Source organism: Ectopseudomonas khazarica (assembly GCF_017915135.1).
Taxonomy (GTDB): Bacteria; Pseudomonadota; Gammaproteobacteria; order Pseudomonadales; family Pseudomonadaceae; genus Aquipseudomonas; species Aquipseudomonas khazarica.
The window spans coordinates 1-225587 of the sequence record NZ_CP068551.1 but is presented as its reverse complement, the minus strand read 5'-3'; the positions used below and the strand labels follow the sequence as shown (position 1 = coordinate 225587).

Sequence of the window (225587 nt, the reverse complement as noted above, 5' to 3'; positions counted from 1 at the left end):
CCACGCCGGTCGGGTAGCCGTTGAGCAGCACGCGGCCGGCTTTGACTTCCAGCAGCGGCAGCAGGTCGCGGAAGGCGTCGAGGTCGTCGCGTTCGGCAATCAGGGTCGCGGTCAGCTGGCCGTGCATGCTCTGCAGGGCGCGGGTCAGCTCGGCGCTGTCGGCGACTTCGACGACGATGGTGGTCGGGCCGAAGACTTCTTCCTGCAGCAGGTGGTCACCTTCCAGCAGCATGCTGACGTCGGCCTTGAACAGTTGCGGCTGGGCCTGGTTGCCGGCCTGCTCGTTGCCTGCCAGGCGGCTGACCCGGGCATGCCCGCTGAGCTGCGCCACACCGTTGGCATAGCTGCGCAGGGTGCCGGCGTTGAGCATGGTCTGCGCCGGTTGTGCGCCGATGGCATCGGCCAGCCCGGCGACGAACTCGCTGAACTCGGCACTGCGAATGCCGATGACCAGGCCCGGGTTGGTGCAGAACTGACCGCAACCCAGGACCACGGAGCCGGCCAGTTCCTTGGCCACGGTGGAGCCGCGCGCCTTCAGTGCACCCGGCAGGACGATCACCGGGTTGACGCTGGACATCTCGGCGAACACTGGGATCGGCTGCGGACGGGCAGCGGCCATGTCGCACAGAGCACGACCGCCTTTCAGCGAACCGGTGAAGCCTACGGCCTGGATGGCCGGGTGCTTGACCAGGATCTCGCCGACGCCACCGCCGAAGATCATGTTGAACACGCCCTTGGGCATGCCGGTTTTCTCGGCGGCGCGGATCAGCGCATCAGCCACGCACTCGGCGGTCGCCATGTGGCCGCTGTGCGCCTTGAACACCACCGGGCAGCCGGCCGCCAGGGCCGACGCGGTATCGCCACCGGCGGTGGAGAAGGCAAGCGGGAAGTTGCTGGCACCGAAGACCGCGACCGGGCCGACGCCGATCTGGTACTGGCGCAGGTCAGGACGCGGCAGCGGCTGGCGCTCCGGCAGGGCGCGGTCGATGCGTGCACCGTAGAAGTCGCCGCGACGCAGGACCTTGGCGAACAGGCGCATCTGGCCGCTTGTACGGCCTCGCTCGCCCTGGATGCGGGCAGCCGGCAGCGCCGTCTCGCGGCTGACCAGCGCGACGAAGTCGTCGCCGAGGGCGTCGATCTCGTCGGCGATGGCCTCGAGGAACTCGGCGCGGCGCACGGCCGACAGGTTGCGATAGAGCGGATAGGCGGCGGCAGCGGCCTGGGCAGCGGCGTCGACTTCTTCCGGCGTGGCCTGGATGAAGGTGTAGGGCAGCGCTTCACCGCTGCTGGCGTCGAGGCTCTTGTGCTCCACGGTGCCCGCAGCACGGCGCTCACCGCCGATGTAATTGTGGCCAGTCAGACTCAGCATGGCGTTCTCCTGTCAGATGATGGCGAACGGGGCGCCATCGGGACACTGTATGAGCCCGGCGGCAATGCCGGGATTCGCAACCGTCTGCACAGTTGTAGGACGTATGATAAGTGATGACTTAGGTATTTGTCCTCCCCCGGCAGTCTCGCGGCTTTCCTGCAGGCGATCGGGCACGGCAGCCTGCCCAGTGGCGGCGGTGAGGTCCGAAATATGGAGGAACGTCGCTGCAGCGCGGCAGCGAAGGGCGCGCCGGCCCTCTGGCGGGCCGGCAGGTCTTGCAGCTGCTGCGCAGTCAGCGACTGAGCATGAAGGTCTCGAACTCCAGGTCTTCCAGCGCGTCATTGAGCCGGTACAGGCCCAGCAGCACGCACAGCAGCAGCGACAGGGTGAAGCCGTAGCCGAAGAAGGTCGGGCCGAGCATCTGGCTGAACAGGGTCAACGCACCGTTGGCCAGTACGAACAGCACGCACAGTTCAAGCACGATGGCGCGCTTGTCCAGGTAGAAGAACACGTTGAGCAGGGCCATGAACACGACCTGGATGCTCACGCCGATCACGTCGATGTAGAACAGCGGCAGGTAGTAGTGGGAGATGCCCAGCCACGACAGCAGCTGCGGCGCCAGCAGGAGCAGCAGCACCAGCGTCAGGCCCTGCACCTTGCAGATTTCCATCAGGCCCTGACGGATCGCCAGGATCATCTGCTCCTTCAGCCAGCCGATGTGCTGCAGGGTTTCACCTCCCCGGATCGCGTCGTAGACGCGCTCGTACCATTCGGCGAAGTCCGTCTCGATGCGCACCAGGAACACGGCCATGCCGGGGATGATCGACAGGTAGGCGAGGAAGATCGGCAGGTCGTAGAGAATCGAGGCGCGCAACGGGCCGATCACCGCTTCCGAGGTCGTCGGGTTGAACCAGAAGATGAACTTGTCGATCCAGATGCCCAGGTTGTAGCAGAGCCCGGTCAGCAGCAGGCTGATGAACACCTGGCGGCGCTTGAGGAAGTCGAAGGCGACCAGGCGCTCGGCCGGATACTCGCGGAGGATGTCGAAGAGGAAGATGAACAGCAGGCTGGAGTGGCCGATCAGCAGGCCCAGCAGCAGGCCGTCGATGTTCAGGAAGCGCAGCAGGTAGGCCGATGCCACCATCAGCGAATAGCCGAGAAACATCACCCCGAGGATGCGGTTGTACGCCTTCATCCCCGACAGGAAGATGATCACCAGCCACAGGTTGCAGAGCACGACGAAGTTGGCCATCACCAGCAGGCGGTAGGAGAACGACTGCTCGAACAGCAGGCTCAGCACGACGATCGCCAGCAGCCCGGAGAACACCGTGACCAGCAGCAGGATGCCCACCAGGTTGGGCAGGATCATGTCCAGGCGGCGCTCGAACAGGCGATCGGAGACGAAGCGGGTGAAGAACAGCTGCAGGCCGCCGGTCAGGATCAGCGACGTGGCCATCAGGTAGGTCACCGTGACCAGGAACTGGCCGATCAGCGTTTCCGGCAGCACCGCCCCCAGGCTCAGCACACCGATGAGCATCACGCTGATGATCGACAGCACCCAGGGGCCGGAGCTGATCAGGCCGGCATACAGGTAGGCGCGCATCGTCGAGGTGTAGGAGTCCTTGGAGAGGATCTTCCTCAGTTCAAAACCTATGCCGGCCATCTACGCGCTCTCCGTGCCTTCGCGGTACAGCTCGCGGTAACGGGCGAGCATCAGTTCTTCGGTGTAGTAGCGCCGCACGCGTTCGAGGCCCACCGCCTGGGCGGCATGCCAGCGCTGCGGATCGCGCAGCAGGGAGAGAATCGCCCGCGAGGTGGCCTGGGGATCGGCGATCGCCACCACCTCGCCAGCCGTACCGAGTTGGCGATCCTCCTCGCTGAAGCCCTCGACCAGCTCGCGGCAGGAGCCGACGTCGCTGGTCACCACCGGCGTACCGGCCGCCCAGGCCTCCAGCACCACCAGCGGCTGCGCCTCGCTGATCGAGGTCAGGACCATCACGCCCAGCTGCGGGACGACCTCGCGCACCTGGCGGAAACCGAGAAAGCGCACCTTGTCCTGCAGGCCGAGACTCGCCACCAGGCTGTGGCATTCGGCGGCGTAGTCGGGGTCTTCCTCTTCCGGGCCGACGATCCAGCCCTCGGCCTCCGGGATGACACTGACCACGCCACGGATGGCGCGGATGAAGGTCTTGACGTCCTTGATCGGCACCACGCGCCCGACCAGCCCCGCCACCGCCGGTACGCCCTCGGGACGGCTGGCCAGCGCCTGGTCCCAGCTGTCGAGGTCGATGCCGTTGGGAATGACCCGGGTACGCTCGGCCGGCGCCCCATCGCTGACCTGGCGCAGGCGATTGCCTTCGTACAGGGCGATGATCGAATGCGCCGAGCGATAGGTGATCAGGCCGATGCGCTCGAAGAAGCGGATCCACAGGCGGCGGATGTAGCTGACTTCCGCATCCAGGCCGGTGCTCAGGCGCTCGTCCGGGCTCTCGGCGATCCAGCCCGCCTGGGCCAGGTCGATCTTGCGCTCCTTGGTGTAGATGCCGTGCTCGCTGAGCAGGTAGTGGCAACCCCAGCGGCGCTGCAGCACGCTACCGAGCAGGCCGGCGTAGCCGGTCGAGATGGAGTGCAGCATGCGCGCCCGCGGCAGGCTCCGGGACACCTCGGCGAGCATGAACAGCGGCGCCTGCATCGAGCGCAGCGTCCAGAAGTAGTTGACGAACGAGGGGTCGGCGCAGTGCTGGGTGTAGCCATCGACGATGGCGTCCCAGCTGGCGCGGCTCTGCATGAACGCCTCGCGGCCGATGCGCCCCACCGCCAGGGTGTCGACGAAGGCATCGCCCTGCTCGCTGCCCGGTTCTTCCGGGTAATGCAGGAAGCGGTGCACGTCCATCATCAGCTCGGCGAGCTCCGGCGTCGCCCGCGAGCTGGTCGCGGGCATGGCGCTCCAGGCGTCCTCGAGGAAGTGCTCCTGGATGTGCACGACATTGTCCGGAATCGCATAGTGCCGCTTGCCGTAGGCCTCCTTCTGGCCGCCGATGAACAGCACCGAGAAGGTCAGCTCGGGCAGGCCCAGGATCAGCTGGTTGATCCAGCTGGAAACACCGCCGCGCACGTACGGCCAGGTACCCTCGAGCAGCAGGCAGATATCGACGTTCTGCACGTCGGGAACGGTGGTTTTCTCACTCATAGCCAGTATTTTGCCAATGCCGCGAAGGGGGGGCGTTGCAACATGTCAGCCGGCATGCTGGCCAGCATCTGCGGGATTTCGTCGTAGCGTTGCCGGCGGAAGGCGATCTCGGCCTGGTAGGGCGCCAGCTGCGCCGCGCCCGTGCCGGTCTGCGCCGCCTGCTCGAACTGGGACGAGGCTTCGTCCAGGTTGCCCAGTTCCATGGCGATACGCCCGGCCAGCAGATGCAGCTCGCCACTCGGCTCGCCCTGCAGCGCCGTGCCGACATGGCTCCAGGCCTGCTGCAGCACGTGCTCGAGCACGCTGCCCTGGGCCAGGCCGACGTAGGCCAGCTCCCAGTACCAGCGCGCCAGCTGGCCATGCAGGGCGAACTTGCGCTCGGCCTTGGTCTTTTCCATGCTCGCCAGCGCCTGTTCGATGCGCTGGTTGATGCGGCTCTCGCGCTGGTCGAGCATCGAGTAGGCCAGCAGGCGCACGTCATCGGAGGGGTCGCGCAGGGCCAGCTTGAGAATCGGGATGGCTTCCTTGCTGCGCATGCGCCGCGTGGCGAAGATCGCCGTCAGGCGCTGGTCCGGGTCCGGCGCGTGGCGCAGCACGTCCTGCAGGCCGCCGTCGCTGAACATCAGTTCGCGCGTGCGCTCCCGTGGGCGGAACGGCAGCTCGGGCACCGCCGTCGCTTCCCAGGGCTGGACCTTGCGCTTGCGCGGCAGGTAGAGCGCGGGGAACAGCGCCAGGGCGACGCCGATCATGCCGATCAGCGGAATGAAGAACGACAGGCTGAAGATGAACAGCGGGCTCCACGGCAGCGGGAAGCGATAGCGGCGTGGCAGCAGCAGCCAGATGCCGGCGGTCAGCATGGCGCTGCCCAGGCCATGCGCGGAGGCATACAGCAACGCTGCCTGGTGTGCCGGCAGGTCGCTGACCGCACTGGCCCAGCTGCCCAGTTCGAGCAGCGCGGCGCCGCTAAACAGCCACTTGCTGATCATTCAGGGCACACTCGTTGAACAGGAAGTGCCGCAGCGCATCGCGCTCGTCGCCACCTTCGAAGAGGAACCGATGGGTCTGCACACCCAGTGACTCGAGCTCGCGACCCTGGCCGAAGCGCTCGGCGAAGAGTTGCTTCAGACGCACCAGATAGCCCTTGGAGCCCTCGCCCGACGTCAGCGGCAGGAGGACCAGCACCAGGCGACTGTCGCGCCCGTTGATCACCTTCAGTTGCACGTCCAGACCACGCTGGCTGCTCTCCAGCAGGCGCTGGACCTCCTCGCCGTTGTCCTCCGCCAGCTCGAAGGCGAAGAGGCTGGCCGGCAGGCCATGATCGCGCGCATCGCTGAGCGAGCGCTTGAGCAGCTGCGAATATTGCTGGGCGTCGGCATCCGGCAGCTGCAGGGCCAGCGCATCGCTCATCAGCAGGTCGGCGATGTGCCCGGCGAGAATGGCCAGCAGGCTGAAGCTGCGCTCATGGAACATGAAGAACGGCATCTGCTGAATGGCCAGCACGGCCAGGATGCGCTCCTCGGTGTCGATCAGCGGCACACAGGCCTGCAACATCGAATGGCGCCCGCCCTCTCCACGATCGAGCACGTCGGAACGCACGCTGACCAGCTCGCCACGCTCCAGGCACTGCTTCAGCAGGATGTCGTTGCCCTTGAGCTCGCCCATCTCCCCCAGTATGGCCAGCGGCTGCTGGGCGATACGCTGGTTGTCGATGACCCGGTACAGCCCCGCGATCCGCAGCGAGCCGTACTGGCCGAGTAGCGACAGCACCGAGTCGGCCAGCGTCTTCAGCGCATCCTGATCCCCCGGCAGCGCACGCAGTTGCTGGCGCAGGCTGAGCAGCGAGCTGCGCAGGCTCTGGTCGTTGCCGGCCACCCGCTGTTCCAGGCGGTCGTGGGAAATGCGCAGGATGTGGTGGGAACGGGTGAACTCATCGAGGCGCAGCTGGCGGTATTCGTTGGCCAGGCTCAGGCGCTCCAGACGGCGTTCCCAGATGTCGCGGAATTCGCCGACCAGCATGCTGCACAGCAGCATGCCGACGATGAAGGAGGCTGGCGTATCCGCGTACAGCTCGTGCCCCGCGATGCGCAACACGAACAGCGCCGCGATCAGCAGCGCCGCACTGAACAGCCCCTGGAGGAATCCGTAGCGAACACCGAGCAGTATCGGCACCAGGATCATCCAGGGGAACGACGCTGCCACGAGCAGCGGGTCCGCCGGCGACAGCCAGTAGCCGAAACCGAGGGCCAGGAGCGTCAGCAGGCAGCTTTCCCACCAGGAAACGCGGCCGCTGGCCCTTGGCGCTAGAGTGAAATCCTTGTGGGCAGACTGCATCGTGATTACTCGAAGTCGAGGTTACCTACCAGTTTGCGCAGCACTTTCTGGGCAGCACCTGCAACGCTCTCACGGGACCAGCCGGCGCGTGCGCCACTGGAACTCCAGACCACACGACCGCTGGCCGGTTCGAGAATCTGCAGGCTGATGCCGACTGCCGGCTCGCCGTCCAGGCCGTTCTTGTACTGCCACTCTTCCACGCTACCAGTGATCACGTAGGCCAGCTTCTGCTCACGCGCCCAGGCCAGCGCCTGGCTCTGACGCTCACGGTCGTCCTGCAGCAGCAGGTCCTTCTGCGGTTGCTGCGGGTACATCAGCGGGGTCACACCCTCCTCAGCCAGGATGCTGATCAGGATCTGCTCGGCGCGCTCGCCGGCCTGCGGCGCCTGGGCATAGTTGACCAGCGGGGCGACGCCCCACGAGGCATCGCGCGGCAGCGTCTGGTTGCCGCCGCCGCTGAAACTGGAGCAACCCGTGACGAACAGTGCAATGGCCACCAGGGCCAGGCAACGTATGCTTTGCATCTTCATTCCTCCTTTGAGAATCCTTGCTTAGCGCCCGAAACGGGTGCTGTAGGTAATACCGAGCGAACCACCGGGATCACCCTCCCCCCCTCTCGGGGCAGACTGGTAACCGAGGGTCATGGCCAGCTCGTCGTCGCCGAACAGCTCGACGCCGATGCCGACGTTGATGCCGTAGTTGAATTGCCGCTCCGTCCACTGCCAGCCGGCGAGGGTATCGATCATCCAGGTGAACTGCGGACGTGTCCTGTTCAGGGCGCCCGGGAAGCCTCGCCGCCAGGTGCTGGCGACATAGAGCTGACCATAGCGGCTCTGCATCAGCTCGGTGCCTTCGATCGTGGCGCCCGGCTCGTTGTCGAACGGAATGTAGGCACCGCCATTGACGTTGAGCAGGTCAGAGGCGACCTCGCTCTCCACGCTGTTGTGCTGATAGTCCACGCCCGAGCGCAACAACCAGGACGGGTCGTCGAAGAACACCATGTGGCCCCACTCCAGCGACACGCCCTGGCCGCTGCCGATGGCATCGCCCTGCCGGGAACTGTAGCGGTTGTGCGTCAGCGACCAGCTCAACTGGTCACGCGCGGAGAAGCCGTGCTGGCCCCGGAGACGCACGCCGTCGCGCATGCCCAGGGCGCGCAGCAGGCCGGTGTCTTCGGCCTCGCGGTGCCAGTCGAGCGCCAGCCCCAACTCATCACGCGAGCTCAGGCGCCAGCTACGTTCGATGCCCAGGCCATGACGGTCCTCGTCGTCGCGCAGGCTGCTGTCGAGAATCAGGCGCAGGTCGCCGTCGTCCAGCGTACGGCGCGCCTCCAGCTGGAGGTTGTGCTCGTTGCCGAGTACCGCGCTGTCCAGGTTCGAGCTGTTATAGCGGCCCTGCTCGAGCTGCAGGTCGGCATACCAGTCATCGCCGAGGGAGCGGGCCACCTGCAGGCGCGGCCCCTTGAAGTCCAGGTCGCCGAAGTCGGTCTTGCGCCAGCCCAGTTGCAGGCCCTGCGGGGAGCGCTCGAGCATGCCGGTGGTCTGGTAGAGCAGTTGCTGGCGGATCGAGCCCGGTTGCCCATCGCCCTGGGCACTGAGTCCCGAGGCCAGCGCTTCGCCCTCATGGCCGAGACGCGAGAGCACTTCCACCGTATGCGCTGCGTCGAGTCCACCACGTTCGAGCAGACGCTGCATCTGCGCGTGGTTGTCGTTGCGCAGGGCCTGCTGGATCTCGTCGTAGCTGCCGGCCTTCAGCCCGCGCGCTGCCCCCCAGGCCAGCCAGTCGTCCTTCAGCGCCGACTGGTTGCCGGCATCGAGGCGCTCGAGGAAATGCTCGAACCACAGCTGCAGCGTCGCCTGCTCGCCGTTCCACAGACGCTTCGCCTGCGCCAGCGACGTCAGCGTGCCCTGCGACCCGGCCAGCAGGCGCAGGTACATGGCATAGCCTTCGGGCGTCGCGGTGACGCGTTGCAGATTGAGGTCGCGCAGCAGCTGACGGCGCAGACGCCAGGCCAGGTCCTCGTAGCCGGCGGCCTCGGCCGCATCGGCATAGGCCGCGAGCACCAGACGATCCGATGGGTTCGACTTGAGGTACTGACGGAACCAGCGCAAGGATTCCTGGGTGTTGTTGAGCAACATGTAGCCGGTGGCATAGGGCAGCCACAGCCGGCTGTCCGTCACGGCCAGCGCACGCCACTCCGGCAGCAGTTGCGTCAGCGAGTCACGCTGGGTGTTGTCGATGTAGAACCACAGGATGCGCTGGCGCACCAGATTGTCGCTGGGGAACAACGCCAGCGCCTGCTGGTAGTAGGCCTGGGCCTGGTCGAAGTTGCCGTCCTGGGCAGCCAGCGCGGCACGGGCAACCCAATACTGCGAGTTGTCGCGTCCATTGGGCGACTGTTCCGCGCCGGCCAGCAGCATTCTCAGGGCATTCCAGTCACCCAGTTGCTCCGCCAACTCCAGCGCGACGATCAGACGCGTCACCCGCCCCGTGCGCTGCCAGCTATCGCTGAGTATCTGCAGGGAGCGCTTGGGGTCGATATCCCAGTACAGGCGAATCAGGCGATCCTCATCCTCCATTTCCAGGGGCACCTTCAGACTCAGCAGGCGATCGTACGAGGCGCGCACTTCCCCATCGCGCTCGAGCTCCCAGGCCAGATTGGCGCGCAGCTGCCAGAACTCGGGATCGTCCACCTCGGGTGAATCGGCTGCGGTCAGCACCTGCCAGGCCTGGTCCGGCTCGAACAGGTTCCAGTGCACCTTGGCCCAGCGGATACGCTCCTTGATCGTCAGCGGCCCGCGTGCAGCCAGGGCCTGCCACTGCTCCACCTCTTTCCTGAACTGCTGCGTGTTCTCCAGCAGCATGCGCAGGCGCTGCCGCGCGAACAGGTGATTGGGATAGCGCTGCAGGTAGGCCACCAGCCAGGCCTCGGCGTCCTCGGGAGTGCCGCGGGTCTCGTGGCTGTAGACCAGGGTATCGATCTCCACATCGGTCATCTGCCGGTGGGCGTCGATGGTGGACAGCGTCGCGATCACCTGGTCGAAATCGAACAGCTGCAGGGCGTAGCGCCAGATACGCTCGCGCAGTTCAGGATCTTCGCGCTGTGCCAGCATCTGCACCCAGTAGCTCAACGCCTGCTGGGTGTGCCCGGTCCACTCGGCCAGGCGCGCCACTTCGGCCACCATGTCGTAGTCGCCGGGCGTCAGCGCCAGCAACTCGGGCGCCAGCTGCCAGGCCCGGTCGACCGCACCGGATGCCAGGCTCAGGTGGAAATCGGCGGTCAGCGCACGCGGGTCGTCCCTCTTCAGGCTCAGCCAGCGCTGAATGAAGCTTTCCGCCAGGTCGTAGCGACGCCCGCCCTGGGCGGCATCGACACCGGCTGCCAGCCAGTCGAGGGAAGCCTGTTGCGCGTCGAGTTCATCCAGGTGCAGGGCCAGCAGTTGCGCCGCCTGCTCGGGATGATTCGCCGCGAGCAGGGCGTCGAACGCTTCCCGCAGGTGCTCCATGCGCACCTGCGGGTCGCTGTCTTCCGCCGCCAGCTGCTCATAGAGCTGCGCCGCGCCACTCTGGTCGTTGTTGGCCAGGCTCCAGATCGCCGCCTCGCCCAGCCAGTGCGTGCGCTTCTCGCTGTCGCGCTCGGCCAGCTCGCGGTAGGCCAGCACGGCGACGTCCAGCCCGCCGATCTCCAGCGAGTAACGCGCCAGGCGCTCCAGCATGGCATTGTCCAGGTCGGCGATCTTCAGGCTGCGCAGTTCGTCGATCAGCGCCGCCCGCTGTGCATCGCTGATACCGTCCGGCTGGGCCTGGGCACGCAGCACGTCGAGCATCGCCGAGTAGAAGGGAGTCGCGGACAGCAGACGGCCCTGCAACTGCTCCAGGTATTCGCGGGCACGGGTGAAGTCACCGACCTGAATCAGCTGATCGATCAGGCGCAGCTTGAGCTTGTCGTCTTCCGGGTGGGCCTTGATCAGCAGTTCGGTGTAACTGATGGCGACGGCGTCCGGCCGGTCGTCCGCGTCCGGCAGGAACACGTCCTCGCTCTTGTACGACAGCGCCAGCAACGCCACCACGAACCCGGCAACCAGCAGGATCATCCAGGGGTTGAGCAGGCGTGTGCGCGGCACCTTTTTCTTAGTTACAGATGAGTTGCGCATCGCTCACCTGCTTCATCGGCAATTCGAAGTGCCATACGCCATCGTCGTGCGTGCCGCTGAACCGGCCGCCCCCTGCCTTCACATGGCACGAACCGGCCGAGCGCACGCTGAAACTGAGCGGAAACTCGCCCTGGAAGGAAAACGTCACGCGCTTGTCGTCCAGGTAACGCCAGGCGGTCAGCGGAATGTTCGCCTCTTCCAGTGCCGGGCGCGGGTCACGGGTGTCGCGCAGGGCCAGCAGCGCATCGGCGCCGCTCAGGTGCACGTAGCGCCCCTGCGGCAGATCACGCACCCCGGCGACGCCCCTGGAGCGGGCCAGGTCCGGCCAGCCCAGGGCCGGATCCAGGCGCAGCGTGCGCATGCCTACCAGGCCCTTCACCTGCCAGCTGTCGTCGCTGCGCCTGGCCAGGCTGGCGCGGTACAGTCCCTCGACCCGCTTGATGTAGTCGCTCATCCACAGCGACAGCGGCTGGCCATCGAGAATGGTCTGGTAGGTCTGGCGCATGGCCCGGATGGAGGCCTGCTTGGTCCCCGAGTAGAAATGGTAATAGAGGTGGAAGCCGCGCAGGCGGCGCGGACTGTCGGTCAGCGCGAAGGTATCCTGGACGTCGCGGAAGCCGTAGTAGGGCCCCGTCCACAGGTTGGTGTAGACGTTCTCGTTGATCACCGGGGCGTAGAAGTGCAGCCCACCGGAGGTCGGCCGGATCAGCGGATAGAGACCGGTCAGCGAAGGGTAGGCCTTGGTCAGCACGGTGTTGCCGCCGTTGACGTTCGGCAGGCCGCTGTCATACGCCAGCTTGATGGTTTCGGCGCTGGGCATGGCATCGCCGGACCAGAAGATCATCTTCACCGGCTTCTTCGGAGTGGTCAGGCGCTGGTTGATGTAGTCCCGCGTGCCGACGACCTCACGCGTGAGGTCCAGCGTCTTGTAGCCCGGAATGGCCATCATGTAGCCGTATTCCGCCTCGAAGTTCTCGCGCTGCGAGGCCTTTTCCGGCTGCCAGAAGAACGGGTGGCTGAAGGTATGGCTGGCGACCTCGACCTTGGGGTTGGCGAAGATCTTGCGGGCGATGGGCTCCAGCTCACGCGCCAGGTGCGGGTACATCCCTCGCGGACCGACTTCGCCCTCGATCACCGACACCGAGGTCAGCAACGGGTAGGGATTGATGAAATCCTCCAGCACCTGGATACCCGAGTAAGGCGAACCGGGGACTTCGGCACGGGACACGAAACCATCGCCGTCCAGGTGTACGGTGGCGATGCGCCGGCCGTTCTCCGTGGTGCTGTCGGGGCGCGGCAACGCCGGCAACTTGAAGGCACGGGCAATGAAGGCGAACGGGTCGAGCATCCAGCGCCGATGGTCGAGGCCTTCCTCGAACACATAGGGCGCCATCGCGTAGCCGCCCCAGTCCCCGGTGGCCACCGGCGCGTAGACACGGTCTTCGTTCTGCAGGGAAAGCGCCGCCCGGGTGCGCTCGGGAGCAGTCACGGTCAGCGGCGGAACTTCCCGCGTGCGCACACGCAGCGGCGCTTCGAAGCCGCCGACCAGCGTGGCGTCGTGGGACAGCAGCACGGCATCCTTGCCGACCGCCTGCGAGCGCGTGCGGATGCCCAGGCGATCGAGCAGGCTGTCGTTCTCGGTGGGCATCCCGGCGAGAAAGGCAATCGGCACCTGCTCGTCGAGGCGCTGGCCCAACCAGTTCTCGAAATAATCGCGGTCCACCGGCGAACCGCTGGTCATCCATACCACGATGCCCGCGTAGAGCCCTTTCAGCGGGCGCTGCGGCAGCGTGGTATCGGCCGGCCAGTAGTCGACCCGGTACCCCAGGTATTCGAGCAGGCCGCCAAGGTGCACGTGCCCCGGGTTGTCTTCGAGCTCGCCCTCGCGCGCATCGTAGACCAGGGCGATACGCCGGGGCTGGACCTCCACGCCGCCGATACCCATGGCATTCAGCGCGGGGGAGGTCACGTAGGGGATGAAGCCTTCCTGGCTCAGCCGCGCAGCCAGCTGGCGCGCCTGTTCACGCTGCTCTGGTGGCAGATACTCGATCGCCACCACCGGAACGCCCTGGGCTCGCACCTTGTCGAGATGCAGCTGCAACCAGTCACGGTCGCTCTGCGACACCGTCTTGTAGCCACCGCCCGCATCCCACCCGGCGTAGAGGGACTCGACGGCGACTGCGGCGGCAACGCCCGGCAGCTCCGGCAACACGTCGAAGCCACGGTTGAAGAACAACTTGAGCGTCGGTTCACGTCGATGCAGTTCGTTCAGCAGGCTCTTCAGCGCCTCGCGCTGGCCATCCTGGAGCGCCTGCGCCTGCAGATGGAAGCTGTCCAGGGTGTCGAGGAACAGACCGGCGTAGCCCTGCTGGCGCAGCGCGCTGGCGCGCTCGAAGAGGTATTCGCGCCAGGCCGGCGCGTCCAGGTCCATCACCTGGCTGTTCCAGGCAGCGTTGCGCACAGCACTGGTCGCCTCGCTCAACCCCGCCTGGGTGACATCGCCAGCGAATTCACCAATGGACAGGTAGGCGAAGACCTCACTGCCCTGGGCCTTGAGGTAATCCAGATCCTTCGACGAGGCATGACCGGGCTCGACCACCACCCACTCGAACTGCGACAACTCGGGCAGGGGCAACTGATCGGCGTACCAGAAGGCTACGCTGGCAGGCTGAGCAAATGTCGTGGAAGCGAAAAATGCGACCGCCAGGCCGAAAAGCCGGGCAATTCCCTTGGAGGACTTCACCTGCATGACCTACTGCACTGGAAAGAGCGCTTGTGCGCTTACTGCTCGACAAAAGCCTCTGACGAGACTTCCCCCATAAACGTCAGGAAACCGGCTCCACCCCACGGAAACCGAGCGAAACTTGACATCAAAAAGCTGGCATATTGAATCAGCCCAACCAAGGATATGTCAATTTTTTGATCAGACAATGACCAAAAAAACGAACACCCCTCAAGTTAGTCAAATTACCGTCGAGCACTAACGTGAAATCCGTCACACGGGAAACAACCCTTTAATATCAGGGACAAAGGCGTGTCGAGGCGGAGCGCCAAAAACCTGTCAAGACGCGGATTCGCGAATGCCGCCGCCCATTCCACCGACAGACGGTCACGAAGCCGTTGCGCGGCGCAACCTCAATCCAGACCAGCAGCCCGTCGCTGCGCTATCCGCCAGGACGCCAGCGAGCCAGCGGATTCACACCGGCGCGCTGGTCTGCATGGAGGCACGAGCGGAGAACGCCAGCTGGAAGTCACGCAGCAGCGGATGCGTGGCACGCCAGTCGAGGTCGGCGAAGCGAAAATCCAGATAGCCCAGGGCGCAGGCCACGCCGATCTGCGCCAGATCGAGCGGCCCCTGCAGCTGTGCGGCCTGACGCTCCAGCTCGGCCAACGCCCGCCACACCTTGCCCAGCTGGCCATCGAGCCAGGCCTGCGACTGTTGCTCAGGCTCGCGCACGGCCTTTTCGTAACGTGCGAGCAAGGCGGCCTCCATCAGGCCGTCGGCCAGGGCCGCCAGGCGCAACACCTGCCAGCGTCCGGCATCGACCGGCAACAGCCTGGACCCCTGATGCAAGGTGTCGAGGTACTCACAGATCACCCGGCTGTCGTACAGCGACTGCCCATCATCGAGCAGCAGCACCGGTATCTTGCCCAGCGGGTTGGCCCGGTTGACCCGCTCGTTGAGCGTGGTCGGCAACACGGCGGTGTCGAGAAGCTCGATGTCCGCCAGCAAGCCGGCCTCGGCGGCCAGCACACGAACCTTGCGGGCGAAAGGTGAAGCAGCGGCGTAGATCAGTTGCATGAGGATGTTCCTGTGTCGTGTTGTGAGGAGGCTGGTGGAGGCCTTAGGCTGTACGTCACGTCAAACCGCGCGAACCCCCATGGTCATCGAGAAAAAGATCAATACGGCATCCGTGAACCTGAAAGCGCTGGACCCGCTCGACCATAGCCTGGAACTGCTGCATTTCGGCTTCCGTGGTCTCACCGTGGAGGCCGACCGCTTTCTCGACGCGCGCGGCCTGTCCCGTGTACACCACCGCATTCTGTATGTGATCGCCCGCGCCGACGCAATCAGCATCGGCGAACTGGCGAGCACACTGGGCGTCAGCAACCAGGCGCTGCATCGTCCGCTGTCGCACCTGTTCGAGCAGGACCTGGTGCAGTACCGCCGTGAACCAGGCAGACACCGCTTCAAGCTGCTGGCGCTGAGCGAGACCGGTACGACGCTGGAGGCCGAGGCCACCGAACTGGAGCGGCGCACCCTGCGTGACGCCCTGGCCAACACCGACATCGAGGGCCAGGATGCCTGGCGCCGTGTGATGCGGGCCCTGGCCGAGCAGCTCAACTGAGCAGGCTCAGGTGATGCGCTCGCGCACCATGATGCACTTGGTCAGCGGCTGAATCAGCGCCTGCGGCGCCTCCTCCCAGCCCACCACCTGCGGGTCGAGCAGCAGCGGATCGCAACAGCCATCGTGCACCAGGTCCAGGACCTTGGGGATGTGCTGCTGCACGCTGCAGGCGCCGACCGAGAAGGTGACGTCGCGCAGGTACATGTCGAACAATGGAATCTTCGGATCGTCGAAGATGATGCCGATGCACGAGCAATGCCCGCCAGGAGCCAGCGCCAGCAGGCCACGCCGCAGGGCCTGATGATCGCGCGTGGCGGAGATCACCAGATCGTAGCTGCGATCGAGATCGCGCCCTGCCAGATCGACTCCGGCACCGCTCCTCGCTGCGAGCTGCTGGCGCAGTGGATGCTCGTCGAGGTAATCCACGCAGGCCGCGCCGGCGGCCTGCGCCATCTGTACGGCAAGCACGCCCAGGCTCTCCGTACCACCGACCACCAGCACACGGGCATCCTGCCGTGTGGACAGCGGTCGGCTGGCGGCCACCCAGGCATCGGTCAGGTTATCGCTGGCACTGGCGACCGCCACGGGGTCGAGCCCTTCCGGCAAGGGCACCAGCATGGCGTCGGCGAATGGCACCAGCACCTGCTCGGAAAATAGCCCACCCCAGTGACCGCCTGCCGGCACGCCATAGGCAGCCATGCGCGGCACCGCCGTGCAGGCGCTGGAGCGTCCGGCCAGACATTGCGCACAGGCGCCACAGGCGATCTTCCATGGCACCGAAACCAGGTCGCCACGGCGAAGGTTACGCACCGCCGAGCCCACGTCCAGCACCTCGGCCACGCATTCATGGCCCAGCGCGAACGGTGGTTTGAAGGGCGTGGTGCCAGCGATCAGGCGCCGATCCAGATCACAGGAAGCCGAGGCGATGGGCCTGACCAGCGCACTGGCCGGCGCAGTGAGTTGCAGCTCGGGGCTCTCGACCCAGGCCAACTGGCCGGGCCCTTGAACGATGAGTTCCTTCATGCCCTGGGCACTCCGATGACGAAGGTGGTGGTGGCCTTGGCGCACAACTTGCCCTGCCCATCGAGGATATGCGCATCACAGATCGCCAGGCTGCGGGTGCGTTCGACGACCCAGCCGCGCACCCGATAGACCTCGCCGGGGCGCAGCGGGCGCACGTACTTGACGTTGAGGTCCACCGTCGAATGCGGCATGTCCGCCTCCAGGGTGGAGAACAGCGCCAGCGCCGCAGCACCGTCCAGGCAGGTGGCCGCAAAGCCGCCATGCACGGCGCCGGCCGGATTGAGATGACGCTGATCCGGGCGCCCCTCCAGGGCGATGCTGCCCGCCTCCACCTGTATCGCACGCAGCCCCATGGTCTCGCCGATGGGCGGAGCGGGCAGCTCGCCGCGGATCAATGCGTGCAGGACCCGCAGGCCGGAGGCTACGGGCGGCGAAGTGACGTCGTTCATGCTGATACTCCTCAAGCGATGCGGAGCATGGCGCAGGCGCGGACCTGTACCGATGCAGGACTGCTCGCACGGTAACCCTTGCCCCTCACTCATATCAACACTGTTTAAGTGACAAATGACGGGGCATTCCAGACATCGCCACCTGCCACCAAAGTCGCACCGGCCAATCACCGCTGGACCTCATGGATACGGCACAATCGGGCATCGCTGGAAAAGGACAGGCCGATGCTCATCGACGAAGAACTCACCCTGAAGAAGCTGGAGGTCTTTCTCGCCTTCATGCGCAGCGGCAACCTGGCGCGCGCGGCCAGCGAGCTGCAGACCAGCAACGTCAGCGTGCATCGCGCCATCCACTCTCTGGAGAGCGCCCTGCGCTGCCCGCTGTTCAAGCACGAGGGGCGCAACCTGATCCCGCTGGAAAGCGCCTACTGCCTGGAAGAAAAGGCGCAGAAGCTGATCCAGGACGCCCAGGAGATGGTGCGCCTGACCCGCGAGGCAGCCGGCTTCGGCGCCGAGCGCTTCAAGCTGGGCGCCCTCTACTCGCTGACGGTGAAAACCGTGCCGCAACTGATCATGGGCCTGAAGCTGCGGCGCAGCGAGCTGAACATCGACCTGGTCCTCGGCTCCAACGTCGACCTGCTGTACAAGCTGAAGAACATGGAGCTGGACGCGATCCTGATCGCGCTCGACGACAGCATCAGCGACCCGGACTGCGAACAGCTGGCGCTGTTCTCCGACGACATCTTCCTCGCCGCACCGAACGACTCGCCCTTCGCCGAACAGCCCGAGGTGGACCTGGCCGACCTGCGCAACGACACCTTCATCACCCTGACCCAGGGCTATGCCACCTTCCGCGATGGCGAGCGGGTGTTCCAGCAGGCCGGCTTCGAACCGCAGGTGGCGATGCAGGTGAAGGACATCTTCACCCTGCTCAGCATGGTCAGCTCCGGCGTCGGCTATGCCCTGCTGCCGGGGCGGGTGGCGGCGGTGTACGAGAACCGGGTGAAGCTGATCCCGCTGCAGGCCAAGTACCACCTGCAGCAGCATATCGGCGTGGTGTTCCTCAAGGCCAAGGAACGCGACCCCAACCTGCTGGCGCTGCTCGCCGAATGCCGGATGTACAGCCGCCAGGCGTAGAGGCATCTCGACGCCCTCGCGACTGAACGCATGCCTGAACGGGGCCATAAAAAAGCCCGCCATGACGGCGGGCGAAAGGTCAGCCCAGAAGGCCTCGCATCAGAAAGTAGAGCAACGATGGGCCAAGCAGGCAGCCCAGCGCGGTGTAGAAGGCGGCGGTCAGGCAGCCATAGGGCACCAGCTTGGGATCGGTCGCCGCCAGGCCGCCGGCGACACCGCTGGAGGTGCCCATCAGGCCACCGAAGATCACCGCGCTGCGCGGATTGTCCAGGCCGATGTAAGGCGCGACGAAAGGCGTGGCCACCATCACCAGGATCGCCTTGATCAAGCCGGCGGCAATCGACAGCGCCATCACGTCGGAACTGGCGCCCAGCGCCGCACCGGTCACCGGGCCGACGATGTAGGTCACCGCGCCGGTGCCGATGGTGGTCAGGCTGACCACGTCGGTGTAACCGAACGCCATGGCCACCGCGACACCCGCGACGAAGGACGACAGCACGCCGACGAACAGCGCCAGTACCCCGGCGAACCCGGCGCGCTTGAGTTCCTCGACACTGACCCCGAAGCCGGTGGCGACGATGGCGAAGTCACGCAGCATGGCGCCGCCCAGCAGGCCAATGCCGGCGAACAGGGGAATGTCCACCAGGCCTTTCTGGCCACCTGTGTAGGCGCCGCCGATATAGGACAGCAACAGGCCGAGGAGGATGGCGATGGCCGAGCCATGCAGGCGGCCCTTGGTGAACTTGTCGGAGATCCAGTACGACACCCACATGGTGATGCCGATGATGGCGAAACCGCTGAGCATGCCGTAGCTGGTGACAACCTTGAGCAGAGATTCGTACATGGCGATCACCGTGGTGCTTTGGTCAGGGAGGAGGTGACATCGGTTTCAGGCTTCTTTTGCCCGATCCGGCTGAGCACGGGGACCAGGGCGAAGCCGGCGACGACGGCGGCGATACCCGCCAGGATCGCCATCGGCCCACCGCTGAGGGCACCGTAGACATTCTGCTGGGCGGCCATGGCGACCACGATGGGGATGTAGATGGCGCTCCAGAACTCCACGCCCTGTTCCGACTTGCCGGTGAACAGTCCGCGGTTCTTCAGGTAACTACCCAGGAATATCAGCAGCAGCATGGCGATGCCGACACCGCCTACGTTGGCGGGCACGCCGATGAGTTGCCCCAGCAGCGAGCCGATGAAGATGCCTGCCAGGGTGCAGAACGCCAGAAAGGCGACACCGTAGATGATCATTGTTGTTGTCCTCGTTTCACATATCGAAGTTGTTGTTCTTGTGCTTCGGTAAACGCTACGGCTCAGCGGTCGAGGCTTACCTCCTGACGCAACATGGCGTCGAGTGTATCCAGACGTGCGCCGGCAAAGGCGACAGCCTGTCCGGGTTCGAATACGCGCCGGGCCAGACCGGTGAGCACGCCGCCTGGAGGCAGTTCCAGGTGCAGGCGCACACCGCGCTCGTAGGCAGTGGCGAGCGTGGCCTGCCAGTCGACGCGGCGGCTCATGTTGAACGCCAGGTCATCGCGCAGACGCTGTGGCTCGCGAATCACCCGTGCCGAGCTGCTGCTCAGGTAACGCGCCCGTGGCACATGCAGCGCAACCCCGGCGAAGGCCGCCGCCAGCTCGCGCGCCGGTGCGTCGAGCAGCTCGCAGTGCGACGGCACGCTCATGGCCAGGCGCCTGACCGCAGCGGCGCCGAGGGCGCGGGCCCGCTCGGCGACCTGCGCCATGGCCGCATCGCTGCCGGCGATCACCAGCTGGTTTTCCGCATTGATATTGGCCAAGTACAGCGGCCCTTCGGCGGCGTCCAACAGGCGTTCGACGCTGGCCTGATCGAGGCCGAGGATGGCGGTCATGCCGTAGCCGGCGGGATAGGCGCGCTGCATCAGCTCGCCGCGCAGGGCGACCAGGCGCAGCGCATCGGCAAAATCCAGGGCCTCGGCCACCACCGCAGCGGCGTAGGCACCGATGGACAGCCCGGCGACATACTCAGGACGATGGCCGCGCCCGATGAGCAGGCGCGAGGCAGCGACACCGGCGACCAGCAGGCACAGCTGCACGGCGCGGGTGCCCTGCAGCGCCTCGGCCGAATCCAGCAGGCGCACATCCTCGCCCAGGGTGGCGCTGGCCTGTTCCAGGCAATCGTGGACGACCGCGGCATCCGGCAAGGCCTGGAGCATGCCGGGCTGCTGCGCGCCCTGGCCGGGAAAGGCCCAGAGCGTGCTCATGCCGCCACCTGCTGCAGGAGCCAGGGATCGTCGACCAGCTGCGGGCCGCGTTGCGTTTTCAGCAGTACGCGCGCCGCGTCACCGGCCCATTCGCGCAGCGCCACGGCTCCGTGCGGGGTTTCCAGTTGCAGGTCGATGCGGCCTGGCGCGGCGTCCAGCACGGCACACAGCATGCGGGCCGAGGCGCGGTCGAGGGCGTGCGGCGCCAGCAGCGTCAGGTCGAGATCGCTCTGCGGGTGCGCCGCACGGATGCCGCTGGCCAATTCGAAACCCAGGCTGCCGGTCACGCCCCAGGCCAGGCCGAAGCCATCCAGGTGCGGCGCGACATGTTCGAGGGCACGTAACGCCGGCCAGTGCCGCTGAGCATGCGCACGCCAGCGCCCTGCCCTGGCCACGGACTGGGGGTTGACCAGCCGGCTGATATCGCTCAGGCGCATCCAGCTTGCATAGCGCTGTTCACGCGCGGCGCCACGGATACCGACCGCCACCCAGCCGGGTTCGGCGGGAGCGCGACGCACCACCACCGGCACATGCCCGCCCAGGGCGGCACGAGCCCAGACCGGCGCCTCCTGCGGCAGGTGCTCGGGGCGCAGGCCCCAGAGCAGATCATGTGGGCGGGGTGTCGGGTGCATCGCTGGTTCTCCGCAGGGCGGGGGCAACCCGCCGTTTCGTCTCATTCAGGAGCGGCGGGGTTCACCCGCCCTGAGCCTCACCACTGCGCGCGCAAGGCCTCGCGCACCTGCGTGGAGGCGGCACGATTGGCCGCGCCCAGGCGGTTGCGCAGGTCTCGCGGGCTGCCGGCGATAGCCACCAGTGCCTGGCTCAGCGCCTCACGCACATGGGCCAGGTCGGCCGCTGTCGGCTGCGCCACCTGCTCCACATCGAGCACCTGCGCGAGCAGGCCGAGCGAGGCGTAGTTGTCCAGGTCATAGGCCATCGGCGGCACGCTGGCGGCCAGCGCCTCCAGCTCGTCGACACTGCGCAGGGTGATGCGCGCGGCGGCGGCCTTGCCCATGGCATGCACCATCACCCCGGCGTCGCGCAGGGCGATCAGGCGGTTGGCCTGGTAACCATGGGCGAGGAAGGCACCGGACATCGCCTTGCCCACCAGCAGGCCAACAACCGCATGCCCGGCCAGGCGCGCACGGGCATAGGCATCCACCGCACCGGCCAGCGCCTGATGAATGCCGTAAGCCTCCTCGCGGCGGCCGTAGGCCTGGCTCGGCACGTCGACGATGGCGATCAGCGCACGCTTGTGCGGGTTGTCGCGATCCGCCTCGATGGCCTCGTCCACCGCCTGCGCCAGGCCCCAGCCTTCGAGCAGGCCGACCTCGCCGTTGCGGGCGCGGGGGAAGGCATTGTCGGCATCGGCGACCACCGCCAGATAACGCACCGCCTGGCCGGCCAGTTCGCCATCGGCCACCTGCAGCGAAGCGGGCAAACCGGCCAGCGGCCGGGCATTGCCACTCAGCGCCCGGAACCAGTGCAGGCCACGTTGTTCTTGGACTGTGCTCATGTTCATGCTCCCTGATAGGCGCTGCGCACGGCAGCGGCATCGGCCTGGATCGAAGTGTCGACGGCGCGCAGTCGCTGCAGGAACCAGGCGTGACGCCGACTGCGCTCCAGCTCGGGCTTGCCCTTGGCGAACAACCCATGCAGTTCGCTGCGGATGGCCTCGACGTCATCGCTCACATAGCCGTCGACCAGGCCACTGGCATGGCGCTGCTCGCCGCCGGTCAGGCTCCAGATGAACGGGCGGTCGCGTGAGTCGTACTCGTCCAGCCCGGCCTCCTGCTCGATCACCTGCGGGCCGTTGAGCCCCAGGCGTGCCTCGCGGGTCACCAGCAGGTAGCTGCACAGCCCGGCGGCGATGGACATGCCACCGAAGCAGCCGACCGGGCCGGCGACCAGGCCGATCACCGGCTGGTACTGGCGCAGCTCGACGATGGCGGCCTGGATCTCGGCAATCGCCGCCAGCCCCAGGTTGGCCTCCTGCAGGCGCACGCCGCCGGTCTCCAGCAGCAGCACGGCGCGCGTCGGCGTGCCTGCCCGGTTGTCCTCGGCGGCCAGTTCCAGGGCGCCGGCGATCTTCGCCCCGCCCACTTCACCCAGGCTGCCTCCCTGGAAGGCACCTTCGATGGCGATCACCACGGCAGGCGCACCGTCGAGCAGACCCTTGGCCACCACCACGCCGTCGTCGGCCTGCGGCACGATGCCCTGCTGCGGCAGCCAGGGCGACATCAGCCGGGCGAAGGGATCGAGCAGCTCGCGAAAGCTGCCGTCGTCGAGCAGGGCGCGGGCACGCTGACGTGCGCCGAGTTCGGTGAAGCTGCGCTGCGCCAGCAGGCGCTGGATGTCCTGTTCAGCCATGGCTCAGCTCCTCCAGACCTTGTTCCAGGCGCAGGCGCACCACGCCGGGGGTCGCGCCGAAATCGTGGATGGCGATGTTCAGTGCCGGCAACTGCTGCTCGCGGAACATGCGTTCGAACAACTGCTGCCAGCGCGGCGCACTACCGTTCACCGAGGTCACCACTTCGATGGCCAGGGTGCCGGCCTGGCCGGGTTCGAGCAGCACTTCCAGGTCACCGGAGCCGACACAACCGACCAGCGCACGACCCTGGGCCGGCTGCCCGGCGGGGAATTGAAAAGACAGGGTTTCCATTTCACAGACTCCCAAGCTGCGCCGGCAGGCCATGCTGCAGGCGGTCGAGGAACAGGGTGGCGGCGAGCAGATCGGCAGCGCCGCCAGGCGAGGCGCGCAGGCGCAGCATGTCGCGCTCCAGTTCGCGCAACAGGCGCCGGCCATCGAGGCTGGCGCAGCCACCGGCAGCGAGTACCGCGCGGGCGCCACTCTGCATGCAGGTCAGCCCGGCCATGCCGGCGCGGTACAGCACGCAGGTGTCGGCCAGCTGGGTCATGATCGCCAGCAGCGCGTCGAGGCGAGCGTTCTGCTCCCCGACGCCAGCCGCCCGGCTGCGCGCCAGTTGCGGCAACGCCTGCTGCACGACCGCCGGAAAGCCCAGCTGCGCCTCTGCGCGGGCACCGTGCACGCCATACAGGCGGCACACCTGGGCGCCATGGCTGTCAGCGGCTACCGGCGCGGCGCGGTCGTTGAACAGCGCCAGGCGCGCCGCGCGCAGCGCCACCTGCGCCGGTGCCAGGGCGTCGGTGTCCAGCGCCGCAGCGGCGCTGAGCAGGCCCAGGGCCCAGATCGCCCCGCGATGGGTGTTGACCCCGTCGGTGACGCGCAGCATCTCCGCCTCGCCATCACGGCCGAGGCGGCCCACCTCGTCACGCAGTTGCTGGTCGACCTCGCCACGCTGCTGCGCCGCCTCGGCCATGGCCTTGAAGCTCGGCCACAGGGCCAGCGCCGACGCGTGCATCAGGCCCAGGTGCAGGTCGGTGTGCGCGCCGCTGCCGCGACGGTCGACCAGCCCCGGTTTGGGCGACAGGTCGGCCTCGTCGATCAGCGCGTCCACGGCCAGGTCGGCCAGCCAGTCCGCCAGGGACAGTGACAACTGCGGCTGCAATGCCGTAAGTGCATTCATCACCAGCTCCTGAACTTGGCGGGCGGGTTGTACAGGCCGCCGGACCAGTCGACCAGTTCGGCGATGCTCTTGGCCGCGAGCAGTTCACGGCTGGCATCGGTACGGCGGATGCCGAGGTCTTCGGGCAGGGCAATCAGCCCTTCGCGGCGCATGCGCTCGGTGTCCTTCGGGTCATGGCGCAGGCCGATGGCGGTGACCCCGGCCACGGCGGCGATCATCGCCTGGCGTTCTTCCAGCGAACGCGCCTTGTACAGGTAGGCGATGCCTTCCTCGGTGAGCAGGTGGGTGACGTCGTCGCCGTAGATCATCACCGGTGCCAGCGGCATGCCGGCCTTCTTCGCCACGTCGACGGCATCCAGGCGTTCGACGAAGGTGGGCTTGCCGCCCTCCTGGTAGGTCTCGACCATCTGCACCACCAGCTTCTTGCCACGCTCGAGCAGGGTCTCCGGCGTGGTCATGTCGAGCCAGGCCGGGGTGGCATGGCGACGGCCGCGCGGGTCATGGCCCATGTTCGGCGCGCCACCGAAACCGGCCAGGCGGCCGCGGGTCACGGTGGAGGAATGGCCATCACCGTCGACCTGCAGGGTGGCGCCGATGAACAGGTCCACCGCGTACTGCCCGGCCAGCTGGCACATCATGCGATTGGAGCGCATCGAGCCGTCGCGTCCGGTGAAGAACACGTCCGGGCGCTGGGCGATGTAGTCCTCCATGCCCAGTTCGGTGCCGAAGCAGTGCACGCTCTGCACCCAGCCGGTCTCGATGGCCGGGATCAGCGTCGGGTGCGGATTGAGCGTCCAGTTGCGGCAGATCTTGCCCTTCAGGCCAAGGGATTCGCCGTAGGTGGGCAGGATCAGCTCGATGGCGGCGGTGTTGAAACCGATGCCGTGGTTGAGCGACTGCACGTTGTGTTTCTCGTAGATGCCGCGAATCGCCATCATCGCCATCAGCACGTGCACCGGCTTGATGTGGCGCGGGTCGCGGGTGAACAGCGGTTCGATGTAGAACGGTTTGTCCGCCACCACCACGAAGTCGACCCAGGACGCCGGGATGTCCACCCGTGGCAGCTCGTCGACTATCTCGTTGACCTGGAAGATGACGATGCCGTCGCTGAAGGCGGTGGGCTCGACCAGCGCCGGGGTGTCCTCGGTGCTCGGCCCGGTGTAGATGTTGCCGTGGCGGTCGGCCTGGAAGCCGGCGACCAGCGCGACATTGGGGATCAGATCCACCAGCAGGCGCGAGTACAGCTCGATGTAGGTGTGGATGGCGCCGACTTCCATCTGCCCGTCTTCGAGCAACTGGCCGATGCGCAGGCTCTGCGGCCCGGCGAAGGAGAAGTCGAGCTTGCGCGCGATGCCCTGTTCGAACAGGTCGAGGTGCTCGGCACGGCTGACGCTGGGCATGATCATGTGCAGGTCATGCAGGCGGGCCGGGTCGACCTTGGCCAGCGAGCGCGAGAGGAAATCCGCCTGCTTCTGGTTGTTGCCTTCGAGCACCACGCGATCGCCGGGGGCGATCAGCGCCTCGAGGGCCGTGACGATCCTGTCACTGGGCAGTACCACGCCATCGGCGAGGTCGCGCACCTGATCGAGGCGCCGCGCTTTCTCCGCGCGACGACGCGACCACTGCGGCGGTGGGGATATTGTTGTTGTCATTGAAGACTCCACGAGTTCCGCTGTCGTGGAGGCACATTAGGAGCGCGACCTGGTGGTCATCAATCAAGCAGGCGGAGCAATCGTTACGCTCAGGTTAACGATTGCTCAAGCGCGGGCATCGGCTGCGTCGTCCAGCTCGGAGCGGGATGCCGTCCGGGCCATCTCCAGACGGTCGCGCCCGCGTTGCTTGGCCTGGTAGAGCAGCTTGTCCACCGCATTGAGGAAGTCCAGCGCCCGGTCCTGCGCGCCCGGCACGATGGTGCTCACCCCCAGGCTGATGGTGAGCATGGGCGACACGCTGGAGCGTTCATGGGGGATGCGCTGCTGGCGCACCTGCTGGCGGCAGCGCTCGGCGATGTGCCGGGCCGCGGCCTCATCGGTCTCCGGCAGGACCAGCACGAACTCCTCGCCGCCGAAGCGTCCGACGAAGTCCCGGGGCCGGCTGGCCGCACGGCTCAGGGCCTGACCGACGTGCTTCAGGCAGTCGTCACCCTGAATGTGACCGTAATGGTCGTTGTACTGCTTGAAGTGATCGATATCGAGGAGGATCAGCGACAGCGGCTGGCGGGTGCGCTGGGCATTGGCCCACTCCGAGGCCAGCACCGTGTCGAACATGCGCCGGTTGGCCACGCCCGTCAGGCCGTCCTTGTAGGAGTACTCCTCCAGCTGCTTCTGCAGGGTCAGCAGCTGCTCCTCGGTCTTCTTGCGTTCGCTGATGTCGAACATGAAGCCGATCAGCGATTCCACCTCGCCATTGTCGTCACGCACCACATGCACCACGTCGCGGATCCACACGTAGTCGCCAGCGGCAGTCAGCGCCCGGTAGTCGGCCTCGTGGTCGACACCGTTCTGCGACTGCGAGATGCACAGCTCGACCACCTTCTCGCGGTCTTCCGGGTGCATGCGCGTGGCCCAGTCCTCGGCGCTGACCCAACTGGCCTGCGCCCAGCCGAGCAGACTCTCGATCTGCGGGCCGATGTAGGCGAACGTCATGGTCTTCCAGTCGATCTTCCAGGGAATCGCCTGGGTGGACTCCAGCAGGGTCTTGTACACCGCCTGATCAGTTGTCTCGCTCATGCCTGCCACCTCCGCCGCGTCTGCGCTTCGTTATAACGCAAACATGTCAGAGATGGGCGACAAGGATGCTGCAACCGGTATTGCCTTGCCGCTCATGACGCAAGCCGGCCCACACGAAACGTGATGCGCGTTGCAGTCTTTCGAGTTCGCAGACCAGTCATCTCGAGCACCCTTCACATGGCTCCAGGCCACCATGTAAATTCGCACCCTACTCTGTGGCCTGGACTCTCACCAGGCCTCTGTACAGGTGCAACGGAATGCAAACAACCGACGGTCAGGGAACTGACAGTGGCCTCGCCTGCCTGGTCATGCTGGCACGCTTCCACAATGTAGCGGCCTCCCCGGAGCAGCTTGCTCATGAATTCGCCGAAGATGGCCGTGCTTTCGGTCGTGCCGAGTTGCTGCTGGCGGCGAAGAAGCTCGGCCTCAAGGCCAAGTCCGCACGCAGTGCCATCGAGCGCCTGCCGCATGTCCCGTTGCCTGCAATCGCGGCTGATCAGGATGGCCGCTTCTTCATCATCGCCCGTATCGATGAAGGCAAGCGCCAGGTTCTGATTCACGATCCGCAGGCGCAGCGCCCCGAGGTCCTTTCGTTCGAACAGTTGCAGGCGCGCTGGGCGGGCGAGCTGATCCTGATTCGCTCCGAAGCCTCACTGGCGGGCGAGCTGTCGCGTTTCGACTTCACGTGGTTCATCCCCGCCATCGTCAAGTACCGCAAACTGCTGGGCGAAGTGCTGCTGGTGTCGTTCGTGCTGCAGATCTTCGCGCTGCTCACGCCGCTGTTCTTTCAGGTGGTGATGGACAAGGTGCTGGTGCACCGTGGCCTGTCGACCCTGGATGTGATCGCCATCGGCCTGCTCGGCATCATGATCTTCGAGACTCTGCTGTCGGGCTTGCGCAGCTATGTGTTCGCGCATACCGCGAGCCGCATCGACGTGGAGCTGGGGTCGAAGCTGTTCCGCCATCTGGTGACCCTGCCGCTGGCGTATTTCCAGGCCCGTCGGGTGGGGGATTCGGTGGCGCGGGTGCGTGAACTGGAGAACATCCGCAGCTTTCTCACCGGCAATGCCATCACGCTGATCCTCGACGTGCTGTTCTCCGTGGTGTTCATCGCGGTGATGTTCTACTACAGCGGCTGGCTGACGCTGGTGGTGATTCTGTCGCTGCCGCTGTATTTCCTGGTGTCTCTGCTGATCACCCCGGTCCTGCGCGCGCGCCTCAACGAGAGTTTCTCCCGGGGCGCGGAGAACCAGGCCTTTCTGGTGGAGACGGTCAACGGCATCGATACCCTCAAGGCCATGGCGGTGGAACCGCAGATCAACCGCAAGTGGGACAACCAGCTCGCGGGCTACGTAGCTGCGAGTTTCAAGACGCAGAACCTTTCCATGCTGGCCAATGAAAGTGTTGGTTTCATCGGCAAGCTGGTCACCGTGGCCACCCTCTGGCTGGGCGCGCGCCTGGTGATCGAGGGCGACCTGACGGTCGGCCAGTTGATCGCTTTCAACATGCTGGCCGGGCGGGTCTCACAGCCGATCATGCGCCTGGCCCAGCTGTGGACCAACTTCCAGCAGACCGGCGTCTCGGTGCAGCGCCTGGGCGATATCCTCAATACCCGCACCGAGCTGTCCCAGGCCACCCGTAGCGCGCTGCCACCGCTGAAAGGGCAGATCGAGTTCGATCAGGTGCACTTCCGCTATCGCCCGGATGGCTCGGAGATTCTGCGCGGCATCAGCTTGCACATTCAGGCTGGCGACGTGATCGGCGTGGTCGGTCGCTCCGGCTCGGGCAAGAGCACCCTGACTCGCCTGCTGCAGCGCCTCTATACGCCGGAACGCGGCCGGGTGCTGGTCGACGGCATGGACCTGGCCCTGGCCGATGTCTCTTCCCTGCGCCGACAGATCGGTGTGGTGCTGCAGGACAACATGCTGTTCGCCCGCAGCATCCGCGAGAACATTGCGCTGACCGATCCCGGCGCGCCGATCGAGCAGGTGATGCAGGCGGCGAAGATGGCCGGCGCCCATGAGTTCATCCTGGAGCTGTCGGAGGGCTACGACACCGTGGTCGGTGAACACGGCGCCTCGCTGTCCGGGGGGCAACGCCAACGTATCGCCATTGCCCGCGCACTGATGGGCAACCCGCGCATCCTGATCTTCGACGAGGCCACCAGCGCCCTGGACTACGAGTCCGAACGCATCATCCAGCAGAACATGCAGGCCATCTGCAAGGGCCGCACGGTGATCATCATCGCTCACCGCCTGAGCGCGGTGCGCGACGCCAACCGCATCCTGGTGATGGATCGCGGGCAGATCGTCGAGCAGGGCAGCCATGCCGAACTGCTCACCCACCAGGCCGGCCACTATTCCCGTCTGCACCGCCTGCAGCAAGGCGGTGCCGCATGAGTGCCAAGCGCGAGCTGATCAACCGCTACCGCCAGGCCTGGCGCCATTCCTGGCGTAACCGCCAGGCGATGGATGCACCGCCACGGCTGAACCACGAAGTGCACTTTCTGCCCGCCGCCTTGGCGCTGCAGGAGGCGCCCGTCCACCCCGCACCACGGATCATTCAGTGGACGATCATCGCGTTCGCCGTGATTGCGCTGCTCTGGGCCTGCATCGGTGAGATCGACGTGGTCGCCACCGCCACCGGCAAGATCGTGCCCAGCGGCAAGAGCAAGGTCATCCAGCCCAGCGAAGTGGCGGTGGTCAAGGCCATCCAGGTTTACGACGGGCAGCGCGTAAAGGCAGGCGAGCTGCTGGTCGAGCTGGACACCCAGATCACCGGTGCTGACGTCCAGCGCTTGAAGAGCGACCTGCTGGCGGCCCAGGTCGACAGCGCCCGGGCCGGTGCCCTGCTTGATGCCATCGAGGAAGGCCGAGAGCCCGCCTCCCTGGCCAGCCGTATCGCGCAAGCCAGCGAAGCCCAGCAGCGCTCGGCACAGACCTGGCTGCGGGGCCAGTACCTGGAACTGCAGAGCACCCTGCAGCAAAGCGATGCCGAGATCGCCCAGCGCACGGCGGAGATCCAGGCCGCCCGCGCCTGGGTGGCCAAGCTGCAGGAGTCCTTGCCCATCGCCCGACAACTGGCAGCGGACTACAAGCGCCTGCTCGACAAGGCCTATGTCGCCAAGCACGCCTACCTGGAAAAGGAACAGCAGCGCCTGGATCAGGAACGCGAGCTGGCCGTGCAACAGGCACGCGTGCTGGAGCTGCAGGCGGCCAAACAACAGGCCGAGAGCCGCCGCCAGAGCGTACTGGCGCAGACCCGCCGGGCGATGCTCGACCTCCTGCATGAATCCGAACAGCGCGCCGCTGGCCTGCAACAGGAACTGAGCAAGGCCGAGCAACGCAACCGCCTGATGCACCTCACCGCACCGGTGGACGGCACCGTCCAGCAACTGGCGATCCACACCGCCGGCGGCGTGGTGACCGAAGCCCAGCCACTGATGGTCATCGTGCCCAGCAATCAGCCGGTGGAAGTCGAGGCCATGCTGGAGAACAAGGACATCGGCTTCGTGCGCCCGGGCCAGGAGGTGGAGGTCAAGGTCGACACCTTCACCTTCACCAAGTACGGCGTGGTGCACGGCACGGTCGTGAGCATCTCCGACGACGCCATTGAAGATGAGCGTCTGGGGCTGGTGTACAGCACGCGCATTCAGCTCAAGGAGAACAGCATTGTGGTGGGCGACCAACAGGTAGCGTTGTCACCCGGGATGTCGATCAGGGCAGAGGTGAAGACCGATAAGCGCAAGGTGATCGATTACTTCCTAAGTCCGCTTAAGCAACATACGGCAGAGAGTCTCGGTGAACGTTGACTCGAACAGAAAATCGGTCGTGACGGTTCAGAAAATGAGACATGCTCTGACGGCGAAAGAGCAGTACATCTATTTAAATTTTACCCAAGATTTTCAATGTATCGAAACGGCCGAAGAGCGCAAAAAATACATTCAGGTATTCGTACGCTCACTACCCCCGCACGCAATGAATCTCGCTTGCATGGGACATGATCAACGACAAGGCCATACTAAAAATCGCAACGCATAAAATCATCCAGAGACCCCGCTCAATAAGACACATAGCTAAGAGCACATTCATGAAGAAATATTACACTCTTTTTTTTGTGTGCGGATGCGCCATTGCCGGAGAAAGCGTAACTCATGACGAACTGGCCAAGAGATTAGTTCGCACAGGAATCAACTCACTAATACAGCAAGGAGTTTGTTCTTCCTACAACTCATGCACCAAAGAAAAACATGCACTGTACGACCGAACAGAGAGCGGTGCAAAGTTGAATTTTTACGGAATATCGGACCCGCAGACAGCTAGAAAACTAACATACACCCTGATCGCCGACTCAGTCATCGAGCCTTGTGCATCCATAAAGATAAACATTTACAAAGCCGACTTTAGAACAGTGAAGTCTAGCTTGTTCAAACCGGAACCTCTGGCAACAGCATTTCTTCAGGGAGAAGAAAAATGTACACGGTAGAAGTAAGAACAGATATAACAGGAGTACCCCACTCTTTCATGGTAATTACCGGCCCAGATGGAGTGGAGAAAGGTTATGGCTTTGCTCCAGAGGTCACAGGATTAACCGGCGACGGCAAGATTTTTGACGACACACTTCATGAATACGACAAAAGCAGCGGAAAAATAGAGATCACACAGGAGCAATATGAAAAACTAAATCAATATATCATAAGCTCCGAAGAGAACCCTCCATACTACAACCTACCCTTCGGCGCTCACTGCTCTCTCTGGGTCGTACACGGCCTGATCCAAGCCGAAATTGTTAATAACAATGTTGTTAACATGCGCGACGACGGCTACCTACGAGATTTTGTTGAAACAATTCTATATAACCCATACCAGCAATATGTAGACTTTTCAGTTAATGAGTTCTTCAGGAACGCACTGGATTTTATTCTACGACGCGACCCCCTCACCTTGGACCTCGATGGCGACGGTATCGAGACCGTTTCCGCCAATACCGGGATTACCTTCGACTTCGATGGCGACGGCCTGAAAACTGGCACTGGCTGGGTCAAGAGCGACGACGGCTTCCTGGTAATCGATCGCAACGGCAACGGCACCATCGACAATGGCTCCGAGTTGTTCGGTGTGGATACCATCAAGTCCAACGGCCAAAAGGCCAGTGACGGTTTCGATGCGTTGCGCGACCTTGACGGTAATGGTGATGGCGTATTCGATGCTCAGGATGCCCAGTTCGGGAATGTCCGCGTCTGGCAGGACCTCAACCAGGATGGCGTGGCACAGGCCAATGAGCTGAAAACCCTGGCCGAGCACCATATCACTGCGGTCAACTTGAACTCGACGGCTAGCAACCAGAACTCCAACGGCAACATCATCAGCGCGACCGGGAGTTTCATTCGTGATGATGGTAGCGAAGGCGCAGTCAACGATAACCAAAGTTTGGCCGCCAACCTCGATCTAGCTAACAATCCATTTTACCGTGAGTACTTGGATGCGCTGCCAATCAGCGACGCCGTTGCAGCGCTACCAGATATGCAAGGCTCCGGCGCCGTGCGCGACCTGCGGGAGGCAGCGACGCAGAATGCTGAGCTAGCCCAGCAACTGGCCAGTTACGCCAATGCCGGCACCCGAGCGCAGCAGATGGCTCAGCTTGATAGCCTGCTGAGTGCCTGGGCAGGCTCAAGTGGCTACCGCACGCTGTTCGAACGCATTGATGATATGCAGCTTGGCTCCGGGGTATTTCTTAGCGACATTAAGTTCATCTACTCCTGGGACAAACCCGTTGGTCCTGTTGGTAGCAGCAGCGGTGGCGGCGGCGGGACTACAACCACTGGAATATCCATAGAAGACGGTATCGGCGGATTCGCTCCAGACCCGACGCCAGAACAGCTCAAGAAAAAAGCGCTACTGGAGAAAATCGCAATACTTGAAGTTTTCAATGGCCAGAATTTCTTCAACTTCTCGACTGCGCAGAAAGAAGATGCGCAAGGAAACACAAGCCATGAAATTAAATTTGTGGCGGGCACATCCACTCGCACTAGAAGACCTTCGTCCGGAAGCAGCAGCAGCGCAGGTCTTCCAGAGATAATCTTCATTACCGAAGAGGACCTGGTTATAAACGCAGGACAAGAAGCCCTGCTCAACCAGGCCTATGAATCGCTCAAGGAGTCGATCTACAACGGTCTGCTGTTGCAGACCCGACTGAGGTCCTATGTCGATGCAATCGAGGTGAACGTCGGGCAGAACGGCTTTACACTGGACCATTCTGAACTTCTTCAGCGCTTCGTCGGGCTGGCCGCGAACGATCCATTCAAAGCCGTTCTCGACGCCTATGACCTGCGTGCAGCCATGCCCAGTGGAGCGGTTCACGCTGTCCTCGGGGACATGACCGAAAGCTGGCTGGAGCAATTGAGCCCGGAGCAGCTGCAGTCTCTGACTACGCAGCTGGGTGGCCAGGTGCTTGTGGGCAACAACTCGCAGGAGACGCTCGCAGGCACCGCAGGGCACGACTTCCTGCTGGGAAAAGACGGGAATGATCGTCTCAAAGCGAATGCGGGAGATGACATGCTCAGCGGCGGGCAGGGTAACGACGCCCTTTACGGTGGCTCAGGCAATGATCTGCTGCTCGGCGGCGAGGGCAACGACAACCTCAATGGCGATACCGGCAACGATATCCTTGACGGCGGCGTGGGTAACGATGCCCTCAGCGGAGCCTCGGGAAGCGATACCTATCGCTTCAGCCGTGGCTGGGGTCAGGACACGATCAACAACTACGACAGAGGCACCAACAAGATCGATGCCATCCTCTTCGCTGAGGACATCTCGCCCGGTGACATCCTCATCTCTCGCTCAAGCGACAACCTGATCCTGTCGCTGGCCGGTAGCACCGACAGGATTACCATCAGAAGCTACTTCAGCGAAGACGGTACCAGTACCTACAAGCTGGAAGAAATCCGCTTCGCCGACAGCACCACCTGGACCATTGAACAAGTCAAGGACATGGTCCTGCAAAGCAGTGACGGCAAGGACATCATTGAGGGCTATGCATCGGACGATACCCTCAGCGGCGGGGCCGGCGATGACAACATCCAGGGCCAAAGCGGTAATGACACACTGAGCGGTGACGCTGGTAACGACGCCCTTTACGGCGGCTCAGGCAATGATCTGCTGCTCGGCGGCGAGGGCAACGACAACCTCAATGGCGATACCGGCAACGATATCCTTGACGGCGGCGTGGGTAACGATGCCCTCAGCGGAGCCTCGGGAAGCGATACCTATCGCTTCAGCCGTGGCTGGGGTCAGGACACGATCAACAACTACGACAGAGGCACCAACAAGATCGATGCCATCCTCTTCGCTGAGGACATCTCGCCCGGTGACATCCTCATCTCTCGCTCAAGCGACAACCTGATCCTGTCGCTGGCCGGTAGCACCGACAGGATTACCATCAGAAGCTACTTCAGCAAAGACGGTACCAGTACCTACAAGCTGGAAGAAATCCGCTTCGCCGACAGCACCACCTGGACCATTGAACAAGTCAAGGACATGGTCCTGCAAAGCAGTGACGGCAAGGACATCATTGAGGGCTATGCATCGGACGATACCCTCAGCGGCGGGGCCGGCGATGACAACATCCAGGGCCAAAGCGGTAATGACACACTGAGCGGTGACGCTGGTAACGACGCCCTTTACGGCGGCTCAGGCAATGATCTGCTGCTCGGCGGCGAGGGCAACGACAACCTCAATGGCGATACCGGCAACGATATCCTTGACGGCGGCGTGGGTAACGATGCCCTCAGCGGAGCCTCGGGAAGCGATACCTATCGCTTCAGCCGTGGCTGGGGTCAGGACACGATCAACAACTACGACAGAGGCACCAACAAGATCGATGCCATCCTCTTCGCTGAGGACATCTCGCCCGGTGACATCCTCATCTCTCGCTCAAGCGACAACCTGATCCTGTCGCTGGCCGGTAGCACCGACAGGATTACCATCAGAAGCTACTTCAGCAAAGACGGTACCAGTACCTACAAGCTGGAAGAAATCCGCTTCGCCGACAGCACCACCTGGACCATTGAACAAGTCAAGGACATGGTCCTGCAAAGCAGTGACGGCAAGGACATCATTGAGGGCTATGCATCGGACGATACCCTCAGCGGCGGGGCCGGCGATGACAACATCCAGGGCCAAAGCGGTAATGACACACTGAGCGGTGACGCTGGTAACGACGCCCTTTACGGCGGCTCAGGCAATGATCTGCTGCTCGGCGGCGAGGGCAACGACAACCTCAATGGCGATACCGGCAACGATATCCTTGACGGCGGCGTGGGTAACGATGCCCTCAGCGGAGCCTCGGGAAGCGATACCTATCGCTTCAGCCGTGGCTGGGGTCAGGACACGATCAACAACTACGACAGAGGCACCAACAAGATCGATGCCATCCTCTTCGCTGAGGACATCTCGCCCGGTGACATCCTCATCTCTCGCTCAAGCGACAACCTGATCCTGTCGCTGGCCGGTAGCACCGACAGGATTACCATCAGAAGCTACTTCAGCGAAGACGGTACCAGTACCTACAAGCTGGAAGAAATCCGCTTCGCCGACAGCACCACCTGGACCATTGAACAAGTCAAGGACATGGTCCTGCAAAGCAGTGACGGCAAGGACATCATTGAGGGCTATGCATCGGACGATACCCTCAGCGGCGGGGCCGGCGATGACAACATCCAGGGCCAAAGCGGTAATGACACACTGAGCGGTGACGCTGGTAACGACGCCCTTTACGGTGGCTCAGGCAATGATCTGCTGCTCGGCGGCGAGGGCAACGACAACCTCAATGGCGATGCCGGCAACGATATCCTTGACGGCGGCGTGGGTAACGACGCCCTCAGCGGAGCCTCGGGAAGCGATACCTATCGCTTCAGCCGTGGCTGGGGTCAGGACACGATCAACAACTACGACACTTCCGCAGATAGCCTGGATACGCTTCGTTTCGAGGAGGGAATATCCGTCGAACAACTGTGGTTCAGGCGGAACGGTTCGAACCTGGAAGTGAGTGTGATAGGAACCACCGACAAGGCAACGATCAGCAGATGGTATTCCAACAGCAATTATCGATTGGATCAGTTCCAGACTGCCGATGGCAGGACGTTGCTGGACGGGCAGGTACAGAACCTGGTCGATAGCATGGCCGCATTCGGCGTGCCCGCAGGAGGTGAATCCAACCTCACCCCGGATCAGCGTGCGCAATTGGATATGGTGATCGCTGCCAACTGGCAGTAATGCAGAAAACAACAAGGGCCGCATTCGCGGCCCTTGTTGTTTGTAGCAGGCGAGTATCAGGACTCGCTGGCTTTCAGGCCGGCGTACAGGCGGGTCAGCTCGTTGAGCTGGCGGAACAGCGAGTCGGTGCTGACGGTGATCACGGTCGGCACGAAGTCCTGCGAGGCATGCAGGTCGATGCCCTTGAGGGTGAAGCCCCAGTGGGCACGGGCGCGACGCTGGGCGGCGGCGATCTCTTCATTGGGCGTGCCGGCGGCTTCCAGCTCCTTGAGGATGGTCTCGAAGTCGCTCACGGACTTGTCCAGCTTGGCATCGAGGTCCGGCATCTGCACACGCCAGGACTTGGCCATGTAGAGCATGGCGATGCGCTGGGTCTGCACCCGCGCCCAGCCGCTGCGGTTGACCGTCGCGCCCATCGCGCCGACGTGCTTGGCCATCAGATCGGTCACGGTCTGGGTCTGCTGCAGCAGCTGCTCGCTGGCCGCCAGCACCTGCACGGCCTGGGCCTGGTCCGGCGTGGCCTCGACTTGCTGGCGATAGGTCGACCAGGTCGCACCGACCTGGGCCAGGGCGGCCTTGATCTCGGCGTTGGGCGCGTATTCCGAGAGGGCCCTGTGGCTGGCTTCGAAACGCTGGATGGTTTCCTGCAGCTGGCGCTGCGCGGTGTCCACGCGCACATCGGCGCCGAGCATCAGGTAGTCCTTGGCCATGCGCTGGCCGAGCGAACGCTGCAGGCCGGCCATGTTCATGGCCTCGGAATCGGTGAGCTGCGCCAGGCTGGGCATGCTGACCAGCGTGGTGCAGGCCAGCAGGATGAATGTCAGGTACTTCTTCAACACGTCGGTACTCCAATTCGAGAACAAGGCAATGCACCGCGGGCGACTGCCTGCGGTAACGGGTTGAACCCTTGAATGCGGGGTTTTTATTGGAATGCGAGGGGGCAGGGATGCCGGGCGCGTGACCCGGATGCCGAAAAAAAGGCGCCGATCATAGCTGGTAAAACGCCATCATTCTGTGCGACCAGTCATGAAGCGGACCGACGGTCGCATTTTTCGGCAGGAATTCTGGCCGATCGGACAAAAAAACTCCGCCGCCGCCCGGACAGGCGCTACGGCAGGTCGTAAAAAAGCCGCCAGTCGCCAGAAAACGGGGGACGAGGAATCTCAGGAGAGCAGGCTGACCACGCTGGAGCGGCTGATATTGGCCTGCGCCACCACGGTCTGGGTCACGGCCGCGTAGCTGCTGGGGCTGCGGCTCATCAGGTTGAACACCTCACCGGCGAAATCGCGCGCCCACTCGCGCTCGTTCTGCTCGGCGTGACGCGCCAGGAATTCGCGGATTTCCTCCTGGCGATGACTGAGCTGTTCGCGCAGCGAGCCGATCCTGTCCAGCGCCTCGACCACTTCGTCCAGCGCCCGGCGCAGCTCGCGGGCACCGTCCAGGCGCGCGGCATCGGGCAGGCGCAGCAGTTGCTCGTCGTGACTGGGCAGGGCCGTCGCGGTCTTGGCCGCGAGCTTGCCCTCGCCCTGCACGCGCAGCTCGCCCTTGAGCTGCTGCCATTCGCTTTCCCGCGCACTGAAACGCAGCGCGCCACCGCTGTCGAGCTCGGCACGAATGCCCGCCGGGCCGAGGCCGACATTGAAACGGCGCAGGATCTGCTGCTCGCTCAGACCCTCGTCGAGCACCACGGCCAGGGGTTCGGCCAGCTTGCGTCCGGCGCTGAACAGCAGGGTTTCCCGGCCGGCCTGTTGCACCGCCGCGACGGAGTCCAGCCCCTGCAGGGTGAAGCGGCTGCGTACCGGCTCATTGAGGCGCAGCTTGAAGCTGGCATCCAGCGCCTCGCCGGAGCGCTGGCCGCGCTCGGCCAGCAACGTGCGCACCTGCTCCAGTTCGCGTTTGAGGGCTTCGCGCTCTCCCGCCTGAGCATTGCCGATCTCGCGGCTGAGGCTGAGCTTGAGCTGACCGAGGCGCCCGGCCAGCTCGCCCAGGTAGCTGTCGGCCGCCTGCATCGAGGTGAGCTGCTGGTTGAGCTGCAGGTTGAAGCTGGTGCTCTTGCCACGCGGCGTGGCCGCAGGCTCGGCAGCCGGCGCCGCCTTGCGCGTGCGCAGCGCGGTCTGTTCGCCCTGCACCGGGCGACGTGCCTGTGGATCGAGCGCCGTGACGACCGGGAGCTGCTTATCGACCTTGATCACCGGCGCGGCTCCTTACAGCAGGCTGAACAACGACATTTCGTTGATCTTCAGGTAGGTCTTCTGGGTCGCGCCCAGCGCCAGCTGGTAGTTGTTCAGGTCGATGGTGGCGCCGGCATAGTCGAGCTGCGACAGCTCGCCCTCGATCTTCTGGTTGACCAGCGAGACGTCCTCGTTGCTGTCGGTCAGCAGGGTCAGGGCATTCTGCCGGCCACCCAGGTCGGTGATCGAACCCAGTACCCGGCCATGCGCATCGTCCAGTGCCGCCATGGTATCGACGATCTGCTGGCGCACGGCCGGATCGGTGGCATCCAGCGCCGGGTCCTGCAGGGTGTTGATCAGGCCGCGCAGCTCGTTGAGCATGCCCACGCCCGTGCCGTACACGCTGGCAGCGGTGACGTTCTCGTCGACCAGCACGCCGTTGGCCACGGCCGCCTGGCGGTGCTTGTCGTTGCCGGTGAGGCTGTAGGTCTGGGTCGCGGCATCGAAGGTCAGCGCCTGGGTGTCGCTGAGGGTGCCGGAGAACAGGTAGCGGCCCTCCTCGTCACGCACGTTGGCGAAGCTGACGATGGTGTCCTCGATGATCGACAGCTCGCCGGCCATGGCCGCCAGGTCTTCGCTGGTGTTGGAGCCGTTGGCGGCCCACAGCAGCAGGTCGCGCACGTTGAGCATGGCGTCGGAGGTGGACTTGAGGTTGGCCTCCTGGGTCGACAGGCTGCCGGACACGTTGGCGATGTTCTTGCGAAACTGCTCCAGGCTCGCCTCTTCACGCTCCACGCGCAGCACCCGCACGCTGGCGATCGGGTCGTCGGACGGCAGCAGGATGCGCTTGCCGGTGGCCATCTGCTGCATCAACTTGCCCAACTCGGCGGAACTGACGTTCATCGAGTTGTGCATCATCGAGGTGATCTGCGAGTTGGTGATGCGCATCATCAGCGGGTCTCTCCAGAAAGCGCGTCAGAACGCGGAAAGCATGTCGTCGAACAACTGGCTGGCCGTGCTGATCACCTTCATGTTGGCCTGGTAGGCCTGCTGATAGGTCATCAGGTTGACCGCCTCCTCATCCAGGCTCACCGCGCTGACACTGTCGCGCTGGGCCTGGGCCTGCTGGGTCACGGCGGTGGCGGATTTGAGGTCGGCCTGGTTCTGCCGGCTGTCGCTGGCGACCTGGCCAAGCAGGCCGGCGTAGGCGTCGTTGAGGGTGACCTGGCTGCCGTTCAGGGTGATGGTCTGGTTCTTCAGGCCGAGCAGGTCGAGCAGCACCTCGTTGTTGCCCGTCTCCCCCGCCGTCGAGGAAAACGCCAGCTGCTCGGCCGTCAGTGGCTCGATGCGCAGCAGCGCGGTGGTGCTGGCCGGGTCGTAGACGAACAGCGGCTGGCCCGGATTGCCATCGAGATCGAAGCCGGTGGCGAGCACATCGTTGACCATCTGCGCCAGCTGGCTGGCCATGTCGTGCAGGGCGTCGAGGTTCGGCCGCAGGCTGTCGTACTCGACGTCATGGAGACCGCCGAACGCGCCGCCGAAACCATCCTGGCGCAGCGGGAAGCTGGTACCGGCGAAGGCCAGTCTGACCTCCTGCTCGCCGGTCGCGGTCATCGCCACGGCGAGCTGGCCGGCGGTCGGCCCGGCCACCAGCGGCTGACCGTTGGCCAGGGCGACGCTGAGCGAACCGTCCGGCACCTCGTGTATGCGCAGCTTGGCGAACTGGCTGAGCTGCCCCACCAGGCTCTCGCGGTGGTCGCGCAGCGCCGTGCTGTCACCCTTGACCGACTCGGTCTCGACGATCTTCTTGTTGAGCAGGGCGATGTTTTCGGTGAGGCCGTTGATCTCGGTGGCCATGGCCGTGCGTTGTTCCTGCAGCGCCTTGACCTGGGCGTCGATGTTGCTGCTCAGGCCGTTGAAACGCTGGGTCAGGTTGCTGGCCTCGCTGATGATCTGCTGGCGCAGGGCGATGGAGCCGGGCGTGGCACTGGCTTCGCTGAGCGCGGCGAAGAACTGGTCGAGGCCGGCGCTGATGCTCGACCCCGTGCCGGACATCAGTGCCTCCAGCGCGGTCAGGTACTGCTGCGATGCGCCGTAGAAGTTCTCTTCGGTGGTCGCGCGCCACAGTTGCTGGTTGTGAAAGTCGTTGGTCATGCGGCGGATGCTGATCACCTCGACACCGCCACCGACGCTCAGGCCACCCTGCCCGGCCAGCGAACCGGTGACGGTCTGCAGGCGGCTGAAGCCCGGCGTGTTGACGTTGGCGATGTTCTGCCCGGTGCTGGCCAGGGCCACCTGGCTGGCACGCACGCCACTGTAGGCGATCTGGTTGAGGATGCTCATGGCTTAGGACTCCTGACGCTCGAAGCGCATCGGCTGAGCGAAGGCCGCCAGACGCGACGCACGGGCGTCGTCGGCAGCGCGTTGGGCTGTTACCGAAGACAGGGCGACGGAATCGGCGGCGGACTTAAATTCATCACGCGCCAGCACCTGCTTGCCGGCGACGGCGCCCAGCAGCAGGCCGCTGTCGGCGCTCAGGGCACTGGCCAGCTGCTGGCGGGTCTGGGCGCTGAGCGAGGTCTGCTGCGCGGCCTCCTGCAGCGGCGCCTCGCGGCTGGCCAGGTCGCCGAGGATCCTGCGCGTGTAGTCGCGGGTTTCCTGATAGGGAATGCGCTCGATCCAGGCGCCGGTACTGATCTCGCCGCTGCGCGGGTCGCCGTTGACCTTGAGCCATTCGTCGACCCGCCCCGGCCCGGCGTTGTAGGCCGCCAGCGCCAGCGCCTGATGGCCATCGTAGCGTTGCAGCATCTTGTCCAGGTAGGCACTGCCGAGGCGTCTGTTGTAGTCGGCGTCACTGGTCAGGCGCGCTTCGCTGAACGGCAGGCCGAGTTCGGCGGCCACCTCGCGGGCGGTCTCCGGCATCAGCTGCATCAGGCCGCGCGCGCCCTTCGGCGACACGGCGTCGACGCGCCCGGCGGACTCCTGCTGGATGACCCGCTCGACCAGGGCGACGAAACCCGCCGAGCCCTTGTCCCAGACCTTGCCGAGGTTGTCGACGCCGCGCTGCCAGGTTGCCCGCAGCGGCTCCAGCAGGCTGCTGCCAGTGCGCGCCGGCAGTTCGGCGGAGCGTGCGGCCAGCGCCGCGCCCTGCAGGTCAGGCGCGCCGCCGTTACCCGAGAGCTGATTGACCAGCATGTCGGCGATGCCGGTCTGCTTGCGACCGGCCAGGGTCTCGGCCAGCACCTCGTCGTAGAAGTCGCGCATGGTGTCCATCTCGCGACTGCGCATCGGATTGCCTTCGGCCAGCACGTCGCTGGCCTTGCGCATCTGCTTGAGGATCTGTTGCAGGAACAGCGCCTCGAACTGCTCGGCCGCCGCCTGCAGCTGCTGTTCGCGGGCCGTGCCGATGCCATCGGCGCTGCCGCGATGGCTGTTCATGTGTTGCGCGAGGGAAACGATGCTCATGGTTCAGATCACGATCAGTTCGGCATTGAGGGCACCGGCCTGCTCCAGCGCCTGGAGGATGCTCATGACGTCGTCCGGGGTGGCGCCGAGGCTGTTCACGGTGTTGATGATGCTGTCCAGGCTGGCGCCTTCCGGCCACTTGAACATGGCGTTCTTGTCCTGGCTGACGGCCACGTCGGAGCGCGGCACCACGGCGGTCTGGCCGCCGGAGAAGGCATTCGGCTGGCTGACCTGAGGGTTCTCGCTGATGGTCACGGTGAGGGTGCCGTGGGCCACCGCCGCCGCCTTGACCCGCACGCCCTGGCCCACCACCACGGTGCCGGTGCGACTGTTGAACACCACCTTCGGCCGCTCGCGTCCTTCCTCGACCTCCAGGCCTTCGAGCATGGCCATGAAGCCGATGCGCTGGGTGCTGGTGACTGGCGCGCGAATGGAGATCTTGGTGGAATCCAGCGCGCTGGCGGTACCGCTGCCGAAGCGTCCGTTGACCGCCTCGACCACCTTGGCGGCGGTCTGGAAACTGGGCTGGCGCAGGTTCAGCATGACCTCTTCACGGGTGCTGAAGTCACTGGGAATGAGGCGTTCGACCGTCGCGCCATTGGGCACCCGGCCGCTGTTGGCCGAGTTGATCGCCACGCTGGAACCGCTCTGCCCGGTGGCGTTGAGGCCACCGACGACGATGGCGCCCTGGGCCAGGGCGTAGATCTCGCCGTCGACGCCATGCAGCGGGGTCATCAGCAGCTGGCCGCCACGCAGGCTCTTGGCGTCGCCCAGCGAGGCGACGGTGACGTCGACGCTCTGCCCCGGACTGTAGGACGGCGGTATCTCCGCCGTGACGGTGACGGCGGCGACGTTCTTCAGCTTCGGGTCGACGTTCGGCGGCAGGTTGATGCCGAACTGCTTGATCATATTGGTCACCGACTGGCTGGTGAACTTGACCTGGTTCTTGTCACCGGTGCCGTCGAGGCCGACCACCAGGCCGTAGCCGATCAGCTGGTTGCCCCGGATACCCTCGATGTCCACCAGGTCCATCAGCGGTACGGCGCGGGTCGACAGCGGCCAGGTCAGGAGCAGGGCGACGCAGATGCGATAGAGCATGACCGGGCCTCAGAGGGGGAACAGCGGGTGGGTGAAGAAGCGCGTCAGCCAGCCAGCCGAGTTGCTGTCGTTGAGCACGCCACGGCCGGCGTAGGAGATGCGGGCGTTGGCCACGTTCTGCGACGACACCTGATTGGCGCGGTTGATGTCGTCGGTGCGCACCAGGCCGACCAGACGGATGTACTCGTCGCCCTGGTTCAGGCGCAGGGCCTTCTCGCCCTTGATCAGCAGGGTGCCGTTGGGCAGCACCTGGTGCACCGTCACCGCGATGGAGCCGCGCAGGGTGTTCTGCTGCGAGCTCTTGGCCGAGCCCTCGAAGTCGCGCTTGGCCTCGGCGGAGCTTTCCAGGCGGTCGTAGGTCTTGCCGAGCACGGTGGGTACGCCGATGGCCGCGCTGGAGTTCTTGCCGAAGCTGGTGCCAGCGCTCTTGCTCGACTGGGTGGACTCGTCGAGCACCACGGTGAGAATGTCGCCGACCCGCACCGCGCGCTTGTCGCCGGTCAGCGAGCCGCTGTAGCCGCTGCGAAACAGCCCGCCGCTGGTGGTCGGCGGCTGGCTGTAGTCCATCGCCAGTGGCTGGTACTGGCTGGAGTCTTCGTCGGGGAGCATCTCGTTGAAGCTGGCGCAGCCGCCGAGCAGCGACAGCAGAACCAGCGAAAGCAGGCGCATCATGGCGATCACACGGTCTGGTTGAGGAACTGCTGCATGCCGGAGGCGGCGTCGAGCACCTTGGCGTTGGCCTCGTAGGCGCGCTGGATGGAGATCATGTTGACCATGGCCTCGACCACCTGCACGTTGGAGCCTTCCAGCACGCCCTGCTTGAGGTTGCCCAGGCCTTCCTCGCCCGGCACGCCCTCCACCGGCTCGCCGCTGGCGACGGTCTCGCGGTAGAGGTTGCCGCCAAGGGCTTCCAGGCCGCCCGGATTGGTGAAGTTGACCAGGGTGATCTGGCCCAGCTCGGACGGCAGGGTGTCGCCGGCCAGCACGGCGGTGACGATGCCGTCGCTGCCCACGGTGAAGCGGCTGCTGCCGGCTGGCACCTCGATGTTCGGCGTCAGCGGCAGGCCCTGGGAGTTGACGATCATGCCTTCGGCATTGAGCTGCAACTGGCCGTTCTCGGTGTAGTAGATGTCGCCATTGGGCGCTTCCACCTGGAAGAAGCCCGCGCCGATGATCGCCAGGTCCATGGGCTGGCCGGTGGTCTGGATGCTGCCCTCGGTGAACACCTTCTGCGTGCCGGCCACGCGCACGCCGCTGCCGAGCTGGATGCCGGAAGGTACGGTGTTGACCTCATCAGCCTGCGCACCCGGCTGCAGTTCGATGGCGTAGAACAGGTCCTCGAACACCACGCGGTCGCTCTTGAAACCGTTGGTGTTGACGTTGGCCAGGTTGTTGGCCACGGCGCTCATGGCCTTGTCCTGGGCGGCCAGGCCGGTCTTGCTGACCCAAAGTGCGGAACTCATGTCGTGTCTCCTCTGTAGCCCGGATGCGCTCCGGGGACGTGCTCCCGGATCGCATCCGGGCTACCTGTGTCGTTGCCGACCTCTGCCGCTCAAGGGAGAGGGGAGGCAGCCTCATCAGCTGCCGCGGATCATCCGGTTGCCGGCCTCGGAGAGGTCCTCGGCGGCCTTCATCATCTTCACCTGGGTCTCGAACAGGCGGTTGAGGCTCATGGTCGCCACCAGCTGGTCGATGGCGCCGACGTTGCTCGCCTCCAGGTACCCGGCGGCCAGCACCGGCGCCTCCATGGCCTCGGCCGGCTGGCCGTCGTTGCGCAGCAGCAGGCCGCTGGCGTCCTTGCTCAGGTCGGCGGCGTCGACATCGACCACGCGGATGCGGTCGACCTCGGCGGTGACGAAATCGCCTCGCGGGATCACCGACACCGTGCCGTCGCGACCGATGTGCAGGCTGTCGTACTCGGGCAGCACGATGGGGCCGCCCTCGCCCAGCACGGCACGCCCGTTCAGGGTCAGGCGCAGCTCGGCATCGACCTGCAGCGCGCCGTTGCGGGTGTAACGCTCGGCTCCGCCGTCGCCTTCGACGGCGAACAGGCCGCGACCCTGGATCGCCACGTCGAGGTCACGACCGGTGGCCATCAGCTCGCCGGGCGCCAGGTTGACGCCATTGTTCTTGACCCGCGCCAGGTGCCGGCTGTCGTAGCCGTAGCCTTCCACGGCGACGGCCTGGGCCTGTTCGAGGTCGGCGCGGAAGCCGGGGGTGTTGACGTTGGCCAGGTTGTTGGCGTGCACCGTGAGCGAGCTCATAGTGCGGCTGGCGGCGGTCATTGCGGTGTAGCCGAGACGGTCCATGGGTCAGCCTCAGATCGCGCCGAACAGCACTTGGGTGAGTTCCTTATTGGTGGTCAGCACCTTGGTGTTGGCCTGGTAGTTGCGCTGGCCCTCCATCAGGCCCACCAGTTGCTGGGTCAGGTCGACGTTGGAGTTCTCCAGGGAACCGGCGGCCAGTTCGCCGAAGGGGCCGACACCCGGCACGCCGATCAGCGCCGCGCCGGACTCGGCGGTCTCCACCCAGGCGGTGCCGCTGATGTTCTTCAGGCCGCCGGTGTTGGCGAAGGTGGCCAGCGCCACCTGGCCCTGCAGCATGCGCTGGCCGTTGCTGTAGTTGGCGTAGACCATGCCGTCCTTCTCCACCGACAGGCCGGTCTGCTCGCCTGCCGCATAACCGCTGGCGCGGTTGGTGGTGACGACGAAGTCGGAGCCGTACTGGCTGGAGTTGCTGTAGTCGATAGCGATGGCCATGGGGTCGACGCCCGGCAGCGGGAAGCCGACGTTGACCGGGCCGGCCGGTGCGGCGAGCGTGCCGTTGGTGCCGAAGTTCAGCGCCTGCGGGCCACCGACGGCGGCGCCATCGGCGTAGTAGTACGCCTCCCAGTCATTGGCGGCGGTCTTGACGAAGTACTGGGTCAGGGTGTGTTCCTTGCCCTGGGAGTCGAACACCTTGGTAGTGTAGGTGGAGTTGTAGGTGTTCACGTCCGCCACGTCGAAGGGCGCGGTGGCCGGGACCGCCTCGTTGGAGTCCAGGTTCATGACGAACGCCAGGGTGTCGGTGGCGCGAGCCGGCAGGTTGGCGTTCTGCAGTTGCAGGTCGCCCATGGCCCCGACCAGCAGGTTGCCGGCGGCATCCACCGGGTAGCCCTGCAGGGTCTGCCCGGCGGCATTGACGATGAAGTTGTTCTTGTCGGCGCCGAACACGCCGGCGCGGGTATAGCTCAGGTCGCCGTTGGTATCGCGGGTGACGAAGAAGCCGCCGCCGGAGATGGCCAGGTCCAGGCTGCGCCCGGTGGTCACCAGGGAACCGCCCTGGCTGATGCTCTGCGTGGTGGCCAGCACTTCCACGCCCATCGCCTGGCTGTCGGCGTAGATGCTGCCGAACTCGGTGCGCGACGATTTGAAGCCGGTGGTGCCGGCGTTGGCGATGTTATGGCTGATGGTGTTGAGCTGTTCGTTGACGGCGCTGAGGCCGGTCATGGCGATGTTGAAACTCATGGCGACAGGACCCTTGAAGGAAGCGGATGAGAGGGATCAGAGCAGACCGGCGGTCTGCGTCTGGCCGAATTCGGTGATGTTGTAGAAGGGCACGGAGCCGACGCCGATGACGTCCAGCACCGGGCCTTCGGCGCTGACGCGCACCTGGGTGACACGCCCGGCCACCTCGACCTTGGGGTACTCGCCACTGTCGCTGTTGACCTCGACCTGGTAGCGCCCCGGTGCCAAGCCGAGTGCCTGCGGGTCCAGCGCGAAGGGCACGCGACCCGGCGCCTGGGAGCCGAGGTCGATATCCTTCTTCACGCCGTTGCTGTCGGTCAGCGTCAGGGTCAGCTTGCCGGCGGCATGCTCCAGGTTGATCTCGCCGTTGATGGCGTCCTCGCCCAGCTCCAGCTGCTCGGTCGCCACCTTCACTTCCTGGCCGACCAGGCCCGCGGCGGTGAGGGTCTGCAGGTTGTCCAGCAGGACCAGGTTGCTCTTGCTCAGCGAGGCCATGTTTTCCAGGCTCTTGACCTGGCTCATGGCGGCGAACTGGTTGAGGAACTCGGTGCTGTCCACCGGCTTGGTCGGGTCCTGGTTCTGGATCTGCGCGACCATCAGGGTGAGGAAGTTGTTCTCCAGCTGCGCCGCGTCGCTGACGTTGACCGCCTGCTTCACCGCCTCGTCGATGCCATAGGCGCTGCTGTTCTGCTTGTCGTTGCTGACCACGGCCATCAGGATTCTCCGAGCTTGAGCAGGCCCTGCTGCATGCTCTTCAGGCGGTTGAGGACTTCGACACTGGTCTCGAAGCTGCGGGTGGCCGACATCATGTCGGTCATCTCTTCGATCTGGTCGATGTCGGCGTAGAACACGTAGCCCTGATCATCGGCCAGCGGGTTGTCCGGTTCGTAGCGGCGCACCGGCTCGCGCCCGGCCGTGACCACGTCGAGCACCTGCACATGGGCGCCGCCCATGCCCACGCTGCGGGTCATCTGGTCGTTGTTGTAGACGGCGGCGAACACCGGCTTGCGCGCCTGGTACACGGCGTCGGCGCTGGCCGCCGCCGAGTCGGCGTTGGCCAGGTTGCTGGCCACGGTGTTGAGGCGCACGGTCTGCGCGTTCATCGACGAGCCGGCGATGCGGTAGATGGAATCGAAAGCCATGGTCAGCGTCCCTCGATGGCCTGCTTCAGGCCGCGGAATTTCATGCTGAGAAAGGTCAGGCTGGTCTGGAAGTCCATGCTGTTCTTGGAGAACGCGGCCTGTTCCACACTCAGCTCGACGCTGTTGCCGTCCTGCGACGGCTGGGTCGGCACGCGGTACTTGAGGTCGGCGCTGCTGGCCGCAAAGGCCTGCTGCGGGTCGAGGCGCTGCATCTCACCGGCGAAGTCGATGTCACGGGCGAGGAAGCCCGGCGTGTCTTCGTTGGCCAGGTTGGCGGCGAGAATCTCGCTGCGTTGCATGCGCAGCTCGATCGCCCGCGAATGCAGCCCCACCACGTCATCAATCCGTATACTCATTCACCGCTACCCTTAACCCAAGGTTGTGCCGAGATGCCTTGAGCACAAAGCGTGCCCAACCCCATGAAGAGCTGCAGCACATTGATTTATCAGGACTTTTCAAGATCTATCGAGCGCCTTGGCGTCGCCCTCTTTCCGCATCGGCGCGGCGCCGAGAGGAAAAGCGGAAAGGCTTTTTCCGCCTGCGCGTCGCTGCTTTTCCTCCTCGCGCTGGGGCCACTCGCGACCATGGCCGCTACGGATGAGGCGGCTGTCCAGATCGATCAGGCGATCGCCGCGCACATGCAGCAGCGGCTCGCCGAGGAGGCCAGGCGCCAGGCCTGGCACGGGCAACGCCACAGCCTCGACATCAGCCTGCTGGGCAATGCCGAACGGTTGCCGGCCTGCACCCAGGCGTTGCAACTGAGCGCCAGCAGCGACGACCCGTCACCGCTGTCACGCCAGCGTCTGCAACTGAGCTGCGCGGATGCCCCCGGCTGGACGCTCACTGCCCTGGTTCAGGCCAGCGTGTTCCTGCCGACCGTGCATGCGGCACGGGTGATCGAGCGCGGCCAGACCATCACCCGCGACCACCTGCAGTTGCAGGAAGTGAACATCGGCAAGGCGTCGCGCGGTTTCTACGCCGACGTCGACGAGGTCGTCGGCCAGGGCGCCAAGCGGCGCATCCGCGCCGGCCAGCTGATCGCACCGAACCTGCTCAGCGCGCCGCTGCTGGTGCGTCGTGGCCAGCAGGTGAGCATCGTCGCCAGCCAGGACGGCATCTCCGCCTCGGCCACCGGCGAGGCGCTGGCCAATGGTCGCGAGGGCGAGGTGATCCGCGTGCGCAACCTCGGCAGCCAGAAGGTGATCGAGGCCCAGGTGGTGGAAGAAGGCGTGGTCACCAGCACCTTCAGGTAGCGCGGCGACAAGCCCCAGGCGGCAAGTCGAAAGCAGCTCGCGAACGGCTGCGGGGTGGGTCAGCCGCCTGGCGTGCCGTGTTGAAATGCCTGCTGCGGCGCAACGAACCCTACGGCAACCGCGACCAGACGCTGGCTTCTACTGGCCGCTCGAAGCTGGCGGCTCGACGCTCATGTCCAGCCTTCCAGGCGCATGGTCGCGCGCACCAGGCGCTGCTCCTCCTGCTCGATGTCGCGCAGGTTGTCGCGGATGCTGTTGATATGGTCGCGTGCGGCGCGCTGGGCCTGCTCCGGCAGGCGCTCGAGCACCGCGTGGTAGAGACGCGCGTGCTGCCGGTCGATCTGCCGTTTCTGCGCCGGCCGGTGATACAGGTTGTTCACCGAGGCGAACACGGTGCTGAGCATCAGGTCGGTGAGCGATTGCAGGGTGTGCACCAGCACCGGGTTGTGCGAGGCCTCGCAGATCGCCAGGTGGAAGGCATGGTCGAGGCGCGCATGCTCGCGCGGGTCGACCGGGTTCTCCTGGGTATGCGCGGCGAGCATCTCCTCGTAGCGCCGGGTCAGCAGGACGAAGTCCGCCTCGGTGCCACGCAGCGCCGCCAGCCGCGCCGACTCCCCTTCGAGCAGGCCGCGCACCTCCAGCAGGTCGTAGAGCGTGCGCGGCTGCGAATTGAACAGGTGCATCAGCGGGCTGGCATCGCGCTCACCGCTGAGCTTGGCCACGCGCGAATCTCGCCCCTGGGCGGTCTCGATGATGCCGCGCCCGCGCAGCACCTTGAGCCCCTCGCGCAGCGCCGAGCGGGAGATGCCCAGTTTCTCGCACAGGCGCCGCTCCGACGGCAGCGGCTGCCCCACCTTGAGCACGCCATCGACGATCAGGCGCTCGATGCGCTCGGCCACCACGTCACTCACCTGCCGTCGTGCGGCGTTCAGATTCGCGTCCATTTCGTCCTCATCACAACTGGTCGTACCAGTTCTACAGCGCAGTTCGATCCACCCCGGATCGGCCAGCAGGGCGCTAGAGAATAAGCGCTTTAGCCATGTTGGTGTGAAAGCCTGGAGAAAGAAACTGGTCCTACCAGCAGGGAAGACGGTGGACTGGCAAGCGAACGCAAGCTGAATATGCGGCCCATGGTCGCAGCATGACCGCCCATAAAAACAACGTTCACGATTGAGCCTGCCATGAGCATTCTGTACGACGAGCGCGTCGACGGCGCGCTGCCCAAGGTCGACAAGGCCGCCCTGCTGGCGGAATTGCAGCAGCGTCTGCCCGACCTCGACATCCTCCATACCCGCGAGGACCTCAAGCCTTACGAGTGCGATGGCCTGTCCGCCTATCGCACCACCCCCATGCTGGTGGTGTTGCCCGAGCGCATCGAGCAGGTGCAGCAGTTGCTGCAGCTGTGCTACGCCCGCAACGTCCCGGTGGTCGCCCGTGGTGCCGGCACCGGCCTGTCCGGCGGTGCCCTGCCACTGGAGCAGGGCATCCTGCTGGTGATGGCGCGCTTCAACCAGATTCTCGAGATCAACCGCGAAGGGCGCTTCGCCCGTGTGCAACCGGGCGTACGCAACCTGGCGATCTCGCAGGCGGCGGCGCCGTTCGACCTCTACTACGCCCCGGACCCCTCCTCGCAGATCGCCTGCTCCATCGGTGGCAACGTCGCCGAGAACGCCGGTGGCGTGCACTGCCTGAAATACGGCCTGACCGTGCACAACCTGCTCAAGGTGGAAATCCTCACCGTCGAAGGCGAGTTCATGACCCTCGGCAGCGATGCCCTGGACGCGCCCGGTTTCGACCTGCTGGCACTGTTCACCGGCTCCGAGGGCATGCTCGGCATCGTCACCGAGGTGACCGTCAAGCTGCTGCCGAAACCGCAGGTGGCCAAGGTGCTGCTGGCGGCCTTCGACTCGGTGGAAAAGGCCGGCCGCGCCGTGGGCGACATCATCGCCGCCGGCATCATCCCCGGCGGGCTGGAGATGATGGACAACCTGGCCATCCGCGCTGCGGAAGACTTCATCCACGCCGGCTACCCGGTAGACGCCGAAGCCATCCTGCTGTGCGAGCTCGACGGCGTCGAGGCCGACGTGGCCGACGACTGCGAGCGCGTCGGCGAGGTGCTGCAGAAGGCCGGCGCCACCGAAGTGCGCCTGGCCCGCGACGAAGCCGAGCGCGTGAAGTTCTGGGCCGGACGCAAGAACGCCTTCCCGGCGGTCGGGCGCATCTCGCCGGACTACTACTGCATGGACGGCACCATCCCGCGCCGCGAACTGCCCGGGGTCCTGCGCGGCATCGCCGAACTCTCCGAGGAGTACGGCCTGCGCGTGGCCAACGTGTTCCATGCCGGCGACGGCAACATGCACCCGCTGATCCTCTTCGATGCCAACGTGCCCGGCGAGCTGGAACGGGCCGAGGCCGTCGGCGGCAAGATCCTCGAACTGTGCGTCAAGGTCGGCGGCAACATCACCGGCGAACACGGCGTCGGGCGCGAGAAGATCAACCAGATGTGCGCGCAGTTCAACAGCGACGAGATCACCCTGTTCCACGCCGTGAAGGCCGCGTTCGACCCGGCAGGCCTGCTCAATCCGGGCAAGAACATCCCCACCCTGCACCGCTGTGCCGAGTTCGGCTCCATGCACGTGCACCACGGCCAACTGCCCTTCCCGGAACTGGAGCGCTTCTGATGTCGCATGATTTCGATGCCAGCGCCGCGTTGCTGGAACAGGTCAACCACGCACTCAACAGTGCCACGCCGCTGCGCATCCAGGGCAGCGGCAGCAAGGCCCATCTGGGCCGGGCCACCACCGGCGAGGTGCTCGACACCCGCACCCACCGGGGCATCGTCAGCTACGACCCGACCGAGCTGGTGCTGACCGCCCGTGCCGGCACCCCCTTGAGCGAGATCGAGGCGGCGCTGGACGCCAACCAGCAGATGCTGCCGTGCGAACCGCCGCACCTGGGCAACGGCGCCACCCTCGGCGGCATGGTCGCCAGCGGCCTGTCCGGCCCGCGCCGGCCCTGGGCCGGATCGGTGCGCGACCAGGTGCTGGGCACCCGCGTGATCACCGGTCAGGGCAAGCTGCTGCGCTTCGGTGGCGAGGTGATGAAGAACGTCGCCGGCTACGACCTGTCGCGCTTGCTGGCCGGCAGCTTCGGCTGCCTCGGCCTGCTCGCCGAAGTGTCGCTCAAGGTACTGCCCAAGCCGCGTCAGGTACTCAGCCTGCGCCTCGAGGTGGACGTCCGGCACGCGCTGAACAAGCTCGCCGAGTGGGGCCAGCAGCCGCTGCCGATCAGTGCCGCCAGCCACGACGGCCAGGCCCTGCACCTGCGCCTGGAAGGCGGTGAGGGTTCGGTCCAGGCCGCACGCCAGCGCCTGGGTGGCGACGAGATCGACAGTGCCTACTGGCTGGACCTGCGCGAACAGCGCCTGCCGTTCTTCGCCGGTACGGGTGCGCTGTGGCGCCTGTCGCTGCCGACCAACAGCGGCCTGCTCGACCTGCCCGGCCAGCAACTGATCGACTGGGGCGGCGCGCAGCGCTGGCTCAAGTCCGATGCCAGCGGCGAGCTGATCCAGCGCACGCTGGCCCAGGCCGGCGGCCATGCCACCTGCTTCGTCGCCGGTCAGGAGCAGCCCTTCCAGCCGCTGGCGGCCCCGCTGCTGCGCTACCAGCGCCAGCTCAAGAACCAGCTCGACCCCCAGGGCATCTTCAACCCTGGCCGCATGTACGCCGAGGTATAAGACGTGCAGACAAACCTGAGTGAACAAGCCAAGCGTCTGCCGCGCGCCGAAGAGGCCGAGCGCATCCTGCGCTCCTGCGTGCACTGCGGCTTCTGCAATGCCACCTGCCCGACCTACCAGCTGCTCGGCGACGAGCTGGACGGCCCGCGCGGACGTATCTACCTGATCAAGCAGATGCTCGAAGGCGGCGAAGTCACCGCCAAGACCCAGGAGCACCTGGATCGCTGCCTGACCTGCCGCAACTGCGAAACCACCTGCCCATCCGGCGTGCAGTACCACAACCTGCTCGACATCGGTCGCGAAGTCGCCGAGCAGCAGGTGCCGCGCCCGCTCAACCAGCAGCTGCTGCGCCAGGGCCTGCGCACCGTGGTGCCCCGCCCGGCGCTGTTCAAGGCCCTGACCCAGACCGGCCTGGCCCTGCGCCCGCTGCTGCCGGCGGCGCTCAAGGCCAAGCTGCCGCGTGAAGTGCGCCCGGCCAAGCCGCGCCCGAGCGAGCGCCACACGCGCCGCGTGCTGATGCTCGAAGGCTGCGTGCAGCCGGGGCTGTCGCCCAATACCAATGCCGCCACCGCGCGCGTGCTGGACCGTCTCGGCATCAGCGTCACGCCGATCCGCGAGGCCGGCTGCTGCGGCGCCGTCGACTACCACCTCAATGCCCAGGAAGCGGGCCTGAACCGCGCCCGGCAGAACATCGATGCCTGGTGGCCGACGATCGAAGCCGGCGCCGAAGCCATCGTGCAGACCGCCAGCGGCTGCGGCGCCTTCGTCAAGGACTACGGCCACCTGCTCGCCGGCGACCCGGCCTACGCGGCCAAGGCGGCGCGGGTCAGCGCCCTGGCCAAGGACCTGGTCGAGGTGCTGCAGGGCGAAGCCCTGGAGCAGTTGCAGGTCCGCGCCGAACAGCGCCTGGCCTTCCATTGCCCCTGCACCCTGCAGCATGCGCAGAAGCTCGGCGGCGCGGTGGAGGCGGTGCTCGGCCGCCTGGGCTTCGGCCTCACCGCGGTGCCCGACGGGCACCTGTGCTGCGGCTCGGCCGGCACCTATTCGCTGACCCAGCCGGAGCTGTCGCGCCAGCTGCGCGACAACAAGCTCAATGCCCTGGAGAGCGGCAAGCCGGACGCCATCGTCACCGCCAACATCGGTTGCCAGACCCACCTGGACGGCGCCGGGCGCACGCCGGTGCGGCACTGGATCGAGATCGTCGAAGAGGCGATGGGCTGACCATCACAGCAAACGCAGCCCGGATGAAATCCGGGAGAACCAACACCCTGAACCCGGATTGCATCCGGGCTACGAAACCACGAACACGAGGTCCGTCATGCAACACAAAGCCGTACTCAGCCAGACCGAAGTCAGCCAGATCATCGCCGCCGCCCGCAGCGAAGCGCAGCAACAGGGCTGGGCAGTCGCTATCGCCGTGGTCGATGACGGCGGCCACCCGCTCGCCCTGGAGCGCCTCGACGGCTGCGCGCCGATCGGCGCCTACATCGCCACCGAGAAGGCCCGCAGCGCTGCCATCGGCCGTCGCGAGACCAAGGGTTACGAGGACATGGTCAACGGCGGCCGCACCGCCTTCATCAGTGCCCCGCTGATCACCTCGCTGGAAGGTGGCGTGCCGGTCGTGGTCGAGGGCCAGGTGGTCGGCGCCGTGGGCGTGTCCGGGGTCAAGGCCGAACAGGACGCGCAGGTGGCCAAGGCGGGCATCGCAGCCCTTTGAACATGCGGCGTAGCCGCCAACGGATGACCTTCTCCCCCAGGGGGAAGGTGGCACGCAGTGCCGGAAGAGGGTGTGCCCCTCTCTCCTCTTTCGATGAAAGAGGAATGCAGACAGACAGGAGAACAGGAAAATGACCGAACGCGTGCAATGTCAGCGCCTGCAGGTAGCCGCCGAGCTCAAGCAGTTCATCGAAAACGAAGTGCTGCCCGGCAGCGGTATCGAAGCCGCGGCCTTCTGGAGCGGCTTCGACGCCCTGGTACACGACCTGGCACCGCGCAACCGTGCGCTGCTAGCCGAGCGTGACCGCCTGCAGACCGAGCTGGACACCTGGCATCGCGCCAACCCCGGCCCGGTTCGCGACATGGCCGCCTACCGCGCCTTCCTCGAGTCCATCGGTTACCTGCTGCCGCAGCCGCAGACCGTCAAGGCCAGCACCGCCAACGTCGACAGCGAGATCACCAGCCAGGCCGGCCCGCAGCTGGTGGTGCCGGTGATGAACGCCCGCTACGCGCTGAACGCCGCCAACGCCCGCTGGGGTTCGCTGTACGACGCCCTGTACGGCACCGACGCGATCAGCGAGGACGGCGGCGCCAGCAAGGGGCCGGGTTACAACGAGGTACGCGGCGCCAAGGTGATCGCCTTCGCCCGTGCCTTCCTCGACCAGGCCGCGCCGCTGGCCAAGGGCTCGCACGCCGACGCCAGTGCCTATGCCGTGGTCGCCGGCCAGCTGCAGGTGACCCTGGGCAGCGGCGAGCAGACTTCCCTGGCGCAGCCGGAGAAATTCCTCGGCCACCAGGGCGAGGCCGCCACGCCGAGCGCCGTGCTGCTGAAGAACAACGGCCTGCACTTCGAGATCCAGATCGACGCCAGCAGCGCCATCGGCCGCACCGACGCCGCTGGCGTCAAGGACGTGCTGATGGAAGCGGCACTGTCGACCATCATGGACTGCGAAGACTCGGTCGCCGCCGTCGACGCCGCCGACAAGGTGGTGGTCTACCGCAACTGGCTGGGCCTGATGAAGGGTGACCTGGCCGAGGAACTGGAGAAGGGCGGCAAGCGCATCACCCGCCGTCTCAACCCGGACCGCACCTACAGCGCCGCCGCCGGCGGTGAACTGACCCTGCACGGCCGCTCGCTGCTGTTCGTGCGCAACGTCGGGCACCTGATGAGCAACCCGGCGATTCTCGACGGCGACGGCCAGGAGATTCCGGAAGGCATCCTCGATGCCGTGGTGACCAGCCTGATCGCCCTGCATGACCTCAAGCGTCGCGGCAACTCGCGCGCCGGCAGCGTCTACATCGTCAAGCCGAAGATGCACGGCCCGCTGGAAGTGGCCTTCGCCAACGAGCTGTTCGGCCGTGTCGAGCAACTGCTGGGCATGCCTACAGCCACCCTGAAGATGGGCATCATGGACGAGGAGCGCCGCACCAGCGTCAACCTCAAGGCCTGTATCGAGGCCGCCAGCAGCCGCGTGGCCTTCATCAACACCGGCTTCCTCGACCGCACCGGCGACGAGATGCACACGGCCATGGAAGCCGGCGCCATGCTGCGCAAGGGCGACATGAAGTCCAGTGCCTGGATCCAGGCCTATGAGCGCAACAACGTGCTGGTCGGCCTGGCCTGCGGCCTGCGCGGCAAGGCGCAGATCGGCAAGGGCATGTGGGCCATGCCGGACCTGATGGCGGCCATGCTCGAACAGAAGATCGGCCATCCCAAGGCCGGTGCCAACACCGCCTGGGTGCCCTCGCCGACCGCCGCCGTGCTGCACGCGCTGCACTACCACCAGGTGGACGTGCAAGCCGTGCAGACCGAGCTGGAGCTGATCGACCTGGCCAGCCAGCGCGACAGCCTGCTGGGCGACCTGCTCAGCGTGCCAGTCAGCGCCGAGCGCCCGTGGAGCGCCAGCGACATCCAGCAGGAACTGGACAACAACTGCCAGGGCATCCTCGGTTACGTGGTGCGCTGGGTCGAGCAAGGCGTCGGCTGCTCCAAGGTGCCGGATATCCACAACGTCGGCCTGATGGAAGACCGCGCCACGCTGCGGATCTCCGCCCAGCACATCGCCAACTGGCTGCATCACGGCGTGGTCGGCGAAGCCCAGGTGCGCGAGACGCTGCAACGCATGGCACAGGTGGTCGACGGGCAGAACGCCGGCGACGCCGCCTATCGCCCGATGGCCCCCGGTTTCGAGCAGTCCCATGCCTTCCGCGCCGCCTGCGACCTGGTGTTCAAGGGCCGCGAGCAGCCGAGCGGCTACACCGAACCGCTGCTGCACGCCTGGCGTCTGCGCTTCAAAGAGGAGGTCTGAGCGTGGGAGGGGCCATACGCGGCTGCAGCGGGATGCCGCCCAGCCCCTCCTGAAAAATGATTGAGCGCCGTGGATGAACGCCACGGCGCTGCAACAGGCCCTGACGGTTTCCGACCGTCGGGGCTTTCGAGCATGAGCGCGACGGCGGGTGATCCCCAGCGTCGCTGCTCGCGGAATGGTCGGTGCCGTGGCGCCCGGCCACTCCAGATGCGTGGCGCCGGATATCTCCGGAAAACCGTGGTTCACAAGAAAAAGAAGGAACCAACACATGAGTCAAACGCTGCTGTCCATCCTGGCCTTCGTGCCGCTGGTGCTGGCGGGTGTGCTGCTGATCGGCTTCCGCTGGCCAGCCAAGTACGCGATGCCGCTGGTGTTCGTCCTGACCGCCCTGATCGGCCTGCTGGCCTGGGACATGTCCCTCAACCGGGTCATCGCCTCCAGCCTGCAGGGGCTGATCCTCACCACCTCGATCCTGTGGATCATCTTCGGCGCGATCCTGCTGCTGAACACGCTCAAGCACTCCGGCGGTATCGCGGCGATTCGCCGTGGCTTCTCCAACATCAGCCCAGACCGGCGCGTACAGGCGCTGATCGTCGCCTGGCTGTTCGGCTGCTTCATCGAAGGGGCCTCCGGCTTCGGCACCCCGGCCGCCGTCGCCGCACCGCTGCTGGTTGCCCTCGGCTTCCCGGCGCTGGCAGCCGTGGTGCTGGGCATGATGGTGCAATCCACGCCGGTGTCCTTCGGCGCGGTGGGCACGCCGATCCTGGTGGGCGTCGGCGCCGGCCTGGACAGGAGCGGCATCACCGAACAGCTGGCGGCCACCGGCAGCACCTGGGAGACCTTCTTCCACCTGATCTATTCGCGGGTGGCCATCACCCACGGCGTGATCGGCCTGCTGATGCCGCTGATCATGGTCATGATCATGACCCGCTTCTTCGGCAAGAACCGCAGCTGGAAGGAAGGCCTGGCCATCGCGCCGTTCGCCGTCTTCACCGCGCTGTGCTTCTCCCTGCCGTACATGGCGGCCGGCGTGTTCCTCGGCCCGGAATTCCCGTCGATGATCGGCGCCCTGGTCGGCCTGTCCATCGTGGTACCGGCAGCCCGTGCCGGCTTCCTCCTGCCGAAGGAGACCTGGGACTTCGCCGACGCCAAGGACTGGCCGGCCGAGTGGATGGGCAAGATCGAGATGAAACTCGACGAGGTGGCCGGCAAGGCGCCGATCTCCGTGCCCATGGCCTGGGCGCCGTACCTGCTGCTCGCGGTGTTCCTGGTGCTGTCGCGGATCTTCCCCGAACTCAAGGCCGCGCTGATGAGCCTGAGCTTCGGCTGGAAGGACATCCTCGGTGAGACCGGCGTGTCCGGCACCATCGAGCCGCTGTACCTGCCGGGGGGCATCCTGTGCATGGTGGTGCTGGTCACCTTCTTCCTGCACCGCATGCGCTTCTCCGAGCTGAAGGCGGCCGTCGGCGAGTCGAGCAAGACCCTGCTCGGTGCCGGCTTCGTGCTGATCTTCACCATCCCCATGGTGCGTATCCTGATCAACTCCGGGGTCAATGGCGCCGACCTGGTCTCCATGCCGGTGGCCATGGCGCGTCTGGTGGCCGACAGCGTGGGCGGCGTCTATCCGTTCTTCGCCCCGGCCGTGGGTGCCCTGGGCGCGTTCATCGCCGGCTCCAACACCGTGTCCAACCTGATGCTGTCGCAGTTCCAGTTCAACGCTGCCGAGCTGCTGGGCGTGTCCGGGGCGATGATGGTGGCGCTGCAATCGGTGGGCGCTGCGGCGGGCAACATGATCGCCATCCACAACGTGGTGGCGGCCTCGGCGACGGTCGGCCTGCTGGGACGCGAAGGCATCACCCTGCGCAAGACCATCCTGCCGACGCTCTACTACCTCGCTGCTGCGGGCTGCATCGCGCTGGTCACCATGTACGTCATGGGTATCAGCGATCCGCTGCTGGCAAGCCGCTAGTCCATGCGCGGGTCGTGCCAGGCACGACCCGACTTTGGTTGGCCTCTGGCAGGCGGCGATTACCGCCTGTCCGCTTGGCGCGTCCGTTCAATTGCGGTAGCGTGCCTCGCGCAAAACCGTGAGATTCACCCGAGGTCGATATGAAGAAGTGGCAATGCGTGGTCTGTGGACTGATTTACGACGAGAGCCAGGGCTGGCCGGACGACGGCATCGCGCCCGGCACCCGCTGGGAAGACGTGCCGGAAGACTGGCTGTGCCCTGACTGCGGCGTCGGCAAGATGGACTTCGAGATGATCGAGATCGGCTGATCACGTGTCATTTCAACAAACGGCGACCCTCGGGTCGCCGTTTTCATTTCACCCTGCCAGGCGCCGCCAGCAGGCCCCGCAAACGCAACACAGCCACCTCGCGGCCCAGCAGCCTCCTGGCGTGGAGCCCGCGCCATAGCCTTCGCCGGCCGCCACGCAGAAAAATCGCCAACGCCATTTAAGCAGCGTCAAAAGCCGGTCGCCCTTCACTTACAGCAGGCAATCACAGCCAGCTTCACTCAACTGAAGGAATCTCATCATGGCTCTGTCGATTCATACCAACTACTCCTCGCTGATCACTCAGACCAACCTGTCCAAGACCAACAACGCCCTGGGCACCAACCAGCAGCGTCTGGGCACCGGTTTCCGCATCAACTCCGCTGCCGACGACGCCGCCGGCCTGCAGATCGCTACCCGTCTGAACGCTCAATCGCGTGGTATGGACGTGGCCATCCGCAACACCAGCGACGCCGTTTCGCTGCTGCAGACCGCCGAAGGCGCCTTCAGCGAAATGACCGACATCGTGCAGCGCATGAAAGACCTCTCCACCCAGGCGGCGAACGACACCAACAGCGCAGACGACCGTCTGGCCCTCTCGGCCGAGTTCAACGAACTGGGCAAAGAGCTGGCCAACATCATGACCAACACCAAGTACGCGGGTGAGGCCCTGTTCGACATCGCCGGTACCGGCGGCAAGTTCGGCACCGCTGGCGGCATGAGCTTCCAGATCGGCGCCAGCGCCACCGAAACCCTGGCCCTGGACGTCAGCGCCGACGTCGGCACCCTGACCGCCGCCCTGGGCGCGCTGAACACCCAGTTCGCCGCTGCTCCGGCCGCCGACCAGAAGCTCGAGACCCAGGCCGGCGCCAACGGCGCGATCACCCTGGCCGAGACCGCTCTGGACGAGATCGGTGCGCTGCGTGCCCAGTTCGGCGCCAACATCAACCGCCTGAACCACACCGCCAACAACCTCGGCAACATGAAGGACAACACCGACATGGCCAAGGGTCGCATCATGGATGCCGACTTCGCCAAGGAAAGCGCCAGCATGAGCAAGAACTCCATGCTCCTGCAGTCGGGCATCTCCATGCTCAAGCAAGCCGGCCAGATGCCGGGCATGGTCATGTCCCTGCTGGGCTGATCCCGCGTCATCCAGGCGCAACGGATGGCGCCACCCCCTCCAACGCCCCGTACTCACGGGGCGTTTCTCGTTACGGCCTGAGCCCCGGCAACGCGCATCGCCAGCGTGCAACCGTCATCGAACGACGGGATGCTGAAATGACCGTCACGACACCTGCCGACTGCATCGACTTCACCCACGAAGCAGCTAGCATAGAACTGAGCACGGCCTGTGCGAGGCCGCTCGGTCAGCTCGTGACTGGCACAAGACTTGCCACTGCATTTCCCTGACGCCAGAATGCTGACCATCCGTCGCCCGGACGTTTCCAGCCGGAAATGTCGCTCGCTCTAAGGACCGCATGAACTCCAGCCCCGACACGCCGCCCACCGAGCCGGGAAGCACCATCGCCTGCCAGGTCATCAGGACCGGGCGCAGTGACTGCTACGCGCACTTCTATCCGGCGCTGTATCAGCTGACGCTGGCCAAGAGCGGTATCGAAGAGAAGATCGACCTCGGCTACTCCGGTAGCCGCCTGCTCGAGCGCCTGCTGCAGAAGCCGGGCGAGGTCGTCTCGCGCGAGGAGCTGATGAACCACGCCTGGGCCGACCGGGTAGTGGGCCAGGGCAGCCTGAACCAGCAGATCTATACCCTGCGTCAGGTGCTGGGCGACGAGAAAAGCCGCGAGATCATCCAGACCCTGCCGCGCCGCGGCTACCTGCTCAACCCCAATCACCTGGTCGTGCCGTCAGCCAGCGATGCCGCCGACCCGTCCGGCGCGGCGCCCGACGTGCCAGCCGCACCACCCGCCTTCCTGCGGCGCCACAGTCGTCAGCGCGCCTCCTGGCTGATCCTGCTCAGCCTGTTCAGCATCATCGGCATCGCCCTGTTCCTGACGCTGTACCGGATCAGCCAGCCAGACGACCTGTACAGCAGCGAGATGACCCAGGGACCCCTCAACGTGCGTTACATCGACCAGAACCCGCAGCGCCTGCAGCAACTCATCCTGCACACCCATGGCCTGACCAGCCGCCTCACGGCACTGGCCAGCGCGCCGTCCGAGCTGGTGCTGCGCCTGAGTGGTGGCTTCTACGAGCTGCTCTGCCTGCAACCGGGGGGCGGCGCACGCTCGCTGATGCTGCATGAAAGCCAGCTGGGTCAGGTGGCCGATGCCCAACTGAGCAGATGCCTGCCATGAGCCGCTGCAGGCAACTCGGCATCAGCGGCGTGTGGCTGCTGAGCATGTTCGCCACGGCCCTGGCGATGCTCCTGGGCATGCTCGCGCTGTGGCTCAGCTTCAGCTCCAGCGCGGAGCTCGACGGCCGCTACCAGTCCAGCGGCCAGGTCCAGCTGAGCAACGGCAAGGTGCTCGACATCAGCCACAGCCTGCAGGTCAACAACGGGCGTTTCTACGCCATGACCCGCCAGGGCGACAGCATCCTGGAGACCTCGGGGACGGTCGACTACGGCTTCCTCGGCAACTACCGCCTGCGCGTCGAGGATGGCCAGGTCACCGGCCTGGCCAGCGAGGTCGACGACGAGCTGGTGTTCAACCTGCTCTACGGTCGGCACAAGGGCTCGACCATCCGCCTGACCCGCCTCGACGGCTGCCTCTACGCCCTGGAAACCCGCCAGTTCTACTGCCCAGCGCGTCACCTGTAGCGCCGCGCTCACGACTCCGGCGTGCTCAGCCGCGCGCCCTCGGCGCGGTACTCCACACGCACCTGCGTGTCGCCGAACAGCTCGCGGTAGAGGCCCTCGGCCTGGCTGGTCAGCAACAGCAGCTCGATGCGCCGATTGGCACCGTTCTCCGGGTCATCGGGCAGCAGCGGCATGCCATCGGCCTGCGCCGTCACCTGCAGCACCGCGCGGGTCGGCAGGCCGGCCTCGACCAGCACGTTGCGCGCGCGCAGGGCGCGATCACCCGACAGGTTCCAGTTGTTGTAGCCGCCGACGATGCCCCGGTAGGGCGTGGCATCGGTGTGGCCGCTGACGATCAGGTGGTTGTCGACCTTGGCCAGGATGCCGGCCAGACGCTTGAGCAGGGTCTCGAAATGCGGGTCCAGGCGCGCGCTGCCACGGGCGAACATGAAGCGCTGCGCATCGTCCTTGATCAGAATGCGCAGGCCCTGGGGCACCACCTGCACCTCGATGTTGGCCTCGGCATCCAGTTGCAGCGCCAGCGCCTCCATCAGTTGCGCCAGCTCCTGCATCTGCAGCGGCTCGGCGTAGTGCGGCCTGCGCGCCGCGCCAGGCTGGCCATCACCCTGCTCGGCCCCTGGGTCCTCCTGGGGCGTACGCGCCTGGTTGAGGCGGTCCTGGCGCGGGCTGACCTGCACCGGGATACCGTCGAGGTCCAGCGGCGTGGTGCTGGTGCCGTCGAAGATGCCGGCGCCGCCATCGACCAGCGGGTTGTTCATCATGTCCGCATTGGCCCGGCTCTGGTCCTGGGTCTGCGGCTGGATGATCCACAGCACCATGAACAGCGCCATCATGGCCATGGTGAAGTCGGCGAAGGCGACCTTCCAGGCACCACCGTGCTCGTCGTGGCCGCCTTTCTTGCCACGCCGCTTGATGATGATCTCGTGTTCTGCGCCGCCACGCTTCTTCATGCCGCGTCCCTTTCATCCTCGTAGCGGTTGACCCAGGTCTCCAGCTGCTTGAAGGCCGGCTTGACGTCCTGCTCGATCAGCTTGCGCCCAGCATCCACGGCCAGCAGCGTGGGCTTGCCGGCGACATGGGCGACCAGCGTGGTGCGCACGCACTCGAGTGCCGACAGCTCGGTCTTGATGCGCTGGCTCATGGCGTTGGACAGCGGCTCCATCACGCAGTAGCACATGAAGATGCCGAGGAAGGTGCCGACCAGCGCGGCAGCGACGTGGGCGCCGATCTCGGCCACCGAACCGCCGATGTTGCCCATGGTGATGATGATCCCCATGATCGCCGCGAGGATGCCGAAGCCCGGCATCGCCTCGCCGATCTTGTGCAGCGAACGCGACGGCTGCAGCAGGATGTGCTCCATGGCCTCCAGCTCCTGTTCGAGGAAGCCTTCCAGCTCGTGTGCGCTGATCTTGCCCATGGCCATCAGGCGGAAGTTGTCGGCGATGAAGGCCATCAGGTTCTTCTCCTGACGGATCAGCGGGTACTTGGCGAACAGCTCGCTCTGCTCGGGCTCCTCGATGTGTGCGTCGAGCACCTTGAGACCACCGACCTCGACCATCTCCAGCAGCTCGTACAGCAGCATCAGCAGTTGCCGCTGGAACTCCTCGCCGCGCCGCTTGTAGACGAACACGCCCTTGATCTGGTGGCACATCTCCACCAGCACTTCCTTGGGGTTGCCCACCACCAGTGCGCCGAGACCGGCGCCGACGATGATCACCACCTCGGCCGGCTGCCAGAGCATGGCCAGCTCGCCGTGGGCCATGACGTACCCGCCCAGCACGCAGCCGACGATGATCAATGCACCTAGTAACTTCTGCACCCTAGCCTCTCTCGTTCAGGTAGCGGCTGGCCTTGGCGATCGCCTGCTTGCTCAGCTGGCAGACGCGCGCGTCGCTCAGCTCCAGCACCAGGGCGATTTCCTTGAGGCTCAGCTCATGTTGGTAGTAAAGGGTCAGCACCAGCCGCTCGCGCTCGCTGAGCTGGCTCAGCGCCTGGGTCAGCAGGCGCTCCTTGAGCACCCTGTCCTCGACCGCACTGCTGCCACAGGTGAACCCTTCGTGGCCGTTCTGCAGCAGCTCGTCGAGGCTCTCGATGGCCTCGCAGGCGTCGGCCTGGAGGAACTCCTGGTAGTCCTTGGCGCTGATCCCGGTGGCCCGGAGGATCTCCTCCTCCTGCGGCACACGGCCCAGCTGGCGCGCCAGCTGGCGAATGGCATCGCGGATCTTGTGGGTCTGCTGGCGTACTTGGCGCGGCCGCCAGTCCTGGCGACGCAGCTCGTCGAGGATCGCGCCACGCACGCGCAGCGCGGCGAAGCGGCCGAACTGCTCGTCCGGCGTGCCGTAGCGGCGCAGGCATTCGAGCAGCCCCATCAGGCCGATCTGCTCCATGTCCTCGCGATCGAGCACCTGATTGGCCTGCAACGCCAGCTGGCTGACGATGCGCTTGACCAGCGGCAGGTACTGCATCAGCCATTTCTGCTCGGCCCCGGGGGCGAACAGCGCGGCACCACCCTGGTCGGCGGCGTAGCGGTAGTCGATGGCGCAGTTGGCGTTCATGGGCAGGCCCTGCTCTCTACTGGACGATCAGCTTGCTGACCAGCACGTTGGCGAACGGCATCGCCAGCTTCTTGCTGGCGAAGTCATCGAACAGCGCGCTTTCCAGCTTGCCCTGCAATTCGGGGATGGGCATGGCACGCAGGCTCTCGAAGGTCATCGCCGACAGGTGGGCGACCACCGAGTTGCGCACCATGGGGTCGATCTGCTCGAGCTTCTTCGGGTCGGTCTCGAGGTCGGCCTGCAGCACCAGGTCGAGCACGAAGTAGTGCTCGCGGTTCTCGCCCTGCAGGCTGACGATGACTTTCTCGATGGGGAAGAAGCGATACTCGCTGGTCTGCTCCTCCTCGCCGGCGCCCGCGCTGGAAAGCCCCGGCAGCGGCTGCCCGGACTGCAGCGAGCGCAGCGTGGCGTAGTTGAAGACGGTCCCGCCGACCACCACCAGCGTGTTGAAGATGAGCAGCAGGAGGATGATGCGCGGCATTGTCATGGGGTTCTCGATTCAGGTGCGAAGGGTTAAACGGTGACCAGCACGTCGCTGGTCGAGTCCGGGTTGCGCGGGCCGCTGTCGGCCGTGGTGGTGCTCGCCGCGTGCACCGGCTCCTCGGCCAGCCAGGCCTGGCGCGGCTGGCCTTGCTGACGCCCGCCCTGGGCATCGGCGGAGACCTGCACGTCGACCTGCACGAAGTGCTGCCCGACCAGTTCCTGACGCAGGCGCTCGCTGGTCTGCTGCAGCAGGCGGGCGACATCGGCGTTGGCCGCGGAAAGCTGCACGCTGAGCCGGCCGGATTCGTGACTGAGGAAGATTTCCAGGCTGCCCAGCTCCGGTGGGTCGAGACGGATGGTGGCGTTCTGGATGCGCTGGTTGATCTGCACATCGACCTGCTCGCGCAGGCTGCCGAGCATCTGCTCGCCCCACTGCGCCTGCGGCGCATGCAGCTTGAGGTGGCGCTCCGTGGTCGGTGCCAGGTTCGCGGGCAGGGAAGCTGGCGCAGTGGCCGTCGCGCTCGCCTTGTCGTCGGCGCTGCCGGTGCCGGGCAGACGCTCGGCAAGGCTGGCCTCGAGGCTGTCGTTGGCGGTGAGTGACGCGGCATTCTGCAGCGCAGCGTCCAGCGCCATTGGCGGCATCGGCGCAGTCATGGCCTGGGCAGGCACCGGCCTGGCCGCGACCGGGGCCGCAGCGCGCTCGGGCTCGCTCGGCAAGGGTTCACGCGGCACCCGCGCGGGATCGACCGGCAACGCGGCCAGCTGCGGGTCCTGCTCCTGTTCGTCCGGGCGCGCCGGGGCGTGCTGCGCAGTCTCCGCCGTCTCGCGCGCCTCCACCCGGACCGCCTGCTGCCCGAGCACGCTGGCCAGCCACTGCTCGGCATCGGCATCGGCCTCGCCGAGGCCGAGCGCGATCGGCGCCGGCGCGCTGGCTGGCGGCGCCACGCTTTCGCTTGCGGCGAAGGCATGCAGCTCCATCTGCAGATCGAAGGCCGGCTGTTCGCCGGACGCACTCTGCGCCTGGGCAAAGCCGTTCAGCGCAGGCTCCGCTGCGGCGCCGCCGAGGTCGACTCGCGCATTCGCGTTGATCAGTTGCAGCACCTTCTATCTCCCCTCTTGATACAGATCGACGCGCAGGTAGGCGCTACGCCCTTCGGCGTATTCCAGATGCGTCAACAGCAGGCGCCGCACGCGCTCGCATTCCTCGGCGCAGGCGACTCGCGCCTGGCCGTGCAGCTGTTGCAGACGCTGCTTGGCCGCACGCGTCTCGTCACTGAGCGACGGCAACCCGGCCAGCAGTTGCAGGCAGGCGCGGATCAGCGCATCGACCTCGCCGATGCGCGCCCAGTCGCCCTGCTCCAGCGCCTCGGCCAACTGGCCATGCAGCTGCTGCAGGGCGCGCAGTTCACTTGCGCGCTGCATTCACGCCTTCCCAGCCTTCACGCAACACACCGAGCAGCCCCACCACCTCGTCCAGGCCTTCCAGCGACAGGCTGACGCTGACGTCGGAGAGCCGGTAGATGCAGTAGTCGTAGAGCCGCGCCAGGCCCTGCACCAGCTCGCCGCCGTTCTCGTAATCGAGCGCGCTGTTGAGGCCGCCGAGGATGTTCAGGCACTTCTCCAGGGACTGGCCCTTCTGCTGGTAACGCTTGGCCTCGATATGGCCACGGGCACGGGCCAGCTCGTCGAGCAGGCCGTCGAACAGCACCAGCACCAGCTCGTAGGGCGAGGCGGCGGCAGCGCGGGCCTCGAGGTCCACGGTGCGGTAGCTGTCGTAACTTTCGTTGAGGTTGTAGGCACTCATCAGAACATTCCGTAGGTCTGTTCCATCGCCGCCATGGTCTGCATCAGACCGGTGTACTGACGGAGATAGCGGGCGTAGTAGGAGTCGTACTGCTTCTGGATGTTGTCGAACTGCTGATCGACACGACGCAGCTGGGTGTTGAGGGTGTCCTTGCGATTGGTCAGCAGGCCGCCGGCGCTGCTGGTGTAGACCGCCAGGTTCTTGTCCAGGGTGTCGAGCAGGTTGCCCTTGTCGGTGAACAGCTTCTCGAAGCCTTCCGGGTTGGCCGCCACGGCCTTCTCGAAACGTGCACTGTCGATGGTCAGCTTGCCGCCGCGGTCGGCGACGATGCCGAACTCGGTCAGGCTCACCCCGCCGAAGGACGTGCGCACCAGCTGGTTGAGCATGCCTTCGATGGCGCGCACGCTGGCGTCACCGGCCAGGGGCCCACGGCTGCCGCTCTCGCCGCCGCTGGCGGTCAGCGAGTCGAAGCTGCTCATCAGGGCATTGAAGGCACTGACGAACGTCTGCGCCTTCTCCTTGGTGGCGCTCTGGTCCTGGGCGATCTCGATGGTCAGCGGGGTGTCGCCCGTCTGGTGAGCCTTGCTGAACGTCAGGCTGACGCCGTCGATGATGTTGGCGAAGGTGTTGCTGCTACTGGTCAGCTCGATACCGGCCTCGCCGCCGAGGCGGACGATGGCGTCCTTGGCCACGGACAGTTCCTGACGCGCGGCCACGGCATTCTCGAATGCCGTGTTGCCGCTGGCGGTCAGGCTGATGGCCTGGTCGGCACCGGTCGTCTCGCTGGTCAGCACCAGGTTGACCTGACCATTGCTGCGCACCAGCGTGGCCTTGACCCCGCTGTTGTCAGCCGCGCCGTTGATCGCAGCGGCCAGTTCGTCGAGCGTCGTCACCGCGCCCAGGTCGACACTGAACGTGTCACTGCCCTGGCCGATGCTCAGGCTGCCGCTGCCCAGGTCGCCGTCCTGCAGGCCCTGCAGGGCGAGCTGGCTCTTGCTGGCCAGCTGCTGGACGAAGAAGTCATAGCTGCCCGCGACCGCCTTGCTGCCGACCGTGGCAGTGGCATAGCCCTCCTGGCTGTAGCTGGCGCTGTTGACCAGCATGCTGCTGCCGGCGAGCTTCAGGCCGCTGGCAGCGCTCTTGAAGCTCTTCAGCGCAGTGTCCAGGGAGCTCAGGGCATTGAGCTGCGCCTTGTAGGCTTCCTGGTTGCGGTTGGCCTTGGCCAACTGCCCCTGAATCTCGTATTGGGCCAGTTGGGTCGCCATGCTCTGTACGTAATCTGAATCGATAGCCATAGTCGGACACCCGTTTTCCTGAGAGATAGCAATAGCGGTGCCAACCAGCCAAGTCGTTGATATTCAAGGACTTGAGCCAACCGCCAGGTGAAAGATCCTTTCCGCTCGCGAGGCAGCGAGCGACAGGCGGAAGGCCGGCTTCCGCTCGCCTGCGCAACAGGCGGACATGCCCCCTACACAGGCGACGCGGCAGCGGCCCGGCTTAAGGAAAACGCGGTGAATGCAGTGCACTGAGGCCGGACAAGCCAGCCAGGCGCGGGGAGAGTGGCCGTGACACGCAGGACAGCGCTGAGGGTGGCTCTCCGGCCACGAGATGAATCCGCGCCGACGAAACCGGGACTGAGGAGCGAGAGAAGATTGCGTTGATGCGTGGGAGGGGCTTCAGCCGCGACCGCCCGCCTGAACCTGCCGCTTACTCGCCGCCAACGGCGAAATTGGGCAGGCTGTTGACCGGCTGGCGGAAGTTGAACGGAATGGATTCGACGGCCAGGCCGACGTTGCGCTGGACCACGAAGTGCAGGTGCGGGCCGGTGCTGTTGCCGGTATTGCCGGAGCGCGCCAGCAGGCTGCCGGTCTCCACCCGCTGCCCCTCGCGCACGCTGACCGAGCCGCGCATCAGGTGCAGGTAGACCCCCATGGTGCCGTCGTCATGCAGGATGCGCACGAAGTTGCCGGCAGGGTTGTTGCCGCGCCCGCTCTGCTGGTTCTCGGTCTTCACCACCACCCCACCACGGGCCGCGACGATGGGCGTGCCCTCGGGCATGGCGATATCCACCGCGTAGCGCCCCTTGGCCGTGAAGTGGCTGTAGGTACCGTTGGCGCCCTGGGTCTGCCGGAACGGACCACCCCGCCAGGGCAGTGGATAACGATGGATGCTCGGTTGCAGACGCGGGTCGCCGAGGGCGTAGCGCAGCTTCGGCTTGTAGCGCAGCGGCTTGCCCGCATCCTGCGGCGTCAGGGTGGCGAGACGGATCTTGCTGCGCGGCGGCAGCACCCAGCGAATCGGCTTGCTCGGTGCGCCGATGGCGTTCTTCACCTGCTCCAGCCTGAGCTCGATCTCCACCGGCGCATACAGGTCGTTGCGAATCAGCAGCGTCTCGCCGGCTTCGTGCTTCTTGGTCTCCAGCTTCACCTGGTTGTCCAGGCGCTCGACCATGCGGTCGTTGAACACGAACACCTGGGCACCAGGCGCCGCCTGATCGCTGTAGGTCACCACGCCGTTCGCGTCGACGTACTTGTAAACGGTCAGAGCAGCAGCCTGGCCACAGAGAACCAGCAGACTGCAGAAAATGATCAAACGCCCTAGCATAACGATTCGGATCTTATGGCTTTTTGCTATCCGGATTGAAAAGACTAGCAGCGCGGGAGGGCATGCGCGAGGAAGCAACCGTCAGGCTGTGAACCGGCTCACCGCCGCCGGTCGCTCCGGTGCCATGTGGATCACCGCGCGAATCAGGCGCCCGGAGAGAAATGCTTCTGCGCGGTACCGCGTGCGATCAGCCGCGACAGGTAGTCGAGCTTCTGCGGGTCGCGGTCGACGAAACGGAAGGTCAGCTGCAGCCATTCGCTGTCGGGTTTGGGCTCGAACGCCGCCACGGCATGCAGGTAGCCGTTGAGGCGGGCGGTTTCCGCTGCCTCGCCCTGCTCCAGATCGAGCACCGCGCTCTCGAGTACCTGCGGCAGGACATCGGCACGCCGCACCACCAGCAGCGCCTCCTTCAGGCTCAGCGCCTTGATCACGCAGGCCATGCTGCCGGACGGCAGGCGCAACTGGCCCTGGCCGCGCCCGGCCGGCGCCTTGCTCGCGGCCGCGGGGGCCGGTTTGGCGAAGGCCGCTGCCGGGGCTGGCGCGGCCGGTGTCGGCGCACTGGGTTTGACCACCTCGGCCTTGCCACCGGTGAGTGCGGCCAGCGAATCGTTGGCGAAGCCACCGCCGCTCAGCATCTTGGGCGCAGCACTGGCGGTGAGCGCCTGCAGCTTGCCGGCGCGGCTCAGGGCCTTCTTCACCTTGGTGACCAGTTGCTCGTTGGAGAACGGCTTGCCGATGTAGTCGGAAACACCGGCCTGGATGGCCTGCACCACGTTCTCCTTGTCGCCACGGCTGGTGACCATGATGAACGGCGTGGTTTTCAGGTCGTCCTGCTCACGGCACCAGGTCAGCAGCTCCAGGCCGGACATCTCTGGCATTTCCCAATCGCAGAGGATCAGGTCGACCGCCTGCCGGCCCAACAGCTGCTGGGCCTTGCGACCGTTGACCGCTTCCTCGATCTGTACGCCGGGGAAGTGATCACGCAGCCCTTTCTTGACCAGATCACGGATAAAGGTCGCGTCGTCCACCACCAGCACACTGACTTTGCTCATCGGCCTCTCCTGTACGAATGGCAATAAGCATAGTCATGGCCAGTGGCCTAAGGCCAACGGAAACGTCGGGTAAACGACAAATCGCGCAAACGCAACGGCCCGGGAAGTCCCGGGCCGCTGGCTCGACGCAGGCATCAGTCCGCGGATTTGCCTTCGACTTCCTCGCGCATGCGGGTCAGGCCGATATGCCGCACATCGGTACCACGCACGAGGTAGATCACCAGTTCGGCGATGTTGCGTGCATGATCGCCGATGCGCTCCAGCGAGCGCAGCGCCCAGATCACGCTGAGCACGCGGGTGATCGAGCGCGGGTCTTCCATCATGTAGGTGACCAGCTCGCGCAGCGCCGTCTTGTACTCGCGGTCGACGGTCTTGTCGTACTGCGCCACGGACAGGGCCAGGTCGGCGTCGAAACGGGCGAAGGCGTCCAGCGCCTCCTGGACCATCCTGCGCACCTGATCGCCGATGTGGCGAACCTCGACGTAACCACGCGGCGCCTCGCCTTCCTCGCACAGCTGGATGGCACGCTTGGCGATCTTGGTCGACTCGTCGCCGATGCGCTCGAGGTCGATCACCGACTTGGAGATGCTGATGATCAGGCGCAGGTCGGAGGCCGCCGGCTGACGACGGGCGAGGATGCGCACGCATTCCTCGTCGATGTTGCGCTCCATCTGGTTGATCTGGTCATCGATCTCGCGCACCTGCTGAGCCAGGCCGGAGTCGGCCTCGATCAGGGCGGTGACGGCATCGTTGACCTGCTTCTCCACCAGGCCGCCCATGGCCAGCAGGTGGCTGCGCACTTCTTCCAGCTCGGCGTTGAACTGCTGGGAGATGTGCTGGGTAATGTTGTCTTTGTTCATCAAGTTCGCTCCGCGAAAGCTTCAAGCTGCAAGCCGATCGGTGAAGTGTCTGGTTACCGCAAGCTGACCGGCAACTTGCGGCTTGTAGCGTGCCGCTGTCCTCAACCGTAACGACCGGTGATGTAGTCTTCGGTCTGCTTCTTGGCCGGGTTGGTGAACAGCGTGTCGGTATCACCGAACTCGATCAGCTTGCCCATGTACATGAACGCGGTGTAGTCGGAGACACGCGCCGCCTGCTGCATGTTGTGGGTGACGATGACGATGGTGTACTTGCTCTTGAGTTCGTAGATCAGCTCTTCGACCTTCAGCGTGGAGATCGGGTCGAGTGCCGAGCAGGGCTCGTCGAGCAGCAGCACTTCCGGCTGTACCGCCACGGTGCGGGCGATCACCAGACGCTGCTGCTGACCGCCGGACAGGCCCAGTGCCGAATCGTGCAGACGATCCTTGACCTCGTCCCACAGTGCCGCGCTCTTCAGCGCCCATTCCACCGCTTCGTCGAGCACGCGCTTGCTGTTGATGCCCTGGATGCGCAGGCCATACACCACGTTCTCGTAGATGCTCTTGGGGAAGGGGTTGGGCTTCTGGAACACCATGCCGACGCGGCGACGCAGCTCGGCGACATCCTCGCCCTTGCGGTAGATGTTGCGGCCGTCGATGTTGATCTCGCCATCGACGCGGCAACCATCGACCAGGTCGTTCATGCGGTTGAAGGTGCGCAGCAGGGTCGACTTGCCGCAGCCGCTCGGGCCGATGAAGGCGGTCACGCGCTGCTTGGGGATGTCCATCCTGACGTCGAACAGCGCCTGCTTCTGACCGTAGAACAGGTTCAGGCCCGGCACTTCGATGGCCGTGGTCTCGTCGGCCAGGCTCAGGCTCTGCTTGTCGCGGCCGAGGGCGGCCAGGTCGATACCGTGGGTATGGGCTTCGTGTTGCATATGGGCTCACTCCGTTCGCAGCTACAAGCTGCACGCTACAAGCTGCAAGCCGGTCGCCGCGCTTCTCGTTGAAGCTTGCGGCTCGGGGCTTGCGGCTCGAATTTAATGATCCAGCGCCTTGTACTTCTCGCGCAGGTGGTTACGGATATAGACCGCGGTCAGGTTGAGCAGGGCGATGACGATCACCAGCAGCAACGCGGTTGCATAGACCAGCGGGCGGGCCGCTTCTACGTTGGGGCTCTGGAAGCCGACGTCGTAGATGTGGAAGCCCAGGTGCATGATCTTCTGATCCAGGTGCAGATAAGGGTAGTTGGCGTTGAGCGGCAGGCTCGGCGCCAGCTTGACCACGCCCACCAGCATCAGCGGTGCCACCTCGCCGGCGGCACGCGCCACGGCGAGAATCAGGCCGGTCATCATCGCCGGGCTGGCCATCGGAATCACTACTTTCCACAGGGTCTCGGCCTTGGTCGCACCGAGCGCCAGCGACCCTTCGCGCACCGCACGCGGAATACGCGCCAGGCCTTCCTCGGTGGCGACGATGACCACCGGCAGGGTGAGAATCGCCAGGGTCAGCGAGGCCCACATCAGGCCCGGCGTACCGAAGGTCGGCGCTGGCGCCGCCTCTGGGAAGAACAGCTGGTCGATGGAACCGCCCAGCACGTAGACGAAGAAGCCCAGGCCGAACACGCCGTAGACGATCGAGGGCACGCCGGCCAGGTTGTTCACGGCGATGCGGATCACCCGGGTCAGCGGGCCCTGGTGGGCATACTCACGCAGGTAGACCGCCGCGATCACACCGAACGGGGTGACGATCACCGCCATCAGCATGACCATCAGCACGGTGCCGAAGATGGCCGGGAAGATGCCGCCCTCGGTGTTGGCCTCACGCGGCTCGTCGCTGATGAACTCCCACACCTTCATGGCGTAGAAGCCGAGCTTGTCGACGCTGCTCATGGCATTCGGACGGAAGGCGCGGACGATCTTGCCCAGGGCGATCTCGGTCTGGCGGCCGTCGCTGGCGGTCAGGGTCACGCTGTCGCGGTTGATCTGCTGGGTCAGCGCCACCATGCGCTCTTCGAGCACCTTGTACTCGGCATTCAGGGCATCGCGGCGAGCGTCCATGTCGGCCTGGGCGGCAGCGTCCAGCTTGTCCTGCAGCTGCAGCTTGCGCCCTTCCAGGCGAATGCGCTCCAGACCATGGTTGATGCGGCCGATGTCGCTCTTCTCCAGGCGCACCAGTTGGGCGTGCAGCTCGTCGACCCGCTCCAGGCGCTGCTGCAGCTCGGCCCAGGCGGCATCGCCCTCGGCGACCAGCTGACCACTTTCCTTGACGTTGACCAGGTTGCCGTAGAAGTTGCCCCACTCGCGGCGCTCCAGCACGGTGATGTCCGCCGGCTTGCGCAGGTTGCTCAGCCATTCGCCGACGACCCAGGTGAAGTCCGCGCCGAACAGCTCGCGGTTACCCACCTTGAGCAGCTCGCGGGTCATGAATTCGCCGCCCTCTTCGGCGACCGGCAGGCCGGCCGCAGCGAGACGGGCACGCGGGACTTCCTCGGCCTGCACCACTTCGCCGAGCATGACCCGGGATTCCTGGCCAGGCACCTGATAGTCGGCCTCGATGATATCCGCCGGCCAGAAGTGCCCCAGGCCGCGCGTGGCGATCACCGCCAGCAGGCCGAGGGTCATGATGATGGCGATGGCGACCGCGCCGCCGCTCATCCACACGCCGGGGGCGCCGCTCTTGTACCAGGATTTCAGGTTGTTCTGTTTCACGGCATCACACCTTGAATGAAATCATTCTTTACCTCCCCTCTCCCGCTGGCGGGACAGGGGCCGGGGGAGCGGGTCGCGGCGTTGTTCGCACGGCCCTCTCCCGCCCTTCGGGCACCCTCTCCCATCAATGGGCGAGGGTCATCAGTTGGCCTGCTGCGCAGGCCATTCTTTACAGCGACGAATACTTGGTACGCAGACGCTGACGAATCAGTTCGGCCAGGGTGTTCATCACGAAGGTGAACATCAGCAGCACCAGTGCCGCCAGGAACAGCACGCGGTAATGGGTGCCGCCAACCTCCGACTCGGGCATCTCGACCGCGACGTTGGCCGCCAGGGTGCGCATGCCCTCGAAGATGTTGACGTCCATGATCGGCGTGTTGCCGGTGGCCATCAGCACGATCATGGTTTCCCCCACGGCGCGGCCCATGCCGATCATCAGCGCCGAGAAGATACCGGGGCTGGCGGTCAGGATGACCACGCGGGTCAGGGTCTGCCAGGGCGTCGCGCCCAGCGCCAGCGAGCCGAAGGTCAGGCTCTTGGGCACGCTGAACACGGCGTCTTCGGCGATCGAGTAGATGTTCGGGATCACCGCGAAGCCCATCGCCAGGCCAACCACCAGGGCGTTGCGCTGGTCGAAGGGAATGCCCAGGTCATTGGACAGCCACAGGCGCATGTTGCCGCCGAACAGCCAGTTTTCCAGGTGACCGCTGATCGCGATGGAGAACCAGCCCACGGCGATCACCACGGGGATCAGCAGCGCGGCTTCCCAGCCATCGGGAACGCGATGACGCACCGCCTCCGGCAGCTTGCTCCAGATGAAGCCGAACAGCAGGATGCCCAGCGGCGTCAGCAACAGCAGGCTGAATATGCCGGGCAAGTGGTTTTCCAGGAACGGTGCGAGGAACAGGCCGGCGAAGAAGCCGAGGATCACCGTCGGCAGCGCCTCCATCAGCTCGATCACCGGCTTGACCTTGGTGCGCATGCGCGGCGCCATGAAATAGGCGGTGTAGATCGCCGCGGCGACCGCCAGCGGTGCCGCCAGCAGCATGGCGTAGAAGGCTGCCTTGAGCGTGCCGAAGGCCAGCGGCGAGAGGCTCAGCTTGGCTTCGAAGTCGGTGTTGGCGGAAGTCGACTGCCAGACGTAGTCAGGCTCCGGGTAGCTCTCGTACCAGACCTTGCCCCACAGCGAGCTCCAGGAAATTTCCGGGTGCGGGTTGTCGACCACGAAGCGCTGCAGCTTGCCGTCGGACTCGACCAGCACGCGGGTGGCGCGCGGCGACAGGGCGGCGGCGGCCTTGCCGTCGGCGACCTGTTCCTTGAGCAGGGTACGGTGCGCGGTGCTGTGGAAGATACCGAGCAGGCCGCTCTCGTCGAGCGCCATGAAGCCCTTGCGACGCTCTTCGGGAAGAATCTGGGTGACCGCGCTGCTGCCCAGCTGGAAGCTGCGGATCGACTGGAAGGTGGATTTGCCGTCCTTGTCACGCACCATGAACCACTGCTGGATGCCGCCCTTGGCGTCGCCGATCATGATGGAGATGCCGCCCAGCAGGCTGGTGGCGCTGGTGACACGGTTGGAGGCGTCCTTGAGCAGCTGGTAGCGGCCATTCAGGCTGCGCTTGCGCAGGTCGAAGACATCGGCGTTGGAGTCGCCATTGAGGACGTACAGCCACAGCTGGCGGGGATCGAGGATCAGCTGGCTGATCGGCTCACCGATCTGCGGCAGGGCGATGCGCTCTTCGCTGACGCTCACTTCGCCAGTGAACAGGTTTTCCTCGCGACCGAGGCTGATCAGGTGCAGCTCGCTACCGGTAGAGCCTGCCAGCATCAGCGTGCCGCTGTTGAGGTTCAGCGCCACGTGCTCGAGCGGGCGGCCCTGCGGATCGACCTCGATCGGCGTCTCGCCGTACGGATAGTCGATGCGCGGCGCGATGGTGCGCACGTTGTCCGGGTAGGTGATCTTGTAGTTGTGCTGGATGACCAGCGCCTGGCCATTGCTCAGGCCCAGCGCCACGCGGCGGCTGCCCGGCTGGTCCTGCGCGACCGAGGCGACGCTGACGCCTTCCGGCAGCGGCAGCTGCACGCGCAGCAGCGCTTCGCCGTTCTTCAGCTCGAAGAACTGCACCGCACCGCTGGCGTCCAGGCGCATGGCCACCTGGTTCTGCTCCTCGACGGCCAGCATCAGCGGCGCCGGGGCGTCAGCCAGCCAGGCCGGCTGCTGAACCTTGCGCGCATCCAGTTCGGCGCCCTGGAACATGGGCAGTACCACGTGCGCCAGGTAGAAGAAGATCAGGGTGATCGCACCCAGCACCGCCAGGCCACCGACGGAGACGTACCAGCGCGCCATGCGGTCCTTGAGGGCACGCAGGCGACGCTTGCGTTGCAGGGCGGGGGTATTGAAGTCGATCCCCAGCGGATTCTGAGAGCGATTCACGGATTCGTTTGCCAAGTCATTCATGCGAGAAGTCTCTGCGCGGGCTCAAGTGCAGCGCATAGGGCTGTCCAGGCTTGTCAATCTAGCGAGCTTGTATGACAGAAAGGTTACAGTCACCTGACATGACGAAGCCCACCACTCGAATCGAGTGGCGGGCTCTTCCGACCATCAGCCGAAGATCAGCGGGTCGGCGGCGTCAGGCACTGAAATTACAGGCCCAGTTCCTTCATGGTCTTCTCGACCACTTTGGACGGCAGCGGGATGTAACCATCCTTGACCACCACTTCCTGACCCTGCTTGGACAGCACCAGCTTGACGAACTCGGCGTCCAGCGGGCTCAGCGGCTGGTTCGGCGCCTTGTTCAGGTAGACGTAGAAGAAACGAGCCAGCGGGTACTTGCCGGACAGCGCGTTGGTTTCGTTGGCTTCTTCTACCTGGCCGTTCTTGTCGACCAGCGGAACAGCGCGAACGCTGGAGGTCTTGTAGCCGATGCCCGAGTAACCGATGGCGTTCAGGGTGCTGGAGATCGACTGCACCACGGAAGCCGAACCCGGCTGCTCGTTGACGTTGGCGCGGAAGTCACCTTTACACAGAGCTTCTTCCTTGAAGTAACCGTAAGTGCCGGATACCGAGTTACGGCCGAACAGCTGGATCGGCTTGCTCGCCCACTCGCCGGTCAGACCAACGTCACCCCAGGTTTTCAGGTCCTTGTCTTCGCCGCACAGACGGGTGCTGGAGAAGATCGCGTCGACCTGATGCATGGTCAGGGCCTTGATCGGGTTGTCCTTGTGCACGAATACCGCCAGGGCATCGATGGCGACCGGAACGGCGGTCGGCTTGTAGCCGTACTTCTCTTCGAAGGCCTGCAGCTCGCTGTCCTTCATCGGACGGCTCATCGGGCCCATGTTGGCGGTGCCTTCGGTCAGCGCGGGCGGCGCGGTGGAGGAACCGGCGGCCTGAATCTGGATGTTGACGTTGGGGTAGTTCTTCTTGAACTCTTCTGCCCACAGGGTCATCAGGTTGGCCAGCGAGTCGGAGCCGACGCTGGACAGGTTGCCCGATACACCGGAAGTCTTCTCATAGGTCGGCAGAGCCGGGTCGACGGCGGCTACAGCAGATACGGCGCTTACGCCGGCGGCGGCGAAAGTCAGGGCCGCCATCAAACGCTTCAGTTTCATGCCTTGCTCCTAGCAGGATAGTGTTGGATGGAACGGGCCCAAGTATCTGCAGGCCACGTGAACACTCTATGAAACGAATGTGACAGTTAAATGAACGCTGATGACTTTTCATTGCAACGATGCAAAGCGGCCTGCCGCGAGGACGCAACCTGCGGATGAGCAGCGCTCGCCCGCTGCCGGACAGCCAATGAAAAGCCCCCGCACGCAAGGCGTGCGGGGGCTCGGGGCTGACGCTGGGCGTTACTGCATGTTCTGCTTCAGCGCACGCATGCGGTCATGGCAGGCACGCACCTTGGGCATCTCCACGGCCAGCAGCGCACGGACGTCGTTGTCCGAGTCCTCCAGAGCGTCCTCGAAGGCGTGCAGGATGCGGTCCTCGGCCTCTTCCAGCTGGGCGACGTAGGTGGCCTCTTCGTCCTTGGCCAGGGTGGCGCGGGTATCGGCGTACACCTGGCGCAGCTTGCCCAGCATGGTGCCGCCGGCTGCCGGTTCGCTCTGGTTGGCCGCGACCTTGACGCTCAGCGCGTCGATCACTTCGGTCTTGGCGCGGACCATGTCACGGACCAGCGCCTGCAGGCGGATGTCCTTGACCTCCTCGTGGGCGTGCTCGTAGAAGCGTTTGCCGTCACGGGTGATCTCGATCAGTTCGTTGAGTTGTGCGGTCTTGCTGCTCATGGAATGACTCCTTGGCGATGGGACTTGCGGATGGCTGACCGCGCCTGCGGTCAGGATGAAAAAAGCTTCAGCCGGTGATGCGCAGGGCGTCGGCATCCACGCCACGCACACCACGGATGTTGCGGGCGATCTCGACTGCCAGGCGCTTCTCGGCGCTGCTCAGCACGCTGCCGCGCAGGCTCACCAGGCCATCGTCGGTGTTCACCGAGATGTTCAGCGCATCGAGGTTGCGGCTATAGAGGAAGCTGGCCTTGACCTTGCTGGTGATCCAGCTGTCGCTGATGTCCTCGCGCGCCTCATCCACTGCGGTCTGCACTTCACTGCTGGTGCTGTCGGCGGTGCTGATGCTGAGGTGGTTGAACACCTCGCGCACGCCGTCGGTGTTGGCGGCCAGCTGGCCGGCCAGCTCCTTGGCCGCCGGGGTCTGTGCACGGCCGCTGAGGGTGATGGCACCGGTCTCGCTCTTGACCTGGATGTCCAGGCCACGGGTGTTGCTGTTCCACAGCAACTTGGACTTCACGGTGGCGGCCAGGCTGGCGTCTTCCAGACGCTGCACCAGACCCGGCGGGTTGCCGCTGGCGGCCTCGCCCGCGACCTCGATGCGATTGTCCACCGCGTCGATGCCCTCTATGCTCAGGGCCACCTGCTCGGCCAGGTCCTTCTGCACGGCGTTCTCGACCTTGCCGGTCAGCGTGGCCTCGCCAGCCTCCACCTCGATGTCGAGCTTGAACGGATTGAGATGACGGTTGAGCGCGAAGGCGGTCCAGATGGAGCCTTCCTGACGCGCGGCTGCCAGTTGCGCGGCCAGCTGACCGTCAGCTGCCTGACTGGCCAGCGGCGTCAGGCTCAGCATCAGCGCAGCGCTCGTGGCCAGCAGCAAGGGTTTGAACCGGGGCATGGATTCACTCCTGCTCATGAAAGGACAAGAGGAATATCGCAAGCCCCGTGCCAGCCGATACAATCAATTAAATTCGTTATAAAACAACAAGTTAAAAACAATAAAGGCACCCTGCCTGCATGCAGGCTGCAGCATCGGCGCGGTCAGGCCGTGCAACTTGCACGGTTTTTACCTGACTAAGCTGCATCGACTCGTCAGACGGAGCACATACATGGCAGTTTCAGAGCAGACCAGTGGACGCATCCTGCTGGTGGACGACGAAGCCGCAATCCTGCGCACCTTCCGCTACTGCCTGGAGGACGAGGGGTACGACGTCGCCGGCGCCAGCAGCACGGCACAGGCCGAAGCACTGCTGCAGCGTCAGGTGTTCGACCTGTGCTTCCTCGACCTGCGCCTGGGCGAGGACAATGGCCTGGAGCTGCTGGCGCAGATGCGTATCCAGGCGCCCTGGATGCGCGTGGTGATCGTCACCGCGCACTCGGCAGTGGACACCGCCGTCGATGCCATCCAGGCCGGCGCCGCCGATTACCTGGTCAAGCCCTGCACCCCGGACCAATTGCGCCTGGCGGCAGCCAAGCAGCTGGAGGTGCGTACCCTGGCCGCACGCCTGGAGGCCCTGGAGGGCGAGGTGCGCAAGGCCAAGGACGGCCTCGACTCGCACAGCCCGGCGATGATGGCGATCCTGGAGACCGCGCGCCAGGTCGCGGGCACCGACGCCAACATTCTCATCCTGGGAGAGTCCGGCACCGGCAAGGGCGAACTGGCCCGCGCCATTCATGGCTGGAGCCGCCGCGCCAAGCGCACCTGCGTGACCATCAACTGCCCGTCGCTGACCGCCGAGCTGATGGAGAGCGAACTGTTCGGCCACGCGCGCGGCTCCTTCACCGGCGCCAGCGAGAGTACCCAGGGCCGCGTCAGCCAGGCCGATGGCGGTACCCTGTTCCTCGACGAGATCGGTGATTTCCCGCTGACCCTGCAGCCCAAGCTGCTGCGCTTCATCCAGGACAAGGAATACGAGCGCGTGGGCGACCCGGTGACCCGCCGCGCCGACGTGCGCATCGTCGCCGCCACCAACCTCGATCTCGACGAGATGGTCCGCGAAGGACGCTTCCGCGAGGACCTGCTCTACCGCCTCAACGTCATCACCCTCAAGCTGCCCGCGTTGCGCGAACGCCACGAGGACGTGATGTCGCTGGCCGAGCGCTTCCTCGCCCGCTTCGTCAGCGACTATGGCCGGCCGGCCTGCGCCTTCAGCGACGAGGCGGTTGCGGCGCTGCAGGCCTACCACTGGCCGGGCAACATCCGAGAGCTGCGCAACGTCGTCGAACGGGCCAGCATCATCTGCCAGCAGGAAACCGTGGAGGTCGCCCACCTCGGCCTCGGTGGCAGTACGGAAGCGCCGACCAGCACCGTGCGCGTCGGCGCGCCGATGAGCCTGGAGGAGCTGGAGAAGGCCCACATCGCCGCCGTGCTGGCCAGCAGCAACACCCTGGATACGGCGGCGAAGACGCTGGGCATCGATACCTCGACCCTCTACCGCAAACGCAAGCAATACAACCTCTGACCCCTGGGATCACCATGCAGCTGCCGATGAAGCTTCGCACCCGGCTGTTCCTCAGCATCTCCGCGCTGATCACCGTCGCCCTGCTCGGCCTGCTCCTGGGGCTGTTCAGCGTCACGCAGATGGCCAGCAGCCAGAGCGAGCTGATCCAGCGGGGCTTCAGCGCCGTGGAGATCGGCCAGAAGCTGCGCCAGCACCTGGGCGAGGAGCTGCTGATCCTGATCGGCGACACGCCCAAGCCGGAACAGCTTGCCAGCAGCCGCCAGGCCTTCGTGGCCACCCTCGACCGAGGTATCGCCGCCAACCTGGGCAAGCGCTACAGCCGTGGCCTCGAGCAGGCGGCCGTGCTGCACCAGCGGATGGTACAGGCCGCCAGCGCCGGTACACCCGCCGGTCAGTCGCCCCATGCCCTGGCCAACTACGATCCCTTCAGCGAAGCCTTCCAGAACCTGCGCCAGCACCTGCTGGACCTGCAGAACCAGGTGATCGAGCGGGTCAGCGAGGCCGAGCAGCAGGCCGCCGAACGCTCACAGCTGATCGCCGCCCTGCTCGCCCTGATCGGCGTGGCGGTACTGATCATCGGCGTGCTCACCGCCCATGGCATTGCCCGCCGCTTCGGCGCGCCCATCGACCTGCTGGCCCGAGCGGCCGACCAGATCGGGCGTGGCCAGTACGACGTCGTCCTGCCCGTGTCGCCAGTGGCCGAGCTGGCCCTGCTGAGCCGCCGTTTCGGCCTGATGATCGAGGCCCTGCGCGAGTATCACTCGAGCAACCTCAACCAACTGCTCAGCAGCCAGGGGCGTCTGAAGGCAGTACTCGACAGCATCGACGACGGCCTGGTGATTCTCGACGCACACGGCCGTATCGAGCACGCCAACCCGGTCGCGTTGCGCCAGCTGTCCTGGCACACCGACCTGCTGGGGCAGAGCATCGGCCCGCTGCTGCCCGGTCACGCCGTGGAAGAGGCATTGCACCAGGTACTCGCCGGCGAACTGCTCAGCGAGCCGCCCGCCGACCTGCAGATCGAGCGCGACGGCGAGACGCGCCTGCTGGCCTGGGCACTGACGCCGGTGCAGGTCAGCGAGGGCGGCAGTGTCGGGGCGGTGATGGTGTTGCGCGACGTCACCAAGCAGCGCGCCTTCGAGCGCGTGCGCAGCGAGTTCATCCTGCGCGCCTCCCACGAGCTGCGTACGCCCATAACCGGCATGCACATGGCCTTCAGCCTGCTGCGCGAACGCCTGCAGCTGCCCGCAGGAGGCCGCGAGCAGGACCTTATGCGCACCGTCGACGAAGAGATGCACCGCCTGGTACAGCTGATCGACGACCTGCTCAACTTCTCGCGCTACCAGAACGGTGTGCAGACCCTGCAGCGCACCCCGCAGGACCCCGCCGGCCTGATCCAGGACGCCCTGCAGCGCTGCGCAGACGAAGCCCAGGAGCGCGAGGTCGCCCTGGTCAGTGAGATCCACGAGGTACTGCCCGCGATCAATGTCGACGCCGAACAGGTGTCGCGCCTGCTCGACAACCTGCTCAGCAACGCCCTACGCTACAGCAATCCCGGCGGCACCGTGCGGCTGCAGGCACGGCGCAGCGGCGAACAGGTCATCGTCAGCGTGCAGGACGCAGGCGAAGGCATTCCCTTCGGCCAGCAGAGCCGTATCTTCGAGCCGTTCGTTCAGGTCGGCAGGCGCAAGGGCGGCGTCGGCCTGGGCTTGGCACTGGCGCGGGAAATCGTCCAGCTGCACGGCGGTCAGCTCAAGGTCGACTCGAGCCCCGGCGAAGGGGCGCTGTTCTACTTCAGCCTGCCGGTGTGACGAAAACGCCGCACTGCGTGCGAACAGCTTTGGCTCCCCTCTCTCATTCATGGGAGAGGGGTTGGGGGAGAGGGCTGAAATGCCGCAAGACTGCGTGTGGCGTCTTCGCTGGCGTCAGGTGATGAACGAACGGGTCAGCGCAGCACCGGGTCGAACTTGATACGACGCCCGAGCATCAAGGCCACCAGGAAGGCCAGGGCGAACAGCGCGCAGGCGCCCTTGAGCAGCAGCGCAGGGCTGCCCTCCAGGCCTGGGCTCAGCCACAGCACGGCGAGGCTGAGCAGCGTCATGATCAACAACAGGAAAGCGCTTCTGGACATGGCCGGACTCCTGTCGCTCAAAATACCCAGCGCGGGCTGCTGGCAGGGCGCGGCTCACGGTTGGCGGTAGCGGTCTTGCCGTCGCTGGCGGTGCGCAGCCACTGGCCGTCATCCTCGGTGCTGCGGGCAGCGGGCTGGCGCAGGCTGCCAGACGCCTCCGAGCGCACGGCGGAGCCAGAGGTCCAGGCCTGCGCACTGGGCACCGTCAGTTCGGCGGTACGCGCCATGGCCCCTGCCGAACCCGTGAAGTCCGTGGCGTAAGCCCCGTTGACCAGCAATGCAGTGATGCAGAACAGGCTCATTCGGACGATGTACATGACGCTTCTCCATTAGCAGATCAGTCGAGGACTTACATGACTGAATCTGCAGCGCTCATGCCAACACCAAACGAATAAAAATATCCTTATAAATCAATAACTTAATGCAATCTCAAAGCGCCATTCCCATGCACTTTGCAAGATGCACGAAGTACGACACGTGCAAAATGCACGATCAGCCGCGACGCGGCAGCACGACGCTGAAACAGGAGCCCTCGCCAAGGCGACTGCTCAGCTCGATACGCCCGCCGTGCGCCTGGACGATCTGCTCACTGATGAACAGGCCAAGCCCCAGGCCCTGCGCGACAGCGCTGTCGCCGACCCGCTCGAACTGTTCGAACACGCGACGCTGATCCGCTTCGGAGATGCCCATGCCCTGATCGCGTACCTCGGCGCGCACGGCATCACCCTCGGCGCTCACCCGCACGGACACCGGCTTGCCGCCACCGTAGCGCAGCGCATTGGTCAGCAGGTTGGCCAGCACCTGCTCTATGCGGAACTCGTCCATCAGCACCGGGGCCTGGCCATCCACCCTCAGTTCGACCTGGCAGCCGGTGGCGCTGAACTGCGCGGCCAGGCTTTCCACCACGTTTGCGGCCAGCACGCCGAGATCGCCCGGCTGCGGACGCACCGAGAGCTTGCCGGTGCGAATGCGCGAGACATCCAGCATGTCGTCGATCAGGCGGCTCAGGCTGCGAATCTGCCGTTCGTCACGCGTGATCATCTCCTGCAGTTTTTCCGGTGTGAATGCGTCCTCCCGGCCCTGCTCCAGGCGCAACCGGCGCAGTTGCACATCGAGGATCAGGCCGTTGAGCGGAGTGCGCAGCTCATGGGAGGCGATGGACATGAACACGTCGCGCATCTGCACCGCCTTCTGCAGCTCGGCCTGGGTTTCGCGCAGTTCGGTGAGCAGGGCCTCCTGCTCGCGGCGCGCCGCCTCGACCACTTCCAGTTGCATGCTCAGCGCCTTGCGGTGGCGGTACAGCTCGACGAACATCGCCACCTTGCTGCGCACCTCGAAGGGCGACAGCGGCTTGTGCAGGAAGTCCACCGCACCGCTCTCGTAGCCACGGAAGGCGTAGTCCATGTCCCGGCCAACGGCGCTGACGAAGATGATCGGGATGTGCTTGGTCCTCTCCGTGCCGCGCATCAGTTCGGCCAGTTCGAAACCGTTCATGCCCGGCATCTTCACGTCGAGGATGGCCAGGGCGAACTCGTGCTCGAGCAGCAGCGACAGCGCGTCGTCGGCACTGTTGGCTTCGAACACCGTGCGGTCCTCGCTCTGGATCAGCGAGCGCAGGGCCAGCAGGTTCTCCGGCAGGTCGTCGACGATCAGCACCTTGGCTTCAATCTTCCTTAGCATGGCGGGGCATCCAGTTCATTCAGCAGTACGCGCATGGCGGCGATGGGGAGAAGGAAGTCCGGTTGCAACAGCGCCAGCGCTGCTTCCGGCATGGTGGGCACCTGGGCGTCGGCGGGGTCCTGCACCAGAGCCAGGCCACCGGCTCGCTGGACGGCCAGCAGGCCGAGCGCACCGTCTTCATTGGCGCCGGTGAGCAGCGCAGCGGCCAGGTATTCGCCGTAGGCATCGGCGGCAGACTCGAAGAGGATGTCGATCGACGGCCGGGAGAAATGCCGCGGCTCCTCGCGACTCAGGGAGAAACTGCGATCTCCCTCGATGGACAGGTGATACCCGGCAGGCGCCACATAGACCCTGCCGCCACACAGGTATTCCTTGTCCTCGGCCTCCTTGACCGGCAGTTGCAGGCGCCGCGCGAGCAGTTCGGCGAGCAGACTGTCGTTGCGGTCCGGCACATGCAGCAGGCAGACCACCGGCAGCCGGTAATCGGCCGGCAGGTCCTCGAGCAGCTGCAACAGCGCCTCCACGCCGCCGGCCGAGGCACCGATGAGCAGGGCCTGCAGCGGCGCACGCAGTTGCCCGCGCAGGTTGATCCGTTGGCTGCTCATCGCTTGCGGAAGATCCGCTCGGGGCGCGAGACCGCCTCGAACTGCTGGGCGTAGGCGGAGAAGTCCAGGCTTTCCTTGCTGCCCAGGCCGAGGAAACCACGGTGGCACAGCGACTCGTGGAACAGGCCGAGGGCGCGGTCCTGCAGGTCGCGGTTGAAGTAGATCAGCACGTTGCGGCACGACACCAGGTGGGTCTCGGCGAACACGCTGTCGGTGGCCAGGCTGTGGTCGGCGAAGGTCACGTTGCTGCGCAGAAACTTGTCGAACAGCACCCGGTCATAGGCCGCCGAGTAGTAATCGGAGAAGGCTCGCTTGCCACCGGACAGCTGGTAGTTCTGGGTGTAGGTACGCAGGTTGTCGAGCGCGAAGATGCCCTGCTCGGCCTTCTCCAGCGAATGCGGGTTGATGTCCGTGGCGTAGATCATGGTGCGCTCCAGCAGCTCTTCCTCGTGCAACAGGATGGCCAGGGAATACACCTCCTCTCCGGTACTGCAGCCGGCCACCCAGATCTTCAGCGACGGGTAGGTGTGCAACAGCGGCACCACCTGTTCGCGCAGTGCGAGGAAATACCCGGGGTCACGGAACATCTCGCTGACCGGGATGGTGAGGTACTGCAGCAACTGCATGAACGCCTGCGGCTCGTGCAGGATGCGCTCCTGCAGCGCGGAAATGGTCGGGCACTCCAGCTGGGCCTGGGCCTGACGCACGCGGCGCTTCAGCGACGCCTTGGAGTAGTCGCGAAAGTCGTAGCTGTAACGCAGGTAGATCGCCTCGATCAGCAGGCGCAGCTCGATCTCGTCAGGCATCAGAGACGCTCCAGCTTGGGCATCCACACGCGGATCAGGGAGAACAGGCGGTCCAGGTCGATGGGCTTGGCCAGGTAGTCGTTGGCACCCGCCTCACGGCAGCGCTCCTGATCATCCTTCATAGCCTTGGCCGTCACCGCGATGATCGGCAGGTTGTTCCAGCGCGCCTGCTGGCGGATCTGCCGGGTGGCCTCGTAGCCGTCCATCTCCGGCATCATCACGTCCATCAGCACCAGGTCGACGTCGTCGTGTTCACGCAGCTTGGCCAGCGCCTCGATGCCGTTGCGCGCGACCACCACCGTTGCGCCCTTCTGCTCCAGGGCGCTGGAGAGGGCGAAGATGTTGCGCACGTCATCGTCGACCAGCAGCAGGCGCCGCCCCTCGAACAGCTTGTCGCGGCTGCGTGCGGTCTTGAGCATCTTCTGGTGCTCGCTGGACAGTTCGGCCTCGACCTTGTGCAGGAACAGGGTGACCTCATCGAGCAGGCGCTCCGGCGAGCGCGCGCCCTTGATGATGATCGAGCGCGAGTACTTGAGCAGCTCGGCTTCCTCGTCGCGGGTCAGGTTGCGCCCGGTGTAGACGATCACCGGCGGGAAGGAGCAGATGTCTTCCTCGGCCATGCGCCGCAGCAGTTCGTTGCCCTGCATGTCGGGCAGCTTGAGGTCGATTATCATGCAGTCGAAGACCGTGTCGCGCAGCTTGTCCAGCGCCTCGCCGGCCAGCGCCACGGCGGTGATCTCGATGTCTTCGTCGCCGATCAGGCGGGCGACGCTGTCGCGCTGCAGGGGGTCGTCCTCCACCAGCAGCACGCGCTTGACCTGCTGGTTGAGCTTGGCTTCGAGCTTGCCGAACACGTCCTTGAGCTGATCGCGACTGGTCGGCTTGAGCGCATAACCGACGGCCCCCAGGTGCAGGGCCGCTTCGCTGTGGTCATCCACCGACACCACATGCACGGGGATGTGGCGGGTCTGCGCGTCGTCCTTCAGGCGTTGCAGCACGCCCAGGCCGGAGCCGTCGGGCAGGCGCATGTCGAGCAGGATGGCATCGGGGCGGAACTGCTGGGCCAGCTCCAGGCCTTCGTCGGCGCAGGTCGCCACCAGGCAGGCGTAGCCCAGCTCATGCGCCAGGTCGAAGAGAATGCGCGCGAAGCGCACCTCGTCCTCCACCACCAGCACGCGGCGGCCACCGCGCTCGCCGAGTTGCTCGCGGTCATCCGCGAACGGCGCCGGCGGGCGTGGTGCGACGACGCCAGTGGAGGCAGCGGGCAGTGCAACAGGCGCCGGCGCCACGGGCACGGGCGCCGGCGCGAGCGCACTCGACGGCAGCGGGCCGACGCTTTCCAGCAACTGTTCGGGCAGTACCAGGGTGAAGGTGCTGCCCTCACCTGGCACGCTGGCCACCGCGATGCTGCCGCCGAGCAGGCCCGCCAGATCGCGCGAAATGGACAGCCCCAGGCCGGTGCCGCCATAGCGCCGGTTGGTGGTGCCGTCGGCCTGGCGGAAGGCATCGAAGATCACCTCCTGCTGGTCCGCGGCAATGCCGATGCCGGTGTCACGCACGGCGAACGCCAGCGTCTGGCCGTCCTGCCGCGCCACGCTCAGCGTGACACCGCCACGCTCGGTGAACTTGAAGGCGTTGGACAGCAGGTTGCGCAGGATCTGCTCGGCGCGCTGGCGGTCGGTGAACAGCACGTCCGGCAGGTCGCCCTGCCGGAGGATCTCGAAGCCGAGGCCGCGTTCACGGGCCAGCGGCCCGAACACGTCGCGCAGGCCCTCGAGCATGCCGGCCAGCTGCGTGCGCTCGGGACGAACCTCGAGCTTGCCGGCCTCGACCTTGGCGATGTCGAGAATGTCATTGATCAGGTTGAGCAGGTCGTTGCCGGCGGAGTAGATCGACTCGGCGAACTTGACCTGCTCCTTGTTGAGGTTGCCCGCCGGATTCTCCGCCAGCAGCTTGGCCAGGATCAGCGAGCTGTTCAACGGCGTGCGCAGCTCATGGCTCATGTTGGCGAGGAACTCGGACTTGTAGCGGCTGGCCCGCTGCAGCTCCTCGGCACGCTCCTCCAGCTGCGCCTGGATACGGCCCAGGGTGGTGTTGCGCTGATCCAGCTCGTCGCGCTGGTCGGCGAGCACCTGGGTCTGCTCGGCCAGCTTCTCGTTGGTCTGTTCCAGCTCGGCCTGCTGGGTCTCCAGGTGCGCCTGGGACTCCTTGAGCACGTTGGCCTGCTGCTCGAGCTCTTCGTTGGCGGCGCGCAGCTCTTCCTGCTGGGTCTGCAGCTCCTCGTTGAGCTGCTGGGTCTGGCCCAGGACTTCCTGCAGGCGCTGGCGATAGCGCGCAGCCTCCAGCGCGGTGCCGACGTTGCTGGCGATGGCCCCGAGGAACTCGCGCTCACGCGCATCCAGCTGACGCATGAAGGCCAGCTCGACCACACCGTTGATACGGTCCTCGGACTGCAGCGGCACCAGGGCGACGCTGACGGGCAGGCCCTCGCCGAGGCTGGAGGCGACCTTGATGTAGTCGCCCGGCAGACTGTCCAGGTAGACCGGGCGACGCCCCTGGGCGGCCCGCCCGACCAGACCCTCGCCCCGGTAGAACTGTTCCTTGAAGCTGGCGTCCTCACTGAAGCCGTAACCGGCCACGCGTTGCAGGTCGCCGCTCTGGGCATCGCGCAGATAGAGCGCCGCGACCACGCAGTCGAGGTACTCGGCGAGGAACTCCAGCGAGCGGTCGGCCAGCTCCTGCACCCGCGGCTGGCCGAGCAGGCGTTCCGCCAGCTGGGTCTGGCCGGCGCCCAGCCAGGCCTGGTCGCCCTGCTTCACCGCGAAGTCCGCCTGCCTGGCCATGGCCTGTGCATAGGTGCTCGAGAGGTTCATCAGTTCGCGGCGGCCGAACAGCGCGAGCAGCGCGCTGAACAGGATGCTGATCACCAGGTAGGTGCCGGCGCCCCACAGCGTGCCCGTGCTGACCTCGGCGTTGCGCTGCTGGCGCAGCTCACGCTCGCCGCTGATGAAGGTATCCAGCTCGCGGCGCATGCCATCCATGAGGTTCTTGCCGCGCCCACTGCCGACGTCACCGAGGAAGTCGCCCCCGTCGCGACGGCTGACGATCACCTCCTCGGCATAGGTGTCCCATTGTTCCTGCAAGGCGCGCAGACGCTCGATGCGCTGTATCTGCGACGGATTGTCGACGACGATCTCGGCGAGTTGCTCGGTCAGCGGGCCGAACTTGCCGCGTGCGAGTTCGTAGGGCGCCAGGTAGTTCTCGTCAGCACTGAGCAGGAAACCGCGCATCCCGGTCTCCATGTCCAGCGTCAGCTTGTACACCTCGCTGGCCCGGTTGAGCACCTGGTCGGAATGCTCGACCCAGCGCATCACGTTGAGCAGGTAGCCAATCAGCACGGCGAAGAACAGTGCGCCTACCAGCCCCAGACCGAGGGGCAGCCCGACATTGCGATTGAGGATTCGGCGAAAACCAGCCTCGTCCATGGCGGACTCATTCGACATTGGGGCGTCCATTCGATGATTGTCTCGCTGCTTCTTATAGTGGGAGGTGGCCTGTGGCAAACTGACCATGTGCAGACCCGGAAGTTTGCCAAACATTTGCGTCTTCTGCGCGCCCAAACAGAGAGCCCCATGACCGCGACCGATTCCGCTGCCGAGAAGACCATTCTGCTGGTCGAGGACGATGACGTCGTTCGCCACCTGACCGTGGAGGTTCTCGAAGAGTTCGGCTATCGCGTCCATGCCCTGCGCGACGCCCCCAGCGCACTGGAACTGCTGCGCGGCGACCTGGCCGTCGACCTGCTGATGAGCGACATCGGCCTGCCCGGCATGGACGGCCGCGAACTGGTGCAGAACGCCCGCCAGGTGCGACCGACCCTGCCAGTGTTGTTCGCCAGCGGCTATGCAGAGCGGGAACTGCTGGAGGAAGTGCGCAGCCGCGACGCCGGGGCCGCCACGGCCAGCATCGTAAAACCCTACGACTTCGCGCTGCTGGCCAGCCGCCTGAGCGAGCTGCTCGAAGCCTGAGGCCGCGACGACGGCAGGCGCTGCCATGCATCGTCGGTCATCATCCTCATCGATAGCGCTTGCCTGCCGGCACCACTCACCTCCAGGCTGACTCGATCAGCCACCGAGGAAGTCGCCATGCCCAGCCTCAACCCCAGCCGCGAACAGATGCGCGCATTCGCCGAAGCGATGCCGGCCGATACGCCGATCGTGATGCTCAACCTGCTGCGTTTCAGCCCCCAGGCGAACTACCCCTCGGGCAGTGACGAGACGCCCTGCAGCGGGCGCGAGGCCTACGCGCGATACAGCCGTACGGCGCTGGCCAAGGTGCGCGGCGTCGGTGGCGAAGTGCAGTGGCTGGGCACGGCCCATGTCGCCGTCATCGCGCCAAACGACGAGCACTGGGACCAGGTCCTGCTGGTGCGCTATCCATCCTCCAGCGCCTTTCTCGCCATGCTCGCCGACCCCGAGTACCAGGCCGCGACGGTGCATCGCAGTGCCGCGCTGGCCGACTCGCGCCTGATCGGCACGACACCGGCCTGATCACTCCCGGCGGGCGGCGTTCTGCTGGTTCAGCACCAGCAAGCGTGCGGCGGTCTCGGCATCGGGCTGGCCATCGTAGTTGGCCGGGCGGTACTTCATCTGGAAGGCGGCGATGACATTGCGCGTCGCCTCGTCCAGCTCACCCTGCCGAGGCACCGTGTAGCCGTTGCGCGCCAGTTGCTCCTGGAACCACTGCACGCTGGGCAGACTGAGGGCGAACAGCGCCTGCTGACGCGCCACCGCAGCCTCGTCCGGCCAGGGCACCAGCCCCTCGTCGGCCAGGCGCTTCCAGGGGAACAGCGGGCCCGGATCGACCTTGCGCTGAGGCGCCACGTCGCTGTGCGCGATGATCGAGCCCAGCGGCAACTGGTGACGCTTGACGATGTCCTTGAGCAGCACGATCAGCTTGTCGATCTGCTGCGCCGAGAAGGGCTGCCAGTAGCGCCCGGCAGCGGTCTGGTAATAACCCTGGTTGACCAGTTCGATGCCGATCGTCGTGCTGTTCAGCCAGGTGCGCCCCTGCCATTCGCTGACCCCCGCATGCCAGGCGCGGCGGTCCTCGTCCACCAGGCGGTAGACGGTCGCCGGGGCATCGCCGATCAGGTAGTGGCTGCTCACCTCGGTGTGCGTCAGCAGGTCGAGCGAGCGCTGCAGATCGGCGGAGGTGTAGTGCAGCACCACGTACTGCACGCGGCTGTTCTGGCCAGTGGCCGTGTGGCTGTCATCGATGCGCAGGCCGCCCGTGCAGCCCGCGAGCAGAACAGCGATTAAAGCGAGGCAGAAAGACTTCATGCGTGACCGAATACGCTCTGCAGGTTGTCCAGCAGCATGTCGACGCTGAGCATGATCAGCAGCATGCCCATCAGCCGTTCCACTGCCATCAACCCGCGATTACCAAGAAAACGCTGCAGGAACGAAGCCTGCAGGAGAATGAACGCCGTCGCCGCCCAGGCCAGGATCAAGGCCAGATACAGCTCCCAGATCGGCCCGACATGGGTGTTGCGCAGGGTCATCAGCACCGCCAGGGCCGAGGGCCCGGCCACGGCCGGCGTCGCCAGCGGCACCAGCATCGGCTCGCCATCCGGTACATCGCCGAGCAGCCCCTGCGGGCTGGGGAAGATCAGGCGCATGGCGATGACGAACAGGATGATACCGCCGGCGATGGCGGTTGCCTCACGCGACAGGCCGAGTCCGGTGAGGAATTTGTCACCAAAGGTGAGGAACAACAGCAACAGTCCCAGGGCGAACAGCAGCTCGCGCGCGGCCACCCACAGACGCCGACGAGGCTCGACGTTCTTCAGCGCAGCGATGTAGATGGCGATGTTGCCGAAGGGGTCGGTGACCAGAAAGATCAGCACGGCGATGCTGAAGATGTCCATAGGCGCCTCCAGTGGCTAGTGCGCATAGTCTAGGGGTTGCGCCAGGCGGGTGCGAGCGGACGTAACGGTCCGCCTGCGGGCGCCAGGCCGGAGCGAAGCAACTTCGTGACCGGATCGAGGGGAGGCGTCCTGACAAAGACCACTCGTAGAAATGTATACAAATAGTTAGATTTTTAACCCATAAAATGTATACATTGACCCAACAAGAACAACAGCGAGTAGCTTCCCATGACCTCCCCCGCCCAGCGCCCCGAGGACGAGAACCTCGGTCTTGGCTCCAACCTGCTCTACGGCCTGCAACACGTACTGACCATGTACGGCGGCATCGTCGCCGTGCCCCTGATCGTCGGCCAGGCGGCCGGCCTGACGCCGGCCGACATCGGCCTGCTGATCGCCGCCTCGCTCTTCGTCGGTGGCGCCGCCACGCTCCTGCAGACGCTCGGCCTGCCGTTCTTCGGCTGCCAGCTGCCGCTGGTGCAGGGCGTGTCGTTCGCCAGCGTCGCCACCATCGTCGCCATAGTCGGTGCCAACGGCGGCGAAGGGGGGTTGCCGGTGGTGTTCGGTGCCGTGATCGGCGCCGCGCTGATCGGCCTGCTGATCACGCCGGTCTTCTCCAAGATCACCAGGTTCTTCCCGCCGCTGGTGACGGGCATCGTCATCACCACCATCGGCCTGACCCTGATGCCGGTCGCGGCCCGCTGGGCCATGGGCGGCAACAGCCAGGCCGCGGACTTCGGCAGCATGGCCAACATCGGCCTGGCCGCCTTCACCCTGGCCACCGTACTGCTGCTGAGCAAGGTCGGCAGCGCCAGCATCTCGCGCCTGTCGATCCTCCTGGCCATGGTGATCGGCACCCTGGCGGCCCTGGCATTCGGCATGGCGGACTTCTCCCGCGTCGGCGCGGGCCCGTTGCTGGCCTTCCCGACGCCGCTGCATTTCGGCGTACCGGTGTTCAAGGTGGCGGCGATCATCTCGATGCTGATCGTGGTGATGGTGATCCTGGTGGAGACCTCGGCAGACATCCTCGCGGTGGGCGACATCATCGACACCCGGGTCGACTCCAAGCGCCTCGGCAACGGGCTGCGCGCAGACATGATCGCCAGCGTCGTCGCGCCGCTGTTCGGCTCCTTCACCCAGAGCGCCTTCGCGCAGAACGTCGGGCTGGTCGCCGTGACAGGCGTGAAGAGCCGCTACGTGGTGGCCACCGGCGGCCTGATCCTGGTCACCCTCGGCCTGCTGCCGGTCATTGGTCGGGTGATCGCCGCCGTGCCCACCTCGGTGCTCGGCGGTGCGGGCCTGGTGCTGTTCGGCACGGTCGCCGCCAGCGGCATCCGCACCCTGGCCAAGGTCGACTATCGCAACAACATGAACCTGGTGATCGTCGCGACCTCGATCGGCTTCGGCATGATTCCCATCGCCATGCCGAGCTTCTACCACCACTTCCCGGCCTGGTTCGAAACCATCTTCCACTCGGGCATCAGCTCGGCTGCGGTCATGGCCATCCTGCTCAACCTGCTGTTCAACCACTTCACCGCCGGCAACTCCGATCAGCAGTCGGTGTTCGTCGCCGGCACCGAGCGCAGCCTGCGCTACCAGGACATCGCCGCCCTGCACGAGGGCGATCACTTCATCGGCGGCAAGCTGTACGACGCACAGGGCATCGAGGTGCCGTTGCAGGAGGACGCGGCTCACGCGCCTCGGCCACGGACCGCCGAGGCAACCCCGGCGACAGGCAGGAGCGAGGAGAAGCTACCGTCCTAGCGGGACGCACGCGCGAGGCAGCGCCGCCTCTTCACTGATCAGGCGGCCTGCTCGACCCGGTTGCGGCCAGCACCCTTGGCACGATACAGCGCCTGGTCGGCGCGCTCGAAAGTGGTCTCGGCCGATTCACCATCGCGGAACTCGGCAATGCCGGCGGAGAGGGTGATGGTCACCGGCTCGCCCTTGAAGTGGAACGGGCAGGCCTCGACCGCGCTGCGCAGGGTTTCGAGCAGCTGCAAGCCACCCTCCAGCGGCGTCGCCGGTACCAGCAGGACGAACTCCTCGCCACCGAAGCGCGCGATGAAGTCGGTCTTGCGCAGGCGCCTGTTCAACTCACCGGCGATGATCTTCAGCACCCGATCCCCGGCCAGATGGCCGTAGCCATCGTTGATCCGCTTGAAGTGATCGATGTCCAGTACCGCCATCAGCAACTGGCCGCCATAGCGCTGGCGACGGGCGACTTCCAGCTCGAGACGCTCGCTCCAGGCGGCGCGGTTGGGCAAGCCGGTCAGGGGATCGAGCAGGGACTTCTGCCGCTGTTCCTCGATGTGCGCGCGGAACTGCTGCGCCTCGCTCTCCATCTCCGCGACACGCTTGACCAGGCCCTGCAAGCGCTCGGCGACATCGTCCTCGGCGCTGTCGCGCTGGCGCTGATGGTTGCTGACGCTCTGCAGCAGACCTTCCAGGCGCTGTTCCAGCGCCTGCTTGAGCGCGTCCAGGTCGACCGCTTCCTGCACGCTGTTCTGCAGGTCGGTGACCTGATCCTGCAACTGCTGGTTGAAGTTGCGCGCGCTCTGCGCCGAAGCGCCGTAGCCCTCGTGTGCCTCGCTCAGGGTCTGAATGAAGGCCGCCAGGCGCTCGTTGAGCTGTTTCAGGTAGCCGGCGAACTCGCGCTGGCCGCCGTTGTTGATCGCCAGCAGCAGCACCGCCAGGTCGTCCAGCACCGGCACCAGTTCGTACCAGTTGAGATTGCCCTCCAGGCGTTCGCGCAAGGCTTCGCCCTGCGGCAGGTGGCTGGCCGGCAGGTCCAGCTCGTCGAGCAGGTTGCGCAGGCTGTTGGCGATATGCGGCGCCACGGCGCTGTAGCCCGGCTCGCTGCTGGGCAGGGAGAACGGGCCATCACCCTCGTCATCCAGCGGGACCAGGCCAGGCGGTACCGGCAGGCTGTCGAGTACCGCCGGCACCTCGGCGGCCTCCTGACGCACCGGCGCCGCACCGGCAGCGGCCTCGGCGACAGGTGCAGGTGCAGGTGCAGGTGCAGGTGCAGGTGCAGGTGCAGGTGCAGGAATTGACGCAGGCGCAGGCGCGGCCGGCAAGGGCTCGTCGACAGGCAGCGTCGGCGCGGCGGGCTCTGCCGCTGGCGGCACATCGGCGGCGGGTGCGGGCGCCGGTGTCACGGGCGCGTCGCTGGCACTCTCGTTGCGCGAGCCGAACAGGCGCTGCAGCAAACCGGGTTGGTCCTGCGCAGGTGCCTGCTGCACGGCCAGCGCCTGCGCCTGCAGATTGCTCAACTGGCTGAGCAGGGCCGGCAGCAGGTACTGATGGCTGGCCGCCTCGTCCAGCTGTTTGCCCAGCGCCTTGAGCGCCTTGCGCACCTCGCGGGGCGGCTCCAGGTCCTGTAACTGCGTGACCAGGCGCGCCAGCGCAGTGGCCGCCTCCGCAGCGCGCTTCTGACGGCGCTGCTCGGATTCCAGCACGGCCTTTTCCAGACGTGGGATCAGGCCACCCAGTGCCGCGTCCATGTCATCGCGACGCAGGATATCGCGCATCTCCTGCATGCACTGATCGACCGCCTTGTCGGCGCCCTCGGCAGCCAGACTGCTGCGCACCAGACCCCGGCGCAGCAGATCCAGGCGCAACTCCCAGCGGCGCTCGAGCTTTTCGTGGCGCTCCAGGCTACTCAGGTATTTGTCTTTCCAGCGTTGCGCGTCTTCGCTCATACGGCTCACTCGGCAGATGGCGTCTTCAGCATAGGCAGTTGCCCCGTATTCTGGGCCTGCGGCAGGCGGATTTCCACGGCCACGGGCAGGTGATCGGAAATCGCCTGGCTGAGGACATCGACGCGACCCAGCTCCAGTTCGGAGCTGAGCAGGATATGGTCGAGGCAACGCTGCGGGCGCCAGCTGGGAAAGGTCGCCCGCGCCTGCGGCGCGACCAGCCCGAGGTCGCGCAAGGGGGAGTTTTCCAGCAGGTCGACGGCATGGGTGTTCATGTCCCCCATCAGCACCAGATGGCGGAACTCGCTGACCCGTTCGCGAATGTAGGCCAGTTGCCGGACGCGGGTTCGCGCGCCCAGCGCCAGGTGCATCATGACCACGCCGAGCGCCTGCTCACCCTCGCCCAGGCGCAGGAAGATGGCGCCCCTACCCGGCGGCCCCGGCAGCGGATGATCCTCCAGCAGCGTCGGCCGCAGACGACTGAGCACCCCGTTGCTGTGCTGGGCGAGGCGGCCGAGATTGCGATTGAGCTGTTGGTACCAGTAGGGGAAGGCGCCCTGCTGGGCCAAGTACTCGACCTGATTGACGTAGCCGGAACGCAGGCTGCCGCCGTCGACTTCCTGCAAGGCCACCAGATCGAAATCGGCGAGCAGATCACCGATGCGCTGCAGGTTGCCGGCGCGCCCCGCGTGAGGCAACAGGTGCTGCCAGCCACGGGTGAGGTAATGATGGTAACGCTGGGTATTGATGCCGACCTGGACGTTGAAACTGAGCAGGCGCAACAGGCCGTCGGCTGGCCAGTCGCCCTGTGGCGAACACTGCAGGTTGACCTGTGGATCGCACAGGCCAACCGTACGTGTCTGTCGCCAGCGGCGCAGCATGTCTTGCGCCTGCGGCCGCTTACAGCGCGGCGCGTTCCTTGGCGATCAGGTAGTCGGCTACACCGAGGGCCTCACGCGGGCCGCCGGAGGAGCCGAGGTCGAAGCGGTACTTGCCGCCGACGATCATCACCGGTACGCCAGTGACCTGGTAAGCCATGGCCAGCTTCTTGGCCTTTTCCATCTGGCCTTTGACGGCGAAGGAGTTGAAGGTGCTGAGGAAGGTGTCGCGGTCCACGCCCTGAGTGGCGACGAAGTCGGCGAACTCTTCGGCGGAAGCCAGCTTCTTCTTCTCCTGGTGGATGGCGTTGAACACCGCGTCATGCACCTTGCCCTCGACCTTCATGCTTTCCAGGGTGAGGAAGGCCTGGCCGTGCACGTTCCAGATGCCACCGAACAGCGCCGGGACGCGGACGAAGTTGACATCTTCCGGCAGCTTCTCGACCCAGGGATTGAGGGTCGACTCGAACTGATAGCAGTGCGGGCAGCCATACCAGAACAGCTCGACGACCTCGACCTTGCCCGGTTTGGAGATCGGCACCGGGCTTTTCAGCTCGACGTATTGCTGGCCGGCAACCGGCTCGGCGTGGGCGCTGAGGCCGAAAAGACTGCTGATCGCCAGAGCGGCGCCGAAAATCAGGTTACGCATGGGGGTACTCCTTGGCTGGAAAGCGTCGCCCTAGTGGCGATTCGAGACTATGACTCGCTGGCACCGGGCCGGTTCCGCCCATTGTAGCCACCGCGCCCAATAAAAAGGGCGGCCGCAGCCACCCTTTGTCTTACCAAGTGCAACGGCGGTCTGTTAGTGCAGACCCTGGATGAAGCTGGAAACCGCTTCGATGTCCTTGTTGCTCAGCTTGGCGGCGATGGAACGCATGATCATCGAGTCGCCGTCGTTGGTGCGGTTGCCTTCGCGGAAGTCGGTCAGCTGCTTGGCAACGTACTGCGCGTGCTGGCCACCCAGGTGCGGGAAGGCAGCAGCGGCCAGGCCAGCGCCGTTCGGCGAGTGGCAACCGGTGCAGGCCGGCATGCCTTCTTCCAGCTTGCCGCCACGGAACAGCGCTTCACCACGCTGGACCAGCTTGGGATCGGCAGCACCGACGCTCATCTTCTGGCTGGAGAAGTAGGCAGCGATATCTTCCAGATCCTGGTCGCTGAGGTTGTCCAGCATGCCGGTCATCTCGACCACCTGGCGGTTGCCGGACTTGATGTCGTGCAGCTGCTTGAGCAAGTAACGCTCGCCCTGACCAGCCAGCTTGGGGAAGTTTGGAGCAGGGCTGTTGCCATCAGCGCCATGGCAGGCGCCACAGACAGCGACTTTGCCCTGACCGGCTTCGGCATCGCCAGCAGCCTGCGCCACGCCAGTGAGGCCCAGGGTCAACAGCAGACTCACGAGTACTTTGTTCATCAGCTAATCCAACTACGGCTAAGAGAGAAAAGGGTTATCGGTCGGGTTTACTCATTCGCTCATCAATTTGATGACCGCCTGGTAATCCTCGGCCGTGCAGTCCATGCACAGGCCGCGCGGCGGCATGGCATTCAAACCATTGGTGACGCTCTGCACCAGTGCATCCGTCCCCTTGGCCAGACGCGGCTCCCATGCGGCCTTGTCGCCCTTCTTGGGCGCCGTGGGAATCTGGCCGTTGTGGCAAACACCACAGGCACGGTCATACACAGCTTGCGGATCCTGAGCAGCATAGCCGTTGAAAGACAGCATCAACACGGCAGCTGCAAGCAGCATTTTCTTCATCAGATCAACCTCATCAGGGTAGAGAGCGTTCTGCTTTCTATCGAGCAGAGATGTAATCGCTCCCAGCAATCGGGTTCCTGCGGGTGGGACAAAGCGCACACAAAATCTGCGGCATTATATACTGGCAACGCTGAAACGGAAACGACGCCGCTTGCCGCGCCACCTGGCGTGCGGTAGGTGCGCGGAAATGTCGCAAGCCCTCGAGCGCCTCAATCGCCTCGCGGCAACCACCGGATACCCCCATGCTCCCGAAGAATCCCATCATCGGTCTGTGCCAGCAGGCCAGCTTCCTCATCAGTGCCGCCAAGGTCGATCAGTGCCCCGAGGACAGCGGTCTGGAAGTCGCCTTCGCCGGTCGCTCCAATGCGGGCAAGTCGAGTGCCTTGAACACCCTCACGCATGCCAGCCTGGCGCGCACCTCGAAGACCCCCGGGCGCACCCAGCTGCTCAACTTCTTCAGCCTGGACGAGGAACGTCGCCTGGTGGACCTGCCCGGATACGGCTACGCCAAGGTGCCGATCCCGCTCAAGCAGCACTGGCAGAAACACCTCGAAGCCTATCTGGGCAGCCGCGAGAGCCTGTGCGGCCTGGTCCTGATGATGGATATCCGCCACCCGCTGACCGAGTTCGACCGCATGATGCTGGACTGGTCGGTGGCCAGCGGCATGCCGCTGCACATCCTGCTGACCAAGGCCGACAAGCTGGCCTTCGGTGCGGCGAAGAACGCACTGCTAAAGGTTCGTCAGGAGATCCGCAAGGAGTGGGGCGAAGGCATCAGCATCCAGCTGTTCTCGGCGCCCAAGCGCATGGGCGTGGAGGAGGCGCAGATGGTGCTGGCCGCCTGGCTGGACCTGCTGCCGGAAGAAGATGAGGAAGGCACTGAGGCCTGAGTCAGGCTGCAGCTACGGCACCTGAAGAAGATCGTTCAACGCCCGTTTTGACCTGGGATGCCTCAAAGAAGCCCGTTCCCGCCCTTCGGGCACCCCGGCTTTGGCATCCCCCTGCATCCACGCAGTCGTCTCCGATAAATGGGAGAGGCTCAGCAGAGTGCCGCTGGCGGCCGCTTTTTTTCAGGCAAAAAAAACCCCGAGCTTCGTATGGGGAGGGAGAAGTTCGGGGTTCAAGGTCTGAACCGCTAGGGCGGGGTCCAGATGTCTGCCAACACTTAACACAACAAAGGAGCATTGAAGGGCTTAACGGCCATTCACGAACTCTGACCTGGCTGTCTGGCGGAAAGTTCATCGCTTTTTTAAAAACCATTTGCAATAAGAAAGCGTCGTTTGATGCCCTGAAACCCATAAGCTAGAGCGGCCGCGGCTTTGCGCCGCGGCACCGGGTATCAATGCGCTTCATCCCAGTTGGCACCGACACCCACTTCGACCAGCAACGGCACATCCAGGTCGGCGGCGTCCCCCATCAGGCTCTGAAGCTTGGCACCGACCTCGTCGACCAGGTCCTCGCGCACCTCCAGCACCAGTTCGTCGTGGACCTGCATGATGATTCGCGCATCCACGCCGCTGTCCTGCAACCAGCCGTCCACCTTGATCATCGCGCGCTTGATGATGTCCGCCGCCGTGCCCTGCATGGGCGCGTTGATCGCCGCCCGCTCGGCCCCCTTGCGCATGGCCTGGTTCTGCGCGTGGATCTCCGGCAGGTACAGACGCCGGCCGAACACGGTCTCCACGTAGCCCTGCTCGGCCGCCTGCGCACGGGTGCGCTCCATGTAGCTGAGCACGCCGGGATAACGGGCGAAGTAACGGTCGATGTAGGCCTGGGCCTCCTTGCGCTCGACGTCGATCTGCTTGGCCAGGCCGAAGGCACTCATGCCATAGATAAGACCGAAGTTGATGGCCTTGGCCTTGCGCCGCTGATCGCTGCTGACCTCGTCCAGCGCCACGCCGAACACCTCGGCCGCGGTGGCCTTGTGCACGTCCAGGTCATTGCGGAAGGCCTCCAGCAGGCCTTCGTCCTTGGCCAGGTGGGCCATGATGCGCAACTCGATCTGCGAGTAGTCCGCCGCCATCGTGCGGTAGCCCTTGGGGGCGACGAACGCCTGGCGGATCCGCCGCCCTTCGGCGGTACGGATCGGGATGTTCTGCAGGTTCGGGTCACTCGAGGACAGGCGCCCGGTCGCCGCCACCGCCTGGTGGTAGCTGGTATGGATGCGCCCGGTACGCGGGTTGATCTGCTCCGGCAACCTGTCGGTGTAGGTGCTCTTGAGCTTGCTCAGGGAGCGGTACTGCATCAGCACCTTGGGTAGTTCGAAGTCCTGCTCGGCCAGCTCGGCGAGCACCGCCTCGGCGGTGGACGGCTGGCCCTTGGCGGTCTTGCTGATCACCGGGTAACCGAGCTTCTCGTAGAGGATCACCCCGAGCTGCTTGGGCGAAGCCAGGTTGAACTCCTCGCCGGCGATCTCGAAGGCCTTGCGCTCCAGTTCCACCAGTTTCTCGCCCAGTTCGACGCTCTGCTGACCGAGCAGCCTGGCATCGACCAGCGCACCGTTGCGCTCGATGCGCGCCAGCACCGGCACCAGCGGGATCTCGATCTCCCGCAGCACCCTGGCCAGTGACGGTACGGCCTCGAGGCGGCCCCAGAGTTCCTGGTGCAGACGCAAGGTCACGTCGGCGTCCTCGGCGGCGTAAGGCCCGGCCTGCTCCAGCGGAATCTGGTCGAAGGTCAGCTGCTTGGCCCCCTTGCCGGCGATGTCCTCGAAGCGGATGGTGCTGTGGTTCAGGTACTTCAGCGCCAGGCTGTCCATGTCGTGACGGGTGGCGGTGGAGTCCAGCACGTAGGATTCGAGCATGGTGTCGAAGGCCACGCCCTGCACCGCGATCGGCGTGCTGGCATTGGCCAGGACATTGATGTCGTACTTGGCATGCTGGCCGACCTTGGCCTTGGCCGGGTCTTCGAGGATCGGCTGCAGCGCCTTGAGCACGGCATCGCGGTCGAGCTGCTGCGGCACGCCCATGTAGCTGTGGGCCAGCGGCACGTAGGCGGCCTCGCCGGCCTTGACCGCGAAGGACAGGCCAACCAGTTGCGCCTGCTGGGCATCGACGCTGGTGGTTTCGCTGTCGAAGGCGATCAGCTCGGCCTGCTCCAGCTTCTTCAGCCAGGCATCGAACTGCGCCTGCTCCAGCACCAGCTGGTAATCCCCGCTGCTCGCCGGCGCGGGTTCGGCAAGCGCCTCGGCAGCGCCAGCGACCGGCTCGGCGAACAGATCACCGGCAGGCGCAGCGGCCTTGGCCGCCAGGCCCTTGTTCTGGCGCAGCAGGTCGTCCAGCCAGTTCTTGAATTCCAGTTCGCCATACAGCTCGACCAGCGCCGCCTGATCCGGCTCGCCCGGATGCAGGTCATCGATGGCGATGTTCAGCGGCACGTCGGTCTTGATGGTCGCCAGCTGATAGGAGAGGTAGGCCATCTCGCGGTGTTCCTCGAGCTTGGCCGGCAGGCCCTTGGCGCCGCGAATCGGCAGCGCCGGCACCTTGTCGAGATTGGCGTAGAGCACGTCGAGACCACCACCGATGCCGACCAGCAGGCCGAGCGCGGTTTTCTCGCCGACCCCGGGTACGCCGGGAATGTTGTCCACCTTGTCGCCCATCAGGGCCAGGTAATCGATGATCAGCTCGGGACCGACACCGAATTTCTCCTTTACGCCACCTTCGTCATAGACGCTTCCGGTCATGGTGTTGACCAGCGTAACGTGCGGGCAGACCAGTTGCGCCATGTCCTTGTCGCCGGTAGAGATCACCACGTCGCGCTGTTCACCGGCTGCCTGCCGGGCCAGGGTGCCGATCACGTCGTCGGCTTCCACGCCCTCGACGCACAGCAGGGGCAGGCCCAGGGCACGCACGCTGGCATGCAGCGGCTCGACCTGGACACGCAGCTCGTCCGGCATCGATGGACGATTGGCCTTGTACTCGGCGAACAGCTCATCGCGGAAGGTGCCGCCCTTGGCGTCGAAGACCACGGCGAACGGACTGTTCGGGTATTGCTTGCGCAGGCTCTTGAGCATGTTCAACACGCCCTTGACCGCCCCGGTGGGCATGCCCTTGGACGTGGTCAGCGGGGGCAGGGCGTGGAAAGCGCGGTACAGGTACGAGGAACCGTCGACCAGAACGAGGGGAGCTTGGCTCATGCGCGGGATCAACCTTTTCGGCGGGTGCAGCGGTAGAATGGCTGCATCGGTGAATATCAAGGAGCAAGGTTATCATGGGTACATTGAATCGCCTGTTGCTGGTCAGCCTGCTGGCCTGTCTTCCGCTCGCCGCTCACGCCGAGGACCCGGTTTCCGCTGACCCCGACGTAACCATCCGCCAGGACGGCGACCGCACCATCCAGGAATACCGGGTCAATGGCTTCCTCTATGCCATCAAGGTCATTCCGAAGAATGGCAAACCCTATTTTCTCGTGCGCGCCGATGGCAGCGACGGCAATTTCATTCGTTCGGACGATCCGGACATGCTCATCCCGTCATGGGAAATCTTCAGCTGGTAAGGCAATAAAGGTCTGATATGTCGGTATTCACCCCCCTGGAGCGTCATGAGCTCGAAGTCTTCCTGGCGCCCTACGGGCTCGGGCGCTTGCGTGATTTCCAGGGTATTGCGGCGGGCAGCGAAAACAGCAATTTCTTCGTCAGCCTGGAGCAGGGCGAATACGTTCTGACCCTGGTCGAGCGCGGCCCGGTGGCCGACCTGCCGTTCTTCATCGAACTGCTCGACGTCCTGCACGATGCCGGCCTGCCGGTGCCCTACGCCCTGCGTACCCAGGATGGCCTGGCCCTGCGCAGCCTGGCCGAAAAGCCGGCACTGCTGCAGCCGAGGCTGTCCGGCAAGCACGTGCGCGAGGCCAATGCCCACCACTGCCAGGAAGTCGGCCGCCTGCTGGCGAACATTCACCTGGCGACGCGGGCCACTCCCGTCGAACGACGCAGTGATCGCGGGCTGGACTGGATGCTCGCCGAAGGCCCGAGCCAGGCCCTCAAGCTCGACGAGCAGGCGCTGCCTCTGCTGCGTGATGCGCTGCAGGAGATCGCCGAGCTGAAGCCGCGCATCCTCGCCCTGCCACGCGCCAACCTGCATGCCGACCTGTTCCGCGACAACGTGCTGTTCGACGGCAATCACCTGGCGGGCGTGATCGACTTCTACAACGCCTGCTCGGGGCCGATGCTCTACGACCTGGCCATCACCCTGAACGATTGGTGCTCGCACGAAGATGGCAGCCTCGATGGCGCCCGCGCCCGCGCGCTGCTCGGCGCCTATGCTGCGCTGCGGCCGTTCACGGCGGCAGAGGCCGAGCTGTGGCCCGCCATGCTGCGCGTGGCCTGCGTGCGCTTCTGGCTGTCACGCCTGATCGCCGCCGAGTCGTTCGCCGGGCAGGAAGTGCTGATTCATGACCCCGGCGAGTTCCAGCGCCGCCTGGCGCAACGCCAACAGGTAGACCTGCCTCTGCCGTTCGCACTGTAGGGTGGACCACGCTTTACCGGTCCACCGTGGCAGGCGCTGCGGTGGGTGAGAAGAGCGTCATCCACCCTACGCAGGAACTTGCCGTCAGCGACCGGTTTGCAGAGCGGGCGAGCCGCCAACACCGTAGGGTGGACCACGCTTCACCGGTCCACCGTCGCAGGCGCTGCGGTGGATGAGAAGAGCGTCATCCACCCTACGCAGGAACTTGCCGTCAGCGACCGACTTGCAGAGCGGGGGACCGTCAACACCGTAGGGTGGACCACGCTTTACCGATCCACCGTCGCAGGCACTGCGGTGGATGAAAAGAGCGTCATCCACCCTACGCAGGAACTTGCCGTCAGCTGCCGGAAACCAGTCCCGGCAGTTGCTCGGCCAGCTTGGCGTTGTTGATCGGCGCGCGGATGAAGCCGCGCTGGGTGCCATCCGGGCCGACGATCACCAGGTTGCCGCTGTGATCGACGGTGTAATTTTCCTTGCTGGTGTCGGCCGGGATGTAGGGGATGCTCACCGAATTGGCGAACTTCTGCAGCGTCGCCTCCTCACCGGTCAGCCCTTTGAAGCCCGCATCGAAGTAACCCAGGTACTTGCTCAGTTGCTCCGGCGTATCACGGTGCGGGTCGACGCTGACCATCACCACGTTCAGCCGCGCACGGGTTTCTTCCGGCAGCTGGCCCTGCAGCTGGCGCAGCTGGGCGAGGGTGGCCGGGCAGATATCCGGGCAGAAGGTGTAGCCGAAGAACAGCAGGGTCCAGTCGCCTTTGAGCTGGTCGACCGCCACGGCCTTGCCATCCTGGTTGGTCAGGGTCAGCGCCGGCAGGCTGCGAGGCTGCGGCAACAGGACGATGCCGGCATCGAGCAGCGCCGCCGGATCACCCTGGCCCTTGCTGCTGAGCACCTTGTTGACGGTCAGGCCCAGCACCAGGGCCACGATGGCGACAAGAACGAAGACGGTTATGTGAGTACGAGTCATGAAAGCCCTTAGCACGTCGTGAAGGCCAGCTGCGCCGCCACGGCTCGCTAGACGTTCAGCAGCAGGTAGTGATCCGCCAGCAAGGCGATGAACAACAGGAACAGGTACCAGATACTGTACTTGAAGGTGTTGATCGCCGCGTGCGGTTTGCTGTCACGGTACAGCACCCAGGCCCAGTGCAGGAAGCGCCCGCCGAGCAACAGCGCACAACCGAGATAGAGCACCCCGCTCATGTGGATGGCATAGGGCAGCAGGGTCACGGCGAACATCGCCAGGGTGTAGAGGAGGATGTGCACCTTGGTGTAATGCTCGCCGTGGGTCACCGGCAGCATGGGAATGTCGGCCTTGGCGTACTCGGCCTTGCGATGAATGGCCAGGGCCCAGAAGTGCGGCGGCGTCCAGGCGAAGATGATCAGCACCAGCAGCAGCGGTTCGGCGCTCAGGTGCCCGGTCACCGCCACCCAGCCGAGCAGCGGCGGCGCGGCGCCCGCCAGGCCGCCGATGACGATGTTCTGCGGCGTGGCGCGCTTGAGGAACCCGGTATAGATCACCGCGTAGCCAAGCAGGGAGGCCAGGGTCAGCCAGGCGGCCAGCTCGTTGGTGAACAGCAGCAGCAGGCTCATGCCGGCGATGGCCAGCGCCAGGGCGAATGCCAGCGCGGCAACGGGCGAAACGCGCCCCGAGGTCACCGGCCGCTTGTGCGTGCGCGCCATGATCGAGTCGATGCGCCGGTCCACCACATGGTTGACCGCCGCCGCCGCCCCGGCGCACAGGCCGATGCCGAGGTTGCCGAACAGCAGCACGGTCCACGGCACACCGGCACGGGTGGCGAGGAACATGCCGACCAGGGAAGTGATCAGCATCAGCAGCACCACCCGAGGCTTGGTCAGCTCGAGGTAGTCGCGCCAGTTTGCGGAGGCGGCGTGAGCAGTGAGCACGGTAGCCATGGTCATTCTCCTCTTCTTGTCATTTGCCGAGTGCCGGCGCCAGCTTGCTGGCCATCACCCGCTGCACGGCAGGTTCGCCCGCCCTGGCACGCTCGACAGCGCTGCCACGCAGGCGATAGTTGATCAGCACCATCGTCAGCAGCAGGGCCGCGCCGCCGGCGTTGTGCGCCACCGCCACCAGCAGCGGCAGGTGGAAGATCACGTTGCTCAACCCCAGGCTGATCTGCAGCGCCAGCGCGACCAGCAGCAGCCCGGCCAGGCGCGGCAAACCGGCCGCCCGCAGGCGCCACGCCAGCAACAGCAGCGCCAGCGTGACCAGCAGGGCGCCGATGCGATGGCTCATGTGAATGGCGGTGCGCGCGTCACTGTCGAGCTGGCCACCCAGGTAGTTGGGGCCGATGTGCTGGGTGAGGTGAAAACCCTTGCCGAAGTCCATCGCCGGCCACCACTCGCCGTGGCAGGTGGGCAGGTCGACGCAGGCGACCGCCGCGTAGTTGGAACTGACCCAGCCGCCGAGGACGATCTGCCCGATCACCAGCAGCAGGCAGGCCGCAGCCAGCGCGCGCAGGCCAGCCGGCAACTGCAGCGGTGCGAAACGCCCGGACAGACGCAACGTCAGCAGGGTCAGCAGACTCAGGGTGGCGAAGCCGCCCAGCAGATGCGCCGTGACCACCTGCGGCCAGAGTTGCAGGGTGACCGTCCACATGCCGAACGCCCCCTGCAGGATCACCAGGGCCAGGATGGCCAGTGGCAGCTTGAGCGGTTGCGTGGCATCGGCGCGGCGGCGGATGGCCTGGGTGGCGATGGCCAGTATCACCAGGCCCAGGGAACCGGCGAAGTAGCGATGGATCATCTCGTACCAGCCCTTGGCCACTTCCACCGGCGCCTCCGGGAAGCGCGCCTCGGCGATGGCCTGCTTGTGCTCGCTCATCGGCACGCCGAGAAAACCGTAGCAGCCCGGCCAGTCCGGGCAGCCCAGGCCGGCATGGGTGAGCCGGGTGTAGGCCCCGAGCAGGACCACCACCACGGTCAGGAGGGTCGCGAACAGCGCTAGACGATAACCTGGCTTGTGCATGTCTACTCCTTGGGCACTGGGCTTGGCGCTCTGCCGGCGAAGGCCGGGCGGAGCCTCAACCGATCAGGGAAATCTTCAGCAGGTAGCGCAGGTCATCGAGGATGGCCTTGCCGTCGCTACCGGCGGGGTAGCGCAGCACCAGGTTGCCGTGCGGGTCGACCAGCCACAGCTGGGCGCCGGCTGCCGTCCCGCTGGCCTTGTCGTAGGCCTGCGGATCCAGCGGGTAGCGCCCCAGGCGCGGGTACTCGCGCTCGAGCTTGGCCTGGTAGTCGGCGGGCAGCGCCTCGGCCAGGGCCAGCGCATGACTGGCCCGGGCCGTCTCGCGGTTGAGGCCGATCTGGATCTGCCGCGCCAGGTAGACCAGTTGCTGGCAGTCGGCGGCGCACGCCCCAGGCGCCGTGACCAGGATCTGCCACACCGGCTGCACCTCGCCCTGCACACCGAGATCGGCCAGGGTGCGGCCATCGCCGATCAGCACGCCGTGGTAGCTGCGCGTCTCCGGCACCCAGAAGCGCCATTTGTACATGGCGCTGGCGAGCAGCATCGGGCCGATGACGATGGCCAGGATCAGCAACAGCTGCAGGCGGCCACGCCCCTTGCGCGGAGCCTCAGGCATGGCGATGGCTGGGTTCATGGCGAATCTCCCGTGCGTTGTGTATTCCGAGATAGATGAACAGGCCGAGCAGTGCCGCAGCCAGGGCGAACCACTGCACGGCATAGCCCACATGCTTGCTGGGGCTCATGGAGACGATCGGCCAGTCGACGCGATAGCTGGCGGGCCCGGGTTCCAGGCGCACCTCGAATGGCAGGCCACCGCGCCCCAGGCGCTGCCACAGGTCGGAGGCCTCGACCTGGGTGATCAGCCGGGGCCAGCCCTCCGTGGCGCCGGACTGCAGGTGCAAGCCGCCCGCAGGTGCCACGTAGACCCAGGCCTTGAGCTGCATGACGCCGTCGGGGCTGGCGAAACGGGGCGGCGTGCGCCGGTCCGGCCAGGGCAGCCAGCCACGATTGAGCAACACCCAGAGCCCGCTGGGCTGGTCGTAGAAGGGTTGCAGCAGTTCCACGCCGGCATGGCCGTCACGAATCCGGTTGTCCAGCAGCAGGCTGTGCTCGCTGTCGAAGTAGCCATGCAGCTGCACGCGCCGATAGGCGGGGTCGCGCAGTGGCTCGAGCTGGTCGAGGCTGATCGGCTCGGCCTGGCGCCGTGCCTCGAAACTGGCCAGCAGCTGGCGCTTCTCGTCACCGCGCTGCAGCTGCCAGAAGCCCAGCCACAACAACCCCGGCAGGAGCAGGGCGACCAGCAGGCTGGGCAGCCAGCCGGGACGGAAGGCGCTCATCGCAACCTGCCGTTGGGCTTGGAGTGGCTGGCTATACTGCACTGCATCAGTCGATTCCCCCGGAGTCCCGCATGCTCAAGGCCGCGATCATCCTCTTGCTGCTGGCCACGCTCACCAGCCTGTTCAGCGGCCTGTTCTTCCTGGTCAAGGACGAAGGCCATGGTTCCCGTGTCCTCGGCGCCCTGGCCCTGCGCGTCGGCCTGACCGCCATCACCGTCGCCCTGATCGCCTGGGGCTTCTATTCAGGGCAACTGGTGTCCCACGTCAGCTGGTAGCGCAACGCCTGCGACGATCCGCAGCGCGTTTCTTGCAGCGTGAAGCGTGTGGCTCGCCGCTGCCTCACAGCACGTAGACGAAGATGAACAGGCCCAGCCAGACCACGTCGACGAAGTGCCAGTACCAGGCGGCGGCCTCGAAACCGAAGTGCTTGTCGGCATCGAAATGCCCGCGCAGGATGCGCACCAGCATGACGGTCAGGATCAGGGTGCCGAGCGTCACGTGGGCGCCGTGGAAACCCGTGAGCATGAAGAAGGTCGCCCCGTAGATGCCCGAGCCCAGCGTCAGGCCCAGCTCGGTGTAGGCTTCGATGTACTCCTCGACCTGGAAGAACAGGAAGCTCAGGCCCAGCACGATAGTGGCCGCCAGCCAGGCCTTGAGCGCCCCCCGGTGATTCTTCTTCAGGGCATGGTGGGCGAAGGTGACGGTGAAGCTGGAAGACACCAGCAGGATGGTGTTGACCAGCGGCAGGTGCCACGGGTCGATGACCCCGGTGGGCGGAGGGAACAGCTTGGAGTCGGGGTTCTGCAGCAGGGGCCAGTTGTACTCGAAGCCCTCCCAGAGCATGTTCGCCACACCCTTGTCGCCTTCACCGCCCAGCCAGGGCACGGCAAAGGTGCGGATGTAGAACAGCGCGCCGAAGAAGGCGGCGAAGAACATCACCTCGGAGAAGATGAACCAGCTCATGCCCCAGCGGAACGAGCGGTCCATCTGCGCGCTGTACAGGCCACTGCGACTTTCCTTGATGACGTTGCCGAACCAGCCGAACAGCATCCAGGCCAGGATCAGCCCACCGACGAAGAAGATCAGCGGGCCGTTGGAACTCTCCCGCCCCGCCGACAGGTCGTTGAACCAGGTCCCCACGCCGAAGAAACTCACCAGCAACCCGATACTGGCGACGATGGGCCACTTGCTTTGCGCCGGTACGTAATAGTTTTCGTGACTCGACATTGTTGTTCTCCTTATGGAGTCGCCCGAGCAAGGGTCGCCTGTACCACTGGCGGTTTGCGTTCGGTGATATCGAACAGGGTGTAGCTCAGGGTCAGGTGTTTCACGTCCTGTGGCAGGTCGCGGTCGACGATGAAGCGCACCGGCATCTCGATGCGTTCGCCGGGCTGCAGCACCTGCTGGCTGAAGCAGAAACACTCGGTCTTGTGGAAGAAGGCCGCCGCCTTCGAAGGCGAGATGCTGGGAATCGCCTGCGCGGTCATCGGGTGGTCGCTGGGGTTGTAGGCGACGAACAGCATGTCGCGGGTTTCCCCCGGATGAACCAGCAGCTCGTCGGCCTTGGGCGCGAACTCCCAGACCATCTCGGCCGAGTTGGTGGCGAGGAACTGCACGCGCACCTGGCGCACCTCATCGATCACCTGCTCGCCCTGATAGGGGCCGGCGGTCTTGCCGTTGATCCCGAACACACGGCACATGGCGTCGTAGAACGGCGGCAGGACGAAGACGCCGAAACAGAACATCACCACCACCACGACCAGCAGGCGGGCGACCAGGCGACGCGTCGCGATGACCTCGCTCACGGCGGACCTCCTACTTCACTTCCGGCGGCGTGCTGAAGGTGTGGTAAGGCGCCGGCGAGGGCACCGTCCACTCCAGCCCTTCGGCGCTATCCCAGGGCTTGGCCGGAGCCGGCTTGCCGCCGCGGATGCACTTGATGACGATGAACAGGAACAGCAGCTGGGTCGCCCCGAACAGGAAGGCGCCGATGCTGGAGACCATGTTGAAGTTGGCGAACATCAGGTTGTAGTCGGGGATGCGCCGTGGCATGCCGGCCAGGCCGACGAAATGCATCGGGAAGAAGGCCAGGTTCATGCCCACGAAGCTCATCCAGAAGTGCAGCTTGCCCAGGGTCTCGTCGTACATGTGGCCGGTCCATTTCGGCAGCCAGTAGTAGGCCGAGGCGAAGATGCCGAAGATCGCACCGGGCACCAGCACGTAGTGGAAGTGGGCCACCACGAAGTAGGTGTCGTGGTACTGGAAGTCCGACGGGGCGATGGCCAGCATCAGCCCGGAGAAACCGCCGATGGTGAACAGGATGACGAAGGCCACCGAGAACAGCATCGGCGTCTCGAAGGTCATCGAGCCCTGCCACATGGTGCTGGCCCAGTTGAACACCTTCACCCCGGTAGGCACGGCGATCAGCATGGTGGCGTACATGAAGAACAGCTCGCCGGTCAGCGGGATGCCGACGGTGAACATGTGGTGCGCCCAGACGATGAACGAGAGGAAGGCGATGGCCGCCGTGGCGTAGACCATCGAGGTGTAGCCGAACAGCGGCTTGCGCGCGAACGCCGGGATGATCGAGCTGACCGCACCGAACGCGGGCAGGATCATGATGTACACCTCGGGGTGGCCGAAGAACCAGAACACATGCTGGAACAGCACCGGGTCACCACCGCCGGCGGCGTTGAAGAAGCTGGTGCCGAAGTGGATGTCCATCAGCATCATGGTCACCACGCCGGCCAGCACCGGCATCACCGCGATGAGCAGGAAGGCGGTGATCAGCCAGGTCCAGACGAACAGCGGCATCTTCATCAGCGTCATGCCGGGCGCACGCAGGTTGAGGATGGTGGCGATCACGTTGATCGCGCCCATGATCGAGCTGATGCCCATCAGGTGGATGGCGAAGATGAAGAAGGTGGTGCTCTCCGGCGCATAGGTGGTCGACAGCGGCGCGTAGAAGGTCCAGCCGAAGTTGGGCCCGCCGCCCTCCATGAACAGGGTGCTGACCAGCAGACCGAAGGCCGCCGGCAGCAACCAGAAGCTGAAGTTGTTCATGCGCGGCAGGGCCATGTCCGGCGCGCCGATCATCAGCGGGATCATCCAGTTGGCCAGGCCGACGAAGGCCGGCATCACCGCGCCGAAGACCATGATCAGGCCGTGCATGGTGGTCATCTGGTTGAAGAACTCCGGCTGCACGATCTGCAGGCCCGGCTGGAACAGCTCGGCACGGATGACCATGGCCATCGAGCCGCCGAGCAGAAAGGCGCAGAAGCTGAACCACAGGTACATCGTGCCGATGTCCTTGTGGTTGGTGGTCAGCACCCAGCGCATCAGGCCCTTGGCCGGGCCATGGTGGTGGTCAGTATGACCGTGGTCGATCACTGCACTCATGTCCTTACTCCTGCGCCTTGGAGAAATCGAGGATGTCCTTGGGCGTGACCATGTCACCGACATTGTTGCCCCAGGCATTGCGCTCGTAGGTGATGATGGCGGCCAGGTCGACCGGCGACAGCTGCTTGCCGAACGCCGCCATGGAAGTCCCAGGTTTGCCATGGAAGACGATGTCGATATGGCCTTCGGCCGGCCCGGTGGCGACGGGCGAACCCTTGAGTGCCGGGAACATCGGCGGCAGGCCTTCACCGGTGGGCTGGTGGCAGGCGGCGCAGGTGGTGTTGTAGGCCTTCTCGCCACGCGCCATCAGCTCTTCCATGGTCCACTCCTTGCTGGTCAGCTCGCGCTCGGCAGCGGCCGCCTGCTTGCGCTCGGCCAGCCAGGCGGCGAAGTCCTCCTTGGACTTGGCCTCGACCACCACGGGCATGAAGCCGTGGTCCTTGCCGCACAGCTCGGTGCACTGGCCACGGTAGATGCCGGGCTCCTCGATGCGGGTCCAGGATTCGTTGATGAAGCCGGGAATGGCATCCTTCTTCACCGCCAGAGCCGGCACCCACCAGGAATGGATCACGTCGGCCGCGGTGATGAGGAAGCGCACCTTGGTGCCCACCGGCACCACCAGCGGCTCATCCACCTCCAGCAGGTAGTGTTCGCCCTTGTCTTCGCGGTTGGTGATCTGCGTGCGCGGCGTGGCCAGGTTGCTGAAGAACTCGACATCCTGGCCCAGGTACTTGTAGTGCCACTTCCACTGGTAGCCGGTGATCTGGATGTCCAGCTCGGACTCGGACGAGTCGTAGATGTCGATCAGCGTCTTGGTCGCGGGAATCGCCATCGCCACCAGGATGAACAGTGGCACCACGGTCCAGAGAATCTCGACGGTGGTACTTTCATGGAAGTGCGCGGGCTCCTGGCCGGTGGAGCGGCGGTGCAGGATCATCGACCAGAACATGGCACCGAACACCAGGATGCCGATCACCACACAGATCCAGAAGATGGTCATGTGCAGGTCGAAGACGGAACGGCTGACCTCGGTGACACCGGGCGCCATGTTGACCGTCCACTGGGCGTGCGCCGAGCCCAATGCCAGCCACAGCAGGAGGCCCATCCAGACTCGTGGATGTCGCATCATTGCGGGTTCCCCTTGATTGTTCTTGTTATCCCGCCGGCTGAGCCTGCGGCTAAGGGATCGACTGCCATCGACGAGATCGCGCCTGGCTCACTGCCTGGGCTGCCCCGCCTGACTGCTGGCAACTGCTGTCAAAACCTTTCCGTGCCTGAGCCCGTCCGGTTCCATCAGGTACTGCCTTTCGAAATCGAGTATAGACGGCGACTTTCAGCCCGCAATGTGCCGGAAAGGCCCTCCATGCCCTCCCGACGCCGATGCTGAAGAGCGCGCCCGGCGCGGGTTGTAGCGTTTCTGATACAGGTAGATATAGCGGACTCGCATAAGTATGAAAAAGTTATGACAATCGCGTCTTAGCCCGCGAATTACGCCGGCTAAGGTTCACGTCCATGTCCTGAATTCGTAGGAGCAGTCATGAACACCGCCGCCCTTCGCCAACTGATCGCCCAGGCCCGCCAGCAGGAAGCCGGCGAGCAGACCCTCGCCCGCTTCCTCCAGACGCAGCTGGAACGCCTGCATCCCTCCATCCGCCTGCCCGAAGACAATGCATCGGGGGCGCTGAGCGCTTTCGTCATCGCCTATATCGAAGAGGTGCCGGACGTCCTCGACGCGGCCGCCGACGTGGCCCGCGAAGCCGGAATCGAGGCAGCGGTCAAACCGGTGCTGAAGATCGCCGAGCAGTTCTTCCTGCAGCCGCCGACGCTGGTGGCGGGGCACGAAGGGCTCGAAGGCCTGCTCGACGAGGCCTACCTGGCGCATCGCCTGGTGGAAGAGGTCAACGACCGCTACATCGCCCACCTCGGGCAGCCGTTGATCCCGCTGGATACCACCCGCGCCAACCTGATCGCCCACCAGTTGATCGGCGAGCCGTTCGCCAACCAGCTGGACGAAGCGGTGCACCATGCCCTGGCCGGCATGCTCGACGACAGCAGCTTCGACCAGCCGTCCGTGCAGGCCTACCGCGAGCGCCTGGCGGCGCCGAATACCGCGTCGGCCTGGCAGCGCTGGCCCTGCCTGTCGCAACAGCTGGGGGTGGAGCTGCAGCTCACGGCGTGATCAGCAGCAGGATCAGCGACAGGGTGAGCAGCGAGCCCAGGGTCGAGAACAGGATCGCCCGCGACACCAGCCCGGCCTCGCGGTCGTAGTATTCGGCCAGCATGAAGGGGCCGGTGCCGGTTGGCAGCGCGCTGAGCAGCAGCGCAGCGTGTGCCCAGAAGGGTGGCAGGTCGAGCAGGACGAAGGCGATGAACCAGGTCACCAGCGGCTGCAACACCAGCTTGAGACCTACCAGGGGCCAGGCCCCGGCGCCCGAGCCGCTTTGCCGCTGCGCCAGGAACAGCCCCAGCGAGACCAGGGCGCAAGGCACGGTGGCAGCCCCCAGCAGACGCAGGAATTCGTCCAGCGCCGCGGGCAGCTGAGCCCCGCCCAGGGCCCAGGCGGCGCCGAGCAGCGGCGCCACCACCAGCGGGTTCTTCAGCAGCGCGGCGAACACCTGGAGGATCGCCCCGGCCAGCCCCTTCTTGCTCTGCAACCCCACCTCGATGCACACCACCGCCAGGCCGAACAGCACGCAGACCACCATCAGCGAGGCGATCAACGCCGGCGCCATGCCGTCGTCGCCGAGCACCAGCACGCACAGCGGAATGCCGATGTAGCCGGTGTTGGCGTAGCCGGCGCTGAGGCCATCGATACTGGCGTCGACCAGGCTGCCCGTGGCTTTCCAGCGATACGCCAGGGTGATCAGGAACACCGCCAGCATGCCGCCGGTGAAGGCGAGCAGGAAACCCGGCTGCCAGATATGCGCCCAGTCGGCCTTGGCCGTGAGGCTGAACAGCAATGCCGGCAGGCCGAGCCAGACCACGAAGCGGTTCATCTCCGAGGCGGCGGTCGGTCCTAGGCGGTTGGTACGTCGGCAGATGTAGCCGATCAGGATCAGGCCGAAGATCGGCAACAGGACATTGAGAACGGTGGACATCGTACTGCGCCAGCGAAAGGGGAGACCGAGACTAGGGGCCCGCGCCAGCCAGAGCAAGCCGTCGTCTGTGATTCCACCTCGCCCGCCGGCGTCTAGGATTGACATGCCGGGGCAACCCGGCGCCGCCGCGAGCCAGCCCGAAGTCAGCAGCGCGTCGGCCATGCTGCTCGAAGGACAAGCTCGAAATGCTCATTCACCGCTCGTAAAGTCGAGCGCGACTCCTACCGGTCCTCGCCTGCTTGATTCGCTGGCGCTCACCCTTCGGGCCAGCCCTGGGCTGTTAATCCCGCTGGTCGTTGCGCCTTGCATGGCTCCAGCTCGCGAGACTTTGAACAGGCTCTACCCATGCAAGCGCTGTTGAACGAAATTCTCGATGAAGTCCGCCCGCTGATCGGCCAGGGCAAGGTCGCCGACTACATCCCCGCCCTGGCCAGTATCGTCCCCGATCAACTGGGCATCGCCGTGTACGGCAACGATGGCCAGCTGCATGTCGCCGGCGATGCGCGCACGCCGTTTTCCATCCAGAGCATCTCCAAGGTCTTCAGCCTGGTGCAGGCCATCGGCCACAGCGGCGAAGACATCTGGCAGCGCCTCGGCCACGAACCCTCGGGGCAGCCATTCAACTCGCTGGTACAGCTCGAGTTCGAACGCGGCAGGCCGCGCAACCCCTTCATCAACGCCGGCGCCCTGGTGATCTGCGACATCAACCAGTCGCGCTACGCAGCACCGGCGCTGTCGATGCGCGACTTCGTCCGGCGCCTGTCGGACAACCCGGAGGTGACGGTGGACAACCATGTCGCCGAGTCGGAGTACCAGCACCGCGCACGCAACGCGGCGGCGGCCTACCTGATGCAGTCGTTCGGCAATTTCCACAACGAGGTGGAGGCGGTGCTGCGCAGCTACTTCAGTTGCTGCGCCTTGCGCATGAGCTGCGTCGACCTGGCGCGGGCCTTCGGCTTCCTGGCCAACCAGGGGTTCTGCCAGCACAGCGGCGAGCAGGTGCTGTCGCCGCGCCAGAGCAAGCAGATCAACGCCATCATGGCCACCAGCGGGCTGTACGACGAAGCCGGCAACTTCGCCTATCGCGTCGGCCTGCCGGGCAAGAGTGGCGTGGGTGGCGGGATAGTCGCGGTGGTGCCGGGGCAGTTCAGCGTCTGCGTGTGGTCACCGGAGTTGAACGCCGCCGGCAACTCGCTGGCCGGCATGAAGGCCCTGGAGCTGCTCAGTCAGCGCATTGGCTGGTCGGTGTTCTGAGCCGATGGGCTATGGTCGCTACAGGCCGCACCGTCGTGCGGCCATCGAGAAGACCAGGAGTGCTCATGTCGATGCCCGAGTACCACATGTTCGCCGCTGCCCCCGCACCGGTCGCGCCGTTCTCCCACGCCTGCGAAGCCGATGGCTGGGTGTTCGTCACCGGCCAGCTGCCCATCGAGCCGGGCGATGAGTCCGCGCCCCTGCCCGAGGGCATCGAGGCGCAGACCCACAAGACCTTCGACAACCTGCTGGTGGTGCTGAACGGCCTTGGCCTGGGCCTGGAGAACGTGGTTTCGGCACGCGCCTTCCTCACCGATTTCCACGCGGATTACCAGCGTTTCAATGCGGTGTACGCCAGCTACTTCCCCGAAGGCAAGCGCCCGGCCCGTACCTGCATCGGCACCACCGGCCTGGCCCGCCATGCGCGGGTGGAGATCGACTTCATCGCCAGGCGGCCATGACGGCCACCTACAGCAACTTGCGGTACTGGACGAAGCCCGAGCGTTCGCCGATGCGCTCGTAGAGCAGCTTGGCCTGGCTGTTGCTCTCGTGCGTCAGCCAGTGCACCCGCGAGCAGCCCGCCTCACGCGCCTGCTCGTAGACATGCTGGATCAGCCGGCGGCCGACACCGCTGCTGCGCTGGCCACGCGCGACGAACAGATCCTGCAGGTAGCAGTAGTCGCCCAGGGTCCAGGTCGAGCGGTGCATGACCCAGTGCACCAGCCCGATGGCCTGCTCGCCCTGCCAGGCCAGGGCCGCGCCCATCGGCTCGGCGGGGTCGAGAAAGCGCTGCCAGGTGGCGGCGCTGGCTTCGGCTGGAATGTCGGTCATGTAGAAGCGCTGATAACCCTGCCACAGGGGCAGCCAGGCTTCGTGGTCGGCAGCAACTACGGGGCGAATCTCGACGCTCATCGTCCTTCCTCTGTGGGCAGGTGGATCAGTCGTTCATCTCACCACAGAGATCGCGCGCCAGCCAGTGCTCGACCTCGTTCTGCAGCAGGCCGGCCCCGAGCAGGGCGAACAACTTGCCCAGCGCAGCCTCGCGCGTCATGCCGCCACAGGACACCAGGCCGACCTCGGCCAGGCGACTGCCGGCGGCGTACACGCCGAACTGCACATGGCCCTGCGCGCACTGGCTGATTGCCGCCAGCACCACGCCACGCCCGTGCGCCTCGCGCAGCACTTCCATCAGCTCGGCATCGCCGGCAGGGCCGGTGCCGCTGCCGTAGCACTCCAGCAACAGGCCCTGGACACCGCTCGCCAGCAGGGCTCGCAGGTGCCCGGCCTGCACGGCAGGGTGCAACGGCAACACGGCGACGTTCACCGCACGACGAGCCTGGCGATAGTCGATGCGCGCGGTGATGGCCGCACGCTCGGCCTGGCGCTCGCGGGGCAGCACCTGGAAGGCGTCGAAGGCGTCGCTGCGCAGCTTCGAGCAACGCGCACCGTGCAGCAGGTGGCCGTCGAAGAACAGATGCACCCCCGGCTTCACCCCACGATGCAACGCGCGCATCGCACCGAACAGATTGGGCCAGGCGTCGCCGCCTTCGACACCCGCCGGCTGCATGGCGCCGGTCAGCACCACCGGCACGTTGAAGCCCAGCAACAGGAAGCTCAGCGCCGCCGCGCTGTAGGCCAGGGTATCGGTGCCATGCAGCACCAGCACCGCGTCATGCTCACCCGCCTCGACGGCCTCGACGATCAGGTCGCGCAGGGCCAGCCAGTGGCCAGGGTTCATGTTGGCGCTGTCGATCAGCGGTAGCAGCTCGCGAAACTGCCACTGCGGCAGCTCGCTGCCATCCTCGCGCGCCTGCTGGTCACGCATGCGCGCCTCGAAACCGGAGGCCGGCGCCAGGCCGTCCGCGCTCATCTGCATGCCGATGGTGCCGCCGGTGTACAGCACCAGGAGTCTTTCTGGGGTAGCCATGGGCTCTCCTCGCAAATCACGGACATGAACCCCTCACAGGGGCTTCAGGCGTCCTGGCGGCGGCCTCAACAGGCAGCCACCTAATATGACAGGCCAAAAAAAGGGGGCCTCGCCCCCTTTTTTCCGGATCAACTCAACGCTGGAAAACGCGGTCACCGACTTCCGCAGGGTCTGCGGCGTTGCTCGGCTGGCTGCTCCACACAGCGGGGTCGAGGTCCAGATCGGCGAACTGCTTGGCATCGAACACCGGGGACTCGACGCCAGCCTTGATCTGGCTATCGTAGTCGCGCATCAGGCGCACGCCTACCTTGAACAGCAGCGCCAGGGCGATGAGGTTGGCGATGGCCAGCAGGCCCATGGTCACGTCGGCGAAGGCGAACACGGTGCCCAGGTCCTGCACCGAACCCCACAGCACCAGAACCACCACCAGCACACGGTAGACCATTACCGGGGCGCGCTTCTGGCTGAAGAAGCCCAGGGCGTTCTCGCCGAGGTAGTAGTTGTAGATCAGGGTGGTGAAGACGAACAGCAGCAGGGCGATGCTGATGAACACGCGGCCCCACTCGCCGACCACGGCGGCGACGGCAGTCTGGGTCAGGACCACACCGGCCTCTTCCATGCCCGGCTGATAGACACCGGAGAGCAGGATGATCAGCGCGGTGCAGCTGCACAGGATCAGGGTGTCGATGAACACGCTGAGCGACTGCACGATGCCCTGCGCGGCCGGATGCTTAACCTCGGCGACGGCGGCCACGTTGGGCGCGCTGCCCAGGCCGGCCTCGTTGGAGAACAGGCCGCGCTTGACGCCCATGATGATGGCGGCGCCGATGCCACCGGCAAACGCCGGCTCCAGGCCGAACGCGCTCTTGAAGATCAGCGCGAAGGTGGCCGGCACTTCGGAGATATTCAGGCCGATCACCAGCAGCGCCATGGCGATGTAGGAGAACGCCATGACCGGTACCAGCACGTCGGCGAACTGGGCGATACGCTTGATGCCGCCGAAGATGATCAGGCCGATCACCACGGTCAGGGCGATGCCGCTGACCAGCGTCGGTACGCCGAAGGTGTCATGCAGCGAGCTGGCCACGGTGAACGACTGCACCGCGTTGAAACCGAAACCGAAGGTCGCCAGCAGCAGGATCGACACGACGATGCCCAGCCAGCGCTGACCGAGACCATGCTGGATGTAGAACGCCGGGCCGCCACGGTAGGTGCCGTCGGCTTCGCGGCGCTTGTACAGCTGCGCCAGGGAGCACTCGAAGAAGCTGGTGGCCATGCCGACCAGGGCAACGACCCACATCCAGAAGATGGCGCCCGGGCCACCGAGCATGATCGCCACCGAGACGCCGGCGATGTTGCCCGCCCCCACGCGGCCGGCCACCGACAGCATCAGGGCCTGGAACGAGCTGAGCTGGCCAGGCTGGCGCTGCAGCGCTTCGCTGAAGATGCGGAACATGCTGCCGAAGTAGCGGAACTGAACGAAACGTGAGGCGACGGTGAAGTACAGGCCGAGACCGATCAGCATCACGATCAGCAGCTTGCTCCAGATGAGGTCATTGAGAAGATCGAGCATGGGAGGCTTTCTCTCTTGTTGTTCTGAATAGGGAATGCGCCCGCCGGGCGGGAGGCGCAATGGTTGGTGAAGGCGCCGCAGGGGACAATTTCGCAGGTCGCGGCGAACTGATGCGAGTTGATGCTAGAATCGCATCTTTCGCATCAGCTGGAGCGGTCATATGTCCGATTCCCTCGGCAGCAACCTGAAACTGCTCTGCAGCCACTACCGCTCGATCGCCGAGGTGTGCCGCAAGCTGGCGATCAACCGCGCCCAGTTCAACCGCTACCTGGCGGGCCAGAGCAGGCCCACCGCGCACAACCTCAAGCGCATCTGCGATTTCTTCGGCGTCGAGCCGTTCGAACTGGCCATGCCGAGCGAGCAGTTCGCCCGCCTGATCGGCGCACGCAGCGGTGATGCGCCCAGCCATGGCGCCAGCGACCCCCTGCTGGAGCTGTTCGCCCCCCTGCGGCGTCAGGCCAGCCCGATGGACCGCTACTGCGGCTACTACTTCGAGTATTCCAACTGCATGTCGGTGCCCGGCCACGTGCTGCTGTCACTGGTGCACCTGCGCGAGGAGCGCGGCAACTACCTGTTCGAGCGCCAGGAACGCCAGGAGCGCCAGGAGCAGACCCGCGGCGGCAGCGAGGACTGGGTGCGCTGCCGCTACCTGGGCACGGCGCTGTTCCTGCAGGACCGCCTGTTCCTGGTGGACTACGAGTCGCTCACCGGCAACGAGATGAGCCAGACCATCCTGATCCCCAGCTTCAAGAGCCGCATCATCCGCCTCAACGGCATCAAGACCGGCGTCTCCAGCGGTGACCGGCGCACGCCGGCCTGCACCCGCGTGGTCTGGCAGTATCTGGGGCACGAGATCAACCGGGTCAACGCCTATCGCCAGTTGATGCTCTACGCACCGGATGACCCACGCATCGACGACGACGTGCGCCAGCGCCTGAGCGGCGCGCAACTGCGTGACGGCCTGTTCGAGATGGAATGAGGCCTTATCGACGCAGCGCCTCCAGGCGCTGCCGCTGCTGGCCCTGCTCGTCGAAGTTCTCCGCCGCCAGCCACAGCTGGAACGCAGTCCGGCAGCCCGGCCACTCGCCGTCGATGATGGAGAACCAGGCGGTGTCGCGGTTGCGCCCCTTGCGCACCATGTGCTGACGGAACAGGCCCTCGCGGGTGAAGCCAAAGCGCTCGGCGGCCCGCTCCGAGCGGGCATTGGCCGCATCGCACTTCCATTCCAGACGGCGGTAGCCCAGGTCGTCGAAGGCATGCCGCGCCAGCAGGTAAATGGCTTCGGTGGCACCGGCCGTGCGCTGCATGGGCGCGCCGAAGGCGACGTGGCCAATCTCGATGCTGCCATCGAGCGCCATGATGCGTAGGTAGCTGAACAGGCCCAGGGCGCGGCCCGTGGCCTGGTCGATCACGGCATAGAACAGCGGATCGCGACTCTCGGCATTGCCCGTCAACCAGGCGTCGAAACTGGCGCGCTCGGTGAACGGACCGTAGGGCAGGTAATCCCACAGCGCGGGATCCGGCCCCTGCAGGGCGCACCAGAGGTCCTCGCCATGACGCGCCACATCCAGCGCCTCGATGCGCACGAAGCGGCCCTGCAGCACGCGCTGGTCCGGCTGCGGACGGGGTTGCCAGTGGGTGAGATCGGTGGTCATCAGAAGAGCTTCCTGTACTGGATGAAGCCGGAGCGGTCGCCAATGCGGTCGTAGAGCATGCGGCCCCGGTAGTTGGTTTCCTGGGTCAGCCAGTGCACGCGACTGGCACCGGCTGCCCGTGCCTCGCGGTAGACGTGCTCGATCAGCGCACGGCCGATCCCGGCACCGCGAATGTGCTCGGCGACATAGAGGTCCTGCAAGTAGCAGTAGTCGCCGCTGGTCCAGCAACTGCGGTGGTAGATGAAATGCACCAGGCCGATCGCCTGGCCCTCCTGCCAGGCCAGCGCAGCGTGCATCGGTTCGGCCGGGTCGAGAAAGCGCTGCCAGGTCACGGCGCTGGTTTCGGCCGCTATGTCAGCCTGATAGAAACGCTGGTAAGCCTGCCAGAGCGGCAGCCAGGCCGCATGGTCGTCGGCGGTTACAGGGCGAATGTCGAGCATTGGGCACTCCTTGTGTCTCAGTCGGTTGGATTCATCTGCTGGGCCAGCTCGCGGTCACTGGCACGGGCCGACTCCGCCAGGCCCGCACGCACGCCGGCCTGGTCGCCGGCCGAACGGTTCTGGCTGAGCTTCCACTTGCCCTCGATGCGACGGATCGGCAGGGCGAAGCCGACGATGGCGCGCAACATGGCGTCGATGTAGGCGCGCGGCGCGTCGCTCACCGCCCAGGGCCGGGCACGCCCCTGTTCATGACGGTCGCTGAGGCGGCTGACCAGGCGCAGCAGGCGCTCGGGGTCGTCGAACACCTCGGCCTGCCCCCAGGCATGCACGGCGATGTAGTTCCAGGTCGGTACCACCTTGCCGTGCTCGGCCTTGGCCGGGTACCAGCCGGGATGCACATAGCCATCCGCGCCACTGAACACCACCAGGGCCTCGGTGCCAGTGGCGAGGTCTCGCCAGTGCGGATTGGCCCGGGCGAAGTGGCCGTAGAGCGTGCCGAACTCGCCTTCGTGCGGCTCCAGCAGCAACGGCAGGTGGCTGGCCTGCAGCCCCTGTTCGCCGGCACTGCTGAGCAGGGCGAGGCCGCTGGCCTGAATCTGCTGGTGCAGGGTGGCCAGGTCGTCCTGGCGAAAAGCGCTGGGGCAGTACATGAGCAGCTATCTCCGATGCGATGGCGCCATGCTAGGCGGGATATTGGTCTGCTGTAAGATCCATTACCGATCATTTCCATGGAGCCAATCAGCCGCCATGAAGCCTTCCGCACCGCTGTCGTTCGACCTCTCCGGCATCCAGCTGCAGGCTGGCCGTGGCCTGGCGCGCCAGCTCTACCAGGCGCTGCGCGAGCGCATCCTCGATGGTCGCCTGGCGGGCGGCACGCGCCTGCCGGCCAGCCGCGAGCTGGCGACATTGCTGGGCATTTCCCGCAACACCGTGACGCGCGCGCTCGATCAACTGTATGCCGAAGGCTACGTGGCCGGGCGCGTGGGCGACGGCACCTACGTCGCCGAACTCGAGGCGCGCCGCCCGGCACCGCCACCGAGCGCCAGCGCGCTGCCTTGCAACCCGGTCCTGCAGCGCTTGCAGAGCCATCATCTGGCAGTGCCGCCCAGCGGTGCGCCACGCGCCTTTCGCATCGGCGTCCCGGCGTTCGACCTGTTCCCCTTCGACATCTGGGCACGCCTGCACGCACGCTTCTGGCGCAAGCCCGCGCTGGCTCGCCTGGGCTACGGCGACCCGGCCGGCGACCTGGAACTGCGCCAGCTGATCGCCGCCTACCTGCGCACCGGTCGCGGCCTGGACTGCGACCCGCAGCAGATCGTCATCACCTGCGGCGCCCAGCAGGCCATCAGCCTCTGCGCCCAGCTGCTGGTGCAGGCGGGTGACCGGGTCGCACTGGAGAACCCCGGCTACCGCGCCGCCGGCCATGCCTTCGCCCTGGCCGGCGCGCAACTGCAGGGCGTGACGGTGGACGACGACGGTCTGCAGGTCGCGGCCCTGCAACGCATCGACGACTGCCGTCTGGTCTACCTGACCCCGTCGCACCAGTACCCGACAGGCGTGACCCTGTCGCTTGCCCGGCGCCTGGAGCTGCTGGAGTGGGCCAAGCGCGAGGACGCCTGGATCATCGAGGACGACTACGACGGCGAGTACCGCTACAGCGGCACGCCCCTGGCGCCGCTGGCAGCCCTGGATCGCCAGCAGCGGGTGATCTACATCGGCACCTTCGGCAAGCTGGCCTTCCCCGCGCTGCGCCTGGGCTACATGGTGCTGCCTGCGGCACTGGCGGAACCCTTCGCCCGTTGCCGGGCACTGGACATGCGCCACTCCGAAGTCGGCACCCAGGCGGTGATGGCCGAGTTCATCGCCGCCGGGCACTTCCAGCGGCACGTGCGGCGCATGCGCCAGGCCGCCCGGGCGCGTCGCGATGCGCTGCTGCAGGCCTGGCCGCACACGCTGCCCGGCTGTGCGCCGCTGCCGCAGGTGAACGCCGGGCTGCACCTGTGCGTACGGGTCGCCAGCCTGATGCGCGAGCGCGAGTTGCTGGGTGCGGCGCACGCCGCCGGGGTGGAGATGAACGGGCTGAGCGGCTACTGGCTGGAGGACAGCCGGGAACCCGACGATGAGCGCGCCGGCCTGGTGCTGGGCTTTGCCGCCGTGCCCGAGGCGCAGATCGTCGACGCCGTGGCGCGCCTCAGGCAGGCCTGGCGCTTGTAGAGCACCAGGCCAGCACGCTGCGTTCCACTGCTGCGCTGTTTCGCAGCAGCGGATTTATCCGCGATTAGTGGCGCGGGCCATCCTCACAGCCCCGCGAATCGGGTCGTTCCCGCAGACCCAGGGCCTTGCGCTGCAACTGCAGCCCAGGCGCTGGGTCGCGGCTGGAGCGCCTCGCACAGAGTTCGCAGGCAAAAAAAGGGATGGCCTGGGCCATCCCTGAAGGGTGAGGCTGGTGAGGCCTCCTATGAAATCGTAAGCGCCAGGTTGTGGATAACCTGACGCCGAAGAACATCAAGCCTCGTTGTCGCTGTTGTAGACGTCGCGATCCAGTTCGTTCTCGCTGCGCGCGACCAGGGCGGTGGTCATCAGGTCGCCCGTGACGTTCACCGTGGTGCGGGCCATGTCGAGGATGCGGTCGATCCCCGCGATCAGCGCCACGCCTTCCAGCGGCAGGCCCACGGAACTCAGCACCAGGCCGAGCATGATCAGGCCCGCGCCGGGGATGCCGGCGGTGCCCACCGAGGCCAGGGTCGCGGTGAGGATGATCATCAGGTACTGGCCGGCACTCAGGTCGATGCCGAAGGCCTGGGCGATGAACAGCGCCAGCACGCCCTGGTAGATCGCGGTGCCGTCCATGTTGATGGTGGCGCCCACCGGCAGCACGAAACCGGCCACGCCTTGGGATACACCGAGGTTCTTGCGCGCGCACTCGATGGACACCGGCAGCGTGCCGGAACTGCTCGAGGTGCTGAAGGCCACCGCCAGCGCCGGTGCGATGCCACGGAAGAAACGCAGCGGGCTGAGGCGCGCCAGGCCACCGATCAGGCTGCCGTAGACCAGCAGCATATGGGCGATGCTGGCCAGGTAGATCACACCGATCACACCGGCCAGGGGCAGCAGCACCTCGATGCCGTGGGAAGCCACCACCCCGGCGATCAGCGCGAACACGCCGATGGGCGCGAAGCGCATCACCAGGTCGGTGAGCTTGTAGAGCACCTCGGCCAGGCTGTCGAACAGGCGCATCGCCGGTGCGGCCTTCTCGCCGACCAGGTTCATGCTCACGCCCAGGGCGATGGCGAAGACGATGATCTGCAGGATGTTGCCTTCGGCGAAGGCGGTCACCGGGTTGGTCGGCACCAGGCCCACCAGGATCTGCACCAGCGACGGCGCCTGCTTGGCCTCTGCGCTGCCGCTGGCGACCATGTGCATGCCCTCGCCGGGGCTGAACAGGGTGCCGAACGCCAGGCCGATGCTCACCGCGAAGGCGGTGGTGATCAGGTAGATGGCGATGGTCTTGACGCTGATGCGGCCGAGCTTGGCGCTGTCGCTCATGGCGGTGATGCCCGCCACCAGCGAGATGAACACCAGCGGCACGATGAGCATCTTGATCGCGTTGAGGAACAGCGCGCCGACCGGGGCCAGCGCCAATGCACCCGGCTTGTACAGCATGCCGACGACGACGCCGAGTACCAGGCCGACGAGAATCTGCTGCCACAGCGGCACGCGCGCAAGGAGAGAGGGGGAAGCGGTGTTGCTTTGACTCATGTGGTTGTCACCCGGATTGTCATTGTTGTGGGGTCGTCTGCCCGACCTCGGGCACTGCCTGCCGGCAGGCCACGGGGCAGAAAGAAACGCGCCGCACTCGAATGAGTGCGGCGCCTATGTTGCCGGTCGAATCAGCTCTGCAGCGGTACCAGGCGCGGAGCGATCATGTTCTCCGGGCGCAGGATGTCGGCCAGGGTGGCCTCGTCGAGCAACTGCTCTTCACGCACCAGTTCCAGCACACCGCGACCGCTCTCCAAAGCGACCTTGGCGATGCGGGTGGCGTTCTCGTAGCCGATGTAGGGGTTGAGCGCGGTGATCAGGCCGATGGAGTTCTCCATCAGTGCACGGCAATGCGCCTCGTTGGCGGTGATGCCGTCGATGCACAGCTCGCGCAGCATATCCATGGCGCGGGTCAGCAGGCGGATCGAGTCGAAGATCTTGTAGGCGATCAGCGGCTCCATGACGTTCAGCTGCAGCTGGCCACCCTCGGCCGCCATGGTCAGTGCCAGGTCGTTGCCGATCACTTCGAAGGCCACCTGATTGACCGCCTCCGGGATCACCGGGTTGACCTTGCCCGGCATGATCGAGCTACCCGGCTGGCGAGCCGGCAGGTTGATCTCGTTGATGCCGGTGCGCGGGCCGCTGGAGAGCAGGCGCAGGTCGTTGCAGATCTTCGACAGCTTCACCGCAGTGCGCTTGAGCATGCCGGAGAACAGCACGAAGGCGCCCATGTCGCTGGTGGCCTCGATCAGGTCGGCGGCCGGCTTGACCGGATGACCACTGATCACGCCCAGGCGCTTGACCGCCAGGGCCTGGTATTTCGGGTCGGCATTGATGCCGGTGCCGATCGCGGTGCCGCCCAGGTTGACCTCGTGCAGCAGGGTCGGGGCGAGCATCTTCAGGTGCTGCAGGTCTTCGCCCAGGGTGGTGGCGAAGGCATGGAACTCCTGGCCGAGGGTCATCGGCACGGCGTCCTGCAACTGGGTGCGACCCATTTTCAGCACATGGCCGAACTCCAGGCCCTTGGCCGCCAGCGACTGGATCAGCTTGTCCAGGGCGTTGAGCAGGCTCTCGTGACCCAACAGCAGGCCCAGACGGATGGCAGTGGGGTAGGCGTCGTTGGTCGACTGCGCCATGTTCACGTCGTTGTTCGGGTGCAGGTGCTGGTACTGGCCCTTCTCATGGCCCATGGCTTCCAGGGCGATGTTGGCGATGACCTCGTTGGCGTTCATGTTGGTCGAGGTACCGGCACCGCCCTGGATCATGTCGACCACGAACTGGTCGTGGAACTCGCCCTGGATGATGCGGGCACAGGCGGTGCTGATCGCCGTGTGCTTGGCCGCGCTGAGGTGGCCCAGCTCGCGGTTGGCATCGGCCGACGCCTGCTTGACCATGGCCAGGCCGATCACCAGTTTCGGGTAGTGCGACAGCGTCACCCCGGACAGGCGGAAGTTCTGCACGGCACGCAGGGTCTGGACGCCGTAGTAGGCATCAGCGGGGACTTCGAGGGTGCCGAGCAGGTCTTTTTCGACGCGAACAGATGCAGCAGAGGACATGATAGCGATGACTCTTGGGAAATACGGCGAGTGCCGCGATGCCCATAGAATATGGCCTCATGCCGTCTTGCGACCAATGCCGTTGCTTGCTGCCCTATGCACAATCGGCATAATGTCGACGTGACGTTCGCTGCACTCGCAACGTATGAGCCCAGGGTGGACGACGCTTCGCCTGCACAACCTCGCCCGGCAACGGAGACGCGATGAATCTGGAAACCAAATGGCTGGAGGACTTCATCGTCCTGGCCGCCACCCGCAGCTTCTCCCAGGCCGCCGCCAAGCGCTTCGTCACGCAGCCGGCCTTCAGCCGGCGCATCCGCAGCCTGGAGGCCATGCTCGGACTGACCCTGGTCGACCGCTCCTGCACCCCCATCGAACTGACCGAGTCGGGCCGTCTGTTCCTGGTCACCGCGCGCAGCCTGGTGGAACAACTCGGCGAGGTGGTGCGCCATCTGCACAATCTGGAGGGGCAGCGCGGCGAGGTACTGTCGATCGCCGCGGCGCACTCGCTGACCCTGGGTTTCTTCCCCGAATGGATCGCCCGCCTGCGCCGTGAAGGGCTGCCGCTGACCACCCGGCTGGTGGCCACCAACGTCGGTGAAGCGGTGCACTCGCTGCGCGAGGGGGCCTGCGACCTGATCCTCGCCTACTACGACCCTGACGCGGCCCTGCAGATGGACCCGGAGATCTTTCCCTCGCTGCACCTGGGTGCTACCTCGATGCTGCCGGTCTGCGCGGTGAACGAGGCCGGCGCGCCGCTGTTCGACCTCGACGCCGGGCAAAGCGTACCGCTGCTGGCCTACAGCGCCGGCGCCTTCCTCGGCCGCTCGGTCAACCTGCTGCTGCGCCAGCGCGCCCTGCGCTCGACCACCGTGTACGAGACCGCCATGGCCGACAGCCTGAAGAGCATGGCCCTGCAGGGCATGGGCGTGGCCTGGGTGCCACGCCTGTCGGTGACCGCCGAGCTGGCGCGTGGCGAGCTGGCCATCTGCGGTGGCGAACACTGGCAGATCCCCCTGGAAATCCGCCTGTACCGCTGCGCCCTGGTGCGCAAGGCGGCGGTACGCTTGCTCTGGCGCAAGCTGGAGACGGGGGAGCCGGCGCGTGCATGAGGACGCCGAACAACGCGCCCTGGCCGACGTCAGGACTGACCGACCACGACCTCGCTGATCTGCATGATCGGCACCAGGTCGGTGTAGTTGGCGATGTCCGCGAGAATCTCCTGCGCATGCGGCGCGAATCCGGCTTGAAAGGCTTCGACGGAGTCCGCATAGACATGACACATGCCGACGTAGGCGGGCGGATCATCGGGCGAGCCACCGGCCACCCCCTTGTCGACGGTGTAGAACAGGCAGGCATCGCCCATCCTGGCTTTCACCAGCGGCATGTGCGTGTCGCGGTAGTAGGCGTGGTCGAAACGCGCGCCCGGCTTGTAGGGATACATCACACTGACCTTGATCATCTGGCTCTCCTGAGTGCCTGCAGAACGCCACGGCGACATCGGCCTGGCGCGCAGGGAAAGATAGCTGAAGCAGAAGCTGGCAGACTGCTGCAGCACCCCCTTATCCACAGCTGACACGCGAGAGACGACGATGGCACCCACAAGACCCGGCCTGCGGCTCATCGCGGCGATGGAAGCCTGCAAAGGCCTCATCTCGCTCGTGGTCGCGCTTGGCCTGCATGAGCTGGCCGGGCGCAACCTGCAGCAGGTGGCCGAGGCGCTGGTCAGCCATGCGCATCTGAATCCTGCCAGTCACCTGCCTGGCATTTTCCTGCACGCGGTGAAGTCGCTGCCCGACATCGACCTGTCACTGCTGGCCATCGGTGCACTGGCCTACGCCGTCATCCGCCTGATCGAAGCCTATGGCCTGTGGAAAGGGCTGCTCTGGACGGAGTGGTTCGCCTTGGCCAGCGGAGCGATCTACCTGCCGTTCGAGGTCTACGAAATGCTGACCCGCAGCAGCGCCCTGAGCGCCGCCGTGTTCGTGCTCAACCTCCTCGTGGTCGGCTACATGGCGCGCGTGCTGCTGGTGCAGCGGGGGCAGGCCAGCCACCCGCGCTGACGTCCGGCACGACAGAGCGCACGGAATGCGTGCGCTCTGCGGGAGTGCCTTCAGCGAGTCACTTGCCCGACTTGATCGACGTCCAGGCGCGGGTGCGCACGCGCTCGATCTTCTGCGGCAGCGGCTGCACCACGTACAGCGACTTCTGCATCTCGGCGGTCGGTGTCAGGTCCTGGTCGGCGGCGATTTCCTCGCTCACCAGCTTCATGCCTGGCACGTTGGGGTTGGGGTAGCCGAGGAAGTCGCTGATCGGGGCGATGACCTGTGGATCGAGCAGGTGATTGATGAAGGCAAGCGCCTCATCCTTGTTCTGCGCGCTCTTGGGAATGGCCCAGGTGTCGAACCAGATCGGCGCGCCTTCCTTCGGCAGACGCCAGTTGATGACCACGCCGTTACCCGCCTCCTTGGCGCGGTTGGCGAACTGGTAGAAGCTGCCGGAGTAGCCGATGGCCACGCAGATGTCGCCGTTGGCGATGTCGGTCATGTACTTGGCGGAATGGAAGTAGGCCACGTACGGACGCACCTTCAGCAGCAGCTCGGTGACCTTGTCATAGTCGGCCGGATTGGTGCTGTTCGGGTCCAGGCCCAGGTAGTGCAGGGCGATGGGGATGATCTCGCTGGGCGAGTCGAGCATGGCGACGCCGCAGGACTTGAGCTTCTCCATGTACTCGGGCTTGAACACCAGGTCCCAGCTGTTCACCGGTGCATCCTCACCGAGGGCGGCCTTGACCTTGTCCGGGTTGTAGCCGATCAGCACGGTGCCGTACATGTAGGGCACGCCGAACTGGTTGCCCGGATCGTTCTTCTCCAGCAGCTTGAGCAGCACCGGGTCGAGGTTCTTCCAGTTGGGCAGCTTGGACTTGTCCAGCGGGGCGAATACGCCGGCCTTGATCTGGGTTTCGAGGAACTGGTTGGACGGGATAACCAGGTCATAGCCGGAGTTGCCGGTGAGCAGCTTGGCCTCCAGCGCCTCGTTGGTCTCGAAGGTGTCCCAGGTCAGCTGGATACCCGACTGCGCCTGGAAGTCCTTGGGCACGGACGGCAGGATGTAGTCCGCCCAGTTGTACACGCGCAGCTCCTTGGCCTGTACCGCACCGCTGAGCAAGGTGGCGCCGCACAGGGCGGCGCCGAGCATCTGTTTGATGGCTTTCATCGTTTCTCACCCCTGAAGTGTCGTTATTGGTCTTTGGGTAAGGTGGACGACGCTTTATCCGTGCACCGAGCGTATGGCGGTGGACGAAAAAAGCCTCGTCCACCCTACGCGCCTTCGAAACCTTCCAGCACGTTGACCGCGTTGACGCCGATGGCCTCGACCGCGTAGCCGCCTTCCATGATGAACAGCGTCGGCAGGCCGAGCGCGGCGATGCGCCGGCCCATGCTCAGGTAGTCCGGGCTGTCGAGCTTGAACTGCGAGATCGGGTCTTCCATGTAGGTGTCCACGCCGAGCGATACCACCAGCACCTCGGCGCCGTATTCGGCGATGCGCTGGCACGCCTGCTCCAGCGCCGCGCCCCAGGCCTCCCAGGAGCTGCCCATCGCCAGCGGGTAGTTGAAGTTGCAGCCTTCGCCCTCACCCTCGCCCAGCTCGTCGGCGTAACCGAGGAAGAACGGGAACTCCTCGGCGGGGTCGCCATGGATCGAGGTGAACAGCACGTCGCTGCGGCGATAGAAGATGTCCTGCGTGCCGTTGCCGTGGTGATAGTCGACATCGAGGATGGCCACCTTCCTGCGCCCCTGGTCGATGAAGGCCTGGGCGGCGATGGCGGCATTGTTCAGGTAGCAGTAGCCCCCCATCACGTCGGCGGCGGCGTGATGACCTGGCGGACGGCACAGGGCGAATGCAGCGCGGGCGCCAGCGGCGATCTCGGCCTGGGCGCTGAGGGCCACCTGGGCGGCGCTGTAGGCGGCCTGCCAGGTGCCGGCGGTGATCGGTGCGCCACCGTCGAAGCTGTAGTAGCCGAGCTGGCCATGCAGGTCACTGGGCATCATCGCGCGCAGGGTGCGGGCCGGCCAGGTGAACGGCAGCAGGTCACCCTTGCCGCCCTGTGCCTGCCAGCGCGCCCAGGCGCCCTGGAAGAAGTCGAGGTAGGGCTTGCTGTGGATGCGCTCGATCGGCGCCAGGCCAAAATCCCTGGGCGCATGGACATCGCCGAGCTGGCGGTCCCTGACACGCGCGAGGACATGATCGGCACGCTGCGGCTTCTCGAAGCAGGGCATCAGTTGCCCGTCGATCAGCTCGCACTTGCCGTGGTGCAGGTGGTGGTCGTCACTGTAGTACGTGAGCATGCAAAGCGCTCCAGGCCTGTTGTTGTGCCTGCATTGTTCGCTCACTCGCGCCGCATCGAGAACGCTGACAATGGCCAAAAGGGGATCGAAATGGCCAAATCTCGCTGTCACCGGGGACTGGTCGTTCCTCGCGCTGCGCGCAGGACGCTACGGCGGCCAGGCAGCGCAAACGGGGATACCTTGGCAGGTACGTCAGTGCCGAGGGCTTTCGCGGCTGAAGCCGCTCCTACGGAATCGAGCCGACCTGTGGCTCGGCGCGCTATGCGCGGAAACGGCTCGGCGGCACGCCGCTCCAGCGCTGGAAGGCATGGCGAAAGCTGGCGGTCTCGCTGAAGCCGAGCACCTCGGCTATCCGGTACACCGGCCACTGTTCTTCGCCGAGCAGGGCCTTGGCTCGTTCGAAGCGCAGCTCGTCGAGCAACCCCTGGTAGCTGGTGCCCAGCTCCTGGAGGTGACGACGCAGGGTGCGCGGCGAACAGTGCATCTGCTGCGCCAGGCTCTCCAGCCCCGGCGGCTCGGCCAGTTGCGCGGCAAGCAGCTGGCGCACCCGCTCCAGCCACGCCTGGCGGCTGCTGAACTCGGCATTCAGACGGCGGCAGCGCTCGACCATGTCACCGTGGGTGACGCTGTCAGCCAGCGGCAAACGGCGCTCCAGCAAGGCAGCGGGAAAGGCGAAGGCGTTGCGTTGCGCATCGAACCGCAACGGGCAGGGAAAACTGAGTGCATAGCGTGCCACGTAATCCGGCTGTGCATGGGTGAACTCGGCACCCTCGAGCGCGAGCGGCTGACCGAGCAGCTCGTCACCGATCAGCTTCAGCGAAGCCAGGCACATCTCCACGTTGAATACTTCCAGCGCCTCGGCATCGCGATAACCGCTGGCGCAGACCCAGGCCAGTTCACCCTCGACCTGCAACTCCAGGCGGAAGTAGGTGCCGAGCAGCGCCGGGTACTGCAACAGCAGGCGCCAGGCGTCACCAAAGGTGGCAGCCGACAATGCGGCGTAACCGAGCAGCCCATAGGAGGAAACATGCAGGCTGCGCCCCAACTCCAGGCCCATGTCGGCTCGCAGGGTCAGGGCATTGGCGCACACCTGCAGTTCCTGCACCCGTTTGATGCGTGCGTCCGGGCTGTCCAGATCGGCCGCACCAATGCCGCTTCCGGCCAGCAAGCGAGGGTGCAATTGCGGCTGCTCGGCGAAGCGTTGCAGAACCAGGGAAACGACGTGCAGGGTGGTCAGAGGAGCGTGCAGCATGATGCGTTCCGTGTGCGCAGACGAGCAAAGGAACGCAAGAAACATGCCGCGAGGCGGGCCGAAACCCGCCCGCGCCGGTCAGCGGTTACGCAGGATGGCGTTGATGAAGTCGCCCTGATTCGCTTCTTGCGGATGGGTGGCGGGTTGCCCGCCGGAGAACCGCTTCAATCGACCACCTGCTATTTGCGTTCAAACGCTGCGAGGCGTGCCTGCAAACCGTCTTTCTCCTGCTTCTGATAGAGCTCAAGCAGGTCGCTGGTCTTGAGCGAATTGGTCTTGCCCTCGTCATAGTGAAGTTCGAAGCCCTGGGTGTTCGGCAGATTCAGCAGGTAGCTCTCGCCGCCCCAGGCACGCCGCTTGTTCAGCAGGTTGTAGTCACGACCTTCGAGGCGGATGCGGTAGTCGCTTTGTTCGTTACCCAGCTCACGGATGTCGGTAAGGAACACCACTTCATTAAGCGGATGGTTGATGCCGCGCACCTGAACCAGCGCCTGCGTGCCGTCAGCCGACGGCGCCAGCGCCAGGCTTATGCCCTGGCCGGCATCGAATACCTGCGGATACTTGGCCAGCTCGACGGCCGAGACGTGTAGGGAAAGCACGAAAAGGGCAAGCAGTGAAACGTACTGTTTCATGGCGATACGTCCTTGTAGGAATGACAGGCGCACAGTATAGCCGCACCACTGGCGGTGATCTGTCCGCCCGTCTGCGCCCGCCCTGTAGGAGATCTGCCTATCCGACGCGGTTCTCAATCAGAACTGCAACACGATCCGCCCCTCGATCTGCCCACCGCGCATCTGCTCGAAGATGCCATTGATGTTGTCGAGTTTGTCGCTGTGCACCGTGGCCTTGACCAGGCCCTCGCCAGCGAAGTCCAGCGCCTCCTGCAGATCCGCTCGGGTGCCGACGATGGAACCGGTGATGCTGATGGCCTTGAGCACCACATCGAAGATCGGCGTCGGGAAATCGCCTGGTGGCAAGCCGACCAGCGCTACCGTGCCGTGCCGGCGGGCCATGCCGATGGCCTGGCCGAACGCCGCGTTGGACACGGCGGTGACCAGCACGCCATGGGCGCCGCCGATGTCGCGCTGCACCACCTCGGCCGGGTTCTCCTTGCGGGCGTTGATGGTCAGGCTGGCGCCCAGCTTGCGCGCCAGCTCCAGCTTGGCGTCGTCGACATCCACCGCGATCACATGCAGGCCCATGGCGCGGGCGTACTGCACGGCGACGTGGCCGAGGCCACCAATGCCGGAGATCGCCACCCACTGGCCGGGGCGTGCCTTGGTCTCCTTGAGGCCCTTGTACACCGTCACACCGGCGCAGAGGATCGGGGCGATCTCGAGGAAATCGACATTCTTCGGCAGGATGCCGACGTAGTTGGGGTCGGCCAGCACGTATTCGGCATAGCCACCGTTGATCGAATAACCGGTGTTCTGCTGGCTTTCGCAGAGGGTTTCCCAGCCGGTCAGGCAGTGTTCGCAGCAGCCACAGGCGGTGTACAGCCAGGGCACCCCGACGCGGTCGCCCTCCCTGACCCGCGTCACGCCACTGCCCACCGCCGCCACGTAACCAACCCCTTCGTGGCCGGGAATGAATGGCAGGCTGGGTTTTACCGGCCAGTCGCCTTCGGCGGCGTGCAGGTCGGTGTGGCACACACCCGAGGCCTCGATCTTCACCAGAATCTGCCCGGGGCCGGGCAGAGGGATCTTCACCTCCTCGATACGCAGCGGTTCGCCGAAGGCGTGGACGACTGCGGCTTTCATGGTCTGGTTCATGCGCTGTTCCTCTTCCATGCGAGTGTCTCGCCAGTGTGCGCGCCTGACGCCCACGGGCATTGCTCCAGAGCAAGGTTTAGGCGGTTTCCCCGAGGCGCCACGGCTGGCATGACAAACGGTCATGGCAACTGCCCGCCCGCCGTGGCTTTACGGTATACTGCGCGGCCTTCGGCCGGCAGCACCCGGCCAACCGAACATTCACAAGCCACGCTGGCCTGCCCGCGTGGCTTGTTGGTTTTTGACGCGCCCTGCGGGGCACACCTTTGACGCGCCGCGAGGCGCCCGAGATGAAGAGGCACGACGATGAGCGCACTGGTTGGCGTGATCATGGGCTCCAAGTCCGATTGGTCCACCCTTAGCCACACCGCCGAGATGCTGGACAAGCTGGGCATTCCCCACGAGGTCAAGGTGGTCTCTGCCCACCGCACCCCGGACCTGCTGTTCCAGTACGCCGAGGAAGCCGAAGCACGCGGTATCCAGGTGATCATCGCGGGTGCCGGCGGTGCGGCGCACCTGCCGGGCATGTGCGCGGCCAAGACCCACCTGCCGGTACTCGGCGTACCGGTGCAGTCGTCCATGCTCTCGGGCGTCGACTCGCTGCTGTCGATCGTGCAGATGCCGGCCGGTATTCCTGTCGCCACCCTGGCCATCGGCAAGGCGGGGGCAGTCAACGCGGCGCTGCTCGCAGCCAGCATCCTCGGTCACCAGCACCCGCAGTTCCACGCGGCGCTCAAGCAGTTCCGCGAGGAGCAGACCGAGACCGTATTGAGCAACCCGGACCCGCGCGAGGCCTGAAGTCCATTCCATCAGGGGCTGTGACACGGCGCCTTTGCACGCCGTCCGCTGCTCGGAATGCTCATTTACCGGCGTAAACTCCGCTTCCTGCGCTGCGGGCAGCGTTCAACTGCTTGGTCTCGCCACCTGCTAAAAAGGGGTTTTGTTATGAAAATCGGTGTGATCGGTGGCGGCCAGCTGGGCCGCATGATGGCGCTGGCGGGGACTCCGCTGGGCATGAACTTCGCCTTCCTCGACCCGGCGCCTGACGCCTGCGCCCAGGCACTCGGCGAGCACATCCGCGCCGACTACGGCGACCAGGACCACCTGCGCCAGCTGGCCGACGAAGTCGACCTGGTCACCTTCGAGTTCGAGAGCGTGCCAGCCGAGACCGTGGCCTTCCTCTCGCAGTTCGTGCCGGTCTACCCGAGCGCAGAAGCCCTGCGCGTAGCCCGTGACCGCTGGTTCGAGAAGTCGATGTTCAAGGACCTCGGCATTCCCACGCCGGAGTTCGCCGACATCCAGTCGCAGGCCGACCTGGACGCCGCCGTGGCCAGCATCGGCCTGCCGGCCGTGATGAAGACCCGTACCCTGGGCTACGACGGCAAGGGCCAGAAAGTCCTGCGCCAGCCCGAGGACGTGACCGGCGCCTTCGCCGAACTGGGCAGCGTGCCGTGCATCCTCGAAGGCTTCGTGCCCTTCACCGGCGAGGTTTCGCTGATCGCCGTGCGTGCCCGTGATGGCGAGACCCGTTTCTACCCGCTGGTGCACAACACCCACGACAGCGGCATTCTCGCCCTGTCCATCGCCAGCACCGACCACCCGCTGCAGAAGCTGGCCGAGGACTACGTCGGCCGCGTGCTGGACAAGCTCGACTACGTCGGCGTGCTGGCCTTCGAATTCTTCGAGGTGGACGGCGGCCTCAAGGCCAACGAGATCGCCCCGCGCGTGCACAACTCCGGGCACTGGACCATCGAGGGTGCCGAGTGCAGTCAGTTCGAGAACCACCTGCGCGCCGTCGCCGGCCTGCCGCTGGGCTCCACTGCCAAGCTGGGCGAGAGTGCCATGCTCAACTTCATTGGCGAAGTACCGCCGGTGGACAAGACCATCGCCATCGCCGACTGCCACCTGCACCACTACGGCAAGGCCTTCAAAGCCGGGCGCAAGGTCGGCCACGCCACCCTGCGCAGCGCCGATCGCGCCACGCTGGAGGCGCGCATCGCGGACGTTGAAGCGCTGATCGCCAAGCGCTGAGCGAGCATTTCGCAGCTAAGCTCTTGAACGACGGTGGTCGTTCAAGAGCCTCCCATGAAGTACCTCTTTTCCCTGCTGCCTCTGTTGTTCGCCCTGACCTGTGCCGGGGCTGAAGACGCATTGCGCGTCGACTTCCGCGAACGCCCACCGGAGATGCGCGCAGTCGATGGCATGCCCAGCGGCCCGCTGATCAGCGTGCTGGAGACCGCGGCCGGGCGCATCGGCGTAGACGTGCACTGGCGCCTGGCGCCCTTCCTGCGCAGCCTCGACGACCTGCGCTCGGGGCGTATCGACCTGGTACCACGCGTGCTGATGACCGAACCACGCAGCGAGTACATCCATTTCCTTCCGAGCATCGGCAGCCAGCAGCTAAACGTGCGCTTCATCGTGCGTCCCGGCAGGGAAGGCGAGCTGAACCGCTACGAAGACCTCCATCGACTGTCCGTGGGGGTCAAGCGCGGCACCGCCTACTTCGAGCCCTTCGACAGCGACGGTCAGCTCGATCGCGTCTACGCCAGCGACGATGCACAACTGGTCGCCATGTTCCGCGCCGACCGCCTCGACGCCATCGCCGTGCTCGACGCGATTCCGATGGAAACGCAGCTCCAGGCCATGAACTTTCACGACTACAGCTACGCGCACTACGCCCATCAGCAGACCCTGGACAACCACTTCGGCGCATCGCTGGCACGTTACCAGGGCGACCGACACGCACTCTACGACCGCCTCGCCGCCGAACTGGAGCGCATGCGCGCGGACGGCGAGATTGCACTGATCTACCGCCGCTATGGCGTTGCGCCACCCGATGAGGCGAACTGATTGCCCTGCCGGGCTGTCCGATACAGACACTGACTCAAGGAGACCCGCCAATGGGCATTATCGGCACCATCTTCATCGGCCTGATCGTCGGACTGGTTGCACGCTTTCTCAAACCCGGCGATGACAGCATGGGCTGGATCATGACCATCCTGCTGGGCATCGGCGGCTCCATCGCCGCCACCTACGGCGGCCAGGCGCTGGGCATCTACCAGGCCGGCCAGGCGGCCGGTTTCATCGGTGCGGTGATCGGCGCCATCGTTCTGCTGGTAATCTACGGCGCTATCAAGAAGGGCTGAGTAACCGCCTGGCGGAGCCGGGGGACTCACTCGGGCCCTGCCGGCTCCACCGCTTTCGCCGCAACGAGATACCCCTGCCATGCGCCACCTGCTCCTCTCCCTGCTGCTCCTGTCCGGCCTGGCTCATGCCGAACTGCCGGAAACCGACTGGCTCGACCTGATGCCCGCCGAAGACCGCCAGGCCCTCGAAGACATGCCCGAGATCAGCCATGACAGCCCTGAAGGCGACAGTGCCTTCTACGGTGCGGACGGCCTGCGCCAGCAGGACAAGGACCTGCCTGCCGTGATGTATTCGGCCAAGACCGTCGCCGCACTCGACGGCAAGGCCATCCGCCTGGGCGGCTATCCGGTACCGCTGGAAAGCGACGAGAAAGGCAACAGCACCCTGTTCTTCCTGGTTCCCTACCCCGGCGCCTGCATCCACGTACCACCGCCGCCGCCCAACCAGCTGGTGCTGGTGCGCTATCCCAAGGGCATTCCGCTCGAGAACATCTACGCGCCCTTGTGGGTCAGCGGTGAACTCAAGGTAGAGACCATCAGTAATGAACTGGCCGACGCCGCCTACGCCATGGATGCCGGCGAGGTGCGCCTGGTGACCGACGAAGACCTCTGACAGACGACCAACCCCGGCCTGGAGCCCAAGCATGAAAGCCGCCACCCTGCTGTTGCTGTGCCTGCTGTCCAGCGTTGCCCTGGCCATGGAACCTGGCGAGCGCCTGGTGCCGTGGACGCTGCTGGATCAGTTCGACGCGCCCTACACCCTGAACGACGAGACCCACATCCTCCTGGTCGCCCGCGACATGGACGGCGCCAAGCTGGTCAACGCTGCGCTCGAAGGCCAGCCCAAGGGCTACCTGGAGCAGCGTCAGGCGGTGTTCCTCGCCGACATCAGCCGCATGCCCAGCGTGATCGCCACCCTTTTCGCCCTGCCGAAGATGCGCGACTACAACTACCGCATCCTTCTCGACCGCAACGCCCGCATCGCGCCGCGCTACCCGGCCGGCGAGGGCGAGGTGCTGTGGTTGCAGCTGGAGGATGGGAAGTTGGTGGAGCAGAAGGTGTTCAAGGACGCGGCGGCGTTGAAGCAGGCGCTGGATTCAGTGCAGGCACCATGAGAATCCACTCTGCCAGCACCTGATCGTCCTGTTTGTGCCAGCGGCAGGGCGACGCCCGTCAGGGCACCGCAGCCTCGCTGGACAGGCGTAGCTGCAATCGATGCCGTTCGTCGCTTTCCAGCTGTACAACATCCTCCAGCAGGTTGGCGGTCTCGATGCACAGCATGTTCTGCCAGGCCTCATCAGGAAACTGCGACAGGCGCCTGGCCTTGTCGATCCACGGGTTCCACAGCACCGCCGAGCGTGACCCGGTGCTGTCCATGTGAATGCGCCGTCTCCAGACCGGGTCGACGATGCTAAGGCGAGCCGGCGTGTCGAGGTAGATGCGGTCGGTCTCGCCGGCGAATCCTGGCGCGGCCTCCTGGCGCAGCTCCTGCCAGTCCTGCAGGGTGTCGATGTAGCGGCATCCCTGCAGCCCTTCCACGTGAACCTGGCGCACGTCGCTGACGGCGAAATAGGTGTGCAGTGCCTGGCTCAGGGTCAGCGGGTGGTCGCTGCGGTTCTGCGTCTCCAGGCGCAGCTGCAGGTCGTCTCCCAGGCGGATGTCGAAGTGCACGGCGGCATCGCGCGGCCAACCGGGCAGCGGCTGTTCGCGGCTGTCGAAGGCAAAGCGCAGGTTGACCGCCCCATCCTCCTCGGCGATGCCCAGCAGTTGCCAGTCCAGGCCACGGACCAGGCCGTGCGCCGGCGCCTCGTCGTGCTGATAGTGCGCTTGCACCGCCTCGGGGTTGCGCCGCAGATCGCCGAACCAGGGCCAGCAGACGGGCACGCCGCCACGCACGCTCTGGCCATGCCGATAGGCCGCGTCAGGGCTCAGCCAGATCAGCGGGGGCTGATCATCCTGCTGGTAGCTGAGTATCTGCGCGCCCTGCTGGGCAACCAGCAGCTCGCTGCGCCGCGCCCGTATGCGCCAGCAGGTGAGCTGGTCCAACTCCACGCGTTCGACTTGGGTCTTGCTCATGAGGGCCTCTCGCTCCACGAAGTAGGGTCTGGTTGAAGCATGCCGTGCACAGGAAGCAAAAACGCCCGTCACAGGGACGGGCGTCTGCTCACTGCAAGCTATGACCTACGGACCATAAACCTGTTCCGGCAGCCAGGTGATCAGCCCCGGGAACAGGTAGGCGATCACCAGCAGCAGAATCTGGATCAGGATGAACGGCAGCACGCCCTTGTAGATGGTGCTGGTCGCCACGCTGGCCGGTGTCACGCCCCGCAGGTAGAACAGCGCGAAGCCGAACGGCGGGGTGAGGAACGAGGTCTGCAGGTTGAGGGCGATCATCACGCCCAGCCAGATCGGGTCCAGACCCATGGCCAGCAGCACCGGCCCGACGATCGGCACCACCACGAAGGTGATCTCGATGAAGTCGAGGATGAAGCCGAGCAGGAAGATCACCAGCATCACCAGGAAGAACGCACCAAGCACGCCACCCGGCAACTGGGCGAACACGTCCTCGATCAGCACTTCGCCACCGAAGCCACGGAACACCAGGGAGAACAGCGAGGCACCGATCAGGATCATGAAGACCATGGCACTGATTTCGGTGGTGCCGTAGGCCACTTCCTTGAGCTGGCCGAGGTTCAGCTTGTTCTTGCTCAGCGCCAGCAGCATGGCACCGACCGCGCCCAGCGCAGCCGCCTCGGTGGGCGTCGCGTAGCCGGCGAGGATGGAACCGAGCACCGCGCCGATGAGGATCAGCGGCGGAATCAGCGCCTTGGCCAGCTTGCCCCATTCGATCGGGCCGAGCTCTTCCTGCGGCAGCGCCGGCAGCTTCTTCGGCTGGAAGATCGCGACGAAGATGATGTAGGCGATGTACAGGCCGACCAGCAGCAGGCCGGGCAGCAGCGCGCCGACGAACAGGTCACCGACCGATACGGTCTTCGGCGAGAAGATACCCATCTTCAACTGCGCCTGCTGGTAGGCGCTGGACATCACGTCACCCAGCAGGACCAGGACGATGGACGGGGGGATGATCTGCCCCAGGGTGCCGGTGGCAGCCAGGGTACCGGTGGCGATCGCCGGGTCATAGCCACGCCGCAGCATGGTCGGCAGCGCCAGCAGGCCCATGGTCACCACGGTGGCGCCGACGATGCCGGTGCTCGCGGCGAGCAGGGCGCCGACCACGCACACGGAGATCGCCAGGCCGCCACGCAGGGTGCCGAACAGGCGCGACATGGACTCGAGCAGGTCCTCGGCCACCCGTGAGCGTTCCAGCATCACCCCCATGAACACGAACAACGGCACGGCGAGCATGGTCTGGTTGTTCATGATGCCGAACAGACGGTTCGGCAGGGCGCTCAGATAGCCCGCGTCGAAGGTTCCGGTGAGCACGCCGATACCGGCGAACAGCAGGGACACGCCGGCCAGGGTGAATGCCACCGGGAAGCCGGCCATCAGGGCCACGCAGATACTGACGAACAGCAGAATCGCCATCAACTCAGCCATGTTTCACCTCCGGAGCCGGCAGGCGACCGCTGATGACGCAAAGTGCCTTGATCAGGTTGGAAATGCCCTGCAGCACCAGGCTGGCGACCAGCACCAGGATGATGCTCTTCTGCAGGTAGACGAACTTCAGGCCGCCCGACTCGCTGGAGGCCTCCAGCGTCGACCAGGAGTTGCTGACGTAGTCCCAGCTGGCCCAGCCGAGGAACAGCGCCACCGGCAACAGCAGCAGCAGGTTGCCGAGCACCTCCACCAGCGCCTGACGGCGGCCGCTGAAGTTCTGATAGAAGATGTCCACGCGGACGTGGCCGTTGCGCTGCAGAACCCAGGCGGCAGCCCCCATGAAGACCAGGGCATGCGCATAGAGAACCGCCTCCTGCAGGGCGGTGGCGCCGATACCGAAACCGTAACGCAGCACCACGACGATGGCGGTGCCGATCACCAGGAACAGGGTCAGCCAGGCGCAGGCCTTGCCCAGCCAGGCATTGAGAGCATCGATCAGGTACGCAAGAGCGAGGGGGAGTGGAGGCTTGTCGGACATAGTGAGTCCTTTATCGTTATGAGTAGGAGACAGGACAGCAAACCGGTTGGCTGCACATCACGCCGCCCGCGTCCTTGTGGGCCGCAGGCCGGGGATTCTAGGCAGGCTATCGGTGATGCAGCAATGCCCGTACTACTTTAGTCGTAGCAACTAGGCTTGTGGGTCACGACCCCCTATGTTATTCACGCCCGGTCTACCTTCGGCGATCCCGTGGTCAGACCAATACAACAAGAAGGAGCATTGCATGAAACGTCGCGACATACTCGCCGCAGCGGGCGTAGGCCTTGCAGCAACCGCACTGGCTGGCTGCAAAGAAGAGGCCAAGAGCAGCGCAGCACCTCAAGAGGGTTCGAGTGCCCAGACCTTCACCTGGAAGATGGTCACCTCCTGGCCGAAGAACTTCCCCGGCGTCGGCGTGGGGGCCGAGCGCTTCGCCAAGCTGGTCGATGAAATGAGCAACGGCCGCCTGAAGGTCAAGGTGTACGCAGCCGGTGAACTGGTGCCGGCCCTGGAAGTGTTCGATGCAGTCTCTCGCGGTACCGCCGAAATGGGTCATGGCGCACCGTACTACTGGAAGGGCAAGGTGCCGGCCGCACAGTTCTTCTGCGCCCTGCCGTTCGGCCCGAATGCCCAGGAAATGAACGCCTGGCTGCACTACGGCGGCGGTCAGGCCCTCTGGGAAGAAGTCTACAAGCCGTTCGGCGTGCTGCCGATGGCCTGTGGCAACACCGGCGTACAGACCGCTGGCTGGTTCAACAAGGAAATGAACTCGGTCGACGACTTCAAGGGTCTGAAGATGCGTACCCCGGGCCTGGGCGGCGAAGTGCTGACCAAGATGGGCGGCACCGTGGTCAACATGCCGGCCGGCGAGATCTTCACCGCCATGCAGACCGGCGCCATCGACGCCACCGAGTGGATCGGCCCATACAACGACCTGGCCCTGGGCCTGCACAAGGCAGCCAAGTACTACTACACCCCGGGCTGGCAGGAGCCGAGCGTCCTGTTCGAACTGGACATCAACATCAAGGCCTGGGAAACCCTGCCGGCCGACCTCAAGGCGATCGTTCGTGCCGCCGCGCGTGACGTCAACGGCGACATGCTCGACGACTACAACGCCAAGAACATGGAAGCCCTGGAGCAACTCAAGGCCGATGGCGTCGAAGTGCGTCGCCTGCCCGACGAGGTGCTGGCACGCCTGAAGGAAGTGGCGGGTGAAGTGGTCGAGGCCAGCGCAGCGGCCGACCCGGCAGCAGCCAAGGTCTGGGAACACCAGAAGGCCTACCTGCAGCGCCTGTACGACTATGCGGAAGTGGCCGACAAGGACATCTACAACATCCGCGGCTGATCACTCGGCAGCAAACAAAACGCCGGCTTGTCGCCGGCGTTTTCGTTGTAGCTGTTCGCTTTCCCGTTTCGCGGTCGCTCAGCCGCGACGTGGCGGTACCGGACGGGTGCGGCCACTGCCGTCGATGGCGACGAACACGAACACCGCCTCGGTCACCTTGCGCCACTCGTTGGACAGCGGGTCGTCGCTCCACACCTCGACCATCATCTGGATCGAACTGCGGCCGACCTCCAGCGCCTGGGTGTAGAAGGACAGCTGCGCGCCCACCGCCACCGGCACCAGGAAGGCCATGCGATCGATGGCCACGGTGGCCACCCGGCCGCCGGCGACCTTGCTGGCCATGGCGGTGCCGGCGAGGTCCATCTGGGACACCAGCCAGCCGCCGTAGATATCACCGAAACCATTGGTCTCACGCGGCAGCGCGGTGATCTGCAGGGCGAGGTCGCCCTGGGGTATCGGGTCTTCCTGTTCGTAGTCGTTCATCGGCTCGAGACTCGCGGCGCGGTTGTTGTTCTGGGCGCGGAACCCGCATGGCAGGCGCTGCGAGTATACCGACTGCGCAGTCGACGGGCGACCACTCTGGCAAGCGCTGGCGCGCCATGACGCCTGACCGATCGGGCAAAACGCACGACCGGCGCAGGCCCATTCGGGCAGGATGCCCGCCAGGTTCATCGCAGTAATTTCGTAACCATATGATTTTCAAGAACTTTAATTATCAGAGGAGTCTGGCACGGGCGCTGCAATACCTTCAGTGAGCGACCTGTCATGTACCGGTCGCAGCGTTGAAGGAAGAGACGGACCCGCCAGCAATCCGAGCGATCCGCCTCAGGTGCAACAGGAGAACCGCCATGTGGATAGTCGCCCTGGTACTTGCCAGCCTGCTGCTTCTGCTCGGCCTGACGCTCGCCAGCGTCCTGCTGATCGGCCAGACCCTGTGCGCAAGCCGCAACACCGCCGAACTGGAGCTGCCCACGGGCAACTCGCCGCAGCCGGCCGTTGCGAGCGACACGCAAGACCCATGGCCTGCCTGGGCCATCACTCACTGAGTCATCGAGGAGAAACGCCATGCTGAGCTGGGCACTTACCTTTCTGATCATCGCCATCATCGCTGCTGTACTGGGCTTCGGTGGTATCGCCGGCACCGCTGCAGGTATCGCCAAGATTCTATTCGTGGTGTTCCTGGTGCTGTTCATCATCTCGTTCGTGATGGGCCGTCGCCCCCGCGTGTAAGGAGTCCTAGATGCAGTCGATCCACGCCATTGTCGCCGCCCTGCTGATGGGCGGCGGCCTGGCGGCTCAGGCCGCCGATCGAGACGCGAGCTTCCACCCCGGTGAACTGCTGACCAGCAACGCCGAGTACCGCGAAGCCTGGCAAGACCTGGTCAGGGACGAACAGCGCCTGCCGGAATGGCTGATGAACCTCAGCGGCCTTTCCACCCCCATGCAGGCCGTGGAGGCCGAGAGTGATCGCTTCCTGGTCGGTCAGGTGTGCGAAGCGCACAACTGCTTCAACCAGCGCGTCTACGTCGCCTTCGAATGGGAAGACGACGATGCCTATGCGCTCTACGTACAGGTGCCGGACGGTCTGCCGGAGGACCGCGCCCCCAGCGAACATGCCAGCCTGCGCTGGCTGGGCGATCCGGACGAAGAGGTCCGTGAGCTGCTGGAAGAACAGCTGCGCAGCGACCCTAACTGGTACTGAAGTCCGTACGCTGGCCGCAGCATTGAAGCGGCCGGCGCGCTATCATCCCCCGCCATAACCCAAGGGGGATCGCAATGCTCAACGGCCTGTGGCTGAGCTTCTTCGTGCTGGGCGCCATCGCCGCCCTGGCACGCTGGCTGATTGGTGGCGACGCCAGCGTATTCGGCGCCATGGTCGAGAGCCTGTTCGCCATGGCCAAGCTCTCGGTGGAGCTGATGGTGGTGCTGTTCGGCACCCTGACCCTGTGGCTCGGCCTGCTGCGCATCGCCGAAAAGGCCGGGCTGGTCGACCTGCTCGCACGCCTGCTCGGGCCGCTGTTCGCCCGCCTGATGCCTGAAGTACCGCGCGGCCACCCGGCGCTCGGCCTGATCAGCATGAACTTCGCTGCCAACGGCCTGGGCCTGGACAATGCCGCGACGCCCATCGGCCTCAAGGCCATGCGCGCCCTGCAGGATCTCAACCCCAGCGCGACCACGGCGAGCAACGCGCAGATTCTGTTCCTGGTGCTCAACACCTCGTCCCTGACCCTGCTGCCGGTGTCGATCTTCATGTACCGCGTGCAGCAGGGCGCCGACGACCCGACCCTGGTCTTCCTGCCGATCCTGCTGGCCACCAGCGCCTCGACCCTCGCCGGCCTGCTGGCCGTGGCGGCGATGCAGCGCCTGCGCCTGTGGGACCCGGTGGTGCTGGCTTACCTGATTCCCACCGCCCTGCTGCTGGGAGGCTTCATGAGCCTGCTCGCCGGCATGAGCGCCACGGCCCTGGCTGCGCTGTCCTCGCTGCTGGGCAACCTCACCCTGTTCGGCCTGATTCTGCTGTTCCTGGTCGTCGGCGCCCTGCGCCGCGTCGCGGTGTACGAAAGCTTCATCGAAGGTGCCAAGGAAGGCTTCGACGTGGCCAAGAGCCTGCTGCCCTACCTGGTCGCCATGCTCTGCGCCATTGGCGTGCTGCGTGCTTCCGGCGCCCTGGATTTCGGCCTGGACGGCATCCGCTGGCTGGTCGAGGCACTGGGCTGGGACACACGCTTCGTCGACGCGCTGCCGACCGCGCTGATCAAGCCGTTCTCCGGCGGCGCCGCACGCGCCATGCTGATCGAGACGATGGAGAACTTCGGCGTCGACAGCTTCCCGGCGCTGATCGCCGCCACGGTGCAGGGCAGCACCGAGACGACCTTCTACGTGCTGGCGGTGTACTTCGGCGCGGTCGGCCTGCAACGCGCACGCCACGCCGTGGGCTGCGCCCTGGTCGCGGACGCGGCCGGCATCGTCGCCGCCATCGCGGTGTGCTACTGGTTCTTCGGCTGAGGTCCGCTAGTCGGCGAAGCCCAGCGTTCGCCCGGCCCAGGTCAGCAGCGGGTCGTCATGCCGGTACTCGCGCAGCGCGCGCAACTTGGGAGCGATGAATGCCTCGAAGTCGCCGGGCTCTTCGAAGTAGATGCCGGTGAAGATAGTGAACATGGATTTGTTGCCCACCGTGGCATAGAACAGGTTACCGACCGGCTCGCCGTCCTGGGTCAGCAACTTGAGGCTGATGCGGCTGGCCAGCTCGGTCTCCAGGGGCAGGTCCTGCTGCTCCAGGCCGCTGTCGCGCAGGCCGAACGACGCCCCGAAGGTCTCGGCGTAGCTGGTCATCAGCGCATCGCTGGCGCGCGGATACAGCGACACCCCGCTGTAGAGATAGAACCACTCGTTGTCATCGCTCTCGAAGCTGAGGTCGATGGTGCGCGCGGCGTAGGTCACCTGCTTGTCGTAGTGGCCGTCCACCGGCACCTCATAGGCGGCGAAGTCCTCGCCACTGAGCAGCAGGTGCTGCTCCTCGGCCAGCGGCACTTCATCCTCGACGCAGCCGGCGAGCGCCAGCAGGCCCAGCAACAGTATCGGTCTGAACATGGCATTCCTCCCTGAATGAGTGCAGGCAGCTTGCCCGATCCGGCCCCGCCTGACCACCCGGGCCGGCCGAGGCTGTGCGCGCGGGCACACCGTTCGTCCGCCTGGCGCGAATCGCCAGTGTCGCTGACCGGCTGTGTCACTGCTCGCCTCGCCCCATCCACCTAGGCTGGGCATCGACAGGAACGATCCGCACCCGGCCAGCCCGGCAGGAGACCGCCATGCGTGTTCTGATCACCGGCGCCGCCGGCTTCATCGGCCATCAACTGCTCGAGGAACTGGCCATCCAGCACCCGGAGTGGACGCTGATCGCCGCCGACATTCGCCCCCTCGATGGCCGTGGGCTGAAAGCCAACATCGAGCCGGTGCTGCTGGACATGGGCCGCCCGGCCCAGGTCCGCGCGTGCATCAGCGGCTGGCAGCCGGATGCCATCGTGCACCTGGCCACGGTGATTCGCCCCCCACGCGACATGAGCGAGGCGCATCTGCACGCCATCGAGGTCGGCGGCACCCAGTGCCTGGTGGACAGCGCCGTCGCCAACGGCGTGCGCCAGCTGATCGTGACCAGTTCCGGCGCCGCCTACGGCTACAGCGCGGACAACGCCGAGTGGATCGACGAGAACCACCCCCTGCGCGGCCATCCGCGCTTCGCCTACGCCAGGCACAAGCTGGAGATCGAACAGCTGCTGGCGCGCTGCCGTGGCGAACATCCGCAGCTGCGCCAGCTGGTACTGCGCCCCGGCACCATCCTCGGCAAGCGTCTGAACAACCCGATCAGCGACCTGTTCAGCAAGCGCGCGGTGCTGGGGGTGCGCGGCCATACCAGCCGCTTCGTGTTCATCTGGGAACAGGATGTGGTCGGCATCATCCGCCAGGGCCTGGAAGAGGCCCGGGAGGGCATCTACAACCTGGCCGGCGACGGCGCCCTGAACCTGGCGGAGATCGCCGGGATACTCGGCAAACCCTACCGCCCGCTGCCGGCGGCGCTACTCGCCGGCGCACTGCACCTGCTCAAGCCACTGGGGTTGAGTCAGTACGGCCCGGAGCAACTGGACTTCCTGCGCTACCGCCCGGTACTGGCCAACCGGCGCCTGAAGCAGGAGTTCGGCTATCAGCTGCGCTACACCAGCCGCGAAGCCTTGCTCGCCTTCCTCGGCGCCCAGGGCATCAGCTACCGCTCAGGCGAAAGCCCACCTTGAGCGTCACCTGGTAATGCCCCACCTTGCCATTCTCGATGTGGCCACGGGTGTCCACCACTTCGAACCAGTCCATGTTGCGCACGCTCTTGGCGCATTCGGCCAGGGCATTGTCGATGGCCTCTTCGATGCTGGTCCGCGACGAACCGACGATCTCGATCTTCTTGTAGGTGTGATGGTTGGACATGCTGGCACTCCGCTCGTGATGAAAGGCTCACGCTGAAGACTAGACGCTCGCAGGCGCGGCACCCGCCTTCACGTCATCGCTCCCGAGCGGTTGGGCCGCACCGGCGCACCCCGATGCGGCCCGGGCCGGGGCTCTAGAACTCCACCTGGTAGGCCAGGGTGAAGGTGCGCCCACGGCCCTTGAAGTTGTAGTCGTCGGCGACCCGCGCGGACTGCGAGTAGTAGGTGAAGTAGTCCTCGTCGAGCAGGTTGTCGATGCCCAGCGACAGGCTGCCCAGCGGCAGGCGGCGGCTGACGCTGGCCGCGAGCAGGGCATAGCCGTCGAACTTCAGCCGTGGGTCATCGAACTCGCGGCTGCGGTACAGGTTGTACTGCAGGTAGCTGGCCCAGTCGTCGTTCCACTGTGCGTTCCAGCTCAGGCTGAACTGGTCCGGGGCGATGTTCAGGCCGGTCAGCTTGGTGTCCACCTTGCCATCGTCATCGGTGTCGGACTCGCCCTCGCTGTGGGTGTAGCTGGCACGCAGGCTGTGGCCCTGGTTCAGGCGCCAGTTGCCGGTCAGTTCGTAACCCTGGATTTCCACCCGTTCGCGATTGGCGATGTAATTGCCGGCGCTGTTCACCGACAGCCGTTCGCCGAGGTTGGAGGAGGATTCGTAGTAGCTCAGCTCGAGGTCGACATCGCTGAAGTTCAGGCGCAGGCCCAGCTCGTTGGAGCGGGTGATGATCGGCTCCAGCTCCAGCAGGTTTTCCACATCCTGCCCGGGTGTGTCGACGGCACGCAGCACACGACCGATGTCGGGCATGCCGAAGCCTTCCGAGTAGCTACCGTAGAACTGCGCCCAGTCGTTGGCCTGGTAGGTGAAGCCGTAGTTGCTCAGGGTCTTGGCGAAGGAGAGGGTGCCGCCGCCGACATCCACGCCTCCGGCGTTGTTGGTGCCCCACACGGTGTGGAAATCATCCACATCCAGTTCGGCATGCTCGCGACGCACGCCGGCCATCAGGGTCAGGCGCTCGCCCAGGTGCAGGTCGCCCTGGAGGAAGCCGGCCTGGTTGTCGTAGGTCGACGGCGGCACGTAGCTGCGGTTGCTCAGCACCAGCACCTGCTCGCCCTCGTCGCGCATCAGGTCGAGGCCGCCGGCCAGGTCAAGCAGGCCGTCGAACAGGCCCGTACGGCGCAGGGTCAGCTTGCCGCCGAGTTTCTCCGAGTCACTGCGGCTCTGCTCCCAGAACGTGCCGACGGGGGCGATGCCCGGGTCCTGGAAGGAGCCGCTGAGCAGGGCGCCGAACTGGCCACGATAACGCTGCTGGTACAGCTGCACGTCGAGGATGTTGCCGAACCAGTCCGAGTGGCTGTAGTCGAGGCTGTACTGACGGTTCTCGTTGAACGGCGCCTCGCCGGGCACGTCGCCGCGCGTCGCACTGGTGGGGATACCGGCGTCGCGGTCGCCAAGCACCGGCAGATAGTCGTTGTTGCCGGTCAGGCGGTAGTGGTTGGCGCTGAACTGCAGGTGCTGGGCATCGTCGATCCAGTAACCGAGCTTGAGCATCAGGTCGCGGTCACGGGTGTCCTGGATCTCGCCGGGATAGGCCACGCCGATGCGCGTGTTGTCGCCGTCGTAGAACATCCCGCGCGATTGCCAGGTGCTGCCGAACAGGGCCTCCCAGTCGCCCTGCTGGGCACTGACGCGGTAGTTGAGCTTGTAGCCGAAACCGTCGCTGCTGAAGGCGTCGTCGCTCTCCAGGCTGACCCCGGCGTGCTGGCGCACGCCATAGCCCTGCGGACGGCGGCTGATGAAGTTGATGATGCCACCGGTGGCACCGCCGCCGTGCTCGGCCGAAGCGCCGTGGATCACCTCGATGCGCTCCACCTGTTGCAGGTCGATGGTGTAGCTGCTGCGCCCGTCGTTGCGCAGCGAGCTGGCCTGCGGCACGCCGTCGACGAGGAACTGCGGCGCCCGCCCGCGCAGGGTCTCGCCGGCGTTGGACAGCTTCTGCCGGCTCGGCGAGTAGGACGGAATGAGGTTGGCGAGCACCGCCCCAGGGTCGCTGCTCAGCGCCAGCTGGCGCTCGATCTGCTGGCGGTCGATGACAGTGACGCGCTGGCTGGTCTGGCCCACGGCCGTATCACCGCGCAGGGTGCTGACGGTCACCTCGGTGTCCTGCAGGCGCAGCACATCGCCAGCGACCCGGCTGGGTGCCGGACTGGCCACAGCGGCCTGTGGTTGCGGGGTCAGGCCGTAGATGCCCTCGGCCTGGCGCACCGCCTGCAGACCACTGCCCTGCAGCAGGCGGGCAAAACCGTCCTCGACACCATACTGGCCCTGCAGTCCCTGGCTCTGCCGACCCTGCAGCAGCGCCGCGTCGAACGACAGGGCAACCCCGGCGGCGCTGGCGAAGCGGCCGAGCACCTCGGCCAGCGGCCCGGCACTGATCTGGTAAGCCTGCGTGTGCGCGCTGTCGGCCTGGGCCAGTGCCGGCAGCGCAGTGCCCAGGGCCAGGCCGGAACAGAACAGGGCGTTGCGGATGGCGCTACGAAGCGCAGAGCGGGTGGAGCGTGGTGACTGCATGGCGGATCCCTGACGACAAGACGCGGAGTGGGTGTTTGCAGGGAGGGCCGAAGCAGCGCGGCAAAAAGTGCAAGGAACCGGAGATTTTTTCTCGCCATGCCGCGCTCCACCCGTAGGAGCAGCTGTAGGGACGGCTGTAGGAGCGGCTTCAGCCGCGATCGAGGCTCACCGTTGAATACCCTCTACAGCCGAAAACGGATCGCTTTCAGCAGCACTCAGGCTGCCAGGGAGCCCGCTGGTGGATGGGTGAAGCGTCATCCACCCTACGGGTAGAACCCGACGACCCTGTGGGAGCGGCTTCAGCCGCGAAACGACAGCACCGCCGGGGTGCCTGCTGCAACCGGGAGCGGATGGTTTCAGCTGTACTCAGGCTGTCAGGGAGCCCCGCTGGTGGATGGATGAAGCGTCATCCACCCTACGGGTAGAACCCGACGAATCCGTGGGAGCGGCTTCAGCCGCGAAACGACAGCACCGCCGGGGTGCCTGCTGCAACCGGGAGCGGATGGTTTCAGCTGTACTCAGGCTGTCAGGGAGCCCCGCTGGTGGATGGATGAAGCGTCATCCACCCTACGGGTAGAACCCGACGAATCCGTGGGAGCAGCTTCAGCCGCGAAACGAACGCACCGCCGGAGTGCCTGCTACAGCCTGGAACGGATCGCTTTCAGCAGCGCTCAGGCCGCCAGGCCGCCCTGCTGGTGGATGGATGAAGCGTCATCCACCCTACGGGTAGAACCCGACGACCCTGTGGGAGCGGCTTCAGCCGCGAAACGGCTGCACCGCTCAGGCGCCACGCGGTACCAGTGTCACCCAGTAGTCGCTGCGCCGTACCACCTGCAGCGGGAAGCTGTGTTGCAGGGCGGCCAGCGCGCGGTCGCTGTCGAGCAGCGGGAAGCTGCCGGAAACCTTCAGCCCGGCCAGCGCCGGATCGACCCGCAGGATGCCGTGGCGGTAGCGCGCCAGCTCCGCGACCACCTCGCCCAGTGGCTGGTCGATGGCCAGCAGGCTGCCCTCGGCCCAGGCCGTGCTGCGCGCATCCAGCGGCTGCGGTGCGCCGATCCGCTCGCGCTGCAGCAGCAGTTGCTGGCCGGCCTGCAGGCGTTGCCAGCGTGCGGGCTGCGCCGCGCAACTGACCTCGACGGAGCCTTCGAGCAGGGCGATGCGGCTGCCATGCGGGTCGCAGCGCAGGTTGAGGCGACCGCCGCCGGCGCGGATCAGCCCGTCACGGGTCAGCACGTGCAGCGCCTGCGGCCCATCGGCAATGTCCAGCTGCGCCTCGCCGTCGAGCAGCTGCAGCTGGCGCCGGGTGCCGTCGAACTGGGCGGCGCCGGCACTGCCGAGCAGCAGGCGACTGCCGTCGGCCAGTTGCCAGTGGCGTTGCTCGCCGACCCCGCTGCGGTAGTCGGCGGTCCAGTAACGGCGACTGTCACTGCGCCAGGCGAACCAGCCCAGTGGCAGCGCGGCGCCGGCCAGCAACAGGCTGCCGAGCACGCGCCGACGGCTGTAGGCGGCGCCTCGCAGGGTCGGCGCGGCGATCTGCGCCGGCAGCAGGCCGAGCTGATCGCGCAGGCGTTCGATCTGCTGCCAGGCCTGACGATGCACGGGGTCGGCGTCGTACCAATGCTGCCAGGCCTGCTGCTCGGCCGCGCCACTGCTGCCGGAGTTGAGGCTGGCATACCAGCTGCTGGCGGCCTTGAGCGCGGCGCGCTCGCCGGGGGTCGGCGTACTCATGCCTGCCAGCCCGCCTGCAGCAGGCAACAGTGCTCCACCGCACGGGCCATGTAGGTGTTCACGCTGCGCAGGGAAATGCCCAGGTGCGCGGCGATCTGGGCGTAGGTGAGGCCATCGAGCTGGGACAGGATGAACACCTCGCGCACCTTGGCGCCCAGCCCCTCGAGCAGGCGGTCGACCTCCATCAGCGCCTCCAGCAGCAGCGCCTGCTGCTCCGCACCAGGCTGTTCGGCCGCAGGCTGACTGGCCAGCACGTCCAGGTAGGCTTGCTCCAGCGAACGCCGGCGCAGGAAGTCGACCATCAGCCCCCGCGCCACGGTGGCCAGGTAGTGGCGTGGCTCGCGGATGCTCGCCGCATTGCCGGCACGCAGCAGGCGCACGAAAGTGTCCTGCGCCAGGTCGGCGGCATCGCAGCGGTTGCCCAGGCGCCGGCGCAGCCAGCCCTGCAGCCAGGTGTGGTGATCGTGATAGAGACTGTGCAGGGCCTGGGCGTCGACGGACATGAAAGCGAATACGGATCAAATGACAATGAATCGCATTGTCATCCATCCCGACACGCTTGCCAAGCGTCGGCAGACCGCGCCCGCGACGCCCAGGCGCGGCTGCCGACACGGAGCGGCGCTTAGAACGCCACTTCGTAGCCCAGGGTGAAGGTCCGTCCGCGACCCTGATAGTCGTACAGGTAGGCCGGGCCGTAGGTCGGCGAGTAGAACAGCGTGGCGCGTTGCCCCCAGACGGTGCTGTAACGCTCGTCCAGCAGGTTCTGGATACCGGCGCTGAAGGTGCCGTAGTCAGTCTGGCGCTGCGCGGTCAGGTCGAAGGTGGTGTAGCCGTCGATCTCGTGGCCGGCGTCGTCGTCCAGGTCGACGGCATGGTTGGCCTGCAGCCGTGCACTGCTGTTGCCGTCGCTCCAGCCGACGAAGGCGGTGTACTTGGACAGCGAGGCGTAGCGGGCATCGCGCTTGATCCAGCCACCGTCGGCGTCCTCTTCCTCGGAACGCACCAGGTGCAGGGTCGCACCGGCCTGCCAGCCGCTGTCGAAGTAGTGGCTGAGGGCCCCCTCGAAACCGAAATCGCGGCTCTTCTGGTCTTCCACGTCGATGGTCAGGGTGCTGCTGTCGTAGCTGATCACCTGGTCCGACCAGATGTAGTAGAGCGCGGCCTGCGCCTGCCAGCGGCTATCGGCAAAGCGCCAGCCCAGTTCGGTCTGGCGGCTCTTGATGCCGGCCAGCGGGTTGTCCTCCACCGACAACCCGGGCTTGCCGTAGTACTTGGCCGGGTCGGCCAGGTCGAAGCCTTCGCTGTAGTTGCTCCACAGCTGGTGGCCGTTGGCGAAATCGTAAATGACACCCAGGTTGTACAGGTTGACGTCATAGTCGTTGCGGCCACCGGCCACGCCCTTGAAGTCGCCGACCTCGACATCCATGCGCTGGTGGCGCGTGCCGCCGGAGAGGGTCAGCTGCTCGGTGAGCTTCCAGTCCAGCTGGGCATAGGCCGACAGACTGTCCACCACGTAGCTGGGGTATCGCGGCGCGCTGCTGGCGGTGTCGAGCACCAGGCCCCCGCTGGCGGAGGAGGTCTGCTGGTCGAAGACCTTCTGCTCGGCATTGAAGCGCTCATGGTCGAAGTCCAGCCCGTAGGTCAGGGTGAAGCGTTGCCACTGCTTGCTGAACAGCCCCTTGAGCCCGCTCACCTCGAAGTTCTGCTGCGAACCGGCGAAATACACGCCGTTGCTGCCGCGCGGGCTGCCGGAGTTGTAGTAGGGGAAGGGATAGAAGTTGTTGTCTTCCCGGCGGTAATAACCCTGCAGGTAGAAATCCTGGCCCAGCAGGTCGCTGTGGTGGTAGCTGGCGTTGAGCAGGGCGCGACGGGTGCGCGGTTGCAGGTCGGTATCCAGCCCGCTGCGAATCTCGGCGTCGTTGAGGTCGGACGGCGCCCGGTAGTTCAGGTTGGGAAAAAAGATACCGGTGCTGCCATCGTTGCCGGAATCATAGTACTGCGCCAGCAGGTCGAGGCTCTGCTCGTCGCTGAAACGCGCGCTGAGGTTGCCCAGCACGTCGATGGCGCGGTTGTACTGCAGGTCGGTCTGCGTGTTGTCGATGAAGATCTGCTCGCCGTCGCCGTCGTAGAAGGCTTCGTTCTTCTCCACCGAAACGCCGATGCGCCCGCTCAGCCGCTCGTTGCCGCCACTCACCGACTGCGCCAGGCGCATGGCCAGGTCATCGCTGTTGTTGAAGCCGCTGCTGACGCTGGCGCGCGTCTGGTAACGGGCCTCGCCCGGCTCACCCTTGCGCGTGATGATGTTGATGATGCCGCCGGTGGCCCCGCCGCCGTACAGCGCGTTGGCGCCCGAGAGCACCTCGACCCGTTCGATGTTGAACGGCGAGATGCTGTCGAACTGGCGCGACAGCCCGCGCGAGCTGTTCTGGCTGACTCCGTCGATCATCACCAGCACGCTGCGCCCGCGCATGTTCTGGCCATAGTTGGTACGCCCTTCCGGCGCCAGGTCGAGGCCGGGCACCAGCTTGCCGAGCGCTTCCTTGAGGCTGACGCCGACGTCGAGCTGCTCGCGCAGCTGGGTCTGGTCCACCACCCAGACGGTACCGGGAATGGCGCTGATCTCGGTCGGGGTACGCGCGGCCACGCTGATCTGCATGGACTCCAGCTTGAGCCGCCCGGACGCGTCCGGGCCGCGGCGCTGCAGCAGCACGGTGCGCGCATCGGTGAAGGTCCAGCTCAGGTCGGTGCCGGCGAGCAGACGCTGCAACGCCTCCTCCACGGTGAAATGGCCGTCCAGTCCGGCGCTGCGCAGCCCCTGCAGATCGTCGGAGTTGAACATCAGGTGCAGGTCGGCCTGGTCGGCGAACTGGGTCATCGCACTGTCCAGGCTGAGCGGGGCGATATGCAGTTCGACGCTGATCGGTTCGGCGGCCAGAGCCAGCGGGGTGGCGCCGCCGAGCAGCGAGGCGAGCAGCAGGGCACGGTGCAGCGGAGAAACATGACAGCGCATTACAGAGGTTTCCATGTCGTGTGGCAGGTGGCGCTACTTAGGAATAAGTCGCGTTCATACCCACGACGAAACAGCCGCCAGGATCTTGCAGCCGCCTGCAGAAAAAATTCTGCCCGTCAGCCGCGTGGCGCCGGCCGCACCAGGATCAACCAGGGCAGCCGGGTGATCTGCACCGGCTGCAGGCGCTCCAGCGTGGTCAGCAGCGCCTGCGGGTCGTCGAGGTCGAAGACGCCGCTGATCTTGCGCCGGCGCAGTGCCTCGTCGCGCAGCAGGATGCGCTCGGGCAGGTAGCGTTCCAGCTCCGCGAGCACCTCGCCCAACGGACGCTGGTTGAAGATCAGCTTGCCGCGCTGCCAGGCACTGACGCTGCTCGGGTCCAGCGCCTGCACCGCACCCGGCGCCACGCCGGGCCGATAGCTCACGCGCTGCCCCACGCCGAGGCGCAGCGGTGCGGCGCCACCGCTGGCCACCTGCACCACGCCCTCGCTGACCGTCACCTGCGCCTGCGCGCCATGCAGGTCCACGTCGAAGCGCGTCCCCAGCGCCTGCACCTGACCGTCGCCAGCGCTCACCACGAAAGGCCGCTGGCGATCCTTGGCCACCTCGAACAACGCCTCACCGTGGTACAGGCGCACATCGCGCCGCGTGGCGCTGAAATCCACCGACAGGGCGCTGCCGCTGTTGAGCCAGACCCGGCTGCCGTCATCCAGCTGCACCAGGCGTCGTTCGCCGACGGCGGTACTGTGGTCGGCATACAGCCCGACCAGGGTGCGCGGCGCCGCCAGCAGGCCGAGCAGCAGTGCCAGGCACAGTACCGCGGCCATGGCCGGCAGGCGCCAGCTGCGCTGCGCGGTCCGGCGATGGCGGGCCGCCGCCTGGGTGTGCCCCAGCGCCTGCCACAGCACCTCGGCTTCGCGGGCCGCATGTTCGTGCGCCGCGCTCTGCCTGCGCCAGCGCTGGAACTCCGCACGCTCCCTGGCCCCCGCAGTGCCACTGTGCAGGCGCAGCAGATGATCGACGGCCTGATCGTCCAGGCTGAGAGGCTCGACCTCGCTCATCGCTCACCTCCCTGCTGGCTGCGCCACTGGCGGCAATGACGCATGGCCTGGGCCAGGTACTTGCCGACCATGCTCTCGGACACCCCCAGGCGCCGTGCGATCTGCGCGTGGGTCAGGCCGTCGAGGCGATTGAGCAGCAAGGCCTCGCGCGCCTTGGCCGGCAACTGTGCGAGCGCCGCATCGAGCTGCACCAGGCTTTCCCGCGCCAGCAGGTGTTTTTCCGGTGCCGCCAGCGGATCGCTGAGCTCGTCGAGCACGTCCTCCTCCACGTGCAGCTCGGCCAGACGGTTGTCACGCCGCAGATTGTCGATGGCCAGGTTGCCGGCGACGCGGAACAGATAGGCGCGCGGATTCTCCACGCGCTGCTCGTCCGGATGATCGGCCAGGCGCAGCCAGGTGTCCTGCGCGACGTCCGCCGCGCGCTGGGAGTCGCCCAGGCGCCGGGACAGGAAGCGCAGCAGATCCCCGTAGTGGGTCTGGAAGCTGTGCAGCAGGGAGGAGGGAGCGCGGCGCCGCATGAGGATCGCAAGGTTCTCGAAGGCCCGGCGCAGGCCGGACCGCTGAAAGGGACCGCCAGCATACACGCAATCGAGAATAGTTATCACCAGCATGAAGCCGATCGCCCGCACGTCACCGGGATCATGCCGCGCGCTGCAGTTCATGGCGCAGCCAAGCGGCCAGGCGTTCGCTGCGCGGGTCGTCCCGCCGCGCCCAGAGCGCCAGACGAGCCGGCGTGTCGATGAAGCCCCAGGGCGCACTCAGGCGCCCGGCGGCCAGGTCGTCGGCTACCAGCAGTTGTGGCGCGATGGCCACGCCGAGCCCGGCGGCAGCGGCCTCCAGCAGGTAGTAGAGATGCTCGAAGCCCTGCCCCAGCTTCAGCCCCGCCGGCGCCAGGCCCTGGGCCGCCGCCCACTGCGGCCAGGCCTGCGGCCGCGATGCGGTATGCAGCAGCGGCTCACCCAGGAGCACGCCCGCTGCCTGCCCGGCCAGTTCGGCATGACGGGCATGACGCGAGCTGAGCACCGGGCCGATGCGCTCGGTCGCCAGCTCGTACACCTGCATGTCGCCAGGCCAGGGCGGCTCGGCGAACAGCAGGGTGGCGTCGATACCGGGGCGCCGTGGATCCAGCTCGCCCTCGCTGGCCGACAGTTGCAGGTTGAGCTCAGGCAGCTCGCGCTGCAGGCGATCCAGCCGTGGAATGAACCAGCGCGCCAGCAGACTGCCCGGGCAGCCGAGCACGAACGGGCGCTCTTCGGCCTCGCGCCGCAGCTCGGCGCAGGTGCTGCGCAGGCGCTCGAAGGCTTCGCCTGCGGCATCGCGCAGGCGGAGGCCGGCATCGGTGAGTTTTACGCCACGCCCGTCCTTGGCCAGCAGGCTCAGGTCGAGCTGCTCTTCCAGTTGCCGGATCTGTCGGCTGATCGCCCCGTGCGTCACGTTCAGCTCGCTTGCCGCCTGCTTCAGGCTGCCCAGACGGGCCACGGCTTCGAACGCACGCAGCGCATTGAGGGGAGGCAGGCTGCTCTTCATAGGTGAGTTTTCCTGACGTATTGCGGCGATCTTATCGCTTTTTTTCCCCGCTGCATGCAGTTAGGGTGGACACATCGCGTAGGAGCCTCCTCCTACATGGAGAATCCCAGGAGAGCTTGCCATGACTTCACTGCGTAACGGCCCGGACAATCGCGGCCTGTTCGGTCGCTTCGGCGGCCAGTTCGTCGCCGAAACCCTGATGCCGCTGATCAACTCGCTGGCCGCCGAATACCAGAAGGCCAAGGATGATCCGGCGTTCCTCGACGAGCTGGCCTACTTCCAGCGCGACTACATCGGCCGCGCCAGCCCGCTGTATTTCGCCGAGCGCCTGACCGAGCACTTCGGCGGGGCGAAGATCTTCCTCAAGCGTGAAGACCTCAACCACACCGGCGCGCACAAGATCAACAACTGCATCGGCCAGATCCTCCTGGCCAAGCGCATGGGCAAGCGTCGCATCATCGCCGAGACCGGCGCCGGCATGCACGGCGTGGCCACCGCCACCGTGGCCGCGCGCTTCGGCATGCAGTGCGTGGTGTACATGGGCACCACCGACATCGACCGTCAGCAGGCCAACGTCTTCCGCATGAAGCTGCTCGGCGCCGAGGTAATCCCGGTCACCGCCGGCACTGGCACCCTGAAAGACGCGATGAACGAAGCGCTGCGCGACTGGGTGACCAACGTCCACAACACCTTCTACCTGATCGGCACCGCCGCCGGCCCGCACCCGTATCCGGAAATGGTCCGCGACTTCCAGTCGGTGATCGGCAACGAAGTGCGCGAGCAGATGCAGGAGAAGGAAGGGCGCCTGCCCGATTCGCTGGTCGCCTGCATCGGCGGTGGCTCCAACGCCATTGGCCTGTTCCACCCCTTCCTCGATGATGCCGGCGTGCAGATCGTCGGCGTCGAAGCGGCCGGCCACGGCATCGACAGCGGCAAGCACGCGGCGAGCATGGCCGGCGGCGCGCCGGGCGTGCTGCATGGCAACCGCACCTTCCTGCTGCAGGACGAGGACGGCCAGATCACCGACGCCCACTCGATTTCCGCCGGCCTCGACTACCCCGGCGTCGGCCCCGAACACGCCTGGTTGCATGAGATCAAGCGCGTCGAGTACGTGCCGATAAGCGATGACGAGGCCCTGGAGGCCTTCCACCACTGCTGCCGCCTGGAAGGCATCATCCCGGCGCTGGAGTCGTCCCACGCGCTGGCCGAAGCCTTCAAGCGCGCGCCCAAGCTGCCCAGGGACCACCTGATGGTGATCAACCTGTCCGGTCGTGGCGACAAGGACATGCAAACCGTGATGCACCACATGGGCGAACAGGAGAAACACGCATGAGCCGCCTGCACAACCGCTTCGCCGAACTGAAAGCGGAGAACCGCGCCGCGCTGGTCACCTTCATCACCGCCGGCGACCCCGACTACGCCACCTCGCTGGAGATTCTCAAGGGCCTGCCCGATGCCGGTGCCGACGTGATCGAGCTGGGCATGCCGTTCACCGACCCGATGGCCGACGGCCCGGCCATCCAGCTGGCCAACATCCGTGCGCTGGACGGCAAGCAGAACATGGTGAAAACCCTGCAGATGGTCCGCGAGTTCCGCGCCGGCAACCAGGACACGCCACTGGTGCTGATGGGCTACTACAACCCGATCTTCTGCTACGGCGTCGAGCGCTTCATCGCGGATGCCAAGGCCGCTGGCGTCGACGGTCTGATCGTGGTCGACCTGCCGCCGGAGCACAACGACGAGCTCTGCGAACCGGCCCAGGCCGCCGGCATCGACTTCATCCGCCTGACCACGCCGACCACCGATGACGAGCGCCTGCCGACCGTCCTCAACGGCAGCTCCGGGTTCGTCTACTACGTGTCGGTGGCCGGCGTCACCGGCGCCGGTGCGGCGACCATGGATCATGTCGAGGAAGCCGTGGCGCGCCTGCGCCGCCACACCGACCTGCCCGTGTGCATCGGCTTCGGCATCCGCACCCCCGAGCACGCCGCCGAAGTGGCCAAGCGCGCCGAAGGTGCGGTGGTCGGCTCGGCACTGATCGACAAGATCGCCCAGGCGACCTCGCCGAGCGAAGCGGTCAACGGCGTACTGAGCCTGTGCCGCGAACTGGCCGAAGGCGTGCGCAACGCACGCCGCTGAGCCCATCTCCGGCAAGTGAAGAAGCCGCTGGCGGAGCGATCCGTCGGCGGCTTTTTTCTCTGGCACGGGCGCCCGAGTGGAGAACAGCGGTCGCTACGAACTGACCGACAGGATTCGCCAGGCTGGAGCCAGCCTGAGCGCTCATGCCGGCCAAGCCGTCGCCATGGCTTCCTGGACCACAGGTAAAAGCTCATCGGTCGCCGCGACCAACTCGGCCAGCAGCGGCTCATCCATGTCCATGTACCCTTCGTACTCCGCCAGATTGCGCCGATCATGGCACAGCGCAAACAGGCGCACCTGTGCCTTGCTGACCGGCAGCGTGTGCGTCAGGCACTGGAACACCAGGTATCGACGGTCGGAGCGATAGCCACGCAGACGCAGCGCGGTCAACGCCAGTGTATGCGCAGCGTTATAGGCGAGGTCGAAGCGGCTGGCGAATGACAGCTTGGGTGCATGGGCATCCTGCAGGCGATCAATGGCCGAGCGTAGCAGTCCTTCGCATTCCCTGCGGTCTGGCGGTTCGGCCTTGAGGCCACCCGTGCGCAGCAGGTTTTCAAGATTGTCGTTACTGACCATGTTCGGTTCCCTCCGGATCGTGGCCGATCAACTCGATCTTTTCCTGCTGCGCCACGCGCAGCACGAAGCTGTTGCCAGCGGCTTTCCTGGCCTGCCACTCGCCCGGAGTGTACAGCGTCGGACTGATGGTACGCCGCAGTTGCGCCTCGACCGGCAGCAGGTGTTCCATCACCTCGGCATAGCGCAGGCTGTCGCCGATCAGCATCAGGTCGATATCGCTATCGGCATGTTCGCGGCCTTTGGCCAGCGAACCATAGACGAAAGCCCACGTCAGTTGCGCGGAGAGCGGCGCAAGTGCCTCGCGCAGCGGCGCACCGATGCCAAAGGTCTTGCGCACGATACCTTGCAACTCGGCATAGATCGGACAATCCGGGTTGGCCTGGTAATGGGTCTGATTGCCCTGGCGGGTCAGGGTCAGGATGCCCACCTGCTGCAACCGCTCCAGTTCACGCATCAGACTGCCTTTGCCAACCTGCGCATGACGAGCAATCTCGTTGGCATAGAAGCTCTGCTCCGGCTTGCCGTACAGCAGCCCCAGCACCTTGCGCTGGGTGCCGGTGAACAGCGCCTCGCTTAATGAAAGAGTTGGCATAGAAGCCCCATTGAGTCCCAATAGTGGAACGATAAGTCCTAAACAGGGACTCTTCAATGCTCTTTCAGCAAGATTGCAGGCAGCGCTGCCGGCACCGCCCTCGCTGATCACTGCCCCGTGCTAACGCCTGCACATGGGCGGAGGCCCCTACTCGCCCGCCCCGGCACGCTTGAGCAGTTGCTTGCAGCGCTCGGACAGGTGCACCACGCGCAGGTGCTTGCCGGCGCGCTCGTAGCGTTCGCGCAGGGTTTTCAGCGCGGCGATGGCGGAGTAGTCGACGAAGCTCAGGTGGCGGCAGTCCAGCGTCACCTGCTGCGGATCGTCGGCCGGCTCGAACTGATTGAGGAAGGTGGTGCAGGAAGCGAAGAACAGCGTGCCATGGGCACGGTACAGCTTGCTGCCGTCGGCCTGCACGTCGCTGTCGGCATACAGCTCACGGGCATGCTGCCAGGCGAAGTTGAGCGCGGCGATGACGATGCCACAGAGCACTGCGGTGGCCAGGTCGGTGACCACGGTGATGGCGGTCACCGCGACGATCACCAGCACGTCATTGGCCGGCACCTTGCCGGCGACCCGCAGCGAGCCCCAGGCGAAGGTCTGCTGCGCCACCACGAACATCACGCCCACCAGCGCGGCCAGCGGGATGCGCTCGATCAGCGGCGAGAGGAACAGCACGAAGAGCAGGATCATCACCCCGGCGACCACGCCGGACAGCCGGCCACGGCCGCCGGAGCTGAGGTTGATCATGGTCTGGCCGATCATCGCACAGCCGCCCATGCCGCCGAACGCGCCGGAGACCATGTTGGCCGCACCGAGCGCCACGCACTCGCGGTTGGTGTTGCCGCGGCTCTGGGTGATCTCGTCGGTGAGGTTGAGGGTCAGCAGGGTTTCCAGCAGGCCGACCAGCGCCATCAGCACCGCGTAGGGGGCGATGATGCGCAGGGTCTCCAGGTTCCACGGAATGTCCGGCAGGGCGAACTGCGGCAGGCCGCCGGCGATATGCGCCATGTCGCCGAGGGTGCGCGTGGGCAGGTCGAGCAGGTACACCAGCAGGCCGACGCCGAGGATCGCCACCAGCGCCGGCGGCACCGCGCGGGTCAGCTTCGGCAGCAGGTAGACCACGGCCATGGTCAGCGCCACCAGGCCCAGCATCCAGGACAGCGCGGCACCTTGCAGCCAGCCGCCTTCGGCATGGAAGTGCTCCAGCTGCGACATCGCGATGACGATGGCCAGGCCGTTGACGAAGCCGAGCATCACCGGGTGCGGCACCATGCGCACCAGCTTGCCCAGGCGCAGCAGACCGAACAGGATCATCAGCACGCCACCGAGCAGCACGGTGGCCAGCAGGTACTGCGCACCGTGTTGCACCACCAGGGCGACGATCACCACGGCCATCGAGCCGGCCGCACCGGAAACCATGCCGGGACGGCCCCCGAACAGGGCGGTGAGGGTACAGATGATGAAGGCGCCGTACAGCCCCATCAGCGGGTTGAGCTGGGCGACCAGGGCGAAGGCGATGCACTCCGGCACCAGGGCGAAGGAGGAGGTCAGGCCGGCCAGCAGGTCGGCGCGTATGCGTGCGGGTTTCATGACGTCTCGGCTAGCCGGCTGGACCGGGCGATGGCGGATGAAGAAAAAAGGGGGGCGCATGGTAGCGCCCAAGCGCCCGGGCAACCAGCGAAGCGGGCAAAACACTGACTGATGGCAACGGGCCAAGCTCGCCGACAGAGGGCGGTGGCGGCATTCCGATCTGCATGCAATGCGGCTTGGGCTGGATGGCGCGCGCGGGTAACCTGAGCGGAAACCGACGAGGATCCCGCTGATGAGCAAGAACCTGCTGATTACCGGCGCCAGCCGTGGCATCGGCCGCGCCACCGCCCTGCTGGCCGCCGCGCAGGGCTGGACGGTCGGCGTCAACTATCGCGAGGATCGCGCGGCCGCCGACGCAGTGGTGGCGCAGATCCAGGCGGCCGGCGGCCAGGCCGTCGCACTGCAGGGCGACGTGGCCATCGAGGCCGACGTGCAGCGGCTGTTCGAAGCCATGGATGCACTCGGCCCGCTGCAGGGCCTGGTGGTCAATGCCGGCATCGTCGCACCGCCCCTGCCGCTGCTGGACATGAGCGGCGAGCGCCTGCGGCGCATGTTCGAGGTCAACGTGCTGGGCAGCTATCTCACCGCCCGCGAAGGCGCCCGGCGCATGGCCCGCAGCCGTGGCGGCGCGGGCGGCTCGATGGTGCTGGTGTCGTCGGTGGCAGCCAGCCTCGGCTCACCCTTCGAGTACGTCGACTATGCCGGGGCCAAGGGCGCCATGGACGTCCTGACCCGTGGCCTGGCCAAGGAGCTGGGCGGCGAGGGCGTGCGGGTCAACGCCGTGCGTCCGGGGCTGATCGATACCGACATTCACGCCAGCGGCGGCCAGCCGGATCGTGCCGAGCGCCTGGGCAAGGGCACCCCGCTGGGACGCGCCGGACGTGCCGAGGAAGTCGCCGAGGCGATCGTCTGGCTGCTCGACGACAAGGCCAGCTACACCACCGGCGCACTGCTGGATATCGCCGGCGGGCGCTAGTCCCAGGGCAGCAAGGGCGCGCCATATCATCGAAATACGCAAATGATAATCAATGTTATCATCTGCATTTTCGCCGCCCGGGTGACGCCCATGGTCCAGCCCCTGCACGCCCCATGCCTCTACTCGCTGGATGACCTGCGCCAGCTGGGCCGCCGTCATCATGTGCACTACAGCCTGATTGGCCCACAGCATGAAGACAACCCGTGCGTGATGCGGGGCTACATCAACGAGCAGCAAACCCGTCTGGGCATGACCCTGGTCAGCTCCGAGGTGCACACCTTGCACGGCTACCAGGCGCAGTCCTTCACCGCCCCCAGTCTCACCATGATCGTCCTGCTGGAAGGACAGGCCCAGCTCGACGGCACCACCTCCACCACCCTCACGCCGGGTCAGGGCGTCACCCTGCTCAGCCAGGACGGGCCCGGCCAGAGTGCCCGGCATCACGCTCATCACCACCTGCGTGGCCTCAACCTGTCCATCGCTGACATCGATGACCTGGCGGATGAGCAACTGGCCGATCTGTTGCGTGCCAGCCTCCGACAGCGCCGCGTGTACACGCAACGCTGGAGCGTTCCGGCAGACCTGCAGCCTGCCCTGCAGGCCCTGGCCGGCGAACGCTCGCACGGTTGCCTGCAGCGCCTGCTGCACGAAGGCCTGGCACTGCAGCTGCTGGCACATGGCCTGAACGCCATCGACGCCGACGAGCGCCACGCGCCCTCGCTCAACCCACGTGACCGCAGCCTGCTGGAGCGGGTACGCGACTACCTGCATCAGGAACCTGGAGCCGAGCACAGCCTGCATCAGCTGGCACAGCTGGCGTGCATGAGCCCCAGCTCACTGCGCCAGAAGTTCCAGCAGGCCTATGGTGTCAGCGTCATGGCCTACCTGCGCCAGCGCCGCATGGAGCTGGCCAGGCAGTACCTCGGACAGGGCTGGCGCGTTCAGGATGTCGCCCACTACGTCGGCTACCGCCATGCCAGCAACTTCGCCACCGCATACCGGCAGCACTTCGGCGTTGCACCCCGCGAATCCATCTAGCCAGGCCCGACAGCATCCTCGCAGCGTCGTTCCAGGCCTGGCATCCGGCAAAGGAACACTGGCATCGAGCAAAGGTATCGCCCGGACAAATGTGAATAATTCTCATCGACAAACTTTCCCGATGAGACGCCTGCAATGTCGAAATGCTCGATCCTCCCGCTCGCCCCGACCCTGCGCCGCGCATTGCTCGCCAGCGCCCTGCTGCCCCTGACGGCAGGCGCCGCCGCGCAAGAGGACGTTGAAGACACAGACGCACACGAAAGCAGCCTGACGCTGCCGGCGATGAACGTGCAGGGCACGCAGCTGCCGCAGTCCAAAACCGAGGGCACCGGCAGCTACACCACCGGCAGCATGTCCACCGCCGTGGGCCTGCCGCTGTCGATCCGCGAGACACCGCAATCGGTGAGCGTCGTCACCCGCCAGCAGATCGAAGATCGCGGCCTGCGCGACACCGCCGCGATACTCGCCAGCGCCCCCGGTATCTCGATGAGCCGCAGCGACAGCAATCGCGTGTCGTTCTCCGCTCGCGGCTTCGACATCGACAACTTCCAGTTCGATGGCCTGGCTTCGCCGATCAACAACTTCTGGAACTTCGGCGCCACCGATGTCGATTCGGCGATCTACGATCGCGTCGAGATCGTGCGGGGCTCCACAGGGTTGCTGACCGGCGCCGGCAACCCTTCGGCAGCGGTCAACTTCATCCGCAAGCGCCCGCTGCCAGAGTTCGCCATCGGCGGCTCGCTCGGCAGCGGACGCTGGGACCAGCGCCGTGGCGATATCGATGTCTCCACCCCGCTGACGGCCGACGGCCGGATCGCAGCCCGCGTGGTGGCGGCCTACTCCGAGCGCGATACCTTCGTCGACTATCAGCACTACGACAGTGAAACCCTGTACGGCGTGATCAGCGCGGAACTGACCCCACGCACGCAACTCACGCTGAGCCTCGAACACCAGAAGAACGATACCGACGGCATGGGTGCGGGCGTGCCGATGTTCTACGCCGACGGATCGCGCACCCACTATGGCCGCTCCACGGCCAACAACACCCAGTGGTCGTACTTCGGCACCGAGTCGAACACCGCCTTCATCGATCTCGAACACCAGTTGGAAAACGACTGGAAACTACGCGCGGCCTACAGCCGCACCGAGGCCGACTACGCGATGCGCTATGTGTTTCGCGGCGGCTATCCGGAGCGCAACAACGCAGGCATGAGCGCCAGCTTCCTCAAGTATGACGGCGAGCGCACCCGCGACGACTGGCACCTGACCGGCAGCGGGCCGTTCGAGCTGCTGGGCCGCACGCATGACGCCGCGTTCGGCTGGATGAGCATCGCCGACGACCTGCAGATGGACCAGTACCTGCCGCTGCCCGGCACCGCGCCGATCGCCGACTCGCAACTGGACTGGAGCAACGGCGCGATTGCCGAGCCCATCTGGTCGGGCACGCGCGCCAACGGCGACCGCACCGATATCCGCCAGACCGGCGGCTATGCGGTGACGCGTCTGTCGCTGGCCGATCCGCTGCATCTGATCCTGGGGGTTCGCGTCAGCACCTGGGAGATCGAACAGAACTACTTCGGCACCCAGCGCACCTATCGCTACAGCGACGAGGTCACGCCCTACGCCGGCCTGGTCTATGACCTCGACCGGACCTACAGCCTGTACACGAGCTACACCAGCATCTTCAAGAACCAGACGCAGCGTGCGCCGGATGGCAGCTTCCTCGATCCGGTCAGCGGCGACAGCTACGAGCTCGGCATCAAGGCCGGCTACCTGGACGGCCAGCTGAACGCCGCCCTGTCGGTCTATCGCACCAGGCAGGAGGGCCTGGCCGAGGCCATACCCGATACCTTCCTGATCGCCGACCCCAGCCAGCAGGCCTACAAGGCCGGCGAGGGGGCCGTGGTCGACGGCTTCGACCTGGAGCTGAGCGGCGCGCTGAGCGAGGCGTGGAACCTGTCCACCAGCTACACCCACTTCATCGCCCGCAATGCCGAGGGCAAGGCGATCAATACCACCCACCCACGCACGCAGTTCAAGCTGTTCACCACCTACCGGCTGGACGGTGTACTGCGGGACCTGACCCTGGGCGGCGGCACGACCTGGCGCAGCGGCATCTCACGCGCCAACACCGGCAGCCCCAACGGCCCGGTGGACGTCAGCGCGGACAGCTATGCCCTGGTCGACCTGATGGCCAGGTACCAGATCAGCGAACACATCGCGGCAACCGCCAACCTCAACAACGTCTTCGACAAGCAATACCTCGAGCAGGTCGGCTTCTACAGCCAGCTCTGGTATGGCGAGCCGCGCAACCTGCAATTGACCCTGAGCGCGAGATTCTGAGCGTCGGCTGCCATCCAGCCCCGGTTGGCAGCTTCTCGCATGGGCCCCGCGCTGACGTCACTCGCGCGGACCGGCAAGCTCAATCCCAGCGCGGCGCGAAGCCCGGGTTGGCCACCCGCTCACCGCGCTCCAGGGTGGCGATGGCGGCCATGTCGGCGTCGCTCAGGCGCAGGTCGGCGGCGGCCAGGTTGGCGGCCAGGTTCTCGCGTTTGGTCGACGACGGAATCACCGCATAGCCCTGCTGCAGCGACCAGGCCAGGGCCACCTGCGCCGGGCTGGCACCATGCGCGGCAGCGATGCGCTGAATCTCCGGTTCGACCAGCACCTTGCCGTAGGCCAGCGGCATGTAGGCCGTCAGGTGGATACCCTGCTGGCGGGCGAAATCGACCAGTTTGCGGTTCTGCAGCAGCGGATGGATTTCCACCTGGTTGGTCGCGATCTCCTCGACACCCACCGCAGCGATGGTCTCACGCAGATGGGCGATGGTGAAGTTGGAGACACCGATGGCCGACGTCAGGCCCTGGCGCTTGGCTTCCAGCAGTTCCTCCAGGTACTGCGCCACGGGAATCTCGTCGTTCGGCGATGGCCAGTGGATCAGCGTCAGGTCGACGCGCTGCAGAGCCAGGTGTTGCAGGCTCTCCTGCAGGCTGGCGAGCACCCGGCCACGGCCGAGGTTCTCGGTCCAGACCTTGGTGGTGACGAACAGCTCGTCGCGGGCCACGCCACTCTCGGCGATGGCCTGACCGACCGCCGCTTCGTTGCCATAGGCTTGCGCGGTGTCGACATGCCGGTAGCCCAGTTCGAGGCCGCTGCGCACAGCGTCGATGGCGACCTGGTCCTTGAGGCGGAATGTGCCAAGGCCGACAGGGGGAAGGAATGTCATGACGGATCTCCTCATGGGTTGCGCAGCGCTTGCAGAGCGCCGGGTGGCTCAGGGAAAGAAAGGTTCGGCCCACTCACCGCGGGAAAAGTTGCACGGCCGCGGCCAGGAGGCACATGGCACCGGCCAGACAGGGCAAGCAGGCTTGCTGGAGACGCAGTATCCGGGCCAGACTCATGCGGAAAAAGTCGACAACCTGGCAAACACCTTTGACTGAAGTTCAACAATGAAGACCAGCCTGGAAGAAATGCTCGCCTTCGTCAGCGTGGTCGACAGCGGCTCGATCAGCGCCGCCGCCGAACAGCTGGAGCAGACCGCCTCCGGCGTCAGCCGCGCCCTCAGCCGCCTGGAAGAAAAGCTCGCGGTGACCCTGCTGCGCCGTACCACGAGACGCCTGGAGCTGACCGAGGAGGGCGAGCTGTTTCTCGCCCAGGCCCGGCGCATCCTCGCCAGCGTGGAGGAGGCCGAGGAGCAGATGGCCCTGCGTCGCCAGGCACCCGCCGGGCGCCTGCGCATCAACACCGCCTCGCCCTTCATGCTGCACGTGATCGTTCCGCTGATCGGCGAGTTTCGCGCACGTTACCCGCAGATCGAGCTGGAGCTGAACAGCGACGACCGCATCATCGACCTGCTCGAGCGGCGTACCGACCTGGCCATCCGCATCGGTCACCTGCCGGACTCCAGCCTGCATGCCCGACCGCTGTATCACAGCCGCCGGCGCGTGCTGGCCAGCCCGGAGTACCTGCGCAGGCATGGCCACCCGGTGCGCAGCGAAGACCTGCAGGGGCACTGCCTGATCGGCTTCACCGAACCCGACAGCCTGAATGAATGGCCACTGCGCCATGCCCTCGGCGAGCGCTGGCGGATCACCCCGAGCCTGCGCGCCTCCAGCGGCGACACCATGCTCGAACTGGCCCTGGCCGGCGAAGGGCTGGTGTGCCTGTCGGACTTCATGACAGACGCGGCCCGCGCCCGTGGCGCGCTGGTGGAGGTGCTGGCTGAACAGCGCGTGGAGGTGCGCCAGCCGATCAATGCGGTGTACTACCGCAACACCGCGCTGGCCTCACGCATCACCTGCTTTCTGGACTTTCTCAGCGAACACCTGGGCGACTCGGGCCAGGGCGGCATGAGCGGCGAACCGCGACGCTAGCCGCTGCAGCCCCGGCAACGCACCCGAGGCACAATGAAAAAGGGCGACTCAGCGAGTCGCCCCCTTGTCCCGCCAAACGCTCACTGCGCCGCCTGCAGGCTCCACTCGGCGAGCTTCTGCTGCTTGTAGCTGAGCGCCGCTGCCGGCACCGGCGTGACCTTGCCGGTCTCCATCCAGCGCTTGAGGCGGTTGGCGTCGGCCATGTGGGTGTACTTGCCGAACGCGCCGAGCACGACGAACGCCACCGAACGATTGGCCATGGTGGTAGCCATCACCAGGCACCGACCGGCGGCATTGGTGAAGCCGGTCTTGCTCAGGTTGATGTTCCAGTCGGCCTTGCGCACCAGGGCATTGGTGTTGCGAAAACCCAGGGTGTAGTTGGGCTTGCGAAAGGCCACTGTGGCTTCCGAGTCCGTGGTGAACTGATGGATCAGCGGGTACTGGGCCGCGGCCTTGACCATCAATGCCAGGTCGCGGGCGGTGGACACGTTCTCCTCGGAGAGGCCGGTGGGCTCGACGAAGTGGCTGCGGTTCATGCCCAGGGCCTTCGCCTTGGCGTTCATCGCCCTGATGAAGGCGACCTGGCCACCCGGATAGTGATGGGCGAGGCTGGCCGCCGCGCGATTCTCCGAGGACATCAGCGCCAGGTGCAGCATGTCGCGACGGCTGAGCTCGCTGCCCACGCGCACGCGCGAGAACACGCCCTGCATTTCCTTGGTGTCGCGGATGTTGACCGGCAGCACCTCGTCCAGCGGCAGCTTGGCGTCGAGGGTGACCATGGCGGTCATCAGCTTGGTCACCGAAGCGATCGGCAGACGCAGGTCGGGGTTGCTGGAATAGAGTTCCTTTCCGGTCTTCAGATCCACTAACAGCGCGCTACCGGCGGCCAGCTCCTGCTTGGGCTGGGTAGGCGCAGCCTGAAGGTTCGAGACTGCAAGGCTGCCGCACAGCAGCAAGCCTAAAATCGAATGACGGAATTTCACGGTTCACTTCACCGGTTGTATGAGGAAGCCGACGAGATGGCGGCAACAACCAGTATAGGGATTGTGCCCGCGCTCTTGCAGTATGGCCCGATCAAACACTTGCGCCTGGCGCATCCAGCTCGGCCTGCAACCAGTCGACGAAGCGCGCGGTGAGGCGCTGGCGCCGCTTGCGCTCGGGCAATACCAGGTAATAACCGAACGCCGACTGCGCTTCGGCATCACCCAGACGACAGAGTAGGCCCTGGGCCAGCAGTTCGTCGACCAGATGGCGCCAGCCGATGGCCACCCCCTGGCCGGCAATGGCTGCCTGGATCAGCAGGGTGTAGTTGTCGAAGCGCAGCGCGCCGGGCGTGGGCAGGCTGCTGATGCCCAGTGCGCGGAACAGCCCGTCCCAGTCGAACCAGCGCGAGCGGTGCTCGGGGCGCAGGTGCAGCAGGGGCAGCTCGGCCAGCGCCGCAACCGGCAACGGCGGCTGGCGCTCGCCCAGCAGGCGCGGGCTGCACACCGGAAACACCTCCTCGCGAAACAGCAGGTGCGCCTCGCCGTGCTTGAAGCGGCCATCGCCAAAGCGGATCGCCACATCGATGTCGCTGGGTACCGTGGCCGGATCGCGCTCGCTGGTGATCAGGCTGACGTCCACCTCCGGGTACAGGCGATTGAAACGCTGCAGGCGCGGCATCAGCCAATAGGCGGCGAAGGCGAAGTCGGTGGCCACCTGCAGCACCTCGTGCTGCTGCCGTGCGGTGACCGCCGCCAGTCCGGCGTCGAGACTGGCCAGGCCCTCCTGCACGTGAGCCAGCAGCAGCTCGCCCGCCTCTGTCAGCACGATGCCACGGTAGACGCGGTCGAACAGGCGCGTGGCCAGCTGCTGCTCCAGGCGCTTGATCTGCTGGCTGATGGCCGGCTGGCTGCTGCCCAGTTCGTTCGCGGCCGCCGTGAAACTCAGCTGGCGCGCGGCCGACTCGAACACCCGCAATGCGTCGAGGGACAGGCCATCGATGGCTTTAAACATAAGTTCTGCTTATCCGAGACATGTTTCTCAGCCGGGTTTACCCTATCGGGGTTCTACCGGAATCATGGCCCCAGCACTGTCGCATAAACCAACAGTATGGAATACCCGCCGCCATGAAACGCCCGAACATCCTCTTCATCATGGCCGACCAGATGGCCGCGCCGATCCTGCCCCTGCACGATGCCGCCTCGCCGGTGCAGATGCCCAACCTGATGAAGCTGGCCGAGCAGGCCGTGGTGTTCGACTCGGCCTACTGCAACAGCCCACTCTGCGCGCCCTCGCGCTTCACCCTGGTCAGCGGCCGCCTGCCGTCGAAGATCGGCGCCTACGACAACGCCGCCGACCTGCCCGCCGACGTGCCGACCTACGCCCATTACCTGCGTCGCCTCGGCTACCGCACGGCGCTGTCGGGCAAGATGCACTTCTGCGGCCCGGACCAGCTGCACGGCTACGAGGAGCGCCTGACCAGCGACATCTACCCGGCGGACTACGGCTGGGCGGTGAACTGGGATGAGCCGGACACGCGCGCCACCTGGTACCACAACATGTCGTCGGTGCTGCAGGCCGGCCCCTGCGTGCGCAGCAACCAGCTCGACTTCGACGAGGAAGTGGTGTTCAAGGCGCGCCAGTACCTCTACGACCACGTGCGCCTGACACCCGAGCAGCCGTTCTGCCTGACCGTGTCGATGACCCACCCGCACGACCCCTACACCATCCCGCGCGAGTACTGGGATCGCTACGAGGGCGTGGACATCCCCATGCCGCGCCAGCACATCGCGCAGAGCGAGCAGGACCCGCACTCGCAGCGCCTGCTGAAGGTCATCGACCTGTGGAACAAGCCGTTGCCCGAGGACAAGATCCGCGATGCGCGGCGCGCCTACTTCGGCTCCTGCAGCTATATCGACGACAACATCGGCAAACTGCTGAAGACCCTGGAAGAGTGCGGCCTGGCCGAGGACACCCTGATCGTCTTCTCCGGCGACCATGGCGACATGCTTGGCGAGCGCGGCCTCTGGTACAAGATGCACTGGTTCGAGATGTCCGCCCGCGTGCCACTGCTGGTGCACGCGCCGCAGCGCTTCGCCGCGCAGCGGGTCAGCCAGTCGGTGTCGACCCTCGACCTGCTGCCAACCCTGGTGGAGCTCGCCGGCGGCCAGCTCGATGCCGACCTGGAACTGGAGGGGCGCTCGCTGCTGCCGCACCTCAAGGGCGAGGGCGGGCATGACGAGGTGCTCGGCGAATACATGGCCGAGGGCACCGACAGCCCGCTGATGATGATCCGCCGCGGGCCGTGGAAATTCGTCTACTCCGAGCGCGACCCGCTGCTGCTGTTCGACCTGCATGCGGATCCGCAGGAGCAGCACAACCTCGCCGAGAGCAGCGCGCATCGCAGCACCGTCGCCGGCTTTCTCGCCGAAGCCCGAGAGCGCTGGGACCTGGCGGCGATCCATGCCGCGACCCTGTCCAGCCAGCGCCGCCGGCGCCTGGTCGCCGCCGCCCTGAGCCAGGGCCGGCTGACCAGCTGGGACCACCAGCCCTGGGTCGACGCCAGCCAGCAGTACATGCGCAACCACATCGACCTCGACGACCTGGAACGCCGCGCGCGCTTCCCTCAGGTATGAATCTTTACCGACTGCCGCCCCCCAAAAGGACACCTCTAAAAACTACCTGCGTTGCCATCGCTGCGTTAAAAACAGGCTCAAAATGCTCATTTACAACTCGTAAACTCCGCTTTTTCGCCTGTTTCTGCCTTGCGCTGGCTGCCTCGCCTACGTTTTCAGAAGTGCCCAAAACAGAAGAAAAAAGGAGAGACGCCATGAACCGATTCAGCGTGCTGTTACTCGCCACCGCGCTCTGCAGCGCCGGCAATGTCTGGGCCGAGGACGCAGCCTGCTCCACGGTCAAGCTGGGTGATCCGGGCTGGAGCGACATCGCCGTGACCAACGGCATCGCCAGCTTCCTGCTCGAAGGCCTGGGCTACACGGCAAAAAGCCAGACCCTGGCCGTGCCGATCATCTTCGCCGGGCTGCAGAAGGGCCAGGTCGACGTGTTCCTCGGCAACTGGATGCCAGCGCAGCAGAGCAACTACGACAAGTTCGTCGCCAGCGGCGAGGTGGACAAGCTGGCGCAGAACCTCGAGGGCACCGAGTACACCCTGGCGGTTCCGAGCTATGCCTATGAAGCCGGGGTGAAGACCTTCGCCGACCTCGACAAGCACGCCGACCAGTTCGGCAGGAAGCTCTACGGCATCGCCTCCGGCTCCCCCGCCAACGAGTCGATCAAGCAGATGATCGCCGCTGACGAGTTCGGCCTGGGCGACTGGAAGCTGGTGGAGTCCAGCGAGCAGGCGATGCTGGTGCAGGTCGGCCGCGCGGTGAAGCGCGAGCAGTTCGTGGTGTTCCTCGGCTGGACCCCGCACCCGATGAACGTGCAGTACGACATGCAGTACCTGCGCGGCGGCGAGAAGTACTTCGGTGACAGCGGCCAGGTCAACACCCTGGCGCGCAAGGGCTATGCCGCGCAGTGCCCCAACGTCGGCAAGCTGATGAGCAACCTCGCCTTCACCCAGGACATGGAGAACAGCATCATGGACCAGGTGCTGAGCAAGGAGGCCAGCAACGATGCCGCGATCAAGGCCTGGCTCAAGGCCAACCCGCAGGTGCTCGACGGCTGGCTGCAGGGCGTGACCACCCGTGACGGTGGCGACGGCCTGGCAGCGGTGAAAGCCCGGCTTTGAATTAGCCGACACAAGTGAGTAGGGTGGAGTCGCCTGCGGCCCACCCTCGACCCTGACCATGCGCCTACCCGATCGACAGACCCTGTTGCCATTTCTGCGCTGGCTGCCTGGCACCAGCCGCAAGACCCTGGGCAACGACCTGCTGGTAGGCCTGACCGGCGCCATCCTGGCCCTGCCACAATCGCTGGCCTATGCCCTGATCGCTGGGCTGCCGGCCGAATACGGCCTGTACGCCGCCATCGTGCCGGTGATCATCGCCTGCCTGTGGGGCTCGTCCTGGCACCTGATCTGCGGGCCGACGGCGGCCATCTCCATCGTGCTGTTCACCAGCGTCAGCCCCATGGCGCGCATGGGCAGCGAAGAATTCATCGCCCTGGTGTTGCTGCTGACCTTTCTCGCCGGCCTGTTCCAGTGGCTGCTCGGCCTGCTGCGCTTCGGCGCGCTGGTCAACTTCGTCTCGCAATCGGTGGTGCTCGGCTTCACCCTCGGCGCGGCGCTGGTCATCGCCCTCGGCCAGGTCCCCAACCTGCTGGGCGTGGAAATGCCCAGCCAGGCCACCGCGCTGAGCAGCCTGCTGCAGATCGGCCAGCACCTGCCCGAGACGCACTGGCCCAGCCTGGCGCTGGCCGCCTTCACCCTGCTGCTGAGCGTCGCCATCCGGCATTTCTGGCCCAAGGCACCGGCACTGCTGATCGGCCTGGTCGGCGGCAGCCTGGTGGCCTGGCTGCTACCGACGCACCTGGCCGGGGAGATCGCCCTGGTCGCCCCCTTCGCCGGCAGCCTGCCGCCACTGACGATGCTCAGCTTCGACCTCGACGACGTCCTGCGCCTGCTGCCTGCAGCGGTGGCCTGCGGCATGCTCGGGCTGGTCACCAGCCTGTCCATCGCCCGCGCCCTGGCGGTGAAATCGCATCAGTTCCTCGACGCCAACCAGGAAGTGCGCGCCCAGGGTCTGTCGAACATCGTCGGCCCGTGGTTCTCCGGCTCGCTGTCGGCCGGCTCCTTCACCCGCTCGGCGCTGAACCTGCAGGCGGGTGCGCGTACTCCTCTGGCGGGGATCTTCTCGGCCTTGCTGGTGGCCCTGTTCGCCGTGTTCGGTGCGGCGCTGTTGACCCACATCCCGCTACCGGTGATGGCCGCAGGCATCCTGCTGATCTGCTGGGGGCTGGTGGACCTGCCGGCGATTCGGGCACTGCGCCGGGTCAGCCGCTCCGAGTTCGCGGTGATGCTGCTGACCTTCGCCGCCACCCTGGTGCTGGAACTGCAGACGGCGATCTACGCGGGCGTGCTGGCATCGCTGTTCTTCTACCTCAAGCGCACCTCGCAGCCGCGCGTACGCCTGTGGCATGACGGCGACGACGAGGTGCTGCGCATCGATGGCTCGATCTTCTTCGGCGCCTGCCAGTACATCCAGCAGTTGCTGCAACGCAGCCGTGGCCAGCGCCTGGTGATCGACGCGCGGCACATCAACTTCATCGACTACGCCGGGGTGGAGATGCTGCATCAGGAAGCACGCCGCCTGCAGGCCCTGCAGCGCAGCCTGGTGCTACGCCAGGCGCGGCCCCAGGTGATCGAGGAGATTCTCAAGCTGGAAGGCGCGGAGCACTGCCCGGTGCAGTTCGAAGACTGAGTGAGCGGCGTCGCACCCTACGCGGCTGACCCTCAGTCCTCGGCGTCATCGAGCACGCTCAGATCCAGCACGTGTGAGCGCCCGATCCACATCGCGCAGTCACGATGGTCGCGCAGTTCGTTGCCGGTGATCGGGTGCAGCAGGACGTCCAGGCCGCCGCGGTTGAGCATCAGCCAGGGCACCAGGTCGGCGAACAGGTCGGCGCGGAAGGCCAGCTGGCAACTCCAGCACGGATGCGGCCCGACCAGACGCTCGTGCACCCGCCCCATCTTCACTGGAAAGCGCTTCGCCGCGTCCTCGCAGAGGGCGCGCGCCTGCTCCAGCGTAGCGGCATCGAAATAGACGTGGGCATGGTAACCACTGATACGCACCATCTCGTCCATCTGCCGCTCCTCAGGCCATCAGTTGACGACGCAGTTCGGCCAGCACCGGCGCCGTGTCGGGGCGCACGCCGCGCCACAGCGCGAAGGCCTCGGCAGCCTGCTCGACCAGCATGCCGAGGCCGTCCAGGCACTGCGCCGCACCCTGCTCGGCGGCCCAGCGGTTGAAGGCGGTCGGCTCGCGGCCGTACATCATGTCGTAGCACACCGTGTGGCCGGGCTGGATCAGGCTCGGTGCAATCGGCGGCAACTCGCCGCCAAGGCTGGCCGAGGTGCCGTTGACGATCAGGTCGACCGGCGCGTCGATCCAGTCGAAGCCGACGGCCTTCAGCGGACCCAGCTCGGTGAACTCCAGAACCAGTTTCTCCGCCTTGCACAGCGTGCGGTTGGCCACCACCAGGCTCGCCGGGTGCTGCGCCAGGAAGGGCTCGAGCACGCCGCGCACGGCACCACCGGCGCCCAGCACGAGGATGCGCTTGCCGGCCAGGCTGAAGCCGGCGTTGTCCTGCAGGTCGCGGGTCAGCCCGGCGCCGTCGGTGTTGTCGCCGAGCAGGCGACCGTCTTCCTGCTTCTTCAGGGTATTCACCGCGCCGGCCCGGCGGGCGCGCTCGCTAAGCTCATCGGCGAGGCGAAAGGCCTCTTCCTTGAAGGGCACGGTGACGTTGCCACCAAGGCCTTCCGCGAAGAAGGCACGGGCATCGCCGGCGAAGTCATCGAGGGGCGCCAGACGCGCCTCGTACGTCAGCGCCTGCCCGGTCTGTTCGGCGAACAGACGATGGATCAGCGGCGACTTGCTATGGCCGATGGGGTTGCCGAAGACGCAGTAGCGGTCCATGGAAAATCCTATCTGTGTAGGAGCCAGCTTGCTGGCGATTCGCTCTGCAGCCAGATCGCCCGCAAGCGGGCTCCTACGAGGTACGGGGATGACGTCAGTCGTAGCCCGGATGCAATCCGGAAGCGCTCATGGAATGGCCCCGGACTACATCCGGGCTACATCATGGATTGGTCGACAACCAGTCGCGGTCGGTGAGGAAGTACTCGGTCAGGCGCGCTTCTTCACTGCCCGGCTCCGGCTTCCAGTCGTAACCCCAGCGCACGTGCGGCGGCAGCGACATGAGGATCGACTCGGTACGCCCGCCGGACTGCAGGCCGAACAGCGTGCCACGGTCGAACACCAGGTTGAACTCGACGTAGCGGCCACGCCGGAACGCCTGGAACTCGCGCTCGCGCTCACCGAAGGGGGTCAGCTTGCGGCGCTGCACGATGGGCAGGTAAGCCTGGATGTAGGCATCGCCGATGGCGCGGATGAAGGCGAAGCAGGTGTCGAAATCCCACTCGTTGAGGTCATCGAAGAACAGCCCGCCGATACCGCGCGGCTCGCCACGGTGCTTGAGGTGGAAGTAGCGGTCGCACCAGGCCTTGTACTTCGCGTACACGTCGGCACCGAACGGCGCACAGGCGTCATGCGCGACCTGGTGCCAGAACACGCAGTCTTCCTCGTTGGCGTAGTAGGGCGTCAGGTCGAAGCCGCCACCGAACCACCACACCGGTTCCTCACCTTCCTTCTCGGCGCTGAAGAAGCGCACGTTGGCGTGCGAGGTGGGCACATGGGGGTTTTCCGGGTGGATCACCAGCGACACGCCGAGGGCCTGGAAGCCACGTCCGGCCAGTTCCGGACGGTGGGCGCTGGCCGAAGGCGGCAGGCTGTCGCCGAACACGTGGGAGAAGTTGACCCCGCCTTTCTCGATCAGCGCGCCGTTCTCGATCACCCGCGTGCGGCCACCGCCGCCGGCCGGACGCTGCCAGGCATCCTCGATGAACACGGCCTGGCCGTCTTCGGTTTGCAGGGCGGAACAGATACGGTCTTGCAGGTCGAGCAGATAGGCCTTAACGGCCTCGGTACGGTCAGTCACGGCGGCACCTTGAACAGGGAGCAGGTCGAAATCGGAGGGCAGCATAGCACTCGACAACCCCGCTCCGCAGTTGACGTCAGTCAATCGGGAGGATTGGATAGGCCCTTTCGCCGCCAGCAGGCGGCTCATGTCAGACAAGGAATCGGAGATGGCCAAACGCATTCAGTTCAGCCAGCACGGCGGCAGCGACGTGCTCGAGTACCGTGACTACCAGCCGGCCGCCCCGGGCCCGCGCGAAGTGCGAGTGGCCAACCAGGCCATCGGCCTGAACTTCATCGACACCTATTTCCGCAGCGGCCTGTACCAGCCACCGGCCCTGCCTTCGAGCCTGGGTACCGAGGGTGCCGGCGTGGTCGAGGCGGTGGGCAGCGAGGTCAGCGGCTTCGCCGTGGGCGACCGCGTCGCCTACGCCACCGGCCCGCTCGGCGCCTACAGCGAGCTGCACGTGCTGCCCGCCGAGAAGCTGGTGAAGCTGCCGGACAGCATCAGCTTCGAGCAGGCCGCCGCGGTGATGCTCAAGGGCCTGACCGTGCAGTACCTGCTGCGCCAGACCTGCGAACTGAAGGGCGGCGAGACCATCCTCTTCCATGCCGCCGCCGGTGGTGTCGGTTCCTTCGCCTGCCAGTGGGCGAGGGCGCTGGGCGTCAGGCTGATCGGCACCGTCAGCTCGGCGCAGAAGGCCGCACGCGCCCGGGAGCAGGGCGCCTGGGCGACCATCGACTACAGCCATGAGAACGTGGCGCAGCGCGTGCTGGAGCTGACCGACGGGGCCAAGTGCCCGGTGGTCTATGACGGCGTCGGCAAGGACACCTGGGAAACCTCGCTGGACTGCGTGGCGCCGCGCGGTCTGCTGGTCAGCTTCGGCAACGCCTCGGGTGCGGTCACCGGGGTCAACCTGGGGATCCTGGCGCAGAAGGGCTCGCTGTTCGTCACCCGCCCGACCCTGGCCGGCTATGCCACCAGCGCCGAGCGCCTGCAGGCCATGGCCGACGAACTGTTCGGCATGATCGCCAGCGGCCAGCTGCAGGTGGAGATCAGCAGCCGCTACGCGCTGAAGGACGCCGCCGCCGCGCAGGACGCACTGAGCTCGCGGCAGACCACCGGCTCGACCATCCTGCTGCCCTGAGCCAGTGGCCCGGATGCAATCCGGGCCACGTGTGGGAGGGGCTTTAGCCGCGAGCTTTCAGCGCGTCAGGACGGGCGGATCACGTCGCCCGTGCGCAGGTCACGGATCAGGCTGGGGTTGCGTCGACCACCCAGTGCGCCACCCAGCACCTTGTCCAGCTCGCCGGGGAAATACTGCTCGACGCGCAGGCGCGAACGCGCCGACGGGCGGCCAGCCGGATTGGCCGACGTGGAAATCAGCGGCCCGGTGTAGCGGCACAGCGCGCGCACCAGCGGGTGATCGGTGACGCGCAGGGCGACGGTGTCATGCATGCCGGTGACCCATTCGGGCAGACGGTTCTGATGCGGCACCAGCCAGGTGTTCGGTCCCGGCCAGCTGCCGGCCAGACGCTCCTGCCAGACCTCGGGCAGGTCCCCGAGCAGGAAGTCGAACTGTTCGATGGCATCGGCCACCAGAATCAGCCCCTTGTGCATCGGGCGCTCCTTGAGCGCCAGCAGTCGGTCCACCGCCTCTTCGTTCCACGGGTCGCAGCCCAACCCCCAGACCGCCTCGGTCGGATAGGCGATGACGCCACCCTCACGCACCACACGCGCCGTTTGCTGTATCTGCCAGTTGCTGGCCATCGACTGTCTCCCGCTGAACGAATGGCCGGCAGTCTATCCAAGACGGGGCGGCGACTGTAGCCCGGCGACCATGCGGGGATCACATCGGCGCCTGCGCCACGACAAAGCGGGCCGCCGGCGCCTTCTGCAAGCGCCGTGGCGAGTGAGCCTGATGCAGCCTGGTGGATGGATGAAGCGCCATCCACCCTACGGACAGCCCGATGGAAGGGTGAGGCGCCATCCGCCCTGCGCGGATCGCACGGCGGCGAACAGCAGACGCCGCTCACGCCTGGCGCGCCAACCAGCGTCCGGCCTCGCTGCATACCCGCCCCTCGAGCTCCAGCTCGGTCAGGGCGGCGAGAACCTCTGCCAGCGGCAAGCCACTGGCCTGGACCAGCGCCTCGGTGCTGTGCGGCGCGGCATGCAACAGGGCCAGCAGTGGATGCTCGACGCGGGCCGGCGGCGCCGACGGGGATGCGATGGGTGACGCGTGCCAGCCCCGCAAGGCCTCAAGAACATGCTCGGTGCTCTCCACCAGCGTGGCGCCGTCGCGAATCAGCTGGTGACAGCCACGCGCGCCCGGATGATGAATCGAACCGGGGATGGCGTAGACCTCGCGCCCCTGCTCGGCCGCCAGCCGGGCGGTGATCAGCGAACCGCTCGACGGGCTGGCCTCGACCACCAGTACCCCGAGCGACAGGCCACTGATGATGCGGTTGCGCCGCGGGAAGTTGCTCGCCTGGGGCGGGCAATCCAGCGGCAACTCGGAAACCAGCGCGCCGCCCTGTTCGGCGACCTGCCTCGCCAGGCGTTCATGGCGACGCGGGTAGAGGCGCTGCAGGCCGGTGCCGAGCACCGCGACGGTCCGGCCACCCGCGTCCAGCGCGCCCTGATGGGCCGCCCCGTCGATCCCCAGGGCCAGGCCGCTGGTTATCACGAAGCCGCCCGCCGCCAAGCTGCGGGCGAAGGCACGCGCGTTGTCCAGCCCCGGCGCCGATGCGCGGCGGCTGCCAACCATCGCCAGTTGCGGCGCCTCCAGCACCAGCGGGTCGCCCGCCACGAACAGCAGCGGCGGTGCATCCGCCAGCTCCGCCAACAGCGCCGGATAGCGTGGATCGTCCCACATCAGCAGGTGCTGGCCTGGCTCATCCAGCCAGCGCAGCGCCTCCGTGGCCCGCTGACGGATCTCGGCGCTGCGCCGTGGCTCGGCACAGGCGGCCGGCAAGCCCAGCGAACGCCAGGCACTGGCCGGCGCACTGAGCGCGGCCGAGGCACTCGCGAAGGCGCTGAGCAATCTGAGAAAGCGACGTGGCCCCAGCTCCGGCAACAGATGCAGGCGCAGGCGCGCTTCGAGTTCGGCGGGAGAAATGCTGGGGGACAGCGAGGAGGACGCAGACATGGCGATTCTTCCCTGAGCGGTGCAGTCGCCATCCTGGCGACACCGGTAGAAAGCACGAGCCCCGCATCAGCGGGGCTCGTCGGGTGTTACGGGTTGCGAACCTTGTCCATCACCGCCAGTTGGCGGCTCGCCTGCAGGATCAGGCCATAACTGAGCTTGTCGTAGGTGCGGAACACCATCAGCAGGCCGGAGCGCTCGTCCGGGACCTTGACGTTCTCGCCGGTCACGCGATCGCGCACGGTCTCGCCGGTCTTGTACACCGCCAGCACGTTGCCGATCTCCAGGCCGTCACGGGTGCCCTTGTTCAGGGTGACCACGTCGAACTGGCCGATCTGGCTGACACCGCGCGGCACGTCAAGAATCACACCCTTGATCTCGCTGGTCGGCTCGCTGGGCATGAAGGAGGAGTTGATCGCCCGCTCCTCGGTGGGGAACAGACGGTCACCCAGGCGCACTTCCTCGGTCGAACGGCTCAGCACGAAGGTGCCGATATCGCCTTCCTCGGCAACGATCTCACCGGTGCCGATATCGTCGGCGTTGATACCGAGGAATTCCTTGGTATCCGGATCGGTGTAGGTCTTGCCCTGGCGGAACACGCCGTAGATCGGGTTCTGCTCGTCGAACTGGCCACGGGCATAGACACGGTCACCGGCGCCGCTGACCACACGCTCGGCGTTGCCGGCAACGATGTAGGGCTTGCCGTTGAACTCTTCGGGCGTATCGACGATGCGGTTGCTCAGCAGGAAGCTGTTGATCGCCTCCAGCGGAATGGTCGGGATCGCCTGGGCCATCGGCGTGCTGCGCACCTGCGGCGACAGCTTGATGGTGCCGCGCGACTCGCCGCGATTGAGCATCAGGCGCGGCTGGCCATCCACGTAGACGAGATTCAGGGTGTCGCCGGGGTAGATCAGGTGCGGGTTGGCCACCTGCGGGTTGGCGTGCCAGATCTCCGGCCACTTCCACGGCTGACTGAGGAACTTGCCGGAAATGTCCCAGAGGGTATCGCCCTTGACGACGGTGTAACGGTCCGGATGACCGTCCTTGAGTTGCACTGCGGCCTGAGCCATGCAGGTCAGGGCCATTCCGCCAGCTGCCAGGAGCAAGGCGAGTAGTGATTTCCTCATACGGTGAATCCCTTTATTATGTGTCTTCACGTGAAGCGCCCTAGCGCCGCGTGCCAAACCCGCTGAATACGCGGCGTGAAGCCGTTTTTCAATGCTGTTCATCATCTTAGCAGCGGATTTTGACTTTATTCCACAAGTGCATCACAAACGCATATGGCGATCCTGAATATCCTCGAATTTCCTGATCCACGCCTGCGTACCATCGCTAAACCGGTGGACGTCGTGGACGACTCCATCCGTCAGCTGGTCGATGACATGTTCGAGACCATGTATGACGCTCCGGGTATCGGCCTGGCCGCAACCCAGGTCAACGTGCACAAACGCGTGGTGGTCATGGACCTGTCCGAAGACAAGTCCGAGCCGCGGGTGTTCATCAACCCCGAGTTCGAATCGCTGACCGACGAGATGGACCAGTACCAGGAAGGCTGCCTGTCGGTGCCCGGCTTCTATGAGAACGTCGATCGCCCGCAGAAGGTCAAGATCAAGGCGCTGGACCGCGATGGCCAGCCCTACGAACTGATCGCCGAAGGCCTGCTCGCGGTGTGCATCCAGCATGAGTGCGATCACCTCAACGGCAAGCTGTTCGTCGATTACCTGTCCAACCTCAAGCGCGACCGGATCAAGAAGAAGCTGGAAAAACAGCATCGCCAGCGTGCCTGACCCCCGTTTACCCGAAAGGCTTGCCACGGCAAGCCTTTTTCTTTGGTGACTGCCCCATGCGTATCGTCTTTGCCGGCACCCCGGAATTCGCCGCCGAGCACCTCAAGGCCCTGCTGGCCAGCCAGCACGACATCATCGCCGTCTACACCCAGCCGGATCGCCCGGCCGGGCGTGGCCAGAAACTGATGCCCAGCCCGGTCAAGCAGCTGGCTCTGGAGCACGGCATCGCCGTCTACCAACCGGCCAGCCTGCGCAATGCGGAGGCTCAGGCCGAACTGGCGGCGCTGCAACCCGACCTGATGGTGGTGGTGGCCTACGGCCTGATCCTGCCGCAGGTGGTGCTCGACACCCCACGCCTGGGCTGCATCAACAGTCACGCATCCTTGCTGCCGCGCTGGCGCGGCGCCGCGCCGATCCAGCGCGCGGTGCAGGCCGGCGATGCCGAGAGCGGCGTCACCGTGATGCAGATGGAGGCCGGCCTGGATACCGGGCCGATGCTGCTCAAGGTGACGACACCGATCTCTGCCGAGGACACCGGTGGCAGCCTGCATGATCGCCTGGCCCGGCTCGGCCCGCAGGCCGTCCTGCAGGCCGTCGACGGCCTGGCGGCTGGCACCCTCGCGGGCGAGGCGCAGGACGATGCCCTGGCCAACTACGCGCACAAGCTGAACAAGGACGAGGCACGCCTCGATTTCAGCCGGCCTGCCGTGGAGCTGGAGCGCCTGGTGCGCGCCTTCCACCCCTGGCCGATCTGCCACAGCACGCTGAACGGTGAGGCGCTGAAGGTGCATGCCGCCGAGCTGGCGGACGGCACTGGCGTCCCCGGCAGCATTCTCGCCGCGGACAAGAGCGGCCTGACCGTGGCCTGCGGCGAGGGCGCGCTGCGCCTGACCCGCCTGCAGCTGCCCGGCGGCAAGCCGCTGGCCTTCAGCGACCTGTACAACAGTCGTCGCGAACAGTTCGCCCCCGGCCTGGTGCTCGGTCAATGAACCCACGTCTGGCCGCCGCCCGCGCCTTGACCGCCGTGCTGTCCGGCAAGGCCTCGCTGGGCAGCAGCCTGCCACCGCAGCTGGACAAGGTCGAACACCACGACCGCGCCCTGGCGCAGGACCTGGCGTTCGGCGCCGCCCGCTGGCAGCCGCGCCTGCAACTGCTCGCCGAGAAGCTGCTGGAAAAGCCCTTCAAGGCCGCCGACAAGGACGTCGAAGCCTTGCTGCTGGTCGGCCTCTACCAGTTGCTGCACAGCCGCATCCCGGAGCACGCCGCCATCAGCGAAACGGTCGGCTGCGCCGGCGCGCTGAAGAAGCCCTGGGCCAAGGGCCTGCTCAACGCCGTGCTGCGTCGTGCGCAGCGCGAGCACGAGGCGCTGCTCGCCGAGCTGGATCGCGACCCGGTGCTGCACACCGCTCATCCGCGCTGGCTGCAGAAATCGCTCAAGGCGCACTGGCCCGAGCACTGGCAGGCCATCTGCGCCGCCAACAACGCCCACCCGCCGCTGATTCTGCGGGTCAACCGCCGCCATGGCAGCCGGGACGACTACCTCGTCGAACTGCGCGCCGCCGGCATCGAGGCCGCGCCCTGCGACTTCAGCCGCGATGGCGTGCGCCTGCTGCAGCCCTGCGACGTGACCAGCCTGCCCGGCTTCAGCGAAGGCCGCGTCAGCGTGCAGGACGAGGCCGCGCAGCTGGCCGCCGAGCTGCTCGAGCTGGCACCCGGTCAGCGCGTGCTCGATGCCTGCGCTGCACCGGGTGGCAAGACCTGTCACCTGCTCGAGGTCGAGCCGCGACTGGCCGAAGTGGTCGCCGTCGACCTGGAAGCCAAGCGCCTGGCCCGCGTGCGGGAAAACCTCGAACGCCTGCAGCTCGACGCCACGCTGATCGCCGCCGATGGCCGCGATACCGGCGCCTGGTGGGATGGCCAGGCGTTCCAGCGCATCCTGCTCGACGCGCCCTGCTCGGCCACCGGGGTGATCCGCCGTCACCCGGACATCAAGCTGACCCGCAAGGCCGAAGACATTCCCGCCCTGGCCACGCTGCAGGGCGAGCTGCTCGATGCCCTGTGGCCGACGCTGGCCCCGGGCGGCATCCTGCTCTACGCCACCTGTTCGGTGCTGCCGACGGAAAACAGCGACACCATCGCCGCCTTCCTCGCCCGCACGGCCGATGCGCAGGAGCTCGCCATCGCTGGTGAATTCGGCCTGCAGCCAGAACACGGCCGCCAGTTGTTGCCGCAGTTGGACGGCCATGACGGCTTCTACTATGCCAAGCTGATAAAGACTGCCGTGGCGACCCACGGCTAACGGAGCGATCAGTGAAAATCATCATTCTCGGCGCAGGTCAGGTCGGTGGCACCCTGGCCGAGCACCTCGCCAGCGAAGCCAACGACATCACCGTGGTGGACACCGACGGCGACCGCCTGCGCGACCTCGGCGACCGCCTGGACATCCGCACCGTGCAGGGCAAGGGCTCGTTCCCCACCGTGCTGCGTCAGGCCGGCGCCGATGACGCCGACATGCTGGTCGCGGTGACCAACAGCGACGAAGTCAACATGATCGCCTGCCAGGTCGCCTACACCCTGTTCCACACGCCGACCAAGATCGCCCGCGTGCGCGAGGCGGCGTACCTGACCCGCGAAGCGCTGTTCGACAACGAGGCGATCCCGGTCGACGTGCTGATCAGCCCCGAGCAGGTGGTGACCAACTACATCAAGCGCCTGATCGAATACCCCGGCGCCCTGCAGGTCATCGACTTCGCCGAGGGCAAGGCCCAGCTGGTGGCGGTCAAGGCCTACTACGGCGGGCCGCTGGTGGGCCAGCAGCTGCGCCAGTTGCGCCAGCACATGCCCACGGTGGATACCCGCGTGGCCGCCATCTTCCGGCGCAACCGGCCGATCATGCCCAAGGGCGACACCGTCATCGAGGCCGATGACGAGGTGTTCTTCATCGCCGCCAAGGCCCACATCCGCGCGGTGATGAGCGAGATGCGTCGCCTCGAGGACAGCTACAAGCGCGTGGTCATCGCCGGCGGCGGCAACATCGGCGAGCGCCTGGCCGAGGCCATCGAGAGCCGCTATCAGGTGAAGATCATCGAGATGAGCCCGGCACGCTGCCGCTACCTCTCGGAGAACCTCGACAGCACCATCGTGCTGCAGGGCAGTGCTTCGGACCGCGACCTGCTGGTGGAAGAGAACATCAACGACGCCGACATCTTCCTCGCCCTGACCAACGACGACGAGGCCAACATCATGTCGTCGCTGCTGGCCAAGCGCCTCGGCGCGCGCAAGGTGATGACCATCATCAACAACCCGGCCTACGTCGACCTGGTGCAGGGCGGCGAGATCGACATCGCCATCAGCCCGCAGCTGGCCACCATCGGCACCCTGCTGACCCACGTGCGCCGTGGCGACATCGAGAGCGTGCACAGCCTGCGCCGGGGCGCGGCGGAAGCGCTGGAAGTGATCGCCCATGGCGATGCCAAGTCGAGCAAGGTCATCGGCCGTGCCATCGAGGACATCGCCCTGCCACCGAGCACCACCATCGGCGCCATCATCCGCGACGAGGAAGTGCTGATCGCCCACGACAACACGGTGATCGAGTCCGGCGACCACGTGATCCTGTTCCTGGTCGACAAGAAGTACATCCGCGACGTCGAGCGCCTGTTCCAGGCCGGCCTGACGTTCTTCTGAGCAGCAAGCTTCAAGCGGCACGTAAAGCGCTTGTGGCTTGCAGCTTGAGGCTTGTGGCTGGCCAACGAAGGAGGGTCGAATGAGTACCGAGGCACTGGAAAAGATGCTGGCCAAGGGCATGGACAACGCCCTGCTGCGCTTCGGCCTGGGCAAGGCGCACCTGGACGGCGGCGACGCCGCGCAGGGCGCCGAACACCTGCAACGCTGCGTCGAGTTCGACCCGGGCTATTCGGCGGCGTGGAAGCTGCTGGGCAAGGCGCTGCTGGCCCAGGGCGAGCACGACGCCGCGCGCCAGGCCTGGCAGCAGGGCATCGCCGCCGCCCAGGCCAAGGGCGACAAGCAGGCCGAGAAGGAAATGAGCGTGTTCCTGCGCAAGCTGGACAAGCCGCGCTGATCGACAAGGCCAGCGCGAGCTATCGACGCACACCACCGTAGCCCGGATGCAATCCGGGGACAGCCTCCAGTCGCTCGCGGCTGAAGCCCCTCCCACGCATGCCGTAGCGCGCTCTGCGCCAGGCACTCCGGCGACGCGCTCTTGACGTCGCCAACGGCACGGGGGCAGGGAGCTTGCGGCTGAAGCGCACGCTCCTGCGCACTGCAGCGGCTCAGAGCACCTCGCTGGCCACCGCGTCCACCGCCGCCTTGGCGATACCCACCACCTGATCCGCCTCGGCCTTGTTCAGCACCAGCGGCGGGGCGAAGCCGAGGATGTCGCCGTGCGGCATGGCGCGGGCGATCATGCCGCGTTCCAGGCACGCCGCCGAGACACGCGGGCCGACCTTGAGCGCGGCATCGAAGGGCGTACGCGCCTCGCGGTCGGCCATGAATTCCAGCGCGGCGAGCATGCCGACCCCACGGACTTCGCCCACCAGCGGGTGGCCTTCGAAGGTCTGGCGCAGTTGCTGGTTGAGGTAGGCACCGACATCGGCGGCGTTGGCGGCGATGTTTTCCTTCTCCAGGATATCCAGGTTGGCCAGCGCAGCGGCGGCGCAGATCGGGTGGCCGGAGTAGGTCCAGCCATGGCCCATGGCACCGTCGCGATTGGAGGCCTCTTCGATCACGTTCCACACCTTCTCGCCGACGATCACCGCCGACAGCGGTGCATAGGCGCTGGTCAGGCCCTTGGCGGTGGTGATCAGGTCCGGCTGCATGCCGAACATCTGGCTGCCCATCGGCGTGCCCAGGCGGCCGAAGGCGCAGACCACTTCGTCGGCGATCAGCAGGATGTCGTACTTCGCCAGCACGGCCTGGATCGCCTGCCAGTAGCCCTTGGGCGGCACGATGATGCCGCCGGTGCCCATCACCGGTTCACCGATGAAGGCCGCCACGGTCTCCGGGCCCTCGGCCAGGATCAAGCGCTCCAGGTCCTCGGCGCAGTGCTGCACGAAGGCGGCTTCGTCCATGCCGGCCGGGGCCTTGTAGAAGTGCGGGCAGGCGGCGTGCTTGATATCGGCATGCGGCAGGTCGAAATGCTGGTGGAAGCTGGCCAGGCCGGTGAGGCTGCCGGTCATGATGCCCGAGCCGTGATAGCCGCGCTGGCGCGAGATGATCTTCTTCTTCGCCGGGCGCCCGAGCACGTTGTTGTAGTAACGCACCAGCTTGATCTGGGTCTCGTTGGCGTCCGAGCCGGACATGCCGTAGTAGACCTTCTTCATGCCCTGCGGCGCCCAGTCGATGATGCGCGCCGAGAGCTCGATGATGGCCTCGGTCGAGTGGCCGACGTAGGTGTGGTAGTAGGCCAGCTCCTTGGCCTGCTTGTAGATGGCCTCGGCCACCTCGGTGCGGCCATAGCCGATGTTCACGCAGTACAGGCCGGCGAAGGCATCGATCAGCTCGCGGCCCTCGTGATCCTGGATGCGGATGCCCGAAGCGCCCTTGATGATGCGGCCCTTGAGCGCGCCGCTGGCATGGTCATGGGCGTGAGTGGAGGGGTGCATGAAGTGGGCACGGTCCTGCTCGAACAGCTTCTGGTAGTCGGTCATGGCGGTCTCCATCTGATTCGCTGGGGTGGCGATAAAGGTCATTCACAGGTTTGTGGGAGGGGCTTGCAGCGCCTGCAAGGTCAGGCGCGGCTGAAGTCCCTCCCAGCGGCTCTCCGGGTGCATCAGGGGTAACGCTGGCCCTGGTGATGAATGCAGAAGTACTTGGTTTCGACGAAGGGCTCGAAGCCTTCCGTAGCGCCTTCGCGGCCGAGGCCGGAGGCTTTCATGCCACCGAAGGGGATCGGATGGCCGGTGAACTTGCTGCCGTTGACCGCGACCATGGCATGCTCGAGGCGGCGAATCAGCGGATGGACGACGTCCACCCGGTTGGAACAAATGTAGGCGGCCAGGCCGTACTCGGTGTCGTTGGCCATGGCCACGGCGTCGTCCAGGCTGTCGAAGGCGCGCACGCCGGCGATGGGCGCGAAGTTCTCCTCGCGGTAGATGCGCATGCCGCCTGTGACGTCGGCCAGCAGCGTCGGCTGCCAGAACCAGCCGCCCAGCGCATGGGGCTCGCCACCGACCAGCAGCCGTGCACCCTGCTCGATGGCATCGGCCACCCGCGCAGCCGTGCCGTCCAGCGCCGCCTGGTGCATCAGCGGGCCGATCTGGTTGCGTTCGTCATGCCCCGGCCCCACGCGCAGGTCGCGCACGGCCCTGGCGAAGCGTTGCAGGAATTCCTCGTAGACCGGGCGCTGCACCAGGATGCGGTTGGCCGCGCAGCAGTCCTGCCCGGAGGTCTGGAACTTGGCGTCCAGCGCCACCTGCACGGCGTGATCGAGGTCGGCATCGGCGCAGATGATCAGCGGCGCGTTGCCGCCCAGCTCCAGGGCCACCTTCTTCACGTCATCGGCGGCAGCCTGCAGCACCAGCTTGCCGACGCGGGTCGAGCCGGTGAAGCTCACCGAACGCACCCGCGCATCCTTGACCAGGGTCTCCATGGCCATCTGCGGCTCACCCAGCACCACGTTGAACACACCGGCGGGGAAGCCCGCTTCCTCGGCCAGCTGGGCCAGGGCGAAGGCGGAGTAGGGCGTCTCGTGCGCCGGTTTGACCACCACGGTGCAGCCGGCGGCCAGGGCAGCAGCGGCCTTGCGAGTGATCATCGCGCTGGGGAAGTTCCAGGGCGTGAGCAGGGCGCAGACGCCCACCGGCTCCTTGAGCGTACCCAGCTGGGCGCCGGGGATATGACTGGGGATGGTCTGGCCGTAGAGCCGGCGCGCCTCCTCGGCGAACCAGGGGATGAAGCTGGCGGCGTAGCGGATCTCGCCACGCGCCTCGGCCAGCGGCTTGCCCTGCTCCAGACTGAGGATACGCGCCAGGTCTTCCTGATGCTGCAGGATCAGCTCGGCCCAGCGCCGCAGCAATGCCGCGCGGGCGTCCAGGCCCTGCTCGCGCCAGGCGCTGAAGGCACGCTGGGCGGCATCCACGGCGCTGCCGATCTGCTGCGCGCTGAGCATCGGTACATGGCCGATCAGGCTCTGGTCGGCCGGGTTCTGCACCGCGACGCTGGCGCCGTCGTCACTGTGTACCCAGTGACCGTCGACATAGCAGAGCGACTTGAACAGCAGGGGGTGGTCGAGGGGCATGGCGATGTCTCCGGGCCGATGGGCATGGGAGACATGCTAGGGAAGGGCGGCTTGGTGTTTTTTCCAAGCCGGCCAGGCGCTACCACAGTTTTTTCTGAAGGAGCGCGGCGAACAGAAGATTTCTGAGGCCCCGCCGCGCCTCGGCAGCGGCACTCAGACAATCGCGGCTAAAGTCCCTCACACACACTCGCCACCGGCCACCGTGGGAGGCGCTTTAGCGGCGAGCGTGCTTCACGCCGTGGCAGTACGTTGCGGCAGGGCACGCACGATGGCGCTGAGCAGCATGCCGTACAGCGGCACGAACAGCATCAGGCTGATGGCCAGCTTGATCACGTAGTCCACCGTGGCGATTTCCACCCAGTTGGCCGCCATGAACGGATCGTCGCTGTGCCAGAAGGCCACCGAGAAGAACAGGAAGGTGTCCAGCAGATTGCCGAAGATGGTCGAGGCGGTGGGCGCCACCCACCACTGACGCATCCTGCGCAGGCGGTCGAACACCTGAATGTCCAGCAACTGGCCGAAGGCATAGGCGAGGAAGCTGGCCACGGCGATGCGGAAGACGAACAGGTTGAACTCGCCCAGCGTTGCCAGGCCGCCGAAGGCCCCCTCGTGGAACAGCACCGAGACCACATAGGAAGCGAGCAGCGCCGGCAGCATCACGCGGGCGATGACCACGCGCGCAGCATGCTTGCCGATCAGGCGCACGGTGAGGTCGGTGGCGAGGAAGATGAACGGGAAGCTGAACGCACCCCAGGTGGTATGCCAGCCGAACAGAGTGATCGGCAGCTGCACCAGGTAGTTGCTGGCGATGATGATGAGGATGTGGAAGGCGATCAGGCCGGCCAGCACGGGCCGACTGACCGACGCGGGAATCAGGGTCATGTCGATGTCCTTTTTCGTGAAGTGGGGTGAGGGAACCCACTGCCGCAGCCGACATGGCCACGAGCGGCGCGCATTCTAGCGCGTTGTTGACTCGCGGGATAGGTTTTGCCCGAACGCTCCCGCGCCGTTGATCCGCTCGATTGTTCAGACTTCCGGCACGACTCGCTTGGCCAGCTGGAAATGACGCTGCCAATAGGCGTTGCTGAGGTGATCGATGCGCACGTTGCTGCCACGTCGCGGGGCATGGATGAAGCGGCCGTCGCCCAGGTAGATGGCCACGTGGTCCACAGAGCGGCTACGGATACGGAAGAACAGCAGATCGCCCGGCTGCAGGTCACTGCGCTTCACCGAAGGCGCGTCCAGGCGTGACAGGGCGCGAGAGGTGCGTGGCAGGTCGAGGTCGCTCTGGGTCTTGAAGGCGTACTGCACCAGGCCGCTGCAATCGAAGCCCTGCCGGGGGCTGGTGCCGCCCCAGCGATAGGGTATGCCCAGGGCGCCCAGGGCGCGGTCGATCACCTCGCGGGCCGGGGCCGGCTCGGCCGCTGGCGCGGTGGCGGGAATGGTCTGGATACGGAAGGTGGCGGAGGCTTGGGTACAAATTCCCAGTAAAAGAGCGCCTCCCAGGCAAAGTGACGTGAAAAACTTGTTCAAACCCAGTGATCCTGGTGACTGGCCAGCGAACGGAACCCCCTCCGAATCAAGGCATTGCATAGAAAACGGGCTTCCCGCCCGTCCCGGAGACGGACCATCGAAAAGCTCACCGGGTTCACTGCCGGCCTCGTCAAGCGACGAACGGTTCCCGGCCTGAAGCTGCACATTCGTGACCGATCACCGCCATTTGTGCCCCGACTGTTGAGCCGCACCCGCTCGACCGTTAAGGTCACCCGGCTGCCCACCACTGCAAAGGACTCGTGCATGAACCTGAGAACCACCCTGTTCGCCGCCTCGCTGCTGGCCGTCAGCCTTGGCGCCCAGGCACAGACCGACAGCGCCAGCTGCAGCGCAGTCACCCTCGCCGATCCGGGCTGGAGCGACATCGCCGTGACCAACGGCATCGCCAGCCTGCTGCTCGACGGCCTCGGCTACAAGGCACAGACCCGCACCCTGGCCGTACCGATCATCTTCGCCGGGCTGCAGAAGGGCCAGGTGGATGTGTTCCTCGGCAACTGGATGCCGGCAGGCCAGCACGACTATGCGCGCTACGTGGAGAGCGGCCAGGTGGACAAGGTGGTGGAGAACCTCGGCGGCACCGAGTACACCCTGGCCGTGCCCACCTACACCTACGCCGCAGGGGTGAAGGACTTCAGCGACCTGAAGCGCTTCGCCGAGCGCTTCGACCGGAAGATCTATGGCATCGGCTCCGGCTCGCCGGCCAACGACTACATCCGCCAGATGATCGAGGGCAACGAGTTCGGCCTCGGCGACTGGAAGCTGGTGGAGTCCAGCGAACAGGCGATGCTGGTGCAGGTCGGCCGCGCGGTAAAACGCGACGAGTTCGTGGTGTTCCTCGGCTGGACACCGCACCCGATGAACGTGCAGTTCGACATGCAGTACCTCAAGGGCGGCGAGAAATTCTTCGGCAGCACCGGCTCGGTCAACACCCTGGCGCGCAAGGGCTATGTCGCCGAGTGCCCGAACGTCGGCAGGCTGCTGAGCAACCTGACCTTCACCCAGGAGATGGAAAACACCATCATGGATGAGGTGCTCAACCGCAAGGTGGCCAACGCCACGGCGATCAGCACCTGGATCAAGGCCAACCCGCAGGTGCTGGAGCGCTGGCTGGACGGCGTGACCACCCGCGACGGCGCTGACGGCCTGGCCGCGGTGAAGGCCAGGCTCTGATGCCACGTCAGCCTGCAGATGCCCGACATCTCAGGCCTGGCGTACGTCAGTCGTCCAGTTCGGCGGGCGCACCCGACGCGTCCGCCTTGATGGTCTTGGTGACGATGTAGGTGAAGTAGCGCTCGATGCCGAGGTCTTCCAGCAGCAGCTGGTCGATGAAACGCTGGTAGTGGTCGATGTCACGGGCGCGGATCATGGCGATGTAGTCGACGCCGCCGCCGGTGGCGTAGCAGAAGCCCACCTCCGGCGCCTCGCTCAGGCGCTGCTCGAAGCGGCGCATGTCCTGCGCGGTATGCCGGGCCAGGGTGATTTCCACCAGCACCTGCTGGCTGCGGAACAGCGCCGCCCAGTCGATCAGCGCGCGGTAACCCTTGATCAGTCCGGCGCTTTCCAGCTTGCGCACCCGTTCCCAGGCCGGGGTCACCGAGAGGTTGATCGCCTCGGCCAGGGCCGACTTGGTGATCCGCCCGTCCTCGGCGAGGATGCGCAGGATCTTCAGGTCATAGCGGTCGAGCTTGTGCATCGGTGCCTCGGTCGATTGAGCGTTCATGGGGTGTATGGCCCCCGGTCGCGGCTAAAGCCCCTCCCACGATCCGTAAGTCTGTGGGAGGGGCTTTAGCCGCGACAGGCTAGCCCACCACCTCGGCGATGACCGCGAGGGTATCACCACACTGCACCAGCCCCGGGAAATGCCGGGCGGCGAGCAGGCCGCTGCGCCGGGCACGGTACTCGCTGGCGGGCGCGCCGGTGCGCCGCAGGCTGTGCAAGCGCGCGATCACCTCGCCCTTCTCCACCCTGTCGCCCAGATCGCGGCACATCTCCAGCAGGCCGTCGTCCTCGCTGGCGACGAAACAGTCGCCATCGGGCATGTCGAGCATCACCGACTCGCCGGCCTCGATCTCGCCCTGCAGCAGGCCGAAATGGATCAGCAGATTGCGCACGCCGCGCTCGGCGATGGCCAGGCTCTTCGCCGTGCTGCTGCCGCCGCCACCCAGCTCGGTGGTGACGAACACCTTGCCCTGCTCCTCGGCGGCGGTGTCGTACATGCCCACCGCATCCAGCTCCAGCATGCGCATGCAGTAGGGCGCGGCGAAGGCGCGCATGCCGGCGGCGCAGGCCGCGTCCTGGGCCTGGTCCGGGAGCACGTGGCAGGCGGCGAAGGGCAGGAAGTCCAGGGTCTTGCCACCGGAATGGATGTCCAGCACCACGTCGGCCATGGGCAGCAACGTGCGCTGGAAGTAGTCGGCGATCTTCTGCGTCACCGTGCCATCCGGCTTGCCGGGGAAACTGCGGTTGAGGTTGCCCTTGTCGATCGGCGAGGTACGGCTGCCGGCCTGCACCGCCGGGGTATTCATGAACGGCACGATGATCACCCGGCCGGTGACGTCCTCGGCGCGCAGGCGCTGGGCCAGCTTGCTCAGCGCCAGCGGGCCTTCGTACTCGTCGCCGTGGTTGCCGCCGGTGAGCAGCGCGGTGGGGCCGCTGCCGTTCTTCACCACGGTCACCGGGATCATCACCGCGCCCCAGGCCGAATCGTCACGGGAATAGGGCAGCTTGAGATAGCCGTGTTGCACGCCGTCACGCTCGAAGTCGAGCGTGGGGCTGATGGGGTTGTCGCGCAGTGGGGTCATGATGCAAAGCCCGGCATGAATGTATGTCTCTGTGGCGTCGCTTTTCGTAGGAGCTGGCTTGCCAGCGACAAGCTGTTGATGCGGATCGCCGGCAAGCCGGCTCCTGCGACCGAGGGCAATCAATCCTTCACGAACAGCTGGCGCGGCACATCGCAGAGGGTTTCCACGCCGCGTTCGGTGATCAGGATCGATTCGGTGATTTCCAGGCCCCAGTCGTCCAGCCACAGGCCGGGCATGAAGTGGAAGGTCATCCCCGGCTGCAATACGCTCTCGTCGCTCGGACGCAGGCTCATGGTGCGTTCGCCCCAGTCCGGCGGATAACTGATACCGATGGGATAGCCGCAGCGGCTGTCCTTGTGGATGCCGAACTTCTCCAGCACCTTGAAGAAGGCACGGGCGATGTCGCCGGTGGTGTTGCCCGGCCTGGCCGCCTCCAGGCCGGCGGCGATGCCCTCGACCACCGCCTTCTCGCCATCGAGGAAATGCTGCGGCGGCTTGCCCAGGTAGATGGTGCGCGACAGCGGGCAGTGGTAGCGCTTGTAGCAACCGGCGATCTCGAAGAAGGTGCCGGCGCCGCTGCGCATCGGCGAATCGTCCCAGGTCAGGTGCGGCGCGCTGGCGTCCGCCCCGGTGGGCAGCAGCGGCACGATGGCCGGGTAGTCGCCGCCATGGCCGTCGGCACCGAGGATGCCGGTGCGGTAGATCTCGGCGACCAGCTCGTTCTTGCGCAGGCCGGGCTCGATCTTGTCGAAGATCGCCGCATGCATCTTCTCGACGATCTTCGCCGCGATGCGCATGTAGCCGATCTCGGTCGGCGACTTGATCGCCCGCTGCCAGTTGACCAGCGCGGTGCAGTCGACGAAGCGTGCGTTGGGCAGATTGCGTTGTAGCGAAGCGTAGGCGGCGGCGCTGAAGTAGTAGTTGTCCAGCTCCACGCCAATGCTGAGCTTGTCCCAGCCACGTGCGGCGATGACCTCAAGGGACAGGTAGTCCATCGGGTGGCGCTCGGTGGACTGCACGTAGTGATCGGGGTAGCCGACGATATTGCCCTGTTCCATGAACACCGTGCGCTTGGCGCCATTGGCATCCTGGCCACGGCCATACCAGACCGGCTCGCCGTCGAGCGCCAGCAGCACGCACTGGTGCACGTAGAACGACCAGCCGTCATAGCCGGTGAGCCAGGCCATGTTGGACGGGTCGCTGACGATCAGCAGTTCGATGCCCCTGGCCTGCATGGCGCTGCGGGTCTTGGCCAGGCGCTGGGCATATTCCTCCCGGCTGAAGGGGAGGTTGACGACGATTTCGGACATGGATGAATCCCCGTGTTTTTGTGGGACTGTGAGAGGGGCCGGGCGACGTTCCGTTTGCGCCGCGACGAAGCTCCTCTCACAGGGTCATGAATCGAAGTTGAGGCCTTTGCCGGCCTGCCGCGCACGCTGATAGGCCAGGCTGGCGATGGCGGTGTCCTGGGCGCCGGTGCCGGTCAGGTCGCACAGGGTGATCTGCTCATCTGCGCTGCGCCCGGGCCGCTGGCCGGCGATCACCTGGCCCAGTTCGGCGAAGTCGGCATCGGCAGCCACCAGGCCTGCGGCGATGGCGTGGTTGAGCTCGCCGAGCACGCGGGTCTGGCTCAGGCGGTCGGCGACATAGGCGTCGACCTGCGCCAGCACGGCCGGGGCGATCTCGTTCTTGTGTTCGGCGTCCGAGCCCATGGCGGTGATGTGCAGGCCGGGGCGCAGGTGCCGTGGCTGGATCAGCGGTTCACGGCTGGGTGTGGTGCTGACGGCGATATCGGCGCCCTCCAGCGCGGCGTCGACGCTGTCCACGGCGCGGGCATCCTCCAGCTCGGCAGCCATGGCGCGGGCCTTGGCCGGGTCGCGTGCCCAGATACGCACCTCGCGTACTTCGCGCACCAGGCGCAGCGCCTGCAACTGCAAGCGCGCCTGCTCGCCGGCGCCGAGAATGGCGACCACCCCGGCGTCCTCGCGCGCCAGCCAGCGGGCCGCGACGGCGCCGGCAGCCGCGGTGCGCACGGCGGTGAGGTAGCCGTTGTCCAGCAGCAGGGCGTCGGCCAGGCCGGTCTGCGCGGAAAACAGCATCATCAGACCGTTGAGGCTGGGCAGGCCAAGCTTGGGGTTGTCGAAGAACCCGGGGCTGACCTTGATGGCGAAGTGCGCAACGCCCGGCAGGTAGGCGGTCTTCACGTCCACCTCGCCGTTGTGCTCGGGGACGTCCAGACGCAGGATCGGCGGCATGGCCACGGCAGCGGTGGCGAGCAGGCGGAAGGCGTTCTCCACCACCGCCAGGCTGGCGCTGTCGAGGCCGACGCAGGCGCGCAGGTCGGCCTGGTTGAGAATCAGGGTCTTGGCCATGGCCACTCCTCAGGCTTCCGCACCATTGATGATGCGCAGGTGCTGGTCGATATCGATGTTGCGCCCGCTGATCACCACCACCACCGGACCTCGCGGTTGAATCAGGCCGTCGAGCAGCGCGGCGATGCCCACTGCGGCCGCACCTTCGACCACCAGTCGCTCCTCGCGGTAGGCGTGGCGGATGCCGCGGGCGATGGACGCCTCGTCGAGCAGATGCACCTGGTCGCACAGGTCGCGGGTGATGGCGTAGGTGTAGCGGTTGTCCAGGCCGATGCCGCCGCCGAGGGAGTCGGCCAGGGTCGGCAGCTCCTCCACCTCGACCGGTACGCCGGCCTCCAGGCTGGCGTGCATTGCCGCCCCCAGCCGCATGCTGATGCCGTGAGCGCGAATCGCCGGGCTGGCCGCCTTGATCGCCAGCGCCACGCCGGCGAACAGGCCGCCGCCGGACAGCGGCACCAGCACCTCGCAGACGTCCGGGCATTGCTCGAGAATCTCCAGGCCCAGGCTGCCCTGGCCGGCGATCACATGGGGATGGTCGAACGGCGGGATGAACGCCGCGCCCTGCTCGCGGGCGATACGCAGCGCTTCGAGCTGGGCATCGTCCTGGCTGCGGCCGCTGATCACCACCTCGGCGCCCAGCTCGCGGATGGCGCGCACCTTGTTCTGCGGCACCAGCTCGGACAGGCAGACGATGGCCTTCACGCCCTGCTGCGCGGCGGCAAAGGCCAGCGCGCGACCGTGGTTACCGGTGGAGGCGGTGACCACGCCGCAGCGCTTGCGCCCGGCATCCAGCTGCGCCACCGCGTTGCTCGCGCCACGCAGCTTGAAGCTGCCGGTGGCCTGCTGCGACTCCAGCTTCAGCCACACCGGCACGCCGAGCAGGCGGCTCAGGCTGGGCGAGTGCTCCAGCGGCGTCTGGCGCACCAGGCCGGCGATACGCTGGCGGGCCTGGAGCAGGTCATCGAAGGCAATGGAGGGCATGGCGCACGTTCCGTGAAGGTGTGCGGCCGAGTGTATGAGCGGGAAATTGACTGACCGAATGTACTAGGACGATTTTTTCTTCGGCTTGCGGATAGGCATTGCCGCAAGGGTGTCGTCACGACGACAAACGTAGGGTGGATCACGCTGTATCGATCCACCGTTGCGGTGGACGTGAAAAGCGACGTCCACCCTACGTTCCCGGATTTCATCCGGGCTACGGCAGGTGGCAGGAGCGGCTTCAGCCGCGAAACGTACGCCTCACGCCAGTGAACGCAGGGTGGATCACGCTTCACCGATCCACCGTTGCGGTGGACGTGAAAAGCGACGTCCACCCCACATTCCCGGATTTCATCCGGGCTACGGGGCAGGTCGTAGGAGCGGCTTCAGCCGCGAAACGTACGCCTCACGCCAGTGAACGTAGGGTGGATCACGCTTCACCGATCCACCGTTGCGGTGGACGTGAAAAGCGACGTCCACCCTACGTTCCCGGATTTCATCCGGGCTACGGCAGGTCGTAGGAGCGGCTTCAGCCGCGAAACGCACCCCTCACGCCAGTGAACGCAGGGTGGATCACGCTTCACCGATCCACCATCACGGTGGACGTGAAAAGCGACGTCCACCCTACGGTTCTCAAAAATCATGCACCTTCGGGTACTGGCCGAACACGTCACGGACGATCTGCACGCCCTGGCGCATCTTCGCCTCGCTGCATTCGGCGCCGACGCACAATCGCACCGCGCGTGGCCTGGGCATGCCGGGCGGGACGAAGGGGTCGGGCAGGGTCAGCGCCACGTTGCGTCGGCGCAGCTCGCGCAGCAGGCTGTCGGTCTCCCAGCCCTCCGGCACACGCAGCCAGCTGTTGAGCGAGTAGGGGTGGTTGCCGATCAGGTGCTCGCCCAGCTCCTGCTCGACCAGCGCCTGGCGGTTGGCCAGGAGCTGACGCTGCAGCTGCACCAGGTCCTCGGCTTCGCCGGAGTCGATCCAGCGCGTCGCCACTTCGCCGAGCAGCGACGGCGCCATCCAGCTGCTGACCCGCAGGATGCTCTCGGTGCGCAGCGCCAGGCGCTTGGGCATCACCAGGTAGCCGATGCGCAGGCCGGTGAGCACCGACTTGGTCAGGCTGGTGCAGTAGAACGACAGCTCCGGCGCGTAATGGCTCAGCGGCCGCGAGGCCTGCTGACCGGCCAGCAGCGGGCCGTAGACGTCGTCCTCGATGATGTACACACCATAGCGACGGGCGATCTCGGCGATCTCGCGGCGGCGCTCATCGGGCATCAGCGCGCTGGTCGGGTTGTTCAGGTTGGGCGTACAGACCAGCGCGGTGATGCGCTCGTTGCCGCACATGTCCTCGAAGTGCTCGGGATTCAACCCGTGGCGGTCCATCTCCAGCCCCTTGAGGGTAAAGCCGAGCACCTGCGAGCTGCCGATGGCGCCGTGGTCGGTCAGGCCTTCGCAGAGCACCACGTCATCCGGGCCGGCCAGCGTCGCCAGGGCGAGGAAGATGCCGTGGGCCGCGCCGCTGGTCAGCAACACGTCCTCGGTCCCCACATCCATGCCCAGGCGTGCCAGCCAGCGTACCGCCGCCTCGCGCTGGTGCTGCATGCCGGCAATCGGGCGGAAGGCGTGAATCCAGGGCTGGTCAGGTTCCTGCGCCAGCTCCAGGCAGGTCTGCCGCCACAGGCGGTCGTGGGCCTCGGTGTGGAGGATGCGCGCGTTGGAAAAGTCCATCAGCGCCTGCTCGCTGCGGTCGAGCATGCTGCTGGCCACCCGCTCGCTGGTGCGCCGCGAGACGAAGCTGCCACGGCCCACCTCGCAGCGCACGCGGCCCTGGCGCTCCAGCTCCTTGTAGGCGTTGGTCACGGTCTGCACGCTGATGCCCAGGGCATCGGAGACCTGGCGCTGCGGGGGCAACCGTTGACCGTCGATCAGGTTACCCTGTTCGATGTCGGCGGCGACCGCCTGGACCAGGAGCTTGTATTTCGACTCGCCCGGACGCGCGTTGGCCAGGGCCTTCTTCCAGTTCTGCATCGATGGCTTCCTCTGGCGACTGCAGGCAAGCATCCCGCGTGGGGCAGTGCGATTCAATTGTCCTAGTGCAATGCCGCAGCGAAAAAAGCCTTTGTATGCTCGGGCCAAGGGTGGAGAACAGTGCCTCGGTACCCCAGAACAACACCACCCGGCCGGCGCAGGTCCCGATCTGCGCGCCAACGCTCTTGATTTACCTGCCTCCTAACACAGCACGCCGCCGCTGGCGGACTACAAGAAACAGGAGAACACCAAGATGAGTAGCGTTATCCCCTCCGGCTTCGGTCACCTCGCACTGACCTGCGCCTTGCTCGGCGGTTTCGTCGCCGGCGTCCAGGCCTCGACCCTGGACAAGGTCAAGGACAGCAGCAGCGTGCGCATCGGCTACGCCAACGAGACACCCTTCGCCTACACCGCGCTGGACGGCAGCGTCACCGGCGAGTCGCCGGAGATCGTCAGGAAGATCTTCGAGCAGATGGGCGTCAAGACCATCAACCCGGTGCTCACCGAATGGGGTTCACTGATTCCCGGCCTGCGTGCCAGTCGTTTCGACCTGATCGCCGCCGGCATGTACATCACCCCCGAACGCTGCAAGCAGGTGCTGTTCACCGATCCGCACTACCAGTTGCCCGACACCCTGCTGACCAAGGCCGGCAACCCGAAAAATCTGCACAGCTATGCAGACATCGCCAAGAGCGGCGCCAAGGTGGCGATCATGGCCGGTACGGTGAACCTCGGATACGCCCGCAGCGCCGGTATCACTGACGAGCAGATTCTCCAGGTACCGGACACCACCGCCCAGCTGCAGGCCGTGCGCGCTGGCCGCGCCGATGCGGCGGTCGGCACCCAGCTGACCATGAAGGGCCTGGCCGAGAAGGGTGGCGACGGCGTCGAGGCCATCGCCGAATTCAACGACGACCCGGCCCACACCGGCTATGGCGCCCTGGCCTTCCGCCCGGAAGACAAGGATCTGCGCGATGCGGTGAACGCCGCGCTGAAAAAATGGCTCGGCAGCGAGGATCACCTGGCCACGGTGAAGCCCTTCGGCTTCGACCAGTCCAACATCACCGACAAGACCGCTGCCGAACTCTGCGCTCAGTAACCTGCGGTGTCTGCCGCGCACGCCGGTGCGCGGCATGAATCCTTCGACCGGTAGACATTCATGACCGATCTTCTCCCCCTGCTGTTGCAAGGCGCCTGGGTCACCGTGCAAGTCACCTTCTGGGGCTCGCTGCTGGCGATTGCCAGCGCCGTGCTCGCCGCCCTCGGCCGGCTGTCGCCGATCGGCCCGCTGCGCTGGCTGGCGATCACCTACATCGAGATCTTCCGTGGCACCTCGCTGCTGGTGCAGCTGTTCTGGCTGTACTTCGTGCTGCCGATGCCGCCGTTCAACATCGAGATGAGCGCCTTCGCCGTGGCCGTGGTCGGCCTCGGCCTGCACATCGGCGCCTATGGCGCGGAAGTCATGCGCGGCGCCATCCGTTCGGTCGCCAAGGGCCAGTACGAAGCCTGCACCGCGCTGAACATGACGCCGTTGCGGCGCTTCACCCGCATCATCCTGCCGCAGGCCCTGCTGGCAGCGATTCCACCCGGCACCAACCTGCTGATCGAGCTGCTGAAGAACACCTCGCTGGTGTCGCTGATCACCCTGTCGGACCTGGCCTTCCGCGCCCGCCAGCTGGACCAGGCGACCTTCATGACCCTGGAGATCTTCGCCCTGGCGCTGCTGCTGTATTTCCTCATGGCACAGGTGATCAACCTCGGCATGCGCCTGCTGGAACGACGCCTTGCCCGTGGCCGGATGCGCGGAGGCCTGCAATGAACTTCTTCGACTGGGACTTCGCCCTGAGCATCCTTCCGGACCTGCTCAAGGCCTCGCTCAATACCCTGCTGATCACCTTCGCCGGCTTCGCCATCGCCATCGTCGTCGGCCTGCTGCTGGCCATCGCCCGGCGCAGCAGGCACCTGTGGCTGTCCTGGCCGGTGGCCGGGCTGATCGAATTCATCCGCAGCACGCCGCTGCTGATCCAGGTGTACTTCCTGTTCTACGTGTTCCCCAACTACGGGCTGAACCTCACCGCGCTGCAGGCGGGGATCCTCGGCATCGCCCTGCACTACGCCTGCTACACCGCCGAGGTCTATCGCGCCGGCCTCGACGCCGTGCCGCGCGGCCAGTGGGAAGCGGTGACGGCGCTGAACATGGCGCCGCTGTCGGCGTACCGGCAGATCATCCTGCCGCAGGCGCTGCGGCCGATCCTCCCCGCGCTGGGCAACTACCTGGTGGCCATGCTCAAGGACACCCCGGTGCTGTCCGCGATCACCGTGGTGGAGATCATGCAGCAAGCCAAGAACATCGGCTCGGAGAGCTTCCGCTACCTCGAGCCCATCACCCTGGTCGGCCTGTTCTTCCTCGCCCTCAGCCTGGTCCTGGCCTGGTGCGTGCGGCGCATGGAAGATCGCCTGGAGGTCACTGCCCGATGACTGCTTTTATCAACTCGACCGCCGCTGCAGGGAGTTCCAGCATGCCCCAGCCCATCGTCCGCTTCACCGACGTGACCAAGCGTTACGGCAACCTCACCGTGCTCGACAAGCTCAACCTGGATGTCGCCCCCGGCGAGAAGGTGGCGATCATCGGTCCCAGTGGCTCGGGCAAGTCGACCCTGCTGCGTGCACTGATGACCCTGGAAAGCATCGACGAAGGCCTGATCGCCGTCGACGACGAGCCGCTGACCCACATGAGTACCCGCGACGGCCGCCTGGTGCCGGCCAGCGCCAGCTACCAGCGCAAGGTGCGCGGCAAGATCGGCATGGTGTTCCAGAGCTTCAACCTGTTCCCGCACATGTGCGCCCTGCAGAACGTCATCGAGGCGCCGATGCAGGTGCTCGGCCTGGGCCGGAAGGAAGCCAGCGAACGCGCCGAGGAACTGCTGGCGATGGTCGGTCTGAGCGAGAAGCTGCGCCATTTCCCCTCGCAACTGTCCGGCGGCCAGCAACAGCGCGTGGCGATCGCCCGTGCGCTGGCGATGCGGCCCAAGGTGATGCTGTTCGACGAGGTCACCTCGGCGCTCGACCCGGAGCTGTGTGGCGAAGTGCTGGGGGTGATCCGCCGCCTCGGCAGCGAGCACAACCTGACCATGCTGATGGTCACCCACCAGATGGGCTTCGCCCGCGAGTTCGCCGACCGCGTGTGCTTCTTCCACCAGGGCCGCATCCACGAACAGGGCACCCCCGAGGAGCTGTTCGGCAACCCGCAGCAGGAACGCACGCAGGCATTTCTCAGCGCGGTGAACGAGGCGCACTGAGGCCATCGCAGGCCCTGCCGTAGGAGCGGCTTCAGCCGCGATTGTTCACGGATGAATCCGCTCCTACGGAATCACGCCAGTTCAGTGGCATGCGTCAACGAGACTAACGCTGCTGACGCGCCCTGATCGCCGCCAGCATCTTCTGCGCCAGCGCCGCGTAGTCACCGTCGAAGTGATGGCCACCGCTGATCTGCAGGCGCTCTCCAGGGGCTCCGGCTTCGGTGCAGCCGCTCTCGGCCGCTTCCTCGCTGCCGTAGATGCAATACACCTTGGCCGCCGGAACCTTGCGCAGCTCCGGTCCGGTGGCAGCCTCCGCGCCATCCTTGCCGAGCCAGCCACTGACGGCGATCTCGAAGCTGCCGCTGCGGGCGAAGGCCAGCAGCAGCATGGCATCCACCTGCTGCTGGTCACTCGCCGGCAGACGGTTGTAGATCGCCGGCAGCACGTCGGCGCCGAAGGAATAGCCCGCCAGCACGAAGCGCCTGATGTGCCATTTCTCGCGGTACTCCTGCATCAGGCGCGACAGGTCGGCGGCACTGCGTTCCGGGCTCTTGCGCTGCCAGTAGTAGCGCAGGGTATCGATGCCCACCACCGGATAGCCGGCAGCGGCCAGGTGCTCGGCCGAGGCCCGGTCGAGATCGCGCCAGCCGCCGTCACCGGAGTAGAACAGGGTCAGGGTATCGGCCGCCTGCGCCGAAGGGTGCTCGACCACCGGCAGCGGCGCGCCCTGGCCGGCGAGCAGCTGCTGCAACTGGTCGGCCAGCAGGGTCGGCAGCGGCGTTCCCAGGGTGCCGATGCGCGGCTCGCCATTGCCCTGCTCGCGCAGGAAGCGCGCGTTGGCATCGCCGGGGTTGTCGTTCCACAGGGCGATCCAGTGGCCGTGCGCGGCCTTCTTCGGCAGCGCCTCGGCGCAATCGGGCTGGCCCAGGTCGAAACCCACCGACAGCGCCTGCGCCTGGTCATCGTCCTGCGTGGCCAGCCAGCGCCAGGCCGAAGCGGCGGCCGGCCCGACGCCGGCGACGATGGTCGGCTTGCCGCCCAGCAGCCCGCCGGCCTGATCGATCAGGCGCCGCTGCGCGCCGCAGTCGTGCGCCACGAAGGGCATCTGCAGCACGCGCACGTCTCCTGCGTCGGCCAGCCGTCGCAGCAGCGCCTCGTCCAGCGCCTGCTCGGGCGGCGCGATCAGCAGCAGGCGCTGGCGCGCCTCGCCCTGGCTCAGCAGCTGCGCGCTCAGCCCCTGGATCTGCACCGTCTGCAGATGCGGCAGCGCACGCATCGACCACCACCAGGTCACCCCGCCCACCGCCAGGGCAGCCACCAGCAACAACCCGCCCAGTACCCCTGTCGCCTTGTTCATTCAACGCCTCACCAGTCCACCCAGACCGCCGGCGATCAACGCGGAGGTGTCGGCCAATGCCACCCAGGGGTCGAGCCCGGCCGGCACGGCCAGATAGCGCGGTTCCCACTGCGGCAGGAACTTGTCCTTGAAGCGGCGCAGCCCCTGGAAGTTGTAGAAGCTCTCGCCGCGATCGAACACCAGCGCGCCCAGGCGCAACGGCAGCGGCGCCCCCTTGCGCGTCTGCAGGCCGGCCAGCGGCACCATGCCGAGGCTGAAGCGCGCATAGCCCTCGCCCTGGAATTGCTGGATCAGCCCGAGCATGAGGAATTCCATGGTCGACTTCGGCGCATCCGGCAGCACGCGCATCAGGTCGAGGCTGGCGACCGCTCGCGTCTGACACTCCAGCAGGTTGGCGAAGGCCACCGCGCGCCCCTCGAAACGCACCACCGCGACCCGGAAGTGCGCCAGGTACTCGGGGCTGAAGCGGCCGAGGGAGAAGCCCTTCTCGCGTACCTGCTTGCCCGCCAGCCAGGCAGCGGATATGCCCTGCAAAGCGTCCAGGGGTGCCGCGCCGGGGGCATGCAGCTCCAGACTCAGGCCATCGCGCCGCCCACGGTTCCAGGTGTAGCGCAGCGCCTTCATCTCCTTGCCGTTGCTGGCCAGGTCGAAGGTGTGCAGATCCACCAGCGCCTCCTCACCCAGTTTCAGTGCGGTCAGGCCGATGTCGATGTAGCCGGGCAGGTTCTCCGCCCGCACCTGGTAGAACACCGGCCGCGCATGGTGACGGTCGCACAGGTCGCGGAACTGCCAGATCAGCTCGGCGCGCGCCGCCGGCGGGCCGATGGGGTCGAACAACGCCACCAGGCTGCGGCCACGACGGGCGTACATGAGAAACGCCTGGCCATCCGGGTGGAACAGCAGCGCCTTGTCGCCACTGAGCGCCAGGCCACCTTCCGGCTGCCGCGAGGCCTCGACTATGGCCCGCGCCCGCGCCAGGGTTTCGCCGTCAGGCAGGCGGATGCTCGGTGGCGTGGCACGCAGCAGCCAGGTCAGGCCGACCGCCAGCAGCACCAGGGCGCTGCCCAGGGCGGCACGCAGGCCACGCGGGGCATTGCCGTCCAGTTCGAACTGCCACCACAGCTGGTGGCTGTAGGCGACATCCTGATAGACGAACAGCAGCAGCCAGACCGAGGCCGCGATCACGCCACTGGTGGCCGCCAGCGCCAGGCCCGAGGCCGGCATGTCGAGCAGCCGACTGGGTCGGTAGAACTCGCGGCGAAACAGCGCGAGCACCCCGGCGATAGCCGCCAGCACCAGCGCCTCCGGCCAGTCGAAGCCCTTGAGCAGCGACAGCACCACGCCCAGGCAGAGCAACACCAGGGTCAGCACCCAGGCGGCGGAAAGGCGCCGGCGCAGCCCCTGCGCCAGCAGCAGGCACAGCGTGCCGACCAGGCTCGCCGCCAGGTGCGAGGCGGCGATCAGCGGCGGCGGCAGGAAAAACCCCAGGGCCTCGAGGTGCTCGTCCATGGTCGGCGTGACCCCGGAAAACAGCAGCACTGCGCCGGCGCAGAACACCAGCAGTGCCAGCAGCGGTACCGCCAGGTTGCTGGCCACCCTCGCCACCTGGCGCGGGAACCACAAGCGCCGCGCCTCCACCGCCAGCAGCAGAAGCCCGGCGACCAGCAACGGCAGCATCACGTAGAGTAGGCGGTAGAGCAGCATGGCCGCGACCAGCCCGGCCGGGTCGATGCGCGAGGAGAACGCCGCCAGCAGCACGGCCTCGAACACCCCGACACCACCCGGCACATGACTCAGCACACCGGCGGCCAGCGCCAGCATGTAGATCAGCACGAAGGACGAGAACGGCGGCGCCTCGGGCAGCAGGCAGTAGAGCACGCTGGCGGCGATCAGCACGTCGAGGCTGCTGATCAGCAGCTGCACCAGGCTCATGCGCACGCCGGGCAGGCGCAGGCTGAAGCGCCCCAGGTCCACTTGCCAGCAGCCGGGGGCAGGCCGCTCGGCCAGGCGTTTGCGCGCCAGCAGCAGGACCAGCGTCAGGGCGGCGAGCAGCACCGCCACGGCCAGCAACGCCAGCAACGGCGCCGGCAGGCGCAGCGCCGCCGAGGCGTCCGCCAGGTCGAAGAGGGCGGCCAGGGCCGCGAGAATCGGCAGGCTGATGCCGAGCGACAGGCTGGCGAACAGGCTCATTCGCGCCACATCGCCCGCGCCGAGCCCATTGCGCGTGTACAGGCGATAGCGCACCGAGCCCCCGGACAGCGCGGACAAGCCCACCGCGTTGCCGATGGCGAAGGCGCAGAAGCCCCCCAGCGCCAGGGTCGACGCGGGCAGGCGGACGTCGGCATAACGACTGGCCGACCACTCGTAGGCGAGCATCAGCAGAAAACCCAGCACGGTGGCCAGCATGGCCGCGAACAGCGCCCGTGGCGGCACCGCCGCCAGCGAGTCGCGCACCTGATCCGGGTTGATCTCGCGCACCAGATGCCAGCAGGCCAGCAGCGCCAGGCCGAACAGCAGCAACGACAGGCCGAGGCCGATCAGGTGACGCTGACGGTGCAGCCAGCCGGGTCGAGAAGGGGGAGGAAGTTCCGGCGCATCGGCGCCGTTAGCGGGGAGTTCGGATACCGCTCGACTCATGTCGAAACGCCTCTGATGGACGCCACCTCGGAGCGAGGTCTTGGTCAGAGTGCAGATGTAACGAAATGTTCCTCGGCTTTCCGCTTTTCGTCACGCGTACCGCAGCGTTTGCGCCGTCAGGCTTCGTCGAGGAAACGCAGACCCGCGCCCTCGGCATCCACCCGCATCACTTCCATCTGCAGGATGGGCGCGGGGAAAGGCAGATCCTGGACCTGCCCGGTGACGTGGGTGCCAACGGCCAGGCCGGCCATGTCCGGATGCTTCACGTACACGCCGCTGTCGGACAGGTCGCGAGTCTGTGCCAGCAGCTCACCGAAACTCGGATGGCTGATCTTGATCCGGCACTTCATCGGGGTACGTACCTGCTGACGCTGGTTGGACATGACGGCTCCGAGGATTGGTCGAGCGATGTCGCCTTTAATAGCGCATTACCGCGCCGAGGCCCAGCAGGTGGCAGAAAAAAGGCGCCATCATGGCGCCTTCTTCGACAATCCTGCCCTGAAGCAGGACGTCAGTACCACTTGGCCTCGCCATCCGGGCGCTTCTTGAAGCGCTTCATGCTCCACATGTACTGACTCGGATAGGTGCGCACGTAACGTGCGATCACTTCGCTCATCGCCGCCACGCCCTCTTCCACGTTTTCGCTGTACATGCCTTCCGGCGCGGCCTCGAGAATCACCTTGTAACCGCTGCCGTCATCCAGGCGCACGGCATGCAGGAACACCCCGACCGCCTTGCCGCCGGTGAGCATGCCAGGGACGAACTTGCTGGTCAGGGCCAGGGTACCGAGGAAGGGCACGAACACCCCCGCCGAACGGCTCGGTTCCGGATCGGCGGGAATACCCACGGCGCCGCCCGAGCGCACTTCCTTGATGATGCGCAGGATGCCTTCCTTGGTTGACGGGGCCACACGGTTGCCCATCTGCACGCGTTGCTGCTGCAGCAACTCGTCGACCGCCTTGAGCTTCGGCGGGCGGTAGAAAACGATAGGTTTGCACTGGTTGCCGTAGAAGTGATTGAGCACTTCCCAGTTGCCCAGGTGACTGGTGATGCCGACCACGCCCTTGCCGGAGGCCAGCGCCTGCTGCAGCACTTCCAGGCCTTCCACTTCGCGGACCAGCTGGAGCGACTTCTGCGCCGGCCAGATCCAGGCGCAGGCGCTTTCGGTCAGGGTCTTGCCGATGTCCTTGAGGCTTTTCCCGACCAGGCGCTCGCGCTCGGCCTCGCTCAGCTCGGGAAAGCACTTGGCCAGGTTGATGCGCGCGACGTCACGCGAACCGTTCGGCAGCTTCCACATCAACCAGCCGATGGCATTGCCCACGGCCTGCACGGCACGCCAGGGCAGCAGTGCGAACAAGCGCAGGAACCCCACTACCAGGGCGCCCTTGAGTTTCTCCACGACAGACTCCAACCGCTCGGAAAGGCGTCAATTGTAGCGGCGCAGGAGCCGTGCAGTCAGTACAGGCTCGTCCGAACCCGTTGCTGCAGGTCGCGCTCGTAGGCCTCGACGTCGAACTCGTCGTCGAGGATGCAGCGGAAGATATCGCCGGCACGGGGCAGGCTGGCCCGCTCGACCTGACGCGCGGCATCCCACAACCCGGAGCGCAGCGCCGCCTTGGAACACTGGAAGTAGCAACTGTCGATGCGGATGCGCAGCACGCTGCGTGGCAACTTGCCCTGAGCGCGCCCCAGTTCGAGCAGTTCGGGGTCGAGAGAGATTTCCGCGCGGCCATTGACCCGCAGGCTCTCGCCGACTCCGGGGATCAGGAACAGCAGCGCCACCTGAGGGTTCTGCACGATGTTGCGCAGGCTGTCGATGCGGTTGTTGCCGGGGCGGTCCGGCAGCAACAGGGTCTGGTCGTCGAGAATCTGCACGAACCCCGGCGCATCGCCTCGCGGCGAACAGTCCATGCCGTCCGCGCCGGTGCTGGCCAGGACCACGAAGGGCGAGGCCTCGATCAGCGCACGGTAGGGTGCGATCAGCCGTGGCAGCTCCTTGCGCCGCGAGCGTTCGTGGCTTTCGCCGTACAGTGCGAGCAATTCATCCAGCGTGGTGATGGTGGTCATGAGCCCTTCAATTGCGCGTAACGGTCGCAGTCGGTGGTGTGGTCCATCACCATACCCGTGGCCTGCATGAAGGCATAGCAGATCGTCGGGCCGACGAAGGTGAAGCCGGCCTTCTTCAGCGCCTTGCTCATCGCCTCGGCCTCGGGGGTCACGGCCGGCATCTGGCTGCGGTCACTGAAGTGGTTGATCTTCGGCGCGCCGCCAACGAACGACCAGAGCAGCGTCGCCGGGTCCTCCAGGCGCAACCAGGCCTGCGCGTTCTGGCGCACGGCCTTGAGCTTGAGGCGGTTGCGGATGATGCCGGGGTCCTGCATCAGCTGCTCGATCTCCTCGTCGCTCAACCGCGCCAGGCGCTCGGGGTCGAAGCCGTGCAGCACCTGGCGATAGCGCTCGCGCTTCTTCAGCACGGTGATCCACGACAGCCCGGCCTGCGCGCCTTCGAGCAGCAGCATCTCGAACAGATGGCGCGCATCGCGCTGCGGCACGCCCCATTCCTCGTCGTGGTAGGCCTGGTAGAGCGGATCGTCGGTACACCAGAAGCAACGGGGCATGGCGGTAGGCCTCGGTCAGGATGAGGGGGTGACTATAGCGGCAAAATAACTGGATATAAATACAGCACACACAACCGCAGGGTGATGCCGATGTGCCGTACCCTGCGGCTTGCGCCGAGTTTCGATATACTCCCCGGCTTTCCCTCGCAAGCCTCCACAGGTGATTTCTTCGTGAGCCAGAACAAGCCTGCCGCACGCACCTTCCAGGACCTGATCCTGGCCCTGCAGAACTACTGGGCCGAACAGGGCTGCGTCGTGCTGCAACCCTATGACATGGAAGTCGGCGCCGGCACCTTCCACACCGCCACTTTCCTGCGCGCCGTCGGCCCGGAAACCTGGAACGCCGCCTACGTGCAGCCCTCGCGCCGCCCGACCGACGGCCGTTACGGGGAAAACCCCAACCGCCTGCAGCACTACTACCAGTTCCAGGTGGTCCTCAAGCCCAACCCGGAGAACTTCCAGGAGCTGTACCTGGGTTCTCTCAAGGCCATCGGCCTCGATCCGGAAGTCCACGACATCCGCTTCGTCGAGGACAACTGGGAGTCGCCGACCCTCGGCGCCTGGGGCCTGGGCTGGGAAATCTGGCTCAATGGCATGGAAGTCACCCAGTTCACCTACTTCCAGCAGGTCGGTGGCATCGAGTGCTACCCGGTGACCGGCGAGATCACCTATGGCCTGGAGCGCCTGGCCATGTACCTGCAGGGCGTCGACTCGGTCTACGACCTGATCTGGACCGACGGTCCGTTCGGCACCGTGACCTATGGCGACGTGTTCCACCAGAACGAAGTGGAGCAGTCGACCTACAACTTCGAGCACGCCAACGTCGAGAAGCTGTTCGAACTGTTCGACTTCTACGAGAGCGAAGCCAACCGCCTGATCGAGCTGCAATTGCCGCTGCCGACCTACGAAATGGTGCTCAAGGCCTCGCACACCTTCAACCTGCTCGACGCCCGCCGCGCCATCTCGGTGACCGCGCGTCAGCAGTACATCCTGCGTGTACGCACCCTGGCTCGCGCCGTGGCGCAGAGCTACCTGCAGGCACGTGCCCGACTCGGCTTCCCCATGGCCACCCCGGAATTGCGTGACGAAGTACTGGCCAAGCTGGAGGCGCAAGCATGAGTGCACAAGATTTCCTGGTCGAGCTGGGCACCGAAGAGCTGCCACCGAAGGCCCTGAAAACCCTGGGCGACGCCTTCCTCGCCGGTATCGAGAAGGGCCTCAAGGCCGCTGGCCTGAACTACGCCAGCGCCCGTGCCTATGCCGCGCCGCGCCGCCTGGCGGTGCTGGTCGAGCAGCTCGAGGAGCAGCAGGCCGACCGCAGCATGAACCTCGACGGCCCGCCCATCCAGGCCGCCTTCGACGCCGACGGCAATCCCACCCAGGCTGCCCTGGGCTTCGCCCGCAAGTGCGGCGTGGACATTGCCGAGATCGACCGCAGCGGGCCGAAACTGCGTTTCGCCCAGCACATCCCTGGCCAGCCGGCCGTGAACCTGCTGCCGACCATCGTCGCCGACTCGCTCAACGACCTGCCGATTCCCAAGCGCATGCGCTGGGCCGCTCGCCGCGACGAATTCGTGCGCCCGACCCAGTGGCTGGTGATGCTCTTCGGCGACAGCGTGGTCGACTGCGAGATCCTCACCCAGAAGGCTGGCCGCGTGTCCCGTGGCCATCGCTTCCACGCCAACCGTGACGTGCGCATCAGCAGCCCGGCGAACTACGCCGAGGACCTGCGCAGCGCCTATGTGCTGGCCGACTTCGCCGAGCGCCGTACGCTGATCAGCCAGCGCGTCGACCAGCTGGCCGCCGCGGAGCAGGGCACGGCCATCGTGCCGCCGGCGCTGCTGGACGAAGTCACCGCCCTGGTCGAATGGCCAGTGCCGCTGGTCTGCTCCTTCGAGGAACGCTTCCTCGAGGTGCCGCAGGAGGCGCTGATCAGCACCATGCAGGACAACCAGAAGTACTTCTGCCTGCTGGACGCGAACGGCAAGCTGCTGCCGCGCTTCATCACCGTGGCCAACGTCGAGTCCAAGGACCCGGCGCAGATCGTTTCCGGCAACGAGAAGGTCGTGCGCCCGCGCCTGACCGACGCCGAGTTCTTCTTCAAGCAGGACAAGAAGCAGAAGCTCGAAGGCTTCAACCAGCGCCTGGCCAATGTGGTGTTCCAGGCCCAGCTCGGTTCGGTGTTCGACAAGGCCGAGCGCGTCTCGGCGCTGGCCGGCTTCATCGCCCGCGAAGTCGGTGGCGATGCCCAGCGTGCCGCCCGTGCCGGCCTGCTGAGCAAATGCGACCTGGCCACCGAGATGGTCGGCGAGTTCCCGGAAATGCAGGGCATCGCCGGCTACTACTACGCGCTCAACGACGGTGAGCCGGAAGACGTCGCCCTGGCCCTGAACGAGCAGTACATGCCGCGCGGTGCCGGTGCCGAGCTGCCGAGCACCCTGACCGGTGCCGCGGTGGCCGTGGCCGACAAGCTCGACACCCTGGTCGGCATCTTCGGCATCGGCATGCTGCCCACCGGCTCCAAGGACCCCTACGCCCTGCGCCGCGCTGCCCTCGGCGTGCTGCGCATCCTCATCGAGAAGGGTCTGGACCTGGACCTGGCTGCCGCCGTCGATTTCGCCGTCGCCCAGTACGCCGGCAAGGTCAAGCACGATGGCCTGGCGGCCCAGGTGCTGGAATTCATCTTCGACCGCCTGCGTGCGCGCTACGAAGACGAAGGCATCGACGTCGCCGTGTACCAGTCCGTGCGGGCGGTCAACCCGACCTCGCCGCTGGACTTCGACCAGCGCGTGCAGGCCGTGCAGGCCTTCCGCAAACTGCCACAGGCCGAGGCCCTGGCCGCCGCCAACAAGCGCGTGTCGAACCTGCTGAGCAAGGCCGAAGGTGGCGTCGCCGCCCAGGTCGAAGCGCACTACTTCGACAACCCCAGCGAGTTCGCCCTGCACGCGGCGATCCAGCAGGCCGACCAGGCCGTACAGCCGCTGGCCGCTGGCCGCCAGTACGACGAGGCCCTGGCCAAGCTGGCCAGCCTGCGCGAGCCGGTGGACGCCTTCTTCGAGGCGGTGCTGGTCAACGCCGAGGATGCACGCGTACGTGCCAACCGCTATGCCCTGCTGGCCCGTCTGCGTGGCCTGTTCCTCGGCGTCGCGGATATCTCCCTGCTCGGCTGACACACGGCAGCGGCAAGCTACAGGCAGCATGGCGGCAAGCAGGCCGTCGCTGACTTGTAGCTTGCGGCTCGGAGCTTGCTGCTATGAAGTTACTGATCCTCGATCGCGACGGTGTCATCAACGAAGACTCCGACGCCTATATCAAGAGCCTCGACGAGTGGCTGCCGATTCCCTCGTCGATTGCCGCCATCGCGCGCCTGTCGCGTGCCGGCTGGACGGTGGCCGTGGCCACCAACCAGTCCGGAATCGCCCGAGGCTACTACGACCTGGCGACCCTGGAGTCGATGCATGCGCGCCTGCGCGAGCTGGTGGCGGAGCAGGGCGGCGAAGTCGGTCTGATCGTCTACTGTCCACACGGGCCGGACGATGGCTGCGACTGCCGCAAGCCAAAGCCGGGTATGCTCAGGCAGATCGCTGCGCACTACGGCACGGAATTGGCAGGTATCTGGTTCGTCGGTGACAGCAGCGGTGACCTGCAGGCGGCGCTGACCGTCGACTGTCAACCTGTGCTGGTGAAGACCGGCAAGGGCGAACGAACCCTGGCCAAGGCATTGCCGCCAGGAACCCTGGTATTCGACGATCTGGCGGCTGTCGCCGATCGACTGCTCTCATAAGGTGCGAAGTTCAATGGCGATCGTGCAGGCCCTCAGAATCACGCTTTTCTACCTGCTCCTGTCGTCCAGCTCCTTCTTCTGGTGCCTGATCAGCCTGCTGGTCGCGCCCTTGCTGCCCTTTCGCCAGCGCTATCGCTTCGTGGTCCAGGCCTGGTGCAACTGCGCGGTCTGGCTGGCCAAGGTGATCGTCGGCATCCGCTACGAGGTGCGTGGCCTGGAGCACATCCCCGAGCGCCCGTGCGTGATCCTCGCCAATCACCAGAGCACCTGGGAAACCTTCTTCCTCTCCGGCTTCTTCGAGCCGCTGTCGCAAGTGGTCAAGCGCGAGCTGCTGCGCGTGCCGTTCTTCGGCTGGGGCATGGCCCTGCTCAAGCCCATCGCCATCGACCGCAGCAACCCCAAGGCGGCGCTCAAGCAGATGGCCAAGCAGGGCGACGAGCGCCTCAAGCAGGGCGCCTGGGTCCTGGTGTTCCCCGAAGGCACGCGCATTCAGCCAGGGCAGATCGGCAAGTTCTCTCGCGGCGGTGCGGCGCTCGCGGTCAACGCCGGTCTGCCGGTACTGCCCATCGCCCACAACGCCGGCGAGTTCTGGCCCAAGGAAGGCTGGGGCAAGCGCTCCGGCACCATCCAGGTGATCATCGGTGCTCCCATGCATGCCGAGGGCGAGGGCCCGCGTGCCATCGCCGAGCTCAACGAGCGTGCCTTCCAGTGGGTCTGCCAGCAACAGGCGGCGATGCGCGGTGAAGAACCGGTACTGAGCCGCCTGGGCGAATCGCTCTAGCTGTGGATAAGCTGTGCGTCAAATACCAGCAATGCGCCATCACAGGGTTCAAGCGCATGATTTTCCTGGAGATTGGTCAGCACTAGGAAAATCGGCCTGTAGGGTATAACTTGCCTGAATGCCAATGCATGCCTCACAAGGCTCGACGGCGCACAGTCTCGCCCCTGCAGATGGCCGATGATCCGATCGGGAAAAGGAATTCGCTGCCATGCCATCGATCTACCAGCTCAAGCCTGCCTTCCAGAATCTGTTGCGCCCGGGCGTCGAACGCCTCCATGCTCGGGGCGTCACCGCCAACCAGGTGACCTTGACGGCCGCGATCGTTTCCCTGCTGCTCGGTGCCCTGCTCGCGGCCTACAGCCAGCTGGCCTGGCTGTTCGCCCTGATCCCGCTGTGGATGCTGCTGCGCATGGCGCTGAATGCCGTCGACGGCATGCTGGCCCGTGAATTCGGCCAGCAATCGAAACTCGGCGCCTATCTCAACGAACTCTGCGACGTGATCGCCGACAGCGCCCTGTACCTGCCCTTCGCCCTGCTGCCGGGCGTCTCACCGCTGCTGGTGGTGGTCGTGGTCCTGCTGGCAGTGATCAGCGAATACGCCGGCGTGCTCGGCCCCATGGTCGGCGCGTCACGCCGCTACGACGGCCCGATGGGCAAGAGCGACCGCGCCTTCTGCTTCGGCGTGCTCGGTGCCGGCGTCGCCACCGGGCTGCTCTCGGCCTGGTGGATCAACGCCCTGCTGGCGCTGGTCCTGGCCCTGCTGCTCTATACCCTCTACAACCGCGTTCGCCATGGGCTGGCCGAAACGGCCTGAGCCATCCTCGGAATAAGGAGATTCCATGCGCCCCGTTCAACTGCACACCTTCACCACCCACGACGGCGTCGAACTGAGCTATCGCCACTGGCCCGCCACCGCCCCCGAAGAGGGCCCGCGACAGGCCGTCCTGCTGTTCCATCGCGGCCATGAACACGGCGGGCGCATGGCTCACCTGGTGGATGAGCTGGACCTGCCACACTGCGACTTCTTCGCCTGGGACGCTCGTGGCCACGGCCTTTCGCCCGGCGCGCGGGGCGACAGCCCGAGCTTCGCCACCAGCGTGCGTGACGTGCAGACCTTCGTCGAGCACATCGGCAGCCGGCATGGCATCGTCGAGCAGGACCTGGCCGTGGTCGCGCAGAGCGTCGGGGCGGTGATCATCGCCACCTGGGCCCACGACTATGCCCCCAAGGTACGCTGCCTGGTGCTCGCCTCGCCGGCCTTCAAGGTCAAGCTCTACGTGCCGTTCGCCCGCTCCGGTTTGAAGTTGCTGCATGCCTGGCGCGGCAATTTCTTCGTCAACAGCTACGTCAAGGCCAGGTTCCTGACCCACGACCCGGAGCGCATCGCCTCGTTCGACAACGATTCGCTGATCGCCCGCCCCATCTCGGTCACCATGCTCCTGGGCCTGTACGAGGCGGCCGATCGCATCGTCGCCGATGCCCAGGCGATTCAGGTGCCGACCCAGCTGCTGATTTCCGCTGCGGACTTCGTCGTACAGCGCAAACCGCAGGAAGCCTTCTTCGAGCGCCTCGGCAGCGTACGCAAGGAGAAGCACCTGCTGCCCGGCTTCTTCCACGACACCCTCGGCGAGCGTGACCGGGCCCATGCACTGAGCCGCGCCCGCCGCTTCATCCTGCGCAACTTCGAGCAACCCATGGCACGACCGTCGCTGCTCGACGCCGACCGCCTGGGCGTCACCTGCGCCGAAGCCGAGGAGCTGGCTGCGCCCTTGCCGCAGAACTCGTTGCGCGACCTGTACTGGCGCGCCACCCGCGCCGGCATGCGCCTCGGCAGCGGCCTGTCGGACGGGGTCAAGCTGGGTTTCGACACCGGCTTCGACTCCGGCAGCACGCTGGACTACGTCTACCGCAACCAGCCCAGCGGCAAGGGCGCGCTGGGCCGGCTGATCGACCGGAACTACCTGGACTCCATCGGCTGGCGTGGCATTCGCCAGCGCAAGCTGCATGCCGAGGAGCTGCTGCGCCTGGCCATGCTCAGGCTGCGTGAGGCGGGCAAGGCCGTGCGCATCGTAGACATCGCTGCCGGCCATGGCCGTTACATCCTCGAATCGCTGGAGGGCCAGGAACAGCGTCCGGACTCGATCCTCCTGCGCGACTACAGCGACATCAACGTTCGCGACGGCAATGCGCTGATCCAGCAGAAGGATCTCGGCGACATCGCCCGTTTCGTCAAGGGCGATGCCTTCGATCGCGAAGACCTCGCGGCGCTCGATCCCAAACCGACCCTGGCGGTGGTCTCCGGCCTGTACGAGCTGTTCGGCAGCAACCAGATGGTCGGCGACTCGCTGGCGGGCCTGGCGGCAGCGGTCGAGGAGGGCGGCTACCTGGTCTACACGGGGCAACCCTGGCACCCGCAGCTGGAGCTGATCGCCCGCGCCCTGACCAGCCACCGTGACGGCCAGGCCTGGGTCATGCGCCGGCGCAGCCAGGCGGAGATGGACCAGCTGGTCGAGGCAGCAGGCTTCCGCAAGGTGGCCCAGCGTATCGATCAGTGGGGCATCTTCAGCGTGTCCCTGGCGCAACGGGTGAAGTGATGCAGAGCACCCGCGAGCAGGGATTGTGGAAGCGGGGCGTTCTCTGGCTGCTGTTGCTCGGCCCGCTGTTCTTCGCCAGCTACGGCTTCGCCAACTGGTTCACCGGCCAGCGTGACGATGTCGGCAGCCTGGTCTTCGCCTGGGAGACGCAGGTGCCGCTCTGGCCCTGGACCATAGTGCCCTACTGGTCGATCGACCTGCTCTACGGCCTGTCGTTCCTGCTGCCCGCGTGCCGCCGCGAGATGGACCGCCATGCACTGCGCCTGCTCGCCGCGCAGGTGATCTGCGTGGCCTGCTTCCTCCTCTGGCCGCTGCGCTTCACCTTCGAGCGCCCCCCTCTGGAGGGCACGTTCGGCATGCTCTTCGACCTGTTGATGGGTTTCGACAAACCCTTCAACCAGGCACCCTCTCTGCACATCACGCTGCTGGTGATCATCTGGGCGATGTTCGCCAACCACACCCGCGGCCCGTTCTGGCGCGGACTGCTGCACCTGTGGATGGGGCTGATCGGCCTTTCCGTGCTGACCACCTGGCAACACCACTTCATCGACGTGCCCACCGGGCTGCTCGCCGGCTTCTTCTGCCTCTGGCTGCTGCCGCTGCAGGGCAGCACGCCGTTGCAGCACATGCGCCTGGCCGATGATCCTCGTCACTGGCGCCTGGCACTGCGCTACAGCCTCGGCGCGCTGCTGTGCTCGGCACTGGCGGTCAACCTGGGCGGTGCCTGGCTGTGGCTGTTGTGGCCGAGCGTTTCCCTGGCCATGGTCGCACTCAACTACCTGCTGTTCGGCGCGGCCGGCTTCCAGAAGCAGGCCAATGGGCGTCTCAGCCCGGCGGCTACGGCACTGCTCGGCCCGTACCTGCTCGCCGCGTGGATCAATTCGCGGCTATGGACGTACCGCCAGCCCGCGCCCAGCCTGGTGGTCGACGGTATTCACCTCGGCCGTCTGCCTGCGGCGGGCGATCTCGACGACTACGCCGCGCTGGTCGACCTGTGCGCCGAACTGCCGGCAGTGCCTGGCACGCTGGCCTATTGCAGCCTGCCGGCACTGGACCTGGTCGCGCCGGATGCCGCGACATGCCGAGACGCAGCCGAAGCCATCGAGCGCCTGCGCCACCAGGGCCCGCTGCTGATCTGTTGCGCCCTTGGGTATTCACGCAGCGCCACCGCCGTCGCGGCCTGGCTGCTGCACAGCGGGCGCTGCGGCGATGTGCACAGCGCGGTCGAGCTGATCCGCCAGGCCCGCCCACAGGTGGTGCTCGGTCCACAGCATCTGGCAGCGCTGCAGCGCCTGCTGGAGGCCCCACCACAGGTGGAGGTCGCCCATGCAGGCTGACCTGCAACTGGTCGCCGCGCTGCTGCGACGCGGACGCAGCCTCGATCACTTTTCCACTGCGCTGAGCCTGGTCGCTGTCGTGCTCGGGCTGTCGCCCCTGCTGGGTGCGCCAGGCGGCCTCGGCCTGGGGCTGTTCTGCGCGGCATTGCTGCTGGTCGGGCTCGCCGAGAAGTACTGGGCACTGCGCGTCGCCCTGGACGCCGAACTGTTCCAGCAACTGGCGTGCGCCGGTGAGCAGCTGGACGCGCACACCCAGGCGCTGGATCAGGCGCTGCAGCGCCTCGGCCTGCAACCTGCCGAACAGGCCGGGCGCAGCTGGAGCCTGCGCTGCCAGGGTGCACTCGGCCTGCTGCGTAGGCAGGTACTGTGCCTGCTGTTCCAGGCCGTGCTCGTGCTGTCGGGCATCGTCTTCATTCACGCATTTCCCCCACCCGGTTAAGGAGTCGCCATGCTCGCTGCATTGACCGCTTTCGCCATCACCTCGGCGGCCCGCCTGCTCACGGGGGCCCGCGCCCTCTGGCTGGGCAGCACCGCCCAGCCCACTCAGCGTCTGTACTACGCCAACCACAGCAGCCACGGTGACTTCGTCCTGCTGTGGGCATCACTACCGCCGGAGCTGCGCAAGACCACGCGGCCGGTGGCCGGTGCCGATTACTGGCAGAAACCGGGCATGCGCAGCTTCCTGATCAATCGCGTGTTCAACGGCGTGCTGGTCGATCGCGAGCGCAAGGAAGAGGGCGCCAATCCGCTGCAGGCGATGCTCGACGCGCTGGACGGTGGCGACTCTCTGATCATCTTCCCCGAAGGCACGCGCAACCTCAGCGACGAGCCGCTGCTGCCGTTCAAGAGCGGGCTCTACCACCTGGCTCAGCAACGCCCGCAGGTCGAGCTGGTGCCGGTATGGATCGCCAACCTCAACCGGGTGATGCCCAAGGGCCGTGCATTGCCCCTGCCTTTGCTGTGCACCCTGAGTTTCGGTGCGGCCGTGGAGCCCATCGAGGGGGAGGGCAAGGAAGCCTTCCTGGAACGCGCGCGCAACGCCTTGCTGGCACTGGCACCCGAGGAGGCCTGACATGGATCGCAATACCCTGCTGCTGTTCGCCGGTATCGGTGCCCTGCTGCTGCTGGCCAGCCTGGTCGGCTTCTTCCTGAAGAAGCGCAGTGGTGATCGCCCCAACCCGGTCATCGACAACCTCAACGCGCGAATCAACGCCTGGTGGGTGATGGTGCTGGTCATCGGCATCGCCTTCCTGTTCGGCAACAACGGCGTCGTCCTGCTGTTCTACTTCGTGTCCTTCTACGCCCTGCGCGAGTTCATGACGCTGACGCCCACCCGCCGCAGCGACTATCCCGCACTGGTCGCTGCCTTCTACTTCGCCCTGCCGATGCAGTACCTGCTGATCGCCCTGGGCTGGTACGGCCTGTTCGCCATCTTCATCCCGGTCTACCTGTTCCTGCTGCTGCCGATTCTCGCCTCGCTGGGCGGCGACACCACGCGCTACCTGGAACGCGCAGCCAAGGTGCAGTGGGGCCTGATGATCGCGGTGTACTGCATCTCCTCGGTGCCCGCCTTGCTGACCCTGGACATTCCCGGCTACGAAGGGCGCAACCTGCTGCTGATCGCCTGGCTGATCATCGTCGTGCAGCTCTCGGACGTCCTGCAGTACGTCTGCGGCAAGCTGTTCGGCAAGCACAAGATCGCCCCCAACCTGTCGCCCTCGAAGACCGTGGAGGGCTTCGTCGGCGGCGTGGCACTGGCCACGCTGATCGGCGCCTCGCTGTGCTGGATCACCCCGTTCGCCTTCTGGCAGGCGGCGCTCTTCGCCTTGCTGGTATGCATGCTCGGCTTCGCTGGCGGCCTGGTGATGTCGGCGATCAAGCGCGATCGCGGCGTGAAGGATTGGGGCCACATGATCGAAGGCCATGGCGGCATGCTCGATCGGCTGGACTCGGTGTGCTTCGCCGCCCCGGTGTTCTTCCACATGGTGCGCTACTGGTGGGCCTGACGGCCCGCCTTTTCTGCAGGCAATAAAAAACCCGCCGAGGCGGGTTTTTCATGACCTTCCGACTTCCTGTCGTTTGCCGTCCTGGCGCGGTCTGTCATCCGTGACCCGGGACATCCAGTTCCCGGTAGGTGTGTGTAGATTAGCCAAGACCCGCAGACGAGGGGAGACGCCCATGGCGCTTCTCCTTGTAAGCCTTTTGCCATAGCGACAGCCATAAAAAACCCCGGCACACAGGCCGGGGTTTCTGTTTCCGATACCAGAGACTGGTGATCAGAAGTCCAGGTTCGACACCGCCAGGGCATTGGACTCGATGAAGTCGCGGCGCGGCTCCACGGCATCGCCCATCAGGGTGTTGAAGATCTGGTCGGCCGCGATGGCATCCTCGATGGTCACCTTGAGCATGCGCCGCACTTCCGGGTCCATGGTGGTTTCCCACAGCTGATCCGGGTTCATCTCGCCGAGACCTTTGTATCGCTGCACGCTGTGACGCTTGGTGCTTTCTGTCATCAGCCAGTCCAGGGCTTCCTTGAACGTGCTCACCGGCTTCTTGCGCTCGCCACGCTGCACGTAGGCACCGTCTTCCAGCAGACTGTTCAGCTGATCGCCCAGCGCCGTGACGCTCTTGTAGTCGTTGCTGGCGAAGAAGTCGCGGTTGAAGGTGGTGTAGCTGGACAGACCGTGTGCCTTGACCTCGACCTCAGGCAGCCAGACGTGGCGCTCACGGTCTTCACGCAGGCTGGCAGTGTAGGTCTGCCCGGACTTCTCCATCGACTTCAGACGCGCGCTGAAGCTGTCCAGCCAGGCCTGCATGCCGGCATGGTCGGCCAGCTGCTCGAGGCCGATGCGCGGCAGGTAGACGAGGTTCTCGGTGATGTCCTTGGGGTAGACGCGCGACAGGCGATCCAGGGTCTTCATCACGCCGCGATAGTCGCCGACCAGCTTCTCCAGCGCACCACCGGACAGACCCGGGGCATTCTCGTTGACGTGCAGGCTGGCGTCTTCCAGGGCCGACTGGGTCATGTACTCGTCCATGGCCTCGTCGTCCTTGATGTACTGCTCCTGCTTGCCGCGCTTGACCTTGTACAGCGGGGGCTGGGCGATGTAGACATAGCCACGCTCGATCAGCTCGGGCAGCTGACGGAAGAAGAAGGTCAGCAGCAGGGTGCGGATGTGCGAACCGTCGACGTCAGCATCGGTCATGATGATGATGTTGTGGTAACGCAGCTTGTCGATGTTGTACTCCTCACGCCCGATACCACAGCCCAGCGCGGTGATCAGGGTGCCGACTTCGGCGGAGGAGAGCATCTTGTCGAAGCGCGCCTTCTCGACGTTGAGGATCTTGCCCTTGAGCGGCAGGATCGCCTGGGTCTTGCGGTTACGGCCCTGCTTGGCAGAACCGCCCGCGGAGTCACCCTCCACGATGTAGAGTTCGGACAGCGCCGGGTCTTTCTCCTGGCAGTCCGCCAGTTTGCCGGGCAGGCCGGCGATATCCAGTGCACCCTTGCGGCGGGTCATCTCGCGCGCCTTGCGCGCCGCTTCACGGGCGCGGGCAGCGTCGATCATCTTGCCGACCACGGCCTTGGCTTCGTTCGGATTCTCCAGCAGGAAGTCGGCAAAGTACTTGCCCATTTCCTGTTCGACCGCGGTCTTCACTTCGCTGGAGACCAGCTTGTCCTTGGTCTGCGAGCTGAATTTCGGGTCCGGAACCTTGACCGAGATGATCGCGGTCAGGCCTTCACGGGCATCGTCACCGGTGGTGCTGACCTTGAACTTCTTGGCCAGGCCTTCCTGCTCGATGTAGTTGTTCAGGTGACGGGTGAGGGCAGAGCGGAAGCCTGCCAGGTGGGTACCACCGTCACGCTGGGGGATGTTGTTGGTGAAGCAGAGGATGTTCTCGTTGAAGCTGTCGTTCCACTGCAGGGCGACTTCCACACCCACGCCATCTTCTTCGCGCTGGATGTTGAAGTGGAACACCTGGTTGACCACGGTCTTGTTGGTATTGAGGAACTCGACGAAGGCCTTCAGGCCGCCTTCGTACTTGAACAGCTCTTCCTTGCCGGTGCGCTCGTCACGCAGCAGGATACCCACGCCGGAGTTGAGGAAAGACAGCTCGCGCAGACGCTTGGCCAGGATATCCCAGCTGAAGTGAATGTTGGCGAAGGTCTCTTCGGACGGTTTGAAGTGGATCTGCGTGCCCGTGCCATCAGTATCGCCGACAGCGGTCAGGGGCGCCTGAGGCACGCCATGCACGTAGGTCTGCTCCCAGATCTTGCCGCTACGGCGAATGGTCAGCACCAGCTCCTTGGAGAGGGCATTGACCACCGAGACACCCACGCCGTGCAGACCACCGGAGACCTTGTAGCTGTTGTCGTCGAACTTACCGCCCGCGTGCAGCACGGTCATGATGACCTCTGCGGCGGAAACACCTTCCTCCTTGTGCGTGTCGACCGGGATACCACGGCCGTTGTCACGCACGCTGATCGACTCATCAGGGTGGATGGTGATGGTGATTTCGCTGCAATAACCGGCCAGCGCCTCGTCGATCGAGTTGTCGACCACCTCGAACACCATGTGGTGCAGACCACTACCATCGTCCGTGTCACCGATGTACATCCCGGGACGTTTGCGTACGGCGTCCAGTCCTTTCAGCACCTTGATGCTGGAGGAGTCGTACGTTTGGTTCTCGCTCATGCCTTCACTCCCGATGGTCTTGGGTCTGGGTGATACGGCCATGTTCCACGTGGAACATGGCAACCGGCGTATCCGTCTGCCAGCCTTCCCTCAACAATTCATGATCTACACAGGTGATGAACACCTGGCAGCGCAAATCTTCCAGCAACCGGCATAACGCCTGACGGTGCTGTTCATCCAGTTCCGACGGTAGGTCGTCCACCAGATAGATACACTGGCCTCGCTTGGCTTCGTTGACCAAGTGGCCCTGGGCGATGCGTAATGCACACACCACCAGTTTCTGTTGCCCCCGCGACAGGATCTCTGCCGCGTTATGCCCCGCCAGGCGCAGACGCAAATCGGCGCGCTGTGGTCCGGCCTGGGTGTGCCCGAGTTGCTGGTCACGCTGGAGGGATGAGGCGAGCACGTCGCTCAGCTCACGATCCTTGTCCCAGCCGCGGTAGTAACTCAGGGTCAGTCCTTCCAGCTGCAGCAGCTCGGCGAGCGTACGTTCGAACACCGGCTTCAGCGCCTGGATATAGGCCCTTCGGTAGGTGTCTATGTCCTGGCTGGCACTGCACAATTCGCGGTCCCATGCGGCCTGCGAAGCACCGTCAAGTGTACCATGCCGCAGCCACGAGTTCCGCTGCCGCAGGGCTTTCTGCAGCCGCTGCCAGGCACCGAGAAAGCGATGTTCCACGTGGAACACACCCCAATCGAGGAACTGCCGACGGATCTTCGGCGCGCCCTCCAGCAGGCGAAAACTGTCCGGGTTGATCAGCTGCAGCGGCAGCAGGTCGGCGAGCTGAGCAGCACTGCGTGCATTCTGACCATCGATGCGAATCTGCAATTCACCCTGACGATCACGGGAGATACCCAGATTGCTGGTGCCACCTTCCGCCAGTTGCACCTGGCCGAAAATGGTACAGGCCGGTTGCTCGTAGTGAATAACGGGTTGCAGGCGCGTGCTGCGAAAGGAGCGAGCGAGGCCGAGCAGATGGATGGCCTCCAGCACACTGGTCTTGCCGCTGCCGTTGGCGCCGTGAAGGATGTTGATGCGGGGGGAGGGGGAGAGGGTCACCGGGTGCAGATTTCGCACCGCGGTGACCATGATGCGGCTGAGGGACATTAAAGGCTTAGAGCCTCATCGGCATGACGACGTAGGCAGAATCGTCGTTGTCGGCTTCCTGCAGCAGGGCACTGCTGTTGGAATCGGAGAGAATCAGGCGAACCTGTTCGGTGCCCATCACCCCCAGCACGTCCAGCAGGTAGCTGACGTTGAAACCGATCTCCAGGCCGCTGCCGTTGTAGTCGACGACGATCTCTTCCTCGGCCTCTTCCTGCTCCGGGTTGTTGGCCTGGATCTTCAGCAGACCGGCCGCCAGGGTCAGGCGAATACCGCGGTACTTCTCGTTGGAGAGAATCGCCGTACGGCTGAACGCTTCACGCAGGCCCTGACGATCCGCCAGCACCAGCTTGTCGCCACCGCGCGGCAGAACGCGCTCGTAATCCGGGAACTTGCCGTCGACCAGCTTGGAGGTGAAGGTGAACTCGCCGGTGTTGGCACGGATGTGGTGCTGACCCAGGACGATGGCCACTTCGGCGTCCTGTTCGGTGAGCAGGCGCGCCAGCTCGAGAATACCTTTGCGCGGCACGATCACCTGGTGCTTGCCGTCCTGCTGGATGCTGGCTTCCATCGAGCACATGGCCAGACGGTGACCGTCGGTGGCCACGGCGCGCAGCATGCCGCTCTGTACTTCCAGCAGCATACCGTTGAGGTAGTAGCGCACGTCCTGCTGAGCCATGGCGAAACTGGTGCGCTCGATCAGGCGACGCAGCTTGGCCTGCGGCAGGTTGAAGGTCAGCGAGCCAGGACCTTCCTCGACGGTGGGGAAGTCATTGGCCGGCAGGGTCGACAAGGTGAAGCGGCTGCGACCGGCCTTGACCAGCAACTTCTGGTCGTCGACGCGGATATCGATCAGCGCGTCGCTCGGCAGGCTCTTGCAGATGTCCATCAGCTTGCGTGCCGGCACGGTGATTTCGCCCGGCTCGGCGGCATCTTCCAGCGTGACGCGGCCAACCAGTTCGACTTCCAGGTCGGTACCGGTCAGCGACAGCTGCTGGCCTTCGACCACCAGCAGGACGTTGGACAGAACCGGCAGCGTCTGGCGTCGTTCCACGACACCGGCGACCAGTTGCAGGGGTTTCAACAGGGCTTCGCGTTGAATGGTGAAATGCATGGTCTAGTCCCTTGCCTCGTGGAGCTGCGAATCAGGTAGTCAGGGTACGCAGCAGGTTCTTGTAGTCCTCGCGGATGTCCGCGTCGGATTCCCTAAGTTCAGCAATCTTACGGCATGCGTGCAATACCGTGGTGTGATCACGACCGCCGAAGGCCACACCGATTTCCGGCAGGCTGTGATTGGTCAGCTCCTTCGACAGCGCCATCGCCACCTGACGCGGCCGCGCGATGGAACGCGAGCGCCGTTTCGACAGCAGGTCGGAGATCTTGATCTTGTAGTACTCGGCCGTGGTGCGCTGGATATTGTCGATGCTGACCAGCTTGTCCTGCAGGGCCAGCAGATCCTTGAGCGACTCACGGATCAGCTCGATGGTGATGTCACGTCCCATGAAGTGCGAGTGAGCGATCACCCGTTTCAACGCACCTTCCAGCTCGCGCACGTTGGAGCGAATGCGCTGGGCAATGAAGAAGGCCGCATCGTGCGGCAGATCCACCTTGGCCTGGTCGGCCTTCTTCATCAGGATTGCGACACGGGTCTCCAGCTCAGGCGGCTCGACCGCAACGGTCAGGCCCCAGCCGAAGCGCGACTTCAGGCGCTCCTCCAGACCTTCGATCTCCTTCGGGTAGCGGTCACTGGTGAGAATGACCTGCTGACCACCTTCGAGCAGCGCGTTGAAGGTATGGAAGAACTCCTCCTGGGAGCGCTCCTTCTTGGCGAAGAACTGGATGTCATCGATCAGCAGCGCGTCCACCGAACGGTAGAAACGCTTGAACTCGTTGATGGCGTTGAGCTGCAGCGCCTTGACCATGTCGGCGACGAAGCGCTCGGAGTGCAGATAGACCACCTTGGCATTGGGGTTCTTCGCCAGCAGGTGATTGCCCACCGCATGCATCAGGTGCGTCTTGCCCAGGCCGACACCGCCATAGAGGAACAGCGGGTTGTAGCCGTGCTTGGGATTATCGGCCACCTGCCAGGCAGCGGCACGCGCCAACTGGTTGGACTTGCCCTCGACGAAGTTGTCGAAGGTGAAGGTGCGATTGAGGTAACTGGTGTGCTTGAGCCCACCTTCGACCTGCACCGTACGTTCTGTACGCGGCGCAACGGCCGGTGTCGGCGGTTGCGGAGCAGCGCCGGCCATGGAGTCGAAACTGGCGCGCGAAGGCTCTTCCTGCACGGGTGGCGGAACGGGCTTGCTGGTCGCGGCGACTTTCTGCTGCTGCGCGGCACGAGCGGCAGCCGGTGGCGGCGCGGTCGGTGCAACACGAGCGGTTGCCGCGCGCTTGCTGCCTATTAATAAGGAAAGCGCAGGCACCAGGCCACCGGCGCGCTCACCGAGCAGCTCCAGCAGACGACTCAGGTACTTTTCATTGACCCAATCGAGCACGAAGCGGTTGGGCGCGTAGACACGCAGCTCGTCGCCTTCGGCTTCGACCTGCAGAGGACGTATCCAGGTGTTGAATTGCTGGGCCGGCAATTCATCGCGCAGGAGCTCGACGCACTGCTGCCATAGTTCCACTGACACTGACTATCCCCTATCCAGGCGGCGTGCAAAAACAGCTGCCATTGTAGCGAGCCACGACCGAGTTATCCACATAGCAAGATGAAGATGGCCAAGTAAAATC

General features: G+C 65.8%; 211 protein-coding genes (1 of these 211 running past the window's edge). 76 read left to right on the top strand and 135 right to left on the bottom strand.

The features are described from left to right. The 9 genes from JLK41_RS01055 to JLK41_RS01015 form a co-directional block, all read right to left on the bottom strand. Nucleotides 1-1369 carry the 5' portion of an aldehyde dehydrogenase (NADP(+)) gene (locus JLK41_RS01055; protein WP_210390168.1) on the bottom strand. Its footprint begins 215 nt before the window's first position, so the window shows 1369 of its 1584 coding nt (coding positions 1-1369); its start codon is at nucleotides 1367-1369; its stop codon lies beyond the left edge, outside the window. A 292-nt stretch (nucleotides 1370-1661) separates the two neighbouring features. Then, nucleotides 1662-3032, bottom strand: a complete 1371-nt coding sequence (pelG, locus tag JLK41_RS01050; protein WP_210390167.1) for an exopolysaccharide Pel transporter PelG — start codon at nucleotides 3030-3032, stop codon at nucleotides 1662-1664. After that, a complete protein-coding gene (gene pelF, locus JLK41_RS01045; protein ID WP_052178259.1) occupies nucleotides 3033-4559 on the bottom strand; it encodes a GT4 family glycosyltransferase PelF in 1527 nt (508 codons plus the stop codon). Further along, nucleotides 4556-5545: a HEAT repeat domain-containing protein gene (locus JLK41_RS01040; RefSeq protein ID WP_037056857.1), complete on the bottom strand. Its 990-nt coding sequence runs from the start codon at nucleotides 5543-5545 to the stop codon at nucleotides 4556-4558. Before JLK41_RS01040 ends, pelF begins: the two co-directional genes overlap by 4 nt. After that, nucleotides 5523-6890 carry a PelD GGDEF domain-containing protein gene (locus tag JLK41_RS01035; RefSeq protein WP_210390166.1) on the bottom strand — a complete coding sequence of 456 codons (1368 nt, stop codon included), beginning with the start codon at nucleotides 6888-6890 and terminating at the stop codon, nucleotides 5523-5525. The genes JLK41_RS01040 and JLK41_RS01035 overlap by 23 nt, the downstream gene beginning before the upstream one ends. 5 nt (nucleotides 6891-6895) lie before the next feature. After that, a complete protein-coding gene (locus JLK41_RS01030; protein ID WP_037056873.1) occupies nucleotides 6896-7414 on the bottom strand; it encodes a hypothetical protein in 519 nt (172 codons plus the stop codon). A gap of 27 nt (nucleotides 7415-7441) precedes the next feature. Next, nucleotides 7442-11044 (bottom strand): tetratricopeptide repeat protein, encoded by a 3603-nt coding sequence (locus tag JLK41_RS01025; protein WP_210390165.1) that lies wholly within the window; start codon nucleotides 11042-11044, stop codon nucleotides 7442-7444. Next, entirely contained in the window at nucleotides 11022-13793 is a 2772-nt protein-coding gene (locus JLK41_RS01020) for a bifunctional glycoside hydrolase/polysaccharide deacetylase family protein (protein WP_210390164.1), read from the bottom strand. The genes JLK41_RS01025 and JLK41_RS01020 overlap by 23 nt, the downstream gene beginning before the upstream one ends. A 447-nt stretch (nucleotides 13794-14240) precedes the next feature. Next, the gene (locus JLK41_RS01015) at nucleotides 14241-14846 is read right to left on the bottom strand and encodes a glutathione S-transferase (protein ID WP_210390163.1); all 606 of its coding nucleotides are present in this window, start codon (nucleotides 14844-14846) and stop codon (nucleotides 14241-14243) included. Nucleotides 14847-14925: 79 nt separating this feature from the next. Here JLK41_RS01015 and JLK41_RS01010 point away from each other — a divergent pair, with 79 nt between their 5' ends. Next, a complete protein-coding gene (locus JLK41_RS01010) occupies nucleotides 14926-15393 on the top strand; it encodes a MarR family winged helix-turn-helix transcriptional regulator (RefSeq protein ID WP_037056849.1) in 468 nt (155 codons plus the stop codon). Nucleotides 15394-15399: 6 nt separating this feature from the next. On the opposite strand, the gene JLK41_RS01005 is transcribed toward JLK41_RS01010, so the two are convergent. Both JLK41_RS01005 and JLK41_RS01000 read right to left on the bottom strand, forming a co-directional pair. Continuing rightward, nucleotides 15400-16416 (bottom strand): zinc-dependent alcohol dehydrogenase, encoded by a 1017-nt coding sequence (locus tag JLK41_RS01005; RefSeq protein ID WP_210390162.1) that lies wholly within the window; start codon nucleotides 16414-16416, stop codon nucleotides 15400-15402. Then, nucleotides 16413-16865 carry a PaaI family thioesterase gene (locus tag JLK41_RS01000; RefSeq protein WP_047587627.1) on the bottom strand — a complete coding sequence of 151 codons (453 nt, stop codon included), beginning with the start codon at nucleotides 16863-16865 and terminating at the stop codon, nucleotides 16413-16415. The genes JLK41_RS01005 and JLK41_RS01000 overlap by 4 nt, the downstream gene beginning before the upstream one ends. A 225-nt stretch (nucleotides 16866-17090) precedes the next feature. Between JLK41_RS01000 and JLK41_RS00995 the strand changes: the two genes are divergently transcribed. Next, entirely contained in the window at nucleotides 17091-18002 is a 912-nt protein-coding gene (locus tag JLK41_RS00995) for a LysR family transcriptional regulator (RefSeq protein ID WP_037056840.1), read from the top strand. A 79-nt stretch (nucleotides 18003-18081) separates the two neighbouring features. On the opposite strand, the gene madM is transcribed toward JLK41_RS00995, so the two are convergent. The 10 genes from madM to JLK41_RS00945 all read right to left on the bottom strand — a co-directional run bounded on the left by madM (nucleotide 18082) and on the right by JLK41_RS00945 (nucleotide 26519). Beyond that, nucleotides 18082-18846, bottom strand: a complete 765-nt coding sequence (gene madM / locus JLK41_RS00990) for a malonate transporter subunit MadM (protein WP_037056837.1) — start codon at nucleotides 18844-18846, stop codon at nucleotides 18082-18084. Nucleotides 18847-18851: 5 nt separating this feature from the next. Next, the gene (gene madL / locus JLK41_RS00985) at nucleotides 18852-19253 is read right to left on the bottom strand and encodes a malonate transporter subunit MadL (protein WP_037056835.1); all 402 of its coding nucleotides are present in this window, start codon (nucleotides 19251-19253) and stop codon (nucleotides 18852-18854) included. 62 nt (nucleotides 19254-19315) lie between these two features. After that, nucleotides 19316-20242 (bottom strand): malonate decarboxylase subunit epsilon, encoded by a 927-nt coding sequence (mdcH, locus tag JLK41_RS00980; RefSeq protein ID WP_210390161.1) that lies wholly within the window; start codon nucleotides 20240-20242, stop codon nucleotides 19316-19318. Next, a complete protein-coding gene (locus tag JLK41_RS00975; protein ID WP_210390160.1) occupies nucleotides 20239-20874 on the bottom strand; it encodes a malonate decarboxylase holo-ACP synthase in 636 nt (211 codons plus the stop codon). The genes mdcH and JLK41_RS00975 overlap by 4 nt, the downstream gene beginning before the upstream one ends. A gap of 77 nt (nucleotides 20875-20951) precedes the next feature. After that, a complete protein-coding gene (mdcE, locus tag JLK41_RS00970; RefSeq protein ID WP_210390159.1) occupies nucleotides 20952-21758 on the bottom strand; it encodes a biotin-independent malonate decarboxylase subunit gamma in 807 nt (268 codons plus the stop codon). A gap of 2 nt (nucleotides 21759-21760) precedes the next feature. Beyond that, the gene (locus tag JLK41_RS00965; RefSeq protein WP_037056826.1) at nucleotides 21761-22612 is read right to left on the bottom strand and encodes a biotin-independent malonate decarboxylase subunit beta; all 852 of its coding nucleotides are present in this window, start codon (nucleotides 22610-22612) and stop codon (nucleotides 21761-21763) included. Further along, complete coding sequence (locus JLK41_RS00960) at nucleotides 22605-22904, bottom strand: malonate decarboxylase subunit delta (protein WP_037056823.1); 300 nt, start codon at nucleotides 22902-22904, stop codon at nucleotides 22605-22607. Before JLK41_RS00960 ends, JLK41_RS00965 begins: the two co-directional genes overlap by 8 nt. 1 nt (nucleotide 22905) lies before the next feature. Next, nucleotides 22906-23790, bottom strand: coding sequence for a triphosphoribosyl-dephospho-CoA synthase (locus JLK41_RS00955; protein WP_210390158.1), 885 nt, complete (start codon nucleotides 23788-23790; stop codon nucleotides 22906-22908). After that, nucleotides 23790-25442, bottom strand: a complete 1653-nt coding sequence (gene mdcA / locus JLK41_RS00950) for a malonate decarboxylase subunit alpha (RefSeq protein WP_037056819.1) — start codon at nucleotides 25440-25442, stop codon at nucleotides 23790-23792. The genes JLK41_RS00955 and mdcA overlap by 1 nt, the downstream gene beginning before the upstream one ends. Before the next feature lie 105 nt (nucleotides 25443-25547). Then, nucleotides 25548-26519: a GGDEF domain-containing protein gene (locus tag JLK41_RS00945; protein WP_037056818.1), complete on the bottom strand. Its 972-nt coding sequence runs from the start codon at nucleotides 26517-26519 to the stop codon at nucleotides 25548-25550. Nucleotides 26520-26776: 257 nt separating this feature from the next. On the opposite strand from JLK41_RS00945, the gene JLK41_RS00940 reads away from it, so the two are divergent. The 4 genes from JLK41_RS00940 (at nucleotide 26777) to JLK41_RS25320 (ending at nucleotide 35791) form a co-directional block, all read left to right on the top strand. Then, nucleotides 26777-28918, top strand: coding sequence for a type I secretion system permease/ATPase (locus JLK41_RS00940; protein WP_210390157.1), 2142 nt, complete (start codon nucleotides 26777-26779; stop codon nucleotides 28916-28918). Then, entirely contained in the window at nucleotides 28915-30330 is a 1416-nt protein-coding gene (locus JLK41_RS00935; protein ID WP_210390156.1) for an HlyD family type I secretion periplasmic adaptor subunit, read from the top strand. The genes JLK41_RS00940 and JLK41_RS00935 overlap by 4 nt, the downstream gene beginning before the upstream one ends. A 278-nt stretch (nucleotides 30331-30608) precedes the next feature. After that, complete coding sequence (locus tag JLK41_RS00930) at nucleotides 30609-31004, top strand: hypothetical protein (protein ID WP_210390155.1); 396 nt, start codon at nucleotides 30609-30611, stop codon at nucleotides 31002-31004. 38 nt (nucleotides 31005-31042) lie between these two features. After that, on the top strand, nucleotides 31043-35791 hold the full coding sequence (locus JLK41_RS25320; protein ID WP_244976462.1) for a calcium-binding protein: 4749 nt from the start codon (nucleotides 31043-31045) through the stop codon (nucleotides 35789-35791). A gap of 56 nt (nucleotides 35792-35847) precedes the next feature. Here JLK41_RS25320 and JLK41_RS00920 read toward each other — a convergent pair whose 3' ends face one another. The 13 genes from JLK41_RS00920 to flgB all read right to left on the bottom strand — a co-directional run bounded on the left by JLK41_RS00920 (nucleotide 35848) and on the right by flgB (nucleotide 47529). Then, nucleotides 35848-36630, bottom strand: a complete 783-nt coding sequence (locus tag JLK41_RS00920; RefSeq protein ID WP_134677592.1) for a type IV pili methyl-accepting chemotaxis transducer N-terminal domain-containing protein — start codon at nucleotides 36628-36630, stop codon at nucleotides 35848-35850. Between the two features lie 324 nt (nucleotides 36631-36954). Then, nucleotides 36955-37980, bottom strand: coding sequence for a hypothetical protein (locus JLK41_RS00915; protein WP_210391177.1), 1026 nt, complete (start codon nucleotides 37978-37980; stop codon nucleotides 36955-36957). Between the two features lie 15 nt (nucleotides 37981-37995). Then, entirely contained in the window at nucleotides 37996-38910 is a 915-nt protein-coding gene (gene flgL, locus JLK41_RS00910) for a flagellar hook-associated protein FlgL (protein ID WP_037057113.1), read from the bottom strand. 27 nt (nucleotides 38911-38937) lie between these two features. Then, nucleotides 38938-40305, bottom strand: coding sequence for a flagellar hook-associated protein FlgK (gene flgK / locus JLK41_RS00905; protein ID WP_210390154.1), 1368 nt, complete (start codon nucleotides 40303-40305; stop codon nucleotides 38938-38940). A gap of 3 nt (nucleotides 40306-40308) precedes the next feature. Beyond that, nucleotides 40309-41427, bottom strand: coding sequence for a lytic transglycosylase domain-containing protein (locus JLK41_RS00900; protein WP_210390153.1), 1119 nt, complete (start codon nucleotides 41425-41427; stop codon nucleotides 40309-40311). A gap of 3 nt (nucleotides 41428-41430) precedes the next feature. Next, a complete protein-coding gene (locus JLK41_RS00895) occupies nucleotides 41431-42525 on the bottom strand; it encodes a flagellar basal body P-ring protein FlgI (RefSeq protein WP_037057087.1) in 1095 nt (364 codons plus the stop codon). Nucleotides 42526-42534: 9 nt separating this feature from the next. Beyond that, entirely contained in the window at nucleotides 42535-43197 is a 663-nt protein-coding gene (flgH, locus tag JLK41_RS00890; protein ID WP_134677587.1) for a flagellar basal body L-ring protein FlgH, read from the bottom strand. A 5-nt stretch (nucleotides 43198-43202) separates the two neighbouring features. Beyond that, on the bottom strand, nucleotides 43203-43988 hold the full coding sequence (gene flgG / locus JLK41_RS00885; protein ID WP_047588779.1) for a flagellar basal-body rod protein FlgG: 786 nt from the start codon (nucleotides 43986-43988) through the stop codon (nucleotides 43203-43205). A 114-nt stretch (nucleotides 43989-44102) separates the two neighbouring features. Next, nucleotides 44103-44834: a flagellar basal body rod protein FlgF gene (locus tag JLK41_RS00880; RefSeq protein ID WP_210390152.1), complete on the bottom strand. Its 732-nt coding sequence runs from the start codon at nucleotides 44832-44834 to the stop codon at nucleotides 44103-44105. A 9-nt stretch (nucleotides 44835-44843) separates the two neighbouring features. Then, nucleotides 44844-46031, bottom strand: coding sequence for a flagellar hook protein FlgE (gene flgE / locus JLK41_RS00875; protein ID WP_134677584.1), 1188 nt, complete (start codon nucleotides 46029-46031; stop codon nucleotides 44844-44846). 36 nt (nucleotides 46032-46067) lie between these two features. After that, nucleotides 46068-46745 (bottom strand): flagellar hook assembly protein FlgD, encoded by a 678-nt coding sequence (gene flgD / locus JLK41_RS00870; RefSeq protein WP_210390151.1) that lies wholly within the window; start codon nucleotides 46743-46745, stop codon nucleotides 46068-46070. Then, complete coding sequence (flgC, locus tag JLK41_RS00865; protein WP_179553105.1) at nucleotides 46745-47173, bottom strand: flagellar basal body rod protein FlgC; 429 nt, start codon at nucleotides 47171-47173, stop codon at nucleotides 46745-46747. Before flgC ends, flgD begins: the two co-directional genes overlap by 1 nt. A gap of 2 nt (nucleotides 47174-47175) precedes the next feature. Further along, entirely contained in the window at nucleotides 47176-47529 is a 354-nt protein-coding gene (flgB, locus tag JLK41_RS00860; protein WP_037057100.1) for a flagellar basal body rod protein FlgB, read from the bottom strand. Nucleotides 47530-47757: 228 nt separating this feature from the next. Between flgB and flgA the strand changes: the two genes are divergently transcribed. After that, nucleotides 47758-48426 carry a flagellar basal body P-ring formation chaperone FlgA gene (flgA, locus tag JLK41_RS00855; protein ID WP_047588789.1) on the top strand — a complete coding sequence of 223 codons (669 nt, stop codon included), beginning with the start codon at nucleotides 47758-47760 and terminating at the stop codon, nucleotides 48424-48426. A gap of 170 nt (nucleotides 48427-48596) precedes the next feature. On the opposite strand, the gene glcC is transcribed toward flgA, so the two are convergent. Beyond that, nucleotides 48597-49370: a transcriptional regulator GlcC gene (glcC, locus tag JLK41_RS00850; protein WP_037057102.1), complete on the bottom strand. Its 774-nt coding sequence runs from the start codon at nucleotides 49368-49370 to the stop codon at nucleotides 48597-48599. 237 nt (nucleotides 49371-49607) lie between these two features. On the opposite strand from glcC, the gene glcD reads away from it, so the two are divergent. The 10 genes from glcD (at nucleotide 49608) to JLK41_RS00800 (ending at nucleotide 61243) form a co-directional block, all read left to right on the top strand. Continuing rightward, nucleotides 49608-51107 carry a glycolate oxidase subunit GlcD gene (gene glcD, locus JLK41_RS00845; protein ID WP_037057103.1) on the top strand — a complete coding sequence of 500 codons (1500 nt, stop codon included), beginning with the start codon at nucleotides 49608-49610 and terminating at the stop codon, nucleotides 51105-51107. After that, a complete protein-coding gene (gene glcE / locus JLK41_RS00840; protein ID WP_210390150.1) occupies nucleotides 51107-52162 on the top strand; it encodes a glycolate oxidase subunit GlcE in 1056 nt (351 codons plus the stop codon). The genes glcD and glcE overlap by 1 nt, the downstream gene beginning before the upstream one ends. 3 nt (nucleotides 52163-52165) lie before the next feature. Further along, nucleotides 52166-53383, top strand: coding sequence for a glycolate oxidase subunit GlcF (gene glcF / locus JLK41_RS00835; RefSeq protein ID WP_037057106.1), 1218 nt, complete (start codon nucleotides 52166-52168; stop codon nucleotides 53381-53383). Nucleotides 53384-53480: 97 nt separating this feature from the next. Then, nucleotides 53481-53879, top strand: coding sequence for a heme-binding protein (locus JLK41_RS00830; protein ID WP_210390149.1), 399 nt, complete (start codon nucleotides 53481-53483; stop codon nucleotides 53877-53879). A 130-nt stretch (nucleotides 53880-54009) separates the two neighbouring features. Beyond that, nucleotides 54010-56187 (top strand): malate synthase G, encoded by a 2178-nt coding sequence (locus JLK41_RS00825; RefSeq protein ID WP_210390148.1) that lies wholly within the window; start codon nucleotides 54010-54012, stop codon nucleotides 56185-56187. A gap of 268 nt (nucleotides 56188-56455) precedes the next feature. After that, nucleotides 56456-58156, top strand: a complete 1701-nt coding sequence (locus tag JLK41_RS00820) for an L-lactate permease (protein ID WP_210390147.1) — start codon at nucleotides 56456-56458, stop codon at nucleotides 58154-58156. A gap of 140 nt (nucleotides 58157-58296) precedes the next feature. Beyond that, complete coding sequence (locus JLK41_RS00815; protein ID WP_003242223.1) at nucleotides 58297-58464, top strand: rubredoxin; 168 nt, start codon at nucleotides 58297-58299, stop codon at nucleotides 58462-58464. A gap of 259 nt (nucleotides 58465-58723) precedes the next feature. After that, on the top strand, nucleotides 58724-59605 hold the full coding sequence (lafA, locus tag JLK41_RS00810) for a lateral flagellin LafA (protein WP_037053859.1): 882 nt from the start codon (nucleotides 58724-58726) through the stop codon (nucleotides 59603-59605). A 337-nt stretch (nucleotides 59606-59942) separates the two neighbouring features. Further along, entirely contained in the window at nucleotides 59943-60779 is an 837-nt protein-coding gene (locus JLK41_RS00805; RefSeq protein ID WP_037053862.1) for a winged helix-turn-helix domain-containing protein, read from the top strand. Further along, nucleotides 60776-61243, top strand: coding sequence for a hypothetical protein (locus JLK41_RS00800; protein ID WP_037053864.1), 468 nt, complete (start codon nucleotides 60776-60778; stop codon nucleotides 61241-61243). The genes JLK41_RS00805 and JLK41_RS00800 overlap by 4 nt, the downstream gene beginning before the upstream one ends. 8 nt (nucleotides 61244-61251) lie before the next feature. Here JLK41_RS00800 and JLK41_RS00795 read toward each other — a convergent pair whose 3' ends face one another. The 17 genes from JLK41_RS00795 to JLK41_RS00715 all read right to left on the bottom strand — a co-directional run bounded on the left by JLK41_RS00795 (nucleotide 61252) and on the right by JLK41_RS00715 (nucleotide 78491). Then, entirely contained in the window at nucleotides 61252-62193 is a 942-nt protein-coding gene (locus JLK41_RS00795) for a flagellar motor protein MotB (RefSeq protein ID WP_210390146.1), read from the bottom strand. Then, on the bottom strand, nucleotides 62190-63062 hold the full coding sequence (gene motA, locus JLK41_RS00790) for a flagellar motor stator protein MotA (RefSeq protein ID WP_037053869.1): 873 nt from the start codon (nucleotides 63060-63062) through the stop codon (nucleotides 62190-62192). The genes JLK41_RS00795 and motA overlap by 4 nt, the downstream gene beginning before the upstream one ends. Before the next feature lies 1 nt (nucleotide 63063). After that, complete coding sequence (locus tag JLK41_RS00785; RefSeq protein ID WP_037053872.1) at nucleotides 63064-63798, bottom strand: FliA/WhiG family RNA polymerase sigma factor; 735 nt, start codon at nucleotides 63796-63798, stop codon at nucleotides 63064-63066. Nucleotides 63799-63814: 16 nt separating this feature from the next. Further along, on the bottom strand, nucleotides 63815-64285 hold the full coding sequence (locus tag JLK41_RS00780) for a flagellar basal body-associated FliL family protein (RefSeq protein WP_037053875.1): 471 nt from the start codon (nucleotides 64283-64285) through the stop codon (nucleotides 63815-63817). A gap of 26 nt (nucleotides 64286-64311) precedes the next feature. Beyond that, on the bottom strand, nucleotides 64312-65382 hold the full coding sequence (locus JLK41_RS00775; RefSeq protein ID WP_210390145.1) for a flagellar hook-length control protein FliK: 1071 nt from the start codon (nucleotides 65380-65382) through the stop codon (nucleotides 64312-64314). A 3-nt stretch (nucleotides 65383-65385) separates the two neighbouring features. Next, entirely contained in the window at nucleotides 65386-65703 is a 318-nt protein-coding gene (locus tag JLK41_RS00770; protein WP_047586045.1) for a hypothetical protein, read from the bottom strand. Then, the gene (fliS, locus tag JLK41_RS00765) at nucleotides 65687-66085 is read right to left on the bottom strand and encodes a flagellar export chaperone FliS (RefSeq protein ID WP_011920495.1); all 399 of its coding nucleotides are present in this window, start codon (nucleotides 66083-66085) and stop codon (nucleotides 65687-65689) included. The genes JLK41_RS00770 and fliS overlap by 17 nt, the downstream gene beginning before the upstream one ends. Further along, the gene (gene fliD / locus JLK41_RS00760) at nucleotides 66085-67380 is read right to left on the bottom strand and encodes a flagellar filament capping protein FliD (RefSeq protein ID WP_150607482.1); all 1296 of its coding nucleotides are present in this window, start codon (nucleotides 67378-67380) and stop codon (nucleotides 66085-66087) included. The genes fliS and fliD overlap by 1 nt, the downstream gene beginning before the upstream one ends. Nucleotides 67381-67792: 412 nt before the next feature. Continuing rightward, entirely contained in the window at nucleotides 67793-68689 is an 897-nt protein-coding gene (locus JLK41_RS00755; RefSeq protein ID WP_037053889.1) for a peptidoglycan DD-metalloendopeptidase family protein, read from the bottom strand. Between the two features lie 143 nt (nucleotides 68690-68832). Then, nucleotides 68833-69741, bottom strand: a complete 909-nt coding sequence (locus JLK41_RS00750; protein ID WP_037053891.1) for a response regulator — start codon at nucleotides 69739-69741, stop codon at nucleotides 68833-68835. A gap of 134 nt (nucleotides 69742-69875) precedes the next feature. Then, nucleotides 69876-70601, bottom strand: coding sequence for a phosphate signaling complex protein PhoU (phoU, locus tag JLK41_RS00745; RefSeq protein ID WP_394346205.1), 726 nt, complete (start codon nucleotides 70599-70601; stop codon nucleotides 69876-69878). Between the two features lie 101 nt (nucleotides 70602-70702). Continuing rightward, nucleotides 70703-71536, bottom strand: a complete 834-nt coding sequence (gene pstB, locus JLK41_RS00740; protein ID WP_037053897.1) for a phosphate ABC transporter ATP-binding protein PstB — start codon at nucleotides 71534-71536, stop codon at nucleotides 70703-70705. Between the two features lie 102 nt (nucleotides 71537-71638). Beyond that, nucleotides 71639-73309 carry a phosphate ABC transporter permease PstA gene (gene pstA, locus JLK41_RS00735; RefSeq protein WP_037053900.1) on the bottom strand — a complete coding sequence of 557 codons (1671 nt, stop codon included), beginning with the start codon at nucleotides 73307-73309 and terminating at the stop codon, nucleotides 71639-71641. Nucleotides 73310-73478: 169 nt separating this feature from the next. Then, entirely contained in the window at nucleotides 73479-75764 is a 2286-nt protein-coding gene (locus JLK41_RS00730) for an ABC transporter permease subunit (RefSeq protein WP_150607478.1), read from the bottom strand. A 185-nt stretch (nucleotides 75765-75949) separates the two neighbouring features. Next, complete coding sequence (locus tag JLK41_RS00725; protein ID WP_037053906.1) at nucleotides 75950-76918, bottom strand: PstS family phosphate ABC transporter substrate-binding protein; 969 nt, start codon at nucleotides 76916-76918, stop codon at nucleotides 75950-75952. A gap of 240 nt (nucleotides 76919-77158) precedes the next feature. Continuing rightward, complete coding sequence (locus JLK41_RS00720; RefSeq protein ID WP_210390144.1) at nucleotides 77159-77593, bottom strand: PA2169 family four-helix-bundle protein; 435 nt, start codon at nucleotides 77591-77593, stop codon at nucleotides 77159-77161. Between the two features lie 67 nt (nucleotides 77594-77660). Beyond that, on the bottom strand, nucleotides 77661-78491 hold the full coding sequence (locus tag JLK41_RS00715; protein WP_210390143.1) for a BON domain-containing protein: 831 nt from the start codon (nucleotides 78489-78491) through the stop codon (nucleotides 77661-77663). A gap of 211 nt (nucleotides 78492-78702) precedes the next feature. On the opposite strand from JLK41_RS00715, the gene algB reads away from it, so the two are divergent. Continuing rightward, on the top strand, nucleotides 78703-80055 hold the full coding sequence (gene algB, locus JLK41_RS00710; RefSeq protein ID WP_037053914.1) for a sigma-54-dependent response regulator transcription factor AlgB: 1353 nt from the start codon (nucleotides 78703-78705) through the stop codon (nucleotides 80053-80055). A gap of 14 nt (nucleotides 80056-80069) precedes the next feature. Further along, nucleotides 80070-81866, top strand: a complete 1797-nt coding sequence (locus tag JLK41_RS00705; RefSeq protein ID WP_210390142.1) for an ATP-binding protein — start codon at nucleotides 80070-80072, stop codon at nucleotides 81864-81866. 134 nt (nucleotides 81867-82000) lie between these two features. Here JLK41_RS00705 and JLK41_RS00700 read toward each other — a convergent pair whose 3' ends face one another. The 6 genes from JLK41_RS00700 to JLK41_RS00675 form a co-directional block, all read right to left on the bottom strand. After that, the gene (locus JLK41_RS00700; protein WP_210390141.1) at nucleotides 82001-82186 is read right to left on the bottom strand and encodes a PA3371 family protein; all 186 of its coding nucleotides are present in this window, start codon (nucleotides 82184-82186) and stop codon (nucleotides 82001-82003) included. A gap of 17 nt (nucleotides 82187-82203) precedes the next feature. Next, nucleotides 82204-82503, bottom strand: coding sequence for a hypothetical protein (locus JLK41_RS00695; protein ID WP_210390140.1), 300 nt, complete (start codon nucleotides 82501-82503; stop codon nucleotides 82204-82206). Nucleotides 82504-82678: 175 nt separating this feature from the next. Continuing rightward, on the bottom strand, nucleotides 82679-83866 hold the full coding sequence (locus JLK41_RS00690) for a hybrid sensor histidine kinase/response regulator (RefSeq protein WP_210390139.1): 1188 nt from the start codon (nucleotides 83864-83866) through the stop codon (nucleotides 82679-82681). Continuing rightward, a complete protein-coding gene (locus JLK41_RS00685) occupies nucleotides 83860-84471 on the bottom strand; it encodes a chemotaxis protein CheB (protein ID WP_134677572.1) in 612 nt (203 codons plus the stop codon). Before JLK41_RS00685 ends, JLK41_RS00690 begins: the two co-directional genes overlap by 7 nt. Next, nucleotides 84468-85277, bottom strand: a complete 810-nt coding sequence (locus tag JLK41_RS00680) for a CheR family methyltransferase (RefSeq protein ID WP_037053926.1) — start codon at nucleotides 85275-85277, stop codon at nucleotides 84468-84470. The genes JLK41_RS00685 and JLK41_RS00680 overlap by 4 nt, the downstream gene beginning before the upstream one ends. Beyond that, nucleotides 85277-88780 (bottom strand): response regulator, encoded by a 3504-nt coding sequence (locus tag JLK41_RS00675; protein WP_210390138.1) that lies wholly within the window; start codon nucleotides 88778-88780, stop codon nucleotides 85277-85279. Before JLK41_RS00675 ends, JLK41_RS00680 begins: the two co-directional genes overlap by 1 nt. Before the next feature lie 129 nt (nucleotides 88781-88909). Here JLK41_RS00675 and JLK41_RS00670 point away from each other — a divergent pair, with 129 nt between their 5' ends. Together JLK41_RS00670 and JLK41_RS00665 are read left to right on the top strand one after the other, a co-directional pair. Next, the gene (locus JLK41_RS00670; RefSeq protein ID WP_175254458.1) at nucleotides 88910-89305 is read left to right on the top strand and encodes a response regulator; all 396 of its coding nucleotides are present in this window, start codon (nucleotides 88910-88912) and stop codon (nucleotides 89303-89305) included. Between the two features lie 117 nt (nucleotides 89306-89422). Further along, nucleotides 89423-89827 (top strand): DUF1330 domain-containing protein, encoded by a 405-nt coding sequence (locus tag JLK41_RS00665; protein WP_037053933.1) that lies wholly within the window; start codon nucleotides 89423-89425, stop codon nucleotides 89825-89827. On the opposite strand, the gene JLK41_RS00660 is transcribed toward JLK41_RS00665, so the two are convergent. Together JLK41_RS00660 and JLK41_RS00655 are read right to left on the bottom strand one after the other, a co-directional pair. Continuing rightward, complete coding sequence (locus JLK41_RS00660) at nucleotides 89828-90619, bottom strand: N-acetylmuramoyl-L-alanine amidase (RefSeq protein WP_037053935.1); 792 nt, start codon at nucleotides 90617-90619, stop codon at nucleotides 89828-89830. Further along, a complete protein-coding gene (locus JLK41_RS00655) occupies nucleotides 90616-91206 on the bottom strand; it encodes a MarC family protein (RefSeq protein WP_037053937.1) in 591 nt (196 codons plus the stop codon). The genes JLK41_RS00660 and JLK41_RS00655 overlap by 4 nt, the downstream gene beginning before the upstream one ends. Nucleotides 91207-91434: 228 nt before the next feature. Between JLK41_RS00655 and JLK41_RS00650 the strand changes: the two genes are divergently transcribed. Continuing rightward, nucleotides 91435-92967 carry a nucleobase:cation symporter-2 family protein gene (locus JLK41_RS00650; protein ID WP_134677567.1) on the top strand — a complete coding sequence of 511 codons (1533 nt, stop codon included), beginning with the start codon at nucleotides 91435-91437 and terminating at the stop codon, nucleotides 92965-92967. A gap of 38 nt (nucleotides 92968-93005) precedes the next feature. Here JLK41_RS00650 and JLK41_RS00645 read toward each other — a convergent pair whose 3' ends face one another. The 5 genes from JLK41_RS00645 to JLK41_RS00625 form a co-directional block, all read right to left on the bottom strand. Beyond that, nucleotides 93006-94907: a GGDEF domain-containing protein gene (locus JLK41_RS00645; protein WP_210390137.1), complete on the bottom strand. Its 1902-nt coding sequence runs from the start codon at nucleotides 94905-94907 to the stop codon at nucleotides 93006-93008. A gap of 5 nt (nucleotides 94908-94912) precedes the next feature. Next, on the bottom strand, nucleotides 94913-95785 hold the full coding sequence (locus tag JLK41_RS00640) for an endonuclease/exonuclease/phosphatase family protein (protein WP_210390136.1): 873 nt from the start codon (nucleotides 95783-95785) through the stop codon (nucleotides 94913-94915). Nucleotides 95786-95804: 19 nt separating this feature from the next. Next, nucleotides 95805-96431, bottom strand: a complete 627-nt coding sequence (locus tag JLK41_RS00635) for a thiol:disulfide interchange protein DsbA/DsbL (RefSeq protein ID WP_179553088.1) — start codon at nucleotides 96429-96431, stop codon at nucleotides 95805-95807. A 153-nt stretch (nucleotides 96432-96584) separates the two neighbouring features. Further along, the gene (locus tag JLK41_RS00630) at nucleotides 96585-97190 is read right to left on the bottom strand and encodes a c-type cytochrome (protein ID WP_037053950.1); all 606 of its coding nucleotides are present in this window, start codon (nucleotides 97188-97190) and stop codon (nucleotides 96585-96587) included. A gap of 51 nt (nucleotides 97191-97241) precedes the next feature. Then, nucleotides 97242-97532: a c-type cytochrome gene (locus JLK41_RS00625; RefSeq protein WP_037053953.1), complete on the bottom strand. Its 291-nt coding sequence runs from the start codon at nucleotides 97530-97532 to the stop codon at nucleotides 97242-97244. Between the two features lie 242 nt (nucleotides 97533-97774). On the opposite strand from JLK41_RS00625, the gene yihA reads away from it, so the two are divergent. Continuing rightward, entirely contained in the window at nucleotides 97775-98422 is a 648-nt protein-coding gene (gene yihA / locus JLK41_RS00620; RefSeq protein ID WP_047584511.1) for a ribosome biogenesis GTP-binding protein YihA/YsxC, read from the top strand. A 449-nt stretch (nucleotides 98423-98871) separates the two neighbouring features. Here the strand turns inward: yihA and polA are convergent, their stop codons facing one another. Continuing rightward, on the bottom strand, nucleotides 98872-101667 hold the full coding sequence (gene polA, locus JLK41_RS00615; RefSeq protein ID WP_134677563.1) for a DNA polymerase I: 2796 nt from the start codon (nucleotides 101665-101667) through the stop codon (nucleotides 98872-98874). A gap of 74 nt (nucleotides 101668-101741) precedes the next feature. Here polA and JLK41_RS00610 point away from each other — a divergent pair, with 74 nt between their 5' ends. Together JLK41_RS00610 and JLK41_RS00605 are read left to right on the top strand one after the other, a co-directional pair. Next, nucleotides 101742-102026 (top strand): DUF2782 domain-containing protein, encoded by a 285-nt coding sequence (locus tag JLK41_RS00610; protein ID WP_037053961.1) that lies wholly within the window; start codon nucleotides 101742-101744, stop codon nucleotides 102024-102026. Nucleotides 102027-102043: 17 nt separating this feature from the next. After that, entirely contained in the window at nucleotides 102044-102994 is a 951-nt protein-coding gene (locus JLK41_RS00605) for a homoserine kinase (protein ID WP_037053963.1), read from the top strand. Between the two features lie 337 nt (nucleotides 102995-103331). On the opposite strand, the gene JLK41_RS00600 is transcribed toward JLK41_RS00605, so the two are convergent. Genes JLK41_RS00600 through JLK41_RS00580 form a run of 5 tightly spaced genes read right to left on the bottom strand, consistent with a single transcriptional unit; the run spans nucleotide 103332 to nucleotide 107323 of the window. Next, nucleotides 103332-103964, bottom strand: a complete 633-nt coding sequence (locus JLK41_RS00600; protein ID WP_037053965.1) for an SCO family protein — start codon at nucleotides 103962-103964, stop codon at nucleotides 103332-103334. Between the two features lie 47 nt (nucleotides 103965-104011). Then, nucleotides 104012-104911, bottom strand: a complete 900-nt coding sequence (cyoE, locus tag JLK41_RS00595; protein WP_210390135.1) for a heme o synthase — start codon at nucleotides 104909-104911, stop codon at nucleotides 104012-104014. 19 nt (nucleotides 104912-104930) lie between these two features. Next, nucleotides 104931-105986, bottom strand: coding sequence for a COX15/CtaA family protein (locus JLK41_RS00590; protein WP_037053967.1), 1056 nt, complete (start codon nucleotides 105984-105986; stop codon nucleotides 104931-104933). A 55-nt stretch (nucleotides 105987-106041) separates the two neighbouring features. After that, the gene (locus tag JLK41_RS00585) at nucleotides 106042-106620 is read right to left on the bottom strand and encodes a hypothetical protein (RefSeq protein WP_210390134.1); all 579 of its coding nucleotides are present in this window, start codon (nucleotides 106618-106620) and stop codon (nucleotides 106042-106044) included. Further along, nucleotides 106595-107323, bottom strand: a complete 729-nt coding sequence (locus JLK41_RS00580; protein WP_210390133.1) for an SURF1 family protein — start codon at nucleotides 107321-107323, stop codon at nucleotides 106595-106597. The genes JLK41_RS00585 and JLK41_RS00580 overlap by 26 nt, the downstream gene beginning before the upstream one ends. 71 nt (nucleotides 107324-107394) lie before the next feature. Here JLK41_RS00580 and JLK41_RS00575 point away from each other — a divergent pair, with 71 nt between their 5' ends. After that, complete coding sequence (locus JLK41_RS00575) at nucleotides 107395-107598, top strand: twin transmembrane helix small protein (RefSeq protein WP_134677559.1); 204 nt, start codon at nucleotides 107395-107397, stop codon at nucleotides 107596-107598. Nucleotides 107599-107662: 64 nt separating this feature from the next. On the opposite strand, the gene JLK41_RS00570 is transcribed toward JLK41_RS00575, so the two are convergent. From JLK41_RS00570 to coxB, 4 genes are read right to left on the bottom strand one after another with little or no spacing between them, the layout of a single operon-like run. Then, nucleotides 107663-108550 (bottom strand): cytochrome c oxidase subunit 3, encoded by an 888-nt coding sequence (locus JLK41_RS00570; protein WP_037053976.1) that lies wholly within the window; start codon nucleotides 108548-108550, stop codon nucleotides 107663-107665. A gap of 11 nt (nucleotides 108551-108561) precedes the next feature. After that, complete coding sequence (locus JLK41_RS00565; protein ID WP_047592768.1) at nucleotides 108562-109128, bottom strand: cytochrome c oxidase assembly protein; 567 nt, start codon at nucleotides 109126-109128, stop codon at nucleotides 108562-108564. A gap of 10 nt (nucleotides 109129-109138) precedes the next feature. Further along, nucleotides 109139-110722 carry a cytochrome c oxidase subunit I gene (gene ctaD, locus JLK41_RS00560; RefSeq protein WP_210390132.1) on the bottom strand — a complete coding sequence of 528 codons (1584 nt, stop codon included), beginning with the start codon at nucleotides 110720-110722 and terminating at the stop codon, nucleotides 109139-109141. Nucleotides 110723-110726: 4 nt separating this feature from the next. Further along, the gene (coxB, locus tag JLK41_RS00555) at nucleotides 110727-111851 is read right to left on the bottom strand and encodes a cytochrome c oxidase subunit II (RefSeq protein WP_081876491.1); all 1125 of its coding nucleotides are present in this window, start codon (nucleotides 111849-111851) and stop codon (nucleotides 110727-110729) included. 408 nt (nucleotides 111852-112259) lie between these two features. Here coxB and JLK41_RS00550 point away from each other — a divergent pair, with 408 nt between their 5' ends. Then, entirely contained in the window at nucleotides 112260-112901 is a 642-nt protein-coding gene (locus tag JLK41_RS00550; RefSeq protein ID WP_037053988.1) for a hypothetical protein, read from the top strand. Here the strand turns inward: JLK41_RS00550 and JLK41_RS00545 are convergent. After that, the gene (locus JLK41_RS00545) at nucleotides 112891-113820 is read right to left on the bottom strand and encodes an AEC family transporter (RefSeq protein WP_037053991.1); all 930 of its coding nucleotides are present in this window, start codon (nucleotides 113818-113820) and stop codon (nucleotides 112891-112893) included. The genes JLK41_RS00550 and JLK41_RS00545 overlap by 11 nt on opposite strands. A 345-nt stretch (nucleotides 113821-114165) precedes the next feature. On the opposite strand from JLK41_RS00545, the gene glsB reads away from it, so the two are divergent. Both glsB and JLK41_RS00535 read left to right on the top strand, forming a co-directional pair. Next, complete coding sequence (gene glsB, locus JLK41_RS00540) at nucleotides 114166-115074, top strand: glutaminase B (protein WP_037053994.1); 909 nt, start codon at nucleotides 114166-114168, stop codon at nucleotides 115072-115074. Nucleotides 115075-115139: 65 nt separating this feature from the next. Then, entirely contained in the window at nucleotides 115140-115535 is a 396-nt protein-coding gene (locus JLK41_RS00535) for a RidA family protein (RefSeq protein WP_175254465.1), read from the top strand. A gap of 7 nt (nucleotides 115536-115542) precedes the next feature. Here the strand turns inward: JLK41_RS00535 and JLK41_RS00530 are convergent, their stop codons facing one another. From JLK41_RS00530 to JLK41_RS00520, 3 genes are all read right to left on the bottom strand, one after another. After that, nucleotides 115543-115986: a GNAT family N-acetyltransferase gene (locus JLK41_RS00530; RefSeq protein ID WP_037054000.1), complete on the bottom strand. Its 444-nt coding sequence runs from the start codon at nucleotides 115984-115986 to the stop codon at nucleotides 115543-115545. Between the two features lie 25 nt (nucleotides 115987-116011). Further along, nucleotides 116012-117001 (bottom strand): asparaginase, encoded by a 990-nt coding sequence (locus tag JLK41_RS00525; protein ID WP_210390131.1) that lies wholly within the window; start codon nucleotides 116999-117001, stop codon nucleotides 116012-116014. A gap of 133 nt (nucleotides 117002-117134) precedes the next feature. Beyond that, nucleotides 117135-118574, bottom strand: a complete 1440-nt coding sequence (locus tag JLK41_RS00520) for an alanine/glycine:cation symporter family protein (RefSeq protein ID WP_037054005.1) — start codon at nucleotides 118572-118574, stop codon at nucleotides 117135-117137. A gap of 160 nt (nucleotides 118575-118734) precedes the next feature. Here JLK41_RS00520 and JLK41_RS00515 point away from each other — a divergent pair, with 160 nt between their 5' ends. Next, nucleotides 118735-119553: a helix-turn-helix domain-containing protein gene (locus JLK41_RS00515; RefSeq protein WP_037054009.1), complete on the top strand. Its 819-nt coding sequence runs from the start codon at nucleotides 118735-118737 to the stop codon at nucleotides 119551-119553. Nucleotides 119554-119557: 4 nt separating this feature from the next. On the opposite strand, the gene JLK41_RS00510 is transcribed toward JLK41_RS00515, so the two are convergent. Genes JLK41_RS00510 through JLK41_RS00500 form a run of 3 tightly spaced genes read right to left on the bottom strand, consistent with a single transcriptional unit; the run spans nucleotide 119558 to nucleotide 121319 of the window. After that, on the bottom strand, nucleotides 119558-120229 hold the full coding sequence (locus JLK41_RS00510) for a GNAT family N-acetyltransferase (protein ID WP_175254466.1): 672 nt from the start codon (nucleotides 120227-120229) through the stop codon (nucleotides 119558-119560). Further along, the gene (locus tag JLK41_RS00505) at nucleotides 120229-120669 is read right to left on the bottom strand and encodes a GNAT family N-acetyltransferase (RefSeq protein WP_134677552.1); all 441 of its coding nucleotides are present in this window, start codon (nucleotides 120667-120669) and stop codon (nucleotides 120229-120231) included. The genes JLK41_RS00510 and JLK41_RS00505 overlap by 1 nt, the downstream gene beginning before the upstream one ends. 17 nt (nucleotides 120670-120686) lie before the next feature. Then, nucleotides 120687-121319, bottom strand: coding sequence for an FMN-binding negative transcriptional regulator (locus tag JLK41_RS00500; protein ID WP_152487517.1), 633 nt, complete (start codon nucleotides 121317-121319; stop codon nucleotides 120687-120689). Between the two features lie 97 nt (nucleotides 121320-121416). Between JLK41_RS00500 and pdxR the strand changes: the two genes are divergently transcribed. Next, on the top strand, nucleotides 121417-122883 hold the full coding sequence (gene pdxR / locus JLK41_RS00495; protein ID WP_210390130.1) for a MocR-like pyridoxine biosynthesis transcription factor PdxR: 1467 nt from the start codon (nucleotides 121417-121419) through the stop codon (nucleotides 122881-122883). 291 nt (nucleotides 122884-123174) lie between these two features. Here pdxR and JLK41_RS00490 read toward each other — a convergent pair whose 3' ends face one another. Together JLK41_RS00490 and JLK41_RS00485 are read right to left on the bottom strand one after the other, a co-directional pair. Further along, nucleotides 123175-124428 carry a dicarboxylate/amino acid:cation symporter gene (locus tag JLK41_RS00490; protein ID WP_210390129.1) on the bottom strand — a complete coding sequence of 418 codons (1254 nt, stop codon included), beginning with the start codon at nucleotides 124426-124428 and terminating at the stop codon, nucleotides 123175-123177. Between the two features lie 131 nt (nucleotides 124429-124559). After that, on the bottom strand, nucleotides 124560-125984 hold the full coding sequence (locus JLK41_RS00485; RefSeq protein ID WP_037054020.1) for an aspartate ammonia-lyase: 1425 nt from the start codon (nucleotides 125982-125984) through the stop codon (nucleotides 124560-124562). A 203-nt stretch (nucleotides 125985-126187) separates the two neighbouring features. On the opposite strand from JLK41_RS00485, the gene JLK41_RS00480 reads away from it, so the two are divergent. Further along, complete coding sequence (locus tag JLK41_RS00480) at nucleotides 126188-127096, top strand: LysR substrate-binding domain-containing protein (RefSeq protein ID WP_037054022.1); 909 nt, start codon at nucleotides 126188-126190, stop codon at nucleotides 127094-127096. Between the two features lie 29 nt (nucleotides 127097-127125). Here JLK41_RS00480 and JLK41_RS00475 read toward each other — a convergent pair whose 3' ends face one another. Continuing rightward, the gene (locus JLK41_RS00475) at nucleotides 127126-127446 is read right to left on the bottom strand and encodes an EthD family reductase (protein WP_047584351.1); all 321 of its coding nucleotides are present in this window, start codon (nucleotides 127444-127446) and stop codon (nucleotides 127126-127128) included. Between the two features lie 130 nt (nucleotides 127447-127576). Here JLK41_RS00475 and JLK41_RS00470 point away from each other — a divergent pair, with 130 nt between their 5' ends. Continuing rightward, on the top strand, nucleotides 127577-128047 hold the full coding sequence (locus JLK41_RS00470; protein ID WP_037054027.1) for a DUF2127 domain-containing protein: 471 nt from the start codon (nucleotides 127577-127579) through the stop codon (nucleotides 128045-128047). Between the two features lie 58 nt (nucleotides 128048-128105). On the opposite strand, the gene JLK41_RS00465 is transcribed toward JLK41_RS00470, so the two are convergent. The 5 genes from JLK41_RS00465 to adhP all read right to left on the bottom strand — a co-directional run bounded on the left by JLK41_RS00465 (nucleotide 128106) and on the right by adhP (nucleotide 133357). Next, on the bottom strand, nucleotides 128106-129200 hold the full coding sequence (locus JLK41_RS00465; RefSeq protein WP_037054030.1) for a polyamine ABC transporter substrate-binding protein: 1095 nt from the start codon (nucleotides 129198-129200) through the stop codon (nucleotides 128106-128108). 104 nt (nucleotides 129201-129304) lie between these two features. After that, nucleotides 129305-130333: a histone deacetylase family protein gene (locus JLK41_RS00460; protein WP_210390128.1), complete on the bottom strand. Its 1029-nt coding sequence runs from the start codon at nucleotides 130331-130333 to the stop codon at nucleotides 129305-129307. 259 nt (nucleotides 130334-130592) lie between these two features. After that, nucleotides 130593-131585 carry an AraC family transcriptional regulator gene (locus tag JLK41_RS00455; protein WP_037054033.1) on the bottom strand — a complete coding sequence of 331 codons (993 nt, stop codon included), beginning with the start codon at nucleotides 131583-131585 and terminating at the stop codon, nucleotides 130593-130595. 179 nt (nucleotides 131586-131764) lie between these two features. After that, nucleotides 131765-132217 carry a hypothetical protein gene (locus JLK41_RS00450; protein ID WP_047584354.1) on the bottom strand — a complete coding sequence of 151 codons (453 nt, stop codon included), beginning with the start codon at nucleotides 132215-132217 and terminating at the stop codon, nucleotides 131765-131767. A 117-nt stretch (nucleotides 132218-132334) separates the two neighbouring features. Further along, nucleotides 132335-133357 (bottom strand): alcohol dehydrogenase AdhP, encoded by a 1023-nt coding sequence (adhP, locus tag JLK41_RS00445; RefSeq protein ID WP_037054062.1) that lies wholly within the window; start codon nucleotides 133355-133357, stop codon nucleotides 132335-132337. 303 nt (nucleotides 133358-133660) lie between these two features. Between adhP and purE the strand changes: the two genes are divergently transcribed. From purE to JLK41_RS00415, 6 genes are all read left to right on the top strand, one after another. Beyond that, nucleotides 133661-134152 (top strand): 5-(carboxyamino)imidazole ribonucleotide mutase, encoded by a 492-nt coding sequence (gene purE, locus JLK41_RS00440; RefSeq protein ID WP_037054038.1) that lies wholly within the window; start codon nucleotides 133661-133663, stop codon nucleotides 134150-134152. Between the two features lie 147 nt (nucleotides 134153-134299). Beyond that, a complete protein-coding gene (locus JLK41_RS00435; RefSeq protein ID WP_037054039.1) occupies nucleotides 134300-135385 on the top strand; it encodes a 5-(carboxyamino)imidazole ribonucleotide synthase in 1086 nt (361 codons plus the stop codon). Between the two features lie 54 nt (nucleotides 135386-135439). Continuing rightward, entirely contained in the window at nucleotides 135440-136204 is a 765-nt protein-coding gene (locus JLK41_RS00430) for a substrate-binding periplasmic protein (protein ID WP_210390127.1), read from the top strand. Between the two features lie 50 nt (nucleotides 136205-136254). Next, on the top strand, nucleotides 136255-136500 hold the full coding sequence (locus JLK41_RS00425) for a GlsB/YeaQ/YmgE family stress response membrane protein (protein ID WP_047590125.1): 246 nt from the start codon (nucleotides 136255-136257) through the stop codon (nucleotides 136498-136500). 79 nt (nucleotides 136501-136579) lie between these two features. Further along, nucleotides 136580-137113 (top strand): DUF3299 domain-containing protein, encoded by a 534-nt coding sequence (locus tag JLK41_RS00420; protein ID WP_150607431.1) that lies wholly within the window; start codon nucleotides 136580-136582, stop codon nucleotides 137111-137113. Nucleotides 137114-137144: 31 nt separating this feature from the next. Beyond that, nucleotides 137145-137615, top strand: coding sequence for an FAD/FMN-containing dehydrogenase (locus JLK41_RS00415; RefSeq protein WP_210390126.1), 471 nt, complete (start codon nucleotides 137145-137147; stop codon nucleotides 137613-137615). 58 nt (nucleotides 137616-137673) lie between these two features. On the opposite strand, the gene JLK41_RS00410 is transcribed toward JLK41_RS00415, so the two are convergent. The 3 genes from JLK41_RS00410 to JLK41_RS00400 form a co-directional block, all read right to left on the bottom strand. After that, nucleotides 137674-138576 (bottom strand): D-hexose-6-phosphate mutarotase, encoded by a 903-nt coding sequence (locus JLK41_RS00410; protein ID WP_210390125.1) that lies wholly within the window; start codon nucleotides 138574-138576, stop codon nucleotides 137674-137676. A gap of 105 nt (nucleotides 138577-138681) precedes the next feature. Next, nucleotides 138682-140058, bottom strand: a complete 1377-nt coding sequence (locus JLK41_RS00405; RefSeq protein ID WP_037052157.1) for a TRAP transporter large permease — start codon at nucleotides 140056-140058, stop codon at nucleotides 138682-138684. Continuing rightward, nucleotides 140051-140596, bottom strand: coding sequence for a TRAP transporter small permease subunit (locus tag JLK41_RS00400; protein ID WP_037052162.1), 546 nt, complete (start codon nucleotides 140594-140596; stop codon nucleotides 140051-140053). Before JLK41_RS00400 ends, JLK41_RS00405 begins: the two co-directional genes overlap by 8 nt. 244 nt (nucleotides 140597-140840) lie before the next feature. Between JLK41_RS00400 and JLK41_RS00395 the strand changes: the two genes are divergently transcribed. Then, nucleotides 140841-141941 carry a TRAP transporter substrate-binding protein gene (locus JLK41_RS00395; protein WP_037052165.1) on the top strand — a complete coding sequence of 367 codons (1101 nt, stop codon included), beginning with the start codon at nucleotides 140841-140843 and terminating at the stop codon, nucleotides 141939-141941. 78 nt (nucleotides 141942-142019) lie between these two features. On the opposite strand, the gene JLK41_RS00390 is transcribed toward JLK41_RS00395, so the two are convergent. Further along, nucleotides 142020-142424: an acyl-CoA thioesterase gene (locus JLK41_RS00390; RefSeq protein ID WP_021442733.1), complete on the bottom strand. Its 405-nt coding sequence runs from the start codon at nucleotides 142422-142424 to the stop codon at nucleotides 142020-142022. Nucleotides 142425-142789: 365 nt separating this feature from the next. Here JLK41_RS00390 and JLK41_RS00385 point away from each other — a divergent pair, with 365 nt between their 5' ends. The 4 genes from JLK41_RS00385 (at nucleotide 142790) to JLK41_RS00370 (ending at nucleotide 144947) form a co-directional block, all read left to right on the top strand. After that, nucleotides 142790-142987, top strand: coding sequence for a hypothetical protein (locus JLK41_RS00385; RefSeq protein ID WP_037052167.1), 198 nt, complete (start codon nucleotides 142790-142792; stop codon nucleotides 142985-142987). Nucleotides 142988-143006: 19 nt separating this feature from the next. Beyond that, nucleotides 143007-143171, top strand: coding sequence for a DUF1328 domain-containing protein (locus JLK41_RS00380; protein ID WP_037052169.1), 165 nt, complete (start codon nucleotides 143007-143009; stop codon nucleotides 143169-143171). Nucleotides 143172-143181: 10 nt separating this feature from the next. Continuing rightward, on the top strand, nucleotides 143182-143643 hold the full coding sequence (locus tag JLK41_RS00375; RefSeq protein ID WP_210390124.1) for an inhibitor of vertebrate lysozyme family protein: 462 nt from the start codon (nucleotides 143182-143184) through the stop codon (nucleotides 143641-143643). 74 nt (nucleotides 143644-143717) lie between these two features. Beyond that, entirely contained in the window at nucleotides 143718-144947 is a 1230-nt protein-coding gene (locus JLK41_RS00370; protein WP_134676663.1) for a nucleoside recognition domain-containing protein, read from the top strand. A 6-nt stretch (nucleotides 144948-144953) separates the two neighbouring features. On the opposite strand, the gene JLK41_RS00365 is transcribed toward JLK41_RS00370, so the two are convergent. After that, nucleotides 144954-145532 (bottom strand): hypothetical protein, encoded by a 579-nt coding sequence (locus tag JLK41_RS00365; protein WP_037052179.1) that lies wholly within the window; start codon nucleotides 145530-145532, stop codon nucleotides 144954-144956. Nucleotides 145533-145750: 218 nt separating this feature from the next. Between JLK41_RS00365 and JLK41_RS00360 the strand changes: the two genes are divergently transcribed. Then, nucleotides 145751-146728 carry an NAD-dependent epimerase/dehydratase family protein gene (locus JLK41_RS00360; RefSeq protein WP_210390123.1) on the top strand — a complete coding sequence of 326 codons (978 nt, stop codon included), beginning with the start codon at nucleotides 145751-145753 and terminating at the stop codon, nucleotides 146726-146728. On the opposite strand, the gene JLK41_RS00355 is transcribed toward JLK41_RS00360, so the two are convergent. The 8 genes from JLK41_RS00355 to JLK41_RS00320 form a co-directional block, all read right to left on the bottom strand. After that, nucleotides 146697-146912: a dodecin gene (locus JLK41_RS00355; RefSeq protein ID WP_037052187.1), complete on the bottom strand. Its 216-nt coding sequence runs from the start codon at nucleotides 146910-146912 to the stop codon at nucleotides 146697-146699. The genes JLK41_RS00360 and JLK41_RS00355 overlap by 32 nt on opposite strands. A gap of 133 nt (nucleotides 146913-147045) precedes the next feature. After that, entirely contained in the window at nucleotides 147046-149478 is a 2433-nt protein-coding gene (locus JLK41_RS00350; RefSeq protein WP_210390122.1) for a TonB-dependent receptor, read from the bottom strand. Nucleotides 149479-150258: 780 nt separating this feature from the next. Then, nucleotides 150259-151206, bottom strand: coding sequence for a DUF4880 domain-containing protein (locus JLK41_RS00345; RefSeq protein WP_037052191.1), 948 nt, complete (start codon nucleotides 151204-151206; stop codon nucleotides 150259-150261). Continuing rightward, the gene (locus JLK41_RS00340) at nucleotides 151203-151709 is read right to left on the bottom strand and encodes a sigma-70 family RNA polymerase sigma factor (protein ID WP_152487488.1); all 507 of its coding nucleotides are present in this window, start codon (nucleotides 151707-151709) and stop codon (nucleotides 151203-151205) included. The genes JLK41_RS00345 and JLK41_RS00340 overlap by 4 nt, the downstream gene beginning before the upstream one ends. A gap of 119 nt (nucleotides 151710-151828) precedes the next feature. Further along, on the bottom strand, nucleotides 151829-154216 hold the full coding sequence (locus tag JLK41_RS00335; protein ID WP_210390121.1) for a TonB-dependent receptor: 2388 nt from the start codon (nucleotides 154214-154216) through the stop codon (nucleotides 151829-151831). 116 nt (nucleotides 154217-154332) lie between these two features. Further along, nucleotides 154333-155274, bottom strand: a complete 942-nt coding sequence (locus JLK41_RS00330; protein WP_210390120.1) for a FecR family protein — start codon at nucleotides 155272-155274, stop codon at nucleotides 154333-154335. Further along, entirely contained in the window at nucleotides 155271-155936 is a 666-nt protein-coding gene (locus tag JLK41_RS00325) for an RNA polymerase sigma factor (RefSeq protein ID WP_244229922.1), read from the bottom strand. Before JLK41_RS00325 ends, JLK41_RS00330 begins: the two co-directional genes overlap by 4 nt. Continuing rightward, nucleotides 155914-156801, bottom strand: a complete 888-nt coding sequence (locus tag JLK41_RS00320) for a LysR family transcriptional regulator (protein ID WP_134676657.1) — start codon at nucleotides 156799-156801, stop codon at nucleotides 155914-155916. Before JLK41_RS00320 ends, JLK41_RS00325 begins: the two co-directional genes overlap by 23 nt. 121 nt (nucleotides 156802-156922) lie before the next feature. Between JLK41_RS00320 and trpB the strand changes: the two genes are divergently transcribed. Together trpB and trpA are read left to right on the top strand one after the other, a co-directional pair. After that, entirely contained in the window at nucleotides 156923-158134 is a 1212-nt protein-coding gene (gene trpB, locus JLK41_RS00315) for a tryptophan synthase subunit beta (protein ID WP_037052202.1), read from the top strand. Continuing rightward, nucleotides 158131-158940: a tryptophan synthase subunit alpha gene (trpA, locus tag JLK41_RS00310; protein ID WP_134676655.1), complete on the top strand. Its 810-nt coding sequence runs from the start codon at nucleotides 158131-158133 to the stop codon at nucleotides 158938-158940. The genes trpB and trpA overlap by 4 nt, the downstream gene beginning before the upstream one ends. A 141-nt stretch (nucleotides 158941-159081) precedes the next feature. Here the strand turns inward: trpA and JLK41_RS00305 are convergent, their stop codons facing one another. The 3 genes from JLK41_RS00305 to JLK41_RS00295 form a co-directional block, all read right to left on the bottom strand. Then, on the bottom strand, nucleotides 159082-159516 hold the full coding sequence (locus JLK41_RS00305; RefSeq protein ID WP_210390119.1) for a hypothetical protein: 435 nt from the start codon (nucleotides 159514-159516) through the stop codon (nucleotides 159082-159084). Next, nucleotides 159506-160108, bottom strand: coding sequence for a nucleotidyltransferase domain-containing protein (locus tag JLK41_RS00300; RefSeq protein WP_210390118.1), 603 nt, complete (start codon nucleotides 160106-160108; stop codon nucleotides 159506-159508). The genes JLK41_RS00305 and JLK41_RS00300 overlap by 11 nt, the downstream gene beginning before the upstream one ends. Nucleotides 160109-160255: 147 nt before the next feature. Then, nucleotides 160256-161698, bottom strand: a complete 1443-nt coding sequence (locus JLK41_RS00295) for a SulP family inorganic anion transporter (protein WP_210390117.1) — start codon at nucleotides 161696-161698, stop codon at nucleotides 160256-160258. A gap of 232 nt (nucleotides 161699-161930) precedes the next feature. On the opposite strand from JLK41_RS00295, the gene JLK41_RS00290 reads away from it, so the two are divergent. The 3 genes from JLK41_RS00290 to fauA all read left to right on the top strand — a co-directional run bounded on the left by JLK41_RS00290 (nucleotide 161931) and on the right by fauA (nucleotide 166055). Further along, the gene (locus JLK41_RS00290; protein ID WP_037052211.1) at nucleotides 161931-162674 is read left to right on the top strand and encodes an SDR family oxidoreductase; all 744 of its coding nucleotides are present in this window, start codon (nucleotides 161931-161933) and stop codon (nucleotides 162672-162674) included. 42 nt (nucleotides 162675-162716) lie between these two features. Next, nucleotides 162717-163712, top strand: coding sequence for a helix-turn-helix transcriptional regulator (locus JLK41_RS00285; protein ID WP_210390116.1), 996 nt, complete (start codon nucleotides 162717-162719; stop codon nucleotides 163710-163712). 135 nt (nucleotides 163713-163847) lie between these two features. Then, nucleotides 163848-166055 carry a TonB-dependent alcaligin siderophore receptor FauA gene (gene fauA / locus JLK41_RS00280; RefSeq protein WP_210390115.1) on the top strand — a complete coding sequence of 736 codons (2208 nt, stop codon included), beginning with the start codon at nucleotides 163848-163850 and terminating at the stop codon, nucleotides 166053-166055. Nucleotides 166056-166134: 79 nt separating this feature from the next. Here the strand turns inward: fauA and dkgB are convergent, their stop codons facing one another. Then, nucleotides 166135-166938, bottom strand: a complete 804-nt coding sequence (gene dkgB / locus JLK41_RS00275; protein WP_210390114.1) for a 2,5-didehydrogluconate reductase DkgB — start codon at nucleotides 166936-166938, stop codon at nucleotides 166135-166137. Here dkgB and JLK41_RS00270 point away from each other — a divergent pair. Both JLK41_RS00270 and JLK41_RS00265 read left to right on the top strand, forming a co-directional pair. Then, a complete protein-coding gene (locus JLK41_RS00270; RefSeq protein ID WP_210390113.1) occupies nucleotides 166937-167152 on the top strand; it encodes a hypothetical protein in 216 nt (71 codons plus the stop codon). The two genes, dkgB and JLK41_RS00270, sit on opposite strands and share 2 nt — an antisense overlap. Before the next feature lie 9 nt (nucleotides 167153-167161). Then, the gene (locus JLK41_RS00265; protein WP_210390112.1) at nucleotides 167162-168085 is read left to right on the top strand and encodes a LysR substrate-binding domain-containing protein; all 924 of its coding nucleotides are present in this window, start codon (nucleotides 167162-167164) and stop codon (nucleotides 168083-168085) included. 80 nt (nucleotides 168086-168165) lie between these two features. Here the strand turns inward: JLK41_RS00265 and pbpG are convergent, their stop codons facing one another. Together pbpG and JLK41_RS00255 are read right to left on the bottom strand one after the other, a co-directional pair. Further along, complete coding sequence (pbpG, locus tag JLK41_RS00260; protein WP_037052230.1) at nucleotides 168166-169068, bottom strand: D-alanyl-D-alanine endopeptidase; 903 nt, start codon at nucleotides 169066-169068, stop codon at nucleotides 168166-168168. A 91-nt stretch (nucleotides 169069-169159) separates the two neighbouring features. Then, entirely contained in the window at nucleotides 169160-170080 is a 921-nt protein-coding gene (locus tag JLK41_RS00255) for a choline sulfate utilization transcriptional regulator (protein ID WP_037052233.1), read from the bottom strand. 113 nt (nucleotides 170081-170193) lie between these two features. On the opposite strand from JLK41_RS00255, the gene betC reads away from it, so the two are divergent. The 3 genes from betC (at nucleotide 170194) to JLK41_RS00240 (ending at nucleotide 174447) form a co-directional block, all read left to right on the top strand. Continuing rightward, a complete protein-coding gene (gene betC / locus JLK41_RS00250) occupies nucleotides 170194-171702 on the top strand; it encodes a choline-sulfatase (protein WP_210390111.1) in 1509 nt (502 codons plus the stop codon). A 194-nt stretch (nucleotides 171703-171896) separates the two neighbouring features. Beyond that, nucleotides 171897-172817 (top strand): choline ABC transporter substrate-binding protein, encoded by a 921-nt coding sequence (choX, locus tag JLK41_RS00245; protein WP_134676648.1) that lies wholly within the window; start codon nucleotides 171897-171899, stop codon nucleotides 172815-172817. Nucleotides 172818-172875: 58 nt separating this feature from the next. Beyond that, nucleotides 172876-174447, top strand: a complete 1572-nt coding sequence (locus JLK41_RS00240; protein ID WP_210390110.1) for a SulP family inorganic anion transporter — start codon at nucleotides 172876-172878, stop codon at nucleotides 174445-174447. Nucleotides 174448-174479: 32 nt separating this feature from the next. On the opposite strand, the gene JLK41_RS00235 is transcribed toward JLK41_RS00240, so the two are convergent. From JLK41_RS00235 to hemF, 3 genes are all read right to left on the bottom strand, one after another. Continuing rightward, complete coding sequence (locus tag JLK41_RS00235) at nucleotides 174480-174830, bottom strand: DOPA 4,5-dioxygenase family protein (RefSeq protein WP_037052242.1); 351 nt, start codon at nucleotides 174828-174830, stop codon at nucleotides 174480-174482. A gap of 10 nt (nucleotides 174831-174840) precedes the next feature. Further along, entirely contained in the window at nucleotides 174841-175662 is an 822-nt protein-coding gene (aroE, locus tag JLK41_RS00230; RefSeq protein ID WP_150607373.1) for a shikimate dehydrogenase, read from the bottom strand. Nucleotides 175663-175822: 160 nt separating this feature from the next. Beyond that, the gene (gene hemF, locus JLK41_RS00225; protein ID WP_150607371.1) at nucleotides 175823-176740 is read right to left on the bottom strand and encodes an oxygen-dependent coproporphyrinogen oxidase; all 918 of its coding nucleotides are present in this window, start codon (nucleotides 176738-176740) and stop codon (nucleotides 175823-175825) included. A gap of 148 nt (nucleotides 176741-176888) precedes the next feature. Here hemF and JLK41_RS00220 point away from each other — a divergent pair, with 148 nt between their 5' ends. Continuing rightward, entirely contained in the window at nucleotides 176889-177866 is a 978-nt protein-coding gene (locus tag JLK41_RS00220) for an NADPH:quinone reductase (RefSeq protein WP_150607369.1), read from the top strand. 65 nt (nucleotides 177867-177931) lie between these two features. On the opposite strand, the gene tsaC is transcribed toward JLK41_RS00220, so the two are convergent. From tsaC to JLK41_RS00205, 3 genes are all read right to left on the bottom strand, one after another. Continuing rightward, the gene (gene tsaC, locus JLK41_RS00215) at nucleotides 177932-178489 is read right to left on the bottom strand and encodes an L-threonylcarbamoyladenylate synthase type 1 TsaC (protein WP_047585274.1); all 558 of its coding nucleotides are present in this window, start codon (nucleotides 178487-178489) and stop codon (nucleotides 177932-177934) included. A gap of 262 nt (nucleotides 178490-178751) precedes the next feature. After that, complete coding sequence (gene dprA, locus JLK41_RS00210; protein WP_210390109.1) at nucleotides 178752-179867, bottom strand: DNA-processing protein DprA; 1116 nt, start codon at nucleotides 179865-179867, stop codon at nucleotides 178752-178754. Between the two features lie 86 nt (nucleotides 179868-179953). Further along, nucleotides 179954-180991 carry a LysM peptidoglycan-binding domain-containing protein gene (locus JLK41_RS00205; protein ID WP_037052257.1) on the bottom strand — a complete coding sequence of 346 codons (1038 nt, stop codon included), beginning with the start codon at nucleotides 180989-180991 and terminating at the stop codon, nucleotides 179954-179956. A gap of 153 nt (nucleotides 180992-181144) precedes the next feature. Between JLK41_RS00205 and def the strand changes: the two genes are divergently transcribed. The 5 genes from def to JLK41_RS00180 all read left to right on the top strand — a co-directional run bounded on the left by def (nucleotide 181145) and on the right by JLK41_RS00180 (nucleotide 185729). Next, entirely contained in the window at nucleotides 181145-181651 is a 507-nt protein-coding gene (gene def, locus JLK41_RS00200) for a peptide deformylase (protein WP_013713230.1), read from the top strand. Between the two features lie 56 nt (nucleotides 181652-181707). Then, complete coding sequence (gene fmt / locus JLK41_RS00195) at nucleotides 181708-182640, top strand: methionyl-tRNA formyltransferase (protein WP_210390108.1); 933 nt, start codon at nucleotides 181708-181710, stop codon at nucleotides 182638-182640. Then, nucleotides 182637-183950: a 16S rRNA (cytosine(967)-C(5))-methyltransferase RsmB gene (rsmB, locus tag JLK41_RS00190; RefSeq protein ID WP_037052262.1), complete on the top strand. Its 1314-nt coding sequence runs from the start codon at nucleotides 182637-182639 to the stop codon at nucleotides 183948-183950. Before fmt ends, rsmB begins: the two co-directional genes overlap by 4 nt. An 11-nt stretch (nucleotides 183951-183961) precedes the next feature. Further along, nucleotides 183962-185335: a Trk system potassium transporter TrkA gene (trkA, locus tag JLK41_RS00185; RefSeq protein WP_037052265.1), complete on the top strand. Its 1374-nt coding sequence runs from the start codon at nucleotides 183962-183964 to the stop codon at nucleotides 185333-185335. A 79-nt stretch (nucleotides 185336-185414) separates the two neighbouring features. Then, nucleotides 185415-185729, top strand: coding sequence for a tetratricopeptide repeat protein (locus JLK41_RS00180; protein ID WP_037052268.1), 315 nt, complete (start codon nucleotides 185415-185417; stop codon nucleotides 185727-185729). 211 nt (nucleotides 185730-185940) lie between these two features. Here the strand turns inward: JLK41_RS00180 and JLK41_RS00175 are convergent, their stop codons facing one another. From JLK41_RS00175 to JLK41_RS00160, 4 genes are all read right to left on the bottom strand, one after another. After that, nucleotides 185941-187317, bottom strand: coding sequence for an aspartate aminotransferase family protein (locus JLK41_RS00175; RefSeq protein WP_210390107.1), 1377 nt, complete (start codon nucleotides 187315-187317; stop codon nucleotides 185941-185943). Between the two features lie 122 nt (nucleotides 187318-187439). Beyond that, a complete protein-coding gene (locus tag JLK41_RS00170) occupies nucleotides 187440-188906 on the bottom strand; it encodes an NAD-dependent succinate-semialdehyde dehydrogenase (RefSeq protein ID WP_210390106.1) in 1467 nt (488 codons plus the stop codon). A gap of 231 nt (nucleotides 188907-189137) precedes the next feature. Next, nucleotides 189138-189788, bottom strand: coding sequence for a 7-cyano-7-deazaguanine/7-aminomethyl-7-deazaguanine transporter (locus JLK41_RS00165; protein ID WP_037052277.1), 651 nt, complete (start codon nucleotides 189786-189788; stop codon nucleotides 189138-189140). 144 nt (nucleotides 189789-189932) lie between these two features. Beyond that, entirely contained in the window at nucleotides 189933-190499 is a 567-nt protein-coding gene (locus JLK41_RS00160) for a C40 family peptidase (RefSeq protein ID WP_210390105.1), read from the bottom strand. 204 nt (nucleotides 190500-190703) lie between these two features. On the opposite strand from JLK41_RS00160, the gene choX (JLK41_RS00155) reads away from it, so the two are divergent. Beyond that, nucleotides 190704-191630: a choline ABC transporter substrate-binding protein gene (choX, locus tag JLK41_RS00155; RefSeq protein WP_037052282.1), complete on the top strand. Its 927-nt coding sequence runs from the start codon at nucleotides 190704-190706 to the stop codon at nucleotides 191628-191630. 46 nt (nucleotides 191631-191676) lie between these two features. Here the strand turns inward: choX (JLK41_RS00155) and JLK41_RS00150 are convergent, their stop codons facing one another. From JLK41_RS00150 to ehuR, 6 genes are all read right to left on the bottom strand, one after another. Beyond that, the gene (locus JLK41_RS00150) at nucleotides 191677-192153 is read right to left on the bottom strand and encodes an Lrp/AsnC family transcriptional regulator (protein WP_037052284.1); all 477 of its coding nucleotides are present in this window, start codon (nucleotides 192151-192153) and stop codon (nucleotides 191677-191679) included. A gap of 106 nt (nucleotides 192154-192259) precedes the next feature. Beyond that, complete coding sequence (gene doeB, locus JLK41_RS00145) at nucleotides 192260-193261, bottom strand: N(2)-acetyl-L-2,4-diaminobutanoate deacetylase DoeB (RefSeq protein WP_210390104.1); 1002 nt, start codon at nucleotides 193259-193261, stop codon at nucleotides 192260-192262. 119 nt (nucleotides 193262-193380) lie between these two features. Next, nucleotides 193381-194571: an ectoine hydrolase DoeA gene (gene doeA, locus JLK41_RS00140; RefSeq protein WP_210390103.1), complete on the bottom strand. Its 1191-nt coding sequence runs from the start codon at nucleotides 194569-194571 to the stop codon at nucleotides 193381-193383. Between the two features lie 84 nt (nucleotides 194572-194655). Beyond that, on the bottom strand, nucleotides 194656-195633 hold the full coding sequence (eutC, locus tag JLK41_RS00135) for an ectoine utilization protein EutC (protein WP_037052291.1): 978 nt from the start codon (nucleotides 195631-195633) through the stop codon (nucleotides 194656-194658). 9 nt (nucleotides 195634-195642) lie between these two features. Continuing rightward, nucleotides 195643-196614 carry a hydroxyectoine utilization dehydratase EutB gene (gene eutB, locus JLK41_RS00130; RefSeq protein ID WP_210390102.1) on the bottom strand — a complete coding sequence of 324 codons (972 nt, stop codon included), beginning with the start codon at nucleotides 196612-196614 and terminating at the stop codon, nucleotides 195643-195645. Nucleotides 196615-197244: 630 nt separating this feature from the next. Further along, nucleotides 197245-198642 carry a MocR-like ectoine utilization transcription factor EhuR gene (ehuR, locus tag JLK41_RS00125; RefSeq protein ID WP_210390101.1) on the bottom strand — a complete coding sequence of 466 codons (1398 nt, stop codon included), beginning with the start codon at nucleotides 198640-198642 and terminating at the stop codon, nucleotides 197245-197247. A 253-nt stretch (nucleotides 198643-198895) separates the two neighbouring features. On the opposite strand from ehuR, the gene ehuB reads away from it, so the two are divergent. From ehuB to ehuA, 4 genes are read left to right on the top strand one after another with little or no spacing between them, the layout of a single operon-like run. Continuing rightward, nucleotides 198896-199741 (top strand): ectoine/hydroxyectoine ABC transporter substrate-binding protein EhuB, encoded by an 846-nt coding sequence (gene ehuB, locus JLK41_RS00120; protein ID WP_210390100.1) that lies wholly within the window; start codon nucleotides 198896-198898, stop codon nucleotides 199739-199741. Nucleotides 199742-199801: 60 nt separating this feature from the next. After that, nucleotides 199802-200461, top strand: coding sequence for an ectoine/hydroxyectoine ABC transporter permease subunit EhuC (ehuC, locus tag JLK41_RS00115; protein WP_037052301.1), 660 nt, complete (start codon nucleotides 199802-199804; stop codon nucleotides 200459-200461). Next, nucleotides 200458-201120, top strand: a complete 663-nt coding sequence (gene ehuD / locus JLK41_RS00110; RefSeq protein WP_037052304.1) for an ectoine/hydroxyectoine ABC transporter permease subunit EhuD — start codon at nucleotides 200458-200460, stop codon at nucleotides 201118-201120. Before ehuC ends, ehuD begins: the two co-directional genes overlap by 4 nt. A gap of 41 nt (nucleotides 201121-201161) precedes the next feature. Further along, nucleotides 201162-201941: an ectoine/hydroxyectoine ABC transporter ATP-binding protein EhuA gene (gene ehuA, locus JLK41_RS00105; RefSeq protein ID WP_037052305.1), complete on the top strand. Its 780-nt coding sequence runs from the start codon at nucleotides 201162-201164 to the stop codon at nucleotides 201939-201941. Between the two features lie 103 nt (nucleotides 201942-202044). Here the strand turns inward: ehuA and JLK41_RS00100 are convergent, their stop codons facing one another. The 6 genes from JLK41_RS00100 to JLK41_RS00075 all read right to left on the bottom strand — a co-directional run bounded on the left by JLK41_RS00100 (nucleotide 202045) and on the right by JLK41_RS00075 (nucleotide 208553). Continuing rightward, nucleotides 202045-203298 carry a virulence factor family protein gene (locus JLK41_RS00100; protein WP_425321832.1) on the bottom strand — a complete coding sequence of 418 codons (1254 nt, stop codon included), beginning with the start codon at nucleotides 203296-203298 and terminating at the stop codon, nucleotides 202045-202047. Beyond that, nucleotides 203299-205935: a bifunctional lysylphosphatidylglycerol flippase/synthetase MprF gene (gene mprF, locus JLK41_RS00095; RefSeq protein WP_210390099.1), complete on the bottom strand. Its 2637-nt coding sequence runs from the start codon at nucleotides 205933-205935 to the stop codon at nucleotides 203299-203301. A gap of 116 nt (nucleotides 205936-206051) precedes the next feature. Next, on the bottom strand, nucleotides 206052-206318 hold the full coding sequence (locus tag JLK41_RS00090) for a PilZ domain-containing protein (protein ID WP_037052309.1): 267 nt from the start codon (nucleotides 206316-206318) through the stop codon (nucleotides 206052-206054). A 128-nt stretch (nucleotides 206319-206446) separates the two neighbouring features. Further along, a complete protein-coding gene (locus tag JLK41_RS00085; RefSeq protein WP_037052311.1) occupies nucleotides 206447-207334 on the bottom strand; it encodes a lysophospholipid acyltransferase in 888 nt (295 codons plus the stop codon). Between the two features lie 56 nt (nucleotides 207335-207390). Then, entirely contained in the window at nucleotides 207391-208002 is a 612-nt protein-coding gene (locus JLK41_RS00080; RefSeq protein WP_134676631.1) for a pyridoxamine 5'-phosphate oxidase family protein, read from the bottom strand. Next, complete coding sequence (locus tag JLK41_RS00075) at nucleotides 207999-208553, bottom strand: DNA-3-methyladenine glycosylase I (RefSeq protein WP_047592366.1); 555 nt, start codon at nucleotides 208551-208553, stop codon at nucleotides 207999-208001. The genes JLK41_RS00080 and JLK41_RS00075 overlap by 4 nt, the downstream gene beginning before the upstream one ends. Nucleotides 208554-208724: 171 nt before the next feature. Between JLK41_RS00075 and glyQ the strand changes: the two genes are divergently transcribed. From glyQ to JLK41_RS00025, 10 genes are all read left to right on the top strand, one after another. Next, a complete protein-coding gene (gene glyQ, locus JLK41_RS00070; RefSeq protein WP_037052319.1) occupies nucleotides 208725-209672 on the top strand; it encodes a glycine--tRNA ligase subunit alpha in 948 nt (315 codons plus the stop codon). Further along, nucleotides 209669-211723: a glycine--tRNA ligase subunit beta gene (gene glyS, locus JLK41_RS00065; RefSeq protein WP_037052321.1), complete on the top strand. Its 2055-nt coding sequence runs from the start codon at nucleotides 209669-209671 to the stop codon at nucleotides 211721-211723. The genes glyQ and glyS overlap by 4 nt, the downstream gene beginning before the upstream one ends. Before the next feature lie 83 nt (nucleotides 211724-211806). Then, a complete protein-coding gene (gene gmhB, locus JLK41_RS00060) occupies nucleotides 211807-212337 on the top strand; it encodes a D-glycero-beta-D-manno-heptose 1,7-bisphosphate 7-phosphatase (RefSeq protein ID WP_047592359.1) in 531 nt (176 codons plus the stop codon). Between the two features lie 13 nt (nucleotides 212338-212350). Beyond that, on the top strand, nucleotides 212351-213118 hold the full coding sequence (locus tag JLK41_RS00055) for a lysophospholipid acyltransferase family protein (protein WP_134676629.1): 768 nt from the start codon (nucleotides 212351-212353) through the stop codon (nucleotides 213116-213118). Nucleotides 213119-213326: 208 nt separating this feature from the next. After that, nucleotides 213327-213932 carry a CDP-alcohol phosphatidyltransferase family protein gene (locus JLK41_RS00050; protein ID WP_152487458.1) on the top strand — a complete coding sequence of 202 codons (606 nt, stop codon included), beginning with the start codon at nucleotides 213327-213329 and terminating at the stop codon, nucleotides 213930-213932. 25 nt (nucleotides 213933-213957) lie between these two features. Continuing rightward, nucleotides 213958-215712 (top strand): bifunctional alpha/beta hydrolase/class I SAM-dependent methyltransferase, encoded by a 1755-nt coding sequence (locus JLK41_RS00045; protein ID WP_210390098.1) that lies wholly within the window; start codon nucleotides 213958-213960, stop codon nucleotides 215710-215712. Beyond that, nucleotides 215712-217049 (top strand): phosphatase PAP2/dual specificity phosphatase family protein, encoded by a 1338-nt coding sequence (locus JLK41_RS00040; protein WP_210390097.1) that lies wholly within the window; start codon nucleotides 215712-215714, stop codon nucleotides 217047-217049. The genes JLK41_RS00045 and JLK41_RS00040 overlap by 1 nt, the downstream gene beginning before the upstream one ends. Further along, nucleotides 217039-217488, top strand: coding sequence for a hypothetical protein (locus tag JLK41_RS00035; protein WP_152487456.1), 450 nt, complete (start codon nucleotides 217039-217041; stop codon nucleotides 217486-217488). Before JLK41_RS00040 ends, JLK41_RS00035 begins: the two co-directional genes overlap by 11 nt. Before the next feature lie 9 nt (nucleotides 217489-217497). Then, on the top strand, nucleotides 217498-218121 hold the full coding sequence (locus JLK41_RS00030) for a lysophospholipid acyltransferase family protein (protein WP_210390096.1): 624 nt from the start codon (nucleotides 217498-217500) through the stop codon (nucleotides 218119-218121). Nucleotide 218122: 1 nt separating this feature from the next. Further along, entirely contained in the window at nucleotides 218123-219055 is a 933-nt protein-coding gene (locus tag JLK41_RS00025; protein ID WP_037052335.1) for a phosphatidate cytidylyltransferase, read from the top strand. A 270-nt stretch (nucleotides 219056-219325) separates the two neighbouring features. On the opposite strand, the gene gyrB is transcribed toward JLK41_RS00025, so the two are convergent. The 4 genes from gyrB to dnaA are packed head-to-tail and all read right to left on the bottom strand — an operon-like array spanning nucleotide 219326 to nucleotide 225487. Continuing rightward, nucleotides 219326-221746 (bottom strand): DNA topoisomerase (ATP-hydrolyzing) subunit B, encoded by a 2421-nt coding sequence (gyrB, locus tag JLK41_RS00020; protein WP_037054798.1) that lies wholly within the window; start codon nucleotides 221744-221746, stop codon nucleotides 219326-219328. Between the two features lie 4 nt (nucleotides 221747-221750). After that, entirely contained in the window at nucleotides 221751-222854 is a 1104-nt protein-coding gene (gene recF / locus JLK41_RS00015; protein ID WP_047592343.1) for a DNA replication/repair protein RecF, read from the bottom strand. A 7-nt stretch (nucleotides 222855-222861) separates the two neighbouring features. Next, entirely contained in the window at nucleotides 222862-223965 is a 1104-nt protein-coding gene (dnaN, locus tag JLK41_RS00010) for a DNA polymerase III subunit beta (RefSeq protein ID WP_037054793.1), read from the bottom strand. A gap of 31 nt (nucleotides 223966-223996) precedes the next feature. Next, a complete protein-coding gene (gene dnaA, locus JLK41_RS00005) occupies nucleotides 223997-225487 on the bottom strand; it encodes a chromosomal replication initiator protein DnaA (protein ID WP_037054792.1) in 1491 nt (496 codons plus the stop codon). Nucleotides 225488-225587 lie beyond the last annotated feature (100 nt).

Coding starts and splice junctions, on each gene's coding strand:
- JLK41_RS00035 (WP_152487456.1), top strand. CDS start 217,039: ATGCAGGCTGACCTGCAACTGGTCGCCGCGCTGCTGCGACGCGGACGC.
- JLK41_RS00900 (WP_210390153.1), bottom strand. CDS start 41,427: ATGAGCATCGTTTCCCTCGCGCAACACATGAACAGCCATCGCGGCAGC.
- fmt (WP_210390108.1), top strand. CDS start 181,708: ATGCGTATCGTCTTTGCCGGCACCCCGGAATTCGCCGCCGAGCACCTC.
- JLK41_RS00580 (WP_210390133.1), bottom strand. CDS start 107,323: ATGAGCGCCTTCCGTCCCGGCTGGCTGCCCAGCCTGCTGGTCGCCCTG.
- dprA (WP_210390109.1), bottom strand. CDS start 179,867: ATGTCTGCGTCCTCCTCGCTGTCCCCCAGCATTTCTCCCGCCGAACTC.
- trpA (WP_134676655.1), top strand. CDS start 158,131: ATGAGCCGCCTGCACAACCGCTTCGCCGAACTGAAAGCGGAGAACCGC.
- JLK41_RS00455 (WP_037054033.1), bottom strand. CDS start 131,585: ATGCTGCACGCTCCTCTGACCACCCTGCACGTCGTTTCCCTGGTTCTG.
- JLK41_RS00650 (WP_134677567.1), top strand. CDS start 91,435: ATGACCTCCCCCGCCCAGCGCCCCGAGGACGAGAACCTCGGTCTTGGC.
- JLK41_RS00165 (WP_037052277.1), bottom strand. CDS start 189,788: ATGACCCTGATTCCCGCGTCGGTCAGTCGGCCCGTGCTGGCCGGCCTG.
- JLK41_RS00410 (WP_210390125.1), bottom strand. CDS start 138,576: ATGAGCAAGACCCAAGTCGAACGCGTGGAGTTGGACCAGCTCACCTGC.
- JLK41_RS00930 (WP_210390155.1), top strand. CDS start 30,609: ATGAAGAAATATTACACTCTTTTTTTTGTGTGCGGATGCGCCATTGCC.
- JLK41_RS00285 (WP_210390116.1), top strand. CDS start 162,717: ATGATAATCAATGTTATCATCTGCATTTTCGCCGCCCGGGTGACGCCC.
- ehuC (WP_037052301.1), top strand. CDS start 199,802: ATGACCGATCTTCTCCCCCTGCTGTTGCAAGGCGCCTGGGTCACCGTG.
- JLK41_RS00945 (WP_037056818.1), bottom strand. CDS start 26,519: ATGAGCGAGACAACTGATCAGGCGGTGTACAAGACCCTGCTGGAGTCC.
- JLK41_RS00645 (WP_210390137.1), bottom strand. CDS start 94,907: ATGAGCGAAGACGCGCAACGCTGGAAAGACAAATACCTGAGTAGCCTG.
- JLK41_RS00655 (WP_037053937.1), bottom strand. CDS start 91,206: ATGGACATCTTCAGCATCGCCGTGCTGATCTTTCTGGTCACCGACCCC.
- mprF (WP_210390099.1), bottom strand. CDS start 205,935: ATGAGTCGAGCGGTATCCGAACTCCCCGCTAACGGCGCCGATGCGCCG.
- JLK41_RS00300 (WP_210390118.1), bottom strand. CDS start 160,108: ATGCCAACTCTTTCATTAAGCGAGGCGCTGTTCACCGGCACCCAGCGC.
- JLK41_RS01010 (WP_037056849.1), top strand. CDS start 14,926: ATGGTCATCGAGAAAAAGATCAATACGGCATCCGTGAACCTGAAAGCG.
- def (WP_013713230.1), top strand. CDS start 181,145: ATGGCGATCCTGAATATCCTCGAATTTCCTGATCCACGCCTGCGTACC.
- glcC (WP_037057102.1), bottom strand. CDS start 49,370: ATGGACGCGAATCTGAACGCCGCACGACGGCAGGTGAGTGACGTGGTG.
- JLK41_RS00785 (WP_037053872.1), bottom strand. CDS start 63,798: ATGAACGCCAACTGCGCCATCGACTACCGCTACGCCGCCGACCAGGGT.
- JLK41_RS00805 (WP_037053862.1), top strand. CDS start 59,943: ATGAACTCCAGCCCCGACACGCCGCCCACCGAGCCGGGAAGCACCATC.
- JLK41_RS00505 (WP_134677552.1), bottom strand. CDS start 120,669: ATGCTCGACATTCGCCCTGTAACCGCCGACGACCATGCGGCCTGGCTG.
- JLK41_RS00625 (WP_037053953.1), bottom strand. CDS start 97,532: ATGAAGAAAATGCTGCTTGCAGCTGCCGTGTTGATGCTGTCTTTCAAC.
- JLK41_RS00635 (WP_179553088.1), bottom strand. CDS start 96,431: ATGCGTAACCTGATTTTCGGCGCCGCTCTGGCGATCAGCAGTCTTTTC.
- flgC (WP_179553105.1), bottom strand. CDS start 47,173: ATGGCTTTCGATTCCATCTACCGCATCGCCGGCTCGTCGATGAACGCG.
- JLK41_RS01000 (WP_047587627.1), bottom strand. CDS start 16,865: ATGAACGACGTCACTTCGCCGCCCGTAGCCTCCGGCCTGCGGGTCCTG.
- JLK41_RS00770 (WP_047586045.1), bottom strand. CDS start 65,703: ATGCAGCGCGCAAGTGAACTGCGCGCCCTGCAGCAGCTGCATGGCCAG.
- JLK41_RS00705 (WP_210390142.1), top strand. CDS start 80,070: ATGCAGCTGCCGATGAAGCTTCGCACCCGGCTGTTCCTCAGCATCTCC.
- JLK41_RS00400 (WP_037052162.1), bottom strand. CDS start 140,596: ATGTCCGACAAGCCTCCACTCCCCCTCGCTCTTGCGTACCTGATCGAT.
- flgK (WP_210390154.1), bottom strand. CDS start 40,305: ATGAGCATCCTCAACCAGATCGCCTACAGTGGCGTGCGTGCCAGCCAG.
- JLK41_RS00405 (WP_037052157.1), bottom strand. CDS start 140,058: ATGGCTGAGTTGATGGCGATTCTGCTGTTCGTCAGTATCTGCGTGGCC.
- JLK41_RS00895 (WP_037057087.1), bottom strand. CDS start 42,525: ATGCTCTATCGCATCTGCGTCGCCCTGCTCCTGACCTGGCCGCTGTCG.
- ehuA (WP_037052305.1), top strand. CDS start 201,162: ATGCCCCAGCCCATCGTCCGCTTCACCGACGTGACCAAGCGTTACGGC.
- JLK41_RS00450 (WP_047584354.1), bottom strand. CDS start 132,217: ATGAAACAGTACGTTTCACTGCTTGCCCTTTTCGTGCTTTCCCTACAC.
- JLK41_RS00605 (WP_037053963.1), top strand. CDS start 102,044: ATGTCGGTATTCACCCCCCTGGAGCGTCATGAGCTCGAAGTCTTCCTG.
- glsB (WP_037053994.1), top strand. CDS start 114,166: ATGCAAGCGCTGTTGAACGAAATTCTCGATGAAGTCCGCCCGCTGATC.
- JLK41_RS00780 (WP_037053875.1), bottom strand. CDS start 64,285: ATGACAATGCCGCGCATCATCCTCCTGCTGCTCATCTTCAACACGCTG.
- coxB (WP_081876491.1), bottom strand. CDS start 111,851: ATGATGCGACATCCACGAGTCTGGATGGGCCTCCTGCTGTGGCTGGCA.
- aroE (WP_150607373.1), bottom strand. CDS start 175,662: ATGGACCGCTACTGCGTCTTCGGCAACCCCATCGGCCATAGCAAGTCG.
- JLK41_RS00520 (WP_037054005.1), bottom strand. CDS start 118,574: ATGCTCGATCTTCTCAATGACCTCATCTGGAGCAAGCTGCTGATCGTG.
- JLK41_RS00345 (WP_037052191.1), bottom strand. CDS start 151,206: ATGAGTACGCCGACCCCCGGCGAGCGCGCCGCGCTCAAGGCCGCCAGC.
- JLK41_RS00630 (WP_037053950.1), bottom strand. CDS start 97,190: ATGAACAAAGTACTCGTGAGTCTGCTGTTGACCCTGGGCCTCACTGGC.
- JLK41_RS00330 (WP_210390120.1), bottom strand. CDS start 155,274: ATGAGCGAGGTCGAGCCTCTCAGCCTGGACGATCAGGCCGTCGATCAT.
- JLK41_RS00515 (WP_037054009.1), top strand. CDS start 118,735: ATGTCCGATTCCCTCGGCAGCAACCTGAAACTGCTCTGCAGCCACTAC.
- JLK41_RS00325 (WP_244229922.1), bottom strand. CDS start 155,936: ATGAACTGCAGCGCGCGGCATGATCCCGGTGACGTGCGGGCGATCGGC.
- JLK41_RS00470 (WP_037054027.1), top strand. CDS start 127,577: ATGGCACCCACAAGACCCGGCCTGCGGCTCATCGCGGCGATGGAAGCC.
- pstB (WP_037053897.1), bottom strand. CDS start 71,536: ATGCAACACGAAGCCCATACCCACGGTATCGACCTGGCCGCCCTCGGC.
- JLK41_RS00350 (WP_210390122.1), bottom strand. CDS start 149,478: ATGCAGTCACCACGCTCCACCCGCTCTGCGCTTCGTAGCGCCATCCGC.
- JLK41_RS00600 (WP_037053965.1), bottom strand. CDS start 103,964: ATGACTCGTACTCACATAACCGTCTTCGTTCTTGTCGCCATCGTGGCC.
- JLK41_RS00685 (WP_134677572.1), bottom strand. CDS start 84,471: ATGAGCAGCCAACGGATCAACCTGCGCGGGCAACTGCGTGCGCCGCTG.
- JLK41_RS00475 (WP_047584351.1), bottom strand. CDS start 127,446: ATGATCAAGGTCAGTGTGATGTATCCCTACAAGCCGGGCGCGCGTTTC.
- JLK41_RS00320 (WP_134676657.1), bottom strand. CDS start 156,801: ATGAAGAGCAGCCTGCCTCCCCTCAATGCGCTGCGTGCGTTCGAAGCC.
- JLK41_RS00590 (WP_037053967.1), bottom strand. CDS start 105,986: ATGCACAAGCCAGGTTATCGTCTAGCGCTGTTCGCGACCCTCCTGACC.
- betC (WP_210390111.1), top strand. CDS start 170,194: ATGAAACGCCCGAACATCCTCTTCATCATGGCCGACCAGATGGCCGCG.
- JLK41_RS00390 (WP_021442733.1), bottom strand. CDS start 142,424: ATGAACGACTACGAACAGGAAGACCCGATACCCCAGGGCGACCTCGCC.
- pelF (WP_052178259.1), bottom strand. CDS start 4,559: ATGAGTGAGAAAACCACCGTTCCCGACGTGCAGAACGTCGATATCTGC.
- JLK41_RS00465 (WP_037054030.1), bottom strand. CDS start 129,200: ATGAAAGCCATCAAACAGATGCTCGGCGCCGCCCTGTGCGGCGCCACC.
- polA (WP_134677563.1), bottom strand. CDS start 101,667: ATGAGCCAAGCTCCCCTCGTTCTGGTCGACGGTTCCTCGTACCTGTAC.
- lafA (WP_037053859.1), top strand. CDS start 58,724: ATGGCTCTGTCGATTCATACCAACTACTCCTCGCTGATCACTCAGACC.
- JLK41_RS00100 (WP_425321832.1), bottom strand. CDS start 203,298: ATGAACAAGGCGACAGGGGTACTGGGCGGGTTGTTGCTGGTGGCTGCC.
- JLK41_RS00240 (WP_210390110.1), top strand. CDS start 172,876: ATGCGCCTACCCGATCGACAGACCCTGTTGCCATTTCTGCGCTGGCTG.
- gmhB (WP_047592359.1), top strand. CDS start 211,807: ATGAAGTTACTGATCCTCGATCGCGACGGTGTCATCAACGAAGACTCC.
- JLK41_RS00380 (WP_037052169.1), top strand. CDS start 143,007: ATGCTGAGCTGGGCACTTACCTTTCTGATCATCGCCATCATCGCTGCT.
- madM (WP_037056837.1), bottom strand. CDS start 18,846: ATGTACGAATCTCTGCTCAAGGTTGTCACCAGCTACGGCATGCTCAGC.
- JLK41_RS00550 (WP_037053988.1), top strand. CDS start 112,260: ATGAACACCGCCGCCCTTCGCCAACTGATCGCCCAGGCCCGCCAGCAG.
- JLK41_RS01035 (WP_210390166.1), bottom strand. CDS start 6,890: ATGCAGTCTGCCCACAAGGATTTCACTCTAGCGCCAAGGGCCAGCGGC.
- JLK41_RS00680 (WP_037053926.1), bottom strand. CDS start 85,277: ATGCCTGACGAGATCGAGCTGCGCCTGCTGATCGAGGCGATCTACCTG.
- JLK41_RS00205 (WP_037052257.1), bottom strand. CDS start 180,991: ATGAGGAAATCACTACTCGCCTTGCTCCTGGCAGCTGGCGGAATGGCC.
- JLK41_RS00375 (WP_210390124.1), top strand. CDS start 143,182: ATGCAGTCGATCCACGCCATTGTCGCCGCCCTGCTGATGGGCGGCGGC.
- JLK41_RS00695 (WP_210390140.1), bottom strand. CDS start 82,503: ATGTACATCGTCCGAATGAGCCTGTTCTGCATCACTGCATTGCTGGTC.
- JLK41_RS00430 (WP_210390127.1), top strand. CDS start 135,440: ATGAAGTACCTCTTTTCCCTGCTGCCTCTGTTGTTCGCCCTGACCTGT.
- JLK41_RS00170 (WP_210390106.1), bottom strand. CDS start 188,906: ATGCCCCTCGACCACCCCCTGCTGTTCAAGTCGCTCTGCTATGTCGAC.
- JLK41_RS00180 (WP_037052268.1), top strand. CDS start 185,415: ATGAGTACCGAGGCACTGGAAAAGATGCTGGCCAAGGGCATGGACAAC.
- JLK41_RS00935 (WP_210390156.1), top strand. CDS start 28,915: ATGAGTGCCAAGCGCGAGCTGATCAACCGCTACCGCCAGGCCTGGCGC.
- JLK41_RS00665 (WP_037053933.1), top strand. CDS start 89,423: ATGCCCAGCCTCAACCCCAGCCGCGAACAGATGCGCGCATTCGCCGAA.
- eutB (WP_210390102.1), bottom strand. CDS start 196,614: ATGCCCTCCATTGCCTTCGATGACCTGCTCCAGGCCCGCCAGCGTATC.
- JLK41_RS00670 (WP_175254458.1), top strand. CDS start 88,910: ATGACCGCGACCGATTCCGCTGCCGAGAAGACCATTCTGCTGGTCGAG.
- dnaN (WP_037054793.1), bottom strand. CDS start 223,965: ATGCATTTCACCATTCAACGCGAAGCCCTGTTGAAACCCCTGCAACTG.
- glcD (WP_037057103.1), top strand. CDS start 49,608: ATGAGCATTCTGTACGACGAGCGCGTCGACGGCGCGCTGCCCAAGGTC.
- fliD (WP_150607482.1), bottom strand. CDS start 67,380: ATGGCTATCGATTCAGATTACGTACAGAGCATGGCGACCCAACTGGCC.
- rsmB (WP_037052262.1), top strand. CDS start 182,637: ATGAACCCACGTCTGGCCGCCGCCCGCGCCTTGACCGCCGTGCTGTCC.
- JLK41_RS00545 (WP_037053991.1), bottom strand. CDS start 113,820: ATGTCCACCGTTCTCAATGTCCTGTTGCCGATCTTCGGCCTGATCCTG.
- JLK41_RS01020 (WP_210390164.1), bottom strand. CDS start 13,793: ATGCAGGTGAAGTCCTCCAAGGGAATTGCCCGGCTTTTCGGCCTGGCG.
- JLK41_RS00270 (WP_210390113.1), top strand. CDS start 166,937: ATGACGGATCTCCTCATGGGTTGCGCAGCGCTTGCAGAGCGCCGGGTG.
- JLK41_RS00265 (WP_210390112.1), top strand. CDS start 167,162: ATGAAGACCAGCCTGGAAGAAATGCTCGCCTTCGTCAGCGTGGTCGAC.
- eutC (WP_037052291.1), bottom strand. CDS start 195,633: ATGGCCAAGACCCTGATTCTCAACCAGGCCGACCTGCGCGCCTGCGTC.
- choX (WP_134676648.1), top strand. CDS start 171,897: ATGAACCGATTCAGCGTGCTGTTACTCGCCACCGCGCTCTGCAGCGCC.
- JLK41_RS01005 (WP_210390162.1), bottom strand. CDS start 16,416: ATGAAGGAACTCATCGTTCAAGGGCCCGGCCAGTTGGCCTGGGTCGAG.
- JLK41_RS00220 (WP_150607369.1), top strand. CDS start 176,889: ATGGCCAAACGCATTCAGTTCAGCCAGCACGGCGGCAGCGACGTGCTC.
- fliS (WP_011920495.1), bottom strand. CDS start 66,085: ATGAGTGCCTACAACCTCAACGAAAGTTACGACAGCTACCGCACCGTG.
- pdxR (WP_210390130.1), top strand. CDS start 121,417: ATGAAGCCTTCCGCACCGCTGTCGTTCGACCTCTCCGGCATCCAGCTG.
- JLK41_RS00335 (WP_210390121.1), bottom strand. CDS start 154,216: ATGCGCTGTCATGTTTCTCCGCTGCACCGTGCCCTGCTGCTCGCCTCG.
- ehuD (WP_037052304.1), top strand. CDS start 200,458: ATGAACTTCTTCGACTGGGACTTCGCCCTGAGCATCCTTCCGGACCTG.
- JLK41_RS00030 (WP_210390096.1), top strand. CDS start 217,498: ATGCTCGCTGCATTGACCGCTTTCGCCATCACCTCGGCGGCCCGCCTG.
- phoU (WP_394346205.1), bottom strand. CDS start 70,601: ATGAACAAAGACAACATTACCCAGCACATCTCCCAGCAGTTCAACGCC.
- JLK41_RS00365 (WP_037052179.1), bottom strand. CDS start 145,532: ATGTTCAGACCGATACTGTTGCTGGGCCTGCTGGCGCTCGCCGGCTGC.
- adhP (WP_037054062.1), bottom strand. CDS start 133,357: ATGAACCAGACCATGAAAGCCGCAGTCGTCCACGCCTTCGGCGAACCG.
- JLK41_RS00255 (WP_037052233.1), bottom strand. CDS start 170,080: ATGTTTAAAGCCATCGATGGCCTGTCCCTCGACGCATTGCGGGTGTTC.
- glcE (WP_210390150.1), top strand. CDS start 51,107: ATGTCGCATGATTTCGATGCCAGCGCCGCGTTGCTGGAACAGGTCAAC.
- JLK41_RS00535 (WP_175254465.1), top strand. CDS start 115,140: ATGTCGATGCCCGAGTACCACATGTTCGCCGCTGCCCCCGCACCGGTC.
- doeA (WP_210390103.1), bottom strand. CDS start 194,571: ATGTCCGAAATCGTCGTCAACCTCCCCTTCAGCCGGGAGGAATATGCC.
- JLK41_RS00675 (WP_210390138.1), bottom strand. CDS start 88,780: ATGTCGAATGAGTCCGCCATGGACGAGGCTGGTTTTCGCCGAATCCTC.
- JLK41_RS00175 (WP_210390107.1), bottom strand. CDS start 187,317: ATGACCGACTACCAGAAGCTGTTCGAGCAGGACCGTGCCCACTTCATG.
- JLK41_RS00355 (WP_037052187.1), bottom strand. CDS start 146,912: ATGTCCAACCATCACACCTACAAGAAGATCGAGATCGTCGGTTCGTCG.
- JLK41_RS00720 (WP_210390144.1), bottom strand. CDS start 77,593: ATGAGCAGCAAGACCGCACAACTCAACGAACTGATCGAGATCACCCGT.
- fauA (WP_210390115.1), top strand. CDS start 163,848: ATGTCGAAATGCTCGATCCTCCCGCTCGCCCCGACCCTGCGCCGCGCA.
- JLK41_RS00820 (WP_210390147.1), top strand. CDS start 56,456: ATGAGTCAAACGCTGCTGTCCATCCTGGCCTTCGTGCCGCTGGTGCTG.
- trpB (WP_037052202.1), top strand. CDS start 156,923: ATGACTTCACTGCGTAACGGCCCGGACAATCGCGGCCTGTTCGGTCGC.
- flgA (WP_047588789.1), top strand. CDS start 47,758: ATGGCCGCTACGGATGAGGCGGCTGTCCAGATCGATCAGGCGATCGCC.
- JLK41_RS00830 (WP_210390149.1), top strand. CDS start 53,481: ATGCAACACAAAGCCGTACTCAGCCAGACCGAAGTCAGCCAGATCATC.
- JLK41_RS00610 (WP_037053961.1), top strand. CDS start 101,742: ATGGGTACATTGAATCGCCTGTTGCTGGTCAGCCTGCTGGCCTGTCTT.
- JLK41_RS00965 (WP_037056826.1), bottom strand. CDS start 22,612: ATGGCTGAACAGGACATCCAGCGCCTGCTGGCGCAGCGCAGCTTCACC.
- JLK41_RS00975 (WP_210390160.1), bottom strand. CDS start 20,874: ATGCACCCGACACCCCGCCCACATGATCTGCTCTGGGGCCTGCGCCCC.
- JLK41_RS00340 (WP_152487488.1), bottom strand. CDS start 151,709: ATGTCCGTCGACGCCCAGGCCCTGCACAGTCTCTATCACGATCACCAC.
- JLK41_RS00150 (WP_037052284.1), bottom strand. CDS start 192,153: ATGCACAAGCTCGACCGCTATGACCTGAAGATCCTGCGCATCCTCGCC.
- JLK41_RS00530 (WP_037054000.1), bottom strand. CDS start 115,986: ATGAGCGTCGAGATTCGCCCCGTAGTTGCTGCCGACCACGAAGCCTGG.
- glyS (WP_037052321.1), top strand. CDS start 209,669: ATGAGTGCACAAGATTTCCTGGTCGAGCTGGGCACCGAAGAGCTGCCA.
- JLK41_RS00940 (WP_210390157.1), top strand. CDS start 26,777: ATGCAAACAACCGACGGTCAGGGAACTGACAGTGGCCTCGCCTGCCTG.
- JLK41_RS00730 (WP_150607478.1), bottom strand. CDS start 75,764: ATGAATGACTTGGCAAACGAATCCGTGAATCGCTCTCAGAATCCGCTG.
- JLK41_RS00960 (WP_037056823.1), bottom strand. CDS start 22,904: ATGGAAACCCTGTCTTTTCAATTCCCCGCCGGGCAGCCGGCCCAGGGT.
- JLK41_RS00090 (WP_037052309.1), bottom strand. CDS start 206,318: ATGTCCAACCAGCGTCAGCAGGTACGTACCCCGATGAAGTGCCGGATC.
- JLK41_RS00460 (WP_210390128.1), bottom strand. CDS start 130,333: ATGCTCACGTACTACAGTGACGACCACCACCTGCACCACGGCAAGTGC.
- JLK41_RS00660 (WP_037053935.1), bottom strand. CDS start 90,619: ATGAAGTCTTTCTGCCTCGCTTTAATCGCTGTTCTGCTCGCGGGCTGC.
- JLK41_RS00585 (WP_210390134.1), bottom strand. CDS start 106,620: ATGAACCCAGCCATCGCCATGCCTGAGGCTCCGCGCAAGGGGCGTGGC.
- flgB (WP_037057100.1), bottom strand. CDS start 47,529: ATGAGTATACGGATTGATGACGTGGTGGGGCTGCATTCGCGGGCGATC.
- algB (WP_037053914.1), top strand. CDS start 78,703: ATGGCAGTTTCAGAGCAGACCAGTGGACGCATCCTGCTGGTGGACGAC.
- JLK41_RS00385 (WP_037052167.1), top strand. CDS start 142,790: ATGTGGATAGTCGCCCTGGTACTTGCCAGCCTGCTGCTTCTGCTCGGC.
- choX (WP_037052282.1), top strand. CDS start 190,704: ATGAACCTGAGAACCACCCTGTTCGCCGCCTCGCTGCTGGCCGTCAGC.
- JLK41_RS00700 (WP_210390141.1), bottom strand. CDS start 82,186: ATGTCCAGAAGCGCTTTCCTGTTGTTGATCATGACGCTGCTCAGCCTC.
- JLK41_RS00815 (WP_003242223.1), top strand. CDS start 58,297: ATGAAGAAGTGGCAATGCGTGGTCTGTGGACTGATTTACGACGAGAGC.
- JLK41_RS00755 (WP_037053889.1), bottom strand. CDS start 68,689: ATGCTAGGGCGTTTGATCATTTTCTGCAGTCTGCTGGTTCTCTGTGGC.
- JLK41_RS00415 (WP_210390126.1), top strand. CDS start 137,145: ATGAAAGCCGCCACCCTGCTGTTGCTGTGCCTGCTGTCCAGCGTTGCC.
- JLK41_RS00305 (WP_210390119.1), bottom strand. CDS start 159,516: ATGGTCAGTAACGACAATCTTGAAAACCTGCTGCGCACGGGTGGCCTC.
- pelG (WP_210390167.1), bottom strand. CDS start 3,032: ATGGCCGGCATAGGTTTTGAACTGAGGAAGATCCTCTCCAAGGACTCC.
- JLK41_RS00750 (WP_037053891.1), bottom strand. CDS start 69,741: ATGAGCAAAGTCAGTGTGCTGGTGGTGGACGACGCGACCTTTATCCGT.
- JLK41_RS00040 (WP_210390097.1), top strand. CDS start 215,712: ATGCAGAGCACCCGCGAGCAGGGATTGTGGAAGCGGGGCGTTCTCTGG.
- gyrB (WP_037054798.1), bottom strand. CDS start 221,746: ATGAGCGAGAACCAAACGTACGACTCCTCCAGCATCAAGGTGCTGAAA.
- JLK41_RS00640 (WP_210390136.1), bottom strand. CDS start 95,785: ATGCTGCGCCGCTGGCGACAGACACGTACGGTTGGCCTGTGCGATCCA.
- flgL (WP_037057113.1), bottom strand. CDS start 38,910: ATGCGCATCACCAACTCGCAGATCACCTCGATGATGCACAACTCGATG.
- madL (WP_037056835.1), bottom strand. CDS start 19,253: ATGATCATCTACGGTGTCGCCTTTCTGGCGTTCTGCACCCTGGCAGGC.
- JLK41_RS00690 (WP_210390139.1), bottom strand. CDS start 83,866: ATGCTAAGGAAGATTGAAGCCAAGGTGCTGATCGTCGACGACCTGCCG.
- flgD (WP_210390151.1), bottom strand. CDS start 46,745: ATGGCCGTGGTCAGCAACGACAAGCAGAACAGCAGCGCCTATGGCATC.
- JLK41_RS00825 (WP_210390148.1), top strand. CDS start 54,010: ATGACCGAACGCGTGCAATGTCAGCGCCTGCAGGTAGCCGCCGAGCTC.
- JLK41_RS00490 (WP_210390129.1), bottom strand. CDS start 124,428: ATGAGTCAAAGCAACACCGCTTCCCCCTCTCTCCTTGCGCGCGTGCCG.
- JLK41_RS00570 (WP_037053976.1), bottom strand. CDS start 108,550: ATGTCGAGTCACGAAAACTATTACGTACCGGCGCAAAGCAAGTGGCCC.
- ehuB (WP_210390100.1), top strand. CDS start 198,896: ATGAGTAGCGTTATCCCCTCCGGCTTCGGTCACCTCGCACTGACCTGC.
- JLK41_RS00480 (WP_037054022.1), top strand. CDS start 126,188: ATGAATCTGGAAACCAAATGGCTGGAGGACTTCATCGTCCTGGCCGCC.
- JLK41_RS00995 (WP_037056840.1), top strand. CDS start 17,091: ATGCTCATCGACGAAGAACTCACCCTGAAGAAGCTGGAGGTCTTTCTC.
- JLK41_RS01025 (WP_210390165.1), bottom strand. CDS start 11,044: ATGCGCAACTCATCTGTAACTAAGAAAAAGGTGCCGCGCACACGCCTG.
- JLK41_RS00715 (WP_210390143.1), bottom strand. CDS start 78,491: ATGCCCCGGTTCAAACCCTTGCTGCTGGCCACGAGCGCTGCGCTGATG.
- JLK41_RS00360 (WP_210390123.1), top strand. CDS start 145,751: ATGCGTGTTCTGATCACCGGCGCCGCCGGCTTCATCGGCCATCAACTG.
- ctaD (WP_210390132.1), bottom strand. CDS start 110,722: ATGAGTGCAGTGATCGACCACGGTCATACTGACCACCACCATGGCCCG.
- JLK41_RS00880 (WP_210390152.1), bottom strand. CDS start 44,834: ATGGACCGTCTCGGCTACACCGCAATGACCGCCGCCAGCCGCACTATG.
- mdcE (WP_210390159.1), bottom strand. CDS start 21,758: ATGAGCACAGTCCAAGAACAACGTGGCCTGCACTGGTTCCGGGCGCTG.
- JLK41_RS01040 (WP_037056857.1), bottom strand. CDS start 5,545: ATGATCAGCAAGTGGCTGTTTAGCGGCGCCGCGCTGCTCGAACTGGGC.
- JLK41_RS00055 (WP_134676629.1), top strand. CDS start 212,351: ATGGCGATCGTGCAGGCCCTCAGAATCACGCTTTTCTACCTGCTCCTG.
- JLK41_RS00725 (WP_037053906.1), bottom strand. CDS start 76,918: ATGAAACTGAAGCGTTTGATGGCGGCCCTGACTTTCGCCGCCGCCGGC.
- purE (WP_037054038.1), top strand. CDS start 133,661: ATGAGCGCACTGGTTGGCGTGATCATGGGCTCCAAGTCCGATTGGTCC.
- JLK41_RS00510 (WP_175254466.1), bottom strand. CDS start 120,229: ATGACCACCGATCTCACCCACTGGCAACCCCGTCCGCAGCCGGACCAG.
- dkgB (WP_210390114.1), bottom strand. CDS start 166,938: ATGACATTCCTTCCCCCTGTCGGCCTTGGCACATTCCGCCTCAAGGAC.
- tsaC (WP_047585274.1), bottom strand. CDS start 178,489: ATGGCCAGCAACTGGCAGATACAGCAAACGGCGCGTGTGGTGCGTGAG.
- doeB (WP_210390104.1), bottom strand. CDS start 193,261: ATGACCCCACTGCGCGACAACCCCATCAGCCCCACGCTCGACTTCGAG.
- JLK41_RS25320 (WP_244976462.1), top strand. CDS start 31,043: ATGGTAATTACCGGCCCAGATGGAGTGGAGAAAGGTTATGGCTTTGCT.
- flgH (WP_134677587.1), bottom strand. CDS start 43,197: ATGATGCGCCTGCTTTCGCTGGTTCTGCTGTCGCTGCTCGGCGGCTGC.
- JLK41_RS00080 (WP_134676631.1), bottom strand. CDS start 208,002: ATGACCACCATCACCACGCTGGATGAATTGCTCGCACTGTACGGCGAA.
- JLK41_RS00500 (WP_152487517.1), bottom strand. CDS start 121,319: ATGTACTGCCCCAGCGCTTTTCGCCAGGACGACCTGGCCACCCTGCAC.
- cyoE (WP_210390135.1), bottom strand. CDS start 104,911: ATGGCTACCGTGCTCACTGCTCACGCCGCCTCCGCAAACTGGCGCGAC.
- yihA (WP_047584511.1), top strand. CDS start 97,775: ATGCTCCCGAAGAATCCCATCATCGGTCTGTGCCAGCAGGCCAGCTTC.
- JLK41_RS00425 (WP_047590125.1), top strand. CDS start 136,255: ATGGGCATTATCGGCACCATCTTCATCGGCCTGATCGTCGGACTGGTT.
- JLK41_RS00795 (WP_210390146.1), bottom strand. CDS start 62,193: ATGAAGAAGCGTGGCGGCGCAGAACACGAGATCATCATCAAGCGGCGT.
- recF (WP_047592343.1), bottom strand. CDS start 222,854: ATGTCCCTCAGCCGCATCATGGTCACCGCGGTGCGAAATCTGCACCCG.
- JLK41_RS00295 (WP_210390117.1), bottom strand. CDS start 161,698: ATGAAACCCGCACGCATACGCGCCGACCTGCTGGCCGGCCTGACCTCC.
- JLK41_RS00525 (WP_210390131.1), bottom strand. CDS start 117,001: ATGGCTACCCCAGAAAGACTCCTGGTGCTGTACACCGGCGGCACCATC.
- flgE (WP_134677584.1), bottom strand. CDS start 46,031: ATGAGTTTCAACATCGCCATGACCGGCCTCAGCGCCGTCAACGAACAG.
- JLK41_RS00955 (WP_210390158.1), bottom strand. CDS start 23,790: ATGAATGCACTTACGGCATTGCAGCCGCAGTTGTCACTGTCCCTGGCG.
- JLK41_RS01015 (WP_210390163.1), bottom strand. CDS start 14,846: ATGCAACTGATCTACGCCGCTGCTTCACCTTTCGCCCGCAAGGTTCGT.
- JLK41_RS00075 (WP_047592366.1), bottom strand. CDS start 208,553: ATGCCCCGTTGCTTCTGGTGTACCGACGATCCGCTCTACCAGGCCTAC.
- JLK41_RS01030 (WP_037056873.1), bottom strand. CDS start 7,414: ATGCAAAGCATACGTTGCCTGGCCCTGGTGGCCATTGCACTGTTCGTC.
- mdcH (WP_210390161.1), bottom strand. CDS start 20,242: ATGAGCACGCTCTGGGCCTTTCCCGGCCAGGGCGCGCAGCAGCCCGGC.
- JLK41_RS00160 (WP_210390105.1), bottom strand. CDS start 190,499: ATGCAATGCCTTGATTCGGAGGGGGTTCCGTTCGCTGGCCAGTCACCA.
- JLK41_RS00435 (WP_037054039.1), top strand. CDS start 134,300: ATGAAAATCGGTGTGATCGGTGGCGGCCAGCTGGGCCGCATGATGGCG.
- JLK41_RS00575 (WP_134677559.1), top strand. CDS start 107,395: ATGCTCAAGGCCGCGATCATCCTCTTGCTGCTGGCCACGCTCACCAGC.
- mdcA (WP_037056819.1), bottom strand. CDS start 25,442: ATGACAACAACAATATCCCCACCGCCGCAGTGGTCGCGTCGTCGCGCG.
- JLK41_RS00370 (WP_134676663.1), top strand. CDS start 143,718: ATGCTCAACGGCCTGTGGCTGAGCTTCTTCGTGCTGGGCGCCATCGCC.
- JLK41_RS00050 (WP_152487458.1), top strand. CDS start 213,327: ATGCCATCGATCTACCAGCTCAAGCCTGCCTTCCAGAATCTGTTGCGC.
- JLK41_RS00395 (WP_037052165.1), top strand. CDS start 140,841: ATGAAACGTCGCGACATACTCGCCGCAGCGGGCGTAGGCCTTGCAGCA.
- JLK41_RS00800 (WP_037053864.1), top strand. CDS start 60,776: ATGAGCCGCTGCAGGCAACTCGGCATCAGCGGCGTGTGGCTGCTGAGC.
- JLK41_RS00290 (WP_037052211.1), top strand. CDS start 161,931: ATGAGCAAGAACCTGCTGATTACCGGCGCCAGCCGTGGCATCGGCCGC.
- ehuR (WP_210390101.1), bottom strand. CDS start 198,642: ATGCAGAACTGGAAGAAGGCCCTGGCCAACGCGCGTCCGGGCGAGTCG.
- JLK41_RS00235 (WP_037052242.1), bottom strand. CDS start 174,830: ATGGACGAGATGGTGCGTATCAGTGGTTACCATGCCCACGTCTATTTC.
- flgG (WP_047588779.1), bottom strand. CDS start 43,988: ATGAGTTCCGCACTTTGGGTCAGCAAGACCGGCCTGGCCGCCCAGGAC.
- JLK41_RS00420 (WP_150607431.1), top strand. CDS start 136,580: ATGCGCCACCTGCTCCTCTCCCTGCTGCTCCTGTCCGGCCTGGCTCAT.
- JLK41_RS00025 (WP_037052335.1), top strand. CDS start 218,123: ATGGATCGCAATACCCTGCTGCTGTTCGCCGGTATCGGTGCCCTGCTG.
- JLK41_RS00045 (WP_210390098.1), top strand. CDS start 213,958: ATGCGCCCCGTTCAACTGCACACCTTCACCACCCACGACGGCGTCGAA.
- JLK41_RS00485 (WP_037054020.1), bottom strand. CDS start 125,984: ATGTCCTCTGCTGCATCTGTTCGCGTCGAAAAAGACCTGCTCGGCACC.